Raw genomic sequence first — 230,686 nt, 5'->3', positions numbered from 1 at the left:
ACACATCGTCCTTTTTCTAAAACTATGATGTGCGAAGCGTCGATAATTTGAGAAATACTGTGGGAGATAATAATCACCGTTCTGTCTTTTTTTATCGCATCTAATGATTTTTTGATTTGCTCTGTTGCAATGGCATCCAAACTCGCCGTAGGTTCGTCTAAAAAGATAATTGGCGGATTCTTTAAAAATAATCTCGCAATGGCAATTCGCTGTTGTTGTCCGCCGGAAAGTAAATGAGCATCAGAATCGTAACCTTTTGGCAATTGTATGATTTGTTCGTGAATATAGGCTTGTTTTGCAGCGTCTATTATTTCAGATTTTGTGGCTTCAGGATTTCCGTAAAGAATATTTTCGGCAATCGTTCCTTTAAAAATGTGATTTTTCTGCAAAACCAATCCAATGTTTTTTCTCAAAAAATCGGTGTTATAATCATTTAAATCTACTCCGTCTAAATAAATTTTTCCTGATGAAGGAAGATAAAACTTATCCAGCAAATTAATAATAGTACTTTTTCCTGCGCCGCTTAAACCGACCAAAGCTGTTGTTTCGTTTGGTTTTATTGTAAAATTAATATCCGAAAGTGCTTTTGTTCCGTTTGGATAAGCAAAATCAACACCTTTAACCTCTATTAATCCGGCTATTTTTTCAGGAATATAATTGCCGCTGGTTTCTTTTTCATTATCAGATTCTAAAATATCAAAGAAACCTTCTGAATAAATCAGGGCATCGTTTACTTCATCATAAATTCGATGTAATTGTCGAATAGGCGATGAAACATTATTAAACAACATAATATGAAACATAATGGCACCAATCGTCATTTGATTATTTAAAACAAAATAAGCGGTAAGAATAATGATAATCACCACTCCTATTTGCTCAATAAAACCTTTGATACTTTCAAAAATAAAACTGGTTTTTCTGGTTGCCAATTGATTTTCAGTCATTTCAAATTGAATTTTCTGATGCCTGTCAGCTTCTGTTGGTTCACGAACAAAAGATTTAATAACCGTTATAGATTCAATTAAACTAATGATTCCGTTGTTTTTTGTTTCACGATAATTACGCATTCTTCTTCTAAAACCGCTTAATTTCGTGGCCTGTAATTGACTTACATAAAAATAAACCGGAATGATGCATAAACTCACCAAACCCACATAAACATTAGCATAAAACATTAATATCAAAGCCACAAATGCATTGGCAAATAAGGGCAGAATGTCTATAAAAAAATTCTGAACCAATCTTGTGAGGCTGCTGATTCCTAAATCGATTCTGGTTTGAAGTTTACCGCTTTCATTTTCATTCGACGTATAAAACTCCATTCGATAGCTTAGAATTTTCTCTACAATTGTTTGAGAAATATCGCGGGTTATAAAGATGCGCAGTTTTTCTCCATAAAATTTCTGTCCAAATTGCACTACTGAAGAAACTAATTCTTTAGATAACAATACAATACTTATAATTCCTAATAAATGAAATCCTTTTGATAAGGGTTCATGTGCAACCATTAAATTACTGATGGTATCAACGGTATATTTTAAGATGAGAGCGTTTACCTGTGCCGCAAATGAACCCAAAAAAGTAAGCAGTAAAGTCGCAATTACCATTTTTCGATAGGGTTTCACAAAAGGCATTATTTTTTTATATAGTGCGGATATCTCCATTTATTTTATTTTTAGGGTAACTATCAAATATAAGAATTCTAAATTTGTGTTTCAAATTACTTACAACTAAACTTATTATTATGAAACTTGTTTTTGCATCAAACAATCACAATAAAATCAAAGAAATTCAAAGTATCTTAAACGGATCAATACAATTATTAAGCTTAGAAGATATTGGATGTCATGAAGAAATTCCTGAAACAGCAGAAACAATAGAAGGAAATGCTATTTTGAAAGCCAATTATGTTACGGAAAAATATGGTTATGATTGTTTTGCAGATGATACTGGTTTAGAAGTTAACGCTCTAAGCGGAGAACCTGGCGTTTATTCGGCTAGATATGCCGGAGAACAGCGTAATGCCGACGACAATATGAATAAACTTTTGGATGCTTTAGCAGATAAATCAGATCGCAGCGCCCAGTTCAAGACCGTTATTGCCTTAAATATAAAAGGAGCACAACATCTTTTTACAGGAATTGCAAAAGGCGAAATTACTTTGAATAAATTCGGAAATCACGGTTTTGGATATGACCCGATATTTCAGCCTGAAGATTATGATGAAACTTTTGCCGAATTATCTTCGGATGTTAAAAATAAAATCAGTCATCGCGCAAAAGCAACTCAGCAACTAATTGATTTTCTGAACACAGCAAAATAATTGTTCCAAATACAACATTTTAGGGGATAAAATTTATATTTCACGACGAAATTTTTTACTGTTTTCCTCGTTCTAAGTTGAAATTGATTTTACGATAAACATAACTTTTTGACAATCAAATCATAACAAATATATAATTCTTAAAATTGCATTAGTTTATGTGAATAATTAACAGTAATTTTGCACCCTATTTTAAAAACATATATGAATAAATTTGAACAATTAGGATTGAATGAATCGTTACTGAAGGCGATTTTAGATCTAGGATTTGAAAATCCGTCAGAGGTACAGGAAAAGGCGATTCCCCTATTATTGGAAAAAGACACGGATATGGTTGCGTTGGCTCAGACAGGGACAGGGAAAACGGCAGCTTTCGGTTTTCCGCTAATTCAAAAAATTGATGCTGACAACAGAAATACACAAGCATTAGTTTTATCGCCAACACGAGAACTTTGTTTACAGATTACCAACGAACTTAAAAACTACTCAAAATACGAAAAAGGTATTAATGTGGTAGCAGTTTACGGCGGGGCTAGTATTACAGAGCAAGCCAGAGAAATTAAAAGAGGAGCACAAATTATTGTGGCTACTCCAGGAAGAATGCAAGACATGATTAACAGAGGTTTAGTAAACATTAAAAATATAGATTACTGTATTCTTGATGAGGCTGACGAAATGTTGAACATGGGATTTTATGAGGATATCGTATCTATTTTATCAGATACTCCGGATCAAAAAAGTACATGGTTGTTCTCTGCAACTATGCCACAAGAGGTTGCCAGAATTGCAAAACAATTTATGAGCGAACCTGTAGAAATTACTGTTGGAGCCAAAAACTCTGGTTCTGCGACAGTTTCTCACGAATTTTACTTAGTAAATGCTCGTGACCGTTACGAAGCCTTAAAACGTTTGGCCGATGCTAACCCGGATATTTTCTCTGTGGTTTTCTGTCGTACTAAAAGAGATACACAGGCTGTAGCCGAAAAATTAATTGAAGATGGATACAGCGCTGCTGCATTGCACGGAGATTTATCTCAGGCGCAACGTGATGGTGTAATGAAATCTTTCCGTGGAAGACAAATTCAGATGCTTGTTGCTACTGACGTTGCTGCACGTGGTATTGACGTTGATAATATTACTCACGTAGTAAATTACCAGCTTCCTGACGAAATTGAAACATACAATCACCGTTCTGGACGTACTGGTAGAGCTGGAAAATTAGGAACTTCTATTGTAATTGTTACAAAAAGTGAGTTGCGTAAAATTTCTTCTATCGAAAGAATCATCAAACAAAAATTTGAAGAGAAAGCGATTCCATCAGGAATTGAAATCTGCGAAATTCAATTATTGCACTTAGCAAACAAAATTAAAGATACTGAAGTTGATCACGAAATTGACAACTATTTACCGGCTATCAACAACGTTCTTGAAGGTTTATCTAAAGAAGAGTTGATTAAAAAAATGGTATCTGTAGAATTTAACCGTTTTATTGCTTACTACAAAAAGAACAGAGATATTTCATCTCAATCTTCTGGAGAAAGACGTGAAAGAAATGATTCTGAGCCAAGAGAATTCAATAATAACGGAGCAGTTCGTTATTTTGTAAACATCGGTTCAAGAGACAATTTCGACTGGATGACCCTAAAAGATTACTTGAAAGAAACATTAGACTTAGGTCGTGATGATGTTTTCAAAGTAGATGTAAAAGAAGGTTTCTCTTTCTTTAACACTGATCCTGAGCACACTGATAAGGTAATGGAAGTATTAAACAACGTACAATTAGAAGGACGTCGTATTAATGTTGAAATTTCTAAAAACGATGGTGGCGGAAGACGCGATCATAACGGACGCAGCGGCGGAGGACGTTCTTCTGGAGGTCCAAGACGTGAAGGAAACTTTGCTCCAAGACGTGAAGGTTCTGGAGGAGGTTTTAGAAGCGACAGAAACTCAGCTCCAAGAGAAGGTGGTTTCAGAAGCGACAGAAACTCAGCTCCAAGAGAAGGTGGTTTCAGAAGCTCGGCTCCAAGAAGCGAAGGAAGTTCAGACAGAGCTCCAAGACGTTCTGAAAGCTTTGGTGATTCACCAAGACCAAGAAGACCAAGAAGAGATTAACACTTTAATATCTTAAAATATAAATCCCAAATTCCAAACATAATTGGAACTTGGGATTTTTTCTTATATCAAAATATTCTTCTCTGCATCCTTTGTTAATTTTCTGATAATTATATTCGAAGACTGCGAAATATTTAATCCCTATTTAGTACTTTTAGTGCTTTAAATCAGGATATGAAATATTTCGCAGTTTTCTTTTTTACACTATTCTCAACTTTTGGTTTTGCACAAGACGCAGATTCTAATGTTCCGCAAAGAGTATCAGGATATATTATCAATGACAATAGTAAACAACCTCTTCCTAACGTAAATATCATTAACACAAACAGAGTTCGTGGAGCAAAATCTGACGCTAAAGGATACTTTGAAATTGATGTACAGCCAAACGATACTATTCACTTTTCGATTCTGGGTTTTCAGTCTTTAAGAATCAGAGTTACAAATGACTGGATAAAAAATAAAGTAACAAGAATTCAGCTTACTGAAAAAGCAATTGCGCTTGAAGAAGTTGTTATTGCACCTTTTAACCTTACCGGTTATCTTGAAGTCGATTCAAAATTAATTCCTACCAAAGAAAATTATCGTTACAGTATTTCAGGTCTTACACAAGGTTATGAAGCGGGAGAATATTCGCCAAATGCTTTTGGAAAGGTTTTAGGTTCTATTTTTAATCCTGCCGATGTTTTGTATGGTTTCTTTGGAAAAAATGGAAAAGAGCTCAAGAAACTTAAGGAAATGAAAAAAGATGATACAGTTCGAAATCTATTAGAATCAAAATACGATCGTGAAACTGTGTCTGTACTTCTAGGTGTTAGTAAAGATGAAATTCCGGAAATTTTACAGCGTTGTAACTATTCTGATTCATTTATTCAAACAGCAAACGATTTACAAATAATGGACGCAATCAGTGCCTGTTATGAACAATATAAAGTATTAAAACGTAATTAATTTTACTTTCAAATATAAAATTAAAGTCCTCATTTACAAATCGTAATTGAGGACTTTTTGTTTACAATATCAATAACCAAAAAAAAAAACGAAAACCATGACTGCAATACCTTTTCAAACCATTGACTGGAATCTCATCCCAAAAACAGAACATTCCGGAGACAGTGGAACAGCTTATTGGCAAACGCTACTATTAGGCGGTTTACGCATTCGAAAAGTCACTTACTCTGAAAATTACATTGCTGATCACTGGTGCCAAAAAGGGCATATTGTACATTGCCTGGAAGGTGAATTTATAAGTGAGTTAGAAAATGGAGAAAAGTTTGCACTTTCAAAAGGAATGACTTATGTTGTTTCTGATAATGTCAGCTCTCACCGCTCGATAACTACAAAAGGGGTTGAATTATTAATCATCGACGGAGATTTTCTAAAATAATATTACAAGCAAATCAGAATATTATAGCTATATTTACTTACAATCAAAAAAGAAATTAATTAAAATTTAAATATTATGGCAAAGAGTCAGGATGCTAAAAAAACGGTAAAAAAAGAACCGTTAAAAACGGCTAAAGAGAAAAAAGAAGAAAAAAGAGAAAAGAAAAATACTCCTAAAAGAGATTAGTTTTTAGTTTTCAGTCGCAGTTTTCAGTCTAAAATAGAAACTGAAAACTGTTGCTGATAAACTGAGACTTTTAAATTTAGTCGCAACTTACAGTCTCAGTTTGCAGTTATTAAAACTGAATAATGAGACTGCAACTGAATACTGTGACTTACTTAACTGGAATATTTGAAAGAATTTCTAATACAAATTTCCAATATTTTTGAGCTGAAGAAATACTTGCTCTTTCATCCGGAGAATGCGCACCGTGAATTGTTGGTCCAAAAGAAATCATATCCATATCAGGATAATTTGTTCCCAAGATTCCACATTCTAAACCAGCGTGACAAGCTACTACTTTTGGTTTTTCACCGTTTTGTCTTTCATAAATTCCAACCAAAGTATCTAAGATTTCAGAATTTACATTTGGCGTCCAACCCGGATAAGAACCTGAAAGTTCTACTTCGCAACCAACTAATTCAAAAGCGGAACGCAATGAATTTGCCAAATCAAATTTTGAAGTTTCAACAGAAGAACGTGTCAGACATCCCACTAAAATTTCACCATCTTTTACAATAACACGGGCGATATTATTTGAAGTTTCAACTAAATCAGCCATGTCAGCGCTCATTCTGTAAACACCATTATGTGCTGCATAAATGGCTCTGATAATTCCTTCCTGAACTCCTAAATCCATTACTTTTTCAGGCAAATCACATTTTACGATTTCGATAGATAAGTTTGGTTCGGTAGTTTTATATTCTGCTTTTATATCGTTGATAATTTCCTGCATATCAAAAATGTACGCTTCATCAAACATTTCTGAAATGATCACTTTTGCAACACTTTCTCTTGGAATTGCATTTCGTAAACTTCCTCCATTAATTTCAGAAACCTGTAATCCGAAGTTTTCAAAACCATCAAAAAGCAAACGGTTCATGATTTTATTGGCATTACCAAGACCTTTATGAATATCCATTCCAGAATGACCTCCATTTAGACCTTTTACGGTAATAATATGTCCAACTGATCCTTCCGGAACTTCTTCTTCATGATAAGTCCTTGTAGCCGTTACATCAATTCCTCCGGCGCATCCTATATCAATTTCATCATCTTCTTCCGTATCTAAATTCAAAAGAATCTGACCTTGCAGAATTCCGCCTTTTAAATTTAATGCTCCTGTCATTCCTGTTTCTTCATCAATTGTAAATAATGCCTCAATTGCAGGATGCGGAATATCTTTACTTTCCAGAATCGCCATAATTGTGGCAACTCCTAAACCATTGTCAGCACCAAGAGTTGTACCACGCGCACGAACCCAGTCACCATCAACATACATATCAATTCCTTGTGTATCGAAATCAAAAACTGTATCTGCATTTTTTTGGTGCACCATATCAAGGTGTCCCTGCATTACAATTGCTTTTCGGTTTTCCATTCCCGGAGTGGCAGGTTTTCTTATGATTACATTTCGAATTTCGTCTTCAAAAGTTTCTAAACCTAAGCTGTTTCCAAAGTTTTTCATAAACTCGATGACGCGCTCTTCTTTTTTTGACGGACGCGGAACTTCATTTAAATCGGCAAATTTATTCCAAAGTGCTTTTGGTTCCAGATTTCTTATTTCCTGACTCATTATATTTTGTTTGAAGTTTAACAATTAAGAGCACCAAAGTTACAAAGTTTATATTTTTTTTCGCCACGAATTCCACTAATTAGCACGAATCTTATTGAAATTAAAAAATATTTTCACGAATACTTTTCTATTGCTGTAATTATAAATTTTTAATTAGTGAAAATTTGTGGAATTCGTGGCTAACTTTTTTTAATCCGTTGATATTGTCTTTATATTTACGTAATCAAAATTTATGCTGTGAAATCAAAATATCTTTTACCCTTATTCCTCCTTCTTCAAATCATCATTTTAAAGATACTTCCTTTTTTCCCGGATTTTATCGAACGTTTTTACAGTAACGGATTATATTTAAAAATCTCTCATTTTTCAAGAATAATTTTAAGAAGAATTCCTTTTTCTATTGGCGATTGTATTTATACATTTTTGATCATTTTATCTATTTACTGGTTTTGGAAAATCAGAAAAACCTGGAAAATTCAATGGAAAGACAATCTCTTGAAAATTTTAAGGTGTCTTTCTGTTTTTTATTTTTTCTTTCATTTGCTTTGGGCATTCAATTATTACAGAGAACCTCTTTTTGAAAAAATGAAAATTCAAAGAGAATATACGGATGCTGAATTATTGGTTTTTACCAAAAAACTAATCCTGAAAACCAATGAAATTCAATTGCAAATAACTAAAAACGATAGTGCAAAAATCGTATTCCCTTATTCGCAGGAAGAAGTTTTTCAGATGGATCTAAACGGGTATGAAAACCTTGCAAAAGAATATCCTTATTTTAAATATGAAATTTTAAGCATTAAAAAATCACTTTTTAGTCTGCCTTTAACCTATATGGGTTTTGGCGGGTATTTAAATCCATTTACGAATGAAGCTCAGGTAAATGATTTATTACCAATGTATAATTTTCCGCTTACGAGTTGTCATGAAATGGCGCATCAAATGGGTTTTGCCAGTGAAAGTGAATGCAATTTTATCGGAGTTTTATCTTCTGTTAAAAACGATAATTTATATTATAAATATTCAGGTTATAGTTTTGCTTTGCGCTATTGCTTAGGGATTTGGCAGGTAAAAAACGAGAAAATTTTTAATCAGTTAAAGAAAACTGTTCATGTTGGAATTTTAAAAAATTATCAGGAAAGTCAGGATTTCTGGAAAAAATATGACACTTTTATCGATAAAGGATTTCATATTCTTTATGATAATTTCCTAAAAACAAACAATCAAAAGGACGGAATGGAAAGTTATAGCAAATTTGTAGATTTGATGGTAAATTATTACAAAACGAGGCCATTATAAAAGTTAGCCACGAATTACACGAATTGACACCAATTTTTATTAACTAATTTAAAAAAAAAATATAATTAGTGAAAATTGGTGTAATTCGTGGCAAAAAAAAAGAAATCTAAGTGTAACAAAATTACTTTCAGTACTACTAATATATTATGACCGAAAACCTAGAACAATCATTTGTTGCGCAATTGCAGGCAAATCAGAATATAATCCACAAGATTTGTAGATTATATACTGCCGGCGAAGATGCACATAAAGATTTGTTTCAGGAAATAACAATTCAGCTCTGGAAAGCGTATCCAAAATTTAGGGGCGACAGTAAATTTTCGACCTGGACATATCGAGTGGCGTTAAATACTGCCATTACCTTATACCGAAAAACCAAACGAACCGTATCGACAGTAGAATATGAAAGTCATCAGCATTTTGTAAAAGATGTTGATTACAATTATGAAGAGGAAGAACAAATTAAATTGATGTACAAAGCTGTTTACCAACTTAATGACATCGAAAAAGCATTAGTTTTTATGTATTTAGAAGACAAAGATTATCAAGAAATAGCCGAAACACTTGGAATAAGCGAAGTGAATGCACGTGTGAAAATGAACAGAATTAAAGGGAAACTTAAAAAGATACTAAATCCTTAAAAATAATTATGAAAGAACTGGATTTATTAAAAAAAGACTGGAAAAAGAACTCGGATTCTTTTCAACAAATTTCAGAAAATGAAATCTACAAAATGATTCATAAAAAATCATCTTCAATTGTGAAGTGGATTTTGATTATCAGTATTTTGGAGATTTTATTCTGGACTGTTTCGAATTTCTTTTTCAGTACAGACGAAATGTTAATCAAGATAAAACACGCAGAAATGATCTTTTATCTGGAACTTCTAACCTACTTTAATTATGTAGTCGTCTTAATTTTTGTTTACTTTTTCTATAAAAACTACAAAACAATTTCTACTACAGAATCGACAAAGTTACTGATGAGCAGTATTTTAAAAACCAGAAAAACGGTTCAGTATTATGTTTGGTATAATTTAGGAATGGCTGTTTTAAGTTCGATTATCAGCTTTTTTATTGCTTTTGTGTATAATCCTGAAATGGAATTCTTAAGAGATAAATTAGCCACAAACGGCAAAGCAATGATGATGACGATCGGTATTTTATTTCTGGTAACGCTGGCGTTTTTAGGTATCTTCTGGTGCTTCTACAGATTATTGTATGGAACTCTATTGCGCAGATTATATGCTAATTATAAAGAATTGAAGAAGATAGATTTGTAAAAAAGTTTCTAAGATTCTGAGTCGCTAAGGTTCTAAGTTTTTCCAACTTGAAACCTGAGACGTGACTTCTTTAATCTAAAATCTAAACTCTAAACTCCGAAATCTAAAATCATTAATAATCCCATCTTCTCATTTGGTTTAGTTCTTCCTGAACTTTTAATTCTTCGGCTGGGATAACTTTTAAAAATGATGGATGCTGTTCGATTGCATATTCTACTTTTTCAACTATTTCGTCGATTGTATCATTTTCATAATCAATATCAAGAGGTTCTTTGATGATGAAAGATTGCAGGATTCCTTTCTTTTTCATTCGTAAACCTTTTTTATCGAATGAGCGGCGAAAACCATCAATGACAATTGGAATTACAATGGGTTTATGCTGTTTTATGATATGAGCGGTTCCTTTACGAACTGGTTTAAAAGATTTTGTTGTGCCTTGCGGAAACGTAATTACCCAGCCATCTTCAAGTGCAATTCTAATATTTTCGGTATCATTTGGGTTTACATCGCGTTTTTCTGTTACATCAACTCCTTTTGCACGCCAGGTTCTTTCTACGGTTATGGCACCAACATAAGCCAAAATTCTTGGCAGTAAACCGGCCTGCATGGTTTCTTTTGCTGCAACATAATAAATGTTCATTTTGGGCTGCCATAAATAACCAATATTCTTAATAGTATCCTGACGTCCGCTTAAACTTGCGTTAAACACATGAAACATCGCCACTACATCAGCAAAATAAGTCTGGTGATTGGATATAAACAATACATTAGTATCCGGCAATGTCTTAATAATTTCAGATCCTTCAATCTGCAAATCATTAAATCCCCTGTATCTTCGGTGCGTCATAGCACCCAAAATTCGGATTAACCATTTCTTGATGAATAATATATGTCCAAAAGGATTTCGTTTAAACAATCCCATAGCAGTGTATTGTGTTATTTTTGTTGAGTCGCAAACATACAAAAATTATTCGTTTGGCAACAGTAATAAGCAATTTCGGAAAAATTTTGTTATTCTAATGAATATCAAATTGTTAATTTTATGTTTTTACAATTTTTTATCGAAAGTTGTTTTTAAAACCTCTCTCAGTTCGCTTAAAATCATGGCCGTTGCTCCCCAAACAATATGATTTTGAATATTAAATGCCGGGACTAAAATATTAGAGCCGTAAGAAGTTGACAATGTGGCTTCGAAGATAATTTCATCATCTAAAAAAACTGAAAGCGGCAATTCAATAATGCCCGCAACTTCACGCGCATCAGGATTGAATGAAAGTTCTTCATTTGAAATTCCTAAAAATGGATGCACTAAAAAATTACTTGGCGGAATATACATTGGAGAAAATTCTTTTATAACTTCTATTTTTTCAGACAGAATTCCAACTTCTTCCTGTGTTTCACGCAAAGCTGTTGCTTCATAACTGATATCAAACGTTTCATATTTTCCTCCCGGAAAAGCGATTTGCGACGAATGAACGCCATTATAAGCATTTCTGACTATTAAAACTAAGTGTGTTTCTTCATTTTTGGGATAGAAAAGCATCATCACTGCGGCAATTCGCGGATTTACAGCCTTTAAATCTAAGTTTTTCAAAGCTTCTGTACGTTCCTTCGGAGCCATTTTTATATGTGCAGCTTCTGCCGGAAGTTCAACTGGAATTAAATTAGGAACATATTGCAAAAAGTCTTGAAAATCCATATTCAAAGTTTATTTTTGTACTTTTAAAATATAAATATAGTCCAGAAAACGCGGTTCTACAAGTTTTCTAAAACTAAAGCCATAAAAATGTACAGCAGAGAAGAATCACAAAAGTTAAAAAGAGAGTTTTGGGTGGCTTTCGCCGAAAAATATCCACGTAAATGGGTGCTTTATGATACTAAAATTAAAGATTTTTCTTTTAAGTTTTATGTAGATAATAAAAAAGCGCAGGTTTTAATTGATATTGAACCCCGAAGCGAAGAAAAAAGAACTGCCTATTATGAAAAAATAGAAGCTTTAAAAAATATTCTCGAAGAAGAATTTATCAAAGATTTGGTTTTCGAAAAAAATTACACCTTAGAAAGCGGTAAAACCATCAGCAGAATCTGGGTTGAAAAACAAGGCGTTGGTTTTAGCAACCGCAATAATTGGGATGCCATTTTTGATTTCTTTTTTGAAAACATGCACGCGCTTGAAATGTTTTACCTGGAATATGATGAGTTTATTAAGGATATTGAGTCTTAGGAAAGGTTCTGAGGTTCTAAGTTTCTGAGATTCTAAGTTTTTTTTATAGCAAACCCGATAGATTTTTCAATCTATCGGGTTTATTATTTGATAAGTTATCAGTTTTCTAAACACTAAAAATATTATAAACTATAATATGATCATCATAGTTTATGTAAAGCTGCTTGCGGTAATCCTGTTTTTTTCTGGTAATTATTGAAATTTTACAATCTCTTCCGTCATTATCTTTACACATAAACGAATATACAATATCGGTATCATTTTCTTCACGTTCTATATAATCTAAAATAATAAAAAGCTGAATTTCCTGCGAGTAAACTACAATTCTATGTTTGTTTGTATCCAGAATTACCGAAAGATTTACCAAATCAAGATTGGACCACTCGCCCCATTTTCCCCTTTCATTTTTTTCTAAAACACTAAAACCGGATGTTTTAAATTGATAAGACTGACTATACGCTTGTTGCAAACCCAGTCCTAAAAAAAGTAATATTATATAATAAATGTATGCGATTTTCATAAAATAATTCTTGCAGATAATTAAAACTCAAATTTAGCCTTTTCCCGGCACGCAATCTCAAAATCTGCTATCAATTCCTGAATTATTTGTTCTACAGGCAAAATTTCATGAATTAGTCCTGAAATCTGACCAATTTCTAGTTCTCCTTCTTCCAGATCTCCTTCAAACATTCCTTTTTTTGCTCTTGCTCTGCCTAATAATTGAACTAAATCTTCTTTTGAAGGGCATTTTTCATATAAATCCTGAACATCCTGATAGAATTTATTTTTAACCAATCTTACAGGCGCTAATTCTTTCAATGTCAATTGCGTATCTCCTTCTTTTATATCAACTATCTTTTGCTTAAAATTATTATGTGCCGATGATTCAATTGATGCCGCAAAACGACTTCCAACCTGAACACCGTCTGCACCTAAAATCATTGTAGCCAGCATTCCGCGTCCGGTTGCAATTCCGCCGGCAGCGATAATCGGAATCTGAATTTTTTCTCTCACCATCGGAATCAAAGTCAGCGTTGTCGTTTCATCACGTCCGTTGTGTCCTCCTGCTTCAAAACCTTCCGCTACAATGGCATCAACTCCGGCTTCTTGTGCTTTAAGGGCAAATATGCTGCTGCTTACAACATGTACAACAGTAATTCCTTTTGATTTTAGAAAAGAAGTCCATGTTTTCGGATTTCCTGCTGATGTAAAAACGATTTTCACCCCTTCTTCTAGCACAATATTCATGATTTCTTCAATATTGGGATATAACATCGGAATATTGACTCCAAAAGGTTTATCTGTAGCTTTTTTACATTTCTGAATATGTTCGCGTAAAACTTCAGGATACATCGATCCGGCACCAATTAATCCCAAACCTCCTGAATTACTAACTGCGGATGCCAATTTATAACCGCTGTTCCAAATCATTCCTCCCTGAATAATTGGATATTTTATATTGAAAAGCTGGGTAATTTTATTCATTTAAAATATTATTGTTTGATAAACTTTCCGGTTTTATGCAAACCTTCAGCATCAAAAGTATAAAAATAGAGTCCGCTTTTTAGAGGCTGAACAGAAAGAATCGAATTTTCAGTTGTAATTTCTTTTTCAATAAGCTTTTGTCCCAAAACAGAGTAAATTACAACCGAAGCTGTATTATTTTGATTTGAAAAAGAGAAAGAAATATCGGTTTTTGCAGGATTTGGAAACACAGAAAAAAAAGTGTTAGTATCAAAATTTTCTACTCCTAAAGTCGATCCAAAATTAGGAATTCCATATCCATAATTATTATTTGGAGTTGTATAGCGATCTGAGGATTCTAAAATCATTTGTCGAATTTCCTTATTTGTTTTGGATGGAAAAGCCTGCCATAAACAAGCCACCATTCCAGCCATGATAGGACATGAAAACGAAGTTCCATTTGAAGTTATTATATTTCCATTGACATCAGAAACGACTGAAGCAGTTCCCTGCGCCATAATATCCGGCTTAATTCTGCCATCATAACTTGGTCCAATCGAACTAAAACCAGATTTTACTTTCGAAACCGTAACCGATCCAATTGCTAATACAGAAACTGCATCGGCAGGAGAACCAATATGCGGTTCCGCTGTGATTCCTTCATTTCCTGCAGAAGCCAAAACAACTATTCCTTTGCTAAAAGCCATTTCGGCACCGCGCGAAACAAAATTAGTAGTTCCGTCCATATCGCTATAAGTATGATTGTATCTCGCTTCGTCACGCTGGGCAAAATATCCTAATGATGTCGTAATAATATCAACACCTAAAGCATCGGCTTTTTCAGCTGCTTCCACCCAAAGTGATTCTTCAAGAGGATTTTCGAGCGCATCAATTTCTGTAATAAAAAGATAATACGATGCATTTGGAGCCGTTCCTACCAAAGCATTTACTTTGTAACCGCCCATAGTAGAGAGTACTAAAGTTCCGTGGCTGCCTCCTGTGTAAAAATTTGCATTTCTTGTGGTAAAATCATAACCACCCAAAATTCGGTTATTATTTCTAAGATTTTCAAATGGTTGAGCTGTGTTAACTCCCGGAAATCCTGCATCTAAAACAGCTATGATTTTTCCTTCTCCTGTAAAATCCTGCTGATGTAAAACTTGTCCGTTCAACATTTGAATCTGATTGGCAGAATTACCGTATGAATAATCAATGGCTGTTTCCAGTTTATTCCGCGTTTGACTTGTCTTGGTTTCTGAAACTTTTTTTCCAGTAACATTTAAAGTTTTATCTGCAAAATCTACTTTTTGAACAAAAGACAATGATTTTAAAGCATTGATATTCGCCTGTGTACCGCGAATATGCAACGCATTCAACCATTTAGATTGTGCCATAACACTTATTCCCGTACTGGCTTTAATTTGATCTATAAAAGAAGTTTCCAAAGGAGCATCTGTAAAATCCAGATCTATATTTTGATTTGTTCTTCGATCTAACGCTTTTTGCGAAAGTTCCGTCAATGGATTATTAAAGAACAGTTGAGCATTAGGTTTTGCATTGAAATAAACCCAGGCTTCTTGTTGCGAAAATACGGTGAACGAAAGAAGTAATAGAAGAAATGTAAAGTTATATCTCATAGTTTTACTTTTTTAAAGGCATAAACCTTTGTAAAAAAGTATAAAGCTAAGAAATTACTCCCGAACCAACTAATTCATTATCGAAATACCAGGCTACAAATTGCCCTTCTGTAATAGCAGATTGAGATTCATCAAAACGAACATACATTCCATCTTCAAACTGATGCAAAGTAGCTTTTTGCAAAGGCTGACGGTATCTGATTCTTGCCATTACTTCCATAGTTTCCCCTACTTTCAAAGCAAGATCAGTACGAATCCAGTGTACTTCAGATTTTTCGATAAACAAAGCTTTTTTAAACAAACCCGGATGATTGCTTGTTAAACCGGTATAAATAGTATTGGTTTCAACATTTGTAGCAATGATAAATAATGGGTCTGTAGTTCCGCCAACATTCAATCCTTTTCTTTGTCCAATTGTAAAATAATGAGCACCCTGATGTTTGCCCACAACTTTTCCCATTGTTGGAAGATATTGCAGTTTTTGAGCTTCTAATTTCAGCTCTTCTTCCAAAGATAAACCATCAGGTTTTTCGATAGTATAAATTGGATCCTTTTTATCAATCTGAACAATTTTACCTTCTTTAGGCTGCAATTTTTGTTGCAGGAATTCCGGCAAACGTACTTTCCCGATGAAACATAATCCTTGAGAATCTTTCTTTTCTGCCGTTACCAAATCCATTTCAGCGGCAATTTCGCGCACTTCCGGTTTGGTTAAAGCCCCAATTGGAAATAATGATTTTGCCAATTGATCTTGTGATAACTGACATAAGAAATACGATTGATCTTTGTTATTATCAGCTCCGGCAATTAATTGATAGACCGGTTTTCCGTCTACTTCAATTTCGCTTTTTTGGCAATAATGTCCTGTTGCCACATAATCTGCACCAAGACTTAAAGCGATTTTCATAAAAACATCAAATTTGATTTCACGGTTACAAAGCACGTCAGGATTTGGAGTTCTCCCTTTTTCGTATTCGTTGAACATATAATCAACGATTTTTTCTTTGTATTCTTCGCTTAAATCAACAGTTTGAAACGGTATTCCGAGTTTTTCAGCAACCAGCAAAGCATCATTACTGTCTTCTAACCACGGACATTCATTAGAAATAGTAACTGAATCATCATGCCAGTTTTTCATAAAAAGGCCAATAACTTCATATCCTTGCTGTTGCAATAAATAAGCAGCAACACTAGAATCTACTCCACCGGAAAGTCCAACAACTACACGTTTCATTTTAACTCCTTTATATTTTTATAAGGGTGCAAAGGTAAGTCATATTTTAGAAAATTTTATTGCTTTTAATTAGTTTATATAATGCGGGTGTAGATAAAACTTATTGCTTTTTTTAATTACTTTTAATCATCAATAAAATTGTCATGTCAAAACGGATTTTTACATTTATTTTCTTCATCATTTTAACCACTTTAAGTGCGCAAAATTATACTGCCTCTTTGCAAAATTATGCGCAATATAAAGCATTTAGAGGAAAACCATTATCCGATAAATTTTCGAATATCGAATCAGTAAAGGTTATTTACGATCTGAAAAAGCAAAAAATGTACTACTTTAACAGTACTCTCATTCGTTTGCATTATGACTTTGTAACCAATTATTTAGGATACAGCAAAGACCTGGATATTTTTAATGACAACAATTATAGCAATACCGAAAAAGACAGAGAGTTTTTATTAGGCAACCTCAATCATATTAAAGGAACTGACAAATGGATTTTTGAACTTGCAGCTTCAGATCACATGCCGATTGTATTGCTGGAACGTTTTTATAATTTAATTGTAAGTTCGACTTTTATTGGAAAGGATTTAAAATTTTACCTCAATAATCCGGAGCAAATTGAATGGTTTCAACAAAATAAATTTAAAATTCCATGCGTAAAATCAGACTATATTTTTAATGAACTGAGTTATCAGGAAGTTGTTCCGGGCAAAAATGTTGGTATTCTAAAACAATATAAAATCAAGGAATTAGAAAGCATTAAACCGAATCCTGACGAAATTATTATTTTGGACGGAACGCCTGATATTCTGCCAAATGTACGCGGAATTATCGTAAACGAATTACAAACTCCGTTAAGCCATTTAGTATTATTAGGCAAAAACAGAAAAATTCCAATCATGGCATATACGACTTTTTTGAAAGATCCCAATATCAAAAGACTAATTTCTAAAAAAGTAGAATTAAAAATTGCGATTGATACTTTTTACATTAAGGAAACCGATAAAAAAATAACGCAAAAAGTCATTAAGAAAAAGAAAAAACTAATCATTGACAACAGCGTTACAGATTTGGTCAATTTAGCCACAATTCCAAAAAAAGGAGTGAATTATATCGGTTCTAAAGCCCAAAATATGGCGTATTTAATCGCTATTTCAAAAGAAACAACTTTTAAAACACCGGAAGATGCACATGCCATTCCTTTTTATTTTTATACCAAACACATTCAGAAAAATTCCATTTCACCTTTAATAAATGAGCTTCTTGCTTATCCGCACAAAGATTCAACGGTTTGGATAAATAAGCAATTAAAAAAAATACGTGATGCTATCAAAAAAGAACCTGTCGATCCTGTATTGATTGCCAAATTAAATCAGACTTTTAAAAATGCAGCCTTCAAAAACTTCCGATTCAGATCTTCTACCAATGCCGAAGATATGGATGATTTTAATGGCGCAGGACTTTATGATTCTAAAACCGGAATACTGGGAGACAGCATTAAATCTTTTGAAAAAGCGATTAAACAGGTTTGGGCAAGCGCGTGGAACGAAAGTTCATATACGGAAAGAGAACTTTTTGGTATCGATCAGCAAAGTGTTGCCATGGGTGTTTTGGTACATCGTTCTTTTCCCGATGAATTGGCAAATGGCGTTGTGATTACAAAAAATATATTCAGAGAAAATTTCTCGGGAATTACGGTTAATGTCCAGAAAGGAGAAAATTCGGTTGTAAAACCAGCAAAAGGAGAAGTCTGCGAACAGTTTATTGTTTATCATTTTACAGAAGGAACCAAAGAAAGTGATTTTGATGTAGATTACACTTCAAACTCTAATCTCAACAATAATGAACCTTTATTGAATATGAAGGAAATCAGTAATCTGTTTTTGGTGAGCAAAAAAATAGAAACTAAAATGTATCGCTACTGGAAGAAAAATCTTTTTCATCCAGTAGATATTGAATTCAAGATTGTTGGCGAAAACAGAGATTTATACATCAAACAAGTTAGGCCTTTTAATGAGTAATTAGTACAAAACCAAAATATCAATTTCGTTTGAAACGGTATTAATGTTGATGATTTTAAAATCAAAATCTTCAATATTGATTTTTTGCTGAATCGATTTTCGAATACTTTGATGATCTAAAGAAAAACTTCCGCTTAGTTCTATTTTAACTTCAACACTATTCAAGTATTTAGAAGCTTTTTTATTGACTATAATAGAAGCTATTATGTAAAAACCAATTATAATAATCTGGAAAAAAAGCAAAACTTCTATTTTTTCATATGGATACAGAATATCTAAAATAGAAAGTGTAATCGTTGCAAAAAGAAAGATAATCGCATTTACGGTAAAAGATTGTGTACGAAATCTTAAAATTGAAAAAATGGCAAATAACCCAAACCCGATTCCTACTCCAATCTCGATTTTTGTAAACAAATAACAAAGTGAAAAAGTACAAAGACCCACAATAACCATCAAAGGATTTATGGTTTCATTATCTTTTCTGTTGGAGAAAAAATATAGAATCAAAATCGAAAAAAACAACAATAAAAATCTTCCTGAAAGTTCGTTTAAAGCCATTTACATAATATTAATTAATAGTTCAAATTTAATTAATTTATTTTTTACTCTCAGAAGACTACAAACTGTATTTTTTCAAAAAGAAAATCTATTAGATGCTAATTTTTCCAATTATAATTTTTTGACCATTCATAAAATTTATCAAGTTCGGCTTGGTTCTTTTTATGCCATTTGGAAACATCTTCAGTTCCTGAATCTACAAATACTATATATGCAAAAGGCTCAATTAATTTTTTATTCTTCATCTCAATAAAATAAGGAGCAAAATTTTCCCAGTAAAACCCAAAATTATCTTTCTTGACTTCATTAAGAGACGCACAAATAGTTTTAAATTTTCTGATAAATTTTTCTACATCCGTTTTATTTGCATTCTTTTTATCAAAATCCAGAGCTGCTTCCATTGATAAAATCAAATCAGTTATCGAAAAATCATTTTCCTTTTTATGGACAGTTACTGTAGAATCTGAAAGAGATCTTGCATCAATATGTAGTGAAATAGAATTTCCTCCAGTTTGTGTAACGCCTTGCATTAATAATTTTTGCAAATTTTCAAAACTCTTTTTCGATCTGGACGTTTGTGGTTCAACGATCAAAAACCTTGAAAAAGCCATAATAGCAGGAATTCTATTGCTTTTCATTTCCAAAAAGCCAATAGCATTTAATGAACTTGCATGTTTTGAATTAATAGCAACAGCTTTTTGAAAACAAAGAATCGCATCATTATACTTATTAAGATTAGTATAACATATTCCTTTATTATAATATAATTGATAATAATTTGGATATTTTTGAATACCCTCGTCATAAAGTTTCAGCGCTTCGTCAGTCTTTTTTAAATGATCTAATGAATTTGCATAATTAACATATAGATTCTTAAGATTCTCATTTGGATGAGTCAAGAAAGCTTGCTTAGAAACAGATAATGCTTCATCGTATCTACCTGCTGAATTCAAAGACATTGCCTTTTCTGATAATGCAGTCAAATTATCTTTATCTAATTCTAAAGCCTTATTGTATTTTTCTAATGCTCCCTTATAATCTCCTTTATCATGAAGTTCAATTCCTTCAATTACCAGCTTTTGGCATTCTTCTTTATTTTGTGCATAAACACCTGAGAAAAATAAAAATAACAGTACAATTTTAAGCTTCATAGATTTAAATGTTTTATTTTATAACTTAAGAATTTATATTAAACAAATCTATATAAATCTATTCTGTCTTTGGCTTTGAATCGGCCTGATAATTACTTTTCGGGTCACTCATATTTACCTCTTTGGTTAGTTTTCCTTTTAGGTAAAATTGCCACATTCCCACTTTCTTTCCATTCAAAAACTTTCCTTTGGATGCCACAACTCCGTCAGAATCGTAAAAAACAGCATCACCATTATATTCGTTATTTTTATAAGTTGTCTGCTCTAAAATGATTCCGTTTTGACCGAATTTTTTATAAATACCTTCCTTCTTTCCATTTATATAGGTCATTTCTTCGGCAACTTTTTCATTGGGATAAAAGACAGTTCGTGCACCTTCAAGTTTTCCGTTTTTGTAATTTTCGATTGTCATTATAACCTTAGAAGCTTTATGGTAATATTTCCATTCTCCTTCGTAATTTTTCCCAATCACTTTCCCTTCGCTTACTTTATTTTTATTCTGATCATAAAAGATATTGTAAGCACTTCCATCATTGGCACTAAAATCACGTGTTGCAATCACATCGCCTTTTTTAGTGTCGTCAAAAAATTTAAATATTCCGGTTTCTTTTCCGTGACTAAAAGTTCCTTCGTAACGCGGACGTTTAGAAACTTCATAAGTTCCTTTCCATAAACCGTCTTTTTTACCGTTAGCATCCAGTTTATTGATGTCAGTTTGCGCGTTTGTAAAAAGTACATTTAGTAATAGTAATCCAAATAATATTCTTTTTAAAATCATATATTTTCAATTTTAAACTTAAACGAAATTGTCCTTTATAAATTATATTGAAGGGTATAAAAAAATCCCGATAAATCGAGATTTTTTTATTTTCTTATTTCTTTTTGTTCTGTGCTTTTGCAGCTTCTTGCTGTTCCATCACATCCTGAAGACGTTGTTGAAATTTACTTGGCTTTTTAGGCTCTTTTAATTTATTCTCTTGAATTTGAGCATGAATTTTATCCGTATCAACAATATAGTTTTTAATTACAAACATAATTCCGATTGTGATTAAGTTCGAAATAAAGTTATACAAACTCAAACCTGCACCGTAACTATTGAAGAAAATTAACATCATTAATGGCGAAACATAAATCATGATTTTCATCATTTTTGCCATATCCGGCATACCTTCTTGTTGAGGCGCTGCCATTTGCTGATCTCCAGACGTCATTTTCATATAGAAGAAAATCGCAATTGCCGCCAAAATTGGGAACAAACTAATATGATCTCCATACAATGGAATATGGAATGGTAATTTTACAACAGAGTCAAAAGATGATAAATCGTCTGCCCAAAGGAATCCTTTTTGTCTTAACTCAAAAGCTGACGGGAAGAACTGGAATGATGCATACATAAACGGAAGCTGAATCAGCGCCGGAATACATCCTGCCATTGGGTTTACCCCTGCTTTATTGTATAATTTCATTGTTTCCTGTTGTTTCTTCATTGGGTCTTTTTTGAATTTTTCTCCCAATTCTGTAATCTCTGGACGTAAAACTTTCATTTTAGCCTGAGACAGGAATGATTTATAAGTAATTGGCGACATCGCCAATTTGATGATAATTGTAAAGATGATAATCGCAATTCCGTAAGCAATAAATGAACTTAAGAATCCAAATAATGGAATGAAAATTAATTTATTAATCCATCCAAAAATCCCCCATCCTAGCGGAATAATTTTTTGGAAGTTTTTATCATACGATTTTAAGACTTTATAATCAGATGGTCCAAAATACCAGCTCATTTTATAATCAATCTCTCCATTAGAAAAAGCTAAAGGAACTGTTGCTTTAAATTGTTTTGTAAAAACAGTATCAATTTTATCGTCTTTAACTAAATCATCCGATTGTAATTTTGATTTTTCAAATGGTTTATCAGTCGATAAAATAGTAGTAAAAAAGTGTTGTTTAAATGCAATATAACTAACTTTTTCAGGAGTTTCTTCTTTTCCCTGGCCATGATTACTTACGTTACTGTATTTTTCATCTCCATATTCGTAATCAAGTTCAGTAAAACGATTATCATAAGCAACACTTTTCTCGTTTCTATATGTTTTTAAATCCCAAACTAAATCTAATGGTTTAGAAGAATTGATAACTTTATTTAAGCCTTGGGAACGAATATCAAAACCAACCAAATAATCGTTTGGTTTTAAAATATATTTATATTCTAAAAATTCGTTAGCTCCTGCTTTCAAACGCATTGACAAAATTTGATCAGCACCAACTTTTGTTAGTGTTGGTTCAAAAAACAAATCTTTAGAGTTTAAAGTTCTGTTGTCTGTAGTTTGAAGCTGAATATTTAAGTTAGCATTATTGTCTTTAATCAATTCTACTAATTGCTTTGAACCTTTATGAAATTTTTCAAATTCTTTTAAGGTTGCTTCAACGATATAACCACCTTTATTAGCAATTTTAAGTCTAATCTTTTCGTTTTCAATTGTAGTAAAAGACTCTTTTGCAGAAGGAAGCGTGGCAGAATAAGCAAAACCACCTAAAGTTTTTTGCAATTGTGCCAACTGAACCGTATCTCCGGGAGTTGCAGCAACAACAGGTAAAACAGCTGTTTTAGTTTTATCAGCTTTAGACTGAGCTTCTTGCTTGGCGACTAATTCTTTCTTGGCTTTTTCAGCAGCAATCTCTTTGTCAGAAGGCTGATTTTGGTACATTATCCAAATCAAAATTCCAAATATCAATACAAAACCAATGATTGAATTAAGGTCAAATTTTTTTTCTTCCATTATAATTTTAAAAAAGTTCTTCGTTAAAGGATATTAGTTGTGAGTCTGACTCAAAAGTTACATCCTTTAGAATTAATTATTATTTTTTATGTGCATTTACTGCAGCAGCCACAAAGTTTACGAAAATTGGGTGTGGATTGGCAACCGTACTTTTGTATTCCGGATGGTATTGAACCCCAATAAAAAACGGATGATTTTCTAACTCAATAATTTCTACTAAACCTGTATCAGGATTTACCCCAGATGCAATTAGTCCGGCTTTCACTAATTCATCTTTATATTTATTATTGTACTCATAACGGTGACGATGACGCTCTGAAATGGTCTTTTCACCATAAATTTTATGCGCTAATGTGTTTGGTTTAATGTCACATTTCCAAGCTCCAAGACGCATCGTTCCACCTTTATCTGTAATTGTTTTTTGTTCTTCCATCAAATCTACAACAGGATGTTTTGTTTTTTCATTCATCTCTGTAGAATTCGCTTCTTTGTAACCTAAAATATTTCTTGAATATTCGATAACAGACATTTGCATTCCTAAACAAATTCCAAAAAACGGAATATTATTTTCACGTGCAAAGCGAACTGCTTCAATTTTCCCTTCAATACCTCTTTCGCCAAATCCCGGAGCAACTAAAACTCCGTCAAGAGTTCCTAATTTTTCTTCAACATTCTCAGTCGTAATATGTTCTGAGTGAATAGAAATCACATTAACTTTAGTTTCATTTGTAGCACCTGCATGAATAAACGCCTCTAAAATAGATTTGTAACAATCCTGCATTTCAACATACTTTCCAATCAAACCAATGTTTACAGTATGTTTTGGATTTTTTAATCTGCGTAAAAAAGTATTCCAGTTTTTTAAATCCGGAGCAGCTTTTTTAGGTAAATCTAATTTCTTTAAAGCCACAACATCTAATCCTTCTTCAAGCATTAAATTTGGAACTTCATATATTGTCGAAGCATCAATAGACTGAATAACAGCTTCTCTCTTTACATTACAAAACAAAGCTAATTTGTTTCGTAATTCCGGAGACAATTCATGCTCAGTTCTGCAAACCAGAATATCTGCTTTGATACCGCTTTCCATCAATGTTTTTACAGAGTGCTGTGTCGGTTTTGTTTTTAACTCACCAGCAGCAGCCAAATAAGGAACCAATGTTAAATGAATAACAATTCCGTTATTTTCTCCCAATTCCCAAACCAACTGACGAACTGACTCAATATAAGGAAGTGACTCAATATCACCAACAGTTCCGCCAATCTCAGTAATTACAATATCATAATCGCCTGATTTGCCAAGCAATTGCATTCTGTCTTTGATTTCGTTTGTAATATGAGGAACAACCTGAACTGTTTTTCCTAAAAACTCTCCTCTTCTTTCTTTTTCAATAACCGAAAGATAAACTCTTCCTGTAGTAACGTTATTAGCCTGAGAAGTAGGAACGTTCAGGAAACGCTCGTAGTGGCCTAAATCTAAATCTGTTTCGGCACCATCATCTGTAACATAACATTCTCCGTGTTCATAAGGATTTAATGTTCCCGGATCTACATTGATATAAGGATCAAATTTCTGAATAGTTGTACGATACCCTCTTCCTTGTAACAATTTTGCTAAAGATGCTGCGATAATTCCTTTTCCTAAAGAAGAAGTCACACCGCCTGTAACAAAAATATATTTTGTTTGATTCATTCTGTTGTTGTTTGTATTGTAGTTGTGTAAAAAACTTGGCAAAAGTACAAATTTAATTAGATAATTTGCCAATTAGAGAATGAGATAATTTGCAAAATTTTAAATAGAACGATTACTTGGTTTTGTAATCGATAATTTTAACTTTTAATTAGAGTTTTTTTTGAATATACCATTAAAAGCGTAAATGATATGGCTGAAGTAAATCTAGGCATAAAAAAAAATATTATAATTTTAAAACATCGACTTGTACACATTTGTAAATTCAGTCTTGAATTCTGTGGTGCCAATTTGTTTTTAAAAATTATAATATTTTTTATTTATTAAATATTATAATTTCAAAATATTGACTTGTACACATTTATAAATTCAGTCTGGAATTCTGTGGTATCAATTAGTTTTAAAAATTGTAATATTTTTATATATCAAACTTAAATAAAAAAATTGAAATAACAAAAGATTTTTCTTACTATTTTAATTTGGCTTTGGATATTGCTTTTTAATATTACGAATCAATTCTTCCAGTCCATTTAATTTTAGTTCGTAAATAAGCTGTAATTGCTGGCCTAATTCTCCTTTCGGAAAACCTTTATTCTGATACCAAACCACATAATATTCAGGTAAATCGATTAAAAAACGTCCTTCGTATTTCCCGAAAGGCATTTTGGTATGAGCTAATTTTATGAGAAGTTTTTTGTCTTGTTCCATTTTTTTTAAAAGAAGAAAGAAGCAAGAGAAAAGAATATAGACTGATTCTTTTCTCTTGCTTCTTGTTGGTACAAAGCTATTATTTATTTTTATTCTTTCGCCACAGATTTAAAATAGTTTATAGTCGAAGTAGATAGTTTACAGTCGCAGTCGCAGTTTTCAGTTTATAGCTGACTGTTTACTGGCACTGAAAACTGGCACTGAATACTGTGACTGAAAACTGTGACTTAATACTGCGCCTTAATAATGCCATCTCACAAAAGCTTCCATTGCGGCATATGTTGCTAAACCTAATTGTTGGTATAAATCGGCAGTTTCTGCATTTCGGTCTTCGGCTCTTTGCCAAAATTCCCTGGCATCGGTTCCCTGAAAAACAACTCCGTCTTTTTGGGACTGGTGTTTGAAGATTCCGTGGCGTTTTGCCAAAACCTGATCCGGGCTCATCGGCACTGCCATTTCCACTTCGTCAATTCCCCATTCCTGCCATGCGCCGCGGTACAGCCATAGCCAGCAGTCATTCATAAACGGTTTTGGCTTCAGGGCTTTTACGGCTTCAAAAATGGCATCCAGGCAAACTTTATGTGTTCCATGCGGATCTGCTAAATCTCCTGCTGCATAAATTTGGTGTGGTTTTATTTTCTCAATCAAATCCATCGTCAGTTGAATATCTTCTTTTCCGATAGGTTTTTTCTCGATGGTTCCGGTTTCATAAAAAGGCAGTTCCATAAAATGAATCTGATCATCATTTAGTCCAACAAAATGGCTTGTTGCCCTTGCCTCGCCTTTTCTGATTAATCCCTTAATATATCTTACTTCCGGAATATCAATTTCACTGTTCTTTTTATTCTCCAGAAAGGTTTGTGCTTTTTGGTAGATATTATCGGCTTCCTCACTTTTGATTCCGAATTTCTCATTGTAATCAATTACGAATCTGGCGAATCTTAAAGCTTCGTCATCCGCCACAGCGATATTTCCGGAGGTTTGGTACGCTACGTGCACTTCATGTCCCTGTTCCTGCAAGCGCATAAAAGTTCCTCCCATACTGATAATATCATCATCAGGATGCGGACTGAAAATAAGTACGCGTTTTTTGGCAGGTTCGGCTCTTTCCGGTCTGTTGGAATCATCTGCATTTGGTTTTCCTCCCGGCCAGCCCGTAATGGTATTTTGCAGTTTGTTGAATATTTTGATGTTGATATCGTACGCCGGACCTGAATCTGCCAATAAATCGCTCATTCCGTGTTCGATATAATCAGCGTCGGTAAGCATTAAGATTGGTTTTTTAAGCTGAAGCGCCAGTCCCAAAACCGCTTTTCTTGTTAGTTTGTCTGTCCACGTTACTTTTTCTACCAGCCATGGTTTGTTGATTCTCGTTAATTTTGAAGAAGCTTCCTTGTCCAAAACAAAAACCGCATTGTTGTGTTGCTGTAAAAACGAAGCCGGCACACGATTGGTCACTTCATCCTCTACTGATTTTTTTACAATATTGGCCTTTCCTTCTCCCCACGCCAACAAAATAACCTGTTTGGCTTCCATGATTTTTTTCACTCCAAGTGTAATGGCTGTTCTTGGCGTATTGCTCAATCCCAAGAAATCTTTGCTTGCCGCAACCCTTGTAATATGGTCCAAAGCCACCAAACGTGTTTTAGAGTTTTGAAGCGAACCCGATTCGTTGAAACCGATATGTCCGTTTCCTCCAATTCCCAAAATCTGAAGATCGATTCCGCCCAGAGCTTCAATTTTAGCTTCGTATTCGTGGCAATAATCCGCGATTTGTTCTTTTGTTAAAAGTCCGTCGGGAACATGGGCATTTTCAGGTAAAATATCGACGTGGTCAAACAGTAATTCTTTCATGAAACGAACGTAGCTGTTGATCGAATTGGGCTGCATCGGATAATATTCGTCCAGATTAAAACTTATTACGTTTTTAAAACTCAATCCTTCTTCTTTATGCAGGCGAACTAATTCCGCATACAATCCTTTTGGGGAAGAACCTGTTGCCAAACCTAAAATACAAGGTTTGTTTTCTTTTTGTTTTGACTGGATTAAAGCTGCAATTTCCTGGGCAACCGCTTTTGATGCGTCTGACGAATTTTCAAAAACAACAGTATTGATATTTTCGAATCGTTTTTCGAATCCTGTTGCTTTGTCGATTTTACTTTTTAACATGATATAGATTTTTTTTTGATTCTTTCCTGATCTCTTAACAAAACGTAATATCTTAAAAATCAATTTCCTATAAAGATATTACCTTTAAAATTGAATTACAAAAAATTGCCGGTTAACTATTTTCACTAAACGTCTGTAAGAGAGATTGATATACACAGAAATTCTAAGTGTATAATTTGCATTTTTTATGCAGAAATATGCGTATTTTTTGCAAAACAAAATTAGGCTAATTTGGTCTTTATAACTAATATCCCCCTATGAAATTTTTGTTAATTTTTAATTTCTTAATAGCAAACAAAAAACTATCAGGCATAAAAAAACCATCAATTTCTGATGGTTTTTAAATATGAATTTTAAAATTACTTCCAGTTAAAAGTAATTCGTTTTTCAATTTCTGAACTTAAACTCAAAAAAACCGGACAAGTCATTCCGGCACGTTCCAGAATGGTTCTGTTTTTTTCGTCTTCAACACCTTGCATATCAAAAACAATTTCGATTGCACCAATTCTTCTTGGTTCTGCATTCATTATTTTTGTTACTTCGGCAGTCGAACCAATAAAATCTACTTTCAGGTCGCGTGCTTTTATTCCCATAATGGTCAGCATACAGCTTGCTAAAGCATTTGCAACTGTGTCTGTTGGAGAAAAAGCTTCTCCTTTTCCGTTATTATCTAGTGGTGCATCCGAAATAATTTCGCTTCCTGATTGCACATGAATTGATTTTGTTCTTAAATCGCCTAAATAGGTTACTTTCGATGTCATTAATTTGCTACTTTTAAAGTTAAGTCTGAGTCGTAATATAAAATGTAAACACCTTTATTTGCGTGTCCGCCATCTTCTTTTTTATAATATTGAAATTTATTGTCAACTTGTTCTGTCGTCATTAAATCTGTTGTTTCCTGATATGTTTTTCCCTGTACCAAACGCATCATCGTATCAAAAGTAACATCAAAACCACGAGTCGCATATGTACTTGGATTCACTTTGTTTTTCAGTCTGTATTCTTTTTCAAAGATTAAAACAGGCTGTTCATCACTTTCGCGCGTTACAGAAGGATACATTAAATTTAGTTTTACCAGATTTTCAAAACTAATCTCATCTGTATCAAGCGTACTGTTTGGTTCTAAAATTACCAGTTGCACCTGACATGATTTTTGAGCATCGATCAACGCTTTTATAATTGTTTTGATCATCGCCGTATTACCGGTTTCCATCACCACATAATTTTGTCTGTTTGGCAATAATAAACTTTTTAAACTTGCTACATCTACACCTCCGGTTTCAGACAAATTTGCAAAAACAACACCTTTTTGATTTTGCTTGATATAATTGATCACCGATTCTTTTTTCTTATCAACAACAGCTACAATGTTTCCGTTTTTAGCACGCATATAATCAAAAACAGCGTTTCTGACTACATCATTTGTTGGAATTGACTGATATAAGTTATCGATTGGATTTGCTGTATCTTTTGATAATGGCGAAATCACAGGCACATTGTACAAACGCAATGAATTTGCCGTTGCTTCGGCATTACCCTGATAAAATGGTCCGATAACCGCATTTGCTGTTTGCAATTTATTCTGAGCAATCAAATTCGATACATTTGATGTATTTTTTGTTTCCTGTGAATCGTAAATAGCAACATCAATTGGTAATTTTAAGGCTTTCGCCGAATCGATCGCCATCATCGCTCCTGAATAAAAATCAAGAGTCATATTCAAAAACTTATCCTTTTTTAAACGGGTTGCAGTACTTGTTGTATCATTTTGCATTTTAGCAATATTAAAAGGCAACAATAAAACTACTTTTTTACGCTCTGTCTGACCTCTTTTTTTAGTTAATTCAACCACTTCAGGATTAACAGAAACTTCTTCAGATTTTACTTTTTCAAGAATTCTGATTCCGCCTCCGGTATTTTCAACTGGTTTATCTGCAGTCTTTTCTATTGGTTTTTCAGCTTGTTTTTCTACTACTGGCTGTTGTTGTACAACGATAGGAACTGGTGCCACATATCCAGACGGAACTTTTAAAACCATTCCTTCTTTTACTCCTTCAGAAAGTGATGGGTTTAACTCCGTCAATTCTTCCTGAGTAATGTGAAATGTATGGGTTAAACTATAAAATGTCTCTTTTGGTTTTACCTGATAATCCATATAGGTGGTACCTTTTTTGACAGTTTCAGATTTACTAACATTCGCTACAGCTGAATTTTCTGTTTTGGGAGCCGTACCTTTTATAGTTAGTCTATATCCAACAGGCAAACTTGTTACAATTTCGGGATTGCGTTTTTCTAAATCCTCAACTGTAGTATTATATTGTTTGGCAATAGAATATTTGGTTTCTTTTGCGACAACATCGTGATATACATATTTTTCCGGACCAGAAGTTTTGGCCGGTTTATCCGTTTTTGGAGCTGAACCTTTACCTGGAATAGCAAGTGTCTGACCAATCTGCAAACCATTGGTAACCAAAAATGGATTTGCCGCTTTTAAAGCTTCATCAGAAACTCCATATTTTTTCTCAATTCCAAACAAAGTTTCTTTTGGCTGCACTTCATGTGTGGTTGCCTTTCCTGCAACAGTTTTAGAGGCTTCTGTTTTTGCCAACTTTTTTCCGCCAGCAGTTGGAATCAACAAAACCGAATTTGGTGAAATTCCCGCGCGTGCATCAGGATTTAAGGAATAAATATCATAAGGCGTAACCTTAAATTTCTCTGCAATCTGATTAATGGTTTCTCCTGCAGAAACTTTGTATTTCACTACTTTTTCCTGTGAAAAGGCAGAGCCGCTAATAAAAAAAACTAGAGATAATAATGCTAAATAATATTTCATAATATGGCTAAAACAATTTAATTTTTAATTCAAAAACAAGATACTAATTTTGCTTCATGCAAGATTCGAGCCAGTGTTAATTTTTACGTAATTATTATCTAAGATCGATTTCGGCCTTAGCAATAATGATGCTTTTATATAACTCATCTTCTTCCTTTTTCTTGCATTGATATAAAACTTCTTCCATATTATCGAACTTATCTGAGTAGACATAATAAGAAAGACTGTTTATATTAAAGAAAAAACTAGCATTAAAATCACCAGAATCAATAAGTTGCATAATAAACTTATCTCTTGGTACTGCATCTGTAAATATACCTAAAACTAAGTAATAGCCATTTGAAACTTCTTTAAGATTATCAAAAACTTCAATCTTTACATTTTTCTCGTTTTTAAACGGATTTTCCTTTAGTTCACGTCTCATTTCTTCCAGAGAAACTGATTTAGAAACTACTTCTGAATTTTCTTTACTTTGATTTTTAATCGCTTCATCCTGATACTTTTTCAATTTAATCAAAGCCACTTTATCATCAAATTTCCTGGCTTCCATACTATAATAAGACGCTTTACTAATGTGACGTTTTATTTCGATTGTTTTTTGAGTATCCAAAGAATCAATTTTAGAAATCAGCAATTGATTTTGTGCATCTCCTTTTTCCTGCTCAATTTTATATCTTTTTATTTCGTCAAGCGAAAGGCGTTGCTGCAATCCGGTTTTGCTGTTATTTTTTTCGCTTTCGCGGATTTTCTTCTTGTATTCCTGATTTTCCTCAACCGCAATTCTTTCTACTTTATTCATCAATCCGGCGTATGCTTTTCGGTTTTCGGCCAGTTCTTTTTTTAGTTGAGAAGATAATTCACTTGTTTTGCCGATGCTTTCATACGATTGTTTTTCTAATCGTTTTGATTCATCAACATTCAAAACATCCATTCTTTTTAATTCGACTAAATCATTATTCATTGTATTGACTAATGAATCTAATTTTGCCATTAAAATTTCCTGCACATTTTTATTTGCTTCCAAAACCAATCTCAACTTTTCAACAGAATTATCCTTAGAACCATTCATATCGTTCAGATTGACTTTCAGATCATTAATTTTTATAATCTTCTGATTCATTTCTTTCTGAACCACCAATCTGTCTTTTAAATCTTCCAATTCAACTGTTTTGGCTTTTCCTTTTTCAACCACAACTTGTTTTTCGGCAAGAGCCAGCATTAATTCTTCGCTTTCGTTTGCCGGTTTTATTTCTTTTGTATTAATGGCTAATTTATTACCAACAACCAATCCGTTTACAATTTCAGGATTTTGAGATTCTAACTGATCGATTGAGATTCCGTATTTTTTGGAAATTGAGAATTTGGTTTCCTTTGGTTCAACCACATGAAAAACCGTTTCCTGATTGATAACACGAACTCTTCCGTCGAGTGTTTTTCTTTTGTTTGGTATTGCAATGTTCTGACCAATCTGCAAACCATTTAAAAGTAAATCTTTATTTAAATTTTCTAAATCCTGCACCGAAACATTGTATTGTCTGGCAATACTAAAAAGTGATTCTTTGGCCACAACCAAATGTGTAGCTTTTGAAGAAGCTGTAATTTCAGTTTTTGAAGCGTTTGAAGTGTTTTGCGGAATAACTAATTCCTGACCAATCTGAAGTCCGCCGGCAAGAATTGGGTTTGCATTTTGAAGCGCTTCAACAGAAACATTGTATTGTTTGGATAAACCGTAAAGGGTTTCTTTGGCACCAACAATATGAGTTTTTTGCTGGTTTTGATTTTCTGGAGTATGAACCGGAATTTTCAGAATTTGATTGTCTTTGATTCCGCTCTGCGATTCAGGGTTGAGTTTGTAAATTTCATCTACAGAAACCTTATATTTTTGGGCAATAAAATAAGCAGTTTCTCCTTTTTGAATTTTGTGTTCAATAATTGAATCTTGCGCAGTTATTTTGTTAAAAGACAAAATAAAGACAAGAGAAATTGTTAAAAGTTCTCTCATAAATAGTAGGTTAAAAAATTAAGGCGTTACAAATGTAACGCCTTAATTTGAAAAATATTACTATTCCCACTCAATTGTTGCAGGTGGTTTTGAACTTATATCGTAAACTACACGGTTCACGCCTTTTACCTTATTGATAATGTCATTTGACACTTTCATTAAGAAATCATATGGCAAATGAACCCAGTCAGCCGTCATTCCGTCTGTAGATTCAACCGCTCTAAGCGCCACTACTTTTTCGTAAGTACGTTCATCGCCCATCACACCAACAGAATTTACCGGAAGCAAGATTGCTCCTGCCTGCCAAACTTTATCGTATAATCCCCATGATTTTAATCCGTCGATAAAAACAGCATCTACATCTTGTAGAATCTGAACTTTCTCAGGAGTAATATCTCCTAAAATTCTAATTGATAATCCTGGTCCCGGGAAAGGGTGTCTTCCTAATAATTCAGGATCTATTCCTAAAGTAGCGCCAACTCTTCGAACTTCGTCTTTAAACAACATTCTAAGCGGTTCTACAATTTTTAATTTCATATAATCCGGCAATCCACCCACATTATGGTGTGATTTAATAGTTGCCGATGGTCCTTTTACAGAAACCGATTCGATTACGTCAGGATAAATAGTTCCCTGAGCTAACCATTTTACATCTTCGATTAAGTGTGATTCATCATCAAAAACTTCGATAAAGACACGACCAATTGTTTTACGTTTGGTTTCAGGATCACTGATTCCGGCTAATTCTCCCAAGAAACGATCTCCGGCGTCTACTCCTTTTACGTTCAATCCCATTCCTTTGTATTGATTCAATACATTTTGGAATTCGTTTTTACGAAGCAAACCGTTATTTACGAAAATACAGTATAAGTTTTTTCCAATTGCCTGGTGTAATAAAACTGCCGCTACAGTAGAATCTACTCCTCCGGAAAGTCCTAAAACAACTTTATCGTTTCCTAATTTCTCTTTTAATTCTCCCACCATTTCTTCTACGAAAGCATTTGGTGTAAAGTTTTGAGGAACTTCGGCAATATCAACTAAAAAGTTTTTCAGCATTTTTGATCCATCTGTAGAATGGAAAACTTCCGGGTGATATTGAATGGCATAAGTAGTTTCGCCATCAATTTTATAAGCTGCATACTCTACATCATGAGTGCTGGCCAATTTCACTGCATTGGTTGGTAAAGCTTTGATACTATCACTGTGGCTCATCCAAACCTGGCTGTTTTCTGAAACTCCGTTAAAGAAAGTTTCGCCTTCCTTAATATAAGATAAATTAGCCCTTCCGTATTCTCTGCTGTTTGAAGCGGCTACTTCACCTCCGCTAAAATGAGCTAAATATTGTGCTCCGTAACAAACTGCCAACATAGGTAGCTTGCCTCGAATTTGAGATAAATCAGGATGTGGAGCGTCTTCTGCACGAACAGAAAATGGGCTTCCTCCCAAAATTACGGCTTTATAAGGTGATAAATCACTAGGAAAGTGATTGTAAGGGAAAATTTCGCAGAATATATTTAATTCGCGAACTCTACGCGCAATAAGTTGTGTATATTGCGATCCGAAATCTAAAATAAGTACGTTGTGTTGCATGCGCAAAAATACTTTTTATATTCGAATCTTAAAAATGGAATTTTGATTTTTTTTCTTTAAAGCTTCTAAGATGCTAAGTCTCTAAGATTCTGAGCATTTACGCTCTTAAAAAAAACTTAGCAACTCAGAATCTTAGAACCTTAGCATCTTTCGCAATCCAACATTCAAAAAAATTCGTATCTAACAAAAACCATTTATATGAAATCAAAACTAATTGCCATTACCATTTTATTCTCTTTATTTTTAACTTCCTGCGATGCGATTGAGGATTTACTATCATTTACTATTTCAAATGAAGCTTCGATTCAAATAAAAAGTACGTCTCCCATAAATTTACCTACAGAAATTATTACGCCGGACGTTACCACAAATTCCTCTTCTGAATTTAAAAACAATAAAACAGAGGCGGGTTTGGTAAAAGATGTCAAACTAAAATCTCTTAAATTATCGATTACAAATCCTGACGGAAAAACGTTTACGTTCCTAAAATCAATTCACCTTTATATTTCAACCACAGATTCTGACGAAATAGAATTGGCGTATCAGGATAATATCAACGAAACAACCAATATGCTTGATTTAATTAGTACCAATGCTAAACTGGACAAGTACATTAAAGCAGATAAATATAAAATCAGAACACAGGTTACTTTAAAAGAAACACTTACAAAAGATGTTACGGTAAAAGCAGCCATGAAATTTGGCGTTACTGCAGATCCGTTCTAAGTTTCTAAAATGCTAAGGTTCTGAGTTACTAAGTGGCTAAGATTCTGAGAAAAACTCAGCAATTCAGAATTTTAGAATCTTACTAACTAAAAAAATTGACAAAGGTTCAGAGTTCTTAAAAGTGTAGTGGCTTTTTTGAACTTTGTTCCTTTTTTTTATTTAAATTTTTAAGATTCAAAGAAAAAAAACTTAACAACTCAGAACCTTAGCATCTTAACAACTAAAAAGAAAAACCTCTGTCCCTTTGAACCTTTGCCACTTTGAACCTTAAAAAGAAAACTTAGCAACTCAGAACCTTAGTATCTTAGCAACTAAAAAGAAAAACCTCTGCCCCTTTGAACCTTTGCCACTTTGAACCTTAAAAAGAAAACTTAGCAACTCAGAATCTTAGCATCTTAGCACCTAAAAGGAAAACCTCTGTCCCTTTGAACCTTTGCTACTTTGAACCTTAAAAAGAAAACTTAGCAACTCAGAACCTTAGCATCTTAGCTCCTAAAAGAAAAACCTCTGTCCCTTTGAACCTTTGTCCCTTTGAACCTCAAAAAAACCATTTTTTTTCGCTAAATTTATAAAACTATACCAGACCTCATTCACATCATAACCAGATGTTTCTAAAAATATAATCATTAGAAAATAAACCGTACCAATGTTTATTACAATCTAAATATTAATTTAAAAAAAGAATCGATGAGTAAAATAGTTGCAGATCAATTAGTTGAAATGTTGGTAGAGGCTGGAGTAAAAAGAGTTTACGCAGTTACGGGAGATAGTTTAAATCATTTTAATGATGCGATACGAAGAAACGGAAAAATAAAATGGATTCATGTTCGCCATGAAGAAGTCGGCGCCTACGCAGCTGCTGCCGAAGCCGAATTAGACGGTTTTGCTGTTTGTGCCGGAAGTTGTGGTCCGGGTCACGTTCATTTAATCAATGGTTTGTATGATGCGCATCGCTCGCACGTTCCTTTGTTAGCCATTGCATCGACAATAAATACAAATGAAATGGGAATGGATTATTTCCAGGAAACCAACACCATTAAACTTTTCGACGATTGCAGTTATTATAATCAGATGATTATGACGGCTGAGCAAGCTCCCAAAATCATACAAACTGCCATACAACATGCTTTAGGAAAAAAAGGAGTTGCCGTTATTGGTTTACCGGGCGATGTTTCCGAATTAAAAGCTGTTGAAAGCAATATTTCTACTCAGTTTTTTCACTGCAATCCTGTTATTCGACCTTCGGATACTGAATTACAGCATTTGGCAAAAGCCATCAATGAAAGTACAAAAATCACTTTATTCTGCGGAATTGGTGCCGAAAAAGCACACGATCAGGTCGTACAATTGTCGCAGCATATAAAAGCACCGGTAGGATATTCTTTTAGAGGAAAAATGAGCATTCAGCCCAATAATCCTAACGAAATAGGAATGACAGGTTTACTCGGTCAGCCTTCTGCTTATCACAGTATGCACGAATCGCATCTGGTTTTGTTGTTAGGAACTGATTTTCCTTATGATAAATTCATGCCTGCTGATAATAAAATTATTCAAATCGATACAAGCACAGAACGTTTAGGCCGAAGAGCCAATCTTTATATGGGATTATGCGGTGATGTTGGCGATACCATAGAAGCTTTATTACCATTATTGGAAAACAAAACAGACGATAGTTTTTTACAGGCTCAGCTTAAATTTTATGCAACTGTAAAAGAAAACATGAACATTTATATTGATGACAATGGCGGAGAAGACACGATTCAACCCGAATATGTGGCTCATATTATCGATAAATTAGCTACTAAAGATGCCATTTTTACCGTAGATACCGGAATGACCTGTGTTTGGGGAGCCCGCTTTATTAAAGGAACCGGCGAACGAAAAATGTTAGGTTCTTTTAACCATGGATCAATGGCCAATGCAATGCCAATGGCGATTGGAGCTGCTCTATCACATCCTGAAAGACAAGTTATTTCCATGTGTGGCGACGGCGGATTGTCAATGCTTTTGGGAGATTTGGCCACCATTAAGCAATATAATATTCTGATCAAAATTATTGTTTTCAATAATCGTGCTTTGGGAATGGTAAAACTTGAAATGGAAGTTGGCGGTTTGCCTGATAATGAAACCGATATGGTCAATCCTGACTTTGGATTAATTGCCCAGGCGATGGGATTTCAGGGCGTAAATGTGCACAAACCCGAAGAAGTTGAGGGAGCAATTGAAAATGCTTTTAGACACAATGGTCCGGTTTTATTAAATATTTTTACAAATCCAAATGCGCTGGCAATGCCTCCAAAAGTAGAATGGGAACAAGTCGTAGGCATGGCAAAATCTATGACCCGATTAATGCTTGGCGGTAAAATGGATGAAGTTTTGGATACTATAAAATCCAATTACAAACATTTGAAAGAAGGTATATAAGGTTCAAAGTTGCAAAGTAACAAAGGTTCAGAGGTTTTTCAAAGTAAGACAACTTTGTTCCTTTGAACCTTTGTCGCTTTGTACCTCAAAAAATCACTCTTTCGTCACCACAATCGAGGCTTTAAATCCAGCTGCAAGATTGTTCCAGTAATCATTGGTAATTAAGTTACCTTTATCATCAAAAACCTGAATTTCGGCAGTATTTCCGCCTAAAGTTCCAATATTAAGGGCTTCAAAATCTAGTTTATTAAAGCCGTTTGCAAGGGGAATTTTTACTTGTTTGAAGTTAACATCCAAAAATAATTGATCTGAAAGTACTTTATCATTGCATGAAACTCTGACCAAATCGCCATCTATGGCGCCAAAATCCCTAAATTTCACAATAAAATATTCTGCTTTGGTTCTGAAATCTCCAAGAGAAATATTTTTCTTAACCAGTTCTCCTCTGCCCTCTTTTAATCCCTCAGCTCGTAAAGCTTTATCTAATTCTTTTTCCATTTTCGGCACATAACGATCGCCGGGATTGGCAAAATCATTTTCCGTAGACATTGAAAAAGTACTTTTTTGTTCTCCAATCTGAAATTTTGATTTTGGAGTTATACTGGTATTATCAAAAACGTTGGGTGTTTTTATGCTCGGAATATCCGAAGTTTCTCCCTGAGGATCTTTTACTTCGGGAATTTTTTTAGGTTTTGCACTAAATTTTGGTGCGGGAATACTCTTGAATTTAGTACTAAATTCAGTTTGTGCTGAGACAGTCACAGCAGTAAAAAATAATATGAAAAATAAAATGTGCTTCATTGAAAAAGTATTATCGAATCGGCTTTTAAAATATTATAGAATCAAAAGTATAGCTTAGCAAAAATAGCAATATTTAATTAGGCTCTACAACTTTAAGACTTTTATAACAATATATTAGGCTAATTTTTAGAATCAAAAAACCTGCCAAAACACAATCCGTAATTTTCTACTTCAATCCTGAAAATAGTAAATCCAACTCCTATTCATAAATCGGATCTACTATTTCGATTTAATCCCTAACAATAACCGCCGTTAATGTAGAAAGATCTAATGTTTTTCCCGCAGTATAATTAAGATGTACATAATCTGTATACGTAACTCCAGCCTCAACATATTCTACATAAGTAGTTCTCTGAAAAACTTCTCCATCAGTAGTTTTAGCCGTAAACTTTACCGTGAAATTTCCTTGCTCATATATTAGATAGGATGTTTTGGAAGTATTTTTTATATCAAAGTCAATGGACAAATAATCACTATAAAGCTGTTTGTGAGTTATAGTTAATGAAAAATCAACAAGATTAAATGCTTCATTTTGTGGGAAAGTGTCATTATCATGACTTGAACTACAATTTAAAAATAGTAATGCTATTGCTGTAAAAACCAAAATAGTCATTGTCGATACCAGAAAGGAAAATTTTCTCATAATTAAATATAGATTTATTTTTCTTTATCATTTTTTAATTGTCATAAAGAAATAGACAATAGTTTATTTAACTTTACAAAAATAGTCAAAAACCTATATTAATAAAATTTATTTGTAAGAATTATTTTAAAAAAAAATATATGGCAGATTATTTTTATAGGAAACTGCTTAAAGATAAATTTTGATAATTACTAACTTATTCCTAAATTCAATGTTTTAATTTACTTCATTAAAAAACATACAAAATGGATTATATAGACTATTATAAAACATTAGATATCACAAAATCAGCGACTGAAGCTGAGATCAAAAAAGCATATCGAAAACTGGCCAGAAAATACCATCCCGATTTGAATCCGAATGATAAGGAAGCGGAGAAAAAATTCAAGGAAATCAATGAAGCCAATGAAGTTTTGAGCAATGCCGAAAATCGAAAAAAATACGACAAATACGGAAAAGACTGGAAACACGCTGACGAATTTGAGAAAGCAGGTTATGACCCGAACCAACAGCAATATTCGAGACAACAACAAGGCAATCAAGATTTTTCAGGTTTTGGCGGAGGTGATTTTTCAGGAAGTGATTTTTCTGATTTCTTCAATTCGATGTATGGATCTGCTGGAAGAAGTTCGAGAAGTCAGGCCAAATACAGAGGCCAGGATTTTAATGCCGAATTACAATTGGATTTGGCTTCGGCTTATACAACGCATAAACAAAATCTGGCTGTGAATGGCAAAAATATCCGAATCACGATTCCCGCAGGTGTCGAAAACGGACAGATTATTAAAATTCCGGGACATGGCGGACCCGGTGCAAATGGCGGTCCAAACGGTGATTTGTACATTACTTTTAATATCGAAAACAATTCTGATTTTAAACGTGAAGGAAATAATCTGTATTCTGATGTTGACCTCGATTTATATACGGCGATTTTAGGCGGTGAAACGTTTGTGAATACTTTTGATGGAAAAGTAAAAATTAAAGTCCCGGCAGAAACTCAAACCGGAACAAAAGTAAAATTGAAGGGAAAAGGATTTCCGGTGTACAAAAAAGACAATCAATTTGGCGATTTATACATTACGTATAATGTAAAAACACCAACAAAATTATCCCAAAAAGAAAAAGATTTATTTGCAGAATTAGCTAAAATAAGAAATCATGAATAGTAAAAATTTAATCCAGATAAAACAATTTTGCATTTACCACGAAATTGAAAACACTTTTATAACAGAGTTGAATAATTATGGTTTGGTTGAAATTATTATTCACGAACAAGACGAATATCTGCAGCCGGAACAATTGCCGGCTATCGAAAAAATGATTCGCCTGCATTATGATCTCAAAATAAATTTAGAGGGAATTGACGCTATTTATCATTTACTGAATAAAATTGAAGTGCTGCAGCAAAACTTAACGGCAACTCAGAATAAACTGCGTCTTTTTGAGCGGCATCAAATGGAATAAAATATCACAAAAAAGAATGATTTACAGTGTGATTTCAAATAAAATTCCCTCTTTTCAGTTTCATATTTTATAAATTGCAACGGAATTTAACTAACCCGAATTTGTTTTAAACTGAAGAAACAATTCAAAAAAATATAATAAAATGAAAAGAGAAAACATCTTGACAGGATCACCATGGGAAGATAAAATGGGATATTGCCGTGCCGTAAGAATTGGTAATATTATTGAAGTTTCAGGAACTGTGGCTATTGTTGATGGCGAAAAAGTAAAGGCCGATGATGCTTATGCTCAGACTTATAATATTTTGGAACGTGTTGAAAAAGTATTAGAAGATTTGAATGTTGGAATGAAAGATGTAATCAGAACCCGTATTTTTACCACTAATATTGCCACTTTTGAAGATGTTGCCAGAGCACATTCTGCTTTTTTTAAAGATGTAAAACCTACAACGGGTTTTTATGAAATCAGTAAACTTGTTGCGCCTGAATATTTAGTTGAAATTGAATTTACGGCTGTAATACAATAAGAAAGTCTGCCACGAATTCCACTAATTTTCACTAATTTTTTTGCCACAGATTAAAAGATTTAAAAAGATTAATTTTTAAATTTCTTCAATTAATAAGTCATTAATTCGTGAAAATTATTGAAATTCGTGGCAACCTTTTCTTTAAACAATTTAATGACTTCTCAAAAGCTAAAAGAAATATTCCTGACCACTTTCAAATGGATTTTGATCTGTTTTTTGATAGGTTTTTTTTCAGGATCAGCATCGGCGTTTTTTTTGGTTTCACTTGAATTTGTGACGCAGTTTAGAATTCATCACGACTGGATTATCTGGCTTTTGCCTTTGGGCGGATTATTAGTTGGTTTCAGTTATTATTATTGGGGAGAATCGGTTGTAAAAGGCAATAATTTATTGCTGGAAGAATACGAAAACCCGCAAAAAATAATTCCCTTTAAAATGGCTCCGTTAGTTCTTTTCGGAACTTTAATCACCCATTTATTCGGAGGTTCTGCAGGTCGCGAAGGTACGGCGGTACAAATGGGCGGCGCCATTGCAGATCAATTTACAAAGATTTTTAAACTAGATAATTCCGAACGCAAAATTCTCATTATTCTTGGAATCAGTGCCGGTTTTGCCTCTGTTTTTGGAACTCCTTTGGCAGGCGCTATTTTTGCTTTGGAGGTTTTGTATTTCAGTAAAATCAATTTTAAAAGTATTGTTTTATCTTTTTTAGTCGCCTACGCAGCTTATTTTACAGTAGAATTCTGGCAAGTAAAACACACGCATTACAGCATTCCCGAAATTCCTGAATTCTCCATAACCACTTTAATTTATACTTTAATAATTGGTGTTTTATCCGGATTTGCAGCTTTATTATTTTCAAGAAGCACACATTTCTGGGGTTCACTTTTTTCAAAAATTAAATATCCGCCGCTGCGTCCTTTTATTGGCGGAATCATTTTAGCAATTGCGATAGCCGGTTTTGGGTTTACAAAATTCTCCGGATTGGGAGTTCCGGTAATTGTCGATTCCTTTTCGAATCAAAGTCAATGGTATGACTTTTTACTCAAAATCTTATTTACCGGATTTACCTTGGGAGCAGGTTTTAAAGGCGGCGAAGTGACTCCGTTATTTTTTGTAGGCGCAACTTTAGGAAGTGCTTTATCCTTAATTATTCCAATGCCAATAGCACTTTTGGCAGGTTTAGGATTCGTCGCTGTATTCTCGGGCGCGACCCACACTCCTATCGCCTGCACGATTATGGGACTAGAACTATTCGGACTTCAACCAGGAATTTTTATTGCAATCGCCTGTACAATTGCTTATTTTTCTTCGGGTTCTGTGGGAATTTACAAATCACAAATTGTAAAAGGAGCAAAATACAGATTATATCAGAAATGGTTATAATTTAGTCACAGTCACAGCTTTCAGTTTACAGTTTCACTTTTCACTGAAAACTGAAACTGTAAACTGACAACTTATAAAAGTGTGTTAATCTGTAAAATGATTTCAACATTACATTAAAAAAATGTAAATTCGCACACTATGAAAATACAAGATATTCAAGCGATACAATTGTTGCTCGCAACCCCAAAGAAAATCGCCATAATTCCACACAGAGGTCCTGACGGTGATGCCATGGGATCTACGTTAGGTTTGTACCATTTTTTAATAAAAAATAATCATCAGGCAACGGTGATTGCTCCTAATGATTTTCCTGATTTTCTGGCCTGGTTACCGGGTTCTGAAACCGTAAAAATATTCGAAAAAGACACTGAAAACTGCACTAAAATATTAGAAGAAGCGGAGTTAATTTTCACACTTGATTTTAATGCTTTTCATCGCACAGGCGAAATGGAACATACTTTAGCAAAACTAAAGGCTCCATTTATCATGATCGATCATCATCAAAAACCTGATGATTATGCGACTTATATGTATTCTGATACCACGTTTGGTTCTACTTGCGAAATGGTGTATAATTTCATTTCTTTTTTAGATAAAAAACAGGATTTAGACAAAACGATTGCTACCTGTATTTATACCGGAATATTGACTGATTCGGGTTCGTTCCGTTTTCCGGGAACAACAGGAAACACGCATCGTATTATTGCAGAATTAATTGATTTAGGCGTTGAAAATACCCAAATTCCAGTACTTTTATTTGATAATAGTTCTTACAGCCGTCTGCAATTATTAGGTCGAGCTTTGCAAAACCTGAAAGTTTTTGAAGAATACAAAACCTCTTATACCACACTTACACAAGCTGAACTGGATTCATTTCATTATGTAAAAGGCGATACAGAAGGAATTGTGAATTACGGATTAAGTATAAAAGGAATTGCTTTTACCGCTATTTTTATAGAAAACAGAGACGAAAATATTATCAAAATATCTTTCCGTTCACAAGGCGGATTTGATGTAAATCAATTTGCAAGAGATCACTTTAACGGCGGAGGGCACAGTAACGCTGCCGGAGGAAGATCAGAAGTTTCTATGGAAGAAACGGTGAAAAAATTCGAAGATTTAGTAAAAACGCTAAAAATATAACCCAAATGAACTACCTAAAACTAAGCATTTACACCCTACTTTTTGCTGTTTTACTGGTTAGCTGCAAGCAACATGAAGAAGCAAGAAGACCTATTTCGAGAGCTTCGGGATCTTTCATGAAAAAATCAGCCGATCGAAATAAAAAACTGGTTGCCAGCGAAGAAGATGTTATTAAGAAAATCATCAAAAGCAATCCGAAAGTAAAATATTATGCTACAAGAAAAGGCTATTGGCTTTCTTATGATGAAAAAAATACAACCGATACCCAGACTCCAAGAAAAGGAGATATTGCTTATTTTAACTTAGAAATAAAAGATATCAAAGGCAAAATAATCTATTCTGAAGCAGAACTTGGTCCGCAGACTTATTATGTAGACAAACAGGATATCATGATGGGATTGCGTGATGGTATTAAATTAATGCATAAAAATGAAACAGTTACGTTCTTGTTTCCGTCACATATTGCATACGGATATCACGGCGATAACAAAAAGATCGGAACAAACGAATCATTGATTTGTACGGTTACGCTTCGCAATTTTGTACCGGATCCGGCTGCGGCAACTTCAACCACAACTCCTGCTACCACAACTCCGGGAACTACAGGTACAACTGCAACGGCAACAAAAACTCAAACAATTCAACCGACAAAACCTGCAGTTAAAAAACCAGCAACTGAAATTAAAAAAGACACTGTAAAACCATAAAAACAACATTTTAAAAATGAAAAAAAGTATTTTATTATTACTATTAGCCGTTTCCTCATTTTATTCCTGCAAAGACGAGCACAGCAATTTGCCTGATGGTTTATATGCCGATATCGAAACAAATAAAGGTCATATTATTGTTGAATTGGATTATAAAAAAGCACCAATTACGGTGGCCAATTTTGTGAGTCTGGCAGAAGGAAAAAATGATTTTGTTACCAAAGAATACCTAAAAGGCAAACCATTTTTTGATGGATTAAAATTTCACAGAGTTATTGAAGATTTCATGATTCAAACCGGAGATCCGGAAGGAACTGGTTCTGGAGATACAGGATATAAATTTAAAGATGAATTTACAGATTTAAAATTTGACAAAGCAGGAGTTTTGGCAATGGCTAATAACGGTCCGGGAACAAACAGCAGTCAGTTTTTTATCACTCATGTTGAAACACCTTGGTTAGACGGAAAACATACTATTTTTGGTCATGTGGTTGAAAAAGGACAAGAAGTTGTAAATCAGGTAAAACAGGGCGATACTATTGTTACGGTTAAAATTATCAGAAATGGTGAAGCTGCTAAAAAGTTTGATGCAGTAAAAGTATTTCAGGATTATTTTTCAGCAATAGCTAAAGAAAAAAGCAAATTTGCAGGAGTTCAAAAAGAAAAAACAGATTATTATGCTTCTTTAAAATCAAAAGCAACTAAAACTTCTTCTGGTTTAGAATATGTAATTACTGAAAAAGGAACAGGAAAAAAACCTGCAGCCGGAACTCAATTATACATTCATTATGCAGGATTTTTAGAAGACGGAACTTTATTTGATACCAGTTTAGGAGATGTAGCTCAGACTTTTGGAAAATATGATCCGGCAAGAGCAGAAGCAAAAGCCTATTCACCAATTCCTTTTCAGGCTGGCCGTAAAGATGGTATGATTCCGGGATTTATTGAAGGAATCGAAAAACTTTCTTTTGGAGACAAAGCAGTACTTTTCATCCCATCTCACTTAGCTTATGGAGCTGCCGGAGCTGGAGGAGTTATCCCGCCAAATGCTAATATTATTTTTGAAGTTCAATTATTAGAAAAACCGTAATAATATTCTTATTTTTGAAATCTTATTACAGACTTAAATTCTATACACAATGAAATTTAAATTTCTATTTTTATTTTGCCTTGCAATGATTAACGTTCAGGCACAAACAAAAAAAACAGTTGCTAAAAAAACAACTACAACAAAAGCAGTAGCACAAACAAATCCTAATGATGGAATTTTTGCTACTATTTCTACTACGAAAGGCGATATTGTTTTGTCTTTAGAATATGTAAAAGCTCCGGTTACTGTGGCTAACTTTATTTCTTTGGCAGAAGGAACAAATCCTAATGTTAAAGTAGAAAGACTAAAAGGGAAACCATTTTACGACGGATTAAAATTTCACAGAGTTATCAATGATTTCATGATTCAGGGTGGAGATCCTGATGGGAATGGTTCCGGTGGACCGGGATATTCTTTTAAAGATGAATTTGTTGAAGAATTAAAATTTGAAAAAGGCGGCGTATTGGCAATGGCAAATTCAGGTCCCGCAACAAACGGAAGCCAATTTTTTATCACGCATAAAGAAACACCGTGGTTAAACGGAAAACATACTATTTTTGGTCATGTAGTTTCAGGAATGGACAATGTAAACAAAATTGTTCAGGACGATATCATGACAAAAATTACTATTACGCGCAAAGGTGCAGCAGCCAAAAAATTTGATGCTTTAAAAGTTTTAGCTGATGATGTAAAAAAAGAAGAAGCTAAAAAAGAGCTGGCAAAAAAAGTAGTGACTGAAAAAGCGGCTTATTTTGCTGCAACAAAAGCGAAAGCAACTACAACTGCATCTGGTTTAAAATATGTGATTACACAAAAAGGAACTGGTGTAAAAGGTGCAGAAGGATCTAATATCTTTTTTCACTATGCAGGATATTTTGAAGACGGAAATCTTTTTGACAGCAGCATAGCAAATGTAGCAAAAGCGTATGGTAAATATGATGCGAACAGAGATGCTCAAAAAGGATATCAGGCTTTTCCTTTTACTGTTGGTAAAAAAGACGGAATGATTCCGGGATTCCTGGAAGCATTAGACATGATGACTGACGGAGAAAAAGCAATATTTTTTCTTCCTGCAAATTTAGCTTATGGAGAAAAAGGTGCCGGAGGAGTAATTCCGCCTAATGCGACTTTAGTTTTTGAAATAGAGACATATCAAAATCAGCCTGTTGTAAAATAATTATTTCAGCAGATAAAATACCAACCCGTCAAATTATTTTTGACGGGTTTTTTATTTTCATAATTCTGTCAAATTCACAATTTTATCTCTAAAATTCAGTCCAAAACAACTACACTAATAATGTTTATAGTTGTTTTCTATTAAATCCTAAACAAAATAACTTACCTTTGCCGGCTTTTATTTTTTAACCTAAACAAATTAAGATGTCACAAAACAATGTATTAAAGGGAGTATTTTTAGTTGCTTTAGGAGCCACAACGTACGGAATGCTGGCTACTTTTGTAAAAATGGCTTATTCTGAAGGATATACAACCGCAGAAGTGACTACCTCTCAATTTGTTTTAGGAATTTTAGGTATTTTATTAATTAATGCTTTTCAAAAAATAAAACACAAAAAGAAAGTGGTGAAAGCTACTTCTAAAAACATATTTCATTTAATGCTTGCCGGTACTTCTTTAGGAATGACCAGTTTATTCTATTATCTGGCAGTAAAATACATCCCGGTTTCAATTGGTATTGTTTTATTAATGCAAACCGTTTGGATGGGAGTTTTACTTGAAATGATTCTGGAAAAAAAATTGCCTTCCAAACAAAAAGTAATTGCTGTATTTATTGTTTTAATCGGTACTGTTTTAGCGACTAATATTATCAATAACGATATTCAACTTGACTGGCGGGGAATTGCGTGGGGAGTTATGGCTGCTGCATCTTTTACAACAACCATGTTTACTGCAAATCGTGTTGCTACAGAAATTTCATCTGCCCAACGTAGTTTATACATGCTTTTAGGAGGTGCCATAATCGTATTTTCTTTTGCTTTTGCTACTCAGGAAACGACTTTTAATCTTGCTATTTTCATGAAATGGGGAATCATCTTATCTTTATTTGGCACCATAATTCCGCCAATGCTTATGAATGCTGGATTTCCTCTTACCGGAATTGGTTTAGGAAGTATTGTTTCTGCGCTTGAATTGCCAGTTTCTGTAATGATGGCTTATATTCTGTTGAATGAAAAAGTGATCTTTTTACAATGGGTTGGAATAGTTTTAATTATCCTTGCCATCATCATAATGAACGTGAATTTCAAACGAAAAAATTAACACAATTCGTAATCTGCAAAATAAATAGTATTGTAATTCAATTTTTGTTAATTTTTTACCTAAATTCGTGGTAAAAAATAATAAATCATGAATCTACCATGGCATTTATATCTGATGGCTTTTCTTTATATAATTGCCGGAATTAATCATTTCAAAAATCCCGGAATGTATATCAGAATCATTCCGCCTTTTTTTCCAAACCCCAAATTATTAAATGTTTTAAGTGGAGCTGCCGAAATCATTTTAGGTATTCTCTTAATAGTTCCTTTTACAACACATTTAGCCGCCTGGGGAATTATAGCATTACTAATTGCTGTTTTTCCTGCAAATGTTTATATGTTTTGTAAGAAAAAAGGAAGTTTTTCTTTGTTAAAAATTATTTTATTAATACGTTTGCCCTTACAAATTGTATTGATTTTTTGGGCATACTTATATACCCTTTAACAATCAACTATTAATTAAAATTATTTATTATGAAAAAATTATTTGCTGAGTTCTTCGGAACTTTTTGGCTGGTTTTTGGTGGTTGCGGAAGCGCAATTTTTGCTGCCGGATTTCCAGAACTGGGAATTGGATTTGCAGGTGTTGCGTTAGCTTTTGGTTTAACGGTATTAACAATGGCGTATGCTGTTGGTCATATTTCAGGCGGACATTTTAATCCTGCTGTTTCGTTTGGTTTATGGGCAGGAGGAAGATTTCCTGCAAAAGATCTTTTGCCTTACATTATCGCACAATGTATTGGTGCTATAGCTGCGGCAGGTACTTTGTACATTATTGCATCAGGAAAAGCAGGTTTTGTTATTGATGCTACGAAAGCAGGAGCTTTTGCTTCAAATGGTTTTGGTGCTTTTTCTCCTGATGGATATTCTTTGGCAGCCGCTTTTATTGCTGAATTTGTATTGACTTTATTCTTCTTATTGATTATTTTAGGCGCTACAGACAAATGTGCAAATACTAATTTTTGTGGTATTGCAATTGGTTTAGCGTTGACCTTAATTCACCTAATCAGTATTCCAATTACAAATACATCTGTAAACCCTGCAAGATCATTATCTCAGGCTGTTTTTGTTGGTGGAGAACCTTTATCTCAAGTCTGGTTATTTTGGGTTGCGCCTATTTTAGGAGCTGTTGTTGCCGGATTTATTTACAAAAATTTATTAGAGAAAGAAGACGAAACAGCAGCGTAATACTGCTATAACATTATTTAAACACACAATATGGAATTTTTATATTTTTTACTTATAGGAGCAATTTCAGGCTGGCTGGCCGGTCAGGTTTGGAAAGGTGCAGGTTTTGGATTAATTGGTAATATTATCGTTGGAATTATTGGCGGATTCATCGGTGGATGGATTGCCGGAAGACTTGGCATTGGCGGAGGAGGTTTGCTTTGGCAAATTTTAATCGCAGTTGGAGGTGCCTGGGTTTTATTATTCATAATCAGCCTGATCAAAAAATAAAAAGTCTCTTATAAGACACTTATTCAAAAGAGGAAATCGTATATATTTATATTGATTTTCTCTTTTTTTATTAAATATTACTAACTTTAATTTACTTTTTAAAGCGAAAAAATTTATTCTATTAATTCGATATTGTCATGAATGAAGTGATTGCTTATTTTAGTACTATTCCATCTTCACACCGAAGTTTAATTTTGGTTGGAGGAATAACTCTTTTTTGGGTAATTGAAAATACATTTCCCCTATTTCAGATGCAATACCGAAAATGGCATCACGCCGGAATTAATATCTTTTTTACCATAACCACTATTATAGTAAACTTTATTCTGGCTTTTATCCTGATTAAGACCGCTGCCTGGACAACTGAAAACAATTTTGGAATTCTGCAATGGTTGCCGCAAATCCCAATTTGGCTTTACACAATTATTGGATTGTTGTTATTAGATTTAATAGGCGCTTATCTTGTTCATTTTATCGAGCATAAAGTAAAATTTCTATGGAGATTTCATATTATCCATCATACAGATACCTGGATTGACACTACAACCGCAAATCGCCATCATCCGGGAGAAAGCATTATTCGTTTTGTTTTTACAACGCTCGGTGTTTTAATTGTAGGAAGTCCGATGTGGATGGTGTTTTTGTACCAAAGTTTATCGGTTATCGCTTCACAATTTAATCATGCTAATATTTCATTGCCGAACAAATTAGATACTATTTTGAGTTATTTTATCGTTTCTCCTAATATGCACAAAGTACATCACCATTACGTTTTGCCTTATACTGACAGCAATTATGGAAACATTTTTTCTGTCTGGGATCGTATTTTTGGCACTTTTACCACTTTACCAAAAGAAGAATTAATTTATGGCGTAGATACACATATGGCTCCCGAAGAGCATAACAAACTGAAAAATTTATTGCAAATTCCGTTTCAAAAATCAAGATCCGGAAAAAACAAGCAAAATCATTAAAAAAAGTGCACCGGATCGAACCAAGTAATTATTTTTTTTATTAATATTGATACTTAAATTGAAAATCAATCTATTAATCATTAACCCCTATTTTGAATTAATTTTCACGTGATGAAAAAGAGTAACCGCAAAGAGTTGAGCTGGGAACAAACGGAAAAACTTGTTTCGTTAGCCTTGGAAGAAAGAAATCCATTTGAAATTATAAAAAAAGAATTTGGATTGGCAGAAAAAGAAGTTCTGGAAATCATGAAAAAGAAAATGCCACTCGAAAAATTTGAAATGTGGAAAAAAAAGGCAATTGCTAATAAACCAAAACCAAAGCCCGTTAAAATAGATGATTTTGATGAAGATCTGGATGGAAAATATTATATAAAGAACAAACTTGACTAGCATAAAACTCCTGTGAATCAGGAGTTTTTTTTTAATTTTCAATTTTGTGTAACATAATTACATTTTATAAGTCAAATACACATAACTAAACATAAACAAATGAAAAAAATACTTTACACATTAGCCCTTGCGGTAACGTTTTGGAGCTGTAAAACCGGTACTACTTCCGGAGCTGCAAAAAGCAATATAGTAGAGGTTAATATTAATCTTGTCGATGTAAAAGACGATAAGGTTTTAGTAACAGTTACGCCTCCGGCAATAAAAACAGATGAAGTAATCTACAGCATTCCTAAAACAGTTCCGGGAACTTATTCTACAGATAATTACGGAAAATATTCAGATGATTTTAAAGCTTTTGATGCCAAAGGAAATCTTCTGACAGTAAAAAGAATCGACGATAACTCATGGTCTATTTCGAATGCAAAAACATTAAAAAAAGTATCTTACTTAGTTGGTGACACTTTTGATACTGAAAAAGGAACCGGTTTTGGTAACGACGATGTTTTCTCGCCAGCGGGAACTAACATCAATGCAGGAATTAATTTTATGGTAAATACACACGGTTTTGTTGGGTATTTTAAAGATAAATTAGATGTTCCGTATAAAGTTACGATTACACATCCTGAAACGCTTTGGGGAGCAACTTCTATGAATGATGAAGATGCAAGCAAAACAAGTGATGTTTTTACAACACCGCGTTATGCTGTTTTGGTGGAGAATCCAATTATGTATTCTAAGCCTGATTACACGACTTTCAACGTAAACGGAATGGATATTTTAATTGCTGTTTATTCTCCAACAGGAAAATTTACTGCAGAAAGTATCACGCCGGAAATGAAAACGATGATGACGGCACAAAAAAACTTTTTAGGAAAAGTAAATTCTACGAAAAAATATACGGTTTTAGTGTATTTATCATCTATGGCAAAAGACGATGCACATGGCTTTGGAGCTTTAGAGCATCCAACTGCAACAACTGTGGTTTTACCGGAATCTATGCCTAAAGAAAAATTAGTAGAAACTATGAAAGATGTGGTTTCTCACGAGTTTTTCCACATTGTAACTCCATTAACGGTTCATTCAAAAGAAATTCAGTATTTTGATTACAATGCGCCACAAATGTCTGAGCATTTATGGATGTATGAAGGTGTAACAGAATATTTTGCAAACCTTTTTCAAATTAATCAGGGTTTAATTGATGAAGCTGAGTTTTACACTCGTATTGCTGATAAAATCGAACAGGCAAAAGGCTTAAACGATACAATGTCGTTTACTGTTATGAGTAAAAATGTATTGGAGCAGCCATATAAAGATCAATACCTAAACGTTTATCAAAAAGGAGCTTTAATTGGAATGTGCGTTGATATCATTATCAGAGAAAAAAGTAATGGAGAAAGAGGAATTCTTGACCTAATGCATAAATTAGCGAATGAATATGGTATTGAAAAGCCATTTAATGATAACGAACTTTTTGCAAAAATTACTGAATTGACTTATCCTGAAGTTGGGGAATTTTTAAATAAATATGTTGCCGGAACAACTCCAATTCCTTACGATTTTTATTTGGCAAAAGTTGGTGTAACAAAATCATCTGAAAAATCAGCCGGACCAATTTTCTTAAAAGGACAAACCCCGTATATTTCTATTGATAAACAAACGAAAGAAATTTCAGTTCGTACTGATGTTGAGCCAAATGCTTTCTTTAAAGGATTAAACTTAAAAGGCGGAGATATTATCGTTTCTGTAAACAGCAAACCATATTCATTGGCTAACATTTATGATTTGATTACTGAAAGTGAAAACTGGAAAGAAAATGATCCTATAACACTTCAAATAAAACGTAACGGTAAAGAGGAAACTGTAAAAGGTACTGTGAAATTACCATACGAAGAAAAAGAAACTTTTAAAGCAACTGACGCTTCAAAAGAGAAACTTAAAAATGCATGGTTGAAAGGATAATTTCTTTTTAATGAACATAAAAAAAACCGACAAGTGATTGTCGGTTTTTTTGTTTTGTCCTTATTTCTTCACCGGAAACTTCCAGTCAAACTCGTCTTTGTCATTAATAATTGCTCCAACTTCAAACTTAACAACTTCATCAAATTCAGTTTGAAGAATAAACCAATTATCTTCATTAAAGTAGTTTTCGAACGTATCAAAAGTTTCCTGAGTATATTTTGTAATTCCTTTTGCTGCGAAATCTTTCTTTACATCAGCAATTTTTCTTCCAATTAATTTGAATCCAAAAACCTCCAGATCATTGCTTGAAGCTACTAAATAACCTAATTTTAAATCTTCTTCTTCATAAAATGTCAATCTGATTTTATGTGAGTTATAAACAAAAATCACATTATCATCTTCGTCTTTATAATTTTTATCAGGTTTTCCTAAAGCTGCCGTTACATCGTTTTGCTTCATTCCGAAAAGCAATTTATCAATTCCTGATTTTAGATTTATTTTCATATTTATTTGTCTTTATTTGAAGTGCAAATTTCGGGAAGTTTTTACAAACTACATTATGTTTGGCTTTTTTGTTTGTATGTTTTTTTTCGCCACGAATTACACAAATTATCACAAATTTAATTAGTGTAAATTAGTGTAATTCGTGGCAACGAACTCTTGTTATGAATCAATAAAAAAACCGCGTAAATCCATTTCATCCGCTCAATCCGTGGGCAATCTTTTAATTTTGATAATTCTTCTTATTCGGTTTATTACTCATATAAAAAGTAATTTTTCCGCCATTAATCACATCAGTATGTTTCAGGAAAGGTTTGTCTAATTGTTTTCCATTTAAAAGTACCTTGCTCACAAACACATTTTTATCTGATTGATTTACCGTTTCTACTTCAAAAGTTTTACCATTTTCTAAATTAAAAATAGCTTTTTTAACTAACGGACTTCCCAATGCATATTCATCAAATCCTGGTGCAACAGGATAAAATCCTAAACTACTGAAAATATACCAGGCACTCATTTGTCCGAAATCGTCATTTCCGCCTAAACCGTCAGCGCCGTTGCGATACATTTTTTTCAGGATCATTCTGATTTTGTCCTGTGCTTTCCAAGGCGAATTTGTCCAATTGTATAAATAAACAACGTGATGTGAAGGCTCGTTTCCGTGAACATAATTTCCGATGATTCCGTCTCTTGTAATGTCTTCTGTGTTTTCAAAATATTTGTCCGGTAAATGCATGTTGAATAACGAATCTAAGCGAACATTAAATTTATCATTTCCGCCCATCATTTTAATCATTTCTGCCGGATCCTGCGGAACATACAAACTGTAATTCCATGAATTTCCTTCGATAAAACCTTGTCCGTGTGTGTCTAACGGATCAAATTCTTTCTTGAAAGTTCCGTCATTTAATTTAGGACGCATAAAACCCGTTTTCTCATCATAAACGTTTTTGTAGTTTTTAGATCTTTCGATAAATTCATTGTAAATTTCGGTTTTGCCTAACTTCTTTGCAGCCTGAGCAATCGCCCAGTCATCATAAGCATATTCTAAGGTTTTAGAAACTGAAGAACCGTTTTTGTCCTCGGGAACATATCCCATTTTCATATAATATTCTAAACCATCGTAATACGGAACTTTAGCAGTATTAACACAAGCCTGAAGTGCTTTTTCAGGATCAAAGTTGGTATTGCCTTTTACAATGGCATCAGCTACTACAGAAACCGAATGATACCCAATCATACACCAGTTTTCATTGGCATAATGTGACCAGATTGGCAACATTTTATGCACACTTTGGTCTGAATGTGCCAGCATCGAACTTATCATATCTGAGTTTCTGGCAGGTTGTACAATATTAAATAAAGGATGCAACGCCCTGTAAGTATCCCAAAGAGAATAACTAGTATAGTTTTTAAAGTTTTCTGCCTTATGAACATTCATATCCAGACCTTTATAATTTCCGTCTAAATCCATGTATTCTGTTGGACCTAAAAAAGCGTGATACATTGCGGTATAAAAGTTTACCAAATCTTCTTTTTGGATAGTTTCAACTTGAATTTTATTTAATTCCTTGTTCCAGATTTCCTGACTTTGTTTTTTTACTTTTTCGAAATCCCAACTTGGAACTTCTTTTTTCATATTTTCTAATGCACCTGCAGAACTTACAGGAGAAAGTGCCATTTTAATTTTGATTTTTTCTCCTTCATTCGTATTAAAATCAAAAAACAATTTTAAGTTCTGTCCTGCCATTTCCGGAAAGTTTTTCGTTTGATCAAATCTTCCCCAAAAACCTCTGTACACACTTTTTTCCTGCGCTGCTTGTCCGTAGCTTTTAATAGGTTTGCTAAAAGACATGGCAAAATAAACGGTTCTGGTTCTTGCCCAGCCATTTGTCTGGCGATATCCTGTAATTAAAGTATCGTTCTCAACGCGAACAAATGTCCAGACATTCTTTTTATCATAATTATAAATTCCGGAAGTTAGATCCAGAATAATATGCGCTTCATCTGATTTTGGAAATGTATATTGATGCATTCCTACGCGTGTCGTTGCCGTAAGTTCTGCCTTAATATTATGATCTTCAAGAAGAACGCTGTAATATGCAGGTTCTGCTTTTTCTGTTGAATGTGAAAACGCAGATCGATAACCTGATAATGGTTTTGAAGCTACACCGGGATTTAATTGCAGTTTTCCCGTTGTTGGCATTATCAAAAAATCACCAAGATCAGAATGTCCTGTTCCGCTAAAATGCGTGTGGCTAAAACCTACAATTGTTTTATCTTCATATTGATATCCAGCACAATATTTGTAAACTTCTCCATTGTATTTTCCGTTTAAACCATAAGCAATTGTATCGGTTTCAGGGCTTAACTGTACGCTCCCAAACGGCACCGTTGCTCCCGGATAAGTATGTCCCATTTTGGCTGTACCAATCATTGGGTCAACATATTGAATTAGATTTTTGAGGTTTTCTATTTTCTTTTGTGCGTTTATTTTAGCCGAAAAACTAAATAACAGCACTAATAATCCAAAAAAAAGGCGTTTTGTGTTTACAATATTCATTGATGCGTATTTAAAAATTATTTGTAAAACTGAATCAATTCAATTTCACGTTAGAAAATTACAATAAAAATGGAGTTTTAAAAAATCTTAAACTGAAAAGCTTTTGAATATCTTTGATCTATAAATTTATATGCCTTATGAAAAAACTAATTTTATTCCTGTTCCTTTTATATTCAGCCTTTGGTTTTTCACAAAAAATAGCCGGTTCTGTTTTAGATAAAGAACAAATAAAACAACGCGAACTGAATGGTTTGTCGGATTTTCCAATTTACAAGGCGTATGAATATCAGGATAAAGGCGGCGTTTTTGAATTGGTTTTGTGTGAAAATCAAAAAAAGATTTCAAAAAAAGATACTCTCAACACTAAGATTCAGGCGATTTGCGGCATGAACGATCATGGCGGTTTTCTTGAAAAATGGAGAATAAATGATTTGCTTGAAATTACAGAACCGCAAGAAACTAATATCTGGTTCTGGACAAAATATTGTAGTACAAAAGATCTTGATGGCGATGGTTATATTGAGCCTGTAATTGTGTACGGAACAAGAAATGAACATAATGAAATAAGTCGCGTAAAAATTATCACGGTTTATAAAAATCAAAAATATGTGATTCGGGCAATAGAATGTGATTTAGACGATTGCAGAAGTTTTAAGAAAGACAAAAACTGGAATTCGCTTCCTCAAAAAATAAAAAATTACGTTGATAATCTGGTTGCAAAAATTAGAAAAGAACAGGATTTAATATTGAAAGATGGATAGTTCGGGATTAAATTCCAAAAAATGAAAATTATTTTAATTATTCCCTTTGCGTAAACCGGATTAAAATCCGGCCCTACAATGTGGGTCGAGCCTAACGGCTCTTTTTAAAGTTTGCGTTTTAGATTTTCTTTTACTTCGTCAAACCATTCATTTTTTAGAATACTCAAAACAATAGAATCGCGACGAATATCGCCATTTCTAGTAGGCATGTGACTTCTTAAAACTCCTTCGATTTTACAGCCTATGCTTTTCATTGCGGCGATGCTTCGGTCGTTATTATTATCGGCACGGAATTCTACTCGCTCCATTCCTAAAGTTTCAAAAGCAAATTGAAGTAATAAATATTTGCAATGTTTGTTAAGTCCGGTTCCTCTAAAAGCTGATCCGTACCAAGTGTAGCCTAATTGAAGGGTTTTATATTCAAGCTGAATATCATAAAAACGTGTTGAACCAGCGAATTTTTGAGATTTTTTATCGAAAACAATAAACGGGAATTCTCTTTTCTCCTCACGGTTCTTTACTGCTGATTGAATATATTGGATCAGGTTTTCTTTTCCGTCTGCACCAACTAAGGAATATTTCCAGGTTTCCGGTTCGTTGATCGAGATTTCTAATAAATTATCGACATCCGATTCCTGCAAAGGACGCAATAAAACAAGATCGTCTTCAAGGATAATATTATCTGAGAAACTGAAATTTAATATTGTGCTCATATTTTATTCTTTGTGTGTCTCTGTGAAATCTTTGTGCAACTTTGTGTTATAACTATTTCGCAGAGATTCACGAAAAATACTCAAAGATTCACAAAGTTATTTAAAGAGAAAAACTACTCACTCATTTCATCATAACGTTCCGGAACCTGCGGATCGTAAAGCGGACATTTGAATTCTGCCATTAAATCTACCAATTGATTCATGGTTTTTCCTTCGGTTCCGTAGCAGTCGATTTTGATGCTTTGCGGAGTTGTAATCACCTGAAAAGCGCCTTTTCCATCGTTATTTTTCCAGCTGTTTTCATCGACTCTTTCCCATTTTGAGAAAACAGAATTAATACGATTTATGATTACTTCTACAGGAAGTGTTTCGAGACCTTCAACTGTTTCTTTCTCTATAAGTGCTTCGTAAACTTCGTGATGATTTAAATAAATTTCATCTAAATATCTCCAAAAAAGTAATTCGTACATAGCTGATGTTTTTAGCCCCGATAGTAGTGAAAATCCTTTTGTGCCGGGGTTCGGCACAAAAGATTGTAACGGATAGCGGGATTAGCTCCTAAAAAAGCTAATTGTTAATAAAAAAGTTCTGTCGAAACTCCAGTATAAAACCTTTGAACCTTTGTAACTCAAAAAATACTAATATTCGAATGTTCCGTATTCGCTGGTAATCGTCAGTTTCTTAGCATCTGCTGCTTCTACTCTACCTACGATTTGTGCATCGACATTGAATGATTTTGAGATTGCGATAATATCCTGAGCAATGTTTTCGGGAACGTAAATTTCCATACGGTGACCGCAATTGAAAACCTGATACATTTCTTTCCAATCCGTTTTTGATTGTTCCTGAATTAGTTTGAACAATGGTGGAACCGGAAATAAATTATCTTTTATGATGTGTAAATTCTGAACGAAATGTAAAATTTTAGTTTGCGCTCCTCCGCTGCAATGCACCATTCCGTGAATATCGCTTGGCGTATATTTATCTAAAATTTTCTTGATAATTGGCGCGTAAGTACGAGTTGGAGAAAGTACTAGCTGACCTGCGTTTATTGGGCTATTCTCCACTTCATCCGTTAAGTTTACCTGACCGGAATAAATTAATTCTTCGGGAACAGCTGCATCAAAACTTTCAGGATATTTTTTAGCTAAATATTTTCCGAAAACATCGTGACGTGCAGATGTTAATCCGTTACTTCCCATTCCGCCGTTATAACTTTTTTCGTAAGTTGCCTGACCAAAAGAAGCCAAACCTACAATTACATCTCCGGCTTTGATGTTGGCATTATCAACCACATCGCTGCGTTTCATACGTGCTGTTACGGTAGAATCTACAATAATAGTACGAACAACATCTCCAACATCTGCAGTTTCTCCACCAGTTGAATGAATGGTTACGCCAAAAGATTTTAATTCGTTGATTAATTCTTCTGTTCCGTTGATGATTGCTGAAATTACTTCGGCCGGAATTAAATTTTTATTTCTTCCAATAGTTGAGGAAAGCAAAATATTATCGGTTGCGCCAACACATAATAAATCGTCGATATTCATGATTAAGGCATCCTGCGCAATTCCTTTCCAAACAGAAATATCTCCGGTTTCTTTCCAGTACATATACGCCAAAGACGATTTTGTACCGGCTCCGTCAGCATGCATAATTAAGCAATGTTCTGAATCTTGTGTTAGATAATCAGGAACAATTTTGCAGAATGCCTGAGGAAATAAACCTTTGTCGATATTTTTTATGGCGTTGTGTACGTCTTCTTTTGATGCCGAAACACCTCTTTGTGCGTACCTTTTGCTAGAATCTGAACTCATGAAAATTAGTTTGTGTTGATGTGGTGCAAAGATAATCCCTTTTTTTAATTCTTTGGTTTATTGAGATGTTTGATTGTAAAAAAGTTTGCCACGAATTGCACAAATTTTCACTAATTCTTTTTTTAATGCAAAAAATCATCCTGATCGGATGATTTTTGCTTATAAATTTTATAAATAAATTCGTGAAAATTGGTGTAATTCGTGGCCAAAAAAAAATTATTTAGTAAATAACAATTCTCTGTATTTTGTCAATGTCCAGCTTTCGTCATCTACTAATAATTCTAATTTATCGCAATGGTTTCTGATGTCTTCAAAGTATGGTTTTACTTTGTTGCAATAAGCTTCGGCCATTTTTTGCGCATCTGTTAGATGATTTGCGTTTCTTCTTTCATCGGTCATTGCCAATACTTTAGAATTAATACCTTCGATATGACCTGAAATTTCTTTGATTAAAACAATTTGTTCTCTTGCAATAGTTTCAAATTCTTTTCCGAAGATTTCTTTTAATCCTTTTACATTTTCTATTAAAGTATTTTGGTAACGAATGGCTGTCGGAATTACGTGATTTCTTGAAATATCACCTAAAACTCGTCCTTCTATCTGAATTTTTTTAGTGTATTCTTCCAGTTCAATTTCGTAACGGGCTTCTGCTTCAACGTGGTTTAAGATTCCTAATTCGTCAAATAAATCAAGTGCTTGTTTAGAAACTTTTGCTTTAATTGCTTCGGGAGTAGTTTTAAAATTACTTAACCCTCTTTTTGCTGCTTCTTTTTCCCACGCATCGCTATATCCGTCACCTTCAAAAAGGATTTTTTTAGATTGTTTGATGTATTCTCTTAAAACATTAAAAATAGCATCGTCTTTTTTCATGTCTTTCGACTCGATCAAATTGTCTACTTCTACTTTAAAATCTTTCAATTGTTTTGCAACAATGGCATTCAAAGTTGTCATCGCGTTCGAGCAGTTTGCATTTGAACCAACGGCTCTGAACTCAAATTTATTTCCTGTAAAGGCAAAAGGAGACGTTCTGTTTCTGTCTGTATTATCTAAAAGTACATCCGGAATTTTTCCAACTACATTTAGTTTTAAATCTGTTTTTTCTTCCGGAGATAATTTTCCGGTGGTTACGCTTTCTAACTCTGATAAAACTTTGGTTAATTGTGCTCCAATAAATACCGAAATAATAGCCGGAGGCGCTTCATTGGCTCCAAGTCTGTGATCGTTACTTGCTGTTGCGATCGAAGCTCTTAGTAAAGTTTCATAATCGTTAACTGCTTTTATGGTATTGATAAAGAAAGTCAAAAACTGTAAATTACTCATTGGCGTTTTACTCGGACTCAATAAGTTAACTCCAGTATCTGTTGCCAATGACCAGTTGTTGTGTTTTCCTGATCCGTTTACGCCTTTAAATGGTTTTTCGTGAAATAACACTTTAAAATCATGACGTTCTGCCACTCTTTGCATCACATCCATTAATAAAGAGTTGTGATCTACAGCAAGATTGGTTTCTTCAAAAATGGGTGCCAATTCAAATTGATTTGGCGCTACTTCATTATGACGCGTTTTTACCGGAATTCCCAACAACATACATTCCTGCTCTAAATCTCTCATATAAGTAAGAGCGCGAGTTGGAATAGATCCAAAATAATGATCGTCAAGCTGTTGCCCTTTTGCAGAAGTATGTCCTAATAAAGTTCTTCCGGTCATCATTAAATCCGGGCGTGAATTTGCCAATGCTTTATCAATCAGAAAATATTCTTGTTCCCAACCTAAAGTTGCGGTAACTTTCTTTACGTTTTTATCAAAATATCTACATACTTCTGTCGCCGCTTCATCCATTGCAGAAAGCGCTCTCAATAACGGAATTTTATTATCCAATGCTTCACCAGTATACGCGATAAAAACTGTCGGGATACATAAAGTCGTTCCATATATAAAAGCAGGAGAAGTTGGATCCCAAGCTGTATAACCTCTGGCTTCGAAGGTGTTTCTGATTCCGCCATTCGGAAAACTTGACGCATCCGGTTCTTGCTGAACTAATTGCGCTCCGCCAAATTTTTCTACAGCATCGCTTCCATCATAAGATGTTTCAAAAAAAGCATCGTGTTTTTCTGCCGTAGTTCCAGTAAGCGGCTGAAACCAGTGCGTATAATGTGTAACTCCTTTTGCAAGTGCCCACTCCTTCATTCCCATGGCAATATAATCTGCCAGTTTTCTTTCTATTTTAGTTCCATGTTGAACCGCATCCCTTACTCCTTTCAAAGCATCCGAAGTTAAATATTGCTTCATCGCTTTCTCATTAAACACATTTGAACCAAAAATGTTAGATTTTCTATCAATTTCTTCAAAATGCACCGGCTTTCTGGTAGAAGCTTCTTGTAAAGCTTGGAAACGTAATGTTGACATGTATATAATTTTTAAAAATTCGTATTAATTTTTACTGAAAAGAAGAACAAATATAAACAATTAAAGACCCTGTCTGAAAGATAAATACTAGATTTTTACGCGAGAATTTTTCAACAGAAGAAGCGTTTTTCAAAGAATAATGAATCCGAATTAAAGAAATATAACAAATTAACGCAGTATTATTGATTAAATAAACATTTTTTCATAATTGCATAACCTATTAACCCTAAAAAAAGGCGTTATTTTTACGAATTTATTTTTTAAAGGTGTTAAAAATTACTTTTTTCAAAATATACCCCTATCAAAATTGCGCTTCTCTAAAAAATTATAGTCGGATAAACAAAATAGCCCCCTAATTTTTAGGACTAAAAAAATAAATCTATATTTGACCCAGCGAAAAAAACAAAAAAAATAAATTTATATTATTATGGCTAAAATTAAGTTAGAGTACATTTGGTTAGATGGATATGAACCAACTCAAAATCTTAGAAGTAAAACTAAAGTTGAAGAACACGAAAATTTCAAAGGAACATTAGAAGAACTTGGAAACTGGTCATTTGATGGTTCATCAACAAAACAAGCCGAAGGTGGTTCATCTGACTGTTTATTAGTTCCTGTTGCAATTTACCCGGATCCAACTCGTATTAACGGATGGTTAGTAATGACTGAAGTTATGTATGCTGATGGTACTCCACACTCTTCTAACGGTAGAGCTACTATTGATGACGATGGTGATTTCTGGTTTGGTTTCGAACAAGAATATTTCATCATGGACACTAAAACTTTATTGCCATTAGGTTTCCCTGTTGGAGGTTATCCTGCTCCACAAGGTATGTACTACTGCTCTGTAGGTGGAAAAAACACTCACGGAAGAAAATTAGTAGAAGAACATGCTGATCTATGTATCGCTGCCGGAATTAACTTTGAAGGTATTAACCAAGAGGTTGCCTGCGGACAATGGGAATTCCAATTATTTGCTAAAGGTGCTAAAAAAGCCGGAGATGAAATCTGGGTTGCTCGTTACCTTTTAGATCGTTTGACTGAAAAATATGGTTACTATATCGAATACCACCCTAAACCACTTGGAGATACTGACTGGAATGGTTCTGGAATGCACGCTAACTTCTCTAATGAGGTGTTAAGAACTTGTGGAGACCAAGCTACTTACGAAAGAATTTGTGAGGCTTTCCGTCCTGTTACTGCTGAGCATATCGCGGTTTACGGAGCTTACAACGAGCAACGTTTAACTGGTAAACACGAAACTGCTTCTATTCACGATTTCTCTTATGGGGTTTCAGACAGAGGATGTTCTATCAGAATTCCTTTAATGACTGTTCAAAGAGGATGGAAAGGTTGGTTAGAAGACAGAAGACCAGCTTCAAACGGTGATCCATACAAAATCGCTGCAAGAATTATCAAAACTGTAAAATCAGCGTTGTAATTCGAAGCTTAAAACTATACTTAAAAGTGCCGTCAATTTTGATGGCACTTTTTTTTTGCTGTAGAGTTTGTTATTTTGATTTCTATAATTGGAGTATGTATTTCAGGAGCTAATCCCGCTATACGTTACAATCTTTTGCTCCATTTCATTTCACAAAAGGATTTCCACTTCTATCGGGGCTAGGGCAATCGTTTTCATGAGAATATTTTCGTTTAGTTTGTCATTCGAGTAGATTAGAAATATTCTATAACAACAAACCCGACAGGTTTTGAAAACCTGTCGGGTTTAGAAATTTTCAAATATTGTCTCATATTGTTTGTCATTCCGAGGACGAGGACACGAGTGATAGCGAACTGGCGAAGCAATCTCCGTAAGCAGCTCTACAAAGATTATCGATTATTGGAGCGGAGTTTCTCGCGGAGATTCCTCGTTCCTCGGAATGACAAAATTGAGAATATCAACTTTGAGCACACCTTTGTCAAAGTTTAAAACTTTGACAAAGGTTTCAATATTTAAACCAAGAAATTTTAAGGTAATTTTTACTAATTAATTTTTAAGTTAAACTTCAAAACTTATCTTTGTAAATCATTTAAAAAATATCATAATGGTTTGGATTTTCTTTTTAATAGGCGTCGTACTTATTCTTGCTTTAGATTTGGGAGTTTTCAATAAAAACCCACATATTATCAGTACCAAAGAAGCAAGTAAATGGACACTGATTTGGGTTACACTTTCATTCTTATTTTCGGGAGTGATTTACTGGCTTTATACTACAGATTATATTGCAAATCCTGACAAACTAAAACCTGCCGTGGCTTCTATGAAGTTTATTACGGGTTATTTAATTGAACTTTCTTTAAGTGTAGACAATATATTTGTTATTGCTATTATTTTTGCTTCTTTCAAAATACCTCAAAAATATCAACATCGTGTTTTATTCTGGGGAATTATTGGTGCTGTGGTTTTCCGTGGATTAATGATTTTCTTTGGCGTTATGCTGATTAATAAATTTACATGGACCACTTATTTATTTGGTGCCTTTTTATTATTTACGGCAATCAAAATGTTGTTTTCGGGCGATGATGAAGATTTTCAGCCAAAAAACTCTTTTGTATACAAAACATTAGGAAAAGTTATTCCGATCACTTCTGAAATGCAGCATGAGAAATTTTTCATTTTAACCGAAAAAGGAAAAAAAGCCGCTACTCCTCTATTCGTCGCTTTGATTGTTATTGAAGTTATGGATGTGCTTTTTGCCGTAGACAGCGTTCCGGCGATTCTGGCCATTACATCAGATCCATTTTTGGTATTTAGTTCGAATATTTTTGCGATTCTTGGGTTGCGTTCGATGTACTTTTTTCTGGCGAATATGCTGGCGAAATTCAGTTATTTAGAATACAGCTTAATCGCTATTTTAAGTTTCGTAGGATTAAAAATGCTGGTACACGAATGGATTCAAGTTCCGGAATGGGCTTCGTTAGGATTTATAGCCCTTTCTCTTTTAGTGGGAATTTTGGTTTCACTTAAATTTGGTGAAGAAAAAGAATTGACTGATTTGGATCAGGAATAGTTTTTACGAAACATATATTTATAAAAAAAGGAAATCTTGCGATTTTCTTTTTCTTTTTCAATTATTAAATAAATAAAAATAAACTTATAATTTAACAATTAAAAGTAAGTTTATACTTTATTTATAAGTATGTTTATCTCATTATAATTTTAAAATTTTATCATGAGAAAAAATTACGTTTACCTCGTTTTACTGCTTTTATTACACATTTCTGTAGTTGGGCAAAAAATTACTCTTACTCCAACTGTTGTAAATGGAGCAGGTTATAGTTCGGGATCTATCAATTTAGGATCTACAACTACTTCATCAGTTTCACTAGGGATTAAAGTGGAATTGCCAGCTGATCCTGGGAATAATGGAACAATAAATATTTACTACGAAAAAGGCCCTAGTCTCGGTCCAATTATACCAACAGGAGGAAATGGCGGTTCTTTATTTTTTGGTGGAGGAAAAATAGGTTTAGCAAATTTTGTTATTTATTTAAATGCCAGCGATTTTAATACATCTGGAGGATATATTTACGCCCAATATAAAACTTTTGCTGGTGTAGCCTATAAAAGTACAAATATTGCCATTATAAAAAATGGAACAGTTACTCCTCCTAATCCGATCCCTCCTTCTGAATACCCAATTCAAAGTGTTCCTTATGGAGGAACCCCATTACTACCTGAATACGTATACAACGGAGGCTATGAAGAAATTCAATCCCAAGAATGGGTCATCAATGACAACATACCATTTGAAGGAATTAGTAATAATAAGAAACTATACACCGCAGGACCAAATACCTTAAAACAGAAGACTACTTATAAAGATGGAAGTATAAGCTATAGTTCAAAAATAACAGCAAGAGTAGTTAATTTCCTTCCAGATTTAGAAGACTTATATGTTGACAATAAAATAAGTTCAAACCAATATTTGACAGAAGGACAAGCACCTGAACCTATAATTGGCAACCAAGCAACTGAAAGTCATACTGTAAAAGTAGAGGGTCAAAGAAATCAAACAGTTACAAATCCGTTAAGTAATTATCAATGGCAAATTAGAACAAAATTTCCGCTTTTTTGGTCTAATTTTGGTATAGACTATTTTAATTTGTATGGATGGAATGATATTCCTGGTGCAACTCAAATCAATTATACCCCACCAATTACCAATACAGGAACGGAGTATCGTAGGTTAATTCTTGAAAATCCATCATCAACTTCATCACCGGATAATAGAAGGTCGTCGGCTAGTAATGTAGTTACAATATTGCCAGTTCAAGTAAATCAAATAAATATATGCTGTACCGAAACATTATATATTGGAGATGAATCTCTTATTATTGGACCTAACCAAGCTGAATCAACTTTCCAATGGCAAATATCTTATGATGGAACTAATTGGACTGATATTTTTAGCGAAAACAATAAAGATTTCAAAGCTGTATATGTTGATCAACCAACAAGAGGTGGCAGTCAGTTGCAAAGTCAAACACAACTTTATAGGAGAATTACCTATAATTACTCTAACAACCAATATTATTTGAGCAATATTGTTAATGTTAATTTTCTTGCAAGAAATGGGTCATTAGTTTTAATTTATCCAAACCCAGCGATATCAATTTTAAACCTTGAGAGCACAAAGGTAGATTTAGCGAATGCACAAATCAGCATAGCAAATTTAGCAGGTAATTTAGTAAATCCAAACAGCTATCAAGTCATTAGTTCGAGTCTGGTGTCTGTAGATGTTTCAAATTTAACTTCAGGCCCATATTTTCTTAACATTCAAACTGTAACAAGAAGTTATAAATATACTTTTATTAAACAATAGAACATAAAAAAAGGAAATCGAAAGATTTCCTTTTTTTATTTAATTCAATAACATTAGTTTAATTTCTTAACATTACTGTCGTCAATATTGTATTTTTTGATAACCGCATTATAATCTGAATAATCAGGTTTATTTACTGATTTGTTTGAAAAAGCACCCGGTACAATTACAATTCGAAAAGTTTGATTATTTATATATTCAGGAGTTAAAGCTAAATCATAATTTCCTCCGGCATAAATAGTAAAATCTTCTCTACTAAAATCAAAGTCATAATCAAAATCTCCCTTTGATGTATAAACTGTTCTTGGAATTTGTTGCCAAATTGGTGTATTTGCATCAATAGTTCCAGTCAATCTATAAATCAAAACAACATCAGAACTAAAAATTACTGGAGTTAATTTTTGATAAATATTATATCCATCTGTATTATTATAACTAAAATTTACTTTATTTAACTCAAAAACTTCTGCAACTGGTCCTTCTGGCCCTTCTGGCCCTGGAGGCCCTTCTGGTCCTTCACAGCTTGAAAATGCAACTAATCCAACAACTGCGAAGAGTATAAATATCTTTTTCATAATTTTTATTTTTTAAGGTTTATATATTAAAGGTATTTCAAAAATTAAACCAAAAAAAATATTTAGTCCATTCTTTGTTAAAAAAATTATTATTTTTTTGCAACCACCTGATTTTTAAGTAGAATTTTATTGAAAAATAATACGTGATATGGGAGTGAATTTTCCCAATACTCCCACGTATGTGCGCCAGGTCTTTCGGTATAATCGTGTTCTACTCTATTGTAAACCAATCTGCGGTGTAATTCTCTGTTGGGTTCAATTAAAAAATCATCAACTCCGCAATCTATAATAAGAGGTAATTTGTTGGCTTTTATTTTGTCGAGCATATTCATCACGGCATATTGCGCATACATTTCAGAACTATCACTTTTATCTCCAAAAACAGGTTGCATCAGTTTTATAACTTGCGCAGACGAATCTCTGTTGAGCATTACACTCATATCAACGGCTCCGCTCATGCTTCCGGCGGCGCAAAACAAATCGGGATGTTTGGCAGATAAATACAAAGCGCCGTGTCCGCCCATAGAAAGTCCGGTGATGACTCTTCCGGTTCTGTTACCGATGGTTCTGTATGTTTTATCTACTTTCTGAATTACTTCCTGCGTGATAAAGGTTTCAAACTGACTTTCTTTGTTTACCGGACTGTCGAGATAAAAACTAAAGGTTTCCCCTTCGGGCATTACTATAATAATATTGTATTGATCTGATAAACTTTGAACGAGTTTTTTATTCGGCGTATTTTTTAACCAATCGCCAAAATGTCCGTAAGCACCATGCAATAAATACATTACCGGAAATGCCGATTTGCTTTTTGCATACGAATTTGGCAATACAACTGCAGCTTTATACGTTTTGCTCATTGCTGTACTGGCAATTTGTAATGTATCTACTTTTGCAGCGTAACTCATAGAAGAAACACAGAGGAATATAGTAAATACAAGGATTTTGAAGTTTTTCATATTGATATTTTTTTCTGATTAGGGATTGTAAATATACCTTTTTCCGAATAAAATATCTGAAAAATCCGATATTAGTATAAAAAAGGTTCGACACGAATTTTTGTTTTTTTGCCACGAATTCACGAATTATTTTTTCTCTCGCAGATTATGCAGATTGAGCAGATTTATTTTTGCCACGCATTAAAAAGATTATATGCATAATTACATTGCGCCGATTGTTTGCCATGAATTTCACAAATTTCCGCTAATTAATCTTTGTCTATTTTTCTAACATATAAACATAGATTTTCTTTGTCTAGTAAAAAGTGAACCCTTATCTATAAATTTTAAATCTATGTTCTATGTGTTTAAAAATTATAAAATTAAGTTTATTATTTTCTACAGATTAATTAGTGAAAATTTGTAAAATTCGTGGCAAAAAAAAACCACAGAAAAAAATCTTTAAATTTTTAATCTGTGGCTAAACTTTAAGCAGTAAAACTTTATTTTATAATAATCTTGTGCTCGTTACGATATTGCGAAGCACTTTTGCCTGTGTATTGTTTGAATGATTTACTAAAGTGGCTAAAATTATTGAATCCGCTTTCGTAGCAGACTTCGTTGATTGTGATTGGTTTTTCGGCCAGAAGTTTTGAGGCGTGAACCAAACGATATTCGTTAACAAATTCCGTAAAGGTTTTGTTGGATATTTTTTTGAAATATCGGCAAAACGAAGGCGTTGTCATACTCACCAAACTCGAAACCTCGTCTATAGCGATAGATTCCTGAAAATGATCTTTTACGTAATTAAAAACCACGTTGATTCGGTCGCTGTCCTGCGCATTTAGTTCCATCGCAAAACCATCAGCATTTAATATGGTATATTCTTCTGATGATTCTAATTCATCTAAAATATTCAAAAGCGTCATCAAACGTTCGAACGGAAGCTGGTTTTCCATCTTCTCGATCTTCTCTCCTATTCTCTTTTTGGTTTCTCCGCCAAAAGCGATTCCGCCTTTTGACTGGCTCAGGATATTTTGAACCTTTCTCATTTCCGGCGCTGCAAAAAATTCACTTCCTAAAAATTCAGGTTTTATATGAATTACAGTTTCGTTTACATTTCCGGTTTGTTCGTTTGTAAAACCACAATGGGGTAAATTAGAACCTATCAGAATCAAACTTCCGTTTGTATAATAAGAAACATGGCTTCCTATTTGTCTTTTTCCTGCGCCGCCATTGATATAAACCAATTCAATTTCGGGATGGTAATGCCACAAATGAGACTTAACGTTCGTCTTTTCAGCATGTTTCGTGTAAGTAAAAGAACTTCCGTATGAGGGAGAAATCACTTCTAGGGCCGGGGCGATTGTCTTCATGATAAAGTCTTTAAAAAATAATAGCAAATTTAACAAAAACACCTACAATAATTCATATTTTAACCTATAACGGTTTCGTAACTGCGAATATTGCATCAAAATCATGTTTTTTAAAAACACAGAAATGAGCACATTTCCTCATTTTTTTAACTACCCATATTTTTATCCGTGATTTTTTTAATATATCGTATTTAATTACCACTTTTTATACACATACCTTATTATTGTAAGAATTTTAGACTTTTAGAAAAATCGTTAACAAACGAAAAAGTTTGAAAAATAATAGCTGAATTAACAAAAACACCTCAAATAATTCAAATTTTAACCTATAACGGTTTCGTAAATGAGAATATAGCATATAAATTGGAAAATATAGTTGTGCATAAAAAGGATATATGAAGTAATTTTACATCACAGAAATGAACTAAAAATTTAAAGTAAAGACAGTAATGAAAAAGATTATAAAATTAAGTTTAGTATGCGCAGTACTTTTATCAGGAATCAGTACTTATGCAATTGATGGAAAAGAGGATTTTAATCTTCATGTTTTGAAAAACGGAAAAGTAATTACTTTCGGTTTAAACCAATTACAAAAAGCAAGTTTAGCAATATACGATCAGGATGGTACTTTATTCTATTCTGAAAATGCTTCAGGTAAAGATGGAATTTTAAGAACTTTCAGTTTACAGGATTTCCCTAACGGAACTTACTTCTTGGAAGTTGAAGATAATACTAAAAAAGTGAGATACGAAATTGTTGTAAACAATGATGTTACAACTTTATCTCCAAAAGCAATTTCTGCAGTATACAAATCATCAGATAAAAATACTAGCGTAGCAGTACGCTAAAAGAGTTTATACTTTTATAGTATAAAAATGAGGTTAGATAGTTAGTAAAGTAAAAAACAGTAATGTTTTGAAACAGGTCTTTGTGGTTATTGACCTGTTTTTTTTGTGCCTTATTTTAACGTAAAAAGTTTTACCGCAAAGTTTTTTTTACCGCAAAGACGCAAAGAAATAAAACGCAAAGTTCGCAAAGTTCCAATAATTGGTTTTGCGAACTTTCCGTAAACCTTTGCGTCTTTGCGGTAAAATTTTTGTAAGAAACAGAAATAATTTTACATTACCTTAACCCAAATAAAACGTTAGAAAATAATAACCATATTAACAAAAACGATAAATATAATTCAAATTTTAACCTATAACGGTTTCGTAAATGAGAATACAGCATCGAAATTGGCAAATAGAGTTGTGATATAAATTGTAATACTAAAGTAATTTTACATCAGAGAATTAGAACTATTAATTTAAAAAACTAATGCTATGAAAAATTTAAAATTAAGTTTAGTATGCGCAGTGCTTCTTTCAGGAATGAGTACTTATGCAATTGATGGAAATGCAGATTTTAACCTTCATGTGTTAAAAAATGGAAAATTAATAACGTTTGGTCTTAACCAGGTTCAAAAAGCGAAATTGGCTATATATGATCAGGACGGTAACGAGTTCTACTCTGAAACTGCTTCCGGAAAAGACGGAATCTTAAGAACTTTCAGTTTACAGGATTTCCCTGACGGAACTTATTTCCTTGAAGTTGAAGATAATGCTAAAAAAGTGAGATACGAAATTGTGGTAAACAATACAATCGCTACTTTATCTTCAAAAGCAGTTTCTGCGGTTTATAAATCAACAGATAAAAATACAAGCGTAGCAGTACGCTAAAAAAGTTTATACTCTACATACAGTATAAAAATGAGGTTAGATAGTTAGTAAAGTAAAAACGTGATTGTTTTGAAACAGGTCTTTGTGGTTATTGGCCTGTTTTTTTATGCCTTTTTTTAACGTGAGATTTTACCGCAAAGACGCAAAGGTTTACGCAAAGTTCGCAAAGTTTAAAATTAAGCTTTGCGAACTTTGCGCTTTTCGTTGCGGCTTTGCGGTTAAATTTTTGTAAGAAATTAAATCAAACTTAAATTATATAATTTTAAACAAAACGTTAGAAAATAATGACCATATTAACAAAAACGATAAATATAATTCAAATTTTAACCTATAACGGTTTCGTAAATGAGAATACAGCATCGAAATTAGCAAATAGAGTTGTGAGAAAAACAGAACAACATAAGTAATTTAGCATCAGAGAATTACAACTATTAATTACAAAAAACTAATGCTATGAAAAATTTAAAATTAAGTTTAGTATGCGCGGTACTTTTTGCAGGAACGAGTACTTATGCAATCGACGGGAATGAGGATTTTAATCTTCATGTATTAAAAGGAAACGGAAAGCTAATTACGTTTGCTCTTAATAAAGTGCAAAAAGCAAACTTAGCAATTTACGACACAGATGGAACTCTTATTTATTCTGAAAGTGCTTCTGGCAAAGATGGAATTTTAAGAACTTTTAGCCTGGAAGAATTTCCTGAGGGAACTTACTTCTTAGAAGTTGAAGATAATGTAAAAAAAGTGAGACATGAAATTACAGTTAATGACGGGACTACGGTTTTATCATCAAAAGCAGTTTCATCAGTTTACAAAGCAGGTTTTGCTGCTAAAGAATCCAGCGTAGCAGCTCGCTAAAAAATTTATAATTCCAGACTACAATTCTGAAATTTATAATTAGTCAATTTTATTGTTTGAAGACAGCTCATTGTGGTAAGTGGGCTGTTTTTTTATGCCCAAATTTTTCCAAAAAAAGAAACCGTTAACTTTTTTGAAAAATTATTCTTAATAAATGAATACAGGTACTTTAAACTGTTAATAAAAAAATTAAATCCGGAACATCCAAGAGCCCAACAAATACGTACATAGTTCAAACAAAGCACAGAAAGAGTTTTAATTCAGCAACTTAAGTCTTGAAAAAATAGATTTTTTTGCACAAAATTCAATTTGTATTTGTAGTTTTACACATCCACGATTAATAATTAATTTTAAAAAAACATGACAAATTTTACCAAAATGGCCCTAGTTGTAGCCGTATTTTTAACAACTATCTTTACTTATGCAATTGACGGAAAAGGGGATTATATCTTGTATATAAAAACCGGAAATGGAAAAGTAGTTAGCTTTGCCCTAAACACCGTTGAAAAAGCAAATTTTTCAATTTTAGATGAAAACAATACTTTGTTGTATGCAGGAGTTCCATCTTCTGATGAAGACAATTTAGAGATTTCAAAAACTTTAAGTTTAGAGGCTTATCCAGCTGGAACTTACTACCTACAATTGAACGAAAATGGTAAAGTAGTAAAACACAAGATTACAGTATCAACAAAAAAGGTAAAAACAGTTGTGTTAGACGAGTCTGTTAACGAAAGTCCTGCATTTCGTCGTTAATCGTTGTTTGCCTCAAATTAAAAGCATCAGCTAATGGCTGATGCTTTTTCATTTTTAGGAATCTTATTTCTCTTTGAGTAATTTTTCTAAATATTCAATTTTATCCTTTTCCGACTGAAGTAAACGTTCGTAAAGTTTTTTATTTTCTTCTACAGTTTCCATTAATTTATCTAATGGATTGAAATTACAATTATGTCCATTTCCGTTTCCAAAATTCATTTGACTGTCTTTTGTATCGGTAAAAGTATTAAAATAATTAATTGCCAATTCTTCTGAAAAATTCTTAATTGCTTCCACCGTTACACCAAGCGCTTTTGCGACTTCAATAAGTTTTGCTTCATCGATCGTTTCGCTATTTTCTATAGCCGAAATTGCTTGTTGGTTTGTTCCTAAAGCTTGCGCCAAAGCTTCCTGTTTCATATCACGAAGTTCACGAATACGGCTTATTTTTCGCCCTATATGATTTGGTTTTGTAAGTGTGCTCATAATTCAAAGATAATAATTAAGTGTTATAACTCGTAATCCGTAAAAAACATATTTATCGCTGTACGACACGACTCAAAATGATTTGGTACAGAACAATCTATTCCTTCCTTCGCCGTGTTAAACAAAAGTAAGATTTTTATTATAATAAATTTATAGAAATCTAATTATAAAAACAATCAACAAGATACAAATTAAAAATACGCGCCTTATGGAAACCAATGAAATCGAAAAATTAGCAAGACTTAAAAAATTAACCGCCCAATATTTTACAACTCTAAAACCAACAAATAACAAAAATAGTTATGCCGTTCAGTTTAAGGTTGTCAACTATTTAGAACTCGGTTGTGTTATTACCGATATGCTCAAATTATGCATTCTGGCACTCGATCACGATATGCATAAAATTGAAGAAATGAAACATGAATCTATAAACGTGAGTTTGATTCTTGAAACTGTTGTTCAAATGATTCCTTTGGATGAATTTGAGTATTTGAGTTATGTGGAGGAGATTGTTGATTTACGTTCTTAAAATTATGTAATCATATATTCGTTCGCTGGCGCGAGCGTCCCGCTCGTGCATACACAGTATATCAATTAATATCTATTTCTAAAACAGTTTGATCATTGTCTCCGTAATTTCTTGCAGAACTAAGTGAAAAAGCTCGTATCTTTTATTTTTTCCTGAGCTTTTATAAAGGCTGAAAATAAAGACAGTATAATAGGAATAACTCTTTTTTTCATTTAAAGTTATGAAGAATAGATTAGTGACTTAATTTATATTGAAAACAAGAAGTCTGTTTCTTAACAAAACAGACTTCTTTATTAATAATTACCATTGTCAAGAACATAAGAATATCTTAAACCTCAATTGATCTTTATTCAATTTCAAAACTTGCTTCTACTTCAATATATTTCTTTTTACCCTGCACATTTTGTACTAAAACCAAAACATAATCTTTAAGATATTCCCAAAGAGCATAATCATTTAATTTTAGTTTTCTATTTTCATCATAAAATTTAGATGTATGCACGAATTTTTCAAGACATATTTCTTTTGATTTTGCATTTTGGCTTTGTAGTGTTTTAACTTTAGTAAAGTAAAAATTACCAATACTAATACCACTACCATCTTTTATATAAAAATGATTTGGAATTTTTACGTGTGTTGTAATGTATTCTTTATCATAAGTAAAAAAAAGAGTGTCTTTTGATTTTTCCTGAGCCTTTATAAAGTTCGAAACTAAAGAAATTAAAATAAGAATAGCTGTTTTCATATTTAAAATTATATAAATGGAATAGATCAGCTTCTTAAATTTATAAAAGTAGAAACAAATTAGGAAGCCTGCTCGTTAACAGAACAGACTTCTTTATTACTAATTACAATTGTCAAGAACATAAGAATGTTCTAACCTTAATTACTTTTATTCAATTTCAAAACTTGATTCTACTTGAATAAATTCCTCTTTATTGTCGACATTTTTAACTAAAAAAACAATATACTTACTAAAAAAAGCAGCAAGTTTTTCATCTTTCAATTTTTTCTTTTTATAACAATCTGAAGAGCGAACAAACTTTTTAAGTGATAAAATCTTTTTAGGATTTAAATTGCTTTTTACTTCTCTTTCAGTAAAAAAAAAAGATCCATTATTACCTCCACCACTATCATACAAATAAAAATGACCAGGCATTTCCTTATATGTATTTATATATTTTTGATCATACTTAAAAAAAAGTGTGTCATTCAATTTTTCTTGTGCTTTTAAAGAATTCAAAAAAAAGAGCGATAATATAGCTGTTAATATTTTCATAGGTTAATGCTTTATATTATTAATTAGGACATGGAACTGTTTTGCTTAACAGAGGAACTCTTTTTGCTAAATTTTCTATTTCTGTTTTCTTTGCTGTTGGTAAATCTGTCCAAGCTTTTACATCATTATCTTTTAAACCACCCCAAGCCAAAGCTTCATAAAAAGCATCATTAGGTGCTTCTCCAAAATAATTGATATATTTATTATAGTCGTCAGTAAGGGAATTTTTATGAAATTCTTTTAAAGCCTCTTTCATACTATTAAGATATAGTCCTGCAATAGCACCATGTTGATTCTCATATGCATCATACGTTTTTTTAAAATCTGTCGATTTGTTACCAATCTCAGTAGATGTTGTATATAACTTTCTAAAGATGTCAGCATGTATGTACTCATGTAAAATGGTTCTTGCCACATCTAAAGAAGCATTTTCATTTGCTTTAGAAGTACTAATTTCTATCGTTATTAATGTGCTTCCTGGTAAATGAATTGTTTTTCCGTTAACCTCTTTAAGAGTTCCATTAGTATTTAAATTAGTAACCTTATCCTTAGAAACTATGTTAATATTAAATTCCGAGTTTTTACCAGCAAAATTAACTAATAATGCCTGTACAAATGAATTCCCTTTTTTATTTAGCAATTCATTAAGACATTTTGCTTTTCCTGTCAGAGCATCAATAATTTGCATAGGCTTTGGTGCTGTTATACCAGAACCTCCATCTCCCATTCCTGCATCCCAAGACATTCCTTGTCCACCTCCTGCACCACTGGAACCACCATTTCCCCATATTGCTTCAAAATCAAAATAATTTACATACTTTACGCCATGTGTATTATTTTGGACAATTACTTCTTTTAATGCTTCAGCCTCTTGCTTTGAAGTTAAGGATGGTTTTGTATTACTTTTTACAAATTGACTTACTATAATGCCATTCTCTGCTCTGTAACCATTCAAAAAGGATCCCTCAAGAGAATAAATGAATATCTTTCCTGAAAAACTTTCTGTAACTGCATCCTCATCAGAATGCATACTAAAAATAACGCTTTTAATTTCGTTATCAATTTTTAATAACAAAATTCTATCACTTTCCAGATTACTCTTTGTTTCCAAAGGAATTACAGTTAATAACTGATCGCTGCCATTTATTTTTTCTTGTGTAATTTTATCAAACTCAATATTTTCAAATTCATTTTTTGATGATTTTGAAAAAAGATTGTTTTTTGAATGTGATATAAATTCCCTTGCATCATCAATCTTTACTGTTTGAATTTTACTTTTTAATTCAACTACTGAATTTTCATCATTTTGGCAATTAAACATTAAAAATGCAATACAAAATGACGTAACTACTCTCACATGGTTTTTAATTTTTTTCATCTTCATATTTTTGGTTTTAAGTATCAAATTCAAATATATAAGATTTATTTTATAAATAAGTCACTTTATTAATAAAAAGTAAATAATAACTCACAAAAAAAAACACATCAAACTTTCCTTAATCCGTCTATTCTAAAACCATAATGTGTTATGAATAATTTTCTGTAAAAAATTTAACATCCAATTTTTTCGGACACTTAAATTTAATTTATAAAAAAACCTCCCATTTCTGAGAGGTTTTTCCATAAATATAAAACATAAAAATTCTACATATTCCTTCTATACTGCCCGCCAACTTCAAACAATGCCGAAGTAATTTGCCCTAAAGAACAAACCTTTGTAGCTTCCATTAAATGGTCGAATAAGTTTTCGTTTTTAATCGCGGCTTCTTGTAGTTTGTTGAGATGCTCGTTTACTTTTGCTTCGTGAAACTGGTGTAAATTATCCAACATCGTAATTTGATATTGTTTTTCTTCTTCGGTGGCGCGAATTACTTCTGCCGGAATTACCGTTGGAGAACCTTTTGAACTCAGGAACGTATTTACACCCACAATTGGGAAATCTCCGTTGTGTTTTAAAGTTTCATAATACAAACTTTCTTCCTGAATTTTAGATCTTTGGTACATTGTTTCCATTGCGCCAAGAACTCCGCCACGTTCTGTGATTCGGTCGAATTCCTGTAGAACGGCTGCTTCTACCAAATCTGTTAATTCTTCGATGATAAAAGATCCCTGAATTGGGTTTTCGTTTTTTGCCAAACCTAATTCTTTATTAATAATCAACTGAATCGCCATTGCACGACGTACAGATTCTTCGGTTGGTGTTGTAATTGCTTCATCATACGCATTGGTGTGCAATGAATTACAGTTGTCATAAATCGCATACAACGCCTGCAAAGTGGTTCTAATATCATTAAAATCAATTTCCTGAGCGTGTAAAGAACGTCCGGAAGTCTGAATATGATATTTTAGCATTTGCGCTCTTTCGTTGGCGCCGTATTTATTTTTCATGGCTTTTGCCCAAATTTTACGTGCCACACGACCAATAACCGAATATTCAGGATCTACTCCGTTGGAGAAGAAGAACGATAAATTAGGTCCAAAATCGTTGATGCTCATACCGCGGCTCAAATAATATTCCACGTAAGTGAAACCATTAGAAAGCGTAAAGGCCAATTGCGTAATTGGGTTTGCTCCTGCCTCTGCAATATGATATCCTGAAATCGAAACCGAATAGAAATTACGAACATTCTTGGTAATAAAATATTCCTGAACGTCGCCCATTAATCGCAAAGCAAATTCAGTGGAGAAAATACAGGTGTTTTGCGCCTGATCTTCTTTTAAAATATCGGCCTGAACCGTACCACGAACTTGTGATAATGTTTTGGCTTTAATATCATTATAAACTTCCAAAGGCAAAACCTGATCTCCGGTAACACCCAAAAGCATTAATCCTAAGCCGTTGTTTCCTTCCGGTAAATCGCCTTGGTATTTAGGGCGTTCCAGACCTTTGTCTTTATATATTTTGTTGATTTTTGCTTCAACTTCTTTCTCTAATTCGTTCTCCTTAATATAGTACTCACATTGCTGATCAATTGCAGCGTTCATAAAAAAGCCCAACAACATTGGCGCAGGCCCGTTTATGGTCATACTTACAGAAGTTAAGGCATGAACCAAATCAAAACCGGAATACAGTTTTTTGGCATCATCCAAACAACAGATTGAAACTCCCGCATTTCCAATTTTCCCGTAAATATCAGGACGAATATCCGGATCGTTTCCGTATAAAGTCACACTGTCAAAAGCGGTCGAAAGTCGTTTTGCCGGCAATCCCGCACTTACATAATGAAAACGTTTGTTCGTTCTTTCCGGTCCGCCTTCGCCGGCAAACATTCTTGACGGATCTTCGCCTTCACGTTTAAACGGATATAATCCTGACGCAAACGGAAATTCTCCCGGAACATTTTCCTGTAAATTCCAACGCAGGATATCGCCCCAGGCTTCATATTTAGGTAAAGCAATTTTCGGAATCTGAATGTGTGATAAACTTTCGGTATGTGTTGCGATTTTAATTTCCTTATCACGTACTTTAAACGAGTAAACCGGATTTTTATATTTGTTTACTTTCTCGTCCCAATTCAGGATAATTTCCCAATTGTACGGATCTAAGTCCATTTTTACTTTATCAAATTGATTTAGCAAAAGGTTTAAGAAGATTCTGTTTTCGTCATGTGCTTCGGCTGCACCTGGTAAAACAGTTGAATCGTCGATTCCTGCTTTATTAATTTGCGGAACTTTACCTGAAACTGATTCAATCGTTTTAAAAATTCCATATAATTTTTGTGCTACTTTTTGCTGCGAAAGCGCAATTTCATCATAAGATCTGTTGTTCTCTGCAATTTCAGATAAATAACGGGTTCTGTGTGGCGGAATCACGAAGATTTTCTCGCTCATTTCGCGTGTGATTTCAAAAGTCGATTTTAATTCAGAATTGGTTTTTTCGACAATTTTATCCATAATCGCTTTATAAAGCGTGTTCATTCCCGGATCGTTAAACTGAGAAGCTATGGTTCCGAAAACCGGCATATCATCCGGATTTTTATCCCAAAGGTTATGATTGCGCTGGTATTGCTTTTTAACGTCACGAATGGCGTCAAGTGCACCTCTTTTGTCAAACTTATTCAAAGCTACCAAATCAGCAAAATCAAGCATGTCGATTTTCTCCAATTGTGTTGCGGCTCCAAATTCCGGAGTCATTACATATAAGGATACATCAGAATGATCCATAATCTCGGTATCTGATTGCCCGATTCCTGAAGTTTCAAGGATAATCAAATCATATTTTGCGGCTTTCAAAACCTGAATCGCTTCGGCTACATATTTAGATAATGCCAAATTTGACTGACGTGTTGCCAACGAACGCATATAAACGCGAGGATTATTAATGGCATTCATACGGATTCTGTCTCCTAATAAAGCTCCTCCGGTTTTTCTTTTCGAAGGATCGACAGAAACCAATCCGATTGTTTTTTCTGGGAAATCAATTAGAAAACGACGAACCAATTCATCTACCAAAGATGATTTTCCGGCGCCACCCGTTCCGGTAATTCCCAAAACAGGAATTTTAGAATCGGTGTTATTAATATGAATCTGATCAAAAACAGGTTTTGCGATTTCAGGAAAATTCTCTGCTGCAGAAATCAAACGTGCAATTGCGGTTGGGGTTTTATTTTCGATGTGATCAATTTCTCCGTTTAGTTTGTCTCCAATAGGATAATCGGAACGTTCTACAAGATCATTAATCATTCCCTGTAAGCCTAAAGAACGGCCATCATCCGGAGAATAAATTCTGGTAATACCATATTCATGCAATTCAGAAATTTCGCTTGGCAGGATTACACCGCCACCGCCGCCAAAAATCTTGATGTGCCCTGCTCCTTTTTCATGAAGCAAATCATACATATATTTAAAGTACTCATTGTGTCCGCCCTGATACGATGTCATGGCAATTGCATTGGCATCTTCCTGAATTGCGGTATTTACCACTTCTTCAACACTGCGGTCATGCCCAAGGTGAATTACTTCAACTCCGGTTGACTGAATAATACGGCGCATGATATTAATAGCCGCATCGTGTCCGTCAAAAAGAGATGCTGCAGTAACAATTCTTACTTTATTTTTAGGAATATATGGTATTTGTTGTTCCATTTTATGAATATGATAATTTTAAGGGAGCAATTTACAAAATATTTTAATATTTGTTTATCCTTCAGAATTTATGTTGATAAAAAAAAGAAACAAATCCAATTTTTTCGCCTCCAGAGGGTAACAATTTCCTTATATGGAGTATTTATCTTATATAAGTCTTATAAAAATGTTAATAACATGGCAATCTTGAAAGATTTAAAGTAAATACAACAACCTGTTTTCCAGTACACTGAAGTAATTTAGCATTGTAGAAAAGCCCCAAATTTTTACCCAAAACTTAACCAAACAAAAGTAACAACGTAAAAATTTAAACACAATGAAAACATTATATCCAATCACTCTAATCTTATGCTTAAGTTTTTTTGTATCTTCTTTTAACAGAACAGAAAACGACATTCATTCGTATAAAAAAGCTTCGACTATTGAAGCTGTTCATAACAATTCAGATTCTGATAATCTGGAAGAAATGACAAATCAATTCTTCAAAAAATATTCGGATTTAAAAAAATATAAATCTGATGTAATGTCTTTATATAAAAACAGAACATTAGGAACTATTTGGTTTGATGAAGATGAGATCAATGAATTTGGTTCTGTATTATACGAAAAAGCAAAGAAAACAAATGATTTGGTTATCCCTTATCAAAAAGAAATTGACGAACTTTTTTCTTCCTCCTCAGAAGAAACAAAGATATCTAAAACAGATGCTGATATGCTGTTGAGTTCTTTATACATTATATATGCCAAAAAAATTACTGCAGATTCTGGTAAAAAAGTATCTTATGACGACATGTTAAAAGATTTCCTTAACTATACTACTATCGAAAATGCAAATACTTCAACAGCAGATGTTAAAGTAGAATATGATCAATATTATAAATTACAGGACGTTCTTAAAAAATATAAAAAATTAGACAGATCACACAAATGGAAAACTATTGTTCCAGAAGAAGTTCCTTATAAAGATTTACGTCCGGATGCTGTTTCAAGCACTATCACACAAGTTAGAAACCGTTTGTATTTATTAGGAGATTTACAAAATGATTCCCAAAGTAATGTTTACGATCGTGAATTGATGGATGCCGTTATGAAATATAAAGTTCGTAATGGGTTTAAACCTAACTATATATTATCAGAAGAACATATTAAAGAAATGAATGTACCGCTAGCTGATAAAATGGAAACGCTAAAACTAAACATGGAAAGATGTCGCGCTATTTCGGCTCAGATTGCTGCAAGCGATGAGTATGTATTGGTAAATATTCCTTCTTATGAATTGGTTTATGTAAAAAACGGAAAAGTGCAATTGACTTCTAATGTATTTGTTGGAGCACCATTAACTAAAACAACTATTTTTAACGGTGAAATTGACAGAATCGTTTTCAGCCCTTATTGGACAGTTCCACAAAGTATTGTGAACAACGAATTAAAAAGTAAAATCGCAGCAGATAAAAATTATTTGACTGAAAAAAATATGGAAATCGTAAATGGTCAGGTAAGACAAAAACCAGGACCGGACAACTCTTTAGGATTGGTTAAATTTATGTTTCCAAACCCGGATGATATTTATTTGCACGATACACCATCCAAAACTTTATTCGATTTTGAAAAAAGAACTTTTAGCCATGGTTGTATAAACGTACAAAAAGCAAAAGAATTAGCTATTGCAATGCTTCAGGATTACCCGGAATGGACTACTGAAAAAATTGATAAAGCAATGGCGGGTGAAAAAGAAAACAGTTTTAAATTATCTAAAAAAGTTCCAATCTTTATTTCTTATTTCACTTCATTAGTAAATGAAAATGGCGAAGTTGGTTTCTTCCAGGATGTTTATGAAAGAGATACTGATTTAACTAATTTATCTACAACACAAGCTGTTTCTGCAAATTAATAACAACTTTTCAATATAAAATTTAAACGTTATAAAGGCAATTACTTTTATAACGTTTTTTTTTTATGGCAATAACTCAAACTTGTATTTTATTTTAAAAAACCTGTTCTGTAGTCTATTTACTAACAATAAAATTCACTTCCATTAAATATAACTTAACTTATTAATTACAAACCTTTTAGAGGTTAAAAAAGAAGGAGATTCATCGGACATTTGCATCATAATAATACCACTAAATTTTTAATTAAAATTTATTATCATGAAAACAGAAAATATCGAAGGATTAACACTTTTTGAAATAAATCTATTAATACAACAAGGCGGAAAATTTGTAATGTTTCCCAATGTGATGACAAAATCTAAAAGTTCAACTATATACTTTATACGACCTGAAGAAAAAATTTATAAGTACGCAATAAAACATTTCTTCAGAAACCTATCTAACTTCTGGCGTACATTTCCGTTAAGACCCTTTTATGCCTCAAAATCTTTGTTTTATTTAGCAATTGGAGGTAAAGATTACACTCACAATATTTTAGCTGAACTAAAACAGATGAACCCTATTTACAATCCTAATTTATACTGCCTACAATACGTATAATTTTAGACTTGTAATATTAATTTCAATTCAATATAAATCCTACTGGTAAATCCCATTGCTTTAATTAGTAATGGGATTTTCTTTTATAAATATTCTAAAAAAGTTCATTCGATCAACTCTCACTTTAAAACATACCTTAATATTGTCGTTTTAAAGCTTTTGAAGGTATGAGTTCAAATAAATTATGAGAATCTTTGAATTAAAAAATTAGAAACTCTATTATGAAAAAATTTGATTTAGAGGTGTTTAAAGCACATAAAATAGATAATAACAATTATTGTAGATACATTACCCTAAACGCTGACGGTAATACTGTAGAAACCTATATTAAAGAGAACAAAGATTCTTATCAGGAAACCATTACCTACTTAAATAGTCCGATAAAGAAAAGACACATGTACGATAAGAAAACCTTAAAAATCGTAAAAGAAATAAAAAGTTTTTATGATTGCATTATTGGTTTGCGAAGAGAATATGATCAGGATGGAGAAATTTTAAATGTAATTGATAACGACAAACCATTTTTATTTAGCTGGCAGGATGTTGTAACAAAAATGAAAGCAGAATTTGATATTGATTTAATGGATATCAATCAAATGTATAAAAACAGCCATACAGGATCAGTATCCAGAAGTTCGCAGGAAATGAAATATTTTATTACAATTCCGAATGATTTTATTCCGCATACTTGTATCGAAGAAAAATTTGAGATAGATGCAACGACCGGAAAACTCCTGTATCATTTGGGAAACAGAAAAAGAACTGACCAAAAAGCAGCCTATAGTTATTAACTCTGTTTTTATCTAAAAATACATTTGCCTTCCTAATTTTTAATTTAGAAAAGAGTATCTTTCTTCTCTTAAACTCAAATCTAAATTACTTTTTAATTTATGGAAGACAATTACACAGAAGTTAGAAAAAACTGGTGGGACAGAAACTGGAAATGGTTTGTACCAACAGGATGTTTAAGTATTTTAATTCTTTTTGGCTTGTTTATAGCGGGGATTTTCTTTGGAGTAACTTCTATAATGAAAGATTCTGATGCCTACAAACATGCTATGACAGCGGCACTGCATAACAAAATAGTGATTGAAAAATTAGGAAATCCAATTGAATCAGACGGAATGGTTTCAGGCAGTATTAATGTAAACAACGATACCGGAAATTGTGATATTCAAATTCCGATAAAAGGCCCTAAAGGAACCGGAACTTTATTTGTAGTTGCTACCAAAAGAGGAAAATGGAAGTACGAAGAATTGGCTGTTTATATTAAGGCAACCGAAGAAGAAATTGATTTGCTGAAAAAATAAACACATGAAATTATTCTTTCTGTTTTTCTTATTCTTTTTTTCCGGTTTAAATGTATTTGCACAACAAACTGCTAGATATCAAATTTATACAAACCGAATAATCCAATTTTCTAAACCCTGCAAAGTTTTATACAATAATGTTGATGTAGAAGGAAATGGTTCTATAGAATTTACAAATTCAAAAAAACAGATTCTCCGGTTTCGTATCAACAAACACCAGCTTCAAGTTTTGCATGGTGGTATTGCATTTCAATTGTTTGACTACGAAAATGATTTTTTGCAAAAAATAGCCTCTTTTGATTCGAATGGAGATTTAGCCGGCGAACGAGAATCTCAAAATGAAGCCATTGTAAAATTTACTATTGAAAAAAAAGCAGCATATCTACAGAAAAAGAAAATATTAGACGATGCAGAAGGAAATATTGATATGAAAGACGACAGCGCAGAAAAAATCATCAGCATACAATTGTTTGATGCCAATAACCTTCCTATTTCGATATTAAAACCCAAATACATAGACAGCAAAACTTATTATAATTATTGCCATAGAATGTATTGGCCGTGATTTTAAGGTTCTAAGCTGCTAAGATTTTTATTAAAAAAATAATTAAAGAAAACCTCAGAACCTTAGCCACTCAGAACCTCAGAACCTTTAAAAACCCCCAATGTTAAGTATTAAACAAAATGTTTCTGCTGCTGAAATAAAATTGTGGCTTTGTTTTTGAATAAGTAGTATTTTTGAAACTTATATAAACCCCCATCTAATGAAAAAGATTTTATTATTGACGATTGCTACATTTTCTCTTGCCTCTTGTGCACAAGTACAACAAACTTTAAATCAGTTACCGCAATTGGCATCGCAACTACCTACAGGAAGTGTAGATATTGCTTCCGGATTAAAAGAAGCTCTGAATAAAGGAATTACTCAACAAGTAAGTAAATTAACCGCAACGGATGGTTTTTATAAAAACGAAGCTGTAAAAATTTTAATGCCGGCAGAATTACAGAAAGTAGACGCTACTTTGCGTAAAGTGGGATTGAGTTCTTTGGCAGATGAAGGTGTAAAAATGCTAAATCGTGCTGCAGAAGATGCTGTAAAAGAAGCAACACCAATATTTGTTTCGGCTGTAAAAAATATGTCGTTTACAGATGCTAAAAATATTTTGTTAGGAAACGACAGTGCTGCAACAACGTATTTACAAGGAAGTACATCAACAGCTTTGTACAGTAAATTTAATCCGGTGATTAAAAGTTCATTCGAAAAAGTAGGTGCCGATGTTGTCTGGACAAAAATTATCAATAAATACAACACAATTCCGTTAGTAAAAAAGGTAAATCCTGATTTAACAGATTATACAACCACTCAGGCTTTGTCTGGTGTTTTTAAAATGATTGCTGTTGAAGAAAAAGATATCCGTAATAACATTAGCGCAAGAACAACGCCTTTATTAAAAAGCGTGTTTGCAATGCAGGACGGAAAATAGTATTTTACTGTTTATTTGTTTAATCGTTTAGTTGTGTAATCGGAATATCGGTTCACATTTACCGATTAAACAAATAAACTTTAACCGATTAACCAAAAACCAAATGCAAAAAATTACCATTCTGATTCATTGCAAAGACCAAAAAGGAATTATTGCTGCAGTGACTACTTTTATTGCAAAAGTAGACGGAAACATTACCTACATCGACCAGCATGTTGATGTAGAGCAAAATGTATTTTTTATGCGATTAGAATGTGAATTAACCAATCATCACATTACGATTGAAAACCTGAAAGAAGATTTTGACCAGACTATCGCAACTGATTTTAATATGTCATGGGATTTATACAATCAGGAACAAAAACCAAAAATGGCTTTGTTTGTATCTAAATATGATCATTGCCTTTTTGATATTTTAGGTCGTTACAGCGCAGGAGAATTAAATGTGGAAATTCCGGTGATTATTAGCAATCATAACGATTTGCGATCTATTGCAGAACGTTTTGATATTCCGTTTCATTGTGTGCCTTTTACAAAAGATAATAAGGAAGAAGGCGAAGCCAAACAAATTGAATTACTAAAAAGATATCAGATTAATTTCATCGTTCTAGCGCGTTATATGCAAATTATTACACCCAATTTAATTGAATTGTACGAGAATAAAATCATTAATATTCACCATTCTTTTTTACCGGCGTTTCCGGGTGCAAAACCGTATCATTCCGCTTTTAAGCGTGGAGTAAAAATTATTGGTGCGACAAGTCATTATGTTACAGCAGAATTAGACGAAGGCCCAATCATTGAGCAGGATATTGCGAGAGTTTCTCACATACATTCCGTTGATGATTTTATCATGAAAGGACGTGATTTGGAACGTATTGTTTTGGCAAGAGCCATAAAACTACACGCAGAACGCAAAACAATGGTTTATAGTAATAAGACTGTTGTGTTTTCTTAGAGGTTTAAAGGCTCAGAGTAACAAAGGAACAAAGTTTTTTTTTCTTTAAAATAATAAAACCCGAGAGTTTTTAAAACTTTCGGGTTTTTCCATTTACTGAAAAGATTTTAACCGCGAAGGTTTACGCAAAGGTCGCGAAGGTTTTAATTATTGAGTTTTATAATGCATATTGAAGTTCGCAAAGCTTTGTGCTAATAATAAACCGGGCTTGAAGTCCGACGCTACAATATAGATCGATCCCAAAGCTCTTTTATAGTTCCGTAGGAACGAATTATATTGTAGAGCTGGACTTCAGTCCAGTTTAAATATAATTTTAGGTATTTAAAAATTAAGAATAGTCAAATTGTATTTATATCAAATAACAAACCCGACAGATTTAAAACTGTCGGGTTTTCTATTTGCTTAAAAGCCTATTAAAGTATCAAGCATTTTCACCGCATTTCTACTTTGAACCTTTGCCACTATAAACCTTTGAGCCTTATAAAAAAACTCAGAAGCTTAGCAACTTAGTATCTTAGCCCCTCAAAAAAACCTATCTTACTTCGATTAACAATCTTGGATCACTAAAATTATTTACCTCGTCCATTGTCATTCCTAATGCATTTGCAACACCTGTTCCGTATGCCGGATCAGCTTTGAAGCAATTGCGGATATGACGAACCTGAATAAATTTCTGTGCTCCTCCTACTTGTGCAGCTGTGTTTTTGAAAAGCAATTGTTTTTTCTCCTCTGTTAATAAACGGAAAAGCAAACCTGGCTGTGTGAAATAGTCATTATCATCTTCTCTGAAATTATGTGCATACGCATCTCCGTGAAGTGCCAATGGTGGTTCTTTAAATTCCGGCTGTTCCTGCCATTCGCCGAAACTATTTGGTTCGTAATGTTTACGAGAACCATTATTTCCATCAACTCGCATTGCTCCATCTCTGTGGAAAGTGTTGTACGGACATCTGGAAGAGTTTACCGGAATCTGGAAATTGTTTACCCCCAAACGGTAACGTTGTGCATCCCCATAAGAGAATAAACGCGCCTGAAGCATTTTATCCGGAGAAAAACTAACTCCAGGAACAATATTAGCCGGATTAAAAGCAGCTTGTTCAACTTCGGCAAAATAGTTTTCCGGGTTTTTGTTTAGTTCGAATTCTCCAACCAGAATTAATGGAAAATCGCTTTTTAACCAAACTTTTGTCAAATCAAATGGGTGGAAACGATACGTAGCAGCTTGTTCTTCACTCATAATTTGAACAAACATTTTCCATTTCGGAAAATTTCCTTCTTCAATCGCGTCGTACAAATCTCTTTGGTGGCTTTCTCTGTCGCCTCCAACTAATAAAGCAGCTTCTTCATCTGATAAATTTTCAATTCCCTGTTGCGAAACAAAATGAAATTTCACATAATTTCTTTCGTTTTGAGCATTTAAGAAACTAAAAGTATGACTTCCAAATCCGTGCATCTGGCGATAAGATTTCGGTATTCCCCTGTCGCTCATTACGATTGTAACCTGATGTAACGCTTCCGGCAATAAAGTCCAAAAATCCCAGTTGTTATCAGCGCTTCTTAAGTTGGTTCTGGGATCACGTTTTACGGCGTGATTTAAATCCGGAAATTTCATCGGATCACGGAAAAAGAAAACCGGCGTATTGTTTCCTACCAAATCCCAGTTTCCTTCGTTTGTGTAAAATTTCATGGCAAAACCACGAATGTCTCTTTCAGCATCTGCAGCACCTCTTTCTCCTGCAACAGTTGAAAAACGCACAAACATTTCTGTTTTTTTACCAATTTCTGAGAACAAGTCGGCTCTGGTATATTTTGTAATATCGTGAGTTACAGTAAATGTACCATAAGCACCTGAACCTTTTGCATGCATTCTGCGTTCCGGAATAACCTCACGGTCAAAATGAGCCATCTTTTCTAAAAACCAAAAATCTTGTAATAAAACAGGTCCACGAGGACCAGCTGTTTGAATGTTTTGATTGTCTGGAACAGGAGTTCCTGTTGCAGTTGTTAATTTCTTGTTTAATTCCATCTTGCTGATATTTAATGTTTTATCAAATATACAAACAAATTCCTACAATATTTATAAACAAAATTGATTGTTATTATATTTTAATAGGTAAATACTATTTAAATCAATAAAATCCTCAAAACGAAGTATTAAAAAATCTTAACTTATGTCCAACAAAGTAATAACAAAACCTTAACAGCAGAACATTCATATATGTCGGATCTTTGTAATGTAATAAACTGGTTATTTATTATTTTGGTTTTGGTTAGTTAAATGATGCCGGCGTCTTCGAGATGCCGGCATTCTTTATTTATAGACTTTTGGTTTTAAGTTACTTTACTTTGTCCATAATTATACCACAGAGATACACGGAGTTTTTTCACAGAGTTTCACAAAGTTTATTTTAGAATAGTTACAAAAATTATACGCAAAGCTTTGTGTATCTCTGTGAAACCTTTGTGTATCTCTGTGGTAAAAAATTAGTGGTAAAAACAGTTTTAATTAACTTGAATCTGAAACAAAGAAAACCTGAAACTAGTTTTTCAATCTTTCGTGTAGTATTTTAAAATAGGCAAATGCCTTTAATAATCGGCTTCCGTGCCAGGAGAACATTTCTCCATCGACGAAGATGGTTTTAGCGTGATGCGTAAATCTGCCAATTTCGAAAGCGTCTTCTTCTTTAAAAGGATATGGTTCTGAGGAAAGGAAAACCAAATCGGGATCGCCTTCAAGACGCATTTTCTTCAATTCAATTTCAGGATAACGGCCTTTGTCTTCATATATATTCTGAAAATGATTCAACTTTAATAGCTCATTTATATACGTATCATTTCCGGCAACCATATATGGATTTTTCCAAATAAAATAAGCAGCTTTTTCAACTGGAATATCCTGAATGTATTTTTTAAAATCGCTTAAAGCAAAAGCCAGTTTGTCGTTCCATTTTTGAGCTTCGGTTCGGCAATTGAAGAGTTGCCCAAAGTCTGAAATCATTTGAAAATTATCTTCGACAGCAATAATATTCGTTACCCAAACCGGACAAATTGTACTTAATTGCTCTACAATTTCTTGTGTGTTTTCTTCTTTATTGCAGATGATAATATCAGGCTGCAGTAATTTTATTTTTTCGAAATGAATCTTTTTAGTACCTCCAACAATCTTTTTGGTAGATTTTAAATGATACGGATGGACACAAAACTTCGTGATTCCGATGATTTTTTCTTCTAAACCTAAATCATACAACAACTCGGTTTGAGAAGGCACGAGTGAGATTATTCGTTTCGGAGCTGTCTCAAAAGTATGTAGGGTACCGAGTTGATCTTTTAATTGTTTCAAGTTTTGTTTTTTTTCAGTTAATGGGATTGTTTTTTACCGCAGAGTTGCACAAAGGTTTTTCACGGAGATTCGCAAAGTTTTTTTTTGAGAATCTATATTATTTAAAGATCAAAGCTTTATAAAAAATTAAAATTCTCCGTGTAACTCTGTGAAAAAACTTTGTGTCGCTCTGTGGTATAATATATATTCAAAGTAAAGCAACCTGAAACTTTAAACCTGAAACTTTAAACTTAAAATCTCTTCCATTTCCTGTTGTACTTTCAACGCTTCTTCTCTTGCCTTTTCTGCAAAGTCTGTTCCTTTTGAAGCATATATAATGGCTCTTGCAGAATTTACCAGTAAACCTACTTTATCATTCATTCCGTATTTGCACACTTCAGATAAACTTCCGCCCTGAGCGCCGATTCCGGGAACGAGTAAGAAACTATCGGGAACTATTTTTCTGATTTCGGTAAAATATTCGGCTTTTGTAGCGCCAACAACGTACATCAGATTCTCACTGTTTTTCCAGGTTTTAGAAGTTTCAAGAACTTGTTTGTATAATTCTTTTCCGTTTGTAGTTAACGTTTGAAAATCAAAAGCACCTTCGTTTGAAGTCAGCGCCAGCATGATCGTATGTTTGTTTTCAAAAGCCAGAAAAGGTTCAACTGAATCTTTTCCCATATAAGGCGCAACGGTTACACTGTCAAAATTTAAATCTTCAAAAAAAGCTTTTGCATACATGCTCGAAGTGTTTCCGATATCACCGCGTTTTGCATCGGCAATTGTAAATATTTCAGGGAAATTTTCATTGATGTAATTGATTGTTTTTTGCAAAGAAAGCCATCCTTTTATTCCGTATGCTTCAAAAAAAGCGGTGTTTGGTTTGTATCCCACGGTTAAATCGTGTGTAGCATCGATTATGGCTTTATTAAATTCGAAAATAGGATCTTCGGTTTCTAATAAATGTGGTGGAATTTTTGTCAAATCAGGATCTAAGCCTACGCATAAAAATGATTTTTTTTGAAGAATTTGTTCGTGTAGTTGTTGTGTTGTCATTCTTGTTTTTTTAGTTCTTCTAATGAAAAGAAAGGATTTTTTTAGAAAGTATGCAAAAATAAAAAAAGCCACTCAATTAAGAATGTCTTTTTGGTATTATATTCAGTTTAGGTTACATATTGCAGAAGTACACTTTGGATCCCGGCATAATTATCCTGAAAATAATTTAAATAAGATTGAGCAGAAATATTTAATGTTGAGGTAAAAAGAAATAAAATGAGTCATTTCTTTTCATTAAAATCTGGTTTTAAAATTTAGCTTGCCGGCAAAACTTACAATAATTAATAATTTAATAAGTTATCAAACATTGAATTGATGTAACATCTTCGGTAAATTATGTAAATAAAAAAAGTGCTGTATAATTTATTTTTGTTAAAACCTTAAAACAAAGGAATTATGAGCCCAAATATTGGAATTACACCAAAAAATTTAAAGAAAAGCGCAAGTATATTAGCCACGATTTTATCTAACGAAATGACCTTATATGTAAAAACAAGAAAATTTCACTGGAATATTTCAGGAAATAGTTTCATGGAATTGCATAAATTGTTTGAGGATCAATATCGCATTTTAGAAAGCAATATTGATGAAGTTGCAGAACGCATTAGCCAATTAGGCGAAAAAACAATTGGAACGATGAAGGAATTTATCGAAAATTCTACCTTAAAAGAATCTCCAAAAGAATATGCATCTCAAAAAAACATGCTGGAAGAACTTTTAGAAAACCACGAACAGCTTGTAACGGAATTCAGAGACTATATTCCGGTTTTTGAAAATGACAACCACGATATAGGATCTGCTGATTTTATTACCGGTTTATTGCAGCAACATGAAAAAATGGCCTGGATTTTACGACGTTATCAAGTTTAAGAGGCAAAACTGTGAATTATGCAACAATCCAAAAAATGGATATAACACCCAACGAAGGATAAATTTGCAACTTTACAAAACTATAAATTACTAAATAAAAAAGTCATGAATACTACAGAGATAAAAGGAAATTGGAATGAGTTAAAAGGGAAATTAAAACAAAAATACGCTGATCTTACAGATGACGATTTGATGTATGCTGAAGGTAAAGAAGACGAAATGTACGGAAAGCTTCAGCAAAAATTAGGTAAAACTAAAGAAGAATTTCATCAAATGTTATCGGATTTGTAAATCCTTTTTGACCCAATCAAAATACCGTCTAATTTAATATACTTAGACGGTATTTTTTTGATTAGGCAAACGTCGACTTTTGACTAATAAATTTCATTAAATACACAAACCTGACTGAAACAACAAAAAAATTAATTATCTTTAACCCTATTTAAATCCTATGAAACTATTTATAAAGTTTGACATCAACACAATTTGTTCTCTTTTTTTAAAACAAAAATTAGAAGAACAAAACATGAATTTTACCACATTAGGTTTTGGCGAAATTGAACTAGATGAAAATCTGAGTGTTGAAGCGCTTGAAACTTTAAAAAATAATTTAGGCCCATTTGGTTTTGAAGTCGTTGAAAACCAAAAAAGCGTTTTAGTTCAAAAAATTAAAGATGCGATTATTGAACTTGTTTACATGGATGACAATAATAATTTTAAGAGTTCTGTATTTTTAGCAGAGAAATTAAATCATAGTTATGGTTATTTATCGAATGTTTTTTCGGAAGTAACGTATTCTTCTATTGAAAATTTCATCATTTTGCAAAAAATAGAAAGAGCCAAACAATTGATGCTAGTCAATGAAATGAGTTTAACCGAAATTGCTTTTTTACTTAATTATTCGAGTGTTGCTCATTTAAGTACCCAGTTTAAAAACACTACCGGTATTACTCCTTCGGCTTTTCAAAGAATTATTAAAAAAAGAAGAGAGAATTTAAAATAAAATATAAAAACCAAAAACCCAATAATTCGATGCAAAAAAACGCATTACACATTTTACTCGCTGATGACGATGAAGATGATCGACTTTTTTTTAAAGATGCTTTTGAAGAAGTAAGAGTTCAAACAAAAGTAACGTTTGTTCATGATGGTCTTCAATTAATGGAACATTTAATGCAACCAGATGTAAAATTGCCTGATATTTTATTTCTGGATTTGAACATGCCTAAAAAAACAGGAAAAGAATGTTTGATCGAAATTAAAAAAACAGAACATCTTAAAAATATAATAATTGCGATTTATTCAACTTCATCTTCTGAAGAGGATATTGAAGACACTTTTATTGAAGGTGCCAATATTTATATTAAGAAACCAAGTGATTTTAATACATTAAAGAAAATTATTAATGAAGTCGTGACGTTAAATTGGCACTATCACACGTCTGGTTTAAACCGAGATAATTTCCTGTTGCGCCTAAAATAGTAATGCTTAAATGAAATGGATGCCCAAGTTTAATTCTTCAAACTCATTGAGAGTTATTTTTGTAATCGCAGTTTTCATTCTGTTATTTCTTTCTTCAATTGCTTACAAACACAACCAGGATTTAAACGAATCCAGTAAGTTGGTAATGCATACGTATGAAATAAACATTCAATTAGAGCGATTAATGTCGGCGATAAAGGATGCCGAAACCGGACAGCGCGGTTACATCATAACACGCAACAGCCGTTTTTTAACTCCTTATATTTATTCCCGCGACAAGGTAAATACATCATTTATTACATTAAAAAAACTTACCGCTGATAATCCAAGGCAACAACAAAATCTTCAAAAGCTGTTTAAGCTCATTACACAGCGCTTTACCTCATTCGAAAACTGTTTCAAATACAGTAATCCCAAAACATATGATAAGAGAAAACTCGACAATCATATGTTTGGGGGACGAATTTTAATGGATAATATTCGTTTTCAGGTAGATGAAATGAATGATATCGAAAGAAAATACCTCCAAAACAGAGTAAAAAAATACGATCAGGAAATTTCTTTAAGTCCTGTTTTCTCTATTTCATTGTTTTTAGCCGCTTTAACTTTTATCATATTAGCGTATAGACAAATCAGTAAAGACATTAAACGACTGAAAGTTTTCAATAAGAGACTTTTAATTTCGTCAAGATTAATGGCCGAATCTGAAGTGATTGGTAAATTTAGTACCTGGCAATGGGATCTTGATTCTGATAAAATTGATTACTCAGACAATCAATATCGTTTATTGGGTTTTAAACCTAATGCTTTTGTTCCCGAAAAAAACACCATTTTAAGTTTTGTACATCCTGATGATAAAGAAGCTGTTTCAAAATCTATGGAAGGCATTGTCAATAACAGACAATCTCCATTTATTTATTACAAAATTGTTCTTTCGGATAACGAAATCAGATATTTCAAATCCACAGGAAAATTATTGACGGATCAGCAAGGAAGCAAAATTTTACTCGGAATCAATTTTGATATTACAGATGAGCACTTATTAAACATCGAACTTCAGGAAAGAAACAGAGAACTGGAAAAAAGCAATCAGGAACTGGCTTCCTTCAATCATGTTGCCAGTCATGATTTACAGGAACCGCTTCGAAAAATTCAAACCTTTATATCAAGGGTTTCTGATGCAGACAAAGCTGTTTTATCAGATAGTGCAAAAGACTATATTACAAAGATTGAAGTCTCGGCAAAAAGAATGCGTGTTTTAATAGACGATCTACTTTTATTTTCAAGAACAAATACAACCAAAAAAGAATTCTTAAAATCAGATTTGAATGAATTGTTCGAAAATGCAAAATCTGAACTCACTGAAATTATTGAGGAGAAAAAAGCGGTAATAAAGATTTCTAAATTACCAAAGCTCGAAGTTATTCCGTATCAAATCGAACAGCTTTTTATCAACTTAATCGGAAATTCTTTAAAATACAGCCAGCCGGATCTTGCTCCTGAAATTACCATCGAAAGTGAAAAGGTTTTATCTAAAGATTATCCTGATTTATTAGAACAGAATATTAAGAAATTCTACAAAATAAGTTTTTCAGATAACGGAATGGGATTTGATTCTCAGTTTAAGGAAACCATATTTATTTTATTTCAGCGCTTACATTCTAAGACAGATTATCCCGGAACCGGAATTGGTTTAGCCATTTGTAAAAAAATTGTCGAGAACCACAAAGGTCATATTACAGCAGACAGCATATTGGGCCAAGGCTCCGTGTTTACTGTGTTTCTACCCGAATAACACCTCCAAAAAACTACACATAAAACGTTATATAAATCCATTATGGGAATTATATAACGTTTCTTTTTTATGCTGTAAAGCAAAACGCTTCATTCGTTAGCATCTTTGTAATGTAATACTTTAACAAGTAATTAATGAAAGCAATGCCCATGTTGAGAGCAACATTTTTAAGTTTATTTTTTTTATTTCTTATGATTTGCACCACGTCGTGCAAGAAAAATAATCCGATAGAAAATACCTTAAAAAATGAAACTTTTAACACGAATGACAAAGAACAAATGGAAGCTTACTTTTTTATTGCGACGGCAAATTTAAGTAAGGTCATTATTTCAAAAAGTCAGATTGCTCAGCAAAAAGCTTCAAAAAGTATTATTAAGCAATTAAGCAGGAAAATAGAAGATCACCAAAGTAATTTGTTACAGGATGTAGCAAAAATAGCCAACAAAAGGCTGGTGATTGTTACAGAAATAAATAACTCCAATAAACTGGAATTATACAAATTAATTGACGCTAGTGCACTCAGTTTTGATAAAGCTTTTATGGATTCGTTGTTGGAATCATTAAAAGAACAAACTCAAGCATTAGAATCGGTTTCTAAGAAAACGAATGACGAAGTGATTTTGAAATTAGTATTGCATTATTTGCCAGAACTGTATCAGTTTTTAAGAGAAGCTGAACAAATTAAACAACAAATAAATTAAATGCCTGTAGAGCAATTATTAACCTAAATTATCACAAATTATGAAAATGCAATCAAATTTATTATGCGCCTTGGTCCTTTTTATGACAGCTTCTTTTGGAATGTTACACGCTCAGGACGAAAATGTTACAACCGAGTTTGGTGTAAAAGGGGGATTCAACATGTCTAACTTTTTATCAGACGATGATGAAGTATCTGATGAAAATATGCTATATGGTTTTAATGCAGGTGTATACGCTACATTACCAGTTTCTGATTTTGTAGCTATTCAGCCAGAGATTTTGTTCACTACAAGAGGTTCAGAGTTAGAATATAACGACGCTTTCGGTAGTCAAAAAGCAAAATTCAAATTAAATTATATAGAAGTTCCTTTGTTAGTTAGAGTAAACATCACTAAAAACTTTAATCTTCAAGCCGGTGGATATGCATCTTACCTTGTAAGTTCTAAAGTTACGGGAGAAGGAACAGTTGATTTTAATGAGGAAATCGATACAGATGACTTAAACAAATTCGACGCAGGTATTGTAGCAGGTGTTGGAGTTGACTTTAGCCCGATAAGCGTTGGTGTTCGTTACAACTACGGTCTTACAACTATTGGTAAAGAAAGAACTATTGCAGGAGAAACTTTTAGAGCTCCGGATGCAAAAAACAGTAACTTCTCTGTTTACTTATCATACAAACTAAATTAAAAAATAAAAATTAATCAATTATTAACCATAAATAAAACAAGACCATGTCAAATTTATTATACACAATCGCAGTAATTCTGGTTATCCTTTGGGCCCTTGGGTTCTTTGTATACAGCGCCGGAAGCATTATCCACATTTTATTAGTAATTGCTGTTATCGCAATTCTATTCAGACTTATTAAAGGTCGAGAAATTTAAAAAACACAAATAATTAAATAAATACATTAATCAATTAAATCAAATATTATGAAAACTAGTAGCACAATTTTAGGAATTTTAGGAGCCGCAGCGGCGGGAGCATTTTTAGGAGTTTTATTCGCACCGGATAAAGGTTCAAACACAAGAAAAAAAATCACTGATAAATCTAAAGATTACGGAGATAACTTGAAAACAAAATTTGACGGAATCGTAAGCACAATTACTTCAAGCGGTAAAGATATTATCGATGAAGGAAAAGCAAAATTCAATTCTGTAAAAGAAGACTTCAACAATGCTAAAGATGAAGTAAAAGCTGTAAAAACGAACTACTAAGAAGTGATTTTTTTTAAACATAAAATACCTTTATCATGGAAACAAATGCAACAACAAGAGACGACGAAAACATTTTTGAAAAAGCTGAAAATTATACCAGAACAAGTATTGAATTAGTCAAACTTAAAACGGTATCTGCATCGGCAGATGTTCTTTCAACATTAACATCTAAAATAGCCGTTGGCGCTGTTGTTGCATTTTTTACCTTGTTTCTTAATATTGGAATAAGTTTATGGATTGGAAAACAGCTTGGAGAGTATTCTTACGGCTTTTTTATACTGGCGTTATTTTACCTGATTGTTGCTGTTGTATTACACAAATTTCAACATTCGCTAATAAAAACACCTATCGGAAATATGATTATTTCCAGCATTTTAAAAGAAACTAAAACTGATTCAAACGAAACTGACCAAGCATTAAATTAAACTGTTATGGGAACCATCAAAGAAAACATTTTTACTGTTGACAGATTAGAACAAATGATTCTTGAAACAAAGGCGCAACAAAAACAGGACTGGATTGCAATAAAAGATGAAGTTGCAGAAATTAAACACAATCTAAAACCGCTAAATCTTATTAGAAATACGGTGGAAGAAATTAATGAAACAGTAGGAATTAAAAGCAATTTGGCACAATCTGCGATCAGCATAGGAATTGGTTATATCGCAAAGAGATTAGTAGTAGGAAAATCAGATTCGGCGTTTAAAAACATCTTTGGATCTGTAGTACAACTGCTAATAACCAATCTGGTTTCAAAACCACATGAATCTTCTCATGACGACGAAACGGAAGAAGAATCATCACCATACGAACCATCTAGAGAGTAATTGTTTAAACTAAAAAATAAGTATTATGGAAAAGCTAAGCGAAATAGTATTGAAAAATGGTGTATACGTTTACTCGAATCTATATAAATGTTTTGAATTTACGAGAGTATTTTTAGGTATCTAACTTGCATTATACGTTTTATAAACAAACGGTTAATCAGTTAATATCCTACACTATATTTTAGGTTCAAAGAGACTAAGTTACAAAGATGCTAGATTATTTCTTTGCAGGTTTAAAACTTAATTCTGAACCACAAAAAGAGACTGTTTCTATTATGAGACAGTCTCTTTTTCTTTTAAGGTTCTAAGTGGCTAAGATACTAAGATTCTAAGTTTGATCTTTATCTAAAAAAAAAAGGCTGTTGTACTTATCGTAAAACAGCCTGTTTTTTATATTAAATCCTTTGTACTTTGGAACTAAAAACTTAGCAACTCAGAACCTTAGAACCTTAGCATCTTAGAACACTTCCGAAGCTTCCTTCAATTTCTCCATATTGTTTACCAATTGTAATTCGGCAACAATTTTTTGGATATCACCATTCATGATGTTTCCTAAATCGTAAAGCGTTAAACCAACTCTGTGATCTGTTACACGACCCTGAGCGTAGTTGTACGTACGAATCTTAGCCGAACGGTCACCAGAACTAACCTGAGAAGTACGTTTTGTAGCATCTTCAGCTTCTTTCTTAGCCAATTCCTGTTCGTATAAACGAGAACGTAAAACGTTCAAAGCTTTATCTTTATTTTTATGCTGTGATTTCTGATCCTGACATTGCGCCACCAATCCGGTTGGAATGTGCGTTAAACGTACCGCAGATTTCGTTGTATTAACCGATTGTCCTCCAGGTCCAGATGAACAGAAGAAATCCACACGAACATCGTTCATATCAATTTGTACATCAAACTCTTCCGCTTCCGGTAAAACCATTACCGTAGCTGCAGATGTATGCACACGACCTTGAGTTTCTGTCTGAGGAACACGCTGAACACGGTGTACACCGGCTTCAAACTTCAAAGTTCCGTAAACATCTTCTCCCGAAACTTCAAAAATTACCTCTTTGAAACCACCTGAAGTTCCTTCGTTCATATCTACAACCGAAGTTCTCCAACCTTGATTTTCACAATATTTCGTATACATTCTGAATAAATCTCCTGCAAAAATACTTGCTTCATCCCCACCCGTTCCGGCACGAATCTCGACCATTACGTTTTTCGCATCTTCAGGATCTTTAGGGATCAACATAAATTTGATTTCTTCCTCAAGTTCCGGCAATCTTTCTTTTGCTTCGTCTAATTGCATTTTGGCCATTTCAACCATATCTGCATCACTTCCATCCGCAATAATTTCGTTTGCCTCATCTATATTAGCCATCAAAAGCACATATTCATCGCGCTTTTCAGCCAATGCTTTCAGGTTTTTGTACTCTTGATTCAATTGCACATAACGTTTCTGATCAGAAATAACATCCGGCTGGATAATCAAATCTGAAATCTCGTCAAAACGCTGTTTTACTATTTGAAGTCTATCTAACATTTTCTAATTCCTTTTATTGGAGTGCAAATTTACGAAATTTTTGTTGAAAATTCTATCATTAACTTTTTGAGTTTTTTAAGGGTTTATTTAATAGAAATTTTGGTTGTTTTTTGGAGCTGTTTCCTGCTATCCGTTGCAATCTTTTGTTCCGCTAAAGCTTCACAAAAGGATTTCCACTTCTATCAGGGCTAGGGATTTTGGTTTCAAAAGAGAAACTCGTCTTCCACGTATTACAATTAGTGATTTAAACCAAAGTCAGATCACTTAATTCATCTGCTAATTTGTGTAACCCTTTAGAAATCTGCAACATTTTGTCGCTTGATAAAGTGGCTAAGCCTTTAGTATATTGGCGAAATAAACTTTGATTCATTTCTGCATAATGTTCAGCAAAAGCCGACTTATTAATTACACTAAAATAATCAAAAACCTGCTCCAAATCTATTTGATAATTAATATCAAAATCAGCAATTTTAACCTTTTCTCCTTGTTCCTGCAGAAATTCTACATGATATTGAAGGACTTCATTAAAATTTGCTTTTATTTCAGATATATTGCTTCCTACCGTAGCTAATCCATCAATTTCTTTTGCATAAGCCGAAAAACCTGTAGCAGTCTTTTCTATAATAACCGAAATTACCCTTTTTTTTGTATTCATATTAGTCTGAATTTTAAATTTAAAAGCTGTAGCATTTATTTAACTCCTGCTGCTTTTAAAATACTATTTAAAGTGCCATTTGCTATTTCTTTACTCCCATGCCTCGGGATCGTAAGTTGATTCTGTTTTGTTGGGTGTCGATATAAATCATGGTTTGCTCCATTTCTATAAAGAAACCAACCATCTTTTTTGAGAAGTTTCAACAACTCATTTACTGAAGCCATCTGCTTTAATTTAAATTACCACATATATCTGTATTTCATTTTTTGTGGTATTTAAATATTTTTAGATCAAGCAAATTTATAACAATTTTGTTATATAACAAAATTGTTATAAATTAATTTTATTCTCCATTTATGGTTTTCCGTAAAATCAATGAATTAAAGAGATTTACTTTAGCAAAAAATCAGGTGTTTATACTTAGTGATTAATTTAAATTAAAGACGATGTTTGTTTTTATAAAACTCAATTATTGCAATCTACGCTATTGAGCTTAAGGTTTTCATAAAATAGTTGAATTTTAAAAAAATACATTTAAAAATAATAAGCATTAAGTTCGTAAATATCTACTTATTTGAGGTGAGATTATAAATGATTTAATAATACATTGTTTAAGATGTCTCTCATTATAAAGACTATACTAACTACAACTAACAAATAAAAATATGGCTTCCACAACAACAAACAAAAAAGAAATTGTAGACTTCCTTTGGGAATGGGCTGAAATTAATGGCGGATGGAGCAAACTTCTGATAGATAAAATTGTAAGCACAGAAAGTAATTTATTACCAGCCGATAGAAACCATATTTTCAATTACTTTTTGCAATCAATAAATTTACACACAGGACTTCCTCAACTCACAACAACTAAACCAACCTATATTCCAACTGATAAAGTAATAGAATTAGAAACATTATCAAATATATCAGGAGTAAATAAACTTGCAAAAAATCAAATATTAAAGTTTAGTAAAAACATAACTGTCATTTATGGTGAAAATGGAACTGGTAAAACGGGCTATGGCAGAATACTTAAAAATTTAGGATTTAGTTATGACCCAAGCAATACAGTTCATTCAAATATTTATGGTGGAGTTGAAGCAAAAACGGCCACTATAAATTTCAAATCAAATGGAGTAACTCAAGTATTTAATTGGACAGGAGAAAACAAAGATGCTGAACTTCAAAATATTTCAGTTTTTAATAATAGTTGTGTTCAAATTTCGCTTTCTGACAGGCAATTAATCGTTTCACCAATCGGCTTTCATCTTTTTAATATTGTATCATCAGAATTAAACGAACTTACGCAATTACTAAATACTAAAATTTCTCTATATCCAACTGCAATTACTTGGATCGACAGTTTAAATTTAGGAACCCCACAACAAATTTTCGTTTCAAGTCTTTCTGTATCTTCAACAGAGCAAAAATTAACGGAACTTTCAAATATGACTCCTGCTCAAGAGCAAGAATTAATAGATAAGCAAACAGAATTATCAAAATTAAATAAAACTTTACTTGAAACAGAAATTCAAAATCTTAGTAGTTCATTCACGGAACTTGTTTTAATAACAAACAAAATCGAAAATTCGGAAATAAATTTCACTTCACTAAATTGGCAAAAACTTCTTGACTTAAATAAGGAAATAAAAAAATTAGAAAGTCAAACTAAAACAGGAATTAAAGAAATAGCAGAGAGTAACGGAATTGAATTCTACCAAACATCTCAATTTCAGCATTTTATAAAGGCAGCAGAAGATTATATAAAAGTCATTAATAAGCCAGAATATCCGAATGTAGATGAAAGTTGTATATATTGTTTACAACCACTTGAAAAAGATGCTAAAATTTTATTGTCAAGTTACAGAGCACTTCTTAATGATAAAACACAAGAAAATTTATCAGCGTTAACTCAGCAGAAAACAGATCTTATAAATCAAGTCTCAAAAATTGAGACAAATTTATTTTTTCATTACCCTACATTCGGGCTGGATGAAAAGCAAAAAGCAATTCAACCTATAGAAATTTTAGAATTCAATAAATCTTTAGAAATTTTAAAATCAATTTTTACAGCAGATAAAATTGTTGAAGGTTCAGTATTCAGCTTTGATTACAGCAAATACATTAAATTCTTAACAGATAAAAAAACTATTATCAATACTGTTCTTGAGCAAAAAAAAATGTTGCTTACAAATCTTGCTGCAAAAGAAACAGAACTAAAAAATAAAATTTCCGAACTTAACGATCGTAAATTACTTTCAACTAAGACGACTGAAATTAAAGCAATAATCACCAATCTAAAAATAGTTAAAGCACTTCAATCAAAATCAAATAGTTTTTCAACAAATGCAATAAGTCGAAAAACGACAGATGCAAGGCAACAATTAGTGGAACAAAATTTCAATGATTTATTTCAAGCGGAATTAAAACTATTTAATCAGATTTAAAGATTGAACTAAATTTTGGAACTGACAAAGGAAAATCTAAAATTTGGCATAGACTCAATTCAAATTACACTCTTTCAGATATATTAAGCGAAGGAGAACAAAAAGCTATTTCATTAGCTGAATTTCTTACTGAATTGCAACTAGACAATATTAAAGCTCCTGTTATTTTTGATGACCCAGTCAATAGTTTAGATCATCGAATAATAGATGAAGTAGGAAAGAGATTTATTGAACTTTCTAAACAACGACAAGTAATCATTTTTACTCATAGTATATTGTTGCTTCACAGCTTAATTCAACAATCAGAGTTAGATACGAATAAACAAGCGAATGTGGAATTTATTTTCCATAAGGTGAAAAGCAATTTTGGTACAACTGGAATACTTGATGAAGTTGAAGAAATAAATTCATTTAGTTATTATATTAAAAAACTTCAAGCAGTTATCGATACAAAACCATCTCCAGATCTAGATGAAGCTAAGTTGGTTGCAGAAGGTTATGGTCATTTGCGTTCTGCTATTGAAATTTCTGTAGAAGATGATTTACTAAAAAAAACAGTTAAGAGATATAAAAAAGGTGTGGCATTTCCGTCTTTGTTAAGAATTGAAGGAAATAAAATAGACACTAATAAAGGAAAGATAAATGACATTTACGAAAAGTGTTGTGTTTCAATTGATGGACATAGTAGTCCAGAAGAAATACATACAACTCCAACAATTACAGAATTAAAAGTAGATTATGAAGAGTTTAAAAAAGTTCGTAAAGTATTTACATCAGAACAAATCCCACTGGCGCGAGGATCCCGCTCATGAAATAAATCCATGTCAATAACAAAACACGAAGCCCTTTGTAGTCACGAGCGGGACGCTCGCGCTAGCTTGAACTATCGTATTAAACCAATTAATTAATCTATATGAAAAAAATCTATGCCTTAGCTATTCTGTTGACGCTCATATGTTCATGTTCAAATGATAATACGTTGAAATATTCAAAAGAAGAATTTGGCAAAAAATGGCCTTTTTCAGTTAATGAAATAGAAGTCTATTGTGACGGTTATAAAGAAATTTATTGCAAAGCAAGCGACGGTAAAATTTATGCTTTAAATGGTTCTGCAAAAACTGCTTCAAAGGATAATCCTAATGTTAGCAAAATTGAAAACATTTGGCTAGATGATCCTGAATTTGAAGGATTAAAAATTCCTTATGTTCAATTTATAACTGAAGGACTTAAACTTTGTAAAGACAAATAGACTTGCTGTCTTGTCCTGAAATAAATTTATACAAAAGTGTAAACCTAACAAAACCAAAAACATCCCAAAAAGAAAAACTCTTCCGGGATGTTTTTATGAACTGTAAAACATAAAAAGATAATTAAACCTCCTCTTCTACTTTTAAAATTTCTAATTTCAGATTGCCTTTTTTAGCGGGCCATTCTATAAGATCTCCTACTTTGTAGCCAATCATGGCAAGACCTTCATCAGAAAGAATCGAAATTTTGTTTTTGCTTGTTTTTGCTTTTTCAGGACCGACCAGAAGTATTGTTTTTTCCTCATTATTGATGTGGTCTTTGTACGTTATTTTTCGGTTTATCGAAACAATATCTTCCGGCATATTTTTTCTCAATACCTGAGTTGCCTTTTTTAACTGGCCTAATAACAACTCTTCTTCTTGCGGAGTTACTTTTTTTCTTCTTACGTGATCTTTGATTAAATCGTATGTTCCTGTAGTTAATATAATATTTTGTGACATAACTTTCTTGTTTGCTTCATTTTACATCCATTATGACATACACTCTTCACTGAATATTTTGCAGCCGGGCAAATTCAATGATATCATATTCCCGAATTAAAATTGAAGATTAAATAAATGACTATATAAATAAAAGGTTCCCTGTCTAGAGTTGTGACAGGGCAGAATGAATAAACTCTTTTGAGTTTTTTAAGAAAGTATCATCATGCAAATAGGATAACGTGCACATCAGGCGCATTAAACAGCTATTTACTAAATAAAAATTTGAAGTTACCATTGTATTTTATTCTTGTTGCAAGATACTCTTTTTTCTTACAAAATAAAACTTTCAATATAGAAAAGCCTATATAGTATTAGCCTGCAAATGAATTCTATGCAAATCATCCAATATTTCCATTTCGTCTTCCGGTAAAAGCTGCAGCGCAATTTCAAGCAGATTCATTACATTATTATCCGCTTCATTAAATGAGAAAGTGGCCTGACTTCGGGCATCGTCATTTAGCAAAATAATACTTGCTTTTAAAAGACTTGAAACCATCATATTAAGTTCATTATAACAAGATACTCTCAACTTTACGCTAAACGAATTGTCACTATTATTTTCTGAATTTAGTTTTTTGAATTTGTTAATTCTATTCATCGATTCTAAAAATTGGATGACTTTTTCTTTATGTTTTATTTCCATGATTTTCTGATTTTTTATTCAGACAATAATACAAGTAATAAATTACTTTTAAGTGATTGTATACAATCGGTTGTATGCAACTGATGTCTTGAAAAAAAATAATTACATTCGAATTTTTAATTTTATATTCGTTGTACTAAAAATATCCTGTGCATTAAATGAAAATACATTCGAAATTTAGAACCTTATATTTAATTAGAATAAACATACTTTTTTTCATATTTGATTTCTTTTGCCTTTCTAATTTTTTTAATAGTTTTCGAACTGAAAATTATAAAGTAATTTTAGGATCAATTTTATTTTTAGCATTGAGTATATTTTTTCACATTCGTAAACTTAGTTCTGTTAATGAAATTACTGTTTTAAAAACAGGCATAAAAAAAACAACCTTAGCTTCGCATAAAGAAGAATTTATTCCTTTTTCTTCTATGCTAAATATCAAAACAGAACGCATTCAAGGATCATATAGCGATGCGGGACAAATAACTAAAGGTTATTTTGAAAGCACAATATTTCTCGAAAATGGAAAAGAATTATTAATTAGCCCTGATCAATATGAGAATTATCTGGAAATTGTTGTCGCGATCAGAAATAAAATTTAAAAAATGAAAACATACTTTGTAGACTCGTTTACGAATGAAAAATTTAAAGGAAATCCGGCTGCGGTTTGTTTACCCAACACAGAACTAGACAGCAAAACGATGCAAAGTATTGCAACTGAAATTGGATTTTCTGAAACTGCTTTTATAAAACAAATCTCAGACAACATTTACAGCATTCGGTTTTTTTCGCCAAAGACAGAAATTCCGTTATGCGGACATGCGACATTGGCTTCGTCAAAAATAGTTTTCGATACGACTTCATTTGAAAATATAAAATTTATTAACCGTGACAATGTGGAGCTGCTTATTGAAAAAGTGGGAAATAAAATCAAAATGCAATTTCCTGTTTACGACACCCAGGAAATAGAAGTTCCGCAAGAAATGCTGGACGCACTTGGAATTTCTGAAATGGCAGAAAAAAGATACAGTTCGAAAAATAATATAATTTTAATTGAAATTCAAAGTGCCGTCGAACTCGCAAACCTTAAACCTGATTTTACGGCTTTGGTAAATTCATATACCGGAATAAACGGAGTTTTGGTAACTGCAGTTTCTGATAATGAAGATTTCGATTTTCATTACCGTTATTTTTGGCCTTGGTCAGGAACAAATGAAGATCCTGTAACTGGCGGTGTTCAAACTTTCCTGACCAAATATTGGGTACAAAAACTCAACAAAACAAAATTGAACGCGTATCAGTCTTCATCAAGAACAGGAAAAATGAGCACAGAACTTGTAGGCGATAAAGTTTTTATTTTAGGAGAAGCGGTAAAGGTATTAGAAGGGGATTTTGTTTTGTAAATTCTCCATTATTAAAGCATTTTAGCCGGCAAAATAGAATACGATCAATTTCCAAAAGCTTAAAAACAAAAAAGTAAATGAAAAATTTTATCTCTACTGTATTCTGTCTTTCTTCTTCCATAATCATTTTAAGCTGCAGTTCAGGAAAAAATATGGGCATAACATTCCAAAGTCCACAATTGACTAATGAATTTTCGGAATTGCCATTTCTAGAAGATGATAGTATTAGATCAGCTGGGAGTAATGCTGTAACGATGTCTGTTTCTCCAAAAAATATTTCGGAATTTAAAGTTTATAAATCCCTTAACGAAGCTGTTAAAGTGCCTGATGAAGTCATAATATTAGACCTTTCCTCTCAATCCCTAACTGAAATATCCGAAGAAATAAGAGCTTTTCATAATTTGAGAAGCCTTAGATTAAACTACAACGAAATAAAACAAATACCTGAGTGGATTTCTGAACTGGAAAATTTAATAGAGCTGGATTTGTCTATGAACGAAGTGAGCACAATTCCTAATTCATTACTAAAACTTAAAAAGCTCACCCACTTAAATTTAGATCTGAATCTTATCGCTGAGCTTCCCAGTGAGATTGGCAATTTAAAAAGCCTTGTTGTATTTAGATTTACGAACAACAAGATTACCAAACTTCCTGATTCAATAGGAGAACTCAAAAATTTATATTTATTAGATATAAGCAGTAACAGCTTAGTCACTTTGCCTGAATCGTTAAGCAATTGCTCTAATCTAGTAAATTTAAGTATTCATTATAATAAATTAACCAAAATACCGTCAGCAATTGGTAATTTGAAAAAATTAACCTGGCTGTATTTTAATAAAAACCAAATTTCTACTTTACCCGAAAGTTTCGTGGGTTTATCAAATTTAAGCTATCTTGGTCTTAGTGAAAATCAGATCAAAATACTTCCTGAGAATTTTGGAGAATTAACCAATTTGCATGGATTTGACATAGATGATAACAAACTGCAATCTATACCTGAATCTTTTTTTAATATAAAATCGCTTGGAGATATTCATTTGAAAAACAACAAATTAAACAATGCAACCAAAAGAAAATTAGAAAGAAAATTTAAGGATATTCCTCTATATTTATAGTTTATAATAAAAATTAAAATTTATGAAAATATTAATTACCACATTTCTTTTAATTTTCAATCTGACATTATTTGCACAATCAAATAATTTCGCTGGTGATTATGCACGCTCACTTTCTGAAGAAGGAAAACATATCATTGAATATAAACTGACTTTAAATCAGGACGGAACATTTGTATTTCACTCCTATTCGAAAATGCAGGGCGGAAGACCATCGGAAATAAATAAATACGGAAAAGGAAAATGGAGTGCAAAAGATAATATGATTACTTTTTCGACCAATAAACAAGAAGATTTTGATGAAAAATATACGCTGGATTTTAATAATTCTGCGGCGAGATTTGTAACTAAGAATCCGAGAGATAAAAGTGATAAAATAGTTAAAACAAGACTTGTGTTTGTTGCGTCGGAAATTTTCTGGATGCAAAGAATTGATGTTTTTAAAGTGTGAAATTAAAAGAAAAATTTCAATCGTAATTGCTAGTGTGATTGTTGCGTTCCTCGCAAGGACTTGACAGCACTACTTTCGCAAAACAAAAAAACAAAAAACTTAGTGCCTTAGCGCCTTAGTGGCAAAACCCCATACTTCGCATGAACAACGATTTCTACTACAAAGCTATAGAACCAGACGAGTCACTTCTTGACTTTGTAGAAAATATTGGCATGTTTCATAACAAGTCAGACAAAGACATGGAAGTAGTATTAATGCCAGACGGAAGAATTGATTTGTTTTTTATGCAAACTGAATCAGAGCCTTTTCAAATTGCACTTATTGGTTTGGAAAATGTGCCTGAACAACAAGTTATTCGGGCCAATACCTGGGCTTTCAAAATTAGTTTTAAACCCTTGGGAGCCGAATATATTTTGCAGACTTCTATTGCCGATATTTTAAACAGTGCCAAAGTTTTACCGCAAGATTTCTGGGATATTATCAACGGCGATTTAAGAGATTTTGAAGACTTTTATACTAAAATAGCCCAAAAACTAAAAGAACTTTTACCCGATAAAATTGACGAAAGAAAACGCCAGCTTTTTAAACTCGTTTATGAATCAAACGGTGAAATAAAAATACAGGAACTTTCAGAAAAAATCGCCTGGAGCAGCCGCGAAATTAACCGTTATTTCAACAAACAATTCGGACTTTCGTTAAACGCTTTCTGCAAGATTTTACGTTTCAAAGCTTCTTTGGAGCATATTGCAAAAGGCAGACTTTTTCCGGAATTGAACTTTACAGATCAAAATCATTTCATCAAAGAGATCAAAAAATTCTCCGGCGTAGTACCCAGCGAATTATTAAAAAATAAAGATGACCGATTTATACTATTATCCGTCCTGAAACAGCAATAATTTTGTCCCAACCAAAGGCTAATAAGCCAGTTGGAATAAAATTAATTTAAACTAAACAGGAATGTTACTAGAAAATAAACAAGTTGCCATAATTGGCGGCGGCCCGGGCGGAATTACTTTAGCCAGACTTTTGCAATTGCAAAACGTAAACGTAAAACTATACGAAAGAGATTTAAATAAAGATGCCCGCGTACAGGGTTCTCCGCTTGATATGCACGACGGATCTGGATTGGCAGCGATTTACAAAGCTGATTTATTTGAGGAATTCAGAAATAATTTCCTTCCCGGCGCAGACAAAACCTTAATCTTAAACGAAAATGCTGAGGTATTTTATAGCGATCACGAAATAAATGTTCATGAAGATTTTGGTAACGAACACTTTCGCCCTGAAATTGATCGCGGTGCTTTACGCAAAATCTTACTGGAATCTTTACAACCCGAAACCGTGATTTGGAACAGTCATTTTGTTTCAATGGAAAAACAAAACGAAGGCTGGTTATTGCATTTCAAAGACGGCAAATCTGCTTACGCCGATATTGTAATCGCTTCCGATGGCGCTAATTCAAAAATCCGACCTTATATTACCGACATCAAAGCTTTTTATACCGGAATATTAATGCTGGAAGGCAATATTTATGAATCGGCAAAAAATGCGCCTCATATTGCTTCACTTATAGATGGCGGAAAAATAATGGCTTTTGGAGACACAAAAAACATATTATTGGGACAAAAAGGCGGCGGCGATCTTGGTTTTTACGCGAGTTTTAAAACCGATGAAAACTGGGCAGCAACAAACGGTCTGGATTATAGCGATAAAACACAAGTCCTGAATTGGTTTAAAAAACAATATCCGGAATGGAGCAGCATTTGGTACGAATTATTCGAAAATGTTTCAGCGCCTTTTATTCCACGCCCGATTTATTGCATGCCTCTGGATCAAACCTGGGAAGCTTTGCCCAATTTAACCATGATTGGCGATGCGGCGCACGTAATGCCTCCTTTTGCCGGCGAAGGCGCCAATATGGCCATGCTCGATGCTTTGGAATTAAGTGAATGTTTAACTTCTGATCAATACAAAACATTTCAGGAAGCTATTTCAAGCTATGAAAACAAGATGCGCGAAAGAGCTTCAAAAGCCGCACAGGAATCTATTGAAAATGGAGAAAAAATGCACTCAAAAGATGCCTTGAAAACGATGTTGGAGTTTTTTAGTCACTGAGATGCTGAGATACTAAGATTCTAAGTTGCTGAGAAAAAACTTTCATATCCAGCCTTTTAACCACAATACAAAAAACTTAGCATCTTAGTATCTCAGTCCCTTAGCAACTTTCTTATAATAAATCCTTAATTTCGCTCTTAAATTAGAAAGAGAAAATGAAGGTCTGTATTGCCGAGAAACCAAGTGTAGCACGAGAAATCGCATCCGTTTTGGGCGCCAATACCAAGCACGATGGGTATTACGAAGGCAACGGTTATGCCGTGACCTACACTTTTGGGCATTTATGTACTTTAAAAGAACCCAACGATTACAAACCGCACTGGAAAAGCTGGGATTTGAATAATCTGCCCATGCTTCCTGAAAAATTTGAGACCAAAGTCGTCGAAAATTCAGGAATTCAAAAGCAGTTTAAAATAGTTAAAAGTCTGTTTGACAAAGCCGAAGTCGTTATAAACTGCGGGGATGCCGGACAGGAAGGAGAACTGATTCAGCGTTGGGTAATGAACGAAGCCAATTACAAAGGCGAGGTGCAGCGCTTATGGATTTCGTCTTTAACAACCGAAGCCATAAAAGAAGGTTTTGAAAACTTAAAACCATCTACAAATTACGATAACTTGTTCTACGCCGGATTTTCAAGAGCCATTGGCGACTGGTTATTGGGTATGAATGCGACGCGTTTGTATACCGTAAAACATGGCGGTTACAAACAAGTTTTGTCTATTGGACGCGTGCAAACACCAACATTAGCAATGGTGGTAGATCGATGGAAAGAAATAGAAAATTTTAAACCGCAACCCTACTGGGAATTACAGACTTTATACAGAGAAACACTTTTTAGTTATGAAGAAGGCCGTTTTCTCAAAAAAGAAGATGGAGAAATTTTAGCCAATAAAGTCAAAGAAAGTGAATTCGAAATTGTTTCTGTCGAAAAAAAGAACGGAAACGAATATGCACCAAAACTATTTGATTTAACGGGTTTACAGGTTTATTGCAATACAAAATTTGGGTTTTCGGCAGATGAAACGCTTAAAATTGTGCAAACTTTGTACGAACAAAAAGTAGTTACCTATCCCAGAGTTGATACCACATTTTTACCAAACGATATTTACCCCAAAGTACCGGGAATTCTGCAGAAATTAACCCATTATGCCGAATTAACTCAACCGCTTTTAGGAAAAAAGATAAAGAAATCGCCGAAGGTTTTCAACGATAAAAAAGTTACGGATCACCACGCTATTATTCCAACCGGAATAGAAAGCAATTTACAATACAACCAACAACAGGTTTACGATATTATTACAAGACGTTTTATTGCTGTTTTTTATGATGATTGTCTGGTTGCAAATACCACAGTAATTGGAAAAGCAGCCGAAGTAATGTTTAAAACCACCGGAAAAGAAATCTTAAAAAAGGGATTCCGTGTCGTTTTTGAAGATCCAAATGCCAAAGAAAAAGAAGCCGATTTATTGCCGAGTTTTGTTGTGGGCGAAAAAGGTCCGCATGAACCTTCGTTTTTAGAAAAAGAAACCAAACCGCCCAATCAGTTTACAGAAGCTACTTTATTACGTGCGATGGAAACCGCAGGAAAGCAGGTTGATGACGAAGATTTACGCGAATTGATGAAAGAAAACGGAATCGGTCGTCCGTCAACACGTGCAAATATTATTGAAACGCTTTTTAAACGCCAGTATATTGTTCGAAATAAAAAACAAGTTTTACCAACCCCAACAGGAATTCAGCTTATTGATACCATTCAGAATGAATTAATAAAATCGGCTGAATTGACGGGTTCTTGGGAAAAGCAGCTGAAAGATATTGAAAAAGGTACTTTTACTGCCGGTGCCTTTATTAAAAACATGAAACGGATGGTCGAAGCTTTGGTAACAGAAGTTCGAAGTGAAACCAGGCATGCCAATATTTCGCATGCCGGAAGTGTTCAAAAAGAAGTTGTAAAAACAGAGAAAAAGAAAGCTGCCGGGATTTTGGCTGAAGTTTGTCCGAAATGTAAAAAAGCGAATCTTATAAAAGGAAAATCTGCTTATGGATGTGGCAATTACAAATCCGGCTGCGATTTTGTTTTGCCATATACTTTCGCAGATAAAAAAATATCAGAAAGTCAATATTTAAGATTGGTTCAAAAAGGATCGACCGTAAATATAAAAGGTTTTAAAAATAATGGCGAAACCGTAGAAGGTTTAATTCGCTTTGAAGAAAATTACAAGCTAAAATTAGAACCAAAGAAAACAGCACCGAAAGCAAAATCAGAAGCAAATTCAGATTCATTAAAATGTCCGAAATGTAAAAAAGGAACAATCATGAAAGGCAAAACGGCTTATGGATGTGGTGATTATAAACTGGGCTGTGATTTTAAGGTTTCCTTTGATGAGGTAAGGGCCAAATTAAAAGATCAAAAACCTACTAAAGAATTGGTTTATGCTATATTAAACGAAAGCATTTAATTTTTTTTTGCCACAGATTAAAGGATTAAAATGATTTTTTTTTACCACAAATTTACTTCGTTTGTTCGCTATTGCTTGGGTCAAATTTTTTTTTCACGCAAATTCTGCAGATTTGAGCAGATTAATTTTGATTTAAAATTATAAATCTGCGAGCATCTGCTTAAATCTTTTTAAATCTGCGTGAAATAAAATCATTTTTATCCTTTAATCTGTGGCAAATTTCAAATCAGGAATTTTAAAAATTAATTCGTGAAAATTAGTGCAATTCGTGGCAACCTTTTTTTTCTTAAATTAGCTGTTGAATCTAACCAAAAAAACGAACCAATATGTTTCAAAAAACAACCTTCATTGTGCTTTTATTAGCTGTAGTTTCCTGTCAGAAAAAAGAAACTGCCGAAAAAGATAAAATCAAAATCGCTGACTGGCTTATCGGAACCTGGGAAAATAAATCTCAAGACGGCATTCTTACCGAAAGCTGGAAAAAAGTAAACGACAGTACTTTTAGTGCAACATCTTATTTTATAAAATTGGATGACACTTTGCATTCTGAGAAAATAACTTTAGCACAAAAAGGTGAAATGCTAATGTATAGCGCAACGGTTAACGGTCAAAACAATGACAAAGCAATTGATTTTGGTTCAACCACAGAAACGGAAAACAAACTGGTTTTTGAAAATCCATCACACGATTATCCTCAAAAAATTACTTATACAAAAGGAGCAAATAATACTTTAACGGCTGAAATTTCCGGAGATTTAAGAGGTAAGAAAACGACAGAGAAGTTTATTATGGTGAAGAAGTAAATAATCGCGCAAAGCCGCGAAGTCGCAAAGTTTTTAAACAGTTATTGAATTGACTCCTGCTTTAGCTGGAGTAAAAATAAAGTCAATATTAGAAGGCTTTAGCCAAATAAGTTTCGGCTAAAGCCTTTTTAAATACAATTATATAACCTCCAGCTAAAGCAGGAGGCAATTCAGAAAAAAACCTTAGCATCTCAGAACCTTAGCACCTTAGCATCTATAAAAAAAACCTACTCATTTTCTCCGATCTTATTCACCATAAAAATCATGAGTATTCCTAAAAGTGCCATTATTAGAAACGCCCATTTCATACTTAGATATTCGGATATAAAACCAACCATTGGCGGAACAAGCAAGAAACCAAGATAACCAATTGTAGATATAGAAGTTAAGGCAGAACCGCTGCTTAATTTTGATGATCTTCCGGCGATACTAAATACTAAAGGAACTACGCAGGAAACCCCAAATCCGATTAAAACATAACCAAAAATAGTGGGATAAGCATACGGCAGGATAAAGCAAATTCCAAATCCTAAAGTGATTAAGATTCCGCTGTAAAGCAGAATTTTTTTCGTGCCAAATTTCATAACTCCGTAATCTCCAAATATACGCCCTAAAGTTACGGCTGTTGCAAAAAACACAAATGCGGCACTGGTTAATTTTGGCGAAGCCTTTAGAATATTTTCAAAATAAATTCCGCTCCAGTCGTACATCGTATTTTCGCAAGCCATAGAAACAAAACAGATCAGAGCAAACTTCACCAGATTTTTTTCCGGCATCGAAAAGAACTTCTTTTTCACCGGAACCGGCTCATTGTGAATACTCAACGGATAAAAACAAGCGGTAAGTGCCATCATAAAAACACTTACTCCCAATAAATGATAAGATGGCGCAATATGCTGTGTTACCATTACATAACCTAAACCTGCTCCCGAAAAAACAGCGATACTCCAAACCGCATGGAAACGGGTTATAATTGATTTTGGATATAATTTCTGAACCTCGAGTGATTGTGCGTTTATCGATAAATTGAAGATATTACGAGAAGCTCCAAAAATTAAAAGTATCATAACCAACTGCCATACAAAAGCGGCTAAACCGGGTAAAGACAAAGCAATATTAAACATAATTGCGCCTAACAACATGATGTAACGACTGCTGTATTTGTTTAACAACATTCCGGTAAAAGGCATTGTCAACATTAAACCAATTGGAAAAGCAAATAAAACTGCCCCAAACTGAGCTTCAGACAGCTGCAATTGTGTTTGTATGTGCGGAATTCTGGATACCCAGGAAGAATATCCAAAACCTGAAATGAAAAAAAATACGGTATTGGCTAATCTAAATCCTTGTGGTGAATTCTGGATTCTTTTAAAAAAAGGGAGAATCATTTATGTAAAATTTATTTGCGTGCAAATTTAGGCCTTTTAAACTAAACTCTCTCTTTTTAATTTTAACTGATCTTCCTTAAATAATAAATCATTTTCAATGGTTTTATTTTTAATTGTTCTAAATAAGACTTAAGTTTGTAGAAAATATCATACTTAACAATTTTTAAACCTGATCTTATGAAATCAAATACTTTAAAAAAAATCATCTTAGTTCTTTTTATGCTTGTTGCGACTCCGCAATTGTTTGCTCACGCACTTTGGATCGAAACTAAAGCAACAGGAACAAAAGGAAAAGCACAGGAAATCTCTGTTTATTTTGGAGAATTTTCAGATAATGACATTACAAAAGCTGATAAATGGTTTTCAGATTTAAAAGATTTCACTTTGGTTGTTATTAGTCCGTCAAAAAAAGAAACAAAACTTACCGCAACAGCTTTAGAAAATAAATACCAGGCTTTTTTCACACCCGATGAAGACGGAGTTTATACGATTGTAATGCACCATAAGGTAAAAGATGTTTACGGAACTATGGTTTTAGATTATAATTCAAGCGCTACAGTTACGGTTGGAAACGCTGCAAAAGGAAACGAAGCGACTGCAAATACAAACGTAATTAGTGTATTTTCTAAAGATGCAGTTACTGCAAAACAAAAAACGAAAATAAACGTAAACGCTTTATACGAAGGAAAAGAAGCAAAAGAGCAAAAAATTAAAGTAATCGCTCCAAACGGCTGGGAAAAAGAATTGTGGAGTAATGATAAAGGAGAAATTTCTTTTACACCAATCTGGCCGGGAAATTATATGGTAGAATTTGCTTATACTGAAAAAGCTGCCGGAGAACATAACGGAAAAAAATATGATGAAATCTGGAAAATGGCAACTTATTTAATTTCGGTTAAATAACTCAATTCTATAAATTTCAAAAGCCTTGTTTTACGACAAGGCTTTTTTTGTGATTGAAAATTATTTTTTTTAGTAATAAAATTTAAAAATTAATAAACCAAAAAATTAATCCAATCTTAAGCAAGATTTAAGCAAAAATTAAGGAAGAATAATATTCAATAAATTTTGTTAAACAATCGATGTATTTATATTTGCGTACTTATTTTTATTGAATCCAAATAAATACCATGAAACAAAATTTACTTACCGCTATCTTTTTTTTAATCGGTTTTGCGTCTTACAGCCAACAATATTCAAATACTGAAAATAAAGCTGTTCAGGACACTGTAAAAAATAAAAAAGGAGAAACTCTTAATGAAGTAATTGTAACCAAAAACAAAGAGCCTAAACCTGTTACGGCTGTTCGTTCTGGTTTAAAACCAATGGATAATCCGCAATCGATACAAGTTATTGGTGCCGAGATTATCGAACAGCAGCAAGCCATCAGATTAAGCGAAGTTGTAAAGAACCTAAACGGTGTTTATGTAGGATCTGCCCGTGGCGGTGCGCAGGAATCATTCTTTTCAAGAGGATATGATATGAGTGCCAATAATATGTTTAAAAATGGGTTTCGCTACAATGCTGGTTCAATACCAGAAGTTTCATCTTTAGAAAAAGTGGAATTCCTAAAAGGAGGTTCTGCTTTATTATATGGAAATGTTGCACCGGGTGGAATTATGAATTTGGTTACCAAAACACCAAAATTTACTTCTGGTGGTGAAGTATCTATGCAAATGGGAAGTTATTCTTATTACAAACCAGCTGTTGATTTTTACGGACCATTAAACAAATCCATTGCATACCGTTTTACCGGATCTTACGAAAACTCAGAAAGCTTTAGGGATTTTGTAAAAAACGAACGTATCTACATTAATCCTTCCTTCTTATTTAATGTTTCAGATAAAACACAAATTACATTACAGGGGGATTATTTAAGTGCTGATTGGATTCCTGATTTTGGTACAGGAATCTATGAAAAAAAAATCTTAGATTTGCCTCGTAATGAATTCTTTGGAGCGCTTTGGTCTACTGCCAATACTAAATCTTCCAGTGCTTCTTTGTTATTTAATCATGATTTCAATAAAAACTGGAAGTTAAATTTTAATTCTTCTTACCAATCTTACAGAAGAACACAAACGTCTACAGCACAATTAAGTACAATTGATGTTGATGGAAACTGGAAACGCGGTTTGACAAAATCTGATGGTGCTGAGCATATATTTGGTGATCAATTAAGTTTACAGGGAACTTTTAATACAGGCAGCATTAAACACCAGATTTTTACTGGAGCTGATTATGAAAATTCTCTTGCTCCAAGCTATACTTATGGTTTTTATGAAACCCCAACTTCTACAGTTGCAATTACTACTGAAGCGAAAGCAATAGATCTTAATAATTACGATTACAGCACGCAAAGTCGTGATATACCATACCCAACCAGAGCAACTCAATTGGCAACTACAAACACACAACGTTTTGGTGCTTATGCGCAGGATTTAATTTCGGTTACAAAATATATAAAAGTTTTAGCAGGACTACGTTGGTCATGGCAGGACAGTTATGTAACAACATCGAAAGAGGTAGTTACAAAAGGAGTTATCACAACTTCTCTTGAAAATGCAACAGCAGTGGAAGGAGCAAAAACTGTAAATAAAGCTTTTTCACCTAAAGCAGGATTAGTGATACAGCCTAATAAAGATTTATCCTTATTTGCCAGTTACTCAAACTCTTTTACTCCAAATACAGGAACAACCGCAGATTTGAAGCCTTTAGATCCATCTATTATAGACCAATATGAAGTTGGTGTAAAAAAAGATTTCTGGAGAGGTCTTTTGAGCACAAACGTAACTGTATATCAAATATCTAATAATAATTTAGCACAAACAGCTCCTTATTTGGCAGATGGTGTTACTCAAAACACAAATACTGCAATAAAAGAATTGGTAGGTGCTACAAAAGGAAAAGGAGTTGAAATTGATATCACAGCTACCCCATTAGAAGGACTAAGTATTATGGCTGGTTATAGCTTTAATGAAACTAAAGTCTCTAAATCATCTGGAACAAATGGCAGCCTTGTTGTGGGAGACGTTTTAGCAAGAACTCCAAAAAACACTGCCAATTTGAGTTTCTTCTATAAATTACCTGCTGGCTTATTTAAAGGAGTAACTTTTGGAGCGATTGGAAATTATGTTGGTGACCGTACCGGAGGCTGGAATGATGATTATTTATGGACTCCAGTTGTACCGGCAACAAATCCACCAACTTATGTAGTAACTATTAGAGATAGAGATATTCCGTTAGAAGGATATACTACAATAGATGTTTCTGCCGGTTATGAATGGAAAAAATTCTCGATTTTATGCCGATTATCAAATATTACAAACGAATTGAATTATACCGTTCACGAAAATTATAGTGTAAACCCAATAGCGCCACGTCAGGTTATGACGAGTCTGCGTTATAAATTCTAAAATATTTTAAATTAGTTTCATTTGCCAAAGCTTTTTCTGCCCCTTTCTTCCTGGAAAGACAGAAGAAGCTTTGGTTTTTATTTTGAAAAGCAGAAAGTGTTTTAATTATAGTACTTTTGCTTACCAGTGATTCAAATCTCAACAAACCCAAAATTCCAAAAATGTCAGATTCCAAAAAGAACCAATTAAAAAAAAGTTTAGGATTAAGTTTTAATATCGCCGTATTGATTGGAGGAACAATTGGCGTTGGAATTTTAAGAACGCCGGGATCAATAGCCGCAATGCTCGATAATTACTGGCTCATTATTGCTTCATGGCTTATCGGAGGATTATATATTTTAATTGGAGCTAATTCTTATGCAGAACTCGCTACAATGCTTCCCAAAGCCGGAGGATCTTATAATTATATCAAAAAAGCTTTTGGTGATTATGCCGGTTTTCTTTCGGGCTGGTTTGATTATATTACAAATGCCATTCCGCCTGCTTTTTACTGTATCGTAATAAGTGAATATCTTATTATTTTATTTCCGGATCTTCGCAACTATTCTACCGAAATGGCGATTTCATTATTGATTGCTTTTGTATTGCTGCATTTAAGTGGGGTAAAAAACGGAAGTGTCATTCAGCAAATTACCAGTTTATTAAAAGTCATTTGCTTTTTTGCTTTGCTTATCGCCTGTTTTACGTATTCAGGAGTAAAATTAGCTCCAATTCCAAAAGATAATTCCCTTGTTCAGATTGGTTTGTTATTTGGATTTTTTAAATCGCTTCAGCTTATCATCGGAACTTATAATGGCTGGAACAGCGTTTGTTTCTTTGCTGAAGAAAATGATGATCCGGGTAAAAATATTCCGAAATCATTATTTAGTGGTGTATTGCTTGTTATAGCCATTTATGTTTTAATAAATATCGCCTTTATGTATGTTTTGCCAATTGAAAACATAGCAAAGTCGAACCTGGCTGCCGCCGATGTTGCCAATGTAATTTTCGGAAAAAACGGCGCTATTATCGTAACGGTAATTTCTATTTTTTCTTTGATTAGTATTCTAAATGCTTTTATGATGATTCCGCCAAGAATTTTATACGGATTAAGCCGTGACGGTTTTTTTACCGAAAAAGGAACAAGCGTAAACAAAGGCGGAACTCCAATTGTCGCACTCTTAGTCTCTTCGGTATTTAGTTTATTTTTAATTTGTATTGGCTCGTTTGAAGTCTTGTTTTCGTTTGCGGCCTTCACCTCTATTATTGTTTGGGGATTAGCATATTGCTCTTTGATAAAATTAAGAAAATCAGAACCTAATTTACCAAGACCTTATCGCTCTGTTTGGTATCCGTGGACGACCATTATTGCGATTATTGCGTCGATTGCATTACTTGCCGGGTTTGTTTACAGCGATCCTAAAAGTTTTATAATTATTGTTGGAATTACGGTGGTTTCTTATCCTTTGTTTTTGGTTTTGAGGAAGAAATAAAAAAAAATTTCGCCACGAATTCACGAATTTTATTTTTTCTATTCTACATGGTTTGTCATTCCGAGGAACGAGGAATCTTCGTTAGAAATTCTACAAAGATTGGACTCTCGTTGCGGAGTTACTTGTGGAGATTGCTTCGCCAGTTCGCTAACGCTCGTGTCCTCGTTCCTCGGAATGACAAATAAAGCCTAATTCACTTTAATAAGCCACGAATTCACGAATTAAAACTTGACACAAAGATTTGAAAAAAAATAATTCGTGAATTCGTGGCGAAAAAATCTTCACATAAAAAAACCCGACAAGTTTTAAAAACCTGTCGAGTGTGAATATCTTAAAAGAGATGTTCTTATTTTAGTCCGGCAATACTTTGCTCTATTGTAGCAATTTTTGCTAAAGCATCCGCTTCTTTTTGTTTTTCGTTAGCCAAAACTTTTTCCGGTGCTCCGGCAACAAATTTTTCGTTTGATAATTTTGCCTGAACAGATTTTAAGAAACCTTGTGTATAAACCAACTCTGCAGTCAATTTTGCAATTTCAGCTTCAACATCAATATTTCCTCCTGAAATCGGAATGAAATATTCATTTGATTTTACACGGAAAGATAACGCTCCGTCCACTTTAGCCGAAACATATTCGAAAGCTGAGATATTCCCCAATTTCGTTACGATTGAATCAAAATAAGTCGAAAGATTCTCGCTGTTGATTGCTTTTAATTCAATAGCATCTTTAAACGGAATATTTTTATCTTTTCTAATCGTTCTGATTCCAGAAATTACTTCGATTGTACTTTCAAAATCAGTAATTAAACCTGCGTTGAAAGGTTTTAATTCTGGCCATGTTGAAACGATTAAAGCTTCTTCCGACGTTCTGTCAGCAATTAAATGCCAGATTTCCTCAGTCAAGAAAGGCATGAAAGGATGAAGTAATTTCAAATTACTTTCAAGCATTTCGATTGCTTTATCAAACGTTGCTTTGTCAATTGGTTGTTGATATGCTGGTTTGATCATTTCTAAAAACCAAGAACAGAAATCATCCCAAACCAATTTATAAATTGCCATTAACGAGTCTGAAATTCTGTATTTCTCAAAATTATCTTCAATGTCAACTAAAGTTTGCTGCAACTTCGCTTCGTACCATTCGATAGCTACTTTTGAAGCTTCCGGCTGAGGAATAGTTTCTGAAACGTCCCATCCTTTAATCAATTTAAAAGCATTCCAAATCTTGTTAGAAAACGCTTTTCCCTGATTACACAATTCCTCATCAAACATAATATCATTTCCTGCAGAAGCGCTCAAAAGCAATCCTACACGAACTCCATCAGCTCCGAATTTATCTATCAAGTCTAAAGGATCAGGAGAATTTCCTAATGATTTAGACATTTTACGACGTTGTTTGTCACGGACCAATCCGGTTAAATACACATTTGTAAATGGTTTTTCACCTCCATATTCATAACCTGCAATGATCATTCTCGCTACCCAGAAAAATAAAATATCCGGACCTGTAACCAAGTCATTTGTTGGATAATAATATTTGTAATCGGCACTTTCAGGATCCATGATTCCGCCGAAAACGGACATTGGCCAAAGCCATGATGAAAACCAGGTATCTAATGCATCAACATCTTGCTTTAAGTTAGAAGTTGTAAGTTCTGGGTTATTCGTTCTTTTCTTTGCTAAAACTAAAGCATCTTCAATATTTTCAGCCACTACGAAATCTTCTTTTCCGTCTCCGTAATAATAAGCCGGAATTTGCTGTCCCCACCATAATTGACGGGAAATGTTCCAATCGCGGATATTATTTAACCAGTGTGCATACGTATTTTCAAAACGTTTTGGATGTAATTTAATATCGCCATCAACCAAAACAGATTTGATTGCCGGTTTTACTAAATCTTCCATTTTCAAAAACCATTGGTCTGATAATCTTGGTTCGATTACGGCTTTGGTTCTTTCAGATGTTCCAACTTTATTCAAATGGGTTTCGGTCTTCGCCAAAGCGCCAATTTCTTCTAATTCTTTTGCAATTTCAGTACGAACTACAAAACGATCTTTCCCCTGATAATGCAATCCGAAACTATTTAGCGTAGCATCTTCATTAAAAATATCAACGATTTCAAGATTGTGTTTCTCTCCAAGCGTTTTATCGTTCATATCGTGTGCCGGAGTTACTTTCAAACATCCGGTTCCGAATTCTACATCTACATATTCATCTTCTATAATCGGAATCACTCTTCCACAAATAGGAACGATGGCGCTTTTACCTTTTAAATGTGTAAAACGCTCATCATTTGGATTGATACAAATCGCAGTATCTCCAAAGATAGTTTCAGGACGTGTTGTGGCAATGGTCAAAAATTCCTCAGTTCCCTCAATTTTATAGTTTAAGAAAAATAATTTTCCTTGTTGTTCTTCATAAATAACTTCTTCATCAGAAAGCGTTGTTTTTGCTTCCGGATCCCAGTTTACCATTCGGTATCCTCTGTAAATTAATCCTTTGTTATATAAATCTACAAACGATTTAATTACAGATGCAGACATATCCGGATCCATCGTGAATTTGGTTCTTTCCCAGTCACAAGATGCTCCTAACTTTTTAAGCTGATCTAAGATTACTCCGCCATATTTATCTGTCCATTCCCAGGCATGGGCTAAAAATTCTTCGCGTGTTAAATCATTTTTATTGATTCCCTCTGCTTTTAATTTTGCTACAACTTTAGCTTCCGTTGCAATCGAGGCGTGATCCGTTCCCGGAACCCAACAAGCGTTGAAACCCTTAAGACGCGCTCTACGAATCAAAACATCCTGAATTGTATTGTTCAACATGTGTCCCATGTGCAAAACACCTGTGACGTTTGGCGGCGGAATTACAATTGTATAAGGTGTTCTGTGATCTGGTTCTGAATGAAAATAGTTGTTTTTCATCCAGTAATCATACCATTTATTCTCGATCGTTTTAGCGTCAAATTGTGCTGGAATACTCATTTATTGTTTCTTTGTTTTATCGTTGAAATCGTTTAACCGTTTAATCGTTTACCTTTATCAAATAAACGATTAAACGGTTAAACAAATAAACTTTTATACTTTGGTTCAATTTTTGTAATTATAACTGACAGCAAAAGTAAATAATTAAGTACACTATAAAAAGAGAAATAATAATTTGTGTATTAATTAAAAGAAAGTATATTTACTTACAACTTAAAAACAATTTCAAAATGAAAAATGTTGCCACTTTTATTGCAATAGTATTATTTAGTGTTATAGGTTATTCACAAAATGGTCCAAAAATTGAATTTGCAGCTCCTGACAACACAATCGATTATGGAAAAATTTCGAAAAGTGATAATGGAGTTCGTTCTTTTGAATTTACAAACACCGGAGATGCACCTTTATTGGTTACATCTGCCGAATCAACTGTAAGTTCTATCGTTGTGACAAAACCCGCTGCAGCGATTATGCCGGGTAAAAAAGGAAAAATCGACGTGAAGTATAATATGGCGGCGGGTCCAATTCGTAAAACAATTACCGTAGAAACCAATGCCGTAAATTATCCTGACGGAAGAGTTGCCCTAAAAATTAAAGGGGAAGTTTTATAAGAAAAATTAAAATCTAAAAATAGTAAAAGCCGCTTCAGATGAAGCGGCTTTTTTATGCTAATTATTTTTACGCTAAGAATTAAACCTGACAGGTTTTAAAAACCTGTCGGGTTTAGCATGACGTTTATTTCTCTGTACATTCAACAGCAGCAAATTTATATTTTACGCGTTCAAAATCGATAGGTTTGTCTTTTACCAAATAAGTCACGCCCATTGTGGTTTGCATGGTTCCGTTTCCTAAAATCAATTGAGTGTCTTTCTTTAAAAATGCCATTGGGTTTTTGAAAGTTCTGGTTTTATTTGTTCCTTCAATAAAGGTATAATCGGCAAATAATGTATCGCCGTGAAATTCTCCCATGATTTCTCCATTTTTATCAGGAGAACCGGCAACTTTCATCACCATGTTTCCGGTTATTTTTCCGTTTTTTAAAGTATTTACTTTTAAGTCAATAATATCCTTTTCATAAGTTGCCTGATAACATTCCACTTTTACAGGTTTTTCGTCTGCTAGTGTAGTTTCAGTTTCTTTTTTGCTTTCTTCTTTTTTACAGCTTTGCAATCCAATGCAGGTTAAAAGTAAAAATGGTATGACTAGTTTTTTCATAATTCAATATTTTAATTCTAATTGTTATTTTATAAAATTACGTTTTTTATTTAATACTAAAACTACAAATTCTTAATTACAAACTCACTTCTTCGGTTCAATTCATGTTCTTCTTCTGAGCAGGAATCATCTGTTTTGCATTTAACAATGGGCACAGATTCTCCATAGCCCTTTGCGGTAACTCTATTGGCATTTATACCCGATTGAATTATAAATTCCCGGGTTGAATTGGCTCTTTTTTGAGATAATTCTTCATTGAATTTTGCATTTCCTCTTGAGTCCGTATGCGATCCAATTTCAATTACCATTCCCGGATATTTATTCATCAAAACCACAACTCTGCCCAAAACTACTTTCGATTCTTTACGGATGTACCACATGTTGTAATCAAAGTAAATTGGATCTGTTTTGATGATTAATCGGTTTTTATCATCTTTTATAACGTCTTTTTCCTGTTTTAAAATCTGATCAACTTTCTCTTTCTTTTTAACTTCGGCAGCTACAATTTCAGCTTCTTTGGCTTTTTTCTCTTTTTGTTTTAATTCAATTACGGCCAGCGCTTCTTTTTTCTTGTTTTCTTCTTCTATGATAATTTCCTGCTGTCTTTTCTTTTCTGCAGTTTCTTTTTCTTCTAATTTAATAGCTTCTAAAGATTTTAGTGCTAAAGAAGCATCATTTATAACATTTCTGGTTTTGTCTAAAGTCAAGGTTTTAGATTCATTGGTATATTTTTCCTTAAACGCTGAAATTTTATATGACGCCTCGCAAGGAACGGTAAAACTAAACTTTCCATCAGCAGAAGTTGTAATGGTGTTGAGTGTCTTGTTTTGCGAATCCTGCAAAATTACAGTCGCATTTTCTAATGCCAGTTTGGTATCAATATCTGTAATTGTTCCCGCAATAAACTGTTTGCAATCTTCGACAATCAAATCTTTAATTTCCTTAAATTGATAAATGTCATCGCTTCCTTTTCCGCCTTCTCTGTTTGAGGCAAAATATCCTTCTTTGGTTTCCGAATCAATATTAAATGAAAAGTCATCTAGATTTGAGTTTAAAGGCAATCCGATATTCGTTGGTTTTGAATATTCATTTCCATTAATATCCGAAACAAAAACGTCAAGCGAACCGTAACCTAAATGTCCGTCTGATGAAAAATAAAGTTTATTATCTGCAGATGCAAACGGAAATTGTTCTCTTTTATCGGTATTGACAATTGGCCCTAAGTTTTTTGGCGTATCAAAGGCCCCTTTATTAATGTTTACTGAATAAATATCAAACGAGCCTAAACTTCCAGGCATGTCTGATGCAAAATACAGTACTTTTTCATCAGCGCTCAAAGCGGGATGTTCTACAGAATAGTTCGGACTGTTAAATGGAAGCGAAACGATATTGGTCCATTTTCCTTCTACAAATTCAGCTTTAAAAATTTGAAGGTTTGAAATTTTCTGATCGTTCTTTTTCTTGCTTCCGTTTTTAGAATTATTACGGGTAAAATAAATTGTTTTGCCATCTTTTGTAAAAACAGCATTGGCTTCATGAACTCCGGTTTTTAATTCATCGGCAAAATAAGTTAGCGGCGCTTCGGCAGAATTGATATTTTGAATTGGAACTTTAACCAAATTCAAATAAGTTTCATTATCCCATTTATATTTTTTATCGAACAATCCGGGTTTCAATTTTACACCGGCAAAAATCAGATTGTCTTTAAATTTTACCGCTCCAAATTCAGAATTGGGCGTGTTTATTGCCAGATTTTTAATTTCAAAGCGGTTTCCAATTGCGGATACATTTTCGAGTTCTTTCAGTTCTTTTGCAAAATAGATAGTATCCTGAGTGTTGGCTGATTTACTGTAATATTCTTTTAAAACAACATTTGCATCAGCATAATTATTTGTTGCTTTTAAAGTCTGAGCGTATCTAAAATAATAATCTCTGTTTAAATCATTACTGTAATTTTGAATCAAAAGTCTATAATAGCTTTGGGCTTTGATTAAATCGTTTGTGTAATAATAAGAATCGGCCAGATTTTTAATCACTTCCTGCGAAGGTTTAGTCTCGGCTAATTTTTCATATAAAATAATGGATTCAGTGTAATAGGTTTTATCAAAAAAGCGCTTGGCTCTGATTAATTCCTGATCCTGAGCATTTATAAACTGTATTGAAAATACGAATACAATAACTAGTAGTTTTTTCATATTTTTCATTTTAAAAGAATCTAGGTGATTTATCAAATCCTTTTCCTAATAAATCAAGGTCAAAAAGCAGCATAATTTCATGCGTTCCTGAATTGAACTGACCTAAATTTGAAAGTGTATAATCGTATGCATACCCTACTCTTAAACTTGGTGTTACATTAATATTCACCAAAGCACTTACGGCATCGTCGATTCTGTACGCAGCACCTAATTCAAATTTATTATTATAAAGAACATTTGCTGTAATATCTATAGAAAGTGGTGCGCCATGAACATATTTTGTCATGAAAGCAGGTTTCAATTTTACTTTATCATTGATTTGAAAAACATATCCTGCGGTCAAAAAAGTATGAATATCTTCAGATCCGTAAGCGTTTATTCCTGATTTTTCTTCAATATGTTTCGTTTCTAATAAGTTTGGAGCGGATATTCCGGCATAGAAATTATTTCTGAAAAAGTAGGCTCCTACTCCAATATTGGGTTTGCTTACGTTTACATTTTCGGCGAAAGCCAAATCTGTAGCAACATCACCGCTTTGCAAAACAAAACCATTAAAATTGGTCTGCATTGATGTAAATCCGGCTTTTATACCCAGTGAAAGTTTATTTTGTCCGCCAAGATTTAGTACATAAGCAAAATCAGCATAAACATTATTTTCTTTTTTAGCGCCGTCTCCAATATCATCAGAGACTAATGACAAACCTACTTCGATTTTCTCATTTATAGCGGTGTGACCAAAAAAGGTAAACGTTTTAGGAGCTCCAACTGCTCCAACCCATTGAGTTCTGTACAATCCGCCAAGATTTATCATCGCCGGCATTCCCGTTGCATACGCCGGATTTACAACACTCATATTATACATATAATGTGTGTACTCAGGATCTTGCTGTGCAGAAATAGAATTTATATAAAAGAAAAAACTTATAAAAATTATTATGTTTTTCATTTGAATTTATTTAATAATGTAAAAGGAATTATCGATTTAAATAAAGACGCCCTTGTTTTGGAGGTCGATTGTCTTTATTGAAATTGAGAATATAAAAATAAACTCCGTTTGGCGCCAAACCGCTGCCAATTCCTTCTCTCTCATAATTTAAGCCATCCCAGCCTGGTTTGCCGTTATAGCCTTTATACATTCCATTTCCATATCGATTAAAAATTTCAAGTGTATAATTTGGATATAAAAATTCAATGTTCGGAATAATGAAGGTGTCGTTTACACCGTCTCCGTTTGGAGAAAATCCGTCGGGAATAAAAAAGTCATTGGGTACATTATCGCAATCTGTGAGTGTAACCGTAACTTCAAGATAATCGTTTGAAAGACAATTTGTAGTCGTAGAAAAATCAAAACCATAATATCTTCCCTGTTCGATTAAAGCGGTTGTTGAAGACAATAAATTTCCGTTATCAGGAGCATCGTACCAAACAACTGATGCGGGAATACTTGTATGATTGGATAAATCTGCAATTGTCGGATTGTTTAATCCGCAGAAATTTTGTCCATCTGTATTTAATACCGGCGCTGCGATGTCGTTTACGGTAACGGTAATCATTGTTGAGGCTGAGGTACAATTTAAAGTCGTAACCTTTACCCAATAATTTCCTGTCTGCAAAATATAAGTATCTGCCAAAGGTGTTGTAGCTGTTGCAGAATTATACCATTTATATTGTGCCCCATTTGGTACTAAATTAGCAATAGTTGCTCCATCTATTTTACAAAATTCCTGATTAACAGCTGTTGGAGCTGACGGAATTGGGTTTATAGCAAAAGGATCGGCAACTCCTGTCACGGTAACTCCGCATGTGGTATTATTATTTTGCAAATTTGTAACGGTGGCAGTTGTAGTTCCTGTATTTGCAAGCAAACCTGATGGAATTACAAAAGTTGCATTTCCATTTGATGGCGTTAACACAATGGTTTCTGTTGCTGAAATATTACTCCCCGAAAGGATATAAGACAAGGTTACATTCGTTAGATTTCCTAATCCTGAAACTATTGCTGATATTGGATCTCCAAAACAAACATCGGCAATTTGTATTCTTAAATTTGCTGTATTTGGCAATGGATTTATAACAATATTTCCCTTTAAATTTGCTGTATTGGCACATTGTGAAATTACGTGTGTAATATTGGTAATTGTAATTACGCCGTTTCCACTTTGAGAATTTAAAATAGCCGGAATTGTAAAACTCGCAATTCCGCCGGTAAACGTAACTCTGATTGTTTGGGCATTTGCATTATTGGCTCCGGAAATATTATAAATAAGATCATAAGTTCCATCAACAATTCTTGCTGCATCTGAGATTACTACAGCTGTATCAGTATTCTGGCAGGTTTTTATATCTGCTATTTTTGCTCCTGTCAGATCCGGTATTGGATAAATATGTAATACATCTGATAAATTATTGACGATATTAGTACAGGCTCTTTCGCTCGCGACGGCATAAATATTTGTAATGTTAACCGTAAAATCTCCTACTTGTCTAAAATAATCAGACTTGATTGGAAACAGAAGAACACCATTACTTAAATTTGCCATAATTATTTCTGAACCACCATTTGGTCCGGAAACAGTAAATTCAACATAATAATTTCCATTTGGAATTGCTGCAGGTCCTTTTGTAATTCTAACAGAATAAGTTGCGGTTGGAATTTCTGTTTGACATATATCAGAATTAACTACGACGGTTGCTCCTGTAAAATCGAGCTTTTTTTCAATTCTAATTCTTACCGTTGTATAAGCAGGATCACAAACCCTGTTGGAAGCGGGAACACTGTATGTAAAGTAAAAATCTCCTTCTCCAAATCTATTGTATATATTTTCTAAATTAATAACGCGATCTCCGGCAAAAGTCAGTTCATTTGTTGGTCTCGCATTTGCATCCGTCCAGGTTCCGCCGGGATCCTGACCTGTAAGTGAATTATTAAGGTCATAATTTTTATAATTAGAAACAGCATCACTGCATATTTTTAATCCTCGGTCTGATCCTGATTTTGGCGCTTTAAAAACCGTTATGTATACAGTCGCGGGAGGCGGAGCCACACACGTCCCTCTGGCCGGCATGGTATAAGTGTATTGATAATCTCCTTCTAAATTTGTAACATCAATTGAAGATCCCGGAATATCTTTATTTGTTTGATCATTATGCCATACACCATTAGAAAGTGGGCTTAAAGAAGACCCATCAAAAGCCTGAAATAAATTAAAACTTCCTTCTGCGCTGCAAACTGTTGCATTTGGAGCCGGTTTTCCTGTATATCCGCCAATTGTTACGGTTACAGTAGACGAATTATCTGTACAGCCTGCTACTCCTTCAACAGTATAAGTATATTGATAAGTAGCACTATTTTGAATAAGGTGTACATTTAAAACTCCTGTCTGATCATTTAATCCACCGGAATAAAAATCATCTGACCAGGTTCCGCCCGGAGTGGCCGGTCCTAATAAGGCAAATAAATCTACCGTTCTGTTGGCAGGATTCGGAATATCACAAATTGTTATTGTTGCATCATTACCAGCACACTGTGCAAAGGTAGTTGTGGGCAAAAATGATAAAAAAACAAAAAACAAGACAACTTGTAAGAAATTAGTGTATTTTTTGACCATAAATTATATTTTTGTTAAACATAATAAAATATTATGTGACTTAATCGAAAAACTTAATTTTCTTATTAAATTTAGATAAAAAATACAAACAAGTCAATTTTTCCTCACTAACTAACATTTTTATACGAATACTATAATTCGTCTTCCAGTTTGAATCGAAATTTTAAAACCAGACTGTTTCGCTCTATTTCCATTGTAATCCAAATATCTTCTTCCGATTTTAAAAGATTGTTGATTTGCTGTAAAGAATATTTATAAGGAAGCACTTTATTGATACTCACAATAATATCTCCTTTTTGCAATCCGCATTTTTCTGCAGCAGAATTTTTCCTGATGTTTACAATTTCATAAACCGGTTTTAATAGAAATTTATATCTGAAATTATCCATGCCTTTGTCTTTTTCATCCAGATCACTTATGGATGTTGCGACTTGAACTGTTTGCAAATGAACGGTTTCCTGAACCCATTGCAAACCATTATGCTGAATCGTGATTCCGCTCTTATTATAGGTAAAGGGTTCATAAAATTTAGTGTTCTTTTTAAGATATAACTTTCTGTCTGCATAATCCAAAACCAATGTAAATCTTTTTAAGATTTCGCCTCCAACAGAACCAATACGGTCCGGAACCATTTTTACATTTCGAATAGAAGTCGAATCCGGAAAAGAAACAATCGGGTTTTTAAACTCAAAATCGGAAATAGAAAATTTTTCTAGTTTTGCCCGATGTCCCTCAATATCACCACTAAAACCTTTTCCCAAAAAGTCAGGAAAATTCTTTTGCGGTAATTTTATTTTCTTGTTTTCAAAAATCCAAAATGCATCGCTGTTTCCAATATCAATAAGTAATTTTGCCGGCACTTCTACTCCGTCTGCAACTGCGGTTGTATAAATATAAGGTTTGGATCTTTCGATTGTTATTGGAACCGATTTAAATTTCTTGTTTAATTTTTGTCTTGTTTCTTCATTATTCTGATATACTACAACCTTTTTTTTCTGGTAATTAATTTCTACAATATTGTTCTTAAAAAATTTGTGCCCAATTATTCCGTTTACCGGAATTCCGATATGAGATGATAAATTAAAACTTTGGTCTAAAATAATATAGACCATATGATTACTTGATTTTATACCGTGAGTTTCTAAAACATTTTTAGTCGATTTTAGTCCTTCAATTTCTTCTTCGCTTCCTAAACCTCTCAGTCTAATTTTTTCGACATTATTAAAACTTACTTCCTGTCTTTCTTCCATGCTAAACAAAATCGTTTCTTCTACACCGGAATCAAGCAAAAAATTTAGTTCAATACCGTTAACTTTTATTGGTATAAAAACAAGATTATTTATCAATTTAAAAGGAATAGTGACCTTTTTATGGTTATTTTCAATTAAGAAATCACTTTGTGCTTTTAGCGAAAAAACTGTCAAAAGCACAAAAAACAACATAATATATTTTTTCATTGACAATATTTTAATATAAAATTAATAAAAATATCGATAATTGTTACATTTCTACAAGTACTATTATTGTTGGCGTTAAATTGAAAAAAAAAATGCAAATTTGCACTTCAATAATAGAACACATGCCAACAATTTCAAGCAAAGGCAGAAACATGCCCGAATCACCGATACGTAAACTTGCTCCGTTTGCAGATCTTGCAAAACAAAAAGGAAAAAAAGTGTATCACTTAAACATTGGTCAACCGGATATCAAGACACCCGAAGTGGCCATCGAGGCGGTAAAAAATATTGATTTAACTCTTATAGAATACAGTCCATCTGCGGGATATGAAAGTTACAGAAAGAAATTAGCAAAATTTTACCAGCGCCAAAATGTAAATGTTAACTCAGAAGACATCATTATAACTACTGGTGGTTCTGAAGCCCTATTGTTTGCGCTGGCCACAATTACAGATCCGGGAGATGAGATTATCATTCCGGAACCTTTTTATGCTAATTATCATGCGTTTGCATCATCTACAAGTGCGACAGTTATTCCTGTAATCTCGACAATTGAGACGGGATTTGCTTTGCCAAGCATTGACGATGTCGAAAAATTGATTACTCCAAAAACAAAAGCCATATTGATTTGTAACCCTGGAAATCCAACAGGTTATTTATATACTGAAGCAGAAATTAAGCAACTTGCCGGTTTAATAAAAAAACACGATTTATATTTAATTGCCGATGAGGTATATCGTGAGTTTTTATACGATGGTGATGACGAACATTTTTCTGTAATGAATTTAGATGATGTTCAGCAAAATGTAATCATGGTCGATTCAGTTTCAAAACGTTACAGTATGTGTGGCGCAAGAATTGGATGTCTGGTTACAAAAAACAAAGCTGTATTGGCGACTGTGATGAAATTTGCTCAGGCACGTTTGAGTCCGCCAACAATTGAACAAATTGCTTGTGAAGCCGCTATAGATACTCCTCAAAGTTATTTTGATGAGGTTATTTCTGAATACAAAAGCCGCCGCGATACTTTGATTACAGAATTGAATAAAATCGAAGGCGTAATTGTAACCAAACCAAAAGGTGCTTTTTATTGCATCGCACAATTGCCAATTGAAAACTCTGAAGATTTTGCACAATGGCTCTTGGAAACTTATGACCTTAACGGAGAAACCGTAATGGTTGCTCCTGCTGCCGGATTTTATTCGACTCCGGGAATGGGATTAAATCAGGTTAGAATTGCTTATGTGCTAAATAAAAAAGATTTAATTAGCGCTGTAAATGTTTTAAAAGAAGCACTTTTAGTTTACAACAACAGAAAATAGTAACGAAACAAAACTATAACCGTAAAAGACAATAACTTAATCGTTATTGTCTTTTGCATTTAAAAACGGTTTTGATTTGAATTTAAATTATATCCAAAAAGGAGCAATTAAATAGTAAAAACGATAGAAAATGTTTCCTTTTTATTAATTATCTTTACCGCCTTAAAAAGATATACCCATACTAATTGTAGTTTTTAATGATAAATAACGAAGATTTTTTAGACGAAATAGGAGACAATCATTTTAGCAGTAATGCGAAAAACCCTGTGAGACAGGACGCTTTTGATTTAACTGACGATGAAAAAATAGAAAAAATAAAAAAAGATGTCGAAAACATTCTACAGACTTTAGGAATGGATTTGACGGATGATAGCATAAAAGGTACCCCAAACCGAGTAGCTAAAATGTTTGTAAAGGAGATTTTTGGTGGTTTAAACCCTTCAAAACAACCAAAAGCTTCTACTTTTGACAATAATTATAAATATGGCGAAATGTTAGTAGAGAAAAACATCACTGTTTATTCTACTTGCGAACACCATTTATTGCCAATTATCGGCCGTGCTCACGTTGCTTATATCTCAAGCGGAAGAGTTATTGGTTTATCTAAAATGAACCGAATTGTAGAATATTATGCAAAAAGACCTCAGGTTCAGGAGCGTTTAACCATGCAAATTGTCCAGGAATTACAAAAAGCTTTAGGAACAGAAGATGTTGCCTGCGTTATTGATGCAAAACACCTTTGCGTAAATTCAAGAGGAATTAAAGATATTGAAAGCAGTACAGTAACTTCTGAATTTGGTGGAAAATTCAAAGATCCTCAAACAAAAAGAGAGTTTTTGGATTATATCAAATTAGATACTCAGTTCTAAATTCTGGTTAATCGTTTATTTGTTAATTCGTTTAATCGAAATCAGTTAAACAAATAAACAATTAAACAATTAAACCAAAAACGCATGTATACTTTTTCTTTTGAAAAGTTAGAAGTTTGGCAGAACTCCCGAATCTTTATTTTGGATATTTATAAATTAACTAGTAAATTTCCATCAAATGAACTATTCGGAATAACTTCTCAAATAAAAAGAAGCTCTTCTTCGATTGCAACGAATATTGCTGAAGGAACTTCGAGAAATACGAATAAAGATAAAGCTCATTTTTTAACAATATCCTATTCATCAGCAATGGAAACATTAAATCATCTGATTATTTCAAAAGATTTAAATTATGTTTCTCAAGATGAATATATTGGGTGCAGAGATAAAATTGAAAAAATTTGCAATCAGATAAATAGTCTAAAAAAATACTATCTTTCAAAAGAATAACACAGTTAAAAAAAACAATTAAACGTTTTACACGATTAAACAGTAAAAAGAATATGCCATTATACACAACGCAGCCTCTAAAAATATACAATTCACTTTCAGGTGAAAAAGAAAATTTCAATCCTATTCATGAAGGAAATGTTGGAATGTATGTTTGCGGACCTACGGTTTATAGCAATGTACACTTAGGAAATGTGAGAACGTTTATGTCGTTTGATGTTATATTCCGATATTTTTTACATCTTGATTATAAAGTACGTTATGTTCGAAACATCACTGATGTGGGACATATTGTGGATGATGTTGATGAAGGTGAAGACAAAATTGCCAAAAAAGCACGTTTAGAGCAATTGGAACCTATGGAGGTTGTGCAGCGCTATACGGTAGATTTTCATGATATTTTGAAATCATTTAATTTTTTACCGCCAAGTATTGAGCCAACAGCAACCGGACATATTATTGAACAAATCGAAATCATCAAAAAAATCATCGACACCGGAATTGGTTACGAAGCCAACGGATCTGTTTATTTTGATGTGGTTAAATATAACGAAACCAACAATTACGGTGTTTTAAGCGGTCGAAATATCGAAGATATGCTCGCCAATACCCGTGATCTTGATGGTCAGTCAGACAAAAGAAACCCACAGGATTTTGCACTTTGGAAAAAGGCAGAACCGGAACATATCATGAGATGGCCTTCGCCTTGGAGTGATGGTTTTCCAGGTTGGCACTTAGAATGTACAGCAATGAGTACGAAATACTTAGGCAATCATTTTGATATTCACGGCGGCGGAATGGATTTAAAATTTCCTCACCACGAATGTGAAATCGCTCAAAATGAAGCTTGTACAGGTCAATCGCCGGTAAATTACTGGATGCACGCCAATATGCTTACTTTAAACGGTAAAAAAATGGCCAAATCAACCGGAAATAATATTTTGCCTGGCGAGATTTTAAGCGGAGAAAACAATATTTTAAGTAAAGCTTTTTCAGCCTCTGTAACGCGTTTTTTCATGTTGCAGGCACATTATCGCAGTATTCTGGATTTTTCTGATGATGCGATTGTTGCTGCAGAAAAAGGATATAAAAGATTGATGGAAGCCGTTGATGCTTTGTCTGATATTAATACAAGCGCTACAAGTTCTATAGATATTGCATCCTGGAAACAATTGTGCTACGACGCCATGAATGACGATTTTAATACGCCTATTTTAATTGCACAATTATTTGAAGCTGTTCGTTATGTCAATTTGCTGAAAGAAGGAAAAGAAACAATTACCGCAGATGATTTAAAAACATTTACAACAGCTGTTAATGCTTTTGTTTTTGATGTTTTAGGTTTAAGCGATGACAAAGCTGCTGACAGCAACAATGATAAATTAGAAGGCGTAGTAAATATGCTTATCGGAATGAGAAATCAGGCCAGAGCAGATAAAAACTTTGCACTTTCTGACCAAATTCGTGATCAGTTGATTGCTTTGGGAATTCAATTAAAAGACGGAAAAGAAGGAACAAGCTTTTCCATATAATAAACTCAGTTTCTAATAAATCATGAAATTAATAACTCCATTTGTTTTATTAGTACGCTTTTACCAAACGGCAATTTCGCCCTTTACACCGGCAAGCTGCAGGTTTGAACCAACGTGCTCAACTTACATGATTCAGGCACTGCAAATTCACGGATTATTTTACGGAGGATATTTGGGTGTGAAACGCATTTTGAGTTGCCATCCGTGGGGAAGAACAGGTTATGATCCGGTTCCGGAAAAAAAATGTTCGCATAAACATTAACTTTAAATAAAGATTTACTCTGTTTTAAATATTTATTTTTACTATACATAAAACAATATAATTATATGACACAAGCTTTAAATATCATTTGGAATCCTTCAGAAGGAATCGATCTTGGATTTTTTATGATTCGTTATTACAGTCTAATGTTCGTAATCGCCTTTGGATTAGGATGGTTTTTAATGAAGAAAATTTTCGAACGTGAAAATGAACCTTTGGACAAATTGGATTCTCTTTTTGTATGGACGGTTTTAGCCACTTTAATTGGCGCTCGTTTGGGTCATGTGTTGTTTTATGATTGGGAATATTTTAGAAATCATTTACTGGAAATATTTTTACCGTTTAAATTCGAACCAAAATTTGAATTCACAGGGTTTCAGGGACTAGCAAGTCACGGTGCTGCAATTGCAATTATTGTTGCGATGTATTTTTACAGCAAAATGATCTTAAAACGTCCTTTATTATGGATTTTAGACCGCGTTGTAATTCCGGTTGCAAGTGGAGCTATATTTGTTCGTTTAGGAAATTTTTTCAACTCAGAAATTATCGGTCACGAAACGACTTCTGCTTTCGGGATTCGTTTTTTACACGATCAGTTTAGCAAAGGTGAAGCGGTAAATGCTACTCAAATCGCCAATCCGAAAGATGCTTACACAGCCATCGCAACAGATCCAAAATTTGCTGATTTATTAGCTCAGGTTCCGGCAAAACATCCAACACAATTGTATGAAGGGTTTTGTTACATTTTTGTATTTGCCATTTTATATTTCCTATACTGGAAAACAAATGCAAGATTACGTTCAGGATATTTATTCGGATTATTTTTAGTGCTTTTATTTTTAGTGCGTTTTATCGTAGAATTTGTAAAAGAAAGCCAGGGCGGTTTTGAAAGCGAATTAGGCTTATTCTCAACTGGACAATGGCTAAGTATACCTTTTATCATAATTGGTCTTTTCTTTATCATAAGAGCCAAAAGAAACCCTCTAGCAGCTTCTTAAAGTTAGCTTCAAAATATAAAATGCCCGATATTATTATCGGGCATTTTTTTTATAAAGAATATGAAATTCCGAATTCTATGTTTTTAGTATTATAACCGGCATTTTCGGCACCTAAACCGGCATTAGAAACATGTCGTATACTTGGCCGAATATCAAATTGCAGTTTGTCTAATCGGGCAGAAAATCCCAGCGCTAAAACATCTGCAAAAGCGAATCCATCAGACATTCGTTCTGTTTCAGTATCCGTGATCATTGGACCAATACTTCCCAATGCATAAACAGAAAACGTTTTACTAATTGGTTTTCTGACCAAAAAACCCATATTCAGAACATATTCATGGATATCTTTTAGCTTGGTATATTCTTCTCTTTTTTGCTCGAAATCAGCTGTTTCAGGTTTCACAAAATAAAAATTCAGTAATTGATGTGTTCCAAAATTTATTTCTGGCTGAACTAAAATCTCATATTGAAAATGTTTCTTTTCTTTTAATTTATAATACAATTGCAACTTATAAAAATGATTCGTAAAAGTGTAATCTTTATTGTTGAATTCACTTCCAAAACCATAATTAAACCCAATTGAAAAATGCTGCTTTTGTTCTTGTGAAGCCACATTTAATATATTAAGGAGAACAAATAAACATACAAGTAATTTTCTATCCATAAACTATTTTAAAGTTCCTTAAATATAGCACAAAAAAAAAGATCCAGCTTTCGCCGGATCTTTTTTAATATAGTTTAAGCAACTAATTATGCTTTATTATGCTTGTCTTCGATAGTGTGTTTATCATCTTTAGAAATCGTGTCAACCAATACCGGCGTTGCAATAAATAATGAAGAATAAGTACCTACAACAATACCAACTAACATCGCGAAGATAAATCCTCTGATTGATTCTCCACCGAAGATAAACATTGTCAATAATACAATGATCATCATTAATGAAGTATTCAACGTTCTTGATAATGTAGTATTAATAGAAGCGTTTACAATATCTTCAAAACTTCCTTTACGGTTTCCGATGATAAATTCTCTAATTCTATCGAATACAATTACAGTATCGTTCATTGAGTATCCAATTACAGTAAGAATTGCAGCGATAAAGTGCTGGTCCATTTCCATGTGGAAAGGCATGAATTTATAACATAAAGAGTAGATTCCTAATACGAAGATAACGTCATGCGCTACTGCTGCAATCGCACCTAATGAATATTGCCATTTACGGAAAGATACCATTAAGTATAAGAAAATAGCCGCCATTGCACCAAGAACTGCCCAGTAAGAGTTAGTTTTAATATCTTCAGAGATAGAAGCTCCAACTTTAGATTGTTGTAAAACTCCAACTGTTTTACCATTATAAGAGTTGATGAATTTATCGTAAGTTGTATTTGGATAATATTTCGCTAAAGCTTTGTATAATATCTGATTCACTTCTTCATCAACTGCTACTCCATCTTCTTTGATTTTGTATTTTGTTGTGATTTTTAACTGATCGTCATCTCCTAAAATTTTAGCTTCAACCGGAGTTCCGAAAGCAGCAGATAATTCATCCGAAACTACAGTTGCATCAACTGGTTTTTCAAATTTAACCTGGAAAGTTCTTCCTCCAACAAAATCAACACCTTCATCTAATCCGTTAACGAAGAAGATAGAAATTAAACTTACTACAACTACAATAGAAGAGAAGATATAAGTGAATTTTTTGATTTTAATAAAGTCAAAGTGGAAATTAGTAAACCAGTTTTTAGTAATATTTGTAGAGAACGTTAAATCTGCTTTTCCTGCAATATTTCTATCGATAAAAATTCTTGCGATAAAGATTGACGTAAACATAGATGTTACGATACCAATAAGTAATGTTAAAGCAAAACCTTTGATTGGTCCTGTTCCGAAGATAAATAAGATCGCTCCGGTTAAAACGTGCGTAACGTTTGCATCAATGATTGAACGCATTGCACCGTGCCATCCGTAAGATGTAGCAACAGCTTCTGCTAATGATTTACCTTCACGTAATTCTTCTTTCGCTCTTTCAAATATAATAATGTTCGCATCTACCGCAGTACCTAATGTCAATACGATACCTGCAATACCTGGTAATGTAAGTACAAAACCAAAACTTGCCATAATTCCGAATAAGAAAAGTAAGTTTAATAATAAAGCTAAGTTAGCATACCAACCTGCTTTACCATAATAGAATACCATCCATAAACAAACTAATAAAAATCCAATTACAGAAGACATTGTTCCTGCATCAATAGCAGCCTGACCTAAAGATGGCCCTACAACCGTTGACTGGATAATATCTGCAGAAGCCGGTAATTTACCTGCGTTTAATACGTTTGCTAAATCTTTAGTTTCAGCAACATCAAATGAACCTGTAATTTCAGATCTTCCTCCAGCGATTGGACCACTTGTAACTCCAGGAGCAGAATAAACGATGTTATCTAAAACAATAGCGATATAACTTTTTTGAGCAAAAGCTCTTCCTGTTAATTCTTCCCAAACTTTAGCTCCCTGACTGTTCATTTGCATAGAAACAGCTGGTTTACCCATTTGGTCAAAAGTATCTTTTGCATCAGTTACAAGACCACCATTCATAGCTGGTACATTGTCTCTGTTACCTTTTAAAGCGTATAATTCTACAACTTCAACATCTTTTTGTTTTGCATCTTTAATTGTAGTTGGTTTACTCCACACAAATTTTGCATAATGTTGGTCAGCACCCAATAAAATTCTGATGTCAGATCTTTTGAAATATGCATTTACAGTAGCTGTATCTTTTGGAGCAAAGTAACCTAAAACCGGTCCGCCGCCTTGTCCTAATATTTTATCAAATAAAGGATTGTTACCTTTTTTAGCTTCAGTAGAATCTTTAGTATCAGTTAATAAAGCATTCAATGAATCTTTAGCAACTGTTTTAGTTTCTGTAGTTTTAACTTCAGTCTTTTTTAAAGCTTCGTTTGCAGCTACTAAAAAGTTTCCGATTTCTTCTATTTTATAAGTTTCCCAAAACTCTAACTGAGCTTTTCCACCTAATAATTTTTTAATTCTATCAACATCTTTTGCACCTGGAAGCTCCACCAAGATTCTTCCTGTAGCACCCAATTTTTGGATGTTTGGCTGTGTTACACCAAATTTGTCGATACGCTCTCTTAATACTTTGTAAGCACTTTCGATAGACTCATCAACTTTTTTTCTGATTACTTTTTGCGCTTGCGCATCAGTCATTTCAAAAGCGATTCCGCCTTCTCCCTGTAAGTTTCTGTTAGCAAAAATTTCAGGAGACGCTAATTTTGTAGTTCCGTTTGAATTTGCATCAAAAGCCTCAAAAAATTTATCTAAATAACTTTTATTTCCTTCTAAATTTGCAGTTGCGTCAGCTAATGATTTATTAAAAACCGGATTTTTAGAATTGTTTGCTAATCCTTTTAAAACATCTTTAATAGAAATTTGAAGAATAACGTTGATTCCTCCTTCTAAGTCAAGACCTTTATTGATTTGCTTGTTTTTTACTTCATTATAAGTAAAATCAGTAAATCCAAGATTCAACACTTTTTCTTTTCCAATAGAATCTAAATATTTTAGCTCTTTATCAGGATTATCTCCTGCAAAAGCTTTAGCTTCACTTTTGACATTACTTGCCACATAAGTGAACGAAAGTTGGTAAATACTTACCAATGCAAATAGAATTGCGAAAAATTTAATAAGTCCTTTATTCTGCATTATTACTAAAAATTAATTATGTTTTATTGTTTGTTTTTGTTTTAAAGTCCCATAAAATAAGCCCTGACATCATTTTTCTAAAACTAAAAAACTAAATCACGAATTACCACATTTTTTTTAAATCGAGCAAATATATAATTAACGGAAAGATTAACCAATTTATTTATTAATTAATCTTAAAAAAAAGACTGCAAAAGTGCAGTCTTCTCCTTTTTTTACGGAAATATTTATACTAAAATCGATTTTAGGGCATCATTCATACCTCTAACTGCATCTGCACTTTTAGCAAATAAAGCTTTCTCCTGCTCGTTTAACTGAATGTCCAGAATCTCTTCTACACCGTTTTTACCGATGATACAAGGTACTCCAATACAAATATCGTTTTGTCCGTATTCGCCTTCTACGAAAACAGAACAAGCAATCATTTTCTTTTGATCGTTTAAAATACTATCAACCAGGTAAGCCACAGAAGCTCCTGGAGCATACCATGCTGAAGTTCCTAAAAGACCTGTAAGTGTTGCTCCTCCTACCATTGTATCAGCTGCTACTTTTTGCAAAGCTTCTTCTGAAAGAAATTCTGTTACCGGAATTCCGTTGTAAGACGCCAAACGTGTTAAAGGAATCATAGTAGTATCACCATGCCCGCCTATCACCATTGCAGAGATATCGTTTGCAGGTTTATCCAAAGCTAAAGAAAGATACGTTCTAAAACGAGAACTGTCTAACGCTCCACCCATACCAATAATTCTGTTTTTTGGTAATCCCGTAGCTTTCAAAGCCAAATATGTCATCGTATCCATCGGATTGGAAACTACTACTATTATAGTGTCTGGAGAATGTTTCAATACATTTTCGGCAACTGTTTTTACAATTCCTGCATTTATACCTATTAATTCTTCACGAGTCATTCCCGGTTTTCTTGGAATTCCTGATGTAATAACCACTACATCACTTCCGGCAGTTTTAGAATAATCATTGGTTACTCCAGATACTTTGGTATTAAAACCTGTATTTGTAGCACATTGCATAATATCTAACGCTTTCCCTTCGGCAAAACCTTCTTTAATATCCAACAACACTACTTCGCTTGCAATTCCTCTATAAGAAATAACATCTGCGCATGTAGCTCCAACATTTCCTGCTCCCACAATAGTAACTTTCATATTTTTTACTTTATCGGTTATTAATTCGTTTATTTTATAAATCGACAATTCGTTTAATTGTTTAGTAAAATTAAACAATTAAACGAATTGTAGTGTTAAAATTTATTAAGCATCGATGTTTGCGTAAACTGCATTTTTCTCGATAAATTCTCTACGTGGCGGAACTTCATCTCCCATCAACATAGAGAAAACTCTGTCAGCTTCTGCCAGACTATCGATTGTTACCTGACGTAAAGTTCTGAAGTTTGGATCCATTGTAGTTTCCCACAATTGCTCCGCGTTCATCTCTCCAAGACCTTTATAACGTTGAATAGCAGCACTTCCACCCATTCTCTCATTTGCCTGATCACGTTGAACATCGTTCCATGCGTATTCTTTTTTGTTTCCTTTTTTAACTAAGTATAAAGGCGGCGCTGCGATATAAACGTGACCTTCTTCAATCAATTCTTTCATGAAACGGAAGAAGAACGTTAATATTAAGGTAGAAATGTGACTACCATCGACATCGGCATCACACATGATGATTACTTTATGATATCTTAGTTTTTCAAGATTTAAGGCTTTACTGTCTTCTGCAGTACCAACGGTAACTCCTAAAGCGGTAAAGATGTTACGAATCTCTTCGTTTTCAAATACTTTGTGGTGCATCGCTTTCTCCACATTCAAAATCTTACCACGTAATGGCAAAATCGCCTGAAAGTTACGATCACGACCTTGTTTTGCTGTTCCACCAGCCGAATCTCCCTCGACAAGGTAAACCTCACATCTTGCAGGATCCTGCTCAGAACAATCTGAAAGTTTTCCTGGCAATCCGCCGCCACCCATAACGGTTTTACGCTGTACCATTTCACGTGCTTTTTTAGCAGCGTGACGTGCCTGAGCAGCCAAAATTACTTTCTGGATAATGATTCGCGCATCATTTGGATTTTCTTCCAAATAATTCTCTAACATTTCTCCAACTGCCTGAGAAACCGGAGAAACAACTTCTCTGTTTCCAAGTTTTGTTTTTGTCTGACCTTCGAATTGTGGTTCTGCAACTTTTACCGAAATAATAGCTGTTAATCCTTCACGGAAGTCATCTCCCGCGATTTCGAATTTCAATTTATCCAACATTCCGGATGCATCTGCGTATTTTTTAAGGGTTCTTGTCAAACCACTTCTAAAACCTTGTAAATGCGTTCCTCCTTCGTGTGTGTTGATATTATTTACATAAGAGAAAATATTCTCTGTATAACTTGTATTATAAATCAAGGCAACTTCAACCGGAATTTCACCTTTTTCGTGATCCATGCTGATTACGTGAGAAATAATTGGCTCACGGTTACCATCTAAGTAACGAATGTATTCTTTAAGACCTTCATCTGAATGAAATACTTCACTTTTGAATTCGCCTTTTTCGTCAACTTCTCTTTTATCTGTAAATGTAATCGTGATTCCTTTGTTTAAGAAAGAAAGCTCACGCATACGAGCTGATAAAGTATCATAAGAGAATTCTATTGTTTGTGTAAAGATCGTATCGTCCGGATAAAAAGTCTGACGTGTACCTCTTTTATCTGTTTCTCCGATTTGTTTAACCGGATATAATGATTTTCCTCTTTCATATTCCTGTTCGTAGATTTTACCGTCTCTGAAAACAGTAGATTTCATGTGAACAGAAAGGGCATTTACTACCGAAACCCCAACACCGTGTAAACCTCCTGAAACTTTATAAGAATCTTTGTCGAATTTACCTCCGGCACCAATCTTAGTCATTACTACCTCAAGTGCCGAAACACCTTCTTTTTTATGTAAATCAACTGGAATACCACGACCGTTATCTTCAACTGTTACCGAACCGTCTTCGTTAATTGCAACACCAATGGTATCACAATGTCCTCCCATCGCCTCATCAATAGAGTTATCAACAACCTCATAAACCAAATGATGCAGCCCTCGAACCCCCACATCTCCTATATACATCGATGGACGCATTCTTACGTGCTCCATTCCTTCTAATGCCTGAATACTATCTGCTGAATAATTGTTCTTCTTGATTTCTTCGCTCATATAATTTATTCTAAAAAATGTAATTATTGTCTAACACGCAAATATATAAAAACGCAAATTATATATCCGTTAAATTCCCATTTAAAGCACGTAAGTTATTAACATATTATCAATAAAAGTCTATAAAAAATAGTACTATCGATTTAAAATCCAATTTTTTAAATTCTAAAACCGGAAATAAAATAAATTCCAATTTTTGAAATTCTAAATCAGGTTAAATTCCAAATTTTTGAAATTCCAAATTCCAACTTGCATAACTTGAAAATTGAAATTTAAAGATTTATCTAAATGAAAAAAATCCGAAACAAACATTAAAAAATGTAGTTTCGGATCTTTATTATTTCACTCCAATTTTGGAATTTGGATTTTCAAAAATTTGGAATTTATTATGTATTCCTTTTTTGGAATTTAAAATTTCTAAACTGTAATCCCTGATTTAGAAATTTCAGTATCCGCTTTTACGTGAGCAGCATTTGCTCTTCCGCTAGGATCCAGATTTTCCTGCCATTTCGGAATCCATTTTCTAACGGTTTGTGCCGCACTAACCTGTGGATAGAATTTATGAAAAATAGAACGATATAAATAGGCTTCTTTTGTGGTTGGAGAATTGTATGGGAATTCTGCTGCAGCACCTTCTAATTGTGCATCTGTAACCTGAGTAGCACAATATTCGATCAATTCATCAATCCAGCTGTATCCTACTCCATCAGAAAACTGCTCTTTTTGACGCCACAAAATTTCTGTTGGCAAATAAGGGTTTTCAGGCGTATCGAATGCTTTTCTTAAAATGTATTTTTCAATACCATCGTACGTTTTAGGCTGTTTTTCTTCTGGCTTAATTCGGATTGTAGCATCCAGAAAATCTTTGTCTAAAAACGGAATTCTGGTTTCAATGCCATTTGCCATTGTTGATTTATCAGCACGAAGCAAATCGGCAGTAAATAATTTCTGAACTCTTTCAATAGTTTCCTTTTGAAATTCTTCTGTCGACGGTGCATTTCTAAAATACAAATGTCCACCAAAAATTTCATCAGCTCCTTCTCCGGAAAGAATGACTTTTATGCCTTTTTCTGCAATTGCTTTTGATAATAAAAACATTGGCACACTTGCTCTTACCGATATAATATCGTAAGTCTCAATATTCCAGATTATTTTTTCTAAAACTTCAACACCTTGCTGTACAGAAAAATGTATTTCATGATGTTCCGTTCCTAAAAACTCCGCTGCTTGTCTGGCCGCTTTTGCATCGGGCGCATCAGCATCTAAAGCAATAGAAAAAGATTGCAGTTTTTTGCCATTTTCTGCTGATAATCGGGATGCAATTGAAGAAAGCAAAGAAGAATCCAAACCTCCGGATAATAATACCCCGTAAGGCATTTGATTCATCAAACGTTTACGAACAGCTTCTGTAAGTTTTTCTCTGATTACTTTTAAATCCAGATCCTGATTTGCATTTTCATACTCCTCATATTCTGGCTGGTAATATTTTACAAAACCTTTTTTAGGTGTATAATAATGTCCCGGAGGAAAAGTCGAAAATGTTTTGCACTGATCTGCAATTGATTTCATTTCAGAAGCAAAATAAATTCTTCCTCTTTCATCCAAACCATAGTATAACGGCTTTACTCCCATTGGGTCTCTTCCGGCAATATAATCGTCTCCGTCGACAATTACAAAAGTCCAGTCACCGTCTAGTTTATTGCAAAAATCATGTCCAAATTCTTCATATAAATGCACAATAACCTCTGAATCTGATTTGGTTCGAAACGTATGATCTTTCAGCACTCCGTTTTTCAGTTCCTGGTAATTGTAAATTTCTCCATCATGAATTACCCAGGCATCTTTAGTTCCCTGAATGGGCTGTTTCCCCGATTGCAAATCAATTATTGATAAACTTTCGTGACAAATAATACTGCCATTTTTCAGAATTTGAAAATCACTTTCATCAGGACCACGGTGCGACATTCTTTTAGAAAGCTCTCTTACGAGTTGCGGGTCTTTTCCTTTGCCGATAACGGCTAATATTCCAGACATACGGTTGTATTTTTATTCTTATTTTTTAATAATACCAAGTGGCGTAGGTTGATTCATTTTATTTTTAGCAAAAAACTAAATTTAAAACATTTGATTGGGGAATGTCAAATATAAAAAAGAAAGTTAAATAATTGCTAATAATTTTATTTAAGTAATTGAAATATTACAATTTAACATTTACACAAGAAAAACGTCCTCAGAAACTGAGAACGTTTTTCCAATAACTAATATATAAGCAATTAAAATTAAGCTTTTTCGTAAGCGTCGTCATGCACGCTTGCAACGGCTCTTCCGGATGGATCATTCATGTTTTTGAAAGCTTCATCCCACTCCAATGCGATTTTTGTACTACAAGCCACACTTGCTTCCTGAGGCACACACAATGCTGCAGCATCACTTGGAAAATGTTCTGCGAAGATAGAACGATAGTAATATTCTTCTTTTGAAGTTGGCGTTTGCAATGGAAATTTATATTTCGCATTTGCCAATTGTTCGTCTGAAACTTCTTTTGCCACCACTTCTTTCAAAGTATCAATCCAGCTGTATCCTACTCCATCAGAAAATTGTTCTTTTTGTCTCCATGCCACACTTTCCGGCAACATGTCTTCAAAAGCTTTACGAACCACCCATTTTTCCATTGGATGTTCTTTGTTGATCATTTTATCTTGTGGGTTGATGCGCATCGCAACATCCATAAATTCTTTATCTAAAAACGGTACACGACCCTCAATTCCCCACGCTGCCAAACTTTTGTTGGCACGTAAACAATCGTACATGTGTAATTTGCCTAATTTACGAACGTTTTCCTCGTGAAATTCTCTTGCGTTTGGTGCTTTATGGAAGTATAAATATCCTCCAAACAATTCATCTGCACCTTCACCTGAAAGTACCATTTTAATTCCCATTGATTTAATAACTCTCGCCATTAACCACATTGGAGTTGAAGCTCTTACCGTAGTAACATCATACGTTTCTAAGTTGTAAATTACATCACGAACGGCATCTAAACCTTCCTGAATCGTAAATTTAATTTCGTGGTGAATTGTTCCGATATGTTTTGCCACAACCTGAGCAGCTGCTAAATCAGGAGAACCGTCTAATCCTACCGAAAAAGAGTGCAATTGCGGATACCACGCATCTGTAGTATCATCAGATTCAATACGTTTTTGTGCAAATTTTTTGGCTACAGCCGAAGTAATAGACGAATCCAAACCTCCTGAAAGTAAAACTCCGTAAGGAACATCACTCATTAATTGTCTGTGAACTGCCGCTTCAAGTGCTTCTTTAATTGCAGGAATACTTGTTTCGTTGTCTTTTACCGCATCATATTCTGTCCAGTCTCTTTTGTACCATTGTACAAATTCACCGTCTTTGCTTGTCATGTAATGTCCCGGAGGAAACAATTGGATTTTAGTACAATATCCTTCCAAAGCTTTCAATTCAGAAGCCACGTAGAAAGTTCCATGCTGATCCCAACCAATGTAAAGCGGAATAATTCCCATGTGATCACGAGCAATAAAATACTCATCTTTCTCAACATCATAAATCGCAAATCCGAAGATTCCGTTCATTTCATCTACAAAGTGTGGTCCTTTTTCCTGGTAAAGTGCCAAGATAACTTCACAGTCACTTTCAGTTTGAAAATTATATCTTCCTTCAAATTGTTTACGCAATTCTCTGTGGTTGTAAATTTCACCATTTGCTGCTAAAACCAGTTTTTTATCTTCTGTAAATAAAGGCTGTTTTCCCGAAGCCGGATCAACAATTGCCAAACGCTCGTGAGACAGAATTGCTTTTTCATTACTGTAAATCCCGCTCCAGTCTGGTCCACGGTGACGAATGATTTTAGACATTTCTAATACTTGAGGTCTTAAAGATTCTGCTTTTTGTTTCAGATCAAAGGCACATACGATTCCACACATAATTATATATTTTTATTTTTAAATTTTATTTTGATAGGGCAAAGATGCGGTATTGGTTATAATTGAAAAACATAAATATCAATTTCAGTTATAATTTTAAAGTATAATTTTGTTTTTACATATAAAATGTAAAATTTTAACTCAAAAAAAAGCCCTCAACTTGAAAATTTTAATTTTGAAGAGAAACAAAGAGGGAAATATAAGGTTTTAAAGGAATCGTTGAATGAACCTTTGTCAAAGTTTAAAACTTTGGCAAAGGCATTTATGCGCAATTAAACCCGACAGGTTTTTAAAACCTGTCGGGTTTAACGCCGCAATACATTGCGATGGGCTTCGACTCCGCTCAGCCTGACAAGATTCCGATATAACTTTGTCAAAGTTTTAAACTTTGACAAAGGTTTTATAGAAAATAGTTTATCTACAAAACACTTTCAATCGTATAATGTGTTTTATTAATTTCAAAAGTAAATCCAACTTTATTTCCCATTAAGTGAGAACCAAGAGGAGATTGTGGCGAAAGTGCAATAACATTAATTCCGTCAATAGTAATTTTAGGAAGCGCCACACTCAAATACAAATGAATTCCGTTTGCTTTTACGAGACTTCCTGAAATAATATTTTCAGTAGTTTTTGAAGCATCAATTTTATCTAAAATAGCTTTTTGGGTAATCGCTTCTTTTAGTTTATTGGTCAGTTTTTCCTGTTCGATATGCATCATGGACAAAGCGGTTTCATGTTTGTCGCCGGCAGAACCTTTTGCGTCGTTTTTAGAATCTTCCGTCAAAACCGAAATCATGTCTCTGAAAACATCAATTCGGTCCTGAACCATTTGTAAATAATAAGAATGTATTTTTTGTTTGAATTCCATAAGTTTTCTGCCACGAAGGCGCTAAGTCGCAAAGATCGTAAAAAAAAGTTAGCCACGAATTCACGAATTTAGTTAAAATTAATTCGTGAATTCGTGGATAAAAAACCTTTGTGCCTTAACGCCTTTGTGGCAATAATTTAAAAATCAAATTTATAATTTGCTCCTCCTAAAACCTGAAATCCCTGAACAGGATAATTCAGCCATTTTTCGTAAGCCTGATTTCCAATGTTATTTAATTTTAAGAAGAAAGTCAAACGATCGCTGAATTTATATCCCAAATGTGCATTGGCATCAAAATAACTTTTTAATGAAACTACTGTTGGAGTTGCCGCTAAATCTAAGTTGGATTGCATGTCTTTACGTTCTCCCACATAAAATACATTTAATCCCGCGTACCATTGTTTGGTAATATTTACATCCAGACTAGAACTCAATTTCATCGTTGGCAAATTCCACGCTTCTAACTGACCGTCTGTTTTGTAACTATTAAAAGTTCCGTTAATTCCGAAAGTAACATTTTCAGAAAAGTCAGCTTTTAATTCTCCATAAAAGCGAAACGTTCTGATGTCTTCATAAACCACTCCAAAAGAATTTCCGTATTCATAATTTTGGTTTGTTATATCATCTGTATAATCATTACTTTTAAACAAAGCTTTGTCTTTTTCATTCAAATAAGAACCTGTCACGTTATAGCTTACATTGTTTGCCAATTTACCTTTCAAACCGGCAAAAACATTGTATTGAGTGCTTGATGGTCGCATGTTTAAAGTTGGCGACAAAAACGGATTTTCGGTCACAAAATCTGCATATGAGTTTTGATTTAAACTACCGTTTACTCCCGTATAGAAAATCATTAAATCGCCTACTAATTTATACGAAGCATTTACTTTTGGATAAATGTAAAACTTGTTTCCGCTGTTCTCAGAATCCAATGCATAAAACAATCCCGCTCCTAATTCTAAAGTCCAGTCGTTTTCGTTAACTACAAAACTTGGTTCGATACCAAAATTGGTCAAACTATATTTTAAAGGTTCAGTATTGGTTTGAAAATAACTATTTTCGAAACTTCCGCTTACGTGATCGATAATCACATTGGTATTAATAGACTGATCCATTACATCAACTTTAAAAGTCGGTTTCAGATAAAAACGATTTTCAGAAGAAGAAAAACTATCCGAAAAATGTGTAAATCTTGTTGCAACTTTACTAAAAATTCCGTCTGTAAAATCGATGTTTCCACCCAAAGAAATCGTATTATAAGAATGATTTGGATTGATCTTGTCAACCAAAATAAAGTAATCCTGAGGAAGTAAGGACGAACCAAATTCTGCCGGTAAACCATACCAATTGTAAATTTGATTTTGATATCCTAAATCAATATTCCAGGACATATCACGATTATTTTGTCCGTAACCTACATTTAATGCTGTATCATAAAATTCATCATTCAAATACACATCCTTGATTCCTCCCTGAGAAGAATGGTGGCGAAACATTCCGGCAACGTAATCATTGTTTCCTAAATCCTGCGTAACAAACAATTCTGCATTTAATGTGCCATAATTTCCAACACCCAAAGTGGCGTAATTATTAAACAAACGTTCTTGTTTTGATTTATCAACTCCGGCTGCTTTTCCTTTAGAAGGCGTAAAAGTCGAGGCTACAGGAACAGACAAAATACTATATTTTATCGTTTCTTTAGCCTGATTTCCAGAATCGTCCAGCGATGGAGTTTCTTTTACTTTGTAAGCATCTGATATAGTTGGCGAATAAGGTTTTACCACATTTACAGTTTCAGTACCAATAGTTTCTTCTTTCTTTTGGGCAAATGAAAGCTGAAAAACAAACAGCAAAATCAAAATGATAGTTTTATTCTGGAAATTAATTTTCATATTTATTTTTTTTGAGAGTATAGAGAAAAGAATAAAGAGAATAGGACTTATACTAAATCTACATTTCTGTTCAATAATCTTTTTTCTTTATTCTATTCTCTATATTCTTTATTCTAAATCTATTTTCTTTATTCTATTCTCTTTATTCTATTCTCTTTATTCTATTCTCTTTATTCTATTCTCTTTATTCTTTATTCTAAGCTCGAGTTTTATTATCTAATTCTCTAATTAACTAATTTTCTAATTAAACCTCCCACTCACCTTTTGCAACAAACTGAGCGTTTCCACCTATTTGAATGTCAAAATTATTTTCAGTCAATTTTCCTTTAAAATGAATTTGTGACGGACGTCCAATATAATCTCCCTGATAATTGATTAATTCGAATTCAGGTTTGTGATATTTCAACAGAAAAGCCTGCAAACAAGTACTTGCACTTCCTGTCGCTGCATCTTCAACTAATTGATTGTGTTCGATGCACAACATTCTGCTAAACAATTTTAAACCTTCTAAATAGTAGAAATATAAACCTCTGTGCGTTGTTTTGCAATTCTTTTTCAGCCATTCATCTGTTTTATCTTTATCCAAAACCAGGTTTTCCAGAGCCCTTTTGCTGCTTAACCCAACCATGACGAAGGCACTTCCGGTGGTAACTTCCTGAATTGGAAACTGATTTTCAAAATCTTCTTTTTTCAGATTACTGAATAATGTAATATCTTCTTTTGAAAAAATATCCCAAAATTTTGGCTGTGCCGCTTTTAACCAAATCAAATCTTCAGATTGCTGAATCGGAATTTCCCCAATCGGCACATTCAGTTTTATATTTTCCGGCGAATTATCAAATATTTTATTGATCAAAACCCATGAAGTTCCAATTATCGGATGTCCGGCAAACTGCATTTCCTGAGATGGCGTAAATATTTTAATTTCTGCTTTATTATTTTCTTTATCCAGTTTGGTAACAAAAGTGCTTTCTGCAAAATTAATTTCGCGGGCAATCTTTTGCATTTCGTCTGAACTTAATTTTTCTGCATCTAAAAAAACAGCCAATTGATTTCCGGCATATTTTTTATCTGTAAAAACATCAACTATATAAAAAGGTAAACTCATTTTTTTTAAAAGATTTTAAGAGAATAGAATATAGAGAATAGACTTTCCATCTTTACTCTTACATCTATTTTCTTTATTCTATTCTCTATATTCTATTCTCTTGATTCTTATTTATTAATCGACGAATTGGTTTTAGACTCTTCCAATTTGATTGCGCTTAGCTCTCTTTTGGCTTCTTCAACCACATCAGGATAATCTGTAAAGTTGTTTATTACGTTATCCAAAATATAAGTTGCCTGGTAGCTGTCTTTTAATCCGTAGAAATTTTTCGCCATCAAAACCAAACTTTTTGCTCCGTAGTATTTATAACCGGAATAGTTTTTAGCCAGTTTTTGAACGGATACATTCGATGCATCAAACTTGCCTTCTTTGGTTTTAAAATAAGCATCATAATACAACGCTTCTGCCGCCAATTCTCCTTTTGATGTTGCAGATAATTTCGCATACGCCGCTTTTGCTTTGTCTTCATCACCAGTTTGCATTGCAGCGCGCGCCACGATAATTTGTGCATCCGATTTTACATTGGCATCGGCTTTAGCATTTTGTAATACTTTATCAGCGTAAACAACTGAATTGTCATAATTTTTTTTGTCGTAGTAACATTTCATCAAATTAGCCTGTGCAAAACTTTTATTTTGAGGATAATCTGCTTCATTTTCTAATCGAACTAAAACCGGAATCGATTTATCGCAATCTTTTGCTTTTAAGAAAATTTGCGATAATCTGGTTAATGCCTGTTCTGTAAATTCGTTTCTTGGCTGCCCAATTACATATTGGTAATTAGGTATTGATTTCGTTTCTGAACCTTCTGCATAAAGCAATTGGGCTAAATAAAAATTAGCTTCAAGCGCGTGAATTCCCGATGGAAATTTGTTTACATAACCTGTAAAACCAACGATTGCCTGCTTACTGTTATTTTGGCTGTATTGTTTAAAAGCGCCTTCGTAAGTGTCGTTATCCAAATCAACATCGGTTACGGCAACGAAGTCTAAAGTACGAACCCATGTTGCATATTCATCCACTTTTCCGGAGTCAACATAAATCAATCTTGCAGTTGAAACGGCTTCTAAGGCTTCGGGAGTTTTTGGGAATTCCGCAGCAACTTTTTTGAATTTTACCAAAGCCTGTTCATCACGATCTGAATTGTAATAAATCAAACCTTGTCTTAAAATTGATTTTGAAGTAAAGGATCCGTTTTTATATTCAGAAATTAACTGATCATAGGTTTTAATCGCCTGATCGTTCTTTTTATCCGCAACATACGTATTGGCTAATTCGAATAAAACATCATCGCGATATTCTGATTTTTTATACATCTGAAGAAAATTATTCATCTCGTCAATTTTCTTGTCATTTCTGGACATAAATCCGTAAGAAATCGCTTTTTGAAACTGCGCATAATCCGCATCAACACCTTTCGCATCGATTGCTTTCGCATACGCTTCCATCGCCTGACTGTATTTTGAAGTTACAAATCGGCAATCTCCCAAACGCAAATACGAATCGTTTAAGCGAACTTTATCTTGTTTTGAATTGTCAATTTGTGCCTGAAATGAATTAGCAGCCTGGTCGTATTCTTTCAGTTTGAAATACGTGTATCCAATATTATAATTGATGTTTTTATATTCGTCTGTTTGTTTCGCAGCAGCCAAACCGGCAAATTGTTTGTAGCTTATTAAAGCCGCCTGAAAATCATCTGTAACATATTCAGATTCTGCTTTCCAGAACGTTGCACGAGCGGTAACTTCAGGATTTTTTTGTTCTTTTACAGCACCATTAAACATTTTTAAGGCTTCAGAATAATTAGATTCATTATACAATTCCAAACCTCTGTAAAAAAGTACTTTTTGATACGCTAATTTATTTTCCGGCGTTCTGTTTTTCTCTAATAAAACCAACGCTTCTTTGTAATTTTTAGAAGAAATATAAGAGTCTACCAAAAGTTTTTCAACTTCGGCTCTGCTGGAATTGTTTGGATATTTTTTTAAGAAATCCAGTAAAATTCCCGGAACGGTTTGGTAAGCGTTTCCGATTTCATAACTTAATTTGGCGTAATTTAAAGCGGCATCTTCCTGAATTTGAGCATTAAAATCCATTTCAGAAGCATTTTTAAAAGCATTTAAAGCTTCTTGTTTTTTTCCTGTATTCAAATACGCCAAACCTAAATGATAATAGGCATTTTGTGCCACGAAATCTTTTCCTTCAATAATTTTATTGAATTGAGAAATCGCTTTTTCGTATTCTTTTTGCTCGTAATAAGCGTAACCTAACTGGTAGAAATCGGTATTATTCCATTTTCCTTTTTTTCCAGCATATTGCTCTAAATACGGAATCGCTTTTCCGTATTGCTTTAAGTTGAAATAACTTTCTCCGATAATTTTATTCAGTTCCGATTTTTCAATATCATTTGATTTGCTCATTGCAGCCTGACCCAGATCGATTGCTTTTTGGAAATTTCCAAGCTTAAAATTCATATCCGCCTGAAAATACGAAAGCTTTTCTTTGTATTTTTCTTCGCCCGAAACTTCGTCAAAATACTTCGTTGCTTCTTTATAATCATCACCTTCATAAGCCATAAAACCTAAGTAATATTTAGCTTGCGATCCAAATTCCGGCGAGTTCACTACTTTATTAAAATAAGTTGTCGCTTCTTTTTTATTTTTCGCGTTAAAATAGCTGTATCCCTTTTGGAAATTAAATTTATCCTGATCAGATTTACTCATATAGCTTTCATCAACCCTGTCAAACCATTGCAGGGCTTTTGGATAATTTCCTTGTTCAAAGAAAAAATGGGCAACTTCAATATACGCCTGATTTTGTTTGGTACTTGTTGGATAATCTTCTACAAATTTTTCCATCAGTTCATCGGCATTTGCCTGATTGGTTCTAATGGCGCAATTGGCGATATAATAGGCACAATCTGATTTGACCTCTTCTGTAGTAGCCTGATTTTTTACATATTCAAAAATATGTTGTGCCGAAGCGTATTGTTTGTCGTTATATAAAGCCAGTGCTTTGTCAAAATCCTTTAAATCGTAGGTATATATAGCTGATTTTTGTGCCGAAACTATGGTCGAAAAAAGGACAAATTGTAGTAAAAAGAACCAGGAAATTTTACGCATTTTAATTATATTTAGTATTCAAATGTATCATATTATACCGTTTATAACGAAACGTTTCGGGCTTTTATTATGAACAAAAAATTTAATAGTTGTTATTTTAAAGCTTATGACGTCTCAAAATATTGGTTTTCAAACTTTCTAAAATAAACATTTACCGGCAATAAAAAAAGGAAGATTTTCTAACTTCTTTAAAAATTGGATTTCCTTCCCTATTTTTTTCGGGTAAGTTTCGAACAACTGTACTTTTATGCCTCAGGCCGATTTTTTTTCGTATCTTCATTTTTACAGAAGTTCATCACAAATGATTAAAATTTATTTTGAATCGAGCGGTTATCTTCTTACTTTTACCATTAAAATCAACATTATTATGTCACAAACCGTACTATCTCTTAAGGAAGTCACTATATATCAGGAAGGAAGAAAAATTTTATCTCATATTAATTTAGATGTTCAGCATGGCGAATTCATCTACATTATTGGAAAAACAGGTTCAGGAAAAAGTAGTTTCATGAAAACTTTGTACGGAGATCTGCCTTTAACAGAAGGTGAAGGTCATATTGTTGAATTTGATTTGGCTGCTTTAAAAGAAAGTGAAATTCCTTATTTGAGACGTAAAATCGGAATCGTATTTCAGGATTTCAAATTACTTCCGGATCGCTCTGTAAAAGACAACATGCTTTTTGTTTTGAAAGCAACAGGCTGGTCTGATAAAGATGAAATGGAACATAAAATCGATGAAGTTTTAGACAAAGTTGGAATGAAAGATTTCGTCAACAAAATGCCACACCAGCTTTCTGGCGGTGAACAGCAGCGTGTTGCGATTGCAAGAGCTTTGCTTAACGACCCTGAATTTATTCTTGCCGATGAACCAACCGGAAACCTTGATCCACAAACAAGTTCTGAGGTTCTTGAAGTTTTGAAAAAAATCAACGCAAATGGTAAAACCGTTATCATGGCGACTCACGATTATGCTTTGCTTATGAAATTCCCGTCTAAAACATTGAAATGTGAGGATGAAAGAATTTTTGAAGTCGTGCAAAGAAGCGTGTAATGCTTTCTATTTTAATTCCGGTTTATAATTATAATGTTTTTCCTCTTGCAAGTGAGTTAGTAAAACAATGTACTTTTATTGGAATTGAGTTTGAGATTATTTGCTTTGATGATGCTTCTCAGCAATTTTTAGTTGAAAATAGTAAGATCAATGATTTTGATAATGCTTCGTATTCCATTTTAAAACAGAATATTGGAAGAAGTGCTATCCGGAATTTACTGGCCAAAACTGCCGTTTACGAAAATCTACTTTTTTTAGATGCAGATACAATTCCGGTTTCTGATCATTTTATTTCAAATTATATTTCTCAAATCAGCAATGATGAAAAAGTAGTTTATGGAGGAATTTTATATGAAGATACCAAACCTTCAAAACACCAATTGTTACGATGGGTTTATGGCATAAAAAGAGAAGCTTTAAGTACTTTCAAACGAAATAAAAATCCGTATTTATCATTTCTGACGTTAAACTTCCTGATTAAAAAGAGTGTTTTTTCTAAAGTTATTTTTAATGAAAAAATTCCAAATTTAAGACATGAAGATACTTTGTTTTCTTTTGAATTAATGCAGCATCAAATTGAAATTACTCATATTGAAAATCCTGTTTATCATTTAGGAATTGAAGATAGCAAAACATTTTTAAGAAAATCTGAAGAAGCTGTATTGGGATTAAAAAACTTAATTAACAATAATTTAATTTCACCTGAATATGTGAAACTTTCACATTATTTCAGGATTCTAAAAAAATATCATTTTCAGTCTGTAATTGCTTTTGGATTCAGAATACTAAAACCTGTTTTTTCAAAACAATTGTTAAGTAAAAACCCTTCTCTTTTTATTTTTGACTTGTATCGATTAGGTTACTATTGTACCTTGAATTAAGTTTTTACAATTGATTCAAATAGGTTTTTCCATTGATACATGATAGTGTCTAAATCATATTTTTCTACACTTTCTATTGCTTTTTTACCCATTTGAATTCGCAAATTTTCATCTTCTATCAAAAGGTTTAATTTTTCAACAAAAGAATCTTTATTTCCATCTTCAATAAGAAATCCGTTTTTATCGTTTTGTATTATTGCCTTTGGTCCAACAGGGCAATCGTAGGCTATGCAGGGTAAACCTGTATGCATTGCTTCAAGAAGTACTAAAGGAAATACTTCTGAACGAGAAGCCATTAAAAAAACTGATGATTCATAATAATTCTTTTGAATATCAATTACGGGAGGAATAAAATTCACATAAGCTGAAATTTGTAAATTCCTGGCTAATTTTTGATATCTCAATTCAGAATTCCATTCTCCTATTATATCCAATGTCCAGTCGGGATGTTTTTCTGACACTTTTTTCCATATTAGCAATAGTCGGTCTAAACCTTTTTCATAACTGTGTCTACAAATCGCTATTGCCTTTTTATTTTGCAATTTTGCATGACTTACAGAATTAAAACTAACCGGATTTGGAATTATGATACAATTATTACTATTCCATTGTTTACATGCTTCCGTAGTTAATACAACAAGTTTATCAAATTTTTTAGCCGTTATGGTTTTAAGAAAATGAACTAATCTAAATCTTATACTATTTAAAAATCCCTTGTTTATTATTTTTTTTAAGTAAATAGACACATGTGTTTCTAAAATTATCGGTGCTTTTGTTTTTATAAACCAAGGTATTAAAACCCAAAAAATGGCATCACAAATAATTATAGCATCCGGTTTTTCGTTAGAAATTGTTTTTCTGATCAATCTTATATAATTCAAAAAAAACAATAAAGCATTTTTAGCCTGCTTAATTTTAAACCATTGTATTTTGGGATTAAATGGAAAAAAAAAATCTGAATCATTATTATTTATCGTTAGAATATGAACCTCATATTCTAACCTAGAAATCATATAATTTGTTTTTAATGAAATAACTCTGGCAATTCCGCCTGAATTTGTAATGTCCGGAGTTATATATAAAATTTTCATTTTTTCAATTTCAGGAATTCGTTAAAATCTCTTATATAATCATCTTCGTTATAAACTGTTGAAGCCAAAACTAAACAAACTGCTCCAGATGAAAAATTTTCCAATTCTCTCCAAATATTATTTTTAATAAGCAATCCTTTATTGGGTTTGTTTAATGTCACTTTTTCTGTTGATTTTCCATCTTTTAAAACTACATCAAAACTACCAGAAATAGCAATTAAAACTTGCTGTAAATTTTTATGCGAATGTCCGCCACGGCTAGCATTACTCGGAATATCATAAAGATAATACACTCTTTTTATTTCAAACGGTATCACATCATTCTCAATAACTCCAAGATTACCCAGCCTATTTTCTATTGAAGGAATATCGATTAGATTTATGTCCATATTATTTTTCTGTTTTTATTTTCATTAAATCTAACCATTGTTTTCCTATTATGTTAAGATCAAGATGTTTTACACTCTGCAACGCATTTTCTTTGCAATATTTATATAATACCTTATTTGTAACCAATAGATTCATGCCTTCTATTAACTTTTCTTCATTTTGATCTTCTATTAATAATCCGTTTTCTTTGTCCTGAATAATCTCTTTTGGACCTGATAAACAATCAAAAGCTATTACAGGTGTAGAACAAGCTAATGATTCAACCAAAACATTTGGAAATCCTTCATTTTTACTTGATAAAACGGTGAAATAAGCATTTTTATAATAAGGAAATGGATTTGCAATTTTACCTTTAAACACAATTGAATCTTCTAAGCCAATTTCTTTCACGCATTCTTCCATTTTGCTTCTTAAAATTCCTTCACCAATAATAATTAATTTTATGTTTCTATTTCGCAAATCTGACTTAGAATAACAATTTATTAATTTATCGAATTGCTTAACATTGCTTTCCATATTTCCAACTGCCAAAATATATTCACCTAAAACTGGTAAATCATTTTGAAGCAACTGTTTACTTACATACTCAAAATCGATAGGATTATATATTGTTTCTACATTTGAATATCCATAATCAAGTATTATTTTATTTTTTATTTCCTTAGAAACTCCTATTATTTTATGATAACGAGAATATATTTTTTTTGCAATAAATGGAATATTTGGAAAATATAAATCGATCATATAACTGTGAACAATTTGTATTTTGGGAGAAGAGAATATGTATTTCGAAATAAAAAACTCCTGCAAGTTGTGATTTTTTACCCGGGTATCAATAATAAAATCAAATTTATTCTCTTTAAAGAAAGTTCTTAATATGTGGAATCTCTTTAGTTTATTAAAAAAATCATTCTTTTGATTTTTTAACTTTCCAAAATTGATAAGTTTTCCTGCATATTCGTATTCAACTTTATCTACAACAATTATATGAGAAACATTAATATTGTGTCTTTCAAAAAAAATCGACAATAACCCTGAACAACGCTCTGCTCCGCCTCCTGCGAGCTGATCAGAAACAATACAAACACGGGATTCTTGTCTGGTTAATTTGGGCATTTTTGACTATTTTAGCAACAAATATAGCATTAATGAAGATTTTACTGGTTGGAGAATATAGTTTATTACATAATTCCTTAAAAGAGGGATTAATTAAACTAGGACATGATGTAATTCTTATTGGAAACAGTAATGGTTATAGATCGTATCCCGTTGATTACAATCATGAAGCAAAATTTCTAACAAAGAAGATCTTTTTAATTCCAAGAAAAATCTTTTTCCGCTTATTTAAATTTGATTTGGCAGGTATCGAATATGGATTACGTTTTTATCTGCATTTATCAAAATTAAAAAATTTTGATATTGTACAATTCGTAAATGAAGCTCCTGTAAAAACTTCTAAATCTTTAGAGTATTTTTTCATTAAAAGAATTTTTAAATCAAACAAAAAGAGTTTTGTATTATCTGCTGGTATTGATTATTTGACCTTAAAATTTTATATTGAAAATAAAGATTATAAATCGCTTATGCAGCCTTTTTTTGCCAATCCCAAATTGAAAGAACACAGACAATTTTTTGATTATTTTAGTAAAGGGCATTTAAAAATTCACAATTTCATGACAGCTAATTTTAATGGCTTAATAGCAACTGATTTTGACTATGTTGATGCTAATAAAAATAGCCCTGTTTATAAAAGTTTTATTCCTTATCCTATAAATTCAAATAAACTAAAATATGAGCCATTAGTAATTGAACAGCAAGTAGTCATTTTTCTTGGAATAAGTCAATACAGTTATCACCAAAAGGGAATAATTCATTTCGAAAAAGCTTTAGATTTAATAAAGAAAAAATATAAAGAAAAAGTAGAAATAATAATAGCTGATACAATTCCGTATCCTGAATATATAAATCTTTATAACAAAGCGCATATTCTTTTAGATCAATGCACATCGCAGGATCAGGGTTTTAATGCACTTGAGGCAATGGCAAAAGGAAAAGTAGTTTTTACAGGTGCTGAAAATGATTTTACAGCTTATTATAAAATATCAGACAAAGTTTGTATAAATGCGATTCCGAATGTTGATTATCTGGTTCAAAAATTATCTTTTTTAATTGAAAATCCAAATGAAATAATCGCAATTGGAAAACGAGCAAGAGCTTTTGTTGAGAAGGAACATGATTATGTGAAAATTGCTGAGAAGTATTTGGATGTTTGGATTGAAAATTAAAAAAGAAGAGTTATAAACTCTCCTTTCTTTAATCTATTGTTTTATAAATTTTACTGTGTCATTATAATCTTTTCCATTTATTTTTATAATATACAATCCTGAAGACAAGTTAGGTAAGTTTATACTAACTATATTTTCGTTTGTAGTTGTATCATAAACCTTATTCCCTAAAACATTATAAATGTGAATATTTATTTCTTTTTTGTTTTGATTTCCTAAACTTAAATCAAAAATTCCATCATTAGGATTAGGATAAAGTCTAATTCCATCGCTATCAATTTTTCCAAAAACATCTATTGTTTCATCATCAGAAGCGGATGTTTTTTTTGCAAAATTACCGGAACAACCTTCAATATAAATTTTTGTATTAGAACCAGATATTGCAGTAAAACCATTAGTAAGTGTAACCGAATTTCCTGCATGATAAAATGCACTCGCACCTGAATTTATAACATTTGAAGCTACTATTGTACTTGACGCTTGCTTTTTATCCGTTCCTGAAGTGACATTAGTAACAATTATTACATTACTGACACATGGAACGGTTAAAACAGGTATTAACTGTGGTAAAAAGAAATTACCGGAAGGTATAGAATTTCCATTCAAAGAAATATGATTTAAAACTACAGATGACTGTGAGAATGAACCCTGATTGTCAATTTTATGGAGATAGGCATTCCTACTTAAATTACCTGAATTTGAACTTATCAGAATGTTATCATTTTTATCTCTTTGAATGTTACTAAAATAGGTTGGAATTGAGCCAGCATTACCAAATTCTGAAAGATTTCTTGCGGGAGTTGCTAAACTCGTTAAATCTTTCACATAGATATTTCCATGCACAAAATACACTTTTTGAGAATCTGATGAAAAATCAAAATCAAAACTAGCTCCGGATGAATTACTATCTACTAAGGTATAATTACTAAAAACTCCGGTTGTATTATTAAAATCAAAAGTCATAAACTTACTTGATGACCCACTAGTATTCGGTCCCTGATGATATGTATTTACAACAACCAATTCTCCTAATTTCTGATTGTTTGGAGAAAATTTAATTATACCTGAAGTCCTAACCTGAAACTCACCTGATATTACTGAATTAGAAAAACCAATATTAGTATTTATCTCGCTTTGTACAGGAACTGGGTTAAAACCGCTTGTCGTTATTTTATAACTTAAAAATGTAGCTCCAGTTGTAGAAGCCGTTTGCCCAATTAAAAAATATCCATCATTAGTACTATTTTTTACGCAAGCTAAAGGTCGAAAAGTATAATCGTATTTTACTTCGTTACCACCAGCATCTTTTAAAACATTATAATAATTTGTCGGAGTTATATTTGGATTTATAATTTTACCTAATGGATATTGCACATCACTAAAATCTACAATATAGTATGTATATGAATAACCTGGGTATGTAGATTCACCAATAAAAACACCATTACAGGAAGTAAAAACAAAAAACTGTTTATTATTACCGGGATGTGGAACAATTATTACTGGTTGAGATTGACTAATTCCTTGCAAAGCACCAATTGAATTATATGAACTTGAGGTCATAATCATTTCCTGATGATTTTTGTTCCAAATCTTTAATCCATCCGTATAAAATAATAAATTACCATACTCGTCACTAATTGATGCGTTACCATATTGTCCTGAATTTGAAACAGTAGATGCTACTGCAGGATTTGTATTAAAATTTAAATCTGATGTACCTAACTGCCAATGGTTATTAATATCCTGCCCCAAAAAAGTACTTGTTGTAAAAAACAAGAACGTGATATAAAGATATATCTTCTTCATAATATAATTTTCTTAATGATTTTTAAATTATGACTATTTTTTCTGAGCCAATAATATTTTTACCTGAGCTTTTAATTCTTCTATCTCACTATTTTGCTTCGTTAATTCTTTATTTTGTTGAATTAAGTACAATGTTAGCTCTTCAATTTTTTCTTGTTGAATTTTTGCCATTTCTCCAAGAGCTAAACCATTTTCAGTAACTTCTTTTGCAGACGGAACATTTTGTAAATGACCATTTTTTGCAATATAATTTTCAACTTCTTTTAAATTTGGCAATGCATAATCTGGTTGAAAAACATAATCAGCCCATGTATTGTAGACTTTTACTTCTTCGGCTCTAACTTTTCCTTTTACTGAAAGTTTATAAATCGTTGTACCATCTGTAAAACTTGAAGTTCCAATACCAATATTTGAATCTGTCAAGATATTTCCTTCTATTTTTGCGCTGCCTCTAACTACAAATTTATGTTCTGGTAAATAATCCCCAAAACCCCCAATTACAATTCTTGAATTTGGTTTTGGAAAATGCATATAAACATTATTATTACCATCTTCATTAATTTTCACTAATTCTTCCTGGCTTTTATTAAGAATTTCTAACTGTGTATAACCACCAGTCTCTGCAAGCATCCTAAATCTTCCAAAATCATTTCTATCTTCTAATCCAAACCATAATAATGGCTTAGCGTCCAAATTAGATTGAGGAAAATCGAAAATTTTAAACATTCTATATGCAGGTGATGTTCCGCTAACAACATTGCCGACATTCAAAATTATTGATTTTACATTTCTATCCGCTATAGACGAAAAAGTTTGACCATTGGGTAAACTTCCAGCTATTGTTAATGAAGACACTTTTGCATCTCCAACAACTTCCAATTTAGATGTTGGATTATTGGTACCAATACCAACATTAGGATTTGTACTTGGTATATTAGCTTGCACATTTGCTGCACCTCCTGTACCAGTGCTAATTTGTGCACCAGCGGTTAATGCAATTAGAAAAAAAGCTGCTAAATAGATTTTTTGGGTAATTTTTCTCATTTTATTTCTTATTATATTAAATTAATTCTTTCAAATTTAACATAATTAAGTATTCAAACATTGTTTTTTATTGTTAAGAAATTTATTAATAATGAAAGTGTTTTGTGACTAATAAAATTTATCAATAATAGTGTTATTTAGCGTTTCTAAAACAACTTTAAAATTATAATATCTCATCAGAATTTTATTCAAAAAAGCCCGAGATTTTCAATATTTTACAATTTTTAATGGGCAAAATGCGCAAAGTCAGAGAAATTTGCGCATATTTTCATTTACAGTTCTTTAAAATAGCACATTACCAATCTGGTTTATAAATCAAGAATTCTTTGGGCAAACTTATGATTTCATATTTATATAAATACTCACTGCTCATTAACTCTACAGTATCACTATCAATTTTATGCATTTTGTTTTTAATTAAACCACCTCCTTGCGGGCCTTCAAAATAAAACTGAATGACTAACTCTTTGCCATCAAAATTATAGTAAGCCATTTTTGCTTTTCTGGTATCTAATGATTTTATATCATTTTCATCATAAGTGGCAAACTCTCCAACTCTGCCATTAGCATAAAACTTTAAAAACTTTTTTTTTAAGCTAGTGGGCCTCTGATTGTATTTGATATTTATTGCATCAACCATTTCATATATTTTAGTGGTGTCAATAATTTTAAACACTTCATCGTTTGAATTGGGTTTTATTGTAAACCGATAGGGCTTGAATCTTATGTTTCCATATTCTGAGCGAGTATAAAAGCAACTTATCACAGAAAATACAATGCATAATATCAACATTTTTTTTACCATGATGTAAAAATATTTTGTGTTACTTGAAGTATGTTACCAATCTGCTTTATACCAAATAGTATTCTCTTTTAGTCTCTGTTTTAAATATATATATTTTGAAGCTGTTTTTTTGTCTACTAGAAACAAAGTATCGCTTTGAACTTTTATAGCATATTTTTTCTTTCCCAAATTATACGTTTCATCTATTGGAGAAATTATTTCTATCAATGTATCTTTTTTATTTTTATAACAAATTCCGCGATATCCTCTAACTGCCGGATCTAAATTTGGAAGATTATTTAAGCTGTCTTTATTAAAAATGAAATTATTCAAACAGCCATTTCCATAAAATTTCAATCCATTAATAAAACTATTACTGTTTGTTTTTAAATCATATCGTTTACCTTCTGTATCAATATAAAAACTTTCTATATAAACAGCATTTGTGTCTATCTCATTTAATAGTACAATATCATACTTACTTCTGTAATTCTTGTCAAAAAAACTTTTTTCATTAGGAATCTTAGTTAATCCGTCATCTAATTTTCTTTCTTTAATTCCTTCACATGAAACTAAAAAAAGAATCATTATGGAGCAAAATCTTACCATGATGTAAATGTATTAGTGGTTCTATATTGAATATATGGACTAATTGCATTTGAATAACTATTAAAACCTGGCTGAGGAGACACAATCCAATGAGCTCCAATATCTTGAATTGGATGTCTTACATACCTGTCCGAATTGACACCAACTCTATAATTTCCATAACCAAGATATGCCGCGCCTAATCTATATGGAGTTCCAGTTTCTTTTACAAATCCCAGCGGCATTTTTTCTCCAAAAACGCCATATTGTACACCTTTCGCCATTTCATTTGCATCACCTGAATAATCTGTTCGGCTTCCTGTGAATAAGTTAAAACCTGCTGAAAATTCATTAACACTCAATGATAAAGCAGCCGTTCTATATCTGTCCATTCCATCACCATAAATTCCTCCAAAGAATTTTTTCTTTTGAAATGGTGAACCATCATTTTCATATTGTCCCTTAAAATCTCCTGCATGTAAACCTACTATCCCAGTTTGTTGCTTAAAATCACCACCCCAATAATTAGTTCCAAGACTAAACCCGTTTTTACCATCATCATAGGCAGCCAAAATTGATTGTCTAATTTCTAGTCCGTTTTTTCCAAAACCATTATAATTACTATTACTCATAATACCAATTCCTCCTGAAAAACTAAAATCTCCGCTTGAATATGTTATTGATAAATTAGCTCCAATTCCCATAGTGTTTCCAAATGCAATAGCAGGAGAAATACTAAAACTCCAATTCCCTACTTGAATCCCTACAGGTTGCATAAAATAACTTACACCTGCACTAACAGCTGAGGAAGTAATAAAATTCCACATACCGGTATTACCGGCCACACAACTATCTGAAAATGTAGAGGCACCAAGTGTATTGTAAGCTACCCATCCGGTAACAGCGCTTATTAATCCCGATTTTACAGAAGTCCATCCCCAATTTCCTGTAGTCAATCCACTAGAAACATATCCTATAACAAATGAAGCGGCAGCAACGATTAAATCATCTAAGCCAAACCATTCACCATTATAATCTGCATATTTTAATGGATTATTCCAGCAATATGCATATCTGTTGAAACTTTGCGTATTTGACGGATCCTGTACAAAATTATCCGGCTGTAAAAAACGATGCAGTTTTGGATCATATAAACGGCCATTCATATGTATAATACCTATACTTTGCAAATGTTCATGTCCGGTATACCCTCTGTCTAAAACTGTTAATCCCTCCAAAATATTTCCAGCAGCATCCTGAACTTTAACGATATTTCCCCATGCATCAAAAAGACGTTTTTCTACTACTGTTCCCTGCTGATCTGTAATAGACATTATAGTACCCTGGTAATCCCTTTGCAGATACAGATAGTTTTGAGTACTTATTCCGTCACCTTTCACGACTACTGGTGCTGAATAACCGTCTCCTCCAATATAGGTAACAAAGTCAAAAGTGCCTGTTACTCTATTTTCTTTAATCTCCATAGTTCCATCGGCAGAGTAATATTTTCGGTAAGGCCTTAAAAGCTTATCATCTTCTAAACTTCCATAAAACATAGCGCTTCGGGCATTCCCATCATTATAAACAAAGCTGATTTTATCTACTCCTGTTTCTTCAATTTGTACAGGGCTTTTGAATGTATTATAAGTAGTATTAAGTTCTCGATCTGTACTAACGGGATCACTCGTTTTACGAATTTGAACATTATCATACCAAATATTACCAAGTCCGTTGTTATCTAATCGCAAACGCAATTTTTTAACAGATGCAGGAACTAAAAATGTTTTTGTTATTGGCGTCCAGGTTCCTGTCGTATTACTTACGACATTATCTGTTGTTATGGCATTTGCTCCGTCTTTCATAAATAAAAAGACCTGTGCTTGCGGACTATCACTATAAACCCATGCTGTATAAGTATATTGTGTTGCTACGGCATTATCTATAGAAATCCATTTGTCTGCAAAAACATATTGCTCAGTTGTTAATGTATTAGCAAGCTTTAAAGATGTTTTACCAGTCTGTGATTTAGTTGTGTCGTAAGTATTAAAGGCCGTGGCAGGGTATTTCTCTGTTTCCCATCCGGTTTTATCTTCCATACTATCATTAAAAATACCTTGTCTTCCTCCATAATAACCTCTTGCTTCCGGGGTTAATTCAACTGAGCTATTTTGATAAGGCTTGTCTGCTTTACTATATTTATAAGTCCCTAAACTGTTTTGGGTAATTCTACCCTGATCATCATATGATTGCGTTTCCTGAATTCCCAATATATTAGTAAATTCTGTTAAACGGTCCTGACTGTCATATTTGAAACTTTCGTTTCTGCTAAATATACTGTTGGTTCTGGTAGTTAAATTACCTTTAGCAGCATCAAAAACAGTATTTAAAGTTAAAATATTGGCTGTGGGCGTTGTCGTTTTATCGTATTTGTATTGTGAAACATATCCATAAGAATCGTATGTTTTAGTTAGCGCTGTTGGTCCATTTTGAGCAGTTAGTAATTGTCCCCTGGCATTAACTGTATTGGTTTGCCATAATACTATTGTATTATCGACGCCATCTAAAATCTGCCACGGAGCTCCATTTAAATAAGTATTTTTAATACTTTTTGAGCTTGATTTACCATTTGTTGAGGCTGTTAATGTTTGGATATCTATCCTGCCAAAATCATCATATGTGAAATCTTTTCTGAAAGAAGCATAAGGTGTTGTTTCTATCTTATAACTAATTCTTTTATTAGCATCATAAAAGAATTCATTTGTGGTTTGATTTAATCCGTTTGTTAAATCTTTAAAAGTGCTTTTCTTCAATAATGTACCCAGATATTCGTAAGTCGTTATGGAGTTTGTATTAGTACCAACAATTGTTTTTTCGGTTATTTTACCAAAATTATCTATTTTGTAAGCTGTTGTGCCATTAGGTCCCGTTTCTCTTAATGTTTCTCCAAATGAATTGTACTGATATGTATAAGTCCCTGCAGAAGCATCAACTAATTTTATTTTTCGACCCCAGCCGTCTTGTGTCACGGTTGTTTTTACATTAGCATAACTAGATTCTTTCACATTACCATCAGCAAAATAAGTATACTGAATCTGACCACCGGGAGTATCTGTTATTGAAACTACATTTCCAATCGCATTTTTAACTGAAATCTTCGTTTTTGTCCCCTCACTTACAGTTGTGGTGAGTCCTGAATACGTAATATTTGTTGTTTTACCTGTAAAAGCTGTATTTTTAATAGGTCGACCATAATCATCATATTTGGTTTCTGTCCATTGTGACGCACTTGAGCCAAAGTAAGGTTCACTAACTTTATAATTTCGGTCATAAATATCAAATAAATAGTCTTTATAGGATATGGTTCCCATTACGTTTTTAGTTCCATCTTTAATTTTTCGCCCTAAATCGTCAAAATATTCTTCTGTTGTGCTACCATCATCACCTGTTGTAATAATACTCGTTTTTTCAGCACTACGTGTATATGCAAAATTGATACTTTTACCTAAATAATCTGTTGTTTTGGTTTTCTTAAACCATGAATCATAAAAATAAGTTGTAGTTTGTAGATAAGGATTTGTTTCTGATTTTAAAGTGCTATCCGGATAATAAGTGAAAGTTGTTGCTAATAACTCAATATCAATACTTTTTGTCATAAACCTACCCGAAGAATCGTACTCATAACTTGTTTCACGAGGTGTGAGACCAGCGGCTGTTATTTTTTTCTTTTTTATATTACCAAAAGCATCATATTCATTATCCTCAATAACATAATCAGTATTGTTTCCTTTTTTCTTAAGTTGTGTTAATAACCCATTGGTATAAAAGTATAATTCTTCTGAACTTACGGCATCTCCTGAAACAGAGATTGTTTGTTTTTTACTGGCTGGCCTTCCCAAAACATAAGGCCCGGTTGTTGGGGCATTATAAGCAATTTCAGAAGTCGTAGTTTGAGCCGCAGTACCTCCTTCTTTTAATAAAGTTGTAGATTTTACAGGGTTGTTGTATTCATCATAGTCTACATAAGTTTCAGAGCTGGTGTTATCTAAACCGTTGAGCTGTCTGGTTGCTATATTTTTTAGTTTGAAAACTTTAGCTGTAGAGATTTCATTTTGATAGATTAGTTTTGATTTTGTTATAAATGTCGTGGGAGTATCTGGTGAAGCATTAGCTTCTTCATTTATTGTTGCTAAAAATACGCTTCCTGACTGTATCAGGGTATTGGGCTTCAAGGTAATACTTTGTGTAGCTGTCAAATTATCAGTTCCTGTTACTGTATATGCACCTTCTTTAATAATAGTTTGAGGCGTTAGTGTTCCTGTTGGCGGAGCTAACGGACTGTGATATCCAAGCAGTGTGTAATTTTCAACATTGGCTCCTCTTAAAGAAATATCATTTCTTGCAACTGTCGAAATCATAGCATTGTTGTCATCATGCCAATTTGTTTTTGTTGTAGAACGAAAACCAAAAAAACCTAACCCTTCTGCATTAGAAACGGCACCGCTATAAAAAAATAATTGTTTTTTATAAGTTGCTGCACTCGTTTTTTCAAGCTTGGTTACTATTTTAAAATTTGGCGCTACAACAATATCAGCATTTGGATATGTTTCTACAAAACGGGTAGGCGAATAAAATGGTTCATACTCATCCTGTTGCAGTGGACTATATGTAATGGATTCTTTCACACCGTTTCCTGTGGTGATAGAATTTACCAAAACTTCTTTACTAAAATCTTTTTTTGAACTAAAAGTATAAATCAGATTGTTGGTAATAGCTGCAATTTCGAGGTACTGATTATTTTGATTTGGAGATAAGAAAATAGGAACTGGATAACTTCTAATAAGAGTTGAAGGCTGAGTATCATACTCATGAGAGTAACTAAAGGATGAACCATTATTATTGTATGATTTTATTATAATTCTTCCTCCATTATATGCTGTACCAAATACAGATCTAAAGTGAACAATATCTGTTTTACCGTCTCCGTTAAAATCTACGGGAATAAGATTGTTGATTGATACGGATTGGCTATCTGTGGTACTCCCAAAATTTGGAAACTCATACGTTTGAGTTGTTTTTACAAAACCACTTCCTGTAGATAAAAACTTAACATAATCACTTGAGTTATAAAGACCAACACTCTTAGGGATTATAAAATCCATTTTACCGTCGCCATTATAATCTCCTGCTAATATAGAATAACTAGTCAAAATATCAGTGTCTATTGTTTTCCAGAGCTGAACCAGTTGATTGTTGTCATTTAAGGAATAAACAGTTACACTTCCTGCTTTAAAATGAAGAATATCTGTTTTGCCATCTCCATTTACATCAAGGGTTTCAATACGATCTTTTACACTAAATATCTCATAATTACGAAAATAATCTGTTAGCGTTCCGGCATCATTCCAAAAAGAAGTAGTCTTTCTGGTATCCATGTCTATAAAATACACCTTGCCTGTAGATAAATATTGTACGGTTGGTTTTATACAATATCCTGAAACATCCATTTCTTCATTATCTATGGCAATTATATCTGTTAAACCATCACCATTAAAATCGCCACTAACATATTTTTTAGACTGGGATTTATCTTTTAAAGATGCTACCGACTGGTTACATTCGGAAATATTTCTAACAGGAAAAGTAATTTGTTTAGAGTATATTACAGGAACAGCGTAAGAAGCATTATAATAGGTATTAAAGTTTACTGCTTTTGTTGTTGTAGATGACTGAACGGCGAGAATACCCTGAGTATCTGCAATTTTACTATTAGTAAACAAAAATGTAGTTGGAAAAATTTCTTCAAAACTTCCCGATAAGACCTGTGCAGGACTATTGTATGCACTATCCTTAATATCAGTAAACATCCAGAATTTTTTCTTTGCATCTGTACCTGTAATAGGATACAAAACAAAATCCATTTTGCCATCACCGTCAAAATCACCGGATATAGTAGAAGAAGTAGCTGAATTAATATCTCCCATGGCAATATTAGCAGTAGTTGAATTTGGAGATATTTCTAACTGTGTATCAGTATATTGAAATGTTGTAGGGTTGTAACTTTTACTAAGATCTCCATTTTTTTCTGTAATACTAATTAATCGTTGGTATCCTAAAGTAGTTTCATTGTAGGCCAACACATAATTTCTAAAACCTATGCCATTCCCAATTACCTGAATTGTGCTTAATATTTTATTTCTGATCACACTTTGCCCAAAAGTATATCCTTGTTCTGGTCTTGTTCTATTTACATAAACAAATTTAATCTGATTAATTGGAGCCGCTGCCTGCACAGATCCGTAACTGACAGAATCTATGTTTAGCGTATTATTTGCTGCTAAATAAGCATAACTAATTCTAACTCCCTGTGCATTTTCCCAATATGTAATAGCCCAATCCGATACAGATCTTGAATCAACTGATTTTCCATAATAAGCCTTTGAGCCATCCGGATATTCAACCATAAAGTACAAATCCGGATGATTTGGTGTACCAATAATAGCACTTGACAATGTAATTTTTATAGTCGAAAAATTCTCTGTTTCATAAACAGAACCCGCTACTCCATAAGTACCGCTTTTCAATATAAGCCTTTGACCATCAAAAGCAAAGCGGTTTAAAGCGCCCATGCTTACTGTTCCATCATGATATTTTGTAGATGCAATACTGCTAATAGTTGAAATACCTGCAATGTTCCAACCATAACCGGCTACTCCGTTAAAACTTTGACTGTTATAAACTAAACTAACTTGTGGTACAACTCCATTAATTCCTGGTGGAGCCGCAATTGGCACAGAATAATTAGCACCTCCTGATAAAGAAACCGATAATTGTCCTTCGGTTATACCAACTTCTATAGATGATCCTGTTGGTGTTTGTGCTGTAGCTAATAATCCAAATATAAAAATTAATAGGAAAGAGTAAAATTGTTTCATAAAGTTATTGTTTTACAATTTTAATTGTTTTTTGTTCACCATTGTTATAATTTAAAACAACCATGTAGATTCCGGCTTGATAGGCTCCAAATGCTAGAGTCTGCGAATCTGTTTTTTCAAGGTTTGACAATGATTGCAAAAGCACTCCATTTATACCATACACCTGCAGAGTTGAAACCTTATTATCATTCCCTAATTCCCATTTTAAAAACAATTCCTCTTTAACAGGATTTGGATAATATGAAATCACATCATCGTTAAAAAACTTCTGCAAACTTTCATCCTCTAAAGCTACTTCTTCTTGAGCAGGAGCATTTTTTCCAGTTGTTGAAGGACAGTTAAGGCATAAGTAACGTTTTATCTGGTTTCCTGCTGCATCATATTCAAACACAATTTTATCTGTTTGTGCATTAACTGCAAAGGAAAATGCTAATATGAATAGCGCTATAAAGTATTTCATATCCTGTAATTATAAGTTTGTAAATAAAGTAGATTTATTTTGTAGCAATTAATGCTTTAACCTGTGCTTTTAATTCTTCAATTTCTTTATTTTGCTGAATTAAATATAATGTAAGCTCTTCAATTTTTTCTTGTTGGATTTTTGTCATTTCTCCTAGTTCTAATCCATTTTCTTTAATTTCTTTAGCAGAGGGAACATTCTTTAAATGGCCATTTTTTGAAATATAATTTTCAACTTCTTTCAAATTTGGTAATGCATAATTTGGATGAAAAACATAATCAGCCCAAGTGTTATATACTTTTACTTCTTCCGCTCTGACTTTTCCTTTTACTGATAGTCTATAAGTATCTGCACCGTCTGTAAAATTTGAAGTTCCGATGCCTATATTTGCACCTGTCAGGATATTTCCTTCTATTAAAGCACTTCCATTTTGCACCACCAATTTATGCGGGAGTCCAGGAACATAGTCAGAATAGCCACCTATACTTAATTTAGAATCTGGCTTACCCATTTGTTGATACACTTTTCCTGTTCCATCTTCATAAACTTTAAAATATTCTGATTGACTTTTATCATTTAGAACAAGAGTACCAAAACCACCTGTTTCTGCATACACCCTAAACCTTTGATTATCTGACCTATCATCAATTGAAAACCAAAACATTGATTTTGGATCAATATTTGAAGCGGGAAAATCATAAAAATTCACCATTCTTGAACTAATACTTGTATTAACAATACTACCTCCACTGAAAATAGCACATTTATCGTTTCTATCTTGAGAATTTGTAAAAGTTTGACCATCTGGTAAACTTCCTGTAATTTCCAATTTAGCGATTGGTTTATTTGTACCAATCCCAACATTTGTATTAGTAGTTAAACTATTAGGTAATATACTCGAAGAACCTCCCAAGCCTGTGCTGATTTGGGCATTTAGAATTAAAAAGTTAAAAAAAAGTAATAGAAAAGTGTGTTTTTTTGTAATTTTCTTCATGCTTTCGTGATTTGTTAAATTAATTCTTTCAAATTTAACATAAAAAACGAATTGTCAGAAAATATTACTTTTTTTATTTACAAATTTATTAACAAGAAAATGTTTAAAACTTAAGCCTAATTTTTAAAAATAAAGTCTGATGATTTGGAGAAAAAAATCAAATAATATTAAAAAATAAGCTTTTTAATCTTTAAAAATAATTGCCAAACTTCATTTAGCTCCTCTAATTTTAATAACCAACAGAGAAACAAATAACTTACTATTCCAAGTAAACCCCCTAAAAACAGCTGAAGTATTAAATTATCTATAAAATAAGACATCACAAATACTAAAATTGCCATTCCTACTGTAGCTGTAAAAACGGGTAACATATCTTTCAATTGTTTTATTGCTCCATAGCCATAAAACTTACCTGGTAAATAGGCGTTTATAATAAATGATAGTGCTGATGTAATTACGTGTCCAATTATTATGGCTTTTACGCCTAATGGAATTGTGATAATCATTGCTATTATTGTTAAAGGCAATTTAGACAAGTCAACTTTTAGGTATAAATCTGAGCGGCCAATTGCATTTAGTAAATTCATATTAATAGCACTCATAGGAAGAAAAATACGTGCAAAAACCATCCATTGTAAAAGCGGAATCAAAGAAATCCATTTTTCGGTAAGCAACAATATAATGATAGGTTTTGCCAGTAAAGCAATAAGCGTCATAAGCGGGATAATCAAAAAAGCCGACATACGAATCATTCGACTATAAATAGAAACTAATTTTTGCTTATCATTTTGCACCGCTGCAAGAACAGGAAACGTGGCTTGTTGCAGAATACTCACAATTGTTCCTGCTGATAAATCTGCAAAACTCTTCGCTCTGGTATAATATCCTAATGAAGCTGTAGGGTAGAACTTTCCTAAGCAGATATTATAAACGTTATTTAACAGTTGAGCATATAAACCTGCAATTAGAATTTTTGATCCGTAACGAAATAAAGAATCAAAAGATTTTTTAGAAAATAAAATTGATGGACTCCAACTACTCAAAAACCATAAAGCAACTGATGAAGCCAAAGCCCCAGTCAAATTTTGAATGACCAATGACCAAACTCCATAACCCTGCATTGCAGCAATCACACCACATAATCCGCCAACAATTACAGCTATTACATTACTTTTTGCAATAGATTTGAAATCGATTGCAATAGTTAATTTAGTTTTCTGAACTATTGAGATAGCATTTAAAAACAAACTTACGCTTAACACACGCACTAAATCTGTTAATTGCGGCTGATTGAAAAAAGTCGATATATAAGGTGCTGAGAAAAACAACAGCACATAAAAAAAAGTACTTACTAATAAATTAAAAACAAATACTGTCGAAAAATCTAGATCAGTTCTGTCTTGTCGCTGAATTAATCCTACTCCTAATCCACTTTCTATAAAAGCTTGTGACAAGGCTATAAAAATGGCAAGCATTCCTATTAATCCAAAATCCTCCGGCAGTAAAATTCGGGCAAGTAATACACTCACAACAAATTGCCCTATCTGAACAGCAAATTTATCAACAGCAGACCAAAAAATTCCTTTCGTTGCTATTGATTTTAAGGAGGTATTATGCATCTGAAAATGATTAAATTATTTTCTTAAAGTCGTACATCTATCACTTGACCAGTATATTTAGACAATAAAGTCTGAATACATCTTTGTGCGACAATTTCCGGCTGCAATAAAGTATCTTCGGGTTCATTGCCAAAGTTTTTTATTCTCATTGGTGTTTGAGTACGTTCCGGATTCATGCAATTTACTTTAATATCATGAATTTCCCATTCTTGTGAAATCGCCTGTACAAAATTAACCGTAGCAGCTTTACTTGAAGAATAAATACTGTAAAATGCCCTTCCTCTGGTATAAGAACTTGAAGTAAAAAACAAGACTTGCCCTTTTGATTTTTTTAAATAAGGTAATGAAGCAAGGGCAATGTTAACCATTCCCAAATAGTTTGTGTTAATCGAATCAAGAATGTTTTGATAATTCATCATTTCGAGTGGTTCTTTATATAAAATTCCGGCTGTATTTATTATGAAATCGATTTTATGCTCTATTTGAAATACTTCTTCAAGAGCGTTCTTAACAGCTTTCATATCGGCAACATCTACACTATTTTCACTTCGGGAAAAACTATAAACACGAATTCCGTATGACTTTGCCAAATCTACAATACTCTTTCCTATGCCGTAACTGCCTCCAAAAACAACCATAACTTTATCCGATAATAACGCTTCTGATAATGTTATATCTTCAATTTCGACAGATCGCAACTGAAATAATTTGTCCAGTAAATAGGTATCTTCCGGATAAGTTAATTTCATATTTACCTCTTCTCCATTTACAACATAAATTTCTTCCTCCGGCAAATATTTCTTAACTACGCCGCAATCATCGGTTGCTTTAAAATTTTCATCTTTCAGCGCAAGCTTATACGCTTCTGCAATAATCTCTTGCCTAAAGCCCTGAGGGGTTTGACCACGTCGCATTTTTATTCTCTCGGGAATAGCCGTTATAATATCATTTTCAACCTCAATAATCGTATCAGCCGAATTAATAGCGACATCAACAGCTTTATAACTCTTCATTGCTTTTACAACATCATTAATAATCCTTTGACTTATCAAGGGACGTGCCGCGTCATGAAAAATTAAATTAGCTTCTTTTTGATCATCGTAAGCATTAATTGCCGCAAGACTGGAATGATATCTTTCTTTTCCTCCAATTAAAACCCGCTTCACTTTTTTCCATTGGTTTTTAATAATCATATCCTCCACCATAAACTGGTAATGATTATTTATAACAATAGCAATTTCATCAATGAGCTGATTTTTTTCAAATGCATCAACAGCATGTTCTATAACCATCTTTCCGGCAATTTTAAAAAACTGTTTAGGTAAAGATTTTTCAAGCCTAATTCCTGTTCCTCCCGCTAAAATGACAGCTATATTCATCTAATTTTTTTAATAAATTTTATTATTCTTCAAAAGAATTATTCAAAAATCTGAGTTTCTAAATAATTCATTATGTTTTGAGATGCTGTTAACTTATTTTTTTGCATTAAATTATTCTGCACAAAATCATTACGTTTTTCTTTCATTGAATCATTTTCATTCAGCACAACATTTTCAATAAAATCGATCAGTTGATCTTTATTTCTGGATTGATAATGTACTGCCACAGCTTTTTCTCCAAAATCACTCCATTCTTTCATAACAGCTTCATTTCTAACCATAAAAAGAGATGGTTTACCTGTAATAAGATATTCAGCCATAAATGAACCACAATCATGAATTAAAGCATCTGAAGTTAAAAATAAATCCCCGTATTCAGAATTTTCAAACTGACCATTTTCTAAATTTATCCATTTATTGTAATATTCATCTGTTTTTTCTTTGCCCCAATCCAGATCATTTTCCAGCTTAACTCTTAGTAATGGATGTGGTTTAAATGCTATCTGCAATTTGTCTTTGTAAATAACAGCCAATTCTAAAAACACATCAAAATATTCTAAAAAGTTAGACACTTTATTGAGCTCTTTCATAGAATGGTGCGGTGCCCAAATAATTTTTTTCAACGCAGCGTTTTTGTTTTTCCAAATGGAATTATCCGGCGTTTTATTAATCAATAACGGATCGAATCCTGGATAACCGGTTACAACATTATTCTTTCCCTTATTTATTTGTTTTTGAAATGCAATCTCTTTATGAATAGGAGTTTCAGAAAAAATTCTCCAAACCATATTATGAAAATTCAAATTATAAAAAGCATCGTAATTTGTTGTCATGATCGCATAAGGAACATAACAGGTTAAAGTTTCAGAAAACTGTTTTATGTAATATCTATAATCCTGCAAACCTTCATACGGATTCGTAAAAAAAACAATATCCGGAGAAAAAGTCTTTTTTATATCTAAATATTCACATGTTTCTTCGTTATAGGTTTTAATAACATTATATCCTTTTTTTTGAAATGAGTCAAATGATTTATTCATTTCAAACAGCATATTTTCCATACCGAAATTTACCGCTGGACAAACAAATATTTGAGGCTCAAATCTGGGATGTTGTGACATTAAATCAAAAAGTACATCATACTTCCAAACCGATTCGTGAATCAAAAAGAATGCAACTTTTACTTTCTCTTTTTGTCGAACAATTTCAAGTGCTTTTTGATGTTTTTTCGGTGCTTGTTTTATTACATACAAATCACGTAAGGTTCTTAACTTCGTGAAGTTATAAATCCTGATAAGTGAAAACCATATTTTTTCAGGGACGTATTTCTTGATTGTTAATTTTAATTCTGTCATTTTTTATCAGATTAAAATTAATATCTATTTAAAGCTTCAATAACAAAACTTACTTCAGACTCAGTCAAAACAGGACTAATAGGCAAACTCAAAATTTCATTGTGAATCTTTTCCGTTATAGGAAACGATAAATCATTCCAGTTTACAAATGCTTTTTGTTTGTGTGGCGGAACGGGATAATGAATTACAGTCTGAATATTATTTTGCGTTAGATATTTCTGCAAAGCTTCTCTGTTTTCTGTTCGAATAACAAACAAATGAAAAATATGATTCTCTGAAAAATCCCAAAACGGAAGCGTAATTTTTTCGTTTTTAATTTCAGCTAAATACCTTTTGGCAATCGCGCGGCGTTTATCATTATCAGCATTTAGGTTTAGTAATTTTAAATTTAAAAACGCAGCCTGAATTTCATCTAATCTTGAGTTTACGCCAATATATTCGTTATAATATTTTTTTTCAGAACCGTAATTACGAAGCGAATAAAGCACTTTTGCCAATTCTGGATCATTTGTAGTTACAGCGCCGCCATCACCTAAACATCCTAAATTTTTTCCGGGATAGAAGCTATACGCCTGAGATATTTTTAGATTTTCTCCTGTGTGAAATTTGGAATTTGGAATTTGATTTTTGGAATTTACAACCGCAACTGCTCCATGCGCTTGTGCCGCATCCTCAATTAATAAAAGATTATTTTGATTCGCAATTTTAGTTATTTTATCCATTTCAGCCAATTGACCGTATAAATGAACCGCTAAAATCGCTTTTGTTTTTGATGTAATTTTTTCCTGAATCAAATCAGGATTTATGTTGTAAGTTTCTAACTTTGGCTCGACAAAAACAGGAACTAAATCTGCTTGCAAAATTGCTAAAATACTGGCAACATATGTATTCGCCGGAACAATAACTTCGTCTCCTTTTTGAAGTTTTCCTAGTTGAATGTAACCCTTGAAAATCAAAACTAAGGCATCAAAACCATTTCCAACTCCAATACAATAATCAGTTTGGCAATATTCGGCGAAAGCCTTTTCGAAAGCTTCCACTTCTTTACCTAAAATATACCAGCCATTCTCTAAAACTAATTTCAGTTTTTCCTGAAATGCAGCTTCGTATGGTTGATTTACTTTTTTAAGATCAAGAAATGGTATCATTTATTTTTTATTGGTTAAACAAAAATACCATTTAACTTATTATAATTTGAGGTTTCGACTTCATAAAAATCATGAATTATAGTACTTGCGCCAAAACTTTCTTTCCAGTATGATAACCCTTCATTGAGATTTTTACCTTGGTTTTCATTTGAAATTCCGAAATCAAAAAAACGTTTTTCAGCAAATCTTTCATTAATTAAATAAGAAAATAAAAAATCTAAACTTCCTAAATTTTCTGAATTTTCATTTTTTGAAATGTACTGGCAATGTGCAACTGTTTCGGTTTCAAAAACAGTTGTTCCGGCGACAATTTTATCTTCCAAATAAACATTAAACTGATGAATATTTTTAGGAAAAAAAGATTTGAGAGAATTCATTTCTTCTATCGAATGAACCGGATTTGCATCATGTTTTGATTTTAAATTCGGAATCAAAACTTCATTCCAAAACAATTCAAAGTCATTTTCTTCCTTAATAATCAATTGACTGGAAACCGCTTTTTGAAAACCTCTTTTTCTAAGTTTTGAAACAGTATTTTTTTGGGATAAATCAATTACAGAAAGTGAATCACGTCGAATTAATTTGGCTTCTGCCAAAAACAAACTATATAAAATTTCATCGGAAGGTTTAAGATGATAAATTGACGGAAGTGATTTAAAATATAGCTTTTGGAAATTATTTTCATTCAGAAAAAATAAAACAGCCTGAAAAATTTCTATAACGGCTGCCTGTTTCGTTTGTTCTTTGCAAACCAAACTTCCATAAGTTAAACCCTGATGTGAATATAAAATTTTGTCTATTTTATTGGAAGGCAAAACACTTACTAATTTCTGATCTTCAAAAACCAAAAGCGAAAAATCTTCAAAACGATCCTGGTGATATTCCATAAAATCACGATGAAACAAAAACGTAGCATTTTTAGCCTGAGCGATAAACTCATTCCAGATTTTATAATCGTTTTTCTCGTATTTTTTTATGGTATACTTTGTCAAAATTTCTTTTTTTTCTGCTCCTAATTTTCACAAATTAATTCGAGTTAATTCGTGAACTTCGCGACATATTTTTTCTTATTTATGCTCAAATGCCGGTAAATACCATTTGAATTTCACTGCCATTAATCGAACTGAAATAATCACAATCGAAGTGACAAGATACAATACATCATCTTCCAGATTCAGTTTTCTTAATCCGAAAAATACAATTCCGCCAAAAATGCAGATTGTAGCATAAATTTCTCTTCGAAAGATTGTTGGAATTTCGGTACACAAAATATCTCTGATTACGCCGCCAAAACAAGCTGTCATGGTTCCCAAAGCAATACAAATTACAGGATGCAAACCGGTCATGATACCTCTTTCAAGACCAATTAAAGTAAAAACGCCAAGTCCAATTGTATCAAATAAAAATAAAGAAGTACGCAGTTTATCAAACTTTTTTCTGAAAAGAATCGCAAGTCCGAAACCTAAAATAATCACATAAACATATTGCAGATTCTGCATCCATCCTACTGGCGTTCTGCCAATTAAAACATCACGAAGTGTTCCGCCGCCAACTGCAGTTACAAAAGCAATGATAAAAACCCCAAACGGATCCAGTTTTTTATGCATTGCAGTTAAAGCGCCGGACATGGCAAAAGCCATTGTACCAATAATATCTAATAAATGAAACATTCTTTTCGAGGTTCAAAGGTTCAGAGGCGCTAAGGTACAAAGGTTTTCCTTAGTCTGACACAGACAGGAAAAAGTTGGTTCTTTTCTCTTGTTTTTCGTCTTATCAGAACATTACTTTTTTACATAAATCGGACTCCTTTTTAATAAATAAGAAACTGAATCTATCCAGCTGTCTTTTAGTTTCAGGAAAGGCTGACGCGTTTGTGAGTAAATTTTTGTGCCGTTTTTATACATGTCAAAATAAACATTGTAATAGTAATACATTTGCTGATTGGCAGTTGTTGTCGAATAATCTGTCGATTTTACTTTTTTATCATTATTGCTCACCGTTGTACTTCCGCTTCCGTAAGTTGAAGCTGTTGAACTTGTTGACATGGTGTATGAAATTTTTGCCGCCACAATATTATCAACACCAAGAATTTTTTGAAGATCTTCAATAGGTGTTTCATCAATATTATTATGATCAATTCCGGCTTTATGAAGCAAACTATTTGTGGTTCTTAAATCCTGAACCGTTAGCGGAAAAATATTGGCTGATTTGTCTAATAATTTATTGTACATATCATTTTGGGCAAATTTTGCCATATCTTCTGAACTTTCCTGCGTATCTGAATTCACATACGGAATGGGCAAAACAGCAATTGTATTCGGTTTAATTTCCTGAACAGCTATATTTTGGTTCGGAGTTGTTGAAGTAGTATTTCCGGAACTAACATCAAAAGTCTGAGATCGTCCGCTGGCAAAATCAATTCTGGCAATTTGAGAAACATCAAGCGAAATTTGCACCGTTTCGCCCGGAAGGGAATATTCTACCGTTTTATCAGATATTTTTGCAATCGTACCTTCTATAATCTGATAATCTCTTTTGATAATTTTATCGAGTTTTTTTGTTCCTTGTGCAAAAGCAATAACCGAAACAAACAGCATTAGTATAACTGCAAAAGCTTTTTTAATTCTCATAATATTTCTAATTAAGTCAGATAATAAATAGTAATAGATTCACTTACAAACAAAGTTAAGAAAAAACTTATTACTTAAATCATTTAAAACAAGCGACTTAATTACATATTCTGAGTATAGAAATTATAATCTTTTAAAATAATACGAAGAAAATCTTTATCGTTTCCAGATTGATTTTTGATTCCCGTAACACTTTCAATTTTAGAAACTAATTTTTGAATTGTTTCATAATCGTTTTTAATTTCTGCTTTTTGAAACGTTTCCTTAATGATTCTCATATCATTATCGCTCAATTTTATAACCAAAGGATACGTTGGTACATAAGCATTTCCTATTTCTTCCAGAATAGTATGGCTAATATTAATTTTATTTTTTAAAGTGATAACGGCAGTTCCTGCAACCATATCGCCTAAACGCTGTCCTTTTTTGCTTGTTATTACAGTAAAAAAAGCAACGATTCCAAAAAATATACTAAGATCTACGAGCCTGAAAAACCAGCGCATTAAATAATCGCCAAAACCTGCCTGGTAGCCATCAATCTTAACCACTTTTATTTTGACTATTTTTTTACCAATAGTTTGTCCTTCAAAAATACTTTCTAAAGTAATAGAGTAAATAATAACCGGAAAATAAAGCACCAAAACAATAGTCATTCTGGACCAGGTATCTAATTTATCAAGCAACCTGTCTATTTGAAGCCAATAAAAAACAATACCCCAAATAACAATTATATAAGCTACTTTTATAGCAAAATCAATTAAATGAGAACCTATTCGTTCCCCAACAGACGCTGCTTTAAAATTTATTTTAACATTTTGGGTTGTATTAATTGATAATTCTGACATATTTTATATTTTAGCCTACAATGAGAGAAGTTGCCTTCATAAAACAAAATAAAGAAAAATGGCTGGAATTTGAGCTAGCTATTTTTGGTAAAGCTAAAAAAAATCCTGACGAGTTAGCTAATTTGTACATTCAAATGATGAATGACTTGTCGTATGCCCAAACTTATTATCCAAAAAGTAAAACAGTAATTTACTTAAATCATCTTGCCTCACAGATTTACCAAAAAATTTATAAAACAAAACGAGCGGAAAAAAACAGATTTATAGAGTTTTTTAAAACCGAGGTTCCACTTTTGGTGTATGATTACAGAAGATATTTAATGTACGCTTTTGTTTTATTCTTTATAACTGTTGGTATTGGTGTGATTTCAGCGCGATATGATCAAAATTTTGTTCGCTTAATTTTAGGCGACGGTTATGTAAATATGACTTTGGAAAACATTAAAAAAGGTGATCCAATGGCGGTTTATGGCTCCGGAAGTAATTGGGGAAGTTTTGTTGGCATTACCATGAACAACCTTTATGTAGGCGCCAGATGTTACATTTATGGTATTTTTGGCGGACTTGGAACTTTTTATATCTCGCTCCAAAACTGTATTATGCTGGGTGCGTTTCAGTACTTTTTTTATGAGCAGAATGTCTTTTGGAAAAGTGTTCGCGGAATCTGGATTCACGGTTCGATGGAAATTTTTGCTATTGTAATTGAAACGGCTGCTGGATTTATTTTAGGCGCTTCCATTTTGTTTCCAAAAACTTTTTCGAGAATTAATTCTTTTAAAATAGGATTTAAAAATAGTTTCAAAATATTCCTCAGCACATTTCCATTCACGATTAGTGCCGGGTTTCTTGAAGGTTTTATTACCCGATATTCCATCGATATGCCCAATTGGTTAAGCAGTTTAATCATTTTGGCAACGCTTGGTATAATCTCTTATTATTATCTGGTTTATCCTTTTATTGTACAAAAAAAAACACAGTTATCTGCCCAATTGAATTAATCAGGAACCAGTAATGAATAAAATTTTCTTCATTTTAACTTTTCTTTTTTATTGCAGTATTTCAATTGCACAGGATTCTTCGGCTACTGTTGAACCGCCAAAAGTTGAATCTGTAAAATATAGCGAAAAAGATATTCAGGTCGATTCAAATAGTATTGAAGCCAAAAAATTCAAAAAAGATTTCAAAAACAAATACAAAGATTCTGATTTTGTTTACGAAGTCAAAGCACCGGAAAAAACTGCCTGGGATAATTTTAAAGAATGGCTCGCCAGTATTTTTAGAAGTATTTTCACTTTTAAAGATCCGGAAACATCACTTAATATCGTTGTCATTTTCCTGAAAGTAATCGCTGCTCTGATTATTATTTTTGTGATTTATTTAATTGTAAGAGCAATAATTGCCAAAGAAGGACAATGGATTTTCGGAAAAAATGCGCACAAAAAAACCATCTATTATTCTGATATTGAAAAAAATATTCATCTTTTAGATTTTGAAAAACTCATTAAAGAAAGTATTGCATCCGGCGAAAAAAGAATCGCCGTCAGGTATTATTATCTTTGGTTATTGAAAGTAATGGCGCAGAACCATTATATAGAATGGGATATTGAAAAAACCAATTCTGATTATTTATACGAACTTCAAAGACCGGCTCACAGAGAAGAATTTACGTATTTATCATACTTGTACAATCATATTTGGTACGGCGAATTTGAAATAGACGACAGCACTTTTATTAAAGCCGAAAACCGATTTAAGAAATCCTTAAAAACATTTAGCAATGAGTAAATCCATCAAAATTTATATTGCTATTCTGATTTTAGTTTTCGTCGTAATTTTAATAGCAGACCGCAACCAGTCAAAACCAATTGATTGGCGTCCAACATATTCTGTCAATGACAAAATCCCGTTTGGATTGTATGTTTTTGACAAAGAGATCAACGGGCTTCTAAAAAATCAAAAAATAGAAAGAGTATCTGCCGTAACACCTTATGAATTTTTAGATTCAAAATATGTTCCGGATACAGTAGCAGGGAAATACAAAATAAAAGGTACTTTTTTAAGTATTTCTGAGTTTGGTGAAATTGATGATCAGTCCATTTCAGAGCTTTTTTATTTTGTTTCTCACGGAAATAGCGCTTTTTTAAGCATGAAAACTTTTCCTCAATCTTTATTAGACAGTTTAAAAATTGAAATCAAAACCAGTTTTCCAAGTGAAAAAACAAATTCTGTCTGGCTGGCAAATAAAAAACTGGATCCGAAAAAATATTCCATAAGCGAACAAATGGGAAATTATTATTTTTCGAAAATTGACACTTTAAACACAACTGTTTTAGGATATCAGGGAAATCAAAAACAAAAACAAATTGATTTTATTAAAGTACCTTATATCAACGGATATTTTTATTTGCACACACAACCTGTGGCTTTTACCAATTATCATTTATTAAAAAAAGACCAGTATAAATATGCGGAAAGTGTACTTTCGTATTTTCCAAAAGGAAATATTTATTGGTACACAAAAGGACAAAACAGTGAATCGATTTCAGATTCGCCTTTGCGTTATATCATGAGTCAGCCTGCGCTAAAATGGGCGTGGTATTTATTTTTAATCGGAATTTTGATTTTTATTATTTTTAATGCCAAACGAAAACAAAGAATTGTTCCGATATTAAAACCGCTGCCGAATTTAACGCTTGATTTTACAAAAACAATCGGGAATTTATATTATCAGGAAGGCGATCACGATAATATTATCGATAAAAAAATCATTTATTTTCTGGAAAAAATTCGAAATGAATATTTACTCGATACAACAAAACTGGACGATGATTTCATTAAAAAATTACATCACAAATCAGGAAAAGAAGAAAATGACATTCGCGAATTGGTGTTTTTAATCAACGAACACCGAAAAAGTTATCACGGAAGTCTCGAAGAAGATTTAATCAGAATTAATAATGCAATCGAGAAAATTTTGCATTAAATGCAGCAATCATGATGTTTTATTTTAGACGAAAATATTCTTATGAAAATGATTGCCCTAGCCCCGATAGAAGTGGAAATCCTTTTGTGGCGGGGTTCGACACACAAGATTGGAACGGATAGCGGGATTAGCTCCTGAAAAAAAATAGCTTTTATCATAGGGATGGAAATGATAAAAGAAAATTATAACCAAATACAAAAGAAAACAGACCAAAACATGGACGATTTTAATACACCAGAAACAGAAATCACGAACGAAAACGTGAATTTTGAAACCAGAATAAATCTTGCTCCACTTTTAGAGCATGTTAACAGCATCAAAAAAGAACTTGAAACGGTTATTGTGGGGCAGCATAAAATGATCGACCAGCTTTTGGTTGCTATTTTATCAAACGGACACGTTTTGCTTGAAGGTGTTCCGGGAGTTGCAAAAACAATTACCGCAAAATTATTATCAAAAACGTTGAATATTGGCTTTAGCCGAATTCAGTTTACACCGGATTTAATGCCTTCGGATATTTTGGGAACGTCGATTTTCAACTTGAAAAGCTCAGAATTTGAATTTAAACAAGGTCCGATTTTCTCTAATTTAATTTTAATTGATGAGATTAATCGTGCGCCTGCCAAAACACAAGCCGCACTTTTTGAAGTTATGGAAGAGCGTCAGATTACAATTGACGGTTCTGCTTATCAGCTTGAAACTCCGTTTTTAGTAATTGCAACCCAAAATCCAATTGAACAGGAAGGAACTTACCGTTTGCCGGAAGCACAATTAGACCGTTTTTTATTCAAAATTTCGATTGATTATCCAAAATTAGACGAAGAAATCCTGATTATTCAAAGAGAGCATTTATTGCAGAATCATGGAAAATTAGAAGCCATAAAAACGATTCTTTCTGCAGAAGAAATAAAAGGATATCAGGCGCTTATCAAACAAATAAGAGTTGAACAGAATTTATTAGAATATATTGCCAGAATTGTGGTGAACACACGAGAAAATGCATTTTTATATCTTGGAGCTTCGCCTCGTGCATCGATTGCTATTTTGAATGCCGCAAAAGGTTTTGCAGCCATTCGCGGTCGTGATTTTGTAACTCCCGAAGATATTAAAGAAGCTGCTGTACCGGTTTTACAACACCGTGTTATTGTCGCTCCGGAACGTGAAATGGAAGGAATTACAAGCGCTGAAATTATCAAACAGATTATTGAAACAGTAGAAATTCCTAGGTAGTTTTCAGTTTTCAGTCGCAGTTTTCAGTTCTCAAATTAATCTTTTCTAAATGAAATTTTATAAACTATTTTCTATATCCTTAATTTGGATTTTACTTGCGGGTTTTAAGCCTTTGAATAGGGTTGAAAACACCAATAAAGCTGTTTGCTTTGCGACCGATCAAGAGCAGATACAAACCTTAATCAGAAAAGTTTATGAATGGATTGAGACTAAAAAAACGCAAACTGATTTTGATGTTGTTGCCAACAAAAAAGGCGATAAATACGTGGCATTAAATGTAAAAACACACAACAAAATAGTAGAAGAACTTAAAAAGTCTAACTTTTTTGCACAGCAATTTATTGATAATTACAATAAAATTGGATTGAAAATTGGCGATAATCTCAAAACCAACAAGGCAGAATATTTTGTTGGTGAACTTCCTCCGTACGGAAATGACAGCGATCCGTGGTGTGAATGTCAGGATAGTCCGGAGAAATTTTGGAAAACCATGAAAGTAAACAATTTGAAAATCCAAAATAATAAAGCTAATTTTTACTGGACATGGACAGAATGGAAAGAAACGCCTAAATATAAAGTAACTGCGGTTAAAGAAAATGGAATCTGGAAAATAGCGGTTCTTGATGGTTTTGATTATGATAGTTTTACTAAAATCTAGCAACACAAAAAATAAACTTTAAACTCTTTTAAATTGAAATTCATAAAAAGTCTATATCTCAATAACTTCTTTTTCTTTGTGCTTTTGGGCATAATAGGATTATTTGTTTGCGCTTTTATTTTTCCGAATTTATATAACGGAGTCTGGTTTATTATTTTAGTATTAATTACGTTTTTGGGTCTTGATATACTAATTTTATATGCAGCCAAAACCGGAATTGAAGCTTCAAGAGAAACGCCTGAAAAATTGTCTAACGGAGATTTAAATCCTGTCACCGTTTTAGTCAAAAATCATTATACATTTCCAATTTCGATAAAAATTATTGATGAAATTCCGTTTCAGTTTCAGGTGCGGGATTTTAAAATTATTAGAAATATAAAAGCTTCCGGCCAGGATAAAATTGGATATGATTTGCGCCCGACAGAACGTGGAGAATATTACTTTGGAAATTTAAATATTTATGTTTCTTCTCCTTTAAAACTGATTTCGAGAAGATTTACTTTCGATAAAGATAAAATGGTGCCCACGTATCCTTCTTATATTCAGTTGAGAAAATATGATTTACTGGCTTTTTCGAATAATTTATACCAATACGGAATCAAAAAAATTCGCCGAATTGGTCACACCATGGAATTTGAACAAATCAAAGAATATGTTCAGGGCGACGATCTTCGAACCTTAAACTGGAAAGCCACAGCAAAGAAAAACGCTTTGATGGTGAACCAGTTTCAGGACGAAAAATCACAATCGGTTTATCTGGCAATTGATAAAGGACGCGTGATGCAAATGCCTTTTAATGGTTTGAGTTTGCTGGATTATGCGATAAATTCTACTCTAGTTCTGGCAAATGTAATTCTGAAAAAACAGGATAAAGCCGGAATTTTTGCTTTCTCAAAAAAAGTAGAAAACAGAGTTTTTGCCGAAAAAAGAGGTTCGCAAATGCAAAAAATCCTCGAGACTTTATACAACATCAAAACAGATTTTTTCGAAAGTGATTACAGTCGTTTATATGTTGATATCAAAAAAAATATCAACCAGAGAAGTTTGATTATTTTGTATACCAATTTTGAAACCATGGACGGTTTAAATCGTCAAATGCCATATTTAAAAGGAATTGCAAAAAGTCATTTATTGGTTGTCGTTTTCTTTAGCAATACAGAACTGAACGAAATCATCAACAAAAAAACTGATACAATTCAAGAAGTTTACGACAAAGTAATTGCCGAAAAATTCATGTTCGAAAAACGCTTAATCGCAAATGAACTCAAGAAATACGGAATTCATTCGGTATTAACACAGCCGGAAAATCTGACTTTAGATGCTATAAATAAGTATTTGGAAATTAAGGCGCGAGGGATTTTGTAAAGGGTTATGAAATGTGAAATGATTGTTGATCTTAAAATTTAAAAATGAAAAAAGTAATTTTATCTACTCTGATTTTGGTAAGTTTTTGGTCTTTTGCTCAAAAAACCGAAACTATAATAATTCCTAAAGGAGTTGTTTACAATTACTGTAGCCCAAAAGTTCTTGAAAAAGCTAAAAAATTAATAAGCGATAACTTGTCTGATAAAAATGATTATGCAATAGTTCAAAATAATCTAATTATAGGACCAGAACTATGGAAGAGATATAAAAACAATGAACAAATACAAAAAACACAACCAGGAAAAGTAGAATTTCACGTTGACGATTTGATACTGGATGGAAAAATGAGTCACGATATTAATGATTCTAAAATAATATGGGATGAATTTAAAAATGAAGTTGCTCAGGATTATAAAATCAGAAAGGCAAATGAAGACGAATTAAAATATTATTGGTCTGTAATTTCATTTGATATCGATGAACCTTTATTAATTATTGAAACCAAAGATCATAATTATATTTTAAATTTATTAAAAAAGAATTTAAAACTACTCTGGCTCGACGAAGCTCCAAAAGGCCATAATAACAAAGTAGAAAAAACTGAGTCAGTTTCTAAAGGAATTCAGGAAACAAAACTTGAGCAAGTTGTACTATTAAGTTCTGACGAAGAAATAAATAAAAATAGTTCAGTTGACGACATTAACTTAATTATAGACAAAACAAATCTAATATTTGAAGAGCTATTCGAAAACTCATTGAAACCCGGCAAAATCATGGTTCAATTTGAGTTGAATGAAAAAAATAATGATATTTTATTTGCAGTTAAAGATTTGGATCTGGAAATTATGAAAGAGTTTGAAAAAAGAATTAACAGTGAAAAATATCCAAATTCAAAAAAAGATTCGATAAAACTTCAATTAATTTTTAAAGTAAATTCTTTTGATTAAATGAAATAAATGATAGCAGGAAATATTCTGTAATATCAAATTTTGTTAATTTATAGCTATGATAAAAACATGAATTAATAATTTCATTAATGTTTTGAAGATTATTATTTAGCTTTAAAGTAAAAATTCGTGAATTCGTGGCAAACTTTTTTTGTTTCACCATGTTGCAAATCTACAAGATTTTGAAAACCTTGCAGGAAGAAAAAAACCTCAGTACCTTTGCCCCTTTGCAACTTTGAGCCTTAAAAAAAATGAAACAAATTACTTCAATTCAAAATCCGTTTATAAAATCTCTTGTTTTATTGCAGGAAAAAGCAAAAGCCCGTAAACAAACCGGAACATTTTTGATTGAAGGATTACGCGAAATTTCATTAGCCATAAAAGGCGGTTACGAAATAGAAACCGTTTTATTTTTACCGGAATTAGTTTCAGAAAATGAAATCAACAAATTGGTAAATGCACCAGTTCAAATGATAGAAATTAATAAAGAAGTCTATCAAAAACTGGCTTATCGCGATACTACCGAAGGAATTTTGGCTATAGCCAAAACAAAATCGCTTCAATTATCGGATTTAAAATTATCAGCAAATCCGTTGATTTTAGTAGCCGAAGCACCGGAAAAACCGGGAAATATTGGTGCCATTTTACGTACGGCCGATGCCGCAAATCTGGACGCGGTTTTAATTGCCAATCCAAAAAGTGATTTATACAATCCAAATATTGTCCGTTCAAGTGTTGGCTGTTTATTTACCAATCAAATTGCAACGGGGACTACAGCCGAAATCATTGCTTTTTTGAAAGAAAAAAAGATTGATTTTTACTGCGCGACTTTACAAAATTCAACTTCTTATCACACTCAAAATTTTACCACTCCAACCGCTTTGGTTGTTGGGACAGAAGCAACCGGCTTAACTCAGGAATGGCGCGATGCTGCAACTCAAAATATTATAATTCCGATGCAGGGAGAAATTGACAGTATGAATGTTTCTGTTGCTGCTGCGATTTTAATTTTTGAGGCGAAAAGACAGAGAGGGTTCTGATTTTAGATTTTAGATTAAAAATCAATTCTTCGAATTTGATTTTTAATCTTCCGCTACATGTCAGACTGAGCGTAGTCGAAGTCCTTCTGAAAACAAAATAATCTCGGTTTCGATTAATCTCCTGATATCAAATCTACCTTCAAAAATCTAAAATCTAAACTCTAAAATCAACAATCCAAAACCTTGTGTATGTTGGAACTTATTCTTATTTTTAGTACTTGAACTATGCCGTTATGATAGAAATAGATATTGAAAAAGAAAATAAAGCAATTGCGCAGGAATACAAAGAATTACTTCGAATTAGCTACCAAACTTTAAGCCCGACTGACAAAAAACTGATTCGAAAAGCTTTTGATGTAGCGGTTGATGCCCATAAAGAGCAACGACGCAAATCTGGAGAAGCGTATATCTTTCATCCTATTGCAGTTGCAAAAATTGTTGCCTCAGAAATTGGTCTGGGAGCGACCTCTATTGCCGCGGCTTTATTGCACGATGTTGTCGAAGATACCCCGATTACGGTTGAAGATATCGAACGTTTATTCAATCCAAAAGTAGCACAATTAGTTGAAGGCCTGACTAAGATTTCGATGGTTCAAAAAGATTTGAACGCTTCGATGCAGGCGGAAAATTTCAGAAAAATGATTCTGACTCTGAACGATGATGTTCGTGTTATTTTAATCAAACTAGCCGATCGTTTGCATAATATGCAAACTATGGATTCGATGGCAGAATACAAACAGACCAAAATTGCCTCAGAAACTTTATACATTTATGCGCCTCTCGCCCATCGTTTGGGACTTTATAATATTAAAACAAAACTCGAAGATCTTGGTTTAAAATATACCGAACCCGCTGTTTATGAAGATATTGTTAGCAAAATCAGAGAGACAAAAGAAGAACAGGACGCTTATATTAAAGACATTTCGGATGTTTTAAAGAAATCTCTGGATAAGGAAGAAATCGATTATATCATAAAAGGGCGCCCGAAATCTATTTATTCGATTCGTCGAAAAATGCGTGCGCAAAATGTGAGTTTTGATGAAGTTTATGACAAATTCGCTCTTAGAATTGTCTATAAAGCAGATCCGCATGATGAAAAATTTATTGCCTGGAAAATTTATTCAATCGTAACAGATCATTACAGACCGAGTCCGAGTCGTTTGCGTGACTGGATTTCATCTCCGAAATCTACCGGATATGAAGCTTTGCACATTACCGTTATGGGACCAAAAGGCCGATGGGTTGAAGTGCAGGTTCGAAGTGAACGTATGGATGAAATTGCTGAAAAAGGTTACGCTGCACATTACAAATATAAAAACGGCGCAACCGAAGAAAGCGGCTTGGATGTTTGGCTGAATTTACTTCGTGAAGCTTTGGAAAACCAGGAAACTAATGCGGTTGATTTTGTGGAAGATTTTAAAATGAATTTATATTCAAAAGAAATCTTCGTTTTTACTCCGAAAGGAGAAATCAAATCGTTGCCAAAAGGTGCCACTTCACTGGATTTTGCCTTTAGCATTCACTCTGAAATTGGAATAAAAACCAGAGGAACACGTGTAAACGGACGTTTGGTTCCGCTAAATCACGAACTTAAAAGTGGTGATCAGGTTGAAGTAATTACGTCTGCCAATCAAAAACCAACGGTGAACTGGCTTGAATATGTTACCACTTCAAGAGCGAAAAATAAAATTAAAAACGTTCTTAACGAGAATACCAAAAAAATTGCCGAAGAAGGAAAAGAATTGCTTACGCGAAAACTTAAGCATTTAAAAATAACCATCAGCGAACAGGTTATCAATGAATTGGTGAATTTTTTCAAACTAAAAACAAGTCTGGATTTATTTTACAGAGTTGGAATTGGTGCAATCGAAAATCAGCAATTAAAAGATTATGCGGCGCAAAAAGGAAATACATTTATCAATTTCTTTAAAAATAAAATCAAAAGAAATAAAGACATTACTGCTGCCGAGGATATTCATAAACCTGTCATTAGCAGTAATTATGATATGCTGGTTTTTGGAACTGAACATGATAAACTCGATTATAAACTTTCGCAATGTTGTAACCCAATTCCGGGTGATGATGTTTTTGGATTTGTGACTATAAACGAAGGAATTAAAGTTCATAAAAAAGACTGTCCGAACGCAATTGGAATGCAATCTAATTACGCGTATCGTATTATGAGCGCCAAATGGATTGACTCTTCACAAGAAGAATTTAAAGCCATTATCAACATTACAGGAATGGATGTTTTAGGACTTACCAATCAGTTGACGAAGGTGATTTCGAATAATATGAGCGTAAATATTCAAAGCATTTCTTTGAGTACCGATGCCGGAATTTTTCATGGTCAGATTGCGGTAATTGTGAAAAACAATACAATTTTGAAAAAAATGATCAACGCTATTAAAAAAGTAGATGGTGTTGATAAAGTGACGCGTGAATACAGAACTTAATTTTTTAAAAAAGTGCAATTATGAAAATTGATTCCCCAGAAATAAAAATTCCGGAAATACATTTTGATGAAAATGGCGAACTTTTAATTGTTGCTTCTGAATCTTCTTCAAAAGATGATTTCGATTTTTTTCAGGGAAAATCTGTTATCAAAAATAAAAAACTAAAGAAAAGATTTGCCAATTGTACAGAATGGATTGAGTTTCCATCTACTCAGGAAATGTATAAAATCCTGAACGGAATTGGTAATATTGATAATTTTCTTGCCAATTTTGACGGTGAACCTTTTGAAGGAATGACTGTTCGTCTTTTTAATCCAAAAACAAAATTGTGGAGCATTTACTGGGCTGATTCCAATTCAGGAACTTTAGACAAACCTGTTGTAGGCTCTTTTGAAAATCAAGTAGGACATTTTTTTTCGAAAGATATCTTTGAAGGAAAAAATGTAATTCAGGTATTTCGATGGGACGCCAGAGACGAAAATAATCCCGTTTGGAGTCAGGCAATGTCTGATGATAAGGGAAAAACCTGGGAATGGAACTGGTACATGTTTATGTCGAAAGAAAAATAAGAAAATAAAAATAAAACGTTTAGAAGAATTGTTAGTTTTATTTCAAATCAAGACAAATATGTTAATTAAGCCTGTTTGATTTTTTGAAGAAACAGGAAGAAAAAAGCCCAAAATAAGAGCATTAAAGCGATCTAAATCGAGAATTGAAAGTTAAACTTTGAAGCTGAAACTTTTATTCATTAAAATAAAAAATTATCTTTGCCAGATTATGACACTAATTTCAACTGACAACACTAAAAATCAAGAAATTGTAAAAAATGTTTTTACAATGTATCTTGAGCAAAAAGGGCATCGCAAAACTCCTGAGCGCTATGCTATACTTCAGGAAATTTACGATAGCGAAGAGCATTTTGATATAGAAAACCTTTATATCAAAATGAAAAACAAAAACTATCGTGTGAGTAGAGCAACGCTTTACAACACGATCGAGTTATTGTTAGACTGCGCATTGGTTAGAAAACATCAATTTGGGCAAAATCAGGCTTACTACGAAAAATCGTATTTCGACAAACAGCACGATCATATTATCATGACTGATTCTGGCGAAGTAATCGAATTTTGCGATCCAAGAATTCAAACCATCAAAAAAACAATCGAAGAAATATTTGATATCGAAATTACGAATCATTCGCTTTATTTCTACGGAAACAAAAAACAAAAACAATAATCCAGAAAGGAATTATTTTTAAAAAATAAAAAAAAGAAAATTAACTACATTAATCAGTGGGGTAAGTTAGATTGCCTCAACGCAAATTAAAACAGAATGACCGTAGATTTATTACTAGGATTACAATGGGGAGATGAAGGTAAAGGAAAAATTGTTGACGTTCTTACCTCAAACTATGATATTATTGCACGTTTTCAAGGAGGACCAAACGCAGGACATACATTAGAATTTGACGGAATTAAGCACGTTTTAAGAACCATTCCTTCTGGAATTTTTCATAAAAATTCAGTAAATATCATCGGAAATGGGGTTGTAATTGATCCTGTAGTTTTTCAAAAAGAAATTGAAGGTTTAGAGCGATTTAACCTGGATATCAAAAGCAAATTAATCATTTCAAGAAAAGCACATTTAATTTTACCAACGCACCGTTTATTAGATGCGGCTTCTGAGGCATCTAAAGGAAAAGCAAAAATTGGTTCTACATTAAAAGGAATTGGTCCAACTTATATGGACAAAACCGGTAGAAATGGTTTACGTGTTGGAGATATCGAATTGGAAGACTTTAAAGAGCGTTACAGAGCTTTGGCTGACAAGCATGAGGCAATGATTGCTTTTTATGATGTAGCGATTCAATACAACTTAGAAGAGCTTGAAAAAGAGTTCTTTGAAGCTATCGAAGAATTAAAAAAATTAGATTTTATTGATAGTGAAGAATACATGTACCAGGCTCAAAAAGCAGGTAAATCTATTTTATGCGAAGGAGCTCAGGGTTCATTATTAGATGTTGACTTTGGAACTTATCCTTTCGTAACTTCATCAAATACTACTGCTGCCGGAGCTTGTACAGGTTTAGGAATTGCTCCTAACAAAATTAAAGAGGTTTACGGAATTTTTAAAGCGTATGTTACCCGCGTTGGAAGCGGCCCATTCCCTACTGAACTTTTTGACGAAGTTGGTGCAACAATGGCAAGAGTTGGTAACGAATTTGGTTCTGTTACAGGAAGACAAAGACGTTGTGGATGGTTAGATTTAGTAGCTTTAAAATATGCTATTCAGGTAAACGGTGTAACACAATTAATGATGATGAAAGGCGACGTTCTTTCAGGATTCGAAACTTTAAAAGTGTGTACAGAGTATAATTATAAAGGACAAATCATTTCTCACTTTCCTTATAACATCGAGCCTGAAAATGTAACTCCTGTTTATAAAGAATTTAAAGGATGGAAGGCTGATTTAACAGGATTGACAACTTTTGAAGAATTGCCAGTTGAGCTAAAAGAATATATTGAGTTTATTGAAGAAGAGGTTGGCGTGCCAATTAAGATTGTATCTGTTGGACCAGACAGAAAGCAAACAATAACAAAATAATAAATACTAAACGCTCTGATAACCAGAGCGTTTTTTTATACAAAACATTTCTATTATGAAAAATCCAGAAATTAAAGTTACTGAAACTAAGTTATTATCAGACAATTGGTATGTATTAAATAAAGTAACTTTCGATTACCAAAAGAAAGATGGCAAAGTAGAATCTCATATTCGTGAAGTATATGACCGGGGAAACGGAGCGGCTATTTTATTGTATAATTCAGATAAAAAAACAGTAATCCTAACACGACAATTTCGTTTACCAACTTATCTTAACGGAAATAAAAACGGAATGATGATCGAGGTTTGCGCCGGACTTCTGGATCAGGATAATCCTGAAGAAGCTGTTATTCGTGAAACGGAAGAAGAAACAGGTTATCGCTTAAGCAAAGTTCAAAAAGTTATCGAAACTTATATGTCGCCGGGATCGGTAACGGAAATTTTATATCTTTTTGTGGGAGAATATGATGAAACAATGAAAGTGAATGACGGCGGCGGACTTGATGCTGAACAGGAAAATATTGAAGTTCTGGAATATACTTTTGATGAAGCGTATGCCATGATTGAATCTGGTGAGATTACTGATGCTAAAACGATTATGTTGCTGCAGCATGCGAAAATAAAGGGATTAATTTAGTTTTAACATTAGCTTTTAAAATTAATTTATATGAATATTTTTTTTACGAAATGTTAATCCAATAAACAATTGCAAAAATTCTGTAATTTATTTATGAGGCAAAAAAAATAACTTTACTCAACTAAAAAATCCCAATTATGAGAAAGTTATATTACACATCAAATATTTTGCTTTTATTAATTTTGACTCTGCTAATTTCTTGTAAAGAAAGCAAAACAACCAGAGATACTACAACTGAAAAAGCAAAACCGCATAAAACTATTGAATATAAAAAACCAGCTTCATCTGTTACTTTTCACTTTGAAAAAACAAAACAATGGCTTGAAGCTAATAAAAGCGATTCAACTAAATTAGATATTGTATACGCCTTAAACAGAACAGATAAAGCAAATTTTGCTAAAATGGATTCTGTTGTTATTCCTTCCGATTTTACTGGAGATCTACCTTATTATCTTCCATTTCCAGTTCATGTTTCTAACCTTGAAGATGTTTCAAAAGTGTTGATTTTTTCTTATCCAACGCAAACATTCGCTGCATACGAAAATGGCGAATTGGTTTATACAGGTCCAACAAATATGGGAAGAAAAAAAGATCCTACACCAACCGGATTATTTTTTACTAACTGGAAAGCCGAAAAAACAACCAGTACTTTTAATGACGAATGGGACTTAAAATGGAATTTTAATATTGAAAATAAACTTGGAGTTGGTTTTCACGAGTATGAATTACCCGGATATCCGGCTTCGCATTCTTGTTTGAGATTACTTGAAAAAGATGCAAAATACCTATACAAATGGGCAGATGAATGGATTTTGAAAGATAAAGAAAATGTAAAAGTAAAAGGAACTCCGGTTATTGTTTTTGGATCTTATCCTTTTGGCGATCCAAAACCTTGGTATGCATTGGTTAATGATCCAAAAGCATTGGACATTTCAGAAGCTGATTTAGAAAAAGAAACACAGCCTTTTATTCAAAAAATATTAGACAATCAAAAAGTAAGAACTGGCGAAGAAGCGGTTTCTCCATAAAAAATATATTTCTACACTGAAAAAGCTAATGCAATTTTATAAGATTGTATTAGCTTTTTTTATTTTATTCTAAAGAAAAAAGCTGCTGAGAATTACAAAATTTTTTGTTTCATACAGATTTCGCAGATTTAAGCTGATTTGCATAGAATTAAAATTGCTCAGTTTGTGAAATCTGCATGAAACAAAATCTCCAAAATATTTTACATCAAGTAATATTTATTTGCTACTTTCGTTCTATATAATTACCCAAACTTTAAATATAAAATGTCAAAAAAACTACTATTCCTATTTTTAATATCCGGTTTTATTGCAATAGGACAAAATAAAAAGAATTCAAAATTAGAGACTTATACTAGTCGCAAAGAAGTTTATAATATAAAATACAATCCTGATCGCTGGATTAGAAGTACAGATTCTATTGATTGGGATGTGCAATTTCACGATAAGTATAATTTAGTAAATGCCTATTTTATTGAATATGATTACTTTATTACAGATAAAAATCTTAAAAGCACCATTCAGGATGAATACAAAGAATTTGGAAAGATTAAAAATCTAAAAATTTATAAAAAGAAAATAAACGATTTAACCGTTAATTATTTTGAATGCGAGTTAGATTACAATGACATTCTCTACAAATATCAAGGTTTTATCTACAACGGAAAAGGCGGTTCTATACAAATGCAATATGGCGCTCAGGCCGAAGCAATTGAACCTAATCAAGGTTTGATAGATGAACTGAACAACGGGATTTCAATCATTGAGTAAAAACAAAAAAGGCATAAGAAACTAAATCTTATGCCTTTGTTTTTATATTGAAAGCTAAAAATTATCTTGAATAATTTGGCGCTTCTTTTGTAATAGTAACGTTGTGCGGGTGACTTTCCGTAATTCCACTTGACGTAATTCTAACAAAACGTCCGGATTCCTGTAAAGTTGGAATATCTTTTGAACCACAGTATCCCATTCCGGCACGAAGACCTCCAATAAACTGAAGCATACTTTCGTTTAATTCTCCTTTGTAAGGAACACGACCCACAATTCCTTCCGGAACTAATTTTTTAACATCGTCTTCAACATCCTGGAAGTAACGGTCTTTTGAACCAGTTTGCATTGCTTCAACAGAACCCATTCCGCGGTAAGATTTGAATTTTCTTCCTTCAAAAATAATCGTTTCTCCCGGAGATTCTTTTGTTCCTGCTAATAATGAACCTAACATTACACAGTCAGCACCGGCAGCAATTGCTTTCGGAATATCTCCTGTATAACGAATTCCACCATCAGCAATAACCGGAACTCCTGTTCCTTTGATAGCTGCAGCAACTTCCAAAACTGCAGAAAATTGAGGGAAACCAACACCTGCAACAATACGGGTTGTACAGATAGAACCTGGTCCAATCCCTACTTTTACTCCATCTGCTCCATTTTCTACTAAATATTTTGCAGCTTCCGGAGTAGCGATGTTTCCTACGATTACATCAATATTTGGGAATTTTGATTTTATTTGTTTCAATGTATTTACCACACCTTCAGTATGTCCGTGTGCTGTATCGATAATAATGGCGTCTACACCGGCAGCAACTAATGCTTCGGCTCTTTGCACTGCATCGCCTGTAACTCCAATAGCAGCTGCAACTCTTAAACGACCAAAAACATCTTTGTTAGCAATTGGTTTTTGAGTTAATTTGGTAATATCTCTAAAAGTAATTAAACCAACTAATTCGTTATTTGCATTTACAACCGGTAATTTTTCGATTTTGTGTCCTTGTAAAACTACTTCGGCTTGTTCCAGTGAAGTTCCTTCGGCAACGGTTACAAGATTTTGACTTGTCATTACTTCAGCGATTGGTCTTGCTCCGTTTTTTTCGAAACGTAAATCACGATTTGTAACAATCCCTTTTAAGATTCTGTTTTCGTCAACGATTGGAATTCCGCCAATTCCGAATTCTTTCATGGCGTTTTTTGCGTCTGCAATTGTAGAGTTCATTGGTAAAGTTACCGGATCGATAATCATTCCTGCTTCTGCACGCTTCACTTTTCTAACCTTCGCAGCTTGTTGCTCGATGGTCATATTTTTATGTAAAACACCAATTCCGCCTTCTTGCGCCATAGCGATTGCCATTGCACTTTCGGTAACGGTATCCATAGCAGCTGATACTATTGGAACGTTTAGTGTTATGTTTCTTGAAAATTTTGATTTGATACTCACTTCGCGAGGAAGCACATTCGAGTAGTTAGGTACTAATAATACATCATCGTAAGTTAAACCTTCGCCGATGATCTTGGAGTTGTGTGCTATCATGTTGCAATTTCTAGTTGAATTGCGTGCAAATATAGTGAATAAATTGGAAACTTGAATACTAACCTATTCATAAATTTATATTTACAGGAAAGGACTTACAAATAATGAGGTTCCAAAATTAAAATTCCAAATTCCAATTGGTGGGCTATTTTTTACCATAAGCGCGTTCTCGACTCCGCTCGAACTGACAGTCGTATTAGTAAAACTAACAGCAATTATATGAACTTATATAACTTATATGGTGAAAAAATTAACATCTATATGGTTCAAAAAATTTACTCTTTAGGATCCTGAAAAATGAAATTGAAGCCGAATTGAAAAGCAATACTGTTGGCCTTCGAGACATCTTTATATTCAAAAACATTATCGACGAGGGCATAAATATTGAATTTTCCAATTGTTCCCGAAAGTCCTAATCCGATGTTTGTTTTTGAATAAGCGTCAAAAGTATAAGTGGCTTTGACGTCTAATTTTTCAAAAATACTGCGTTGATAAAAAGCCGTCAACGCTACAAAAGGTTCTCTTGGCATACTCATTATAAACAATTGACCTCCAACAGAATTCATGTATCTTCGATTAACAGATCCCTTGCAATTGCAGTCATCATCAGATCTTGATTCTCCAAAGGAATATTGCAATGAAGAATAAAATTTTACCGGTCGCCAGGTGGTGTATTTATTATAAAGTGTGTCTCGCGGAATGGCTTCTTCAAATTCATCAAAAACATTTTCCGGATCATCCGAAGTATCGAAATTCGGGTTTACGCCTTCATATTTATATTGTCCAATATAGGTTAATGTTTCGATGTCTTTGGTCTGATTTATAAAACCAAAATCTACAATGCTGGCCGTAAATTGAAGATTATCTTTAAAATAATACGTCAATCCGGCATCTAAACCCAAACCTAAACTTCCGTTAAAAAAGGTATTATTGGCGATGTCTTTTGCAATATTTCCATCATATTCATCTTTTGTAAAAGTCGAAATTCCTGAAGTTTTAAGCTCTAAATGAGACGAGATTTCCTGATTATAAATATTTGGTGATCCAACGCTTTGACCAGTGTAAATATGACCTGAGTTTTTAGTCGATGTAGCATTGGCACCGCTAGAATAAATTTTGGCACGACCGCCCAAGACCAATTTCTCGCTCATTTTTTTATGAAATCCTATATGGAATACCGAAAGAACTTCGGCTCGAAGACTTAAATCAGCTAAATCGAACGCTTTACCAATATGATTCTGATTTCCGTCTAATGCTAAAATACCCAAATCTTTTGGCACATACATTAAAAAATCGAACTCCTGATATGCTCCAAATGAAATATAAGAATTACTGTCTTTTCCGCCAACTCTAAATCCTCCCGAGAATAATTCAAGTTGTTGGTTTACATGGGTTTTATCTTTGCCGGATGATTTATTAATAATATTGCGGACTTTATCATTAAAATCGACTCCGTTATCTGCAAACAAATCATAAGCTGAAAAACTGCTCGAGCCTAAATTTGCCGAAACTCCTGATAATAACGGAATTCCGAAATAATATTTATACGAAACATCAGCGCCGGGATTTACCAGAAGCGATTGCGGAATTGCCGTAAAATTATACAGAACTTCTTTGTTTTGAGAAAAACAAGAAAGCTGAAAAACGACCAGCAGTATCAGGTAAGTTTTTCTCATTGTATTTCCATATAAACGGTTGCACTTGAACGCAATTTCAAATTGCCCGGACTATTTTCATTTAATGGTGGACCAGACGCTATTCTGACAATAAAACCAATTTTAGTGGCTTGTTTTAAAAGTTCCAGCCTTTGATTTTCAAATACTTCCGTTGGATATTTTATGATATTAGAACCACCTGTATAGGCCGGAATTTGAAAAGTACTGGTATCGAGAATGTCGCCATTATCATTGAGCAATAATATGGCAACAGAAAATGCCCTGTTAATGGTATTTTCTATTTCAAAATTAAATTCCGCCTTTTTTAGATGCTCATTAAAAAATTTATTTTTTAATGCATCAAAACCATCTACATCAAATGCGACCTGCCCTTCTCCGTTGTCAATAATTTTATTGGCTGGAAGATTAAAATAGGCCAGATTAGCGACCACAACAGGTTCTAATTTTAAATCCTCAACCTGATCAAAATCTAAATCGCTTGAGCATGAAAAAAATAGAAAGGCTGCAATAAAAATTGTATAAATTCTGCTGGTAACATGTAATTCCATGGCTAAAAATATCTTCGGACAATAAAAAACAACGCTGATTTTGTGTATCTTATTATCCATGAGTAGTAAATATACTACTTTTTTTAATGATATTTGCCAAATAATTTTGAAGCTTCGTTATAGGCACTTTCAAAGCTTAAAGAATTTAAACCTGTAGTTTTTTTATTGGAAGTAAAGTAAGAAATGAGTTTTTCCGTAGGCATATTTCCGGTTAGTTTATCTGTTGCCATCGGGCATCCGCCAAAACCCTGAATGGCACCATCAAAACGTGTGCAGCCGGCTTTTGATGCTGCATCTATTTTTTCAAACCAGGTTGTGGGCGTGGTATGCAAATGCGCACCAAACTCTATTTGAGGATATTTCGGAATCAAATTTGAAAAAAGATAAGTAATCACTTCCGGCGTCGAAGTTCCAACTGTATCAGAAAGTGATAAAATTTTTACTCCCATTTTGGAGAGTTTTTCTGTCCACTCCCCTACGATTTCCACATTCCACGGATCTCCGTATGGATTTCCAAAACCCATGGAAAGATACGTTACGACTTCTTTATTTTTTTTGTCGGCAATTTCAAGAATTTCTTCCAGTGTTACCAAAGATTCTGCAATGGTTTTATGCGTATTTCGCATTTGAAAATTCTCAGAAATAGAAAAAGGAAATCCTAAATATTGAATAGGTTCATGCTCTGAAGCAATTGCCGCGCCTTGTGTATTGGCAATGATAGCCAGCAATTTACTGGTTGTTTGAGACAAATCTAATTGCGCCAAAACTTCGGCTGTATCCTGCATTTGCGGAATCGCTTTTGGGGAAACAAAACTCCCAAAATCAATGGTATCAAACCCCACTCTAAGCAAAGCTTGTATGTACGAAACTTTATTCTTGGTTGGAATAAACGTTTTGATACCCTGCATGGCATCGCGTGGACATTCGATAATTTTGATTTCTTTATTCAAAGCTTATTCTTTTGTGAAGGCTAAGTTAGTTTCTTTTTTAAAGAAATAAAAGTTATAATTTTCTTTATTAAATTATTACACAATATGGTAATCATAATATATATTACCAAAAAGCGTAATAAAATTAAATATTACCAAAATTGGTAATAAATATAATTATTACCAAAAAGCGTAATAATTAAAAAATATTATATATATTTGTAATATAAAGTTTATTTATTTTTAATTATATTTGAATAATATGACGAGCATAATTACAGGTGACATAATTGGTTCAAGACAACAAAAATCAAAAAACTGGGTCGAAGGGTTAAAGAAAATTTTATCTCCTTTTGGGAAAACGCCAAGTCAATGGGAAATTTATCGTGGTGATGAATTTCAGATAGAAATAAAAAATCCCGAAGAAGCTTTATTAGCTGCAATTCTGATAAAAGCACATTTAAGGGCAATAACGCTGGATGCCAGAATGAGTATTGGTTTTGGAGAAAAAACGCATAATGCAAAAAAAATTTCCGAAAGTAACGGTTCTGCTTTTATACATTCAGGTGAACTTTTTGAAACTTTAAAAAAACAAAAAGTGACTTTAGCAATGCGATCCGGCGACATTATTTTTGATGAAAGAATGAATCTGATGATTCAGCTGGCCTTAACGTTTATGGACAACTGGTTAGTACAATCGGCAGAATTTGTGGCTCTTGCTATAGAAAATCCGGGTTTATCTCAAGAAGAACTGGGACAAAAACTGGGCATTAATCAGGCTGCTGTTAGCCGAAGACAAAAACGGGCCCAATTTGATTTGGTTATGAATTTAGATCGTTATTTTAGAACACAAATAAAAGAACTCACATTATGATTTTATTTATAAAACTACTTTTAGCACATTTATTAGGCGATTTTATTTGGCAGCCAAACGCGTGGGTTGCAGATAAAGAAGCTAAAAAACACAAAAGTATTTATTTATACCTTCATATTCTTTTACATGGATTTTTGGCAGCCATTTTAGTGTGGGAAATTCAGTTTATTCCTTACGCTGTTTTGATTGCCGTTTCGCACGGAATCATTGATCTTATCAAATTAAATTTCCAAAAAAGCAGCACAAAACGTACATGGTTTATTGCAGATCAAATTGCGCATATTTTAGTTCTAATTGCAGTTGTATTATTGTATCAAAATAAAACCATTAATTTTCTTTGGTTCGATAATCAATTTTGGATTTTGATAACAGGATTTTTACTGATTACAAAACCAACTTCTATTTTCATTAAAACCATAATTTCTATCTGGAGTCCTGAAAATCAAGATAGTCATCAGGATAATTCACTTGCCAATGCAGGAAATTATATTGGTATTCTCGAACGATTGTTTGTATTTGGTTTTATCCTAACCGGACATTTTGAAGCTATTGGCTTTTTATTGGCCGCCAAATCTATTTTCAGGTTTGGAGATTTAAAAGAAGCCAAAGACCGAAAACTTACCGAATATGTTTTAATTGGTACTTTAATAAGTTTTGGAGTCGCAATAGTTATCGGACTTCTGGTACAGGCATTGTTTTTACAATTGTTTTAAAATCTTTTTGTTGATTGCTTTTATCAACGCAGGACCTTCATAAATAAAACCGGTATACAATTGCACTAAACTTGCTCCCGCATTTAGTTTTTCGATAGCATCATCTGCAGAATGTATTCCTCCTACTCCAATAATTGGGAATGCTTTATTGCTTTTTTCAGAAAGAAAACGAATCACTTCGGTAGAACGTTTCGTTAATGGTTTTCCTGATAATCCTCCCATTTCAGACTGATTTTGAGATTGTAATCCGTCTCTAGAAATAGTGGTGTTTGTGGCAATTACGCCCGCAATCTGCGTTGTTTTTACAATATCTATAATATCCAATAATTGTTCATCTGTAAGATCCGGAGCGATTTTTAGCAGAATTGGTTTTACTTTTTGACTGCTTGTTTTTTGCTTTTCTACATTTCTGTTTTGCAAAGTCTGCAACAAAGCTGTTAAAGGTTCTTTATCTTGTAAAGCTCTTAAATTTGGCGTGTTTGGCGAACTTACATTGACCACAAAATAATCAACATGATCAAATAAGGCATCAAAACAAATGATATAATCGTCAACCGCATTTTCGTTTGGCGTTACTTTATTTTTTCCAATATTTCCGCCAATTAAAACTCCTGAATTCTTTTTTAAGCGTTCTACAGCTTCCAGAACTCCGCCATTGTTAAAACCCATTCGATTAATAATGGCCTGATCTTCTTTTAAACGAAACAAACGTTTTTTTGGATTTCCTTCCTGACCAACCGGCGTAACAGTTCCTATTTCGATAAAACCAAAACCAAAGTCTGAAAGTTCTTTGTACAACTTGGCATCTTTATCAAAACCAGCCGCAAGTCCAACCGGATTTTTGAATTTTATTCCGAAAACTTCACGCTCTAAACGGGTATCTTTTACTTCGTAAATAGATTTTATAATTGATGAAACTCCGGGAATTTTTGATATGAATTTAACGAATGAAAAAGTAAAATAATGGACTTCTTCTGGATCAAACCAAAAAAGTATCGGGCGAATTATCAATTTATACATAAGAGTTGTTGTGTTATTTTTTCGGTTGCAAATTTAATTATAATACTTGAAAATGGCTCTTTTTTACAAAAACAAATAATAAGAGTTTTCAAATCAATTTCTAAAAATTCAAAACCGATTCGGGAACAGCATAACATTCTAAATATAAATCAATTATAAGATAAGTCAATTTTACTCTTTAAAAACTTCGACACATTTACAAATGAACGTCACCAGCCAAAATTAAATTTTTAACGTTGCAAGTTATAAAATGAAACAACCTCAGGAGTTTCAACAGACTTTTTAGATCATTTAATACTTAATTTTGAAATAATTAAGAAAATTCTTGTTTCGGAATATTCAGCATTGATTTTATAGTGAAATTAAGAACCTAAATTAAGGTGGATTGAATCATCAAATTGGATTAATAAATCATGTTCATGAACATCCAAAATAAAGCCATAAGCCATTTCAAAAGATATTTGCCGACAATCTTGTTGTTATTTTTTTGTATTTCAGGATTATCACAGCAAATAAAAGATACGACTAAACTCATTCATTTTAAATATGGTGAGAAAGGAATTGAGTTACGAACCAACGACAATAAATTTCTTTTTCAGCTGCAAAGCCGTTTACAGTTTCGGTTTTCAACACCAAACGATCAGGATCCGTTGACTTATGATGATTATAGTCAGGACAAACAGACGACTTTTAAAATCAACAGGGCGCGGCTAAAAGTAGGCGGTCACGCTTTTGAACCCTGGCTAAATTATTATTGGGAATATGAATTGAGTCAGTCGAATTTGCTCGATTTTAGAATCATGGTCGAAAAATACGAATGGCTGAGTTTAAAAGTCGGACAATGGAAAGTAGAATTTACGCGGGAACGTTTCATCAGCAGCGGTGAACAACAAACTGTAGACAGGTCTTTAATCAATCGTCCGTTTACAGTCGATCGCCAAATGGGCGCTGAATTGTACGGACATCTGAAAGGAAAAGGGATTGCAGATTTTAATTATTGGGTAGCAGCTTTAACGGGAACCGGAAGAGGAAATACCACAAACGATGATAATAACCTAATGTATTTTGGACGTGCCCAATGGAATTTTCTGGGAAGATTTCTTGATTTTGAAGGAAGCGATTTAGAATTTCATGAAAAACCAACGCCAATTATTGCTTTTTCTGCCATTACAAACAGAAGCCCTTATACCCGATTTTCACAATCCGGCGGTGGTTATTTAGATGGTTTTGAAGATGGCGCTCCGGGACAATATCGTGTAAACCAATGGAATTTTGAAACTGCTTTTATGTATCGTGGATTTTCCTGGCAAAGCGAATGGCACACGAAAGAAATCATTGATAAGCTGGATAATAATGAAACTACGGTAATGAAAGGCTATTACGCTCAGGCCGGATATTTTTTCCATAATGCATTTGACTGGTGGCCAAAAAAGTTAGAAATGGCTGGAAGATATGCAACTTACAGACCCGACAATGCTATTCGGGACAATTTGCAAAATGAATCTACTGTTGCGTTTAACTGGTTTTTTAACGGTCATAAAAACAAACTCACGACAGAAGTGAGCTATTTTGATTATCAGGATAAAACATTGCCTCTGGCGCAGGGCTGGCGTTTTAGAATACAATGGGATATTTCATTATAAGAATATATCTTATTTATTTTCAAATATATAACGCAAATAAAAATTAAAATTCAGCTTGATTTTTTGTTATTGATTATCCTTTTTTTAATAATTTTAATATTCCTAAAGAACTGAAAATGAAAAGTATAAAAAAAACTCTTAGTAAAATTGCGCTTGTGTGTTTCGTGGGATCCTTTTTTTTGATTTCAATTGATAGTAACGCACAAAGGCGTGGCGGCGGTGGCGCAGGTGTTCACAGACCAGGAGGAGTTACAAAAACGAGACCTGTAACTCAGCGACCTGCGACTCAAACAAGACCTGGTTCTTCCGGTTCAGGAGTTAAAAAACCTGCAAATACTGTAACAAGACCTTCCAATACTTCAAAAGTGGGAGACAGAGCTACAAATACGAATAGAAACAACAACAATAATATTGGCAACAGAAATACCAATATTAGCGGCAATACAGTTAACAGAAACAGGAACAATGTCAACATTAATGTAAACAATAGTATACACGTTCAAAACAATCGCAATACTATTGTAAGACCCGGACCAAGACCTTATGTGCGCCCTCCTTATGTATACGGCGGTTACAGATATCGTGCTTATAATCCTTATTATTTTCATCCGTACAGACCTTTTTACTGGGGTCCGGTTTGGCATCCGTGGGGATTTTTTGTCGCTACTCTGGCCGTAACCGCAATTGTAGTTAGCGTTGAAAGTACCCAATATCATTATGATCAGGGAGTTTGGTACACGCCAACAAGCGGAGGTTACACTGCAGTACCTGCGCCGGTTGGAGGAACTGTAAACAATATTCCGAGTGGTGCCGAAACGGTCAATACCGGAACCGTCAATAATTATTATTACGGAGGAACGTATTACGAAAAAGACGGAAGCACTTATAAAGTCGTCGCGCCAACAGCCGGAACTCTTGTAGATAATTTGCCAGAAGGCGGTGAAGAAGTTACTATAGGCGACGTAAAATATGTGAAATTTGGCGAAACTTATTATCAACCCGTTAAAGTTGACGGTAAAGACAAATATGAAGTTGTTCAGGTTGAGGAAGATAAATAAAGAATTACTTTTATTTTATTAACCCTATAGAGTATATAGAATAATTTTTTAACTTTGAACTGATTTTATTGCCTTGCACTACTTTCAAATTAAAATCGACTACCATGAAAAATAAAACCTATTGGATCTTAGCCGTATTAACCATTTCGATAATTTCGATTGCATTTGGTTACACGAAACTTATTCCAAAAGATAAAAAACAAGATCTGGCTGCAAAAGATTGTACGGAAACTCCGCATGCAACGGGCGAAGCTGTTTTTAAACCGACAATTGAAAATAAAAACAAACCTTCGGGTAAAGCACCAAAAGGAATGGTTTGGATTCCCGGAGGAGAGTTCTCTATGGGAAGCAATGTTGAAGATGAAAGTTTATGTAGCATTAAAGGAATTACCAAAGATGCTGCACCAATTCATCGCGTTTATGTTGATGGTTATTTTATGGACCAGACCGAAGTTACAAACGAGCAATTTGCAGCTTTTGTAAAAGCGACAGGTTATGTAACGTTGGCGGAGAAAAAACCAACGCACGAAGACTATCCAGATGCTCCCTTAGAAAATTTAATAGCAGGATCGGCAGTTTTTACGCCAACTCCGGCAAGCGTTAATTTAAATAATTACATGCAATGGTGGACCTATGTTGCCGGTGCAGACTGGAGACATCCTGAAGGCCCGATGAGTTCTATTATTGGCAAAGAAAAATACCCTGTTGTACAAGTATCTTATGATGATGCCGCTGCTTACGCAAAATGGGCAGGCAAAAGATTACCAACCGAAGCAGAATGGGAATTTGCAGCCCGTGGCGGAAAATCAGGACAATTGTATGCCTGGGGAAATAACTTAAAACCTAAAGGAAAATTTCAGGCGAATATTTATCAGGGACATTTTCCTATTGAAAAAGGCGATACCGGCGAAGATGGTTATATTGGCTCAGCACCAACAGCTCAATTTGAACCAAATCCTTATGGACTTTACGATATTGGAGGAAATGTCTGGGAATGGACAAACGATTGGTATACGCCGGATTATTATACTATTTTAAGCGAAAGCGGACAAGTTACTAAAAACCCAAAAGGTGCTGAAAAAGCATATGATCCTGCAGAACCAGGCTTACTTAAAAAAGTGCAGCGCGGCGGCTCGTTTTTATGTACAGATCAATATTGCTCGCGCTATATGGTAGGCACAAGAGGAAAAGGCGATTATCAATCTCCGGCAAATCATATTGGTTTTAGATGTGTGCAGTAGGTTTTTTTGCCACTAATGACACTAATTAGCACGAATTAATTTTAATATAAATCCAATTTCAAGAATTAAGTTTTGAAATTGGATTTATAATTTTTTGTCATAACTAATTTTAAATTAGTGAAAATTCGTGAAATTCGTGGCAAACTTTTTTAATTAATTTTTCCGATTTCCATAATTTACATCGATCAAACGCCTGATTATTTACTTATATTTGCTAAAAACTAAAGAAATGCAGCATATTATAGATCGTTTTATCAGTTACATAACTATTGATACTGAATCAGACCCGAACTCACAAACTACACCAAGCACAGAAAAACAATGGAATCTTGCCAATAAATTAGTCGAAGAACTAAAAACAATTGGTTTGCAAGATGTTACTATAGATGACAAAGCCTATATCATGGCAACTTTGCCAAGTAATGTAGAACATGATGTGCCGGTAATTGGTTTTGTTTCGCATTTTGATACTTCTCCGGATTTTAGCGGAGCAAATGTAAAACCTCAGATAATTGAAAATTACGACGGAAAAGATATTGTTTTAAACGCAGAGAAAAACATTATTTTATCTCCAAATTACTTCAAAGATTTATTGCAATATAAAGGTCAAACAATCATTACTACCGATGGAACAACTTTGCTTGGCGCCGATGATAAAGCCGGAATTACTGAAATTGTTTCTGCAATGGAATATTTGATTCAGCATCCGGAAATTAAACACGGAAAAATCAGAATTGGTTTTACTCCTGATGAAGAAATTGGCCGTGGCGCACATCATTTTGATGTTGAAAAATTTGGCGCTCAATGGGCTTATACCATGGACGGAAGTCAGATTGGCGAATTAGAATATGAAAATTTTAATGCGGCTGCAGCCAAAGTTACTTTTAAAGGAAAAAGCGTGCATCCGGGTTATGCCAAAGGAAAAATGATCAATTCGATGTTAATTGCGAATGACTTTATCAATGAACTTCCAAAAGGAGAAACGCCACAGGAAACAAAAGGATATGAAGGATTTTTTCACGTTCATCATTTAAATGGAAGTATTGAAGAAACAGTTTTAGAATTGATTATTCGCGATCACAACAAAATCAAATTTGAAAAAAGAAAAGATTTAATCGAAAAAATTGCCAAAAAAATCAATAAAAAATTCGCCAAACAATTTGGTGAAGATATTGTAACTGCTGAAGTTAGAGATCAGTATTATAATATGAAAGAGAAAGTGCTTCCGGTAAAACATATTGTTGATATTGCCGAAAAAGCAATGCGCGAATTAAACATTAAGCCGATCATAAAACCGATTCGTGGCGGAACTGACGGATCGCAATTGTCATTCATGGGATTGCCTTGCCCGAATATATTTGCGGGTGGACATAACTTTCACGGAAAATACGAATATGTTCCGGCAGAAAGCATCCAAAAAGCGACTGAAGTAATTGTAAAAATTGCTGAATTAACGGCAATTGAGGGAGCCTTTGATACAACCGAAAAACCTAAAAGAAAAAGATAAATTGGAACCGAATTCTGAGAAAAAACATGTTTGGGACAAAGTCAATAAATGGGAAGAAGAACTTCTTTTCCTAAAATCCATTATTGACAAAACGGAACTGGTTGAAACCATAAAATGGGGCGCTCCTATTTATGTGTACAACAAAAAAAATGTTATTGGAATTGCAGGATTTAAAGATTATTTCGCCATTTGGTTTCTAAACGGAGTATTTCTTAAAGACGAGAAAAAGAGACTTATTAATGCTCAGGAAGACAGAACAAAATCAATGCGTCAATGGCGTTTTACTTCAAAAGAAGAAGTAAACGAAAAAGAAGTTCTGGAATATATTTTAGAGGCAATCGAAAACGAAAAACAGGGAAAAGTTATAAAACCTTCAAAAAAAGAGACGATTGTTTCTGAGCTTCTTCAAAAGGAAATGGACAAAAATCTGGCTTTAGCAGCAGCTTTTCAAAAATTTGCCCCTTACAAACAATATGAGTTTTTAGAATATATTGAAACTGCAAAACAGGAAAAAACCAAGTTAACGAGAATCGAGAAAGTGATTCCGATGATTTTGGATAATATTGGTTTGAATGATAAATACAGGTAAAATTTAAATTCCATTTTTTAATCCCGAAGCTTCGGGGCCAAATTCCAATCGCGATAGCTATCGGAACTTAGCGAAGTCGAAGAGTTAACCTTTGTCAAAGTTTAAAACTTTGACAAAGGTTTTTTTTGCGGTTAGTCTTTGCGATGAACGAAGCAATCTCATTTGCTGGGTCGTGTATTGCTTTAGATAATATGTAGTCCCTACGGGACATTTTGCTTTCGGTGTAAATTTTTCTACCAACATGTAATTCCTAACGGAATATATCTTGCATAAATTAAATGTTTAAAAAAATCCTCAATTCATTATTACCACTATTCAACCCATGAAGTACACCTCGTAGAGATTAAATATTGGTAGAAAAAAAATATACCGTCATGAAAACTGTCCCGTAGGGACTACACAATACCGTGAAACAAAAAATATTTGATGCAGCACATGAGATTGCTTCGTTCCTCGCAAGGACACATTGTGCTTCATAATTATAAAACAAAAAAAATCCCAAACTCCAGTTTTGGAATTTGGGATCTTATTAATTGAAATCTTCAAAAAAAAAATTACGCTTTTTTATTCAAAGCAGCGCTCATTTCCATAGAAATTGCTGAACGCTCTAATTTTAATTTTCCAGACATTGTTTCGATTACAACTGTAGTTTCTGCAAGTTCCACCACTTTACCGTGAAAACCACTTTTAGTAATTATTTTGTCACCTACTTTCAGGCTGCTTTCAAATTCTTTTTCGTTTTTTGCTCTTTTTTGTTGTGGTCTGATCATGAAGAAATAGATCACTACAAACATTAATAGAAATGGCGCAAATTGAGTTAATTGTCCCATAATTTAATTCTGTTTTTGATTTGATTTATTATTAATATTTTATTTTCTTGAATTTCGCTCCTGATAACTATTAGTATTGGAATTTGGTCCCGAAGCTTCGGGATTAAAATTTGGATTTTTAAAAAATTTACATCAACCCTCTTCCCACTTTCACCATTTTTTTATTGGCTTCAAGTTCTTTTACAAGGTTATCTAAAATTCCGTTGATAAAAATACTGCTTTTTGGTGTAGAATATTCTTTTGCAATTTCTAAATATTCGTTCAGCGTAACTTTTACCGGAATTGAAGGAAATTTTAAAAATTCGCAAATTGCCATTTTTAAAATGATCGTGTCAATTTCAGCAATTCTTTCGCTGTCCCAGTTTGGAGTTTTATCATCGTATTCTTTTGCGAAAATCGATTCGTTCAAAACTGTTCTTCTGAACAAATCTTTTGCAAAATCTTTATCTTCAACATCTTTATACAATTTCGGAACTCTGAAATCGTCCGGATCTTCCGTTTTAATTGCTTTCAATTGTTTGATAATATGTGTATTTACAACCGGAATATCATCAACCCAGGTTAATTTATCGTCTTCTAAATACTCATATAATTTTTCATTTGGAACAATAACTTCTGCAAACAAATCAATTACAAATTGTCTGTCTTCTTCAAAAGTATTTTTTGTAGTGCTCATGTATTTTGCATACAAATCACTTGCTTTTATATCATTTAAAAGTAAAATGATATAATCGTCGTTTAATGACCAGTTGTTGATTTTGCGATTTTCCAAAGCAATACTAAGTGAATTACTTTCGGCAAGAAGTTGAAAAATTTTGTTTTTGATAAATTTTTCATTCGGATTACGTTCTGCAGCAGTTGCAAGATGTTTTTTGCTTGAAAGATGTAAAAAAACCGATTCTTTTTTGCAAATTTCAATCAATGAAGAAAGCATTATAAGATATAAATCCTGAATATTATCAATGCTGTAAAAAAGAAATTTCTCTTCTTTTTCCATATTATCAGAACCGCTTTGATGCATTGCATAAATGGATTGCATTACTTTAACGCGTATGTGTCTTCTATTTACCACCTTGTAAGAACATTTAAAAATTAGTCTGCAAAATTAGGGATTTCAATCCTGATATTAAAATTAATTCGCGAAAAAGTCACAGTTTTCAGTTTCAGTTTTCAGTAATTTAGAAACCGTATAAAAAGTCGCAGTTTACGGTCGCAGTTTTCAGTGATATCGAAACCGCATAAAAAAAGTCTCAGTAATCAGTCACAGTTTATATTGCAAACTGAGACTGAAAACTGAGACTGAGACTTTAAACTATAAAAAATTACTTCTTAGCAGCGTTTTCAATTTTTCTCAAATCGATACGATTTTGAGCAATTGTAAGCGCAGCTTTGTGCGTTGTCATTCCGTTTTTCACGGCGTAGTCGATAATTTCTAACGTTGTGTTGTAGATATTTTCGGTTTTAGACATAATTTCAGCTTTACCATAATGCTCTAATTCAGCATAAACATTGATAATTCCACCAGCGTTGATTAAGAAATCAGGAGCATATAAAATTCCTCTTTCCTGTAATCTTGGTCCGTGAACATTTTCGTCAGCTAATTGGTTGTTGGCAGCACCAGCAATTACTTTAGCTTTGATTTTGTTTACTGTACTATCATTGATTGTTGCTCCCATTGCACATGGCGCATAAATATCAACATCTGCAGTATATAAATCTTCACCTGTATAAATTGTTGCGTTGTATTTTTGCGCAACTTCGTATAATTTTTCTTCGTTGATATCAGCAATAGTTACGATCGCTCCTTCTTTAGTTAAATATTCAACCAAAGCTTCACCTACGTGACCAATTCCCTGAACCAAAACTTTTTTACCGTCTAATACATCAGAACCAAATTGGCTTTTTGCAGCCGCTTTCATTCCTAAATAAACACCGTAAGCCGTTATAGGAGAAGGATTTCCAGATCCGCCTCTTTCTTCAGAGATACCTGTAACATAAGGCGTTACGTCTCTTACCGTGTCCATGTCTTTTGTTTCCATTCCAACATCTTCAGCTGTGATATATCTTCCGCTTAAAGAGTGAACAAATTCACCAAACTTACGCATCAATTCTGGTGTTTTTTGCGTTTTGGCATCACCGATAATTACTGCTTTTCCACCACCAATATTAAGTCCGGTAATTGCAGATTTATAAGTCATACCTCTTGAAAGACGCAAAACATCGTTTAAAGCTTCCCATTCAGTATTATAATTCCACATTCTAGTACCTCCTAAAGCTGGACCCATAACCGAATTATGAATACCAATAATTGCTTTTAAACCTGTATCTTTGTCATTGCAAAATACAATTTGTTCGTGATCGTCAAAAGATAACTGACCAAAAACAGGATCCATTTTTTGAAGTTCCTTTCCAGTTGCGAAAGTTGCGTCCATAGCGTTACTGTTTATTTGTTAAAATTATGAATTTGTCAAAAAGACATCTCAAACTTAATCAAAAAATAGACTTACGCTAATTTTTTATCTTTAAAATAACAATTACACAATATTTTTATTTTGATTTAATTACACTTTATTATAAATTTAATTAAGAATAATTCACAAAATCAAATATAATCAATATTGAATCTCTTAAAAAAATGAAAGAATTAAGCTATTTAAACAAATATTTTATTAAATATAAATACAGTTTTTCGTTTGGAATTTTAATAACCATAATCGCACAAATTTTTTTCTTATTCACTCCAAAACTCGTCAGTCACTCTTTTAATGTGATCGAACGGTTTTTAAAATTGTCTGATGCCGATCAAAAATCTGCTATTATTATCAATTATTATAAGCAGGATTTAATTCATAATGTACTGCTAATCATTGGAAGTGCAATTGTTGCCGGTTTCCTGACGTTTTTAATGCGCCAGACTTTAATCGTCATGTCGCGTCATATTGAATTTGATTTAAAAAATGAAGTTTTCAAACAATATGAAAATCTTTCGCAGAATTTCTACAAGCAAAACCGCACCGGAGATTTGATGAACCGCATTAGCGAAGACGTTTCAAAAGTTCGTATGTATGTTGGCCCGGCGGTCATGTACACGATAAATACCTTTATTCGTTTTGCTATCGTTATTATATATATGTATAATGTTTCGCCTTTGCTGACTTTGTACACTATTTTACCGTTGCCGATTCTTTCGTATTGTATTTTTAAACTGAGTTCAGAAATTAATAAACGAAGCACGACTTTCCAACAATATTTATCTAAAGTTTCGAGTTTTTCGCAGGAAATATTTTCAGGAATCCGCGTTATTAAAGCGTATTCCCTAGAAAATCAACATCAAAATAATATGGTGGCTCTTGCCGATGAAAGCAAAAGAAAAAGTTTAGATTTAGCGAAAGTACAATCGCTTTTTGGACCTTTAATGATTGCCTTAATCGGAATTAGTAATTTGGTTGTGATTTATTTTGGAGGCGTAATGTATATCAACGGATCAATTGCCAATATTGGTACCATTGCCGAGTTTATTTTATATGTAAATATGTTAACCTGGCCAGTTGCTTCTTTGGGATGGGTTTCATCTATGGTTCAGGAAGCTGAGGCGTCTCAAAAACGATTAAATGAATTTTTGAAACTTCAGCCTGAAATTAAAAACAATAATGAAAATTCATCTGATATTCAGGGTTCGATTGCTTTCGAAAATGTGAGTTATACGTATGAAGATACCAATATTGAGGCTTTAAAAAATATTACTTTTTCTGTAAAAAAAGGAGAAACTCTGGCAATTTTAGGAAAAACAGGTTCCGGGAAATCAACTATTTTATCTTTGATTTCGCGTTTGTATGATGTGACCGAAGGAAAAATTACAATTGATCAAAATGAAATAAGCACTTTAAACTTAAATGATCTTCGAAATAATATTGGAATCGTACCTCAGGATGCTTTTTTATTTTCGGATACTATCAAAAATAACATCAAATTTGGGAATCAAAACGCCAGCGACGAAGAAGTTATCTGGGCTGCAAAAAGCGCTGTGGTTCACGATAATATCATTGCTTTCAACAAACAATACGACACTATTTTAGGAGAAAGAGGCATTACACTTTCCGGCGGACAAAAGCAGCGTGTGTCGATTGCAAGGGCAATTATTAAAAACCCTGCAATTTTACTTTTTGATGATTGTTTGTCTGCTGTTGACACTGAAACTGAGGAAACTATTTTGAATCATTTATTCGAAATTTGTAAAGATAAAACTACAATCATTGTCAGTCATCGGGTATCTTCAGCTAAAAATGCCGACAAAATCATCATTCTGGAAGACGGTAAAATTATACAACAAGGCTCTCATAATCAATTAATAAATCAGGAAGGCTATTATGCATCGTTATATTTAAAACAACTTTCGGAAAAAGAATTACTTTAATTGTTGTGTAATCGATAATTTTTTATGATTTTTGAGTACTATTAATTCCAAAAAATGATAGAACGTATTATGAGAGAAAATGACATGTTAGAAAAAGAAGAGATTTTTTCTAAAGTATTACGAGCAGGAAGAAGAACTTATTTCTTTGATGTAAGAGCTACTAAAGCAGACGATTATTATATCACGATTACAGAAAGTAAAAAATTTACCGAAGAAGACGGTTCTTTTCATTTTAAAAAACACAAAATTTACTTGTACAAGGAGGATTTTGGTGCTTTTGCCGAAATACTGGAAGAAATGACTTCATACGTTTTGAACCACAAAGGCGAAGAAGTAATCTCTGAAAGACATCAAAAAGATTTTAAAAAAGAATATGGTTCTGATAAACCTGAAGGCCAAAGATCAAGCTTTACAGATATCGATTTTGACGATATTTAGTCCGATATAACTTTTTAAAAGTACGAGTCCAATATGTCCAGCATTTTGGACTTTTTTTATATATAAATTTATTATTTTAGATTGCAGAGTTTAGATTTTAGATTTTCTAATTGTCTGAAAATCTCCAATTGGTAATTCAATATTAAAAAAATGAAAAAATTAATTCTCTCACTTCTTTTATTATTTATTGGAATTTCATCTTTTGCTCAAAAGACAGAATACGAAATCAAAACCAATATTCAATATTATAATGCTGCAGTAAATAAGTCTGACACTTATATTAATGAAAGATGTGTTCTCGATATTTATTATCCAAAAAACACAAAAAACTTCGCAACCATAATTTGGTTTCACGGAGGAGGATTAACCGGAGGAAGTAAAGAAATTCCCGAAGCATTAAAAAACAAAGGTTTTGCTATTATCGGCGTTAATTACAGATTATCTCCAAAAGTAAAAGCTGCAAAAGCGATTGAAGATGCGGCTGCAGCAATTGCGTGGACATTTAATACGATTGCCAGCTATGGCGGTGACACTTCGCAAATTTTTGTTTCCGGACATTCTGCAGGCGGTTATCTGGCTTTGATGACTGGTTTGGATAAAAAATGGCTGCAAAAAGAAGGAATTGATGCTAATAAAATTGCAGGACTTATTCCGTTTAGCGGTCAGTGTATTACCCATTTTGAAATTAGACGAGAAAACGGAATTCCGGAAAAACAACCTACAATTGATGCTTTTGCACCGCTTTTTTATGTTCGTGCCGATGCTCCGCCGCTTTTATTAATTACCGGAGATCGCGAACTCGAAATGTTAGGCCGATATGAAGAAAACGCCTACATGGCGCGAATGATGAAATTATCCGGACATAAAGAAACCAAACTTTATGAGCTGGACGGATATGGTCACGGAATGACAGAACCGGGTTTTCCGTTGCTGGTAAACGAAGTAAACCGCATTTTAAAAGAGAAGCAAACCAAGAAATAATAATCAAAAATAAATCCACGGCAATGGAAACTAACTTATTAATATTACCCGGATTAGGGAATTCAGGCGACAAACACTGGCAAACTTTTTGGCATAAAAAATTCGAAAATTCAACCCGAATAGTTCAGGACAATTGGGATGAACCTGTTCGCGAAGATTGGATAGAACGACTGAATGAAGAAATTGCAAAACTTGATAAACCAACCATTTTGGTAGCGCATAGTCTGGCGGTTTCATTGGTCAATCATTGGGCGGCATCAAACAATAATAAAAATATTGTTGGCGCATTATTAGTCGCTCCTGCCGATGTAGATTCACCTCAACATACTCCGGAAATTATTAGAAATTTTGCTCCAATGCCAATTTCGAAATTGCCATTTCCGTCCATAGTCGTAGCGAGTGAAAACGATCCGTATGCTTCTTTCGAAAGAAAAAAATATTTTGCAGAAAAATGGGGAAGCGATTTTGTGAATGTCGGTCAAAAAGGTCACATCAACTCTGATTCTGATTTAAAATATTGGGAAGAGGGACAATTGATTTTGCAACAGTTAATTGACAAAATTTCGTAATTTCAGTAAATTTTTAGTTTTCAGTCTCAGTCTCCGTTTTCAGTTTGAACTGAGACTGAAAACTGAAAACTGAGACTGAGACTGCGACTGAAAACTAATTTAACCAATTCTCAATCCGTTTTCTATTTTAAAATCGGGAGATAATAAAATAACGTCGCCCTCCTTGCCTATTGCACCAAGAACCAGACATTCGCTCATGAATTTTCCAATTTGTTTTTTAGGAAAATTGACTACTGATATGATTTGTCGGTTTAATAAATCTTCTTTTTTGTAATGTACTGTTATTTGTGCCGATGATTTTCTGATGCCGATTTCTGCACCAAAATCAATTGTAAGCTGATACGCCGGTTTTCTTGCTTCGGGAAAATCATTTACTTCTATAATTGTTCCCACACGCATATCGGTTCTTTCAAATTCACTCCAGGTTAAATCCATATTTATAATCTATTAATATTGTAAGTATTACAATAAATTCTATAACTTTTTTTGACGTTTCAGCTTCTAATTTTACAAATGTAAATGAATAAGCTAACAATTAAAAAAATATAAAATGGAAAATGTTTTAACCAATAACAGCCCATCTCTTAGAGAATTAAATTGTGATATTTCGATACAATGCACAGATAAATATATAGAAACAGATCCAAATGTAAAATTATATGTAAGAGATTATGGAAAAGGAAAACCTGTGATTTTAATTCATGGCTGGCCTCTTTCTAATGAAATGTGGGAGTACCAAATTGACTTTTTAGTACAAAATGGCTATAGAGTTATTGCATACGACCGTCGAGGATTTGGAAAATCTTCTCAGCCTTGGGAAGGGTATGATTATGATACTTTGACAGATGATTTAAAAGAAATTATTGAGCAGCTACATTTAGAAGATGCTACTTTGGTAGGTTTTTCTATGGGCGGCGGCGAAGTTGTTCGTTATTTTAGTAAATATGGCGGAAAAGGCGTTACAAAAGCAGCGTTGATTTCTTCTGTAGTTCCATTTTTACTGAAAACCAACGATAATCCTGACGGACATCCAAAAGAAAAAAGTGATAATACGGCAAATGCAATTAAAGAAGACAGAATTGGTTTTGTAGACAATTTTGGTAAAACCTTTTTTGGTATCAATATCATCAACAAACCTTTAAGCACGCCTTTGATGGAATATTACAGAATGTTGTGTTCTTTTGCTTCGCCAAGAGCGACTTTAAAATGTGCTGAATCTTTTTCTTATACTGATTTTAGAGACGAATTAGATTTTGTAAAAGTTCCAACTTTAATTATTCATGGAGATGATGATAAAATTGTTCCAATTGAATTAACATCAAAGAAAACCGCAGAAGCTATTCGTCAAAATACTTATATTGTTTATGAAGGCGCACCACACGGGCTATTTTATACACATAAAGACAAATTAAACAACGATTTACTGGATTTCTTAAATTCATAAATCTTCTATATATAAATTTCCTAAATACCTCATCCGGAGAGATACTATTATCTCTCCGGATTTTTTTTATTACAACTGCTGTTTTTTATTCAGAATTAAATCTAAATTTGAAGAAAGAACTCTCAACAATGGCACGAACTTCTTCAAATATAATTCCGCTTGGAACAATTGCTCCAAATTTCAAATTAAAAGATACTAATTCTAATAACTTTTATTCGTTTGAAGATTTAAAAGGATCAAAAGGAACTCTTGTGGTTTTTATCTGCAATCATTGTCCGTTTGTGCACCATGTATTAACCGAAATTATTATGATTGCCAATGATTATCGTGTGCAGGGAATTGGCGTAATTGCGATTTCCAGTAATGATGTTCAAAAATACCCGCAGGATTCTCCGGAGATGATGACAGAATTTGCGTTTCAAAACAAAATAGATTTCCCGTATTTATTTGATGAAAGTCAGGAAGTGGCAAAAGCCTTTGACGCAGCTTGTACACCTGATTTTTATTTATATGATACTTTAGACCAATTATTTTACCACGGACAATTAGACGATTCCAGACCTAACAACGGAATTCCATTGAGTGGAAGCGATTTACGAAGCGCTATTGATGCTCTTATTTACAATCGCAGTTTAAAAGAAGAACAAAAACCAAGCATAGGCTGCAGTATCAAATGGAAATAGATTTAGCTTTTTAGCAAAATTTTCCTATATTTGCAGTTCAATAAAATTTCTCATTGTGAGTGCAATAATTCTATTTACAGCTTTTGTCCTGTTGTTTTCTTCCAAAAGAAAACAGCTTGCTGCTGCATTTATTTCACATAGCAAGGCCTTTATTAATTAGGCCTCCGTCTATTTCAATTTCTTCTTTCAGGCGGAGGATTTACCACATTTTAATTATCATTTTTATTTGAAAGAGTAAATGCTCTCTCAAATAACTTTCTGGTTTTTATAATTAAAATTTCAAAAGATTATTATTCTAAAATTTCATTTTTTACAATTTGAAATAATAATTATGTATTCATAAGTCTATCCGAAGAATCACTCCACTGCTGAAGTGTAAATAAAAATAATATTAATAATAAAATATATCGTTATGAAACCAATACCAACGTTCTGTAAAACAGATTATCATTTCTTAAGAGAATTGATATTAAAAAGTAAAAATTCAACAAACACCAAAGAAGCAAATCAGCTTTCGCAGGAATTAGATCGCGCTATTATCAGCAAGGAAAACGAATTGGATAATTCTGTTGTCAGAATCAATTCGCATGTTACAATTGAAGATGTAAAGGCAAAAAAACAAATGAAAATTCAGATTGTTTTACCGTCAGCATCAGATGTAAAACTGGGTAAAATTTCAATTTTGGCTCCTTTAAGTGTTGCTATCATCGGATTTAAAGAAAATGACGAAGTGGATTGGGAATTGCCTGCCGGAATAAAAACACTAAAAATAATTGCTGTCAGCAATGAATAGTTCTTTTAAACACCTCATTTTATGATGGTGTTTTTTTTATCTAAAATTTAAAATAAAAAAGCATCTCTTTTAAGAATGCTTTTCTGAATATATATTTTACAATTGAGAAGTAATATAATGAGATATCGAAGCCATTTGAGTATCGTCTAACTTCGCTTTTTTCTGCATCCTTGTCAAAATTGGTTTCCACTCTTCCTGAGTAAATTTGTTTGCGTCATATAGTTTATGACATCTTGCACAACTGTTTTCGTACAAATTTTTACCTTCTGCTAATTCAGGCGTTAATGCTACGGCTTTTGTAGTTTCAGTTATTGGAGCAGTTGGCTCTGTTGTAGTTGCAACTGCAGATTTTTGAGTTCCGCATGACGCTAAAAGTACCGTTACAGTAGCAAGAATTAAGATTTTTGATTTCATTGTTTTCTCTATATTTTTGAGTAAATATAAAAAAATCCCATACGCCTTGACGCATGGGATTATTATTTAAAACAATATTAAATTGTATTTAATTTCTTATTTAACGTCCATTAATTCAACGTCAAAAATCAAAGTTGCGTTTGGTGGAATAACTCCTCCAGCTCCTGAAGCTCCGTAACCTAAGTCAGACGGAATGACAAAACGAGCTTTATCTCCTACTTGTAATAAAGCAATACCTTCGTCCCATCCTTCGATAACCTGACCCTGACCTAATCTAAATTCGATTGGTTTTTTTCTTGGATAAGAAGAATCAAAAACTTTTCCGTTTTCTAAAGATCCTTCGTAGTGAACAGAAACTGTTTTTCCTGCTTCAGCTCTTTTTCCGTCTCCTTTTTGAATCATTTTGTAACGTAAACCACTTTCTGTTCTGTCGAAACCTGCAGCTAATTGTTCCATTTTTGCTTCAGATTCTGCTTTTAAAGCTGCATCTCTTTTTAGACGAGCACCTTTTAAAGCGATAAAAGCTTCAATAGCATTCCATTTTTCAGCTTCTTCTCCAACTCTGATGATCTCTACAGAATTAAGATTGTCTCCCTGAGCAACAGCATCAACAACATCCTGACCTTCGATAACTTGACCAAAAACAGTGTGTTTTCCATCTAACCAGGAAGTTGGTACGTGTGTAATGTAAAATTGAGAACCATTACTTGCAGGTCCTGAATTTGCCATTGCCAAAACTCCCGGACGATCGTGTTTTAAACTTGGGTGAAATTCATCATCAAATTTATATCCCGGATCACCAGTTCCAGTTCCTTTTGGGCATCCACCCTGAATCATAAAATCAGGAATTACTCTGTGAAATGTTAATCCATCATAGAATTTTTGTCCCTGAGGTTTTACTTTATTTTCCATATTTCCTTCTGCAAGAGCTACAAAATTCCCTACGGTTCCTGGTGTTAAATCGTGTGTTAGTTTTACTAAAATCGAACCTTTACCAGTGTTGAATTTAGCGTATATTCCGTTTTCCATTGTTGTAATTTTTAATTTTGATTGCAAATTTACAAATTAATTTTCTATCAATTTGTTGTTTCTATTTTTTATCCCGAGACTTCGGGATTGACTTATGAGTAAGTCCGTAAACTATAAATGATAATGCTGAAAGACCAACACAACCAATAGTTACGGCATGCCATCCTCCTAACTTCCATAACAACAATCCGTATGCAGATCCTGCGGCCGTTCCTAAAAAGCTAAACGACATAAATACAGTATTTAATCTGTTTCTGGCTTCTGGCAATAAGGAATAAACTCTGGTTTGGTTCGAAATGTGAACGCCCTGAATTCCGATATCAATAAAAACAATTCCAATTGCAATACCGATTACACTTTCTACTGAAAAGTAAAAAATCAGAAAGCTTATCAATATCAATAAACAACCGTAACCAACAGCCACTCTCGAACCGCCTTTATCTCCCATTTTTCCCACTAAAGGCGCAGCCAAAGCTCCTGAAGCACCTACAATTCCGAACAATCCAATTGTAGCACTATTAAAATGAAAAGGTTCGCCTGAAAGCAATAAAACCATTGTAGTCCAGAAAGCACCAAATTGTGCAAAACTAAAGACATTGATCATCGTAGCTTCACGTAAAACGGGCTGTGTTTTTATAAGCGTAAAAAGGGATTGAATTAATTGCCCGTAACTTCCCTGAAACTGAGGTTTATTTACCGGAAATTTATTCTGAATGACAAAAAAGATTAAAAGACAAATTCCGGCTGCGATATAAAACATCGATCTCCAGCCTAAAACCTGACCAATAAAACCGCTTAAAGTTCTGGAAAGTAAAATTCCGACTAATAAACCGCTCATGATGGTTCCCACTACTTTTCCGCGTTGTTCCGGCGCACTTAAAGATGCCGCCAAAGGCAAAATAAGCTGTGGTACGATCGAAGTAATTCCGATTAATAAAGAGGCAACTTGTAATAGAAAAAAACTCTTTGCCGTAGCAGCAAGAAGTAAGGCAATTACAGAAGCAAAAGTGGTTATTAAAATTTGTTTTTTACGCTCGATTTTATCTCCCAGCGGAACCATGAAAAACAAACCAATAGCATATCCGGCTTGTGTGAGATACGTTATGGTTCCGGCATTGGCTTCCGGAATTTTAAATTCGTTGGCAATTAAAACAATTAATGGCTGGCAGTAATACAGATTTGCAACTATAAGTCCAGTGCAAGCTGCCATAAATAAGACATTCGTTTTGGATAGATTCATTTTACAAAAATACCAATCTAATTTTAACCAAAACTTTAAAAAACATATAAATTTTTCAACCTCAGCCTTAAATCAGTAATTTATTTTATGGATTATATTGATTTTTAAAATATTATCACTTCATGAAATCTTCACGAATAGGACTAAATACATCGGTTAAAAGTCCGGTTTCTAAACAAACAACCCCATGAATTGCGTGTGGTGGAATATAAAAACTATCGCCTTCCTTTAAGGTTTGTGTAACGCCATTAATCGTAACATCAAATTTTCCGCTTGAAATGTACGTAACTTGTGTGTGATAATGTTCGTGCAAAGTTCCGATTCCGCCTTTTTCAAAATGAACATTCACTAACATTACTCTGTCGTCGTACGCCAGGATTTTACGTTTGATTCCTTCACCTACAACTTCCCACTCTATTTCATCTCCTTTTATAAATTCTTTGCTTGTTCCGAAACTTTGCATATTTGTGTTTTAATATTTTGAACAAAAATAATATTTTTAGATGGTTTTATTCTAAATCAAACTTTTAGAAATAAAATCACAACTTGTTTTAATAGATTCAAAAGAATTGGGTTTGTAATTATTTTCTTGTTCTACAAAAAAATATTTCATTCCTGATTGTTTCTCTTCCTTAAAAATAGTTTTAAAATCAATCGAACCAGAACCAATTTCAGTATTTAAAGCCTGATTTAATTTGTCCATATCTTTTACATGCCACATTTTAAAACGCCCGGGATTTTCCTTAAACAATTGCAGCGGATCATTCCCTGAACGCACAACCCAATATAAATCCAGTTCAAAATAAACCAAATCTTTATCCGTTTCTTTCAGTAGAATTTCATATCCGGTAATTCCGTCGTGCTTTTGAAATTCAAAATCATGATTGTGATACGCTAATTTTAAACCGGAAGCTTTGCACATTTTTGCCGCTTCATTAAGACGAAGAGCGATCTTTTTATAATCTTCAATACTTTTTCTGAACTGCTCATCAACCCAGGGAATTGTTAAATATTCCGTTTTTAAGATTTTAGCGGCTTCAATTGCCGCGATTAATTCCGAGTTATTTCCGTCATATAAAAAGCTTCCTAAATTATAATGTCCGCTAACTGCTTTTAAATTATTGTCGTCGAGAATCTTTTTTAATTCAGTTGGAGACAATCCCCAAAACTGATCTTTAATTGAAAATCCGTAAGTTTCCACAATCGTATAGCCTGATGCAGCAACTTTTTCTAAAGTCTGTTTTACATTTTTAGGAAGTTCTTCGCGCAATGTATATAACTGCAAACCAATTTCTTTTTTATTCATAGAAAATGCTAATGATGGCAAAGCCAAAACTGCCGTAGCAGCAAGACTTGTATTAATTATAAAGTTTCTTCTTGTGATCATTTGAAATATAAGTTTCTGAAATTAAATCTAAGACAAAAGTTATCCTCAAAATTATTCATAAAATTAGAAGTTTCCGTTCTGCTTGAGCACTTTAACATCCTTTTCCATTAACTTATATTCTTCGACTAAATTATTCCGCTTAAAGAATTTTTCTAAATCTGTCAGTCTCTTTTTATTATCGTATATAATGCAGGAATTCAATTTTTGCTGACAAACTGAACATAATCGTATAGAATGCCTATCTGTTTCATCCATGCTATTAGTTCCGTTCATGACACAATTTGCATTTATACAATGATGAATACCAAACATGTGCCCAATTTCATGAGAACTTATTTTGAGCAGTCGCGATAAACATGTATTGAAATTTTCTGAAGTTAATTCCCCATCCTGCAATCTGTAGATTGAACTTACACCCACTTTATCACGGTAAGATGCGAGGCCAAAAACGTAATTCCACTCCGGTTTTGGGTACAAGTCTAATTCTGTAAGTCCCATTAACGCAATTCTGTTCAGCGGTTTTTCTTTTTTCAAAACACTGTCCAGAAGATATCCGGCTAGTAATTGTTCGTGATCTTCATAAAGCATTCTTCTGGCCGAAGCAGGAACTATATCATTAGAAAGAGGTTCTAAAGTTTTCGTTTTTAATTGAAAATAAATCTCTAAATATTCCTGTAATAATTCAATTTGACTGTTTTGTAAAGCATTGAAACTCCCTATAGGTCTTATATAAATAATGTTAGAATCTTTTGTGGGAATGATATGTTTAGACCTGAAATATTGTTCAAAAGTCTGTCCATTTTCTTTATGAGAAGATAACCAATCCCATATTTCAGGTTTAGGTAATTTGACATCATTACTTTTTATTTGCTTAAAATACGGGGCTTGTTTTGGAATCTCTTTTAGAGTTTCTTTCGTTTTATCTTTGGTACAGGCACAAAACAAAATAAAAATAAGAATAGCTGTTTTTCTCATATACTTTTTGCTAAATATATTCAAAAAACAGCTATTGTATAATGTCTCTCAAAAAATATTTTAACATGTTTATTAAACAGTTAAAACATCTTTATAGTACATTTAATTTAAAATATTACTTTGAAGTCAGCAAATTCATTCCCGATATTTTTTGAGAATCAATTGCTTGCGGAGGATAATTTTGTTTTTCTTTTCGTGTCAAAGTCACTTTTCCTTCTTTATTTACATAAATGTAATTGTAGTTCCAATAATTCTCTCCGGCCATTTTTGGGCCATTAGAATCTGTAAAAACCTGATCTGCATAAACAAGAATTTCTCCCTGTTCATTATTAGGTAAAGTTCGAACAGGAGTTCCCCATGCTTTAATTAATTTTGATTTGGTTTGCCCTACTGACGCAGTCATAGAACTATTAGTACTTGCACATGAAACCTGCAAAAGCACCAGCGCTGCCATTAATACTAGTTTTTTCATTGAACGATTGTTTTTGGATTGGTTTGTTATTTAATTCATATAATTAGGTTTAGTAATGATACCTAAAAATAGTAAAAAAAAATTTACATAATTATAAACGAATATTATATAATTATTATTTAACAAATTGAAAAGCAGATGTTTGAATTTCAAATAAAGATTTAATTTTTTAAACCTAAAAAAGATTCAATTTATTTGAATTTTGTTTTTTTCATAGCCCAAGATTAACTTGTATCTTTGCACCCTATAATAATTAGATAGAAAAATGCGAATTGACATTATAACGATTTTGCCGGAATTATTAAAAAGCCCGTTTGAGGCTTCGATTATGAAACGTGCTATCGACAAAGGTTTGGTTGAAGTACACTTTCATAATTTACGTGACTATACGACAAACAAACAAAAAAGTGTAGACGATTATCCGTTTGGCGGAGGCGCCGGAATGGTCATGACGGTTCAGCCAATTGATGCTTGTATTACACATTTGAAAAGCGAACGTGAATACGACGAAATCATTTATATGTCGCCTGATGGGGAAACTTTAAACCAGAAAATGGCTAACACTATGTCTATGTATGAAAACATTATTATTTTATGCGGACATTATAAAGGTGTAGATCAAAGAGTTCGTGATCATTTTATTACCAAAGAAATTTCGATTGGCGATTATGTTTTATCCGGAGGAGAATTAGGTGCTTTAGTTCTGTCTGATGCTTTAATTCGATTGATTCCGGGTGTTTTAAGTGATGAAACTTCTGCTTTGACAGATAGTTTTCAGGACAATTTACTTTCCGGACCTATATATACAAGACCCGCAGATTATAAAGGATGGAAAGTTCCGGAAGTTTTAACCAGCGGACATTTTGCCAAAATCGACAAATGGCGCGAGGATATGGCGTATGAACATACTAAAAATAGACGTCCGGATTTGCTTGAAGGACACGATTAGTTTTCAGTCACAGTTTTCAGTCACAGTCGCAGTTTCCAAAATGCAGACTGAAAACTGAAAACTGAAAACTGAAAACTGAAAACTGAGACTGAAAACTGACACTAACCCCCAATTTATCAACAACTTAAAATAATTTATAATTTACAATTTATAATTCATAATTATTTTCTACATTTGCACCCGAATTAGACTAACCTCTGGCGAGATCCGTGAATGTTGCTCTATATAAAAAACCATAATTATAAGATATCATGGCAGATTTAATGAAATTCGTTCAAACCGAATTAGTTGCTAAAAAAGATTTCCCTGTTTTCGGAGCTGGAGATACTATCACAGTTTTCTACGAAATTAAAGAGGGTGAAAAAACAAGAACTCAGTTTTTTAAAGGAGTTGTTATTCAAAGAAGAGGTTCTGGTAACACAGAAACTTTTACTATCCGTAAAATGTCTGGAGCTATTGGTGTTGAGCGTATCTTCCCGGTAAACTTACCAGCTTTACAAAAAATTGAAATCAACAAGAAAGGTGCTGTACGTAGAGCTAGAATTTTCTACTTCAGAGAACTTACTGGTAAAAAAGCTAAGATTAAAGATAAAAGAAGATAATCATTTATCTCTTTGTTATAAAAAAACTCGTTTCAAATAAATGAAACGAGTTTTTTTTTATGTCTGTTTTTTAAGTATCCTGAATTGAATTATGTTAGGTTTTTAGAAAATAAAATTATTACAATTAAATCTGTTTTTACCCGCGTTTTTACGAAGTAAATCTGTTTTATCCGCGTCAAAATTAGACGCTGATTTTACGGATTCGCTAAAGCGAAAACGCGGATAAAAACGGATTTTTCTAATTACTTTATTGATTAAACTGTTAAGCAATTTTATAGATCTCCCTTAACTTAATGATTTAGAAATAAAATTATTGCAATTAAATCCGTTTTTATCTTCGTTTTTACGAAGTAAATCTGTTTTATCCGCGTCAAAATTAGACGCTGATTTTACTGATTCGCTAAAGCGAAAACGCTGATAAAAACTGATTTTTCTAATTACTTTCCTGATTAATCTGTTAGGTAATATTATAGATCTCCCATTAACTTAATGATTTAGAAAATAAAATTATTGCAATAAAATCCGTTTTTATCCGCGTTTTTACGAAGTAAATCTGTTTTATCCGCGTCAAGATTAGACGCTGATTTTACTGATTCGCTAAAGCGAAAACGCTGATAAAAACTGATTTTTCTAATTACTTTCCTGATTAAACTGTTAAGTAATTTTATAGATTTCCCCTTGACTTAATGACATTAAGCTTCGGGACGTTTCAATCTTTTGCTTTTTAAACAAAAGTTCTTGTTTTACGGTTTGCGTGAGGGATAGAAGTGGAAAGCCCACAGCCTGACGAAGGAAGTGCGAGGACTTGCAGCGGATAGCCCGACCCGCCTTTTTCGGCGGGACACGCCCAAAAAAAAACCGACACATATAAAGCATCGGTTTGTATTTTATAAAAAATTGGTATTCTATTTTTTTAATAGTTTTTCCAAATATTCGATTTTGTCTTTTTCAGCTTGTAGCAAACGTTCGTAAAGCTTTTCTTTTTCCTGAAAAGTTTCAATTAATTTATCTAATGGATTGAAAGTACAATGATTATTTGTACTGAATGCTGTTCCATTTTTAAAACTGTTATCATGAAAACTATTAAAATAATTAATCATATTTTCTTCTGAAAAATTTTTAATTGCTTCTGGTGTTACACCAAGCGCTTTTGCAACTTCTGCAAGTTTCTGGTCATCAATCGTTTCACTATTTTCTATCGCAGATATAGCTTGTTGATTTGTTCCTAAAGCTTGCGCCAAAGCTTCTTGTTTCATATCTCGAAGTTCTCTTATACGGCTAATTTTTCGCCCTATATGATTTGGTTTTGTAAGTGTGCTCATAATTCAAAGATAATGATTAAGTTTAATAACAAACAATATGTAAAAAACATGTTAAACAACGTATTTCACATTTATCGTCTGCCGATTGTATTTTAGCCAAAAATACAACTTTTCATACAAAAACAATCAAAACTAAGCCGGATTACTTTAACATTTAGCGGTTCTGTTTTTCAAAATCCTGCACTTTTATCTCTTATTCACAAAACTGTAATATTTTAATATCAAAATCACCGAATTAGCAATTTAACGAGCGCGAATTAACAATCTGATAATTCCTGCAATTATCCGGAAAACTAAACCGTTTTCGGACTGTTTTTATTATATTTGCTCCGCTCATTTTGAGCCGACTATATCTTTTACATCGCTCACTCTTGGCGATACGATTATAAAAAAAAAAAAAAAATGACACAGAATTCAAAAATTTATTACACCTTAACTGATGAGGCGCCATTATTAGCGACTTATTCTTTTTTACCAATTGTTCAGGCATTTACAGCGACAGCTGGTATTGCTATTGAAACCAGAGACATTTCGTTGGCAGGCAGAATTTTATCAAATTTTCCTGAGGTTTTAACAGATGCTCAAAAAACAGGAGATGCATTGGCTGAATTGGGTCAGTTAGCGACACAACCAGAAGCTAACATTATCAAATTACCAAACATTTCTGCATCTGTACCGCAATTAAAAGCAGCTATTGCTGAATTACAATCTCACGGTTACAAAATTCCTGATTTTCCGGAAGAGCCTCAAAACGATGCTGAAAAAGAAATCAAAGCTAAATATGCTAAAGTATTAGGTTCTGCTGTAAACCCTGTTTTACGTGAAGGAAACTCTGACCGTAGAGCGCCAAGAGCCGTTAAAAATTTTGCAAAAGCAAATCCACACTCAATGGGTGCATGGTCTGCTGACTCAAAAACTAAAGTAGCTTCAATGCCAAACGGTGATTTTTACGGAAGTGAAAAATCACTTACTGTGGCAGATGCTAATGATGTAAAAATTGAATTCGTTGCAAAAGACGGAACTACAACTGTTCTTAAAGCAAGTACGCCTCTTAAAGCCGGAGAAATTATTGACAGCTCTGTTTTAAGTGTAAATAAATTAAAAGCTTTTGCTGCTGATGCTATTGCAGATGCTAAAAAAGAAGGAGTTTTACTTTCTGTGCATTTAAAAGCTACTATGATGAAAGTTTCAGATCCAATTATCTTTGGCGCTATCGTTGAAGTATATTTTGCTGATCTTTTCAAAAAATATGAAGCTTTATTTGCTGAATTAAATATTGATACAAGAAATGGTTTAGGTGATATCTATGCAAAAATTGCAGGAAGACCTGAACAAGCTGAAGTGGAAGCTGATATTACAAAAGCGATCGAAAACGGACCAGCTTTGGCAATGGTAAATTCTGATAAAGGAATTACAAACTTACACGTTCCGTCTGATGTTATTGTTGATGCTTCTATGCCGGCAATGATTCGTACTTCTGGACAGATGTACAATAAAGAAGGAAAACAACAAGATACAATCGCTGTTATTCCAGACCGTTCTTATGCCGGGATTTATACTGCAACTATTGATTTCTGTAAAAAACACGGTGCTTTTGATCCAAAAACAATGGGAAGTGTTCCTAACGTAGGTTTGATGGCTCAAAAAGCAGAAGAATACGGATCTCACGACAAAACCTTCCAAATGAAAGGTGACGGAGTAGTTCGCGTTGTAGACAATAAAGGAACTGTTTTAATGGAGCAAAACGTTGAAGCTAATGACATTTTCAGAATGTGTCAGGCAAAAGACGCTCCTATTCAGGACTGGGTTAAATTGGCTGTAAACAGAGCTCGTTTATCTAGTACTCCAGCTGTTTTCTGGTTAGACGAAAACAGAGCGCATGACAGAGAATTAATTGCAAAAGTTCAAAAATACCTTAAAGATTACGATACAACAAACTTAGATATTCGCATCTTAAATCCGGTTGCTGCTACTGAATTTACTTTAGACAGAATCATCAAAGGTTTAGACACTATCTCTGTAACAGGAAACGTTTTACGTGATTATTTAACAGATTTATTCCCAATTTTAGAATTAGGAACTTCTGCAAAAATGTTATCTATCGTTCCGTTAATGAATGGTGGTGGATTGTTTGAAACGGGTGCCGGAGGTTCTGCTCCTAAACACGTTGAGCAATTTACAGAAGAAGGATATTTACGTTGGGATTCATTAGGAGAATTTTTAGCTCTTGGTGCTTCTTTAGAGCATTTAGGACAAACTTTAGACAATTCTAAAGCAATTGTTTTATCTGAAACTTTAGACCAGGCAAACGATAAATTCTTAGCAAACGATAAATCTCCGGCTCGTAAAGTAGGTCAGATTGATAACCGCGGTTCTCATTTTTACCTTGCTTTCTATTGGGCTCAGGCTTTGGCCGCTCAAAATAAAGA

Annotated in this window: 204 protein-coding genes (2 of these 204 running past the window's edge); 109 read left to right on the top strand and 95 right to left on the bottom strand. The window is 33.2% G+C overall.

The window, feature by feature from the left end; genetic code table 11:
* Window positions 1-1,667: the 5' portion of an ABC transporter ATP-binding protein gene (locus tag AC3QL1_RS11855; protein WP_492491572.1), read on the bottom strand. Its footprint begins 112 nt before the window's first position; the window shows 1,667 of its 1,779 coding nt (coding positions 1-1,667); the start codon lies at window positions 1,665-1,667; its stop codon lies beyond the left edge, outside the window.
* 80 nt (window positions 1,668-1,747) lie between these two features.
* Between AC3QL1_RS11855 and AC3QL1_RS11850 the strand changes: the two genes are divergently transcribed.
* The 4 genes from AC3QL1_RS11850 to AC3QL1_RS11835 all read left to right on the top strand — a co-directional run bounded on the left by AC3QL1_RS11850 (window position 1,748) and on the right by AC3QL1_RS11835 (window position 5,822).
* A complete protein-coding gene (locus tag AC3QL1_RS11850; protein ID WP_492491570.1) occupies window positions 1,748-2,326 on the top strand; it encodes a non-canonical purine NTP diphosphatase in 579 nt (192 codons plus the stop codon).
* A 204-nt stretch (window positions 2,327-2,530) separates the two neighbouring features.
* Window positions 2,531-4,438, top strand: coding sequence for a DEAD/DEAH box helicase (locus AC3QL1_RS11845; RefSeq protein ID WP_492491568.1), 1,908 nt, complete (start codon window positions 2,531-2,533; stop codon window positions 4,436-4,438).
* A 174-nt stretch (window positions 4,439-4,612) separates the two neighbouring features.
* Window positions 4,613-5,386, top strand: coding sequence for a carboxypeptidase-like regulatory domain-containing protein (locus AC3QL1_RS11840; protein ID WP_492491566.1), 774 nt, complete (start codon window positions 4,613-4,615; stop codon window positions 5,384-5,386).
* Between the two features lie 97 nt (window positions 5,387-5,483).
* Window positions 5,484-5,822 carry a DHCW motif cupin fold protein gene (locus AC3QL1_RS11835; protein ID WP_492491564.1) on the top strand — a complete coding sequence of 113 codons (339 nt, stop codon included), beginning with the start codon at window positions 5,484-5,486 and terminating at the stop codon, window positions 5,820-5,822.
* 334 nt (window positions 5,823-6,156) lie between these two features.
* Here the strand turns inward: AC3QL1_RS11835 and AC3QL1_RS11830 are convergent, their stop codons facing one another.
* A complete protein-coding gene (locus AC3QL1_RS11830; protein WP_492491563.1) occupies window positions 6,157-7,617 on the bottom strand; it encodes an aminoacyl-histidine dipeptidase in 1,461 nt (486 codons plus the stop codon).
* 237 nt (window positions 7,618-7,854) lie between these two features.
* Between AC3QL1_RS11830 and AC3QL1_RS11825 the strand changes: the two genes are divergently transcribed.
* The 3 genes from AC3QL1_RS11825 (at window position 7,855) to AC3QL1_RS11815 (ending at window position 10,198) form a co-directional block, all read left to right on the top strand.
* Window positions 7,855-8,916 (top strand): DUF3810 domain-containing protein, encoded by a 1,062-nt coding sequence (locus tag AC3QL1_RS11825; protein ID WP_492491561.1) that lies wholly within the window; start codon window positions 7,855-7,857, stop codon window positions 8,914-8,916.
* Window positions 8,917-9,062: 146 nt separating this feature from the next.
* A complete protein-coding gene (locus AC3QL1_RS11820) occupies window positions 9,063-9,557 on the top strand; it encodes an RNA polymerase sigma factor (protein WP_042563225.1) in 495 nt (164 codons plus the stop codon).
* An 8-nt stretch (window positions 9,558-9,565) separates the two neighbouring features.
* On the top strand, window positions 9,566-10,198 hold the full coding sequence (locus AC3QL1_RS11815; RefSeq protein ID WP_492491558.1) for a DUF8845 family protein: 633 nt from the start codon (window positions 9,566-9,568) through the stop codon (window positions 10,196-10,198).
* A gap of 112 nt (window positions 10,199-10,310) precedes the next feature.
* Here AC3QL1_RS11815 and AC3QL1_RS11810 read toward each other — a convergent pair whose 3' ends face one another.
* Both AC3QL1_RS11810 and AC3QL1_RS11805 read right to left on the bottom strand, forming a co-directional pair.
* Complete coding sequence (locus tag AC3QL1_RS11810; RefSeq protein ID WP_492491557.1) at window positions 10,311-11,120, bottom strand: lysophospholipid acyltransferase family protein; 810 nt, start codon at window positions 11,118-11,120, stop codon at window positions 10,311-10,313.
* Window positions 11,121-11,246: 126 nt separating this feature from the next.
* On the bottom strand, window positions 11,247-11,897 hold the full coding sequence (locus tag AC3QL1_RS11805) for an NUDIX hydrolase (protein WP_492491555.1): 651 nt from the start codon (window positions 11,895-11,897) through the stop codon (window positions 11,247-11,249).
* 87 nt (window positions 11,898-11,984) lie between these two features.
* On the opposite strand from AC3QL1_RS11805, the gene AC3QL1_RS11800 reads away from it, so the two are divergent.
* Entirely contained in the window at window positions 11,985-12,422 is a 438-nt protein-coding gene (locus AC3QL1_RS11800) for a DUF4268 domain-containing protein (protein ID WP_492491553.1), read from the top strand.
* A 106-nt stretch (window positions 12,423-12,528) separates the two neighbouring features.
* Here AC3QL1_RS11800 and AC3QL1_RS11795 read toward each other — a convergent pair whose 3' ends face one another.
* From AC3QL1_RS11795 to mnmA, 4 genes are read right to left on the bottom strand one after another with little or no spacing between them, the layout of a single operon-like run.
* On the bottom strand, window positions 12,529-12,942 hold the full coding sequence (locus AC3QL1_RS11795; protein WP_492491552.1) for a hypothetical protein: 414 nt from the start codon (window positions 12,940-12,942) through the stop codon (window positions 12,529-12,531).
* A gap of 20 nt (window positions 12,943-12,962) precedes the next feature.
* The gene (locus tag AC3QL1_RS11790; protein WP_492491550.1) at window positions 12,963-13,907 is read right to left on the bottom strand and encodes an NAD(P)H-dependent flavin oxidoreductase; all 945 of its coding nucleotides are present in this window, start codon (window positions 13,905-13,907) and stop codon (window positions 12,963-12,965) included.
* Window positions 13,908-13,915: 8 nt separating this feature from the next.
* Window positions 13,916-15,523, bottom strand: coding sequence for a S8 family serine peptidase (locus AC3QL1_RS11785; protein ID WP_492491548.1), 1,608 nt, complete (start codon window positions 15,521-15,523; stop codon window positions 13,916-13,918).
* Between the two features lie 46 nt (window positions 15,524-15,569).
* Entirely contained in the window at window positions 15,570-16,757 is a 1,188-nt protein-coding gene (mnmA, locus tag AC3QL1_RS11780) for a tRNA 2-thiouridine(34) synthase MnmA (RefSeq protein ID WP_492491546.1), read from the bottom strand.
* 143 nt (window positions 16,758-16,900) lie between these two features.
* On the opposite strand from mnmA, the gene AC3QL1_RS11775 reads away from it, so the two are divergent.
* Complete coding sequence (locus tag AC3QL1_RS11775; RefSeq protein WP_492491545.1) at window positions 16,901-18,778, top strand: PEP/pyruvate-binding domain-containing protein; 1,878 nt, start codon at window positions 16,901-16,903, stop codon at window positions 18,776-18,778.
* On the opposite strand, the gene AC3QL1_RS11770 is transcribed toward AC3QL1_RS11775, so the two are convergent.
* The 11 genes from AC3QL1_RS11770 to guaA form a co-directional block, all read right to left on the bottom strand.
* Window positions 18,779-19,336 carry a DUF4956 domain-containing protein gene (locus AC3QL1_RS11770; protein ID WP_492491543.1) on the bottom strand — a complete coding sequence of 186 codons (558 nt, stop codon included), beginning with the start codon at window positions 19,334-19,336 and terminating at the stop codon, window positions 18,779-18,781.
* 98 nt (window positions 19,337-19,434) lie between these two features.
* Window positions 19,435-20,487: a tetratricopeptide repeat protein gene (locus AC3QL1_RS11765; RefSeq protein ID WP_492491542.1), complete on the bottom strand. Its 1,053-nt coding sequence runs from the start codon at window positions 20,485-20,487 to the stop codon at window positions 19,435-19,437.
* A gap of 58 nt (window positions 20,488-20,545) precedes the next feature.
* Window positions 20,546-21,265, bottom strand: a complete 720-nt coding sequence (locus AC3QL1_RS11760) for a toxin-antitoxin system YwqK family antitoxin (RefSeq protein WP_492491540.1) — start codon at window positions 21,263-21,265, stop codon at window positions 20,546-20,548.
* A gap of 94 nt (window positions 21,266-21,359) precedes the next feature.
* Complete coding sequence (yidC, locus tag AC3QL1_RS11755) at window positions 21,360-23,267, bottom strand: membrane protein insertase YidC (protein WP_492491538.1); 1,908 nt, start codon at window positions 23,265-23,267, stop codon at window positions 21,360-21,362.
* Between the two features lie 79 nt (window positions 23,268-23,346).
* Window positions 23,347-24,960, bottom strand: a complete 1,614-nt coding sequence (gene pyrG / locus AC3QL1_RS11750) for a CTP synthase (protein WP_492491537.1) — start codon at window positions 24,958-24,960, stop codon at window positions 23,347-23,349.
* 471 nt (window positions 24,961-25,431) lie between these two features.
* Window positions 25,432-25,665, bottom strand: coding sequence for a DUF3820 family protein (locus AC3QL1_RS11745; protein ID WP_192185327.1), 234 nt, complete (start codon window positions 25,663-25,665; stop codon window positions 25,432-25,434).
* Window positions 25,666-25,905: 240 nt separating this feature from the next.
* Complete coding sequence (nagB, locus tag AC3QL1_RS11740; protein WP_492491535.1) at window positions 25,906-27,834, bottom strand: glucosamine-6-phosphate deaminase; 1,929 nt, start codon at window positions 27,832-27,834, stop codon at window positions 25,906-25,908.
* Window positions 27,835-28,193: 359 nt separating this feature from the next.
* Complete coding sequence (locus AC3QL1_RS11735; RefSeq protein ID WP_492491534.1) at window positions 28,194-28,595, bottom strand: OsmC family protein; 402 nt, start codon at window positions 28,593-28,595, stop codon at window positions 28,194-28,196.
* A complete protein-coding gene (locus AC3QL1_RS11730; protein ID WP_492491533.1) occupies window positions 28,595-30,667 on the bottom strand; it encodes a lytic transglycosylase in 2,073 nt (690 codons plus the stop codon). The genes AC3QL1_RS11735 and AC3QL1_RS11730 overlap by 1 nt, the downstream gene beginning before the upstream one ends.
* A gap of 94 nt (window positions 30,668-30,761) precedes the next feature.
* Window positions 30,762-32,669, bottom strand: coding sequence for a LysM peptidoglycan-binding domain-containing protein (locus AC3QL1_RS11725; RefSeq protein ID WP_492491531.1), 1,908 nt, complete (start codon window positions 32,667-32,669; stop codon window positions 30,762-30,764).
* 60 nt (window positions 32,670-32,729) lie between these two features.
* Complete coding sequence (gene guaA / locus AC3QL1_RS11720) at window positions 32,730-34,259, bottom strand: glutamine-hydrolyzing GMP synthase (RefSeq protein ID WP_492491528.1); 1,530 nt, start codon at window positions 34,257-34,259, stop codon at window positions 32,730-32,732.
* A 198-nt stretch (window positions 34,260-34,457) separates the two neighbouring features.
* Here guaA and AC3QL1_RS11715 point away from each other — a divergent pair, with 198 nt between their 5' ends.
* Together AC3QL1_RS11715 and AC3QL1_RS11710 are read left to right on the top strand one after the other, a co-directional pair.
* The gene (locus AC3QL1_RS11715) at window positions 34,458-34,985 is read left to right on the top strand and encodes a hypothetical protein (RefSeq protein WP_492491527.1); all 528 of its coding nucleotides are present in this window, start codon (window positions 34,458-34,460) and stop codon (window positions 34,983-34,985) included.
* 687 nt (window positions 34,986-35,672) lie between these two features.
* Entirely contained in the window at window positions 35,673-37,409 is a 1,737-nt protein-coding gene (locus tag AC3QL1_RS11710) for a thiamine pyrophosphate-dependent enzyme (protein WP_492491525.1), read from the top strand.
* A 93-nt stretch (window positions 37,410-37,502) separates the two neighbouring features.
* Here AC3QL1_RS11710 and AC3QL1_RS11705 read toward each other — a convergent pair whose 3' ends face one another.
* On the bottom strand, window positions 37,503-38,210 hold the full coding sequence (locus AC3QL1_RS11705) for a hypothetical protein (protein WP_492491524.1): 708 nt from the start codon (window positions 38,208-38,210) through the stop codon (window positions 37,503-37,505).
* Window positions 38,211-38,439: 229 nt separating this feature from the next.
* Window positions 38,440-38,853, bottom strand: coding sequence for a hypothetical protein (locus tag AC3QL1_RS11700; RefSeq protein ID WP_492491523.1), 414 nt, complete (start codon window positions 38,851-38,853; stop codon window positions 38,440-38,442).
* A gap of 245 nt (window positions 38,854-39,098) precedes the next feature.
* Here AC3QL1_RS11700 and AC3QL1_RS11695 point away from each other — a divergent pair, with 245 nt between their 5' ends.
* From AC3QL1_RS11695 to AC3QL1_RS11625, 15 genes are all read left to right on the top strand, one after another.
* Window positions 39,099-40,019, top strand: coding sequence for a DnaJ C-terminal domain-containing protein (locus tag AC3QL1_RS11695; RefSeq protein WP_492491521.1), 921 nt, complete (start codon window positions 39,099-39,101; stop codon window positions 40,017-40,019).
* A complete protein-coding gene (locus tag AC3QL1_RS11690; protein ID WP_492491519.1) occupies window positions 40,012-40,317 on the top strand; it encodes a chaperone modulator CbpM in 306 nt (101 codons plus the stop codon). The genes AC3QL1_RS11695 and AC3QL1_RS11690 overlap by 8 nt, the downstream gene beginning before the upstream one ends.
* Window positions 40,318-40,459: 142 nt before the next feature.
* A complete protein-coding gene (locus tag AC3QL1_RS11685; protein ID WP_492491517.1) occupies window positions 40,460-40,843 on the top strand; it encodes a RidA family protein in 384 nt (127 codons plus the stop codon).
* 153 nt (window positions 40,844-40,996) lie between these two features.
* Window positions 40,997-42,229, top strand: a complete 1,233-nt coding sequence (locus AC3QL1_RS11680; protein WP_492491515.1) for a chloride channel protein — start codon at window positions 40,997-40,999, stop codon at window positions 42,227-42,229.
* Window positions 42,230-42,367: 138 nt separating this feature from the next.
* Entirely contained in the window at window positions 42,368-43,372 is a 1,005-nt protein-coding gene (locus AC3QL1_RS11675; protein ID WP_492491514.1) for a DHH family phosphoesterase, read from the top strand.
* A 5-nt stretch (window positions 43,373-43,377) separates the two neighbouring features.
* Window positions 43,378-44,079, top strand: coding sequence for a gliding motility-associated peptidyl-prolyl isomerase GldI (gene gldI / locus AC3QL1_RS11670; RefSeq protein WP_492491512.1), 702 nt, complete (start codon window positions 43,378-43,380; stop codon window positions 44,077-44,079).
* Window positions 44,080-44,095: 16 nt separating this feature from the next.
* Window positions 44,096-45,169: a peptidylprolyl isomerase gene (locus AC3QL1_RS11665; protein WP_492491511.1), complete on the top strand. Its 1,074-nt coding sequence runs from the start codon at window positions 44,096-44,098 to the stop codon at window positions 45,167-45,169.
* Window positions 45,170-45,218: 49 nt separating this feature from the next.
* Window positions 45,219-46,346 carry a peptidylprolyl isomerase gene (locus tag AC3QL1_RS11660; RefSeq protein ID WP_492491509.1) on the top strand — a complete coding sequence of 376 codons (1,128 nt, stop codon included), beginning with the start codon at window positions 45,219-45,221 and terminating at the stop codon, window positions 46,344-46,346.
* Between the two features lie 203 nt (window positions 46,347-46,549).
* On the top strand, window positions 46,550-47,446 hold the full coding sequence (locus tag AC3QL1_RS11655; protein WP_492491507.1) for an EamA family transporter: 897 nt from the start codon (window positions 46,550-46,552) through the stop codon (window positions 47,444-47,446).
* A gap of 87 nt (window positions 47,447-47,533) precedes the next feature.
* The gene (locus tag AC3QL1_RS11650) at window positions 47,534-47,890 is read left to right on the top strand and encodes a DoxX family protein (protein ID WP_492491505.1); all 357 of its coding nucleotides are present in this window, start codon (window positions 47,534-47,536) and stop codon (window positions 47,888-47,890) included.
* 29 nt (window positions 47,891-47,919) lie between these two features.
* Entirely contained in the window at window positions 47,920-48,633 is a 714-nt protein-coding gene (gene aqpZ / locus AC3QL1_RS11645) for an aquaporin Z (protein WP_492491503.1), read from the top strand.
* A gap of 30 nt (window positions 48,634-48,663) precedes the next feature.
* A complete protein-coding gene (locus AC3QL1_RS11640) occupies window positions 48,664-48,903 on the top strand; it encodes a GlsB/YeaQ/YmgE family stress response membrane protein (RefSeq protein ID WP_492491502.1) in 240 nt (79 codons plus the stop codon).
* A gap of 137 nt (window positions 48,904-49,040) precedes the next feature.
* Window positions 49,041-49,877, top strand: a complete 837-nt coding sequence (locus AC3QL1_RS11635; RefSeq protein ID WP_492491500.1) for a sterol desaturase family protein — start codon at window positions 49,041-49,043, stop codon at window positions 49,875-49,877.
* A 111-nt stretch (window positions 49,878-49,988) separates the two neighbouring features.
* A complete protein-coding gene (locus AC3QL1_RS11630; protein WP_042563191.1) occupies window positions 49,989-50,267 on the top strand; it encodes a DUF2805 domain-containing protein in 279 nt (92 codons plus the stop codon).
* Between the two features lie 99 nt (window positions 50,268-50,366).
* Window positions 50,367-52,226 carry a M61 family metallopeptidase gene (locus tag AC3QL1_RS11625; RefSeq protein ID WP_492491499.1) on the top strand — a complete coding sequence of 620 codons (1,860 nt, stop codon included), beginning with the start codon at window positions 50,367-50,369 and terminating at the stop codon, window positions 52,224-52,226.
* A gap of 60 nt (window positions 52,227-52,286) precedes the next feature.
* On the opposite strand, the gene AC3QL1_RS11620 is transcribed toward AC3QL1_RS11625, so the two are convergent.
* Window positions 52,287-52,730, bottom strand: coding sequence for a hypothetical protein (locus AC3QL1_RS11620; RefSeq protein WP_492491498.1), 444 nt, complete (start codon window positions 52,728-52,730; stop codon window positions 52,287-52,289).
* Window positions 52,731-52,950: 220 nt separating this feature from the next.
* On the bottom strand, window positions 52,951-55,290 hold the full coding sequence (locus AC3QL1_RS11615; protein ID WP_492491496.1) for a GH92 family glycosyl hydrolase: 2,340 nt from the start codon (window positions 55,288-55,290) through the stop codon (window positions 52,951-52,953).
* Between the two features lie 137 nt (window positions 55,291-55,427).
* Here AC3QL1_RS11615 and AC3QL1_RS11610 point away from each other — a divergent pair, with 137 nt between their 5' ends.
* On the top strand, window positions 55,428-56,051 hold the full coding sequence (locus AC3QL1_RS11610; protein ID WP_492491494.1) for a M949_RS01915 family surface polysaccharide biosynthesis protein: 624 nt from the start codon (window positions 55,428-55,430) through the stop codon (window positions 56,049-56,051).
* Window positions 56,052-56,155: 104 nt separating this feature from the next.
* Here AC3QL1_RS11610 and AC3QL1_RS11605 read toward each other — a convergent pair whose 3' ends face one another.
* From AC3QL1_RS11605 to AC3QL1_RS11590, 4 genes are all read right to left on the bottom strand, one after another.
* Entirely contained in the window at window positions 56,156-56,764 is a 609-nt protein-coding gene (locus tag AC3QL1_RS11605; protein ID WP_492491492.1) for a GNAT family N-acetyltransferase, read from the bottom strand.
* Between the two features lie 113 nt (window positions 56,765-56,877).
* On the bottom strand, window positions 56,878-57,234 hold the full coding sequence (locus AC3QL1_RS11600; RefSeq protein WP_492491490.1) for a hypothetical protein: 357 nt from the start codon (window positions 57,232-57,234) through the stop codon (window positions 56,878-56,880).
* Between the two features lie 168 nt (window positions 57,235-57,402).
* Window positions 57,403-58,581 carry an AIR synthase related protein gene (locus AC3QL1_RS11595; protein WP_492491489.1) on the bottom strand — a complete coding sequence of 393 codons (1,179 nt, stop codon included), beginning with the start codon at window positions 58,579-58,581 and terminating at the stop codon, window positions 57,403-57,405.
* Between the two features lie 216 nt (window positions 58,582-58,797).
* The gene (locus AC3QL1_RS11590) at window positions 58,798-60,987 is read right to left on the bottom strand and encodes a glutamine synthetase III family protein (RefSeq protein ID WP_492491487.1); all 2,190 of its coding nucleotides are present in this window, start codon (window positions 60,985-60,987) and stop codon (window positions 58,798-58,800) included.
* A 427-nt stretch (window positions 60,988-61,414) separates the two neighbouring features.
* On the opposite strand from AC3QL1_RS11590, the gene AC3QL1_RS11585 reads away from it, so the two are divergent.
* The 3 genes from AC3QL1_RS11585 (at window position 61,415) to AC3QL1_RS11575 (ending at window position 65,813) form a co-directional block, all read left to right on the top strand.
* On the top strand, window positions 61,415-62,428 hold the full coding sequence (locus tag AC3QL1_RS11585; protein WP_492491486.1) for a glutamine synthetase beta-grasp domain-containing protein: 1,014 nt from the start codon (window positions 61,415-61,417) through the stop codon (window positions 62,426-62,428).
* A gap of 601 nt (window positions 62,429-63,029) precedes the next feature.
* The gene (locus AC3QL1_RS11580) at window positions 63,030-63,998 is read left to right on the top strand and encodes a TerC family protein (RefSeq protein ID WP_492497570.1); all 969 of its coding nucleotides are present in this window, start codon (window positions 63,030-63,032) and stop codon (window positions 63,996-63,998) included.
* Window positions 63,999-64,160: 162 nt separating this feature from the next.
* Window positions 64,161-65,813 carry a T9SS type A sorting domain-containing protein gene (locus tag AC3QL1_RS11575; RefSeq protein ID WP_492491484.1) on the top strand — a complete coding sequence of 551 codons (1,653 nt, stop codon included), beginning with the start codon at window positions 64,161-64,163 and terminating at the stop codon, window positions 65,811-65,813.
* 53 nt (window positions 65,814-65,866) lie between these two features.
* Here AC3QL1_RS11575 and AC3QL1_RS11570 read toward each other — a convergent pair whose 3' ends face one another.
* The 3 genes from AC3QL1_RS11570 to AC3QL1_RS11560 all read right to left on the bottom strand — a co-directional run bounded on the left by AC3QL1_RS11570 (window position 65,867) and on the right by AC3QL1_RS11560 (window position 68,702).
* Window positions 65,867-66,388, bottom strand: a complete 522-nt coding sequence (locus tag AC3QL1_RS11570; protein ID WP_492491482.1) for a hypothetical protein — start codon at window positions 66,386-66,388, stop codon at window positions 65,867-65,869.
* Between the two features lie 89 nt (window positions 66,389-66,477).
* A complete protein-coding gene (locus AC3QL1_RS11565) occupies window positions 66,478-67,347 on the bottom strand; it encodes an alpha/beta hydrolase (protein ID WP_492491480.1) in 870 nt (289 codons plus the stop codon).
* A gap of 482 nt (window positions 67,348-67,829) precedes the next feature.
* A complete protein-coding gene (locus tag AC3QL1_RS11560; protein ID WP_492491478.1) occupies window positions 67,830-68,702 on the bottom strand; it encodes an AraC family transcriptional regulator in 873 nt (290 codons plus the stop codon).
* A 449-nt stretch (window positions 68,703-69,151) separates the two neighbouring features.
* On the opposite strand from AC3QL1_RS11560, the gene AC3QL1_RS11555 reads away from it, so the two are divergent.
* The 4 genes from AC3QL1_RS11555 to AC3QL1_RS11540 all read left to right on the top strand — a co-directional run bounded on the left by AC3QL1_RS11555 (window position 69,152) and on the right by AC3QL1_RS11540 (window position 72,031).
* Complete coding sequence (locus AC3QL1_RS11555; protein ID WP_492491476.1) at window positions 69,152-69,550, top strand: T9SS type A sorting domain-containing protein; 399 nt, start codon at window positions 69,152-69,154, stop codon at window positions 69,548-69,550.
* Window positions 69,551-70,024: 474 nt separating this feature from the next.
* Entirely contained in the window at window positions 70,025-70,420 is a 396-nt protein-coding gene (locus tag AC3QL1_RS11550; RefSeq protein ID WP_492491474.1) for a T9SS type A sorting domain-containing protein, read from the top strand.
* Window positions 70,421-70,873: 453 nt separating this feature from the next.
* Window positions 70,874-71,278 carry a T9SS type A sorting domain-containing protein gene (locus tag AC3QL1_RS11545; RefSeq protein ID WP_492491473.1) on the top strand — a complete coding sequence of 135 codons (405 nt, stop codon included), beginning with the start codon at window positions 70,874-70,876 and terminating at the stop codon, window positions 71,276-71,278.
* A gap of 378 nt (window positions 71,279-71,656) precedes the next feature.
* Window positions 71,657-72,031 (top strand): secretion protein, encoded by a 375-nt coding sequence (locus AC3QL1_RS11540; RefSeq protein ID WP_492491471.1) that lies wholly within the window; start codon window positions 71,657-71,659, stop codon window positions 72,029-72,031.
* A gap of 63 nt (window positions 72,032-72,094) precedes the next feature.
* Here AC3QL1_RS11540 and AC3QL1_RS11535 read toward each other — a convergent pair whose 3' ends face one another.
* Window positions 72,095-72,517 (bottom strand): helix-turn-helix domain-containing protein, encoded by a 423-nt coding sequence (locus AC3QL1_RS11535; RefSeq protein ID WP_492491469.1) that lies wholly within the window; start codon window positions 72,515-72,517, stop codon window positions 72,095-72,097.
* Window positions 72,518-72,725: 208 nt separating this feature from the next.
* Here AC3QL1_RS11535 and AC3QL1_RS11530 point away from each other — a divergent pair, with 208 nt between their 5' ends.
* A complete protein-coding gene (locus AC3QL1_RS11530) occupies window positions 72,726-73,046 on the top strand; it encodes a hypothetical protein (protein WP_492491467.1) in 321 nt (106 codons plus the stop codon).
* Between the two features lie 346 nt (window positions 73,047-73,392).
* Here the strand turns inward: AC3QL1_RS11530 and AC3QL1_RS11525 are convergent, their stop codons facing one another.
* The 4 genes from AC3QL1_RS11525 to AC3QL1_RS11510 form a co-directional block, all read right to left on the bottom strand.
* Window positions 73,393-73,791 (bottom strand): hypothetical protein, encoded by a 399-nt coding sequence (locus AC3QL1_RS11525; protein WP_492491466.1) that lies wholly within the window; start codon window positions 73,789-73,791, stop codon window positions 73,393-73,395.
* 147 nt (window positions 73,792-73,938) lie between these two features.
* Window positions 73,939-74,325: a hypothetical protein gene (locus tag AC3QL1_RS11520; RefSeq protein ID WP_492491465.1), complete on the bottom strand. Its 387-nt coding sequence runs from the start codon at window positions 74,323-74,325 to the stop codon at window positions 73,939-73,941.
* 19 nt (window positions 74,326-74,344) lie between these two features.
* The gene (locus AC3QL1_RS11515; RefSeq protein WP_492491463.1) at window positions 74,345-75,703 is read right to left on the bottom strand and encodes a hypothetical protein; all 1,359 of its coding nucleotides are present in this window, start codon (window positions 75,701-75,703) and stop codon (window positions 74,345-74,347) included.
* A gap of 266 nt (window positions 75,704-75,969) precedes the next feature.
* A complete protein-coding gene (locus tag AC3QL1_RS11510) occupies window positions 75,970-79,410 on the bottom strand; it encodes a methylmalonyl-CoA mutase family protein (RefSeq protein WP_492491461.1) in 3,441 nt (1,146 codons plus the stop codon).
* Window positions 79,411-79,726: 316 nt separating this feature from the next.
* Here AC3QL1_RS11510 and AC3QL1_RS11505 point away from each other — a divergent pair, with 316 nt between their 5' ends.
* The 7 genes from AC3QL1_RS11505 to purU all read left to right on the top strand — a co-directional run bounded on the left by AC3QL1_RS11505 (window position 79,727) and on the right by purU (window position 85,654).
* Window positions 79,727-81,301, top strand: a complete 1,575-nt coding sequence (locus AC3QL1_RS11505) for a L,D-transpeptidase family protein (RefSeq protein ID WP_492491459.1) — start codon at window positions 79,727-79,729, stop codon at window positions 81,299-81,301.
* Window positions 81,302-81,560: 259 nt separating this feature from the next.
* Window positions 81,561-81,902: a hypothetical protein gene (locus AC3QL1_RS11500; protein WP_492491457.1), complete on the top strand. Its 342-nt coding sequence runs from the start codon at window positions 81,561-81,563 to the stop codon at window positions 81,900-81,902.
* Between the two features lie 221 nt (window positions 81,903-82,123).
* Window positions 82,124-82,693, top strand: a complete 570-nt coding sequence (locus tag AC3QL1_RS11495; RefSeq protein ID WP_492491456.1) for a hypothetical protein — start codon at window positions 82,124-82,126, stop codon at window positions 82,691-82,693.
* A gap of 99 nt (window positions 82,694-82,792) precedes the next feature.
* A complete protein-coding gene (locus tag AC3QL1_RS11490; protein ID WP_492491455.1) occupies window positions 82,793-83,212 on the top strand; it encodes a cytochrome c oxidase assembly factor Coa1 family protein in 420 nt (139 codons plus the stop codon).
* A 4-nt stretch (window positions 83,213-83,216) separates the two neighbouring features.
* A complete protein-coding gene (locus AC3QL1_RS11485; protein ID WP_492491453.1) occupies window positions 83,217-83,777 on the top strand; it encodes a hypothetical protein in 561 nt (186 codons plus the stop codon).
* A 199-nt stretch (window positions 83,778-83,976) separates the two neighbouring features.
* Window positions 83,977-84,696 (top strand): DUF4197 domain-containing protein, encoded by a 720-nt coding sequence (locus AC3QL1_RS11480; protein WP_492491451.1) that lies wholly within the window; start codon window positions 83,977-83,979, stop codon window positions 84,694-84,696.
* Between the two features lie 103 nt (window positions 84,697-84,799).
* Window positions 84,800-85,654 carry a formyltetrahydrofolate deformylase gene (purU, locus tag AC3QL1_RS11475; RefSeq protein ID WP_492491450.1) on the top strand — a complete coding sequence of 285 codons (855 nt, stop codon included), beginning with the start codon at window positions 84,800-84,802 and terminating at the stop codon, window positions 85,652-85,654.
* A 532-nt stretch (window positions 85,655-86,186) separates the two neighbouring features.
* On the opposite strand, the gene AC3QL1_RS11470 is transcribed toward purU, so the two are convergent.
* The 3 genes from AC3QL1_RS11470 to pyrF all read right to left on the bottom strand — a co-directional run bounded on the left by AC3QL1_RS11470 (window position 86,187) and on the right by pyrF (window position 90,032).
* The gene (locus AC3QL1_RS11470; protein WP_492491448.1) at window positions 86,187-87,680 is read right to left on the bottom strand and encodes a catalase; all 1,494 of its coding nucleotides are present in this window, start codon (window positions 87,678-87,680) and stop codon (window positions 86,187-86,189) included.
* 513 nt (window positions 87,681-88,193) lie between these two features.
* Window positions 88,194-88,994 carry an ABC transporter substrate-binding protein gene (locus AC3QL1_RS11465; protein ID WP_492491447.1) on the bottom strand — a complete coding sequence of 267 codons (801 nt, stop codon included), beginning with the start codon at window positions 88,992-88,994 and terminating at the stop codon, window positions 88,194-88,196.
* Between the two features lie 210 nt (window positions 88,995-89,204).
* Window positions 89,205-90,032, bottom strand: coding sequence for an orotidine-5'-phosphate decarboxylase (pyrF, locus tag AC3QL1_RS11460; RefSeq protein ID WP_492491445.1), 828 nt, complete (start codon window positions 90,030-90,032; stop codon window positions 89,205-89,207).
* Between the two features lie 396 nt (window positions 90,033-90,428).
* Between pyrF and AC3QL1_RS11455 the strand changes: the two genes are divergently transcribed.
* From AC3QL1_RS11455 to AC3QL1_RS11405, 11 genes are all read left to right on the top strand, one after another.
* Window positions 90,429-90,902 (top strand): Dps family protein, encoded by a 474-nt coding sequence (locus AC3QL1_RS11455; protein WP_492491444.1) that lies wholly within the window; start codon window positions 90,429-90,431, stop codon window positions 90,900-90,902.
* Between the two features lie 105 nt (window positions 90,903-91,007).
* Complete coding sequence (locus AC3QL1_RS11450) at window positions 91,008-91,193, top strand: CsbD family protein (RefSeq protein WP_042566323.1); 186 nt, start codon at window positions 91,008-91,010, stop codon at window positions 91,191-91,193.
* 160 nt (window positions 91,194-91,353) lie between these two features.
* Window positions 91,354-91,905: a helix-turn-helix domain-containing protein gene (locus AC3QL1_RS11445; RefSeq protein WP_492491441.1), complete on the top strand. Its 552-nt coding sequence runs from the start codon at window positions 91,354-91,356 to the stop codon at window positions 91,903-91,905.
* A 29-nt stretch (window positions 91,906-91,934) separates the two neighbouring features.
* On the top strand, window positions 91,935-92,384 hold the full coding sequence (locus AC3QL1_RS11440) for a response regulator (protein ID WP_042566325.1): 450 nt from the start codon (window positions 91,935-91,937) through the stop codon (window positions 92,382-92,384).
* A gap of 10 nt (window positions 92,385-92,394) precedes the next feature.
* Entirely contained in the window at window positions 92,395-94,179 is a 1,785-nt protein-coding gene (locus AC3QL1_RS11435; protein WP_492491439.1) for a sensor histidine kinase, read from the top strand.
* A gap of 278 nt (window positions 94,180-94,457) precedes the next feature.
* The gene (locus AC3QL1_RS11430) at window positions 94,458-94,880 is read left to right on the top strand and encodes a DUF4142 domain-containing protein (protein ID WP_492491438.1); all 423 of its coding nucleotides are present in this window, start codon (window positions 94,458-94,460) and stop codon (window positions 94,878-94,880) included.
* Between the two features lie 40 nt (window positions 94,881-94,920).
* Window positions 94,921-95,568, top strand: coding sequence for a porin family protein (locus AC3QL1_RS11425; protein WP_492491437.1), 648 nt, complete (start codon window positions 94,921-94,923; stop codon window positions 95,566-95,568).
* A 44-nt stretch (window positions 95,569-95,612) separates the two neighbouring features.
* Window positions 95,613-95,765: a lmo0937 family membrane protein gene (locus AC3QL1_RS11420; protein WP_117590293.1), complete on the top strand. Its 153-nt coding sequence runs from the start codon at window positions 95,613-95,615 to the stop codon at window positions 95,763-95,765.
* Between the two features lie 48 nt (window positions 95,766-95,813).
* Window positions 95,814-96,098 carry a YtxH domain-containing protein gene (locus AC3QL1_RS11415; protein WP_492491435.1) on the top strand — a complete coding sequence of 95 codons (285 nt, stop codon included), beginning with the start codon at window positions 95,814-95,816 and terminating at the stop codon, window positions 96,096-96,098.
* Between the two features lie 35 nt (window positions 96,099-96,133).
* Window positions 96,134-96,523, top strand: coding sequence for a phage holin family protein (locus AC3QL1_RS11410; protein WP_492491434.1), 390 nt, complete (start codon window positions 96,134-96,136; stop codon window positions 96,521-96,523).
* A gap of 6 nt (window positions 96,524-96,529) precedes the next feature.
* Window positions 96,530-96,925, top strand: a complete 396-nt coding sequence (locus tag AC3QL1_RS11405) for a hypothetical protein (protein ID WP_492491433.1) — start codon at window positions 96,530-96,532, stop codon at window positions 96,923-96,925.
* 457 nt (window positions 96,926-97,382) lie between these two features.
* On the opposite strand, the gene prfA is transcribed toward AC3QL1_RS11405, so the two are convergent.
* The 3 genes from prfA to AC3QL1_RS11390 all read right to left on the bottom strand — a co-directional run bounded on the left by prfA (window position 97,383) and on the right by AC3QL1_RS11390 (window position 99,338).
* Window positions 97,383-98,459, bottom strand: a complete 1,077-nt coding sequence (gene prfA, locus AC3QL1_RS11400) for a peptide chain release factor 1 (protein ID WP_042566333.1) — start codon at window positions 98,457-98,459, stop codon at window positions 97,383-97,385.
* A gap of 244 nt (window positions 98,460-98,703) precedes the next feature.
* Window positions 98,704-99,114, bottom strand: a complete 411-nt coding sequence (locus AC3QL1_RS11395; protein ID WP_492491431.1) for a hypothetical protein — start codon at window positions 99,112-99,114, stop codon at window positions 98,704-98,706.
* A gap of 35 nt (window positions 99,115-99,149) precedes the next feature.
* Complete coding sequence (locus tag AC3QL1_RS11390) at window positions 99,150-99,338, bottom strand: type II toxin-antitoxin system HicA family toxin (RefSeq protein WP_492491430.1); 189 nt, start codon at window positions 99,336-99,338, stop codon at window positions 99,150-99,152.
* A gap of 441 nt (window positions 99,339-99,779) precedes the next feature.
* Between AC3QL1_RS11390 and AC3QL1_RS11385 the strand changes: the two genes are divergently transcribed.
* The 3 genes from AC3QL1_RS11385 (at window position 99,780) to AC3QL1_RS11375 (ending at window position 102,810) form a co-directional block, all read left to right on the top strand.
* Window positions 99,780-101,561, top strand: coding sequence for an AAA family ATPase (locus AC3QL1_RS11385; RefSeq protein ID WP_492491429.1), 1,782 nt, complete (start codon window positions 99,780-99,782; stop codon window positions 101,559-101,561).
* Window positions 101,562-101,563: 2 nt separating this feature from the next.
* A complete protein-coding gene (locus AC3QL1_RS11380) occupies window positions 101,564-102,373 on the top strand; it encodes an AAA family ATPase (RefSeq protein ID WP_492497569.1) in 810 nt (269 codons plus the stop codon).
* 101 nt (window positions 102,374-102,474) lie between these two features.
* The gene (locus AC3QL1_RS11375) at window positions 102,475-102,810 is read left to right on the top strand and encodes a DUF2511 domain-containing protein (protein ID WP_492491428.1); all 336 of its coding nucleotides are present in this window, start codon (window positions 102,475-102,477) and stop codon (window positions 102,808-102,810) included.
* A gap of 121 nt (window positions 102,811-102,931) precedes the next feature.
* Here the strand turns inward: AC3QL1_RS11375 and AC3QL1_RS11370 are convergent, their stop codons facing one another.
* Both AC3QL1_RS11370 and AC3QL1_RS11365 read right to left on the bottom strand, forming a co-directional pair.
* On the bottom strand, window positions 102,932-103,309 hold the full coding sequence (locus AC3QL1_RS11370) for a GreA/GreB family elongation factor (RefSeq protein WP_492491427.1): 378 nt from the start codon (window positions 103,307-103,309) through the stop codon (window positions 102,932-102,934).
* 343 nt (window positions 103,310-103,652) lie between these two features.
* A complete protein-coding gene (locus AC3QL1_RS11365) occupies window positions 103,653-103,994 on the bottom strand; it encodes a hypothetical protein (RefSeq protein WP_492491425.1) in 342 nt (113 codons plus the stop codon).
* Between the two features lie 308 nt (window positions 103,995-104,302).
* On the opposite strand from AC3QL1_RS11365, the gene AC3QL1_RS11360 reads away from it, so the two are divergent.
* The 8 genes from AC3QL1_RS11360 to AC3QL1_RS11325 all read left to right on the top strand — a co-directional run bounded on the left by AC3QL1_RS11360 (window position 104,303) and on the right by AC3QL1_RS11325 (window position 112,340).
* Window positions 104,303-104,596, top strand: a complete 294-nt coding sequence (locus AC3QL1_RS11360) for a hypothetical protein (protein WP_492491423.1) — start codon at window positions 104,303-104,305, stop codon at window positions 104,594-104,596.
* A gap of 3 nt (window positions 104,597-104,599) precedes the next feature.
* On the top strand, window positions 104,600-105,397 hold the full coding sequence (locus AC3QL1_RS11355; RefSeq protein ID WP_492491422.1) for a PhzF family phenazine biosynthesis protein: 798 nt from the start codon (window positions 104,600-104,602) through the stop codon (window positions 105,395-105,397).
* 77 nt (window positions 105,398-105,474) lie between these two features.
* Window positions 105,475-106,512, top strand: a complete 1,038-nt coding sequence (locus AC3QL1_RS11350; RefSeq protein WP_492491420.1) for a leucine-rich repeat domain-containing protein — start codon at window positions 105,475-105,477, stop codon at window positions 106,510-106,512.
* 22 nt (window positions 106,513-106,534) lie between these two features.
* The gene (locus tag AC3QL1_RS11345; RefSeq protein ID WP_492491418.1) at window positions 106,535-106,963 is read left to right on the top strand and encodes a copper resistance protein NlpE N-terminal domain-containing protein; all 429 of its coding nucleotides are present in this window, start codon (window positions 106,535-106,537) and stop codon (window positions 106,961-106,963) included.
* Window positions 106,964-107,103: 140 nt separating this feature from the next.
* Window positions 107,104-107,859, top strand: coding sequence for a helix-turn-helix domain-containing protein (locus AC3QL1_RS11340; protein WP_492491416.1), 756 nt, complete (start codon window positions 107,104-107,106; stop codon window positions 107,857-107,859).
* Window positions 107,860-107,920: 61 nt separating this feature from the next.
* Window positions 107,921-109,078, top strand: a complete 1,158-nt coding sequence (locus AC3QL1_RS11335; RefSeq protein WP_492491414.1) for an FAD-dependent oxidoreductase — start codon at window positions 107,921-107,923, stop codon at window positions 109,076-109,078.
* Window positions 109,079-109,233: 155 nt separating this feature from the next.
* Window positions 109,234-111,537, top strand: a complete 2,304-nt coding sequence (locus AC3QL1_RS11330; protein ID WP_492491412.1) for a type IA DNA topoisomerase — start codon at window positions 109,234-109,236, stop codon at window positions 111,535-111,537.
* Between the two features lie 326 nt (window positions 111,538-111,863).
* Window positions 111,864-112,340 (top strand): DUF6265 family protein, encoded by a 477-nt coding sequence (locus AC3QL1_RS11325; RefSeq protein WP_492491410.1) that lies wholly within the window; start codon window positions 111,864-111,866, stop codon window positions 112,338-112,340.
* Window positions 112,341-112,567: 227 nt separating this feature from the next.
* On the opposite strand, the gene AC3QL1_RS11320 is transcribed toward AC3QL1_RS11325, so the two are convergent.
* On the bottom strand, window positions 112,568-113,728 hold the full coding sequence (locus AC3QL1_RS11320) for an MFS transporter (protein ID WP_492491408.1): 1,161 nt from the start codon (window positions 113,726-113,728) through the stop codon (window positions 112,568-112,570).
* A gap of 177 nt (window positions 113,729-113,905) precedes the next feature.
* On the opposite strand from AC3QL1_RS11320, the gene AC3QL1_RS11315 reads away from it, so the two are divergent.
* The 3 genes from AC3QL1_RS11315 (at window position 113,906) to AC3QL1_RS11305 (ending at window position 118,613) form a co-directional block, all read left to right on the top strand.
* Entirely contained in the window at window positions 113,906-114,631 is a 726-nt protein-coding gene (locus AC3QL1_RS11315) for a hypothetical protein (RefSeq protein ID WP_492491406.1), read from the top strand.
* Window positions 114,632-114,858: 227 nt separating this feature from the next.
* A complete protein-coding gene (locus AC3QL1_RS11310) occupies window positions 114,859-117,141 on the top strand; it encodes a TonB-dependent siderophore receptor (protein ID WP_492491405.1) in 2,283 nt (760 codons plus the stop codon).
* A gap of 161 nt (window positions 117,142-117,302) precedes the next feature.
* Window positions 117,303-118,613 (top strand): APC family permease, encoded by a 1,311-nt coding sequence (locus AC3QL1_RS11305; protein ID WP_492491403.1) that lies wholly within the window; start codon window positions 117,303-117,305, stop codon window positions 118,611-118,613.
* Between the two features lie 346 nt (window positions 118,614-118,959).
* On the opposite strand, the gene AC3QL1_RS11300 is transcribed toward AC3QL1_RS11305, so the two are convergent.
* Window positions 118,960-121,596 (bottom strand): valine--tRNA ligase, encoded by a 2,637-nt coding sequence (locus AC3QL1_RS11300; RefSeq protein WP_492491401.1) that lies wholly within the window; start codon window positions 121,594-121,596, stop codon window positions 118,960-118,962.
* Between the two features lie 230 nt (window positions 121,597-121,826).
* Between AC3QL1_RS11300 and AC3QL1_RS11295 the strand changes: the two genes are divergently transcribed.
* On the top strand, window positions 121,827-122,207 hold the full coding sequence (locus tag AC3QL1_RS11295; RefSeq protein ID WP_492491400.1) for a DUF1573 domain-containing protein: 381 nt from the start codon (window positions 121,827-121,829) through the stop codon (window positions 122,205-122,207).
* 124 nt (window positions 122,208-122,331) lie between these two features.
* On the opposite strand, the gene AC3QL1_RS11290 is transcribed toward AC3QL1_RS11295, so the two are convergent.
* From AC3QL1_RS11290 to AC3QL1_RS11270, 5 genes are all read right to left on the bottom strand, one after another.
* Entirely contained in the window at window positions 122,332-122,811 is a 480-nt protein-coding gene (locus tag AC3QL1_RS11290; protein ID WP_492491398.1) for a hypothetical protein, read from the bottom strand.
* A gap of 62 nt (window positions 122,812-122,873) precedes the next feature.
* Entirely contained in the window at window positions 122,874-125,006 is a 2,133-nt protein-coding gene (locus tag AC3QL1_RS11285) for an OmpA family protein (protein WP_492491396.1), read from the bottom strand.
* A gap of 10 nt (window positions 125,007-125,016) precedes the next feature.
* A complete protein-coding gene (locus AC3QL1_RS11280) occupies window positions 125,017-125,952 on the bottom strand; it encodes a PorP/SprF family type IX secretion system membrane protein (protein WP_492491394.1) in 936 nt (311 codons plus the stop codon).
* A 28-nt stretch (window positions 125,953-125,980) separates the two neighbouring features.
* The gene (locus AC3QL1_RS11275; RefSeq protein ID WP_492491392.1) at window positions 125,981-128,614 is read right to left on the bottom strand and encodes a T9SS type B sorting domain-containing protein; all 2,634 of its coding nucleotides are present in this window, start codon (window positions 128,612-128,614) and stop codon (window positions 125,981-125,983) included.
* 131 nt (window positions 128,615-128,745) lie between these two features.
* Window positions 128,746-130,071, bottom strand: coding sequence for a PDZ domain-containing protein (locus tag AC3QL1_RS11270; protein WP_492491390.1), 1,326 nt, complete (start codon window positions 130,069-130,071; stop codon window positions 128,746-128,748).
* A gap of 122 nt (window positions 130,072-130,193) precedes the next feature.
* Between AC3QL1_RS11270 and AC3QL1_RS11265 the strand changes: the two genes are divergently transcribed.
* The 6 genes from AC3QL1_RS11265 (at window position 130,194) to lgt (ending at window position 135,504) form a co-directional block, all read left to right on the top strand.
* The gene (locus AC3QL1_RS11265) at window positions 130,194-131,393 is read left to right on the top strand and encodes a pyridoxal phosphate-dependent aminotransferase (RefSeq protein ID WP_492491388.1); all 1,200 of its coding nucleotides are present in this window, start codon (window positions 130,194-130,196) and stop codon (window positions 131,391-131,393) included.
* Between the two features lie 197 nt (window positions 131,394-131,590).
* A complete protein-coding gene (gene folE / locus AC3QL1_RS11260; RefSeq protein ID WP_072975704.1) occupies window positions 131,591-132,262 on the top strand; it encodes a GTP cyclohydrolase I FolE in 672 nt (223 codons plus the stop codon).
* Between the two features lie 84 nt (window positions 132,263-132,346).
* Window positions 132,347-132,712, top strand: a complete 366-nt coding sequence (locus tag AC3QL1_RS11255) for a four helix bundle protein (RefSeq protein WP_492491386.1) — start codon at window positions 132,347-132,349, stop codon at window positions 132,710-132,712.
* A gap of 53 nt (window positions 132,713-132,765) precedes the next feature.
* Window positions 132,766-134,244, top strand: a complete 1,479-nt coding sequence (gene cysS / locus AC3QL1_RS11250) for a cysteine--tRNA ligase (RefSeq protein WP_492491384.1) — start codon at window positions 132,766-132,768, stop codon at window positions 134,242-134,244.
* 22 nt (window positions 134,245-134,266) lie between these two features.
* Window positions 134,267-134,506 carry a membrane protein insertion efficiency factor YidD gene (yidD, locus tag AC3QL1_RS11245; protein WP_492491383.1) on the top strand — a complete coding sequence of 80 codons (240 nt, stop codon included), beginning with the start codon at window positions 134,267-134,269 and terminating at the stop codon, window positions 134,504-134,506.
* A gap of 65 nt (window positions 134,507-134,571) precedes the next feature.
* On the top strand, window positions 134,572-135,504 hold the full coding sequence (gene lgt / locus AC3QL1_RS11240; protein WP_492491381.1) for a prolipoprotein diacylglyceryl transferase: 933 nt from the start codon (window positions 134,572-134,574) through the stop codon (window positions 135,502-135,504).
* 49 nt (window positions 135,505-135,553) lie between these two features.
* On the opposite strand, the gene AC3QL1_RS11235 is transcribed toward lgt, so the two are convergent.
* The 10 genes from AC3QL1_RS11235 to AC3QL1_RS11190 all read right to left on the bottom strand — a co-directional run bounded on the left by AC3QL1_RS11235 (window position 135,554) and on the right by AC3QL1_RS11190 (window position 153,382).
* A complete protein-coding gene (locus AC3QL1_RS11235; protein ID WP_492491379.1) occupies window positions 135,554-136,168 on the bottom strand; it encodes an acyloxyacyl hydrolase in 615 nt (204 codons plus the stop codon).
* 86 nt (window positions 136,169-136,254) lie between these two features.
* Window positions 136,255-139,227, bottom strand: a complete 2,973-nt coding sequence (gene secDF / locus AC3QL1_RS11230; protein WP_492491377.1) for a protein translocase subunit SecDF — start codon at window positions 139,225-139,227, stop codon at window positions 136,255-136,257.
* Between the two features lie 227 nt (window positions 139,228-139,454).
* Window positions 139,455-140,390 carry a malate dehydrogenase gene (mdh, locus tag AC3QL1_RS11225; RefSeq protein WP_492491375.1) on the bottom strand — a complete coding sequence of 312 codons (936 nt, stop codon included), beginning with the start codon at window positions 140,388-140,390 and terminating at the stop codon, window positions 139,455-139,457.
* Between the two features lie 105 nt (window positions 140,391-140,495).
* Window positions 140,496-142,436, bottom strand: a complete 1,941-nt coding sequence (gyrB, locus tag AC3QL1_RS11220) for a DNA topoisomerase (ATP-hydrolyzing) subunit B (RefSeq protein ID WP_492491373.1) — start codon at window positions 142,434-142,436, stop codon at window positions 140,496-140,498.
* 417 nt (window positions 142,437-142,853) lie between these two features.
* A complete protein-coding gene (gene asnB, locus AC3QL1_RS11215) occupies window positions 142,854-144,470 on the bottom strand; it encodes an asparagine synthase B (RefSeq protein ID WP_492491371.1) in 1,617 nt (538 codons plus the stop codon).
* A gap of 245 nt (window positions 144,471-144,715) precedes the next feature.
* Window positions 144,716-146,392, bottom strand: a complete 1,677-nt coding sequence (gene asnB / locus AC3QL1_RS11210; protein ID WP_492491369.1) for an asparagine synthase B — start codon at window positions 146,390-146,392, stop codon at window positions 144,716-144,718.
* 418 nt (window positions 146,393-146,810) lie between these two features.
* Window positions 146,811-147,260 carry a hypothetical protein gene (locus tag AC3QL1_RS11205; protein ID WP_492491367.1) on the bottom strand — a complete coding sequence of 150 codons (450 nt, stop codon included), beginning with the start codon at window positions 147,258-147,260 and terminating at the stop codon, window positions 146,811-146,813.
* Between the two features lie 137 nt (window positions 147,261-147,397).
* Window positions 147,398-149,152, bottom strand: coding sequence for a TonB-dependent receptor (locus tag AC3QL1_RS11200; RefSeq protein WP_492491366.1), 1,755 nt, complete (start codon window positions 149,150-149,152; stop codon window positions 147,398-147,400).
* A gap of 244 nt (window positions 149,153-149,396) precedes the next feature.
* A complete protein-coding gene (locus AC3QL1_RS11195) occupies window positions 149,397-150,260 on the bottom strand; it encodes a PhzF family phenazine biosynthesis protein (protein WP_492491364.1) in 864 nt (287 codons plus the stop codon).
* A 107-nt stretch (window positions 150,261-150,367) separates the two neighbouring features.
* Window positions 150,368-153,382, bottom strand: a complete 3,015-nt coding sequence (locus AC3QL1_RS11190) for a tetratricopeptide repeat protein (protein WP_492491362.1) — start codon at window positions 153,380-153,382, stop codon at window positions 150,368-150,370.
* A gap of 367 nt (window positions 153,383-153,749) precedes the next feature.
* On the opposite strand from AC3QL1_RS11190, the gene AC3QL1_RS11185 reads away from it, so the two are divergent.
* Together AC3QL1_RS11185 and AC3QL1_RS11180 are read left to right on the top strand one after the other, a co-directional pair.
* Window positions 153,750-154,433: a cell division ATP-binding protein FtsE gene (locus tag AC3QL1_RS11185; RefSeq protein WP_492497567.1), complete on the top strand. Its 684-nt coding sequence runs from the start codon at window positions 153,750-153,752 to the stop codon at window positions 154,431-154,433.
* The gene (locus AC3QL1_RS11180; RefSeq protein WP_492491360.1) at window positions 154,433-155,314 is read left to right on the top strand and encodes a glycosyltransferase family 2 protein; all 882 of its coding nucleotides are present in this window, start codon (window positions 154,433-154,435) and stop codon (window positions 155,312-155,314) included. The genes AC3QL1_RS11185 and AC3QL1_RS11180 overlap by 1 nt, the downstream gene beginning before the upstream one ends.
* On the opposite strand, the gene AC3QL1_RS11175 is transcribed toward AC3QL1_RS11180, so the two are convergent.
* The 3 genes from AC3QL1_RS11175 to AC3QL1_RS11165 are packed head-to-tail and all read right to left on the bottom strand — an operon-like array spanning window position 155,311 to window position 157,911.
* Complete coding sequence (locus AC3QL1_RS11175; RefSeq protein ID WP_492491358.1) at window positions 155,311-156,405, bottom strand: glycosyltransferase family 4 protein; 1,095 nt, start codon at window positions 156,403-156,405, stop codon at window positions 155,311-155,313. The genes AC3QL1_RS11180 and AC3QL1_RS11175 overlap by 4 nt on opposite strands.
* Window positions 156,402-156,794 (bottom strand): sugar 3,4-ketoisomerase, encoded by a 393-nt coding sequence (locus AC3QL1_RS11170; protein ID WP_492491357.1) that lies wholly within the window; start codon window positions 156,792-156,794, stop codon window positions 156,402-156,404. Before AC3QL1_RS11170 ends, AC3QL1_RS11175 begins: the two co-directional genes overlap by 4 nt.
* Window position 156,795: 1 nt before the next feature.
* Complete coding sequence (locus tag AC3QL1_RS11165; protein ID WP_492491355.1) at window positions 156,796-157,911, bottom strand: glycosyltransferase; 1,116 nt, start codon at window positions 157,909-157,911, stop codon at window positions 156,796-156,798.
* Between the two features lie 32 nt (window positions 157,912-157,943).
* Between AC3QL1_RS11165 and AC3QL1_RS11160 the strand changes: the two genes are divergently transcribed.
* Window positions 157,944-159,080: a glycosyltransferase family protein gene (locus AC3QL1_RS11160; protein ID WP_492491353.1), complete on the top strand. Its 1,137-nt coding sequence runs from the start codon at window positions 157,944-157,946 to the stop codon at window positions 159,078-159,080.
* A 33-nt stretch (window positions 159,081-159,113) separates the two neighbouring features.
* Here the strand turns inward: AC3QL1_RS11160 and AC3QL1_RS11155 are convergent, their stop codons facing one another.
* The 15 genes from AC3QL1_RS11155 to AC3QL1_RS11085 form a co-directional block, all read right to left on the bottom strand.
* Window positions 159,114-160,889 carry a T9SS type A sorting domain-containing protein gene (locus AC3QL1_RS11155; protein WP_492491351.1) on the bottom strand — a complete coding sequence of 592 codons (1,776 nt, stop codon included), beginning with the start codon at window positions 160,887-160,889 and terminating at the stop codon, window positions 159,114-159,116.
* Between the two features lie 33 nt (window positions 160,890-160,922).
* Window positions 160,923-161,933 carry a hypothetical protein gene (locus AC3QL1_RS11150; protein WP_492491349.1) on the bottom strand — a complete coding sequence of 337 codons (1,011 nt, stop codon included), beginning with the start codon at window positions 161,931-161,933 and terminating at the stop codon, window positions 160,923-160,925.
* Window positions 161,934-162,228: 295 nt separating this feature from the next.
* On the bottom strand, window positions 162,229-162,573 hold the full coding sequence (locus AC3QL1_RS11145; protein ID WP_492491347.1) for a hypothetical protein: 345 nt from the start codon (window positions 162,571-162,573) through the stop codon (window positions 162,229-162,231).
* A gap of 198 nt (window positions 162,574-162,771) precedes the next feature.
* The gene (locus AC3QL1_RS11140; RefSeq protein ID WP_492491346.1) at window positions 162,772-163,305 is read right to left on the bottom strand and encodes a hypothetical protein; all 534 of its coding nucleotides are present in this window, start codon (window positions 163,303-163,305) and stop codon (window positions 162,772-162,774) included.
* Window positions 163,306-163,319: 14 nt separating this feature from the next.
* Window positions 163,320-170,237: a polymorphic toxin type 23 domain-containing protein gene (locus AC3QL1_RS11135; RefSeq protein WP_492491345.1), complete on the bottom strand. Its 6,918-nt coding sequence runs from the start codon at window positions 170,235-170,237 to the stop codon at window positions 163,320-163,322.
* Between the two features lie 4 nt (window positions 170,238-170,241).
* Complete coding sequence (locus tag AC3QL1_RS11130; protein ID WP_492491343.1) at window positions 170,242-170,697, bottom strand: T9SS type A sorting domain-containing protein; 456 nt, start codon at window positions 170,695-170,697, stop codon at window positions 170,242-170,244.
* A gap of 34 nt (window positions 170,698-170,731) precedes the next feature.
* Window positions 170,732-171,691 carry a hypothetical protein gene (locus AC3QL1_RS11125; RefSeq protein WP_492491342.1) on the bottom strand — a complete coding sequence of 320 codons (960 nt, stop codon included), beginning with the start codon at window positions 171,689-171,691 and terminating at the stop codon, window positions 170,732-170,734.
* A 167-nt stretch (window positions 171,692-171,858) separates the two neighbouring features.
* Window positions 171,859-173,310, bottom strand: a complete 1,452-nt coding sequence (locus AC3QL1_RS11120) for a lipopolysaccharide biosynthesis protein (protein WP_492491340.1) — start codon at window positions 173,308-173,310, stop codon at window positions 171,859-171,861.
* Window positions 173,311-173,333: 23 nt separating this feature from the next.
* The gene (locus AC3QL1_RS11115) at window positions 173,334-174,689 is read right to left on the bottom strand and encodes a bifunctional cytidylyltransferase/SDR family oxidoreductase (protein ID WP_492491339.1); all 1,356 of its coding nucleotides are present in this window, start codon (window positions 174,687-174,689) and stop codon (window positions 173,334-173,336) included.
* A gap of 38 nt (window positions 174,690-174,727) precedes the next feature.
* Entirely contained in the window at window positions 174,728-176,044 is a 1,317-nt protein-coding gene (locus AC3QL1_RS11110; protein ID WP_492491337.1) for a CDP-glycerol glycerophosphotransferase family protein, read from the bottom strand.
* Between the two features lie 17 nt (window positions 176,045-176,061).
* Complete coding sequence (locus AC3QL1_RS11105) at window positions 176,062-177,192, bottom strand: DegT/DnrJ/EryC1/StrS family aminotransferase (protein WP_492491335.1); 1,131 nt, start codon at window positions 177,190-177,192, stop codon at window positions 176,062-176,064.
* Window positions 177,193-177,206: 14 nt separating this feature from the next.
* Window positions 177,207-178,184 carry a GNAT family N-acetyltransferase gene (locus AC3QL1_RS11100; protein ID WP_492491333.1) on the bottom strand — a complete coding sequence of 326 codons (978 nt, stop codon included), beginning with the start codon at window positions 178,182-178,184 and terminating at the stop codon, window positions 177,207-177,209.
* A 75-nt stretch (window positions 178,185-178,259) separates the two neighbouring features.
* Window positions 178,260-178,862, bottom strand: a complete 603-nt coding sequence (locus AC3QL1_RS11095; protein WP_492491331.1) for a trimeric intracellular cation channel family protein — start codon at window positions 178,860-178,862, stop codon at window positions 178,260-178,262.
* A 111-nt stretch (window positions 178,863-178,973) separates the two neighbouring features.
* Entirely contained in the window at window positions 178,974-179,822 is an 849-nt protein-coding gene (locus tag AC3QL1_RS11090; protein ID WP_492491330.1) for a hypothetical protein, read from the bottom strand.
* 101 nt (window positions 179,823-179,923) lie between these two features.
* Window positions 179,924-180,667, bottom strand: coding sequence for an RDD family protein (locus AC3QL1_RS11085; RefSeq protein WP_492491328.1), 744 nt, complete (start codon window positions 180,665-180,667; stop codon window positions 179,924-179,926).
* Between the two features lie 20 nt (window positions 180,668-180,687).
* Here AC3QL1_RS11085 and AC3QL1_RS11080 point away from each other — a divergent pair, with 20 nt between their 5' ends.
* The 15 genes from AC3QL1_RS11080 to AC3QL1_RS11010 all read left to right on the top strand — a co-directional run bounded on the left by AC3QL1_RS11080 (window position 180,688) and on the right by AC3QL1_RS11010 (window position 196,383).
* Window positions 180,688-181,665: a stage II sporulation protein M gene (locus AC3QL1_RS11080; RefSeq protein WP_492491327.1), complete on the top strand. Its 978-nt coding sequence runs from the start codon at window positions 180,688-180,690 to the stop codon at window positions 181,663-181,665.
* Between the two features lie 13 nt (window positions 181,666-181,678).
* The gene (locus AC3QL1_RS11075) at window positions 181,679-182,452 is read left to right on the top strand and encodes a DUF4129 domain-containing protein (protein WP_492491326.1); all 774 of its coding nucleotides are present in this window, start codon (window positions 181,679-181,681) and stop codon (window positions 182,450-182,452) included.
* On the top strand, window positions 182,445-183,650 hold the full coding sequence (locus AC3QL1_RS11070) for a DUF4350 domain-containing protein (RefSeq protein WP_492491324.1): 1,206 nt from the start codon (window positions 182,445-182,447) through the stop codon (window positions 183,648-183,650). Before AC3QL1_RS11075 ends, AC3QL1_RS11070 begins: the two co-directional genes overlap by 8 nt.
* 216 nt (window positions 183,651-183,866) lie before the next feature.
* Window positions 183,867-184,880, top strand: coding sequence for an AAA family ATPase (locus AC3QL1_RS11065; protein WP_492497565.1), 1,014 nt, complete (start codon window positions 183,867-183,869; stop codon window positions 184,878-184,880).
* 49 nt (window positions 184,881-184,929) lie between these two features.
* Window positions 184,930-185,538: a hypothetical protein gene (locus tag AC3QL1_RS11060; RefSeq protein ID WP_492491323.1), complete on the top strand. Its 609-nt coding sequence runs from the start codon at window positions 184,930-184,932 to the stop codon at window positions 185,536-185,538.
* Between the two features lie 33 nt (window positions 185,539-185,571).
* Entirely contained in the window at window positions 185,572-186,903 is a 1,332-nt protein-coding gene (locus AC3QL1_RS11055; protein WP_492491321.1) for a DUF58 domain-containing protein, read from the top strand.
* 44 nt (window positions 186,904-186,947) lie between these two features.
* Entirely contained in the window at window positions 186,948-187,850 is a 903-nt protein-coding gene (locus AC3QL1_RS11050; RefSeq protein ID WP_492491320.1) for a hypothetical protein, read from the top strand.
* A 251-nt stretch (window positions 187,851-188,101) separates the two neighbouring features.
* Window positions 188,102-188,890 carry a TrmH family RNA methyltransferase gene (locus AC3QL1_RS11045; RefSeq protein ID WP_492491318.1) on the top strand — a complete coding sequence of 263 codons (789 nt, stop codon included), beginning with the start codon at window positions 188,102-188,104 and terminating at the stop codon, window positions 188,888-188,890.
* Between the two features lie 233 nt (window positions 188,891-189,123).
* A complete protein-coding gene (locus AC3QL1_RS11040) occupies window positions 189,124-191,346 on the top strand; it encodes a RelA/SpoT family protein (RefSeq protein ID WP_492491316.1) in 2,223 nt (740 codons plus the stop codon).
* Between the two features lie 20 nt (window positions 191,347-191,366).
* Window positions 191,367-191,915 (top strand): hypothetical protein, encoded by a 549-nt coding sequence (locus AC3QL1_RS11035; RefSeq protein WP_492491315.1) that lies wholly within the window; start codon window positions 191,367-191,369, stop codon window positions 191,913-191,915.
* A 208-nt stretch (window positions 191,916-192,123) separates the two neighbouring features.
* Complete coding sequence (locus AC3QL1_RS11030; RefSeq protein WP_026981862.1) at window positions 192,124-192,582, top strand: Fur family transcriptional regulator; 459 nt, start codon at window positions 192,124-192,126, stop codon at window positions 192,580-192,582.
* A gap of 96 nt (window positions 192,583-192,678) precedes the next feature.
* A complete protein-coding gene (locus tag AC3QL1_RS11025; protein ID WP_492491314.1) occupies window positions 192,679-193,950 on the top strand; it encodes an adenylosuccinate synthase in 1,272 nt (423 codons plus the stop codon).
* Between the two features lie 55 nt (window positions 193,951-194,005).
* Complete coding sequence (nudK, locus tag AC3QL1_RS11020; protein WP_492491312.1) at window positions 194,006-194,587, top strand: GDP-mannose pyrophosphatase NudK; 582 nt, start codon at window positions 194,006-194,008, stop codon at window positions 194,585-194,587.
* Window positions 194,588-194,724: 137 nt separating this feature from the next.
* Complete coding sequence (locus AC3QL1_RS11015) at window positions 194,725-195,615, top strand: L,D-transpeptidase (RefSeq protein ID WP_492491310.1); 891 nt, start codon at window positions 194,725-194,727, stop codon at window positions 195,613-195,615.
* Between the two features lie 264 nt (window positions 195,616-195,879).
* Window positions 195,880-196,383 (top strand): hypothetical protein, encoded by a 504-nt coding sequence (locus AC3QL1_RS11010; RefSeq protein WP_492491309.1) that lies wholly within the window; start codon window positions 195,880-195,882, stop codon window positions 196,381-196,383.
* A 61-nt stretch (window positions 196,384-196,444) separates the two neighbouring features.
* Here AC3QL1_RS11010 and guaB read toward each other — a convergent pair whose 3' ends face one another.
* The 4 genes from guaB to AC3QL1_RS10990 all read right to left on the bottom strand — a co-directional run bounded on the left by guaB (window position 196,445) and on the right by AC3QL1_RS10990 (window position 201,091).
* A complete protein-coding gene (gene guaB, locus AC3QL1_RS11005) occupies window positions 196,445-197,917 on the bottom strand; it encodes an IMP dehydrogenase (protein WP_492491308.1) in 1,473 nt (490 codons plus the stop codon).
* Between the two features lie 275 nt (window positions 197,918-198,192).
* Window positions 198,193-199,593: a DUF5723 family protein gene (locus AC3QL1_RS11000; RefSeq protein WP_492491306.1), complete on the bottom strand. Its 1,401-nt coding sequence runs from the start codon at window positions 199,591-199,593 to the stop codon at window positions 198,193-198,195.
* Entirely contained in the window at window positions 199,590-200,201 is a 612-nt protein-coding gene (locus AC3QL1_RS10995; protein ID WP_492491305.1) for a hypothetical protein, read from the bottom strand. The genes AC3QL1_RS11000 and AC3QL1_RS10995 overlap by 4 nt, the downstream gene beginning before the upstream one ends.
* Before the next feature lie 23 nt (window positions 200,202-200,224).
* Window positions 200,225-201,091, bottom strand: coding sequence for a hydroxymethylglutaryl-CoA lyase (locus tag AC3QL1_RS10990; protein ID WP_492491302.1), 867 nt, complete (start codon window positions 201,089-201,091; stop codon window positions 200,225-200,227).
* A gap of 241 nt (window positions 201,092-201,332) precedes the next feature.
* Between AC3QL1_RS10990 and AC3QL1_RS10985 the strand changes: the two genes are divergently transcribed.
* Both AC3QL1_RS10985 and AC3QL1_RS10980 read left to right on the top strand, forming a co-directional pair.
* Window positions 201,333-201,944 carry a hypothetical protein gene (locus AC3QL1_RS10985; RefSeq protein WP_492491300.1) on the top strand — a complete coding sequence of 204 codons (612 nt, stop codon included), beginning with the start codon at window positions 201,333-201,335 and terminating at the stop codon, window positions 201,942-201,944.
* Window positions 201,941-202,657, top strand: a complete 717-nt coding sequence (locus AC3QL1_RS10980) for a DUF3307 domain-containing protein (protein WP_492491299.1) — start codon at window positions 201,941-201,943, stop codon at window positions 202,655-202,657. Before AC3QL1_RS10985 ends, AC3QL1_RS10980 begins: the two co-directional genes overlap by 4 nt.
* Here AC3QL1_RS10980 and AC3QL1_RS10975 read toward each other — a convergent pair.
* Window positions 202,643-203,677 (bottom strand): quinone-dependent dihydroorotate dehydrogenase, encoded by a 1,035-nt coding sequence (locus tag AC3QL1_RS10975; protein WP_492491297.1) that lies wholly within the window; start codon window positions 203,675-203,677, stop codon window positions 202,643-202,645. The genes AC3QL1_RS10980 and AC3QL1_RS10975 overlap by 15 nt on opposite strands.
* Before the next feature lie 419 nt (window positions 203,678-204,096).
* Here AC3QL1_RS10975 and AC3QL1_RS10970 point away from each other — a divergent pair, with 419 nt between their 5' ends.
* From AC3QL1_RS10970 to AC3QL1_RS10950, 5 genes are all read left to right on the top strand, one after another.
* Window positions 204,097-205,320 carry an OprO/OprP family phosphate-selective porin gene (locus tag AC3QL1_RS10970; protein ID WP_492491295.1) on the top strand — a complete coding sequence of 408 codons (1,224 nt, stop codon included), beginning with the start codon at window positions 204,097-204,099 and terminating at the stop codon, window positions 205,318-205,320.
* A 116-nt stretch (window positions 205,321-205,436) separates the two neighbouring features.
* Window positions 205,437-206,378: a DUF6515 family protein gene (locus AC3QL1_RS10965; RefSeq protein ID WP_492491294.1), complete on the top strand. Its 942-nt coding sequence runs from the start codon at window positions 205,437-205,439 to the stop codon at window positions 206,376-206,378.
* A gap of 104 nt (window positions 206,379-206,482) precedes the next feature.
* Window positions 206,483-207,619 carry a formylglycine-generating enzyme family protein gene (locus AC3QL1_RS10960; RefSeq protein ID WP_492491292.1) on the top strand — a complete coding sequence of 379 codons (1,137 nt, stop codon included), beginning with the start codon at window positions 206,483-206,485 and terminating at the stop codon, window positions 207,617-207,619.
* Between the two features lie 229 nt (window positions 207,620-207,848).
* The gene (pepT, locus tag AC3QL1_RS10955) at window positions 207,849-209,126 is read left to right on the top strand and encodes a peptidase T (RefSeq protein WP_492491290.1); all 1,278 of its coding nucleotides are present in this window, start codon (window positions 207,849-207,851) and stop codon (window positions 209,124-209,126) included.
* Between the two features lies 1 nt (window position 209,127).
* Window positions 209,128-209,715 (top strand): YdeI/OmpD-associated family protein, encoded by a 588-nt coding sequence (locus tag AC3QL1_RS10950; RefSeq protein ID WP_492491289.1) that lies wholly within the window; start codon window positions 209,128-209,130, stop codon window positions 209,713-209,715.
* Between the two features lie 554 nt (window positions 209,716-210,269).
* Here AC3QL1_RS10950 and yajC read toward each other — a convergent pair.
* The 3 genes from yajC to AC3QL1_RS10935 all read right to left on the bottom strand — a co-directional run bounded on the left by yajC (window position 210,270) and on the right by AC3QL1_RS10935 (window position 212,977).
* On the bottom strand, window positions 210,270-210,545 hold the full coding sequence (gene yajC, locus AC3QL1_RS10945) for a preprotein translocase subunit YajC (RefSeq protein ID WP_302095177.1): 276 nt from the start codon (window positions 210,543-210,545) through the stop codon (window positions 210,270-210,272).
* Between the two features lie 127 nt (window positions 210,546-210,672).
* Complete coding sequence (nusB, locus tag AC3QL1_RS10940) at window positions 210,673-211,584, bottom strand: transcription antitermination factor NusB (protein WP_492491288.1); 912 nt, start codon at window positions 211,582-211,584, stop codon at window positions 210,673-210,675.
* A gap of 283 nt (window positions 211,585-211,867) precedes the next feature.
* Entirely contained in the window at window positions 211,868-212,977 is a 1,110-nt protein-coding gene (locus tag AC3QL1_RS10935) for a Glu/Leu/Phe/Val family dehydrogenase (RefSeq protein WP_492491286.1), read from the bottom strand.
* A gap of 203 nt (window positions 212,978-213,180) precedes the next feature.
* Here AC3QL1_RS10935 and AC3QL1_RS10930 point away from each other — a divergent pair, with 203 nt between their 5' ends.
* The 4 genes from AC3QL1_RS10930 to AC3QL1_RS10915 all read left to right on the top strand — a co-directional run bounded on the left by AC3QL1_RS10930 (window position 213,181) and on the right by AC3QL1_RS10915 (window position 216,947).
* Window positions 213,181-214,959, top strand: coding sequence for an ABC transporter ATP-binding protein (locus AC3QL1_RS10930; RefSeq protein WP_492491285.1), 1,779 nt, complete (start codon window positions 213,181-213,183; stop codon window positions 214,957-214,959).
* A gap of 69 nt (window positions 214,960-215,028) precedes the next feature.
* A complete protein-coding gene (locus AC3QL1_RS10925) occupies window positions 215,029-215,397 on the top strand; it encodes a PUR family DNA/RNA-binding protein (protein ID WP_026981839.1) in 369 nt (122 codons plus the stop codon).
* A gap of 150 nt (window positions 215,398-215,547) precedes the next feature.
* Window positions 215,548-216,378, top strand: a complete 831-nt coding sequence (locus AC3QL1_RS10920; RefSeq protein ID WP_492491283.1) for an alpha/beta hydrolase — start codon at window positions 215,548-215,550, stop codon at window positions 216,376-216,378.
* A 23-nt stretch (window positions 216,379-216,401) separates the two neighbouring features.
* Window positions 216,402-216,947: an RBBP9/YdeN family alpha/beta hydrolase gene (locus AC3QL1_RS10915; protein ID WP_492491281.1), complete on the top strand. Its 546-nt coding sequence runs from the start codon at window positions 216,402-216,404 to the stop codon at window positions 216,945-216,947.
* A gap of 99 nt (window positions 216,948-217,046) precedes the next feature.
* Here AC3QL1_RS10915 and AC3QL1_RS10910 read toward each other — a convergent pair whose 3' ends face one another.
* The gene (locus AC3QL1_RS10910) at window positions 217,047-217,382 is read right to left on the bottom strand and encodes a tRNA-binding protein (RefSeq protein ID WP_492491280.1); all 336 of its coding nucleotides are present in this window, start codon (window positions 217,380-217,382) and stop codon (window positions 217,047-217,049) included.
* 115 nt (window positions 217,383-217,497) lie between these two features.
* Here AC3QL1_RS10910 and AC3QL1_RS10905 point away from each other — a divergent pair, with 115 nt between their 5' ends.
* The 3 genes from AC3QL1_RS10905 (at window position 217,498) to AC3QL1_RS10895 (ending at window position 219,867) form a co-directional block, all read left to right on the top strand.
* Complete coding sequence (locus AC3QL1_RS10905; RefSeq protein ID WP_492491279.1) at window positions 217,498-218,391, top strand: alpha/beta fold hydrolase; 894 nt, start codon at window positions 217,498-217,500, stop codon at window positions 218,389-218,391.
* A 128-nt stretch (window positions 218,392-218,519) separates the two neighbouring features.
* Complete coding sequence (locus AC3QL1_RS10900; RefSeq protein ID WP_492497563.1) at window positions 218,520-219,074, top strand: thioredoxin family protein; 555 nt, start codon at window positions 218,520-218,522, stop codon at window positions 219,072-219,074.
* Between the two features lie 412 nt (window positions 219,075-219,486).
* Window positions 219,487-219,867, top strand: coding sequence for a GreA/GreB family elongation factor (locus AC3QL1_RS10895; protein WP_492491278.1), 381 nt, complete (start codon window positions 219,487-219,489; stop codon window positions 219,865-219,867).
* Between the two features lie 96 nt (window positions 219,868-219,963).
* On the opposite strand, the gene AC3QL1_RS10890 is transcribed toward AC3QL1_RS10895, so the two are convergent.
* The 7 genes from AC3QL1_RS10890 to AC3QL1_RS10860 all read right to left on the bottom strand — a co-directional run bounded on the left by AC3QL1_RS10890 (window position 219,964) and on the right by AC3QL1_RS10860 (window position 225,384).
* Window positions 219,964-220,281, bottom strand: coding sequence for a cytochrome c (locus AC3QL1_RS10890; protein WP_492491276.1), 318 nt, complete (start codon window positions 220,279-220,281; stop codon window positions 219,964-219,966).
* A gap of 96 nt (window positions 220,282-220,377) precedes the next feature.
* Window positions 220,378-221,310 carry a peptidylprolyl isomerase gene (locus AC3QL1_RS10885; RefSeq protein ID WP_492491274.1) on the bottom strand — a complete coding sequence of 311 codons (933 nt, stop codon included), beginning with the start codon at window positions 221,308-221,310 and terminating at the stop codon, window positions 220,378-220,380.
* Between the two features lie 61 nt (window positions 221,311-221,371).
* A complete protein-coding gene (locus AC3QL1_RS10880; protein WP_492497515.1) occupies window positions 221,372-222,520 on the bottom strand; it encodes an MFS transporter in 1,149 nt (382 codons plus the stop codon).
* 145 nt (window positions 222,521-222,665) lie between these two features.
* Window positions 222,666-223,013 carry a cupin domain-containing protein gene (locus AC3QL1_RS10875; protein ID WP_492497513.1) on the bottom strand — a complete coding sequence of 116 codons (348 nt, stop codon included), beginning with the start codon at window positions 223,011-223,013 and terminating at the stop codon, window positions 222,666-222,668.
* 51 nt (window positions 223,014-223,064) lie between these two features.
* Window positions 223,065-223,937 carry a sugar phosphate isomerase/epimerase family protein gene (locus AC3QL1_RS10870; protein WP_492497511.1) on the bottom strand — a complete coding sequence of 291 codons (873 nt, stop codon included), beginning with the start codon at window positions 223,935-223,937 and terminating at the stop codon, window positions 223,065-223,067.
* A 63-nt stretch (window positions 223,938-224,000) separates the two neighbouring features.
* Window positions 224,001-224,912 (bottom strand): archaemetzincin, encoded by a 912-nt coding sequence (locus AC3QL1_RS10865; protein WP_492497509.1) that lies wholly within the window; start codon window positions 224,910-224,912, stop codon window positions 224,001-224,003.
* Window positions 224,913-225,027: 115 nt separating this feature from the next.
* The gene (locus AC3QL1_RS10860; RefSeq protein WP_492497507.1) at window positions 225,028-225,384 is read right to left on the bottom strand and encodes a hypothetical protein; all 357 of its coding nucleotides are present in this window, start codon (window positions 225,382-225,384) and stop codon (window positions 225,028-225,030) included.
* Between the two features lie 265 nt (window positions 225,385-225,649).
* Between AC3QL1_RS10860 and trmD the strand changes: the two genes are divergently transcribed.
* Both trmD and rplS read left to right on the top strand, forming a co-directional pair.
* Window positions 225,650-226,333 (top strand): tRNA (guanosine(37)-N1)-methyltransferase TrmD, encoded by a 684-nt coding sequence (gene trmD / locus AC3QL1_RS10855; RefSeq protein WP_492497505.1) that lies wholly within the window; start codon window positions 225,650-225,652, stop codon window positions 226,331-226,333.
* Window positions 226,334-226,584: 251 nt separating this feature from the next.
* Complete coding sequence (gene rplS / locus AC3QL1_RS10850; RefSeq protein WP_007804248.1) at window positions 226,585-226,935, top strand: 50S ribosomal protein L19; 351 nt, start codon at window positions 226,585-226,587, stop codon at window positions 226,933-226,935.
* Between the two features lie 905 nt (window positions 226,936-227,840).
* On the opposite strand, the gene AC3QL1_RS10845 is transcribed toward rplS, so the two are convergent.
* The gene (locus AC3QL1_RS10845; RefSeq protein WP_492497503.1) at window positions 227,841-228,257 is read right to left on the bottom strand and encodes a helix-turn-helix domain-containing protein; all 417 of its coding nucleotides are present in this window, start codon (window positions 228,255-228,257) and stop codon (window positions 227,841-227,843) included.
* Between the two features lie 402 nt (window positions 228,258-228,659).
* Between AC3QL1_RS10845 and AC3QL1_RS10840 the strand changes: the two genes are divergently transcribed.
* On the top strand, window positions 228,660-230,686 hold the 5' portion of the coding sequence (locus AC3QL1_RS10840) for an NADP-dependent isocitrate dehydrogenase (RefSeq protein WP_492497501.1). The gene runs 196 nt beyond the window's last position; 2,027 of the gene's 2,223 nt are visible here — the first part of the coding sequence; its start codon is at window positions 228,660-228,662; the stop codon falls past the right edge of the window.

The organism is Flavobacterium sp. GW823-FHT04A11, from assembly GCF_058796535.1.
This window is presented reverse-complemented; position numbering and strand designations above follow the sequence as displayed.

Coding starts and splice junctions, on each gene's coding strand:
- AC3QL1_RS11850 (WP_492491570.1), top strand. CDS start 1,748: ATGAAACTTGTTTTTGCATCAAACAATCACAATAAAATCAAAGAAATT.
- AC3QL1_RS11845 (WP_492491568.1), top strand. CDS start 2,531: ATGAATAAATTTGAACAATTAGGATTGAATGAATCGTTACTGAAGGCG.
- AC3QL1_RS11840 (WP_492491566.1), top strand. CDS start 4,613: ATGAAATATTTCGCAGTTTTCTTTTTTACACTATTCTCAACTTTTGGT.
- AC3QL1_RS11835 (WP_492491564.1), top strand. CDS start 5,484: ATGACTGCAATACCTTTTCAAACCATTGACTGGAATCTCATCCCAAAA.
- AC3QL1_RS11830 (WP_492491563.1), bottom strand. CDS start 7,617: ATGAGTCAGGAAATAAGAAATCTGGAACCAAAAGCACTTTGGAATAAA.
- AC3QL1_RS11820 (WP_042563225.1), top strand. CDS start 9,063: ATGACCGAAAACCTAGAACAATCATTTGTTGCGCAATTGCAGGCAAAT.
- AC3QL1_RS11815 (WP_492491558.1), top strand. CDS start 9,566: ATGAAAGAACTGGATTTATTAAAAAAAGACTGGAAAAAGAACTCGGAT.
- AC3QL1_RS11810 (WP_492491557.1), bottom strand. CDS start 11,120: ATGGGATTGTTTAAACGAAATCCTTTTGGACATATATTATTCATCAAG.
- AC3QL1_RS11805 (WP_492491555.1), bottom strand. CDS start 11,897: ATGGATTTTCAAGACTTTTTGCAATATGTTCCTAATTTAATTCCAGTT.
- AC3QL1_RS11800 (WP_492491553.1), top strand. CDS start 11,985: ATGTACAGCAGAGAAGAATCACAAAAGTTAAAAAGAGAGTTTTGGGTG.
- AC3QL1_RS11795 (WP_492491552.1), bottom strand. CDS start 12,942: ATGAAAATCGCATACATTTATTATATAATATTACTTTTTTTAGGACTG.
- AC3QL1_RS11790 (WP_492491550.1), bottom strand. CDS start 13,907: ATGAATAAAATTACCCAGCTTTTCAATATAAAATATCCAATTATTCAG.
- AC3QL1_RS11785 (WP_492491548.1), bottom strand. CDS start 15,523: ATGAGATATAACTTTACATTTCTTCTATTACTTCTTTCGTTCACCGTA.
- mnmA (WP_492491546.1), bottom strand. CDS start 16,757: ATGAAACGTGTAGTTGTTGGACTTTCCGGTGGAGTAGATTCTAGTGTT.
- AC3QL1_RS11775 (WP_492491545.1), top strand. CDS start 16,901: ATGTCAAAACGGATTTTTACATTTATTTTCTTCATCATTTTAACCACT.
- AC3QL1_RS11770 (WP_492491543.1), bottom strand. CDS start 19,336: ATGGCTTTAAACGAACTTTCAGGAAGATTTTTATTGTTGTTTTTTTCG.
- AC3QL1_RS11765 (WP_492491542.1), bottom strand. CDS start 20,487: ATGAAGCTTAAAATTGTACTGTTATTTTTATTTTTCTCAGGTGTTTAT.
- AC3QL1_RS11760 (WP_492491540.1), bottom strand. CDS start 21,265: ATGATTTTAAAAAGAATATTATTTGGATTACTATTACTAAATGTACTT.
- yidC (WP_492491538.1), bottom strand. CDS start 23,267: ATGGAAGAAAAAAAATTTGACCTTAATTCAATCATTGGTTTTGTATTG.
- pyrG (WP_492491537.1), bottom strand. CDS start 24,960: ATGAATCAAACAAAATATATTTTTGTTACAGGCGGTGTGACTTCTTCT.
- AC3QL1_RS11745 (WP_192185327.1), bottom strand. CDS start 25,665: ATGGAACAAGACAAAAAACTTCTCATAAAATTAGCTCATACCAAAATG.
- nagB (WP_492491535.1), bottom strand. CDS start 27,834: ATGTTAAAAAGTAAAATCGACAAAGCAACAGGATTCGAAAAACGATTC.
- AC3QL1_RS11735 (WP_492491534.1), bottom strand. CDS start 28,595: ATGACATCGAAAGTAACCTATTTAGGCGATTTAAGAACAAAATCAATT.
- AC3QL1_RS11730 (WP_492491533.1), bottom strand. CDS start 30,667: ATGAAATATTATTTAGCATTATTATCTCTAGTTTTTTTTATTAGCGGC.
- AC3QL1_RS11725 (WP_492491531.1), bottom strand. CDS start 32,669: ATGAGAGAACTTTTAACAATTTCTCTTGTCTTTATTTTGTCTTTTAAC.
- guaA (WP_492491528.1), bottom strand. CDS start 34,259: ATGCAACACAACGTACTTATTTTAGATTTCGGATCGCAATATACACAA.
- AC3QL1_RS11715 (WP_492491527.1), top strand. CDS start 34,458: ATGAAATCAAAACTAATTGCCATTACCATTTTATTCTCTTTATTTTTA.
- AC3QL1_RS11710 (WP_492491525.1), top strand. CDS start 35,673: ATGAGTAAAATAGTTGCAGATCAATTAGTTGAAATGTTGGTAGAGGCT.
- AC3QL1_RS11705 (WP_492491524.1), bottom strand. CDS start 38,210: ATGAAGCACATTTTATTTTTCATATTATTTTTTACTGCTGTGACTGTC.
- AC3QL1_RS11700 (WP_492491523.1), bottom strand. CDS start 38,853: ATGAGAAAATTTTCCTTTCTGGTATCGACAATGACTATTTTGGTTTTT.
- AC3QL1_RS11695 (WP_492491521.1), top strand. CDS start 39,099: ATGGATTATATAGACTATTATAAAACATTAGATATCACAAAATCAGCG.
- AC3QL1_RS11690 (WP_492491519.1), top strand. CDS start 40,012: ATGAATAGTAAAAATTTAATCCAGATAAAACAATTTTGCATTTACCAC.
- AC3QL1_RS11685 (WP_492491517.1), top strand. CDS start 40,460: ATGAAAAGAGAAAACATCTTGACAGGATCACCATGGGAAGATAAAATG.
- AC3QL1_RS11680 (WP_492491515.1), top strand. CDS start 40,997: ATGACTTCTCAAAAGCTAAAAGAAATATTCCTGACCACTTTCAAATGG.
- AC3QL1_RS11675 (WP_492491514.1), top strand. CDS start 42,368: ATGAAAATACAAGATATTCAAGCGATACAATTGTTGCTCGCAACCCCA.
- gldI (WP_492491512.1), top strand. CDS start 43,378: ATGAACTACCTAAAACTAAGCATTTACACCCTACTTTTTGCTGTTTTA.
- AC3QL1_RS11665 (WP_492491511.1), top strand. CDS start 44,096: ATGAAAAAAAGTATTTTATTATTACTATTAGCCGTTTCCTCATTTTAT.
- AC3QL1_RS11660 (WP_492491509.1), top strand. CDS start 45,219: ATGAAATTTAAATTTCTATTTTTATTTTGCCTTGCAATGATTAACGTT.
- AC3QL1_RS11655 (WP_492491507.1), top strand. CDS start 46,550: ATGTCACAAAACAATGTATTAAAGGGAGTATTTTTAGTTGCTTTAGGA.
- AC3QL1_RS11650 (WP_492491505.1), top strand. CDS start 47,534: ATGAATCTACCATGGCATTTATATCTGATGGCTTTTCTTTATATAATT.
- aqpZ (WP_492491503.1), top strand. CDS start 47,920: ATGAAAAAATTATTTGCTGAGTTCTTCGGAACTTTTTGGCTGGTTTTT.
- AC3QL1_RS11640 (WP_492491502.1), top strand. CDS start 48,664: ATGGAATTTTTATATTTTTTACTTATAGGAGCAATTTCAGGCTGGCTG.
- AC3QL1_RS11635 (WP_492491500.1), top strand. CDS start 49,041: ATGAATGAAGTGATTGCTTATTTTAGTACTATTCCATCTTCACACCGA.
- AC3QL1_RS11630 (WP_042563191.1), top strand. CDS start 49,989: ATGAAAAAGAGTAACCGCAAAGAGTTGAGCTGGGAACAAACGGAAAAA.
- AC3QL1_RS11625 (WP_492491499.1), top strand. CDS start 50,367: ATGAAAAAAATACTTTACACATTAGCCCTTGCGGTAACGTTTTGGAGC.
- AC3QL1_RS11620 (WP_492491498.1), bottom strand. CDS start 52,730: ATGAAAATAAATCTAAAATCAGGAATTGATAAATTGCTTTTCGGAATG.
- AC3QL1_RS11615 (WP_492491496.1), bottom strand. CDS start 55,290: ATGAATATTGTAAACACAAAACGCCTTTTTTTTGGATTATTAGTGCTG.
- AC3QL1_RS11610 (WP_492491494.1), top strand. CDS start 55,428: ATGAAAAAACTAATTTTATTCCTGTTCCTTTTATATTCAGCCTTTGGT.
- AC3QL1_RS11605 (WP_492491492.1), bottom strand. CDS start 56,764: ATGAGCACAATATTAAATTTCAGTTTCTCAGATAATATTATCCTTGAA.
- AC3QL1_RS11600 (WP_492491490.1), bottom strand. CDS start 57,234: ATGTACGAATTACTTTTTTGGAGATATTTAGATGAAATTTATTTAAAT.
- AC3QL1_RS11595 (WP_492491489.1), bottom strand. CDS start 58,581: ATGAGTTCAGATTCTAGCAAAAGGTACGCACAAAGAGGTGTTTCGGCA.
- AC3QL1_RS11590 (WP_492491487.1), bottom strand. CDS start 60,987: ATGTCAACATTACGTTTCCAAGCTTTACAAGAAGCTTCTACCAGAAAG.
- AC3QL1_RS11585 (WP_492491486.1), top strand. CDS start 61,415: ATGGCTAAAATTAAGTTAGAGTACATTTGGTTAGATGGATATGAACCA.
- AC3QL1_RS11575 (WP_492491484.1), top strand. CDS start 64,161: ATGAGAAAAAATTACGTTTACCTCGTTTTACTGCTTTTATTACACATT.
- AC3QL1_RS11570 (WP_492491482.1), bottom strand. CDS start 66,388: ATGAAAAAGATATTTATACTCTTCGCAGTTGTTGGATTAGTTGCATTT.
- AC3QL1_RS11565 (WP_492491480.1), bottom strand. CDS start 67,347: ATGAAAAACTTCAAAATCCTTGTATTTACTATATTCCTCTGTGTTTCT.
- AC3QL1_RS11560 (WP_492491478.1), bottom strand. CDS start 68,702: ATGAAGACAATCGCCCCGGCCCTAGAAGTGATTTCTCCCTCATACGGA.
- AC3QL1_RS11555 (WP_492491476.1), top strand. CDS start 69,152: ATGAAAAAGATTATAAAATTAAGTTTAGTATGCGCAGTACTTTTATCA.
- AC3QL1_RS11550 (WP_492491474.1), top strand. CDS start 70,025: ATGAAAAATTTAAAATTAAGTTTAGTATGCGCAGTGCTTCTTTCAGGA.
- AC3QL1_RS11545 (WP_492491473.1), top strand. CDS start 70,874: ATGAAAAATTTAAAATTAAGTTTAGTATGCGCGGTACTTTTTGCAGGA.
- AC3QL1_RS11540 (WP_492491471.1), top strand. CDS start 71,657: ATGGCCCTAGTTGTAGCCGTATTTTTAACAACTATCTTTACTTATGCA.
- AC3QL1_RS11535 (WP_492491469.1), bottom strand. CDS start 72,517: ATGAGCACACTTACAAAACCAAATCATATAGGGCGAAAAATAAGCCGT.
- AC3QL1_RS11530 (WP_492491467.1), top strand. CDS start 72,726: ATGGAAACCAATGAAATCGAAAAATTAGCAAGACTTAAAAAATTAACC.
- AC3QL1_RS11525 (WP_492491466.1), bottom strand. CDS start 73,791: ATGAAAACAGCTATTCTTATTTTAATTTCTTTAGTTTCGAACTTTATA.
- AC3QL1_RS11520 (WP_492491465.1), bottom strand. CDS start 74,325: ATGAAAATATTAACAGCTATATTATCGCTCTTTTTTTTGAATTCTTTA.
- AC3QL1_RS11515 (WP_492491463.1), bottom strand. CDS start 75,703: ATGAAAAAAATTAAAAACCATGTGAGAGTAGTTACGTCATTTTGTATT.
- AC3QL1_RS11510 (WP_492491461.1), bottom strand. CDS start 79,410: ATGGAACAACAAATACCATATATTCCTAAAAATAAAGTAAGAATTGTT.
- AC3QL1_RS11505 (WP_492491459.1), top strand. CDS start 79,727: ATGAAAACATTATATCCAATCACTCTAATCTTATGCTTAAGTTTTTTT.
- AC3QL1_RS11500 (WP_492491457.1), top strand. CDS start 81,561: ATGAAAACAGAAAATATCGAAGGATTAACACTTTTTGAAATAAATCTA.
- AC3QL1_RS11495 (WP_492491456.1), top strand. CDS start 82,124: ATGAAAAAATTTGATTTAGAGGTGTTTAAAGCACATAAAATAGATAAT.
- AC3QL1_RS11490 (WP_492491455.1), top strand. CDS start 82,793: ATGGAAGACAATTACACAGAAGTTAGAAAAAACTGGTGGGACAGAAAC.
- AC3QL1_RS11485 (WP_492491453.1), top strand. CDS start 83,217: ATGAAATTATTCTTTCTGTTTTTCTTATTCTTTTTTTCCGGTTTAAAT.
- AC3QL1_RS11480 (WP_492491451.1), top strand. CDS start 83,977: ATGAAAAAGATTTTATTATTGACGATTGCTACATTTTCTCTTGCCTCT.
- purU (WP_492491450.1), top strand. CDS start 84,800: ATGCAAAAAATTACCATTCTGATTCATTGCAAAGACCAAAAAGGAATT.
- AC3QL1_RS11470 (WP_492491448.1), bottom strand. CDS start 87,680: ATGGAATTAAACAAGAAATTAACAACTGCAACAGGAACTCCTGTTCCA.
- pyrF (WP_492491445.1), bottom strand. CDS start 90,032: ATGACAACACAACAACTACACGAACAAATTCTTCAAAAAAAATCATTT.
- AC3QL1_RS11455 (WP_492491444.1), top strand. CDS start 90,429: ATGAGCCCAAATATTGGAATTACACCAAAAAATTTAAAGAAAAGCGCA.
- AC3QL1_RS11450 (WP_042566323.1), top strand. CDS start 91,008: ATGAATACTACAGAGATAAAAGGAAATTGGAATGAGTTAAAAGGGAAA.
- AC3QL1_RS11445 (WP_492491441.1), top strand. CDS start 91,354: ATGAAACTATTTATAAAGTTTGACATCAACACAATTTGTTCTCTTTTT.
- AC3QL1_RS11440 (WP_042566325.1), top strand. CDS start 91,935: ATGCAAAAAAACGCATTACACATTTTACTCGCTGATGACGATGAAGAT.
- AC3QL1_RS11435 (WP_492491439.1), top strand. CDS start 92,395: ATGAAATGGATGCCCAAGTTTAATTCTTCAAACTCATTGAGAGTTATT.
- AC3QL1_RS11430 (WP_492491438.1), top strand. CDS start 94,458: ATGGAAGCTTACTTTTTTATTGCGACGGCAAATTTAAGTAAGGTCATT.
- AC3QL1_RS11425 (WP_492491437.1), top strand. CDS start 94,921: ATGAAAATGCAATCAAATTTATTATGCGCCTTGGTCCTTTTTATGACA.
- AC3QL1_RS11420 (WP_117590293.1), top strand. CDS start 95,613: ATGTCAAATTTATTATACACAATCGCAGTAATTCTGGTTATCCTTTGG.
- AC3QL1_RS11415 (WP_492491435.1), top strand. CDS start 95,814: ATGAAAACTAGTAGCACAATTTTAGGAATTTTAGGAGCCGCAGCGGCG.
- AC3QL1_RS11410 (WP_492491434.1), top strand. CDS start 96,134: ATGGAAACAAATGCAACAACAAGAGACGACGAAAACATTTTTGAAAAA.
- AC3QL1_RS11405 (WP_492491433.1), top strand. CDS start 96,530: ATGGGAACCATCAAAGAAAACATTTTTACTGTTGACAGATTAGAACAA.
- prfA (WP_042566333.1), bottom strand. CDS start 98,459: ATGTTAGATAGACTTCAAATAGTAAAACAGCGTTTTGACGAGATTTCA.
- AC3QL1_RS11395 (WP_492491431.1), bottom strand. CDS start 99,114: ATGAATACAAAAAAAAGGGTAATTTCGGTTATTATAGAAAAGACTGCT.
- AC3QL1_RS11390 (WP_492491430.1), bottom strand. CDS start 99,338: ATGGCTTCAGTAAATGAGTTGTTGAAACTTCTCAAAAAAGATGGTTGG.
- AC3QL1_RS11385 (WP_492491429.1), top strand. CDS start 99,780: ATGGCTTCCACAACAACAAACAAAAAAGAAATTGTAGACTTCCTTTGG.
- AC3QL1_RS11375 (WP_492491428.1), top strand. CDS start 102,475: ATGAAAAAAATCTATGCCTTAGCTATTCTGTTGACGCTCATATGTTCA.
- AC3QL1_RS11370 (WP_492491427.1), bottom strand. CDS start 103,309: ATGTCACAAAATATTATATTAACTACAGGAACATACGATTTAATCAAA.
- AC3QL1_RS11365 (WP_492491425.1), bottom strand. CDS start 103,994: ATGGAAATAAAACATAAAGAAAAAGTCATCCAATTTTTAGAATCGATG.
- AC3QL1_RS11355 (WP_492491422.1), top strand. CDS start 104,600: ATGAAAACATACTTTGTAGACTCGTTTACGAATGAAAAATTTAAAGGA.
- AC3QL1_RS11350 (WP_492491420.1), top strand. CDS start 105,475: ATGAAAAATTTTATCTCTACTGTATTCTGTCTTTCTTCTTCCATAATC.
- AC3QL1_RS11345 (WP_492491418.1), top strand. CDS start 106,535: ATGAAAATATTAATTACCACATTTCTTTTAATTTTCAATCTGACATTA.
- AC3QL1_RS11340 (WP_492491416.1), top strand. CDS start 107,104: ATGAACAACGATTTCTACTACAAAGCTATAGAACCAGACGAGTCACTT.
- AC3QL1_RS11335 (WP_492491414.1), top strand. CDS start 107,921: ATGTTACTAGAAAATAAACAAGTTGCCATAATTGGCGGCGGCCCGGGC.
- AC3QL1_RS11330 (WP_492491412.1), top strand. CDS start 109,234: ATGAAGGTCTGTATTGCCGAGAAACCAAGTGTAGCACGAGAAATCGCA.
- AC3QL1_RS11325 (WP_492491410.1), top strand. CDS start 111,864: ATGTTTCAAAAAACAACCTTCATTGTGCTTTTATTAGCTGTAGTTTCC.
- AC3QL1_RS11320 (WP_492491408.1), bottom strand. CDS start 113,728: ATGATTCTCCCTTTTTTTAAAAGAATCCAGAATTCACCACAAGGATTT.
- AC3QL1_RS11315 (WP_492491406.1), top strand. CDS start 113,906: ATGAAATCAAATACTTTAAAAAAAATCATCTTAGTTCTTTTTATGCTT.
- AC3QL1_RS11310 (WP_492491405.1), top strand. CDS start 114,859: ATGAAACAAAATTTACTTACCGCTATCTTTTTTTTAATCGGTTTTGCG.
- AC3QL1_RS11305 (WP_492491403.1), top strand. CDS start 117,303: ATGTCAGATTCCAAAAAGAACCAATTAAAAAAAAGTTTAGGATTAAGT.
- AC3QL1_RS11300 (WP_492491401.1), bottom strand. CDS start 121,596: ATGAGTATTCCAGCACAATTTGACGCTAAAACGATCGAGAATAAATGG.
- AC3QL1_RS11295 (WP_492491400.1), top strand. CDS start 121,827: ATGAAAAATGTTGCCACTTTTATTGCAATAGTATTATTTAGTGTTATA.
- AC3QL1_RS11290 (WP_492491398.1), bottom strand. CDS start 122,811: ATGAAAAAACTAGTCATACCATTTTTACTTTTAACCTGCATTGGATTG.
- AC3QL1_RS11285 (WP_492491396.1), bottom strand. CDS start 125,006: ATGAAAAAACTACTAGTTATTGTATTCGTATTTTCAATACAGTTTATA.
- AC3QL1_RS11280 (WP_492491394.1), bottom strand. CDS start 125,952: ATGAAAAACATAATAATTTTTATAAGTTTTTTCTTTTATATAAATTCT.
- AC3QL1_RS11275 (WP_492491392.1), bottom strand. CDS start 128,614: ATGGTCAAAAAATACACTAATTTCTTACAAGTTGTCTTGTTTTTTGTT.
- AC3QL1_RS11270 (WP_492491390.1), bottom strand. CDS start 130,071: ATGAAAAAATATATTATGTTGTTTTTTGTGCTTTTGACAGTTTTTTCG.
- AC3QL1_RS11265 (WP_492491388.1), top strand. CDS start 130,194: ATGCCAACAATTTCAAGCAAAGGCAGAAACATGCCCGAATCACCGATA.
- folE (WP_072975704.1), top strand. CDS start 131,591: ATGATAAATAACGAAGATTTTTTAGACGAAATAGGAGACAATCATTTT.
- AC3QL1_RS11255 (WP_492491386.1), top strand. CDS start 132,347: ATGTATACTTTTTCTTTTGAAAAGTTAGAAGTTTGGCAGAACTCCCGA.
- cysS (WP_492491384.1), top strand. CDS start 132,766: ATGCCATTATACACAACGCAGCCTCTAAAAATATACAATTCACTTTCA.
- yidD (WP_492491383.1), top strand. CDS start 134,267: ATGAAATTAATAACTCCATTTGTTTTATTAGTACGCTTTTACCAAACG.
- lgt (WP_492491381.1), top strand. CDS start 134,572: ATGACACAAGCTTTAAATATCATTTGGAATCCTTCAGAAGGAATCGAT.
- AC3QL1_RS11235 (WP_492491379.1), bottom strand. CDS start 136,168: ATGGATAGAAAATTACTTGTATGTTTATTTGTTCTCCTTAATATATTA.
- secDF (WP_492491377.1), bottom strand. CDS start 139,227: ATGCAGAATAAAGGACTTATTAAATTTTTCGCAATTCTATTTGCATTG.
- mdh (WP_492491375.1), bottom strand. CDS start 140,390: ATGAAAGTTACTATTGTGGGAGCAGGAAATGTTGGAGCTACATGCGCA.
- gyrB (WP_492491373.1), bottom strand. CDS start 142,436: ATGAGCGAAGAAATCAAGAAGAACAATTATTCAGCAGATAGTATTCAG.
- asnB (WP_492491371.1), bottom strand. CDS start 144,470: ATGTCTGGAATATTAGCCGTTATCGGCAAAGGAAAAGACCCGCAACTC.
- asnB (WP_492491369.1), bottom strand. CDS start 146,392: ATGTGTGGAATCGTATGTGCCTTTGATCTGAAACAAAAAGCAGAATCT.
- AC3QL1_RS11205 (WP_492491367.1), bottom strand. CDS start 147,260: ATGGAATTCAAACAAAAAATACATTCTTATTATTTACAAATGGTTCAG.
- AC3QL1_RS11200 (WP_492491366.1), bottom strand. CDS start 149,152: ATGAAAATTAATTTCCAGAATAAAACTATCATTTTGATTTTGCTGTTT.
- AC3QL1_RS11195 (WP_492491364.1), bottom strand. CDS start 150,260: ATGAGTTTACCTTTTTATATAGTTGATGTTTTTACAGATAAAAAATAT.
- AC3QL1_RS11190 (WP_492491362.1), bottom strand. CDS start 153,382: ATGCGTAAAATTTCCTGGTTCTTTTTACTACAATTTGTCCTTTTTTCG.
- AC3QL1_RS11185 (WP_492497567.1), top strand. CDS start 153,750: ATGTCACAAACCGTACTATCTCTTAAGGAAGTCACTATATATCAGGAA.
- AC3QL1_RS11180 (WP_492491360.1), top strand. CDS start 154,433: ATGCTTTCTATTTTAATTCCGGTTTATAATTATAATGTTTTTCCTCTT.
- AC3QL1_RS11175 (WP_492491358.1), bottom strand. CDS start 156,405: ATGAAAATTTTATATATAACTCCGGACATTACAAATTCAGGCGGAATT.
- AC3QL1_RS11170 (WP_492491357.1), bottom strand. CDS start 156,794: ATGGACATAAATCTAATCGATATTCCTTCAATAGAAAATAGGCTGGGT.
- AC3QL1_RS11165 (WP_492491355.1), bottom strand. CDS start 157,911: ATGCCCAAATTAACCAGACAAGAATCCCGTGTTTGTATTGTTTCTGAT.
- AC3QL1_RS11160 (WP_492491353.1), top strand. CDS start 157,944: ATGAAGATTTTACTGGTTGGAGAATATAGTTTATTACATAATTCCTTA.
- AC3QL1_RS11155 (WP_492491351.1), bottom strand. CDS start 160,889: ATGAAGAAGATATATCTTTATATCACGTTCTTGTTTTTTACAACAAGT.
- AC3QL1_RS11150 (WP_492491349.1), bottom strand. CDS start 161,933: ATGAGAAAAATTACCCAAAAAATCTATTTAGCAGCTTTTTTTCTAATT.
- AC3QL1_RS11145 (WP_492491347.1), bottom strand. CDS start 162,573: ATGGTTGATGCAATAAATATCAAATACAATCAGAGGCCCACTAGCTTA.
- AC3QL1_RS11140 (WP_492491346.1), bottom strand. CDS start 163,305: ATGATTCTTTTTTTAGTTTCATGTGAAGGAATTAAAGAAAGAAAATTA.
- AC3QL1_RS11135 (WP_492491345.1), bottom strand. CDS start 170,237: ATGAAACAATTTTACTCTTTCCTATTAATTTTTATATTTGGATTATTA.
- AC3QL1_RS11130 (WP_492491343.1), bottom strand. CDS start 170,697: ATGAAATACTTTATAGCGCTATTCATATTAGCATTTTCCTTTGCAGTT.
- AC3QL1_RS11125 (WP_492491342.1), bottom strand. CDS start 171,691: ATGAAGAAAATTACAAAAAAACACACTTTTCTATTACTTTTTTTTAAC.
- AC3QL1_RS11120 (WP_492491340.1), bottom strand. CDS start 173,310: ATGCATAATACCTCCTTAAAATCAATAGCAACGAAAGGAATTTTTTGG.
- AC3QL1_RS11115 (WP_492491339.1), bottom strand. CDS start 174,689: ATGAATATAGCTGTCATTTTAGCGGGAGGAACAGGAATTAGGCTTGAA.
- AC3QL1_RS11110 (WP_492491337.1), bottom strand. CDS start 176,044: ATGACAGAATTAAAATTAACAATCAAGAAATACGTCCCTGAAAAAATA.
- AC3QL1_RS11105 (WP_492491335.1), bottom strand. CDS start 177,192: ATGATACCATTTCTTGATCTTAAAAAAGTAAATCAACCATACGAAGCT.
- AC3QL1_RS11095 (WP_492491331.1), bottom strand. CDS start 178,862: ATGTTTCATTTATTAGATATTATTGGTACAATGGCTTTTGCCATGTCC.
- AC3QL1_RS11090 (WP_492491330.1), bottom strand. CDS start 179,822: ATGAGAATTAAAAAAGCTTTTGCAGTTATACTAATGCTGTTTGTTTCG.
- AC3QL1_RS11085 (WP_492491328.1), bottom strand. CDS start 180,667: ATGTCAGAATTATCAATTAATACAACCCAAAATGTTAAAATAAATTTT.
- AC3QL1_RS11080 (WP_492491327.1), top strand. CDS start 180,688: ATGAGAGAAGTTGCCTTCATAAAACAAAATAAAGAAAAATGGCTGGAA.
- AC3QL1_RS11075 (WP_492491326.1), top strand. CDS start 181,679: ATGAATAAAATTTTCTTCATTTTAACTTTTCTTTTTTATTGCAGTATT.
- AC3QL1_RS11070 (WP_492491324.1), top strand. CDS start 182,445: ATGAGTAAATCCATCAAAATTTATATTGCTATTCTGATTTTAGTTTTC.
- AC3QL1_RS11065 (WP_492497565.1), top strand. CDS start 183,867: ATGGACGATTTTAATACACCAGAAACAGAAATCACGAACGAAAACGTG.
- AC3QL1_RS11060 (WP_492491323.1), top strand. CDS start 184,930: ATGAAATTTTATAAACTATTTTCTATATCCTTAATTTGGATTTTACTT.
- AC3QL1_RS11050 (WP_492491320.1), top strand. CDS start 186,948: ATGAAAAAAGTAATTTTATCTACTCTGATTTTGGTAAGTTTTTGGTCT.
- AC3QL1_RS11045 (WP_492491318.1), top strand. CDS start 188,102: ATGAAACAAATTACTTCAATTCAAAATCCGTTTATAAAATCTCTTGTT.
- AC3QL1_RS11040 (WP_492491316.1), top strand. CDS start 189,124: ATGATAGAAATAGATATTGAAAAAGAAAATAAAGCAATTGCGCAGGAA.
- AC3QL1_RS11035 (WP_492491315.1), top strand. CDS start 191,367: ATGAAAATTGATTCCCCAGAAATAAAAATTCCGGAAATACATTTTGAT.
- AC3QL1_RS11030 (WP_026981862.1), top strand. CDS start 192,124: ATGACACTAATTTCAACTGACAACACTAAAAATCAAGAAATTGTAAAA.
- AC3QL1_RS11025 (WP_492491314.1), top strand. CDS start 192,679: ATGACCGTAGATTTATTACTAGGATTACAATGGGGAGATGAAGGTAAA.
- nudK (WP_492491312.1), top strand. CDS start 194,006: ATGAAAAATCCAGAAATTAAAGTTACTGAAACTAAGTTATTATCAGAC.
- AC3QL1_RS11015 (WP_492491310.1), top strand. CDS start 194,725: ATGAGAAAGTTATATTACACATCAAATATTTTGCTTTTATTAATTTTG.
- AC3QL1_RS11010 (WP_492491309.1), top strand. CDS start 195,880: ATGTCAAAAAAACTACTATTCCTATTTTTAATATCCGGTTTTATTGCA.
- guaB (WP_492491308.1), bottom strand. CDS start 197,917: ATGATAGCACACAACTCCAAGATCATCGGCGAAGGTTTAACTTACGAT.
- AC3QL1_RS11000 (WP_492491306.1), bottom strand. CDS start 199,593: ATGAGAAAAACTTACCTGATACTGCTGGTCGTTTTTCAGCTTTCTTGT.
- AC3QL1_RS10995 (WP_492491305.1), bottom strand. CDS start 200,201: ATGGATAATAAGATACACAAAATCAGCGTTGTTTTTTATTGTCCGAAG.
- AC3QL1_RS10985 (WP_492491300.1), top strand. CDS start 201,333: ATGACGAGCATAATTACAGGTGACATAATTGGTTCAAGACAACAAAAA.
- AC3QL1_RS10980 (WP_492491299.1), top strand. CDS start 201,941: ATGATTTTATTTATAAAACTACTTTTAGCACATTTATTAGGCGATTTT.
- AC3QL1_RS10975 (WP_492491297.1), bottom strand. CDS start 203,677: ATGTATAAATTGATAATTCGCCCGATACTTTTTTGGTTTGATCCAGAA.
- AC3QL1_RS10970 (WP_492491295.1), top strand. CDS start 204,097: ATGAACATCCAAAATAAAGCCATAAGCCATTTCAAAAGATATTTGCCG.
- AC3QL1_RS10965 (WP_492491294.1), top strand. CDS start 205,437: ATGAAAAGTATAAAAAAAACTCTTAGTAAAATTGCGCTTGTGTGTTTC.
- AC3QL1_RS10960 (WP_492491292.1), top strand. CDS start 206,483: ATGAAAAATAAAACCTATTGGATCTTAGCCGTATTAACCATTTCGATA.
- pepT (WP_492491290.1), top strand. CDS start 207,849: ATGCAGCATATTATAGATCGTTTTATCAGTTACATAACTATTGATACT.
- yajC (WP_302095177.1), bottom strand. CDS start 210,545: ATGGGACAATTAACTCAATTTGCGCCATTTCTATTAATGTTTGTAGTG.
- nusB (WP_492491288.1), bottom strand. CDS start 211,584: ATGCAATCCATTTATGCAATGCATCAAAGCGGTTCTGATAATATGGAA.
- AC3QL1_RS10935 (WP_492491286.1), bottom strand. CDS start 212,977: ATGGACGCAACTTTCGCAACTGGAAAGGAACTTCAAAAAATGGATCCT.
- AC3QL1_RS10930 (WP_492491285.1), top strand. CDS start 213,181: ATGAAAGAATTAAGCTATTTAAACAAATATTTTATTAAATATAAATAC.
- AC3QL1_RS10925 (WP_026981839.1), top strand. CDS start 215,029: ATGAGAGAAAATGACATGTTAGAAAAAGAAGAGATTTTTTCTAAAGTA.
- AC3QL1_RS10920 (WP_492491283.1), top strand. CDS start 215,548: ATGAAAAAATTAATTCTCTCACTTCTTTTATTATTTATTGGAATTTCA.
- AC3QL1_RS10915 (WP_492491281.1), top strand. CDS start 216,402: ATGGAAACTAACTTATTAATATTACCCGGATTAGGGAATTCAGGCGAC.
- AC3QL1_RS10910 (WP_492491280.1), bottom strand. CDS start 217,382: ATGGATTTAACCTGGAGTGAATTTGAAAGAACCGATATGCGTGTGGGA.
- AC3QL1_RS10905 (WP_492491279.1), top strand. CDS start 217,498: ATGGAAAATGTTTTAACCAATAACAGCCCATCTCTTAGAGAATTAAAT.
- AC3QL1_RS10900 (WP_492497563.1), top strand. CDS start 218,520: ATGGCACGAACTTCTTCAAATATAATTCCGCTTGGAACAATTGCTCCA.
- AC3QL1_RS10895 (WP_492491278.1), top strand. CDS start 219,487: ATGAAACCAATACCAACGTTCTGTAAAACAGATTATCATTTCTTAAGA.
- AC3QL1_RS10890 (WP_492491276.1), bottom strand. CDS start 220,281: ATGAAATCAAAAATCTTAATTCTTGCTACTGTAACGGTACTTTTAGCG.
- AC3QL1_RS10885 (WP_492491274.1), bottom strand. CDS start 221,310: ATGGAAAACGGAATATACGCTAAATTCAACACTGGTAAAGGTTCGATT.
- AC3QL1_RS10880 (WP_492497515.1), bottom strand. CDS start 222,520: ATGGCAGCTTGCACTGGACTTATAGTTGCAAATCTGTATTACTGCCAG.
- AC3QL1_RS10875 (WP_492497513.1), bottom strand. CDS start 223,013: ATGCAAAGTTTCGGAACAAGCAAAGAATTTATAAAAGGAGATGAAATA.
- AC3QL1_RS10870 (WP_492497511.1), bottom strand. CDS start 223,937: ATGATCACAAGAAGAAACTTTATAATTAATACAAGTCTTGCTGCTACG.
- AC3QL1_RS10865 (WP_492497509.1), bottom strand. CDS start 224,912: ATGAGAAAAACAGCTATTCTTATTTTTATTTTGTTTTGTGCCTGTACC.
- AC3QL1_RS10860 (WP_492497507.1), bottom strand. CDS start 225,384: ATGAAAAAACTAGTATTAATGGCAGCGCTGGTGCTTTTGCAGGTTTCA.
- trmD (WP_492497505.1), top strand. CDS start 225,650: ATGCGAATTGACATTATAACGATTTTGCCGGAATTATTAAAAAGCCCG.
- rplS (WP_007804248.1), top strand. CDS start 226,585: ATGGCAGATTTAATGAAATTCGTTCAAACCGAATTAGTTGCTAAAAAA.
- AC3QL1_RS10845 (WP_492497503.1), bottom strand. CDS start 228,257: ATGAGCACACTTACAAAACCAAATCATATAGGGCGAAAAATTAGCCGT.